Source organism: Micromonospora sp. B006, assembly GCF_003408515.1.
GTDB classification, from domain to species: Bacteria; Actinomycetota; Actinomycetes; order Mycobacteriales; family Micromonosporaceae; genus Micromonospora; species Micromonospora echinospora_A.
On sequence record NZ_CP030865.1, the window covers coordinates 501,523 to 724,388 of the forward strand.

Sequence of the window (222,866 nt, forward strand, 5' to 3'; positions counted from 1 at the left end):
GCACCGAGCTGACCGGGCCGCAACTGGGCGAGTGGACGGCCCGCAGCGCCGGGCTGCTCCGCGACGGCTGCGGGCTGCGCCCCGGTGACCGGGTGGCGGTGCTGCTGCCGCCGCACTGGCGTACCGCGGCAGTGCTGCTCGGCGCCTGGTCGGTCGGGCTGACGGTGTCGTTCCGTCCCCGCGCGCTGGCCGGTCTGCCGGTGCTGGAACCCGGAGCGGACCGGCCGTACGACGCGGTGTTCGTGACCCCGGAACGCCTCGACGACTGGCTGGAGGACGTACCCGAGGGGACACACCGCTACCTGGTGGGCACCGGGCCGGGCCCGCTGGCCGAGGTGCCGCCGGGCTGGCTGGACTGGTCGGCCGAGGTGCTGCGGCACCCCACCGACCCGCCGGACTACACGGCCGTCGACCCGTCCGGCCCGGCCACGGCGGACGGCACCAGCTTCGGCGCGTGGCGGCGCCTGGCCGCCGAGATCGCCACCCAGCTCGATCTGCACCCCGGCGACCGCCTGGTGATCGACCCGACCGAGGACGAGCAGCCCCTGAAGTGGCTGCTGGCCCCCCTGTCCGCCCGAGCCACGGTCCTGATCCACGCCACCCTCGCCCCCCAGCCTCGCTGATCTTGCAGTTTGCGGCCCCTCTAGTGCCGGATTTGTGGCCTTTGCCGGGGCAGCAACGGCAAGATCAACGGCGTGGCGTGGGCGTTTCCCGTCGATCTGCAAGAGATCTTGGAGCCAAATGGCCCTCATGGCGGCACTTTCCTTCCAAGATCTCCGTGAGTCCCGCTCGGTGGAACGCCCGTCTCATGTTGCGGGCAACGCTCAAGGCGGCAGGGGCAGGGGGCCGGGCTCTCGTCCGCGTTACCCGCGCACTCGCGTCGATCTTGGAGTTGTGGCACCTCGCGTAAGCCGCGAAGCGGACATCTGAGGCGCCACAACTCCAAGACGCTTCTATGTGTGTGGTGATCGGTTCGGCTGGTTGCCGTTAGGGTTCGGCATCGATGATCACTTGGGTGACTCTTCGTCGATCCGGCCGCTCGGGTTGCGGGTGTGTCTTGTCCAAGACCTGTCCCCAGGTGGTCGTCGGCGCCGGCCCGGCCCACCCTGCTGGCCTGATCAGAAGCCTGCCCGTGCGAGCACACGTGGCCCATCACAGATCTGCCGTCGTGGTGACTGCTTCCCGAGCCGACGCCGACTGTCCCGGTCGTCGCTGGCTAAGGAGCAACAATCCGAGATGGCAAGGATCGTAGAGCGGGTCGCGGATCGCTACGACGTGGTGGTGGGGGTAGACACCCACACCGACACGCACACCGCCGCCGTGGTCGACCGCCTCGGCGCCGTGTTGGCGCAGGTCACCGTGTCCACCGACCCGGACGGGTTGGCGCGGCTGCTGGACTTCGCCGTCGCGCACACCCCACCGCGGGGGCGCCGGTTGTGGGCGGTGGAAGGCACCCGGGCACACGGTCAAGGGCTGTGCCGGGTGCTGGACGCTGCTGGTGAAGATGTCAGCGAGGCACCCAAACCCGCCGCCGCGTCGCGCCGACGAGGCGGCAAGTCCGACCAGCTCGACGCGGTCGCCGCCGCCCACGCCGTGCTCGCCCTTCCCCTGCAGCGTGTCGCCGCACCCCGCAGCGACGGGCCACGCGAAGCGCTGCGCCTGCTGCTGGTCTGCCGCCGACACCACAGCGACGCCCGCACCGCCACGATCAACCTGGTCAAAGCGCTGATCCTGACCGCCGACGACACCCTGCGCCACACACTGCGCGGACTGTCCACCACCACCCAGATCGCCCGCCTGGCCGCCCTCGACCTACCCGAGACCACCGACCTGCCCTGCGAAGAACACACCCGCCGCCGCGAACTGACCACCCTCGCCCGGCAAATCCAGACCCTCGACGCCGCCCTCGCCGACAACCACCGACGCCTACGAGCCCTCGTCACCCACCTGTGCCCACCCCTGCTCGACCAACCCGGCATCGGACCCGTCACCGCCGCGATCGCCCTCACCGCCTGGTCCCACCCCGGCCGCGTCCGCTCAGAAGCCGCCTACGCCACCCTCGCCGGCACCGCCCCCATCCCCGTGGCCAGCGGCCGCACCAACCGACACCGCCTCAACCGCGGCGGCGACAGAACCCTCAACAGCGCCCTACACACCATCGCCCTCACCCGCCGCCGCATCCACCCCGAAACCCGCGACTACATCACCCGACGCCGCACCGAAGGCCGCACCACCAAAGAAATCACCCGCTGCCTCAAGCGCTACATCGCCCGACAGATCTACCGCACCATCACCAACCACCACCGCACCACTTGACAACCCCACTCACAGATCGACGCGGTTGGGCGGGCAGCGGGGCGGGGCAGCGGGGCGGGGCAGCGGGGTGGGTGGGGAATCCGGTTGACCGTGGGGGACGGGGTGGGGCCTACTGCGTCGGTGAGCCGGACCGTGCGGGTCGGGCGGGTGGTGGGAGTGGGCGTGGGCGGGACGGGTGCGCTTGTGTGGCGGGAGTTCGGCGAGGACGACCTGGCCGCGTTGACCGGCTTGGCGCAGGCGTGTCTCGCTACTGAGGGCGGGTTGCCTTTGTTCGGGCGTACCTCGTTGGTGCGGGCACGGCTGCTGCAGGCGCGTACCCACGGCGCGTGGTCCGGCGGCGACCTGGTCGCGGCCGTCGGGGTCGGCGCCGGGCGGACGCCGGCCACCGCCACCGGCCTGGTGCACCCGGCGTGGCGGGGACGCGGGCTCGGCGGCGCGCTGCTCGACTGGGCCGAGAAGCACGCCGGCGACGAGGGCCTGCTGGTCACCACGGAGACGTGGAACGTCGGCGCGGAGGAGTTGTTCGCCCAGCGCGGCTACACGCGGACGTTCCTGGAGTGGGTGCTGCGGCACGACCTCGACGCGCTACCCGAGGTGGCCGCGCCGGACGGCGTGACCGTGGAGCCAGCCGCGCTGGGGCCGGAGCTGTTCGCCACCTACCGCGCGTCGTTCGCCGACCGGCCCGGATTCGTGGAGCCGGAGGCCGACGAGTGGCTGGGCGACCTGCGCGACGACGAGGACTTCCGTCCGGAGTTGACGCTGCTCGCGCGCGGTCCGGACGGTGAGGCGGCCGGCTTCGTCACCGTGCTCGACAACTGGATCGACCAGGTCGGCGTCGTGCCGGGCTGGCGCGGGCGGCGGGTCGGCGCGTACCTGGTGGCGCGCGTGCTGCGCGGCCTCGCCGACGCGGGCACGGACGGCGCGTGGCTCTGCGTCAACGACGACAACCCGGCGGCCGGGCTGTACCGGCGGATTGGCTTCCGCGACTTCGGCCGCCGCGCCCGCTACCTGCGTGGCTGACCCGACGCGGGAGGCGGTCCTGCGAGGACTCGACGCGCTGCGGGCGGAGGGCTGCCCGATCGCCGCCGACCCGCAGTGCCATGAACGCCTCGCCGACGTCGGCCTGCGCCGCTGGCGCAGCGTCGCCCGCCGGCACCGGGGGCGGCGCCTCAGCCCGGACGACCGGTTCAGAGATCTGGTACGCGGACTGGTCGCCGCGTTCGAGCCGGACCGTGCGTTGGTCGGGCCGCTGGTGCGCGACTACGAGTGCGTGGCGCGGGTGATCCTCGACGCCGTGACGTCGACGGACCAGTAATGGTACTACTCGCGGTACCATGAACAGGTGCCGTCCATAGCCAGGCTCGGCGAAGCGATGCGCAAGAGCCAGCAGAACGTCGCGTACAACGATCTCTATCGGGTGTGCGAACACTACTTCGGGAAGCCGCGGCAGGTGCTCAAGGCGATCGACAAGAAGGAGGCCATGTGATGTCCGAGTCCCGTCCCGAGATCTCGCACTACACGTACCGCGTCACCTGGTCCCTCGAAGACCAGGAGTTCGTCGCCACCTGCGCCGAGTTCCCGTCTCTATCGTGGCTCGCCACCACCCAGATCGAGGCGCTCCAGGGGCTTCAGGAGATGCTGCGTGAGGTGATCGCCGACATGGCCGAACAGGGCGAGCAGATCCCGGAGCCGCTGTCCGAGCGCAGGTACTCGGGCAAGTTCAACCTGCGGGTCGGCGAGAGCCTGCACCGAGAGTTGGCCATCCACGCCGCCGAGGAAGGCATGAGCCTGAACCAGTACTTGCTAAGGAAGCTGAGCGCCGCCTGAACCGTCCCGGAGCGGTCCCTGCCCGGGGACTGTTGCCGATGCCCATTGACGTGGTCTTATGTCGGGACGACGACGTCATCGATCCGCAGCTTTGACAACCCCGCGTCGGTACTCCTTTCATGCCTTCCGAAAGGTGCAACGATGCACAGGAAACCGACGATCCATCTGGCAGTGCTCGTCGCTGCCGCCGCCACCTTCCTGACCGCCGGAGGAGCCTCCGCCACGCCCGCACCCGTGGCCGCCTCCCCGATGGTCGCCGAGTGCGAGCCGGGCGCGGACAGCAACAGCGCCGCCCGGGTACGCGAGGGCGCCACCGCCAAGGAGCCCGAGCTCTACTCGTCGAACGAGGCCAAGGCGTACGGCGTCATCAAGGACTCGCCGCGCCTCGCCAACGGCAGCGTCACAGTGCCGACGGTCTTCCACATGATCTCCGACCACGAGTTGAGCGCGGCCGAGAGGGCCCGCTGGAACACGCTCATCTCGGCGCAGATGACGGTGCTCAACGACTCGTTCGCGGGTCGTACCGCGGCCGACGCCTCGGACACGCCGTTCCGCTTCTCGCTGGTCGACACCACGTGGACCGTCAACAGCACCTGGTACACGGTGGTGCCGGGCAAGAACGAGCGGGACATGAAGAAGGCGCTCTACACCGGCGACTCCCGCACCCTGAACGTCTACGCGGCGAACATCGGTGGCGGGCTGCTCGGCTGGGCGTACTTCCCGAAGGGCTACAACAACGGCCGCGACTACATCGACGGCGTGGTGATGCTGGACGAGTCGATGCCGGGCGGCACCGCCGGCAAGTACGCGCTCGGCGACACGCTGACGCACGAGGTCGGGCACTGGCTGATGCTGGAGCACACGTTCGCGCACGGCTGCTCCGCGTCCGGCGACTTCGTGGCGGACACGCCGCGTGAGGCGGCGCCGCAGTTCAACTGCCCGATCGGGGCGGACACCTGCACCGCGCCGGGGCTCGACCCGATCCACAACTTCATGGACTACACGCAGGACTCCTGCATGAACATGTTCACCCCGGGCCAGGCCGACCGGATGAGCGACGCCTGGGTGGCGTTCCGCGCCAGCGGCAAGGGCTGACCGCGAGGCCGGGCGGACCGCACCACGGCGGCCCGCCCGGCCGCGCACGCCGGTCAGTCGACTGTCGGCAGCTTCGGCCCGAGCACGTCGTCGGCGTCCACGATGGTGTACGCGTACCCCTGCTCGGCGAGGAACCGCTGCCGGTGCGCGGCGTACTCGGTGTCGATGGTGTCCCGGGAGACCACCGTGTAGAAGTGGGCCTGCCGGCCGTCGGCCTTCGGGCGCAGCACCCGGCCGAGCCGCTGCGCCTCCTCCTGCCGGGAGCCGAACGTGCCGGACACCTGGATCGCGACAGCCGCCTCGGGCAGGTCGATGGAGAAGTTGCCGACCTTCGAGAGCACCAGCGTCCGCAACGAGCCGGAGCGGAACGCGTCGAACAGCCGCTCGCGTTCCTTGTTCGTGGTGGAACCCTGCACGATCGGCGCGTCGAGGTATTCGCCCAACTGGTGCAGCTGGTCGAGGAACCCACCGATGACGAGGACCTGCTCGGACGGGTGCCGGTCCACCAGCGCACGGACCACCGGCAGCTTCGTGCGGGCGGTGGCCGCCATCCGGTAGCGCTCCTCGGCTTCCGCAGTCGCGTACGCGAGTCGTTCGGCGTCGGTGAGCGTCACCCGTACCTCGGTGCACTCCGCCGGGGCGATCCAGCCCTGCTGCTCGATGTCCTTCCACGGCGCGTCGTACCGCTTCGGGCCGATCAGGCTGAACACGTCGCCCTCCCGGCCGTCCTCGCGTACCAGAGTCGCGGTGAGGCCGAGCCGGCGGCGGGCCTGGAGGTCCGCCGTGAAGCGGAAGATCGGCGCGGGCAGCAGGTGCACCTCGTCGTAGACGACCAGGCCCCAGTCGCGGGCGCCGAACAGGTCCAGGTGGGTGAACGCGCCGCCGCGCCGCGAGGTGAGCACCTGGTACGTGGCGATGGTGACCGGGCGGATCTCCTTGCGCTCGCCCGAGTACTCGCCGATCTCCTCCTCGGTCAGCGACGTGCGGGCGATCAGCTCCCGCTTCCACTGGCGGCCCGCCACCGTGTTGGTGACCAGGATGAGCGTGGTCGCCTTCGCCTCGGCCATGGCCGCCGCACCGACGAGCGTCTTGCCGGCGCCGCAGGGCAGCACCACCACGCCGGAGCCGCCGGCCCAGAACGCCTCGACGGCCTCCCGCTGGTACGACCGCAGCGTCCACGGCTTGCCGCCGTCCTTGCCGGACTCGGCCAGCTCGATCTGGTGCGCCTCGCCGTCCACGTACCCGGCCAGGTCCTCCGCCGGCCAGCCCAGCTTGAGCAGCGCCTGCTTGAGCCGCCCCCGCTCGGACGGGTGCACCGCGATGGTGTCGTCGTCCAGCTTCGCGCCGAGCATGCCGGCGAGCTTCTTGCTCTTGGCGACCTCGATCAGCACCACCCGGTCCAGCGCGCGCAGCACCAGGCCGTGCACCGGGTCGTTGGCGAGCTGGAGCCGGCCGTACCGGTCCATCGTCTCGGCCACGTCGACGAGCAGCCCGTGCGGCACCGGGTAGCGGGAGTACTTGATCAGCGAGTCGACCACGCCCTCGGCGTCGTGGCCGGCGGCCCGCGCGTTCCACAGGCCCAGCGGCGTGAGCCGGTACGTGTGCACGTGCTCGGGGGAGCGTTCCAGCTCGGCGAAGGGCGCGATGGCCATCCGGCACGCCTGCGCGTCCGGGTGATCGATCTCCAGCAGCAGCGTCTTGTCCGACTGCACGATCAGTGGTCCACCGCTCACGCCAGCGTCCTCTCGCATCGCCCGGAACCCCGCTGTCCGGAACTCCGCCGCACCCCGCCGCACCCCGGCTGACCTGCCGGAGGCCGACCAACCAGTGTTGCACGCCGGAGGGCTCCGCAAAAAAATCCGGCTGGACAGGCAACGTCATACTCGTCCCACACGTCTAGCAAGCGGGACGACTGTCCAGGGAGGGCCCATGCAGCGTGTCCGGTTTCTCGCCCGGGTCTCCGCCCTGGCGGTGGTCGTGCTGGTCGGTGTCGGCGCCTGCGCGCTCGATCCGCAGGCGGACGGCGCCGGGGGGAGCACCCCCGGCCCGGTCGGGCTGACGGAGGGAGCATCGGGGGCGAGCGCGTCGCCCACGCCGGAGCAGCCGGTCACGTCCCCGTCGGCGCAGCCGAGCCGGACGGCCTCGCCGAAACCCTCCCGATCGCCGGAGGCGACGAAGACGACGAAGCCCAAGCCGAAGCCGAGCGCGTCGGCCGGGTGCCCGCAGGGGGAGCACCAGCGGGCCGTGGAGACGTACCTGACGCGGCTGGGCGGCTTCGGGACGCTGACCGTGGACGGCGAGCAGTCCGCCGCCGACTGCGCGGCGATCAAGAAGTTCCAGATCCGGTACGGCATCAGCCCGTCCTCGGGTCGCGCCGGCCCCACCACGTACGACGTGGCGAAGCGGCTGGCCGCCACTGACACCGCGCGGTGCAAGGCCGGTTCCCGGCTCACGTTCTGCGTCGACCTGACCCGGCAGACGGTCTGGGCGATGCGCGGCGGCACTGTGGTGATGGGCCCGACAGTCACCCGCACCGGCATGTCCGGCTACGCCACCCCGGCCGGCACGTACTCGGTGGGCCGGAAGAACCCGCGCGAGTGGTCCAACCCGTACGAGGTTTGGCTGCCGTACTGGCAGCAGTTCAACGGCGGGATCGGCTTCCACGAGACCACGACGTACCTGCACAACGGCGCGATCGGCTCGCACGGCTGCGTGAACCTGCTGCACCGCGACGCGGTACGCCTCTGGGAGCTGGGTTCGGTCGGCACCCGCGTGGTGGTGATCGGCCGCCGTCCCGGCACCTGAACCGGCCCGGAACCCGCCCTCACCCGTGACCGGACGGCCCGGATCAGGGTTTTAACCCCTGTCCGCTCGGTCCGGCAGGTGCCACTCTGGAAGCCGGGTCCATGCCGGGGCGGGGAGGGACTGCCATGACCGTTGACCAGGACGTGCTTCCCGACGAGGAGCGGACGCAGCAGCAGGAGGTGCCCACCGCGGTCCTGTTCGGCTACGCGGCCGCCGCCGTCGGGGTGTTCGGCTGGTTCCTGTTCGGGCTGCTGGTGCAGCAGCAGGGCTTCGTCGACTCGGTCGGCGAGTCGGCCGGGGCGGCGTTCGCGTTGCTGCTGGCCGTGTCGGTAGTGGGCACGCTGCGCCGCAACGGGGAGTGACGCCTCACTCCTCCAGCACCGCCGCGGTGATCCGGTGCAGCGCGAACGTGTGCAGCATCTCCGTCCGGTCGTCCTCGGCGCGCAGGTAGCCGGCGCCGATCGACACCGGCCGGACCAGCCGGGACGCTGTTGCCCCGTGCGCGTCGACGTAGCCGACCCAGACCAGCGCCTTGTCCCGTACCGCCTGCTGGAGCACCGCCAGCGCGTCGCCGTGCCCGGGCACCGGCGCGGGACCGCCCGTGCCCGCGCCGCCCCGGACCACCGCCGGGGCCCGCCGCGCCGCCCGGGCCGCCGCGTCGCCCCGGCGGATCTGCTCCACCACGCCGAGCAGGCGGGGCATCGGCAGCTTGGGCGTGGCGAGCGGGTCCACAGTGCGGCCTATCCCGGTACGGGCGGGCGCCCGCCGGGTCTTCGGCCGGGCCAGCACAGTCGCTCCGCTGGCGTCCTCGGGCACCGGGGCGTAGCCGGCGTCGCGCAACGCGGTGAGCATCCGGTTGACCTGGTACGGCGTCACCAGCACGGTGGGTGCGAGCCGGCGGAACGCCAGCGGCTCCAGCCGCCGGTCGGCCTGCACCTCGCTGAGCAGCGCCTCGTCGTCGCTGCGCACGTACCCGCCGGCCGAGCCGACGCGCAGCCCGCCGTGCTTGCGGGCCACATCGTCGACCAGGTAGGTCAGGCCCTGCGGCACCGGGGTACGCGACCGGCGGCGGAACAACGCGTGCAGGTCCTCGGCGGTGTAGCCGGCGTCCAGCGCCCGCCGGATGCTCCCCGTGGTGACCCGGTGCACGCTCGCCCCGCCCGCCGACTCGTGCTCGGCCACCACCTCCAGCTCGGCGGCGAGCGCCGGGTCGGGCGGGCCGGGCACCACCACTGTCAGGTCGGCCTGCACCAGCACGTGGTCGACCGGGGCGGGCAGCAGCCCGTCCAGCGCGCGGACGGTGGTCGACGGGTCGCCCGACTCGGCGTCGGAGCGCAGCCCGAGCGGGTCGTCACCGCGTTCGTCGGCGTCGGTCAGCTCGGCGAGCAGCAGCCGCCCGTACGTGGTGAGCGCGCCGAGCCCGGTCACGCCCAGCGCGGCCGCCTCGGCCAGCACCTCCCGGTGCGCCGCCTCCCGCCCACGGGCCCGCCGGGGCGCGCGCCAGTCCAGCAGTTCCAGCACCTCGTCTGGGGTGGGCGCGGTGCCGGCCGGCAGGTCGGCGAGCACGGCGAGCACCGCGCGCCGGGCGGCCGGCGCGCCGGCTCGTTCCGCCTCGGCGGAGAGCACCGAGATGGGCCGGTCCCGGTCGTCGCGCTGCCCGATCAGGCCGGCCTGGCGGGGCATCGACATCCAGGCGCGGGCGAGCTGCTCCCAGCGCTGGGCCAGCGACGCCGCGCGCCACACCTCGTACCCGCCGGTGGGCAGGATCTGCTGGTCGCCGCCGTAGCGGGTGGTGGCCGCGCCGGAAAGCTCCAGCTCACCGGTCAGCCCGGCCGCGTACGCCACCTCGAACAGCAGCGCGGTGGTCGTCTCGTCCAGCCCGAGGCCACGGGCGAGCCGGCGCAGGTCGCGTACGCCGACGCCGCCGGAGCGCAGCACCGGGGCCGGCTCCACGATCAGCGCCTCCAGCAGCGCCTCGGTGTGCCGGACCACCTCCATCGTCTGCCCGGCCCCGGCCGAGTCGGCGGACTTGACCTCGCGGGGCGGGCCGGAGACCACCGGCGGGCTGGTGCGCAGCGGGCCGAGCGGACCGGCGTCGCGGCGCAGCACCAGCCCCACCTCGCGGGGCAGCTCGACGGTGCCGTTGCGGCCGCCGGACATCCGCACCAGCAGCCGGTGCTCGACCAGCCAGCGGATCGGGGAGCCGGTCGGCGCGCCGCCGTTGACCAGGTCCGGCGGGAGCACGTCCTCGGCGCCGGTGGCGGGCGCCTCCAGCGCGCCCGGTGCGACAGTGCCGACCGGCGGCCCGGCGGCGAGCCGGTCCAGGACCGCGCGGGCCGAGGGCGGCGCGGACAGCAGCGTCCGCCGCAGCTTCGCCGGGTCCGCGCAGAGGGCCGCCACGCGCGGGTCCAGCTCCGCCGCCGGCCGGCCCAGCCCTGCCGGGTACGGGGACACCTCGTCGATGCCGCCGGCCACGCACAGGTCGTGCTCGGGGCCGTACAGCAGGAACCGGGCCCGGAGCCGGTCGACGGCGGCGCGGACCGCGGTGGGTGCGGGGGGCTGCGGCCCGGCGGTGGCCATGGCGAGGATCTGGTCGGTGGAGGTGGCGCCCTCGGGGCCGCGGGTGAGGCGGGCGGCGTCGAGGATCTGGAGGGTGAACTGGTCCAGCCCGTCGAGCGCCCGGGCCACGGAGACCCGGGACTGGGCGCGCAGGGCGAGGGCGGACACGTCGGCCGGCACCGGCACGACGAGGTCCGGCCGCAGCTGGAGCAGCGCGGCGAGGGACTCGTCGGGGAGGGCCCGCAGGTGGTCGGCGAGTGAGGTGGTCATCGTCGTACCACGCTAGCCCGCTGGGTAGGTTCTCGGCATGCCTCCGCTGATGGTCGGCTTCGACCTCGACATGACACTGGTCGACTCCCGCCCCGGGATCGCCGCCGCGTTCCGGGCGCTCACCGCGCGGACCGGCGTGCACGTGGACGGGGATCTGGCGGTCTCGCGGCTGGGCCCGCCGCTGCGCACCGAGCTGGCGCACTGGTTCCCGCCGGAGCGCGTGGAGGAGGCGGTGACTGTCTACCGGGAGCTGTATCCGGCGTACGCGATCACTCCGACGGTGCCGATGCCGGGTGCGGAGGCCGCGCTGCGCGCGGTCCAGGCGCGCGGCGGCCGGACGATGGTGGTGACCGCGAAGATCGGCCGGTTGGCGAAGCTGCACCTGGACCACCTCGGGCTACCGGTGGACGAGTTGGCCGGGGACGTGTTCGCCGAGCAGAAGGCGGTCGCGTTGCGCGAGCACGGCGCGACGCTCTACGTGGGTGATCACGTGGCCGACATGGCCGCCGCGCGAGCTGCGGGAATCCCAGGCGTGGCAGTGGCGACCGGTCCCTGCTCGGCCGCCGAACTGACCGAGGCCGGGGCGTACCTGGTGCTTGATGATCTCGTCGAATTCCCGAGGGCGCTGGACCGGATCATCGGGCTAGCCTTGGAGGGGTAGACGGTTCGAGTGGAGCGGGGTTCAACAGGTGCCGACGGGTCGAGTGAAGTGGTACGACGCCGCCAAGGGGTACGGGTTCGTCACCAGTGACGAGGGTGGCGACGTGTTCCTGCCGAAGGGCGCGCTACCGGCGGGTGTCGCCGACCTGAAGGGTGGCCAGCGGGTCGATTTCAGCGTGGTGGACAGCCGGCGGGGCGCCCAGGCCATGGGAGTCAAGCTGCTGGAGGCGCCGCCGTCCGTGGCGGAGCTGCGCCGCCGGCCGGCCGAGGAGCTGCACGGCCTGGTGGAAGACATGATCAAGGTGCTGGAGGCGAAGGTCCAGCCGGACCTGCGCCGGGGTCGCTTCCCGGACCGCAAGGCCGCCCAGAAGATCGCTCAGCTGGTCCACGCGGTGGCGCGCGAGCTGGAGGTCTGAGGCACGAGCCCGGCGTCGGCGGCCCGGCCCAGCAGCGCCTCCACGGCGGCGAAGCCGGCCTCACCCAGGTCGGCGGTGAACTCGTTGACGTAGAGGCCGATGTGCCGGTCCACCACGTCGGGCTCCATCTCCTGCGCGTGCGTGAGGACGTACTCGCGGCTGGCCTCCGGGTCGGCCCACGCCTGGCGTACCGACTCGCGGATCCAGGCGGCGGCCTCGACCGGGTCGACGGCGCCCCGGCGGGCCAGGATCGCGCCCAGCGGGATCGGCAGGCCGGTGTCGCCCTCCCACCACTCGCCGAGGTCGACCAGCGCGGTCAGCCCGTGCCGCGGGTAGGTGAAGCGCGCCTCGTGGATGACCAGGCCCGCGTCGTACCGGCCGGCGGCCACGCCCGGCATGATCTCGTGGAACGGCACCACCTCGATGCGCGCCGGGGCCTGGCCGGCCGCCCAGAGGCGGAACAGCAGGTACGCGGTGGTCCGCTCGCCGGGCACCGCCACCGTCGCGCCGGACAGGTCGGTCCGGTCGCCGCGGGTCAGCACCAGCGGGCCGCAGCCCCGGCCGAGCGCGCCGCCGCAGGGCAGCAGGTGGTAGTCGTCGAGCAGCCAGGGCAGCGCCGCGTAGCTGACCTTCACCAGGTCGAACGCCCCCCGCTCGGCGGCCGTGTTCGTGACGTCCACGTCCGCGTAGGTCACCTCGACCGGCGGCGCGCCGGGCACCCGGCCGTGCACCAGGGCGTCGAAGACGAACGTGTCGTTGGGGCAGGGGGAGATCGCCAGGGAGAGCGCCACGTCCCCACCGTAACCCCGGTGGCCGGGCGGCCCGTCACAGCGTCCGGTGTGACGTCCAGCCGTCCCGGTGCAGCCGTTCGACGCCGTCGAGCAGCAGGTCCAGCGCGAACTCGAACTCGAACTGGTCGTCGCAGCCCGGCCCGACGACCGAGTCGCCGTCGTGCGACGCCGCGGTGGCGATCGCCGCGAGGTTGGGGAACCGGGCGGCCACCTCCGGCGGCAGGTCGGCGGGCGGCTCGGGCACTGTCGCGCCGGACCGGCCGGCCTGCCGGGTGGTGTCGAACAGTTCCTGGCTGAAGCCCAGGACGCGGCTGCCCATGGCGTGCATCACGTGGTGGGCGAGGTCGGTGGAGAACCCGCCGGCCCGCAGCGTCCCGACCGTCGAGTCCAGGTACGCGAGCACGGCCGGCGTCGCAGTGCTGCGGGACTCGATCGCCAGCGCCGCCCAGGGGTGGCGCAGCAGCACCCGGCGCGCGGAGAGGATGCGCCGCCGGATCGCGTGCTTCCAGTCGCCGGCCTCGGGCGGGTCGATCTCCGCGACGACGACGTCGATCATGCCGTCGACCAGTTCGTCCTTGTTGGCCACGTGCTTGTAGAGCGCCATCGGCACGACGCCCAGGTCCTGCGCGAGGTTGCGCATGCTGAGCGACTCGATGCCGGTCTCGTCGGCGAGCGCGACGGCGGCACGCAGGATCCGGTCCCTGCTCAGCGGCGCCCGGCGCACCTTCTCCGCCTGCTTCGGCATGTGTTCCTCGCCTTCCCGGGGGCGGTTGTCACAGTATCCGCCTTGACTGGTGTACGGCGTACACCTAGCCTGGCCCCATCGCGGTGTACGCCGTACACCAGGAGGGAGTGGGACCATGAGAGCGATCGTCCAGGACCGGTACGGCCCGCCCGAGACACTCACGCTCGCCGACGTCGACACGCCCGTGCCCGCCGCCGACGAGGTGCTGGTCCGGGTCGAGGCGGCAGCGCTCAACGCGTACGACTGGCACGTCATGCGCGGCGACCCCCGGCTGTCGCGGCTGGCGCTCGGCCTCGGGCGGCCCCGGGCGCGCATCCGTGGCCGCGACGTCGCCGGCCGGGTCGAGGCCGTCGGCGCCCAGGTGCGGCAGGTACACCCCGGGGACGCCGTCTTCGCCGACCTCGGCGAGGCCGACGGCGCGTTCGCCGAGTACGTGTGCGTACCCGAACGCCTGGTCGCGACGCGGCCGGCGAACCTGACGCCGGAGCAGGCCGCCGCGCTGCCGCTGGCCGGCGTCACCGCGCTCCAGGGGCTGCGCGACGCCGGGCAGGTCCGGCCCGGCCACCGAGTCCTGATCAACGGGGCGTCCGGCGGCGTCGGCACGCTCGCCGTCCAGCTGGCCAAGGCGCTCGGCGCGACGGTGACCGGCGTGTGCAGCACCCGCAACGCCGACCTGGTCCGCTCGCTCGGCGCCGACCACGTCGTCGACTACACCCGGGCGGACTTCACCCGCGCCGGGGAGCGACACGACGTGGTGTTCGACCTGGTCGGGAACCGTTCGCTGCGCGCGCTGCGGCGCGCGCTGACGCCGGACGGGACGCTCGTGCTCTCCGGCGGCGGCGTCTACCGCGGTGGCAGCCTCATCGGACCGGTCGGGCTGCTCGCCCGCGGACGGCTGACGGCGCCCTTCGTCCGGCAGCGCATCGTCGCGCTCGCCACCTCACCCGGCCGGCCGCACCTGGACGTGCTCCGCGAGCACGCCGAGGCCGGCCGTCTCGCGGCGGTCATCGACCGCACCTATCCGCTGCACGAGGTGCCCGACGCCATCCGCTACCTCGAAGCGGAGCACGCGCGGGCGAAGGTCGTCATCACGATCTGAGGCCGTCCGTCCCCAGCCCGGCGAGTTGTCCACAGGGTTGTCCACAGGTGGACAAGATCAGTGGAGAACGGCAGCGGCGGTGGTGAGCGCGGCGAACGCCTCGCGCATACGCCACGCTCCCCGGTCGCGCGGGCCGATCGGGTTGGAGACCGTACGCAGCTCGGCGAAGGGCACGCCGGCCTGGGCGGCGGCGACCGCCACGCCGTACCCCTCCATGGCCTCGGCCACCGCGTCCGGGTGCCGTTCGGCGAGCGCCGCGGTGCTCGCGGCGGTGCCGGTCACCGTGCTCACCGTCAGCACCGTGCCGACCGTCGCCCCCGGCAGCGCGGCCCGCAGCCCGGCCAGCAGGCCCGGGTCGGCGGGCACGGTCCGGCCGCCGCCCAGCAGCTCGGGGGGCATGCCCAGGTCCTCGACCGGGATGAACCCGCCGGGCGACTCGGCGCCCAGGTCGGCGGCGACACTGCGGTCAGCCAGCACCGTGCCGCCGACGGCGACCCGGCCGGCGAAGCCTCCGGCGATGCCCGCGCTGACCACCGCCCGGTACGGCCGCCCGGCGGCCTCGGCCAGCGCCAGCAGCCGTGCCGTGGCAGCAGCGGCGACAGCCGGGCCGACGCCGACCGGCACCACAGTCACCGTCTCGTCCGGTGCGGTGAGGCCGGCACGGATCGCCTCGGCCTCGGCGGGTACCGCCGTGACCACGAGCAGCCCGCTCACGCCACCGGCCCTCGGGGATCGCGCCGCTCGGTGTCCTCGACGCCGCCGGGACCGCCCACCGACGAGGAGGGCCGGTAGATGTGGAAGCCGGGCGGCGCGAGCCCGTCGTCGTCCGGCGGGCCGGGCCGCTGGGGCGCCGGTGACGTCGGGGCCGGGTCGTCGAACGAGTTGGTGGCCGGTTCCTCGGCCCGGGTGGCCTGCTCCGCCGCCAGTTCCTCGTCGCCGAGCGGCCGGCCGACCAGGTGCTCTCCCCGCAGCTTGCCGGCGATCAGCACCCCGCGTACGGCCACCAACGCGGCCACCGCGGCGGCGACGGTCACGCCGATCAGCCCGGTGAACGGCACCAGCCCGAGCCCGCCCCCGGCCACGAACGCGAGCATCAGCGCGGTCTCCGAGTGCGCGAACGAGCTGGCCCGCAGCCGCTCCGGGATGCGTTCCTGGATCGAGGCGTCCACTGTCAGCTTGGCGATCCCGCTCATCATCGCCGCCACCAGGCAGAGCAGCGCCACCATGGGCAGGGAGAACTTCAGCGCGGCGAGCACCGCCACGCCGGCCACCACTGTCGTGCCGCTGGACTGGAGCGCTGTCGGCCGGTGGATGCGCAGCCGGGTGCCGATCGCGGTGGCCAGGAACGTGCCGACGGCCAGCGCGCCGCCGACCAGGCCCAGCGCGCCCTGGGCGCCGAGGTCACGGCCGAAGAAGTCGGTGGTCAGGTCACCGGCCTTGATGGCGAACGCCAGGAAGAGCAGCAGGAAGCCGTAGAGCCCGCGCAGCGCCGCCGCGCCGATCAGCGTGGCGATCACCAGGCGGCCGGCCGGGCGGCCCCGGCCCAGCGGGCGCTCGCCGTCGCGGCGGCGCATCGCGCGCAGCGGGTGCGGCATCCGCTCCGGCGGCTCGGAGTCGGCCTTCGGCGGCAGCCGGAGTGAGATCACCATGCCGATCAGGAAGATCACCGAGGCGACCCGCAGCGGCCACTGCGGCCCGAACCAGAACGCGGCCAGCCCGATCGGCGCGACGAGCGCGCCCGCCACCGTGCCGTAGACGCTCGCCCGCGCCCCGACCTGGGACAGTCCCAGGCCCTCGGGCAGCAGCCGGGGGACCGCCGCCGAGCGGGCCACGCCGTACGCCCGGGAGAGCGCGAGCACGCCGAACGCCGCCGGGTAGAGCCCGAAGCCGCCGATGTAGTCGGAGATCAGCCAGGCCAGGAACGCGCGGCCGAGCATGGTGGTGGCCAGCGCGTACCGCCGGCCGTGGCGGAAGTGGTCGAGCAGCGGGCCGACCACCGGGGCGAGCATGGCGAACGGGACCATGGTCACCAGCAGGTAGAGGGCGACCTTGTTGCGCGCCTCGCCCAGCGGCACGTCGAAGAAGATCGTCCCGGCCAGGCCGATGGCGATGAGCGTGTCACCGGCGCAGGAGAGGGCGTGCAGGTCGAACAGCCGGACCATGCCCACCTCGTTGCCGGCGCTGCGGGCCCGGGCGGTGCCGGCGCGACGGGTCATCCAGCGCCCGCCGTGCAGAGACCCGCGCAGGAGCAGCCGGGTGGCGCGGATGCCGGTGCCGACGGTCCGCCCCAGGAAGGAGCGGCCGGAGCGGGAGGACAGCGCCATGCGTCCCATCCTCGCCCATTCGATCCAGGCGCGCCGCATCACCCGTGGAGAACGACTCCGGGGAGTGCCTGTCACCCGTGGACGGGCATGGGGAACAATGGTCCGGTGACCAGGCCCGCCTCCGCCCGCGCTCCCCGGCTCGACCAGGTCTGCGCCGCCGCCGTCGAGGTGGCCCGCGACGCCATCACCGAGGTGGAGCCGACAGACATCGGCGACCATCTCCAGGCCGTCGCCGAGGGCGACCGGGTCGTCACCCACTACTTCGAATGCCGGATGGCCGGTTACCGCGGCTGGCGCTGGGCCGTCACGGTGACCCGGGTGCCGCGCAGCCGGCACGTCACCATCTGCGAGACGGTGCTGCTGCCCGGCCCGGACGCGCTGCTCGCCCCGGGCTGGCTGCCCTGGCAGGAGCGGCTCAAGCCGGGCGACCTGGGCCCAGGCGACCTGCTGCCCACCCCCGCCGACGACGAGCGGCTCGCCCCCGGCTACCTGCTCTCCGACGACCCGGCGGTCGAGGAGACCGCGTGGGAGCTGGGGCTGGGCCGGGCCCGGGTGCTGTCCCGGGAAGGGCGTGCCGAGACCGCCCAGCGCTGGTACGACGGTGACCACGGCCCGGACGCCGCGATCTCGACGGCCGCGCCGGCCGCCGCCCGCTGCGGCACCTGCGGCTTCTACCTGCCGCTGGCCGGCGCGCTGCGCCTGGCCTTCGGCGCGTGCGGCAACTTCTACGCGCCCGACGACGGCCGGGTGGTCAGCGCCGACCACGGGTGTGGCGCGCACTCGGAGACGCTCGTGGAGACGCCCGAGACGCCCGTCGAGGAGCTGCCCACCGTCTACGACGACAGCGCGGTCGAGGCCATGACGGTCAGCCGGGCCCCGGGGTCAGTCGAGGCGGCCGAGCCGGCGGAGCCGTACGGCCACCCCTGACGGGTCAGCGCGAGCGCTGGGCGGCGGCCGCGCGCCGGCGCCGCCGGTTGGCGTCGTGGCGCATCATCACCGCGAGGCCGGGAAAGCCCCACAGAAACCCGGCCAGGCAGGTCCAGAGCCAGTTCTGACGCCCGGACTCGGTGAGCCAGTCCCGGAAGAAGATCAGTAGCACCAGGCCGGCCACCGCCCAGGCGATCAGCCCGGCGACGGCGAACGGCACCATCGGCGGGTCGAGCGGCTCCGGCCGCGGCTGCTGCTCCTGTGACACCGGCCCAGCCTACGTGATCGTTCTTCCCTGCCTGCCAGGTGATCTGGGACGATGCGCGCGACAAAACCCGGCCGATGACCAGATGAGGAACCATGTCCATTGCCCCGCCGCCGGATCACGGCACTCCGCCCGATCCCGCGCATCCACGAAACGCCTTCGACCGCTTCTTCCTGATCTCGGCGCGCGGGTCGACGCTGAGCCGGGAGCTTCGGGGCGGTTTCGCCACGTTCTTCACGATGGCGTACATCGTGGTGTTGAACCCGCTGATCCTCGGCAGCGGGAAGGACGGCGACGGCCGTTCGCTGGCCATTCCGGCGCTCGCCGCGGCGACCGCGCTGGTCGCCGGTCTGATGACCATCCTGATGGGTGTGGTGGCCCGGTTCCCGATCGCGCTCGCGGCCGGCCTGGGCGTGAACGCGCTGGTGGCCTACGAGATCGCGCCGCAGATGACCTGGGCGGACGCGATGGGCCTGGTGGTCATCGAGGGTGTGCTGATCGGCATCCTGGTGCTCACCGGACTGCGTACCGCGGTGTTCCGGTCGGTGCCGACGCAGCTCAAGACCGCGATCGGCGTCGGTATCGGCCTGTTCCTGACCATCATCGGCCTGGTCGACGCCGGGTTCGTCCGGCGCGTGCCGGACGCGGCGAACTCCACAGTGCCGGTCGGGCTGGGCATCAACGGCAAGATCGTCAGCTGGCCGATGCTGGTCTTCGTGGTCGGCCTGCTGATCACCCTGGTCCTGGTGGTACGCCGGGTCCGGGGCGCGATCCTGATCGGCATCCTCGCCTCCACCGTGCTGGCCATCGTGGTCGAGGCGATCGCCAACGTCGGCCCGTCCTTCGTCGACGGCAAGCCGAACCCGAAGGGCTGGGCGCTGAACGTGCCCGAACTGCCCAAGCAGATCGTGGACCTGCCCGACCTGTCGTTGCTGGGCCAGTTCAACGTGCTCAACTCGTGGAGCCGGGTCGGCTGGCTGGTGCCGCTGATGTTCATCTTCACGCTGCTGATCACGGACTTCTTCGACACCATGGGCACGATGGTCGCGATCGGCCAGGAAGGGGACATGCTCGACGAGACGGGCACCCCGCCGAAGGCCAAGGAGATCCTGCTCGTCGACTCGATCGCCGCCGCCGCTGGTGGCGCCGCCTCGGTGTCCAGCAACACGTCGTACATCGAGAGCGCCGCAGGTGTCGCGGAGGGTGCCCGGACCGGCGTGGCCAACCTGGTCACCGGCGCCCTGTTCCTGCTGGCCATGTTCCTCGCGCCGCTGTCGTTGATCGTGCCGTTCGAGGCCGCGTCGACGGCCCTGGTGGTGGTCGGCTTCCTGATGATGACGGCGGTCCGCACGATCGACTGGACCGACTACGAGATCGCCATCCCGGCGTTCCTCACCATCGCGCTGATGCCGTTCACCTATTCGATTTCCAACGGCATCGGGGCCGGCGTGATCAGCTTCGTGCTGCTGAAGGTGGCGAAGGGTAAGGCCCGGGAGGTCCACCCGCTCCTGTACGGGGTCGCCGTGCTGTTCATCGTGTACTTCCTGCGCGGGCCGGTCGAGTCCGTGTTGCTCTGACGCTGGTGAGCCTGGTCATAACGCATGTCGTTAGCCAGGCTCATTAGTTAAGCTAACGAGTGTGACGGAGCGGACGGTGACGGCGAAACGCGTGCCACCGGCGCAGCTGGCCCCTCAGCTGCGAGATGCGATCACCCGACTCAACCGGCGGGTCCGACACGCCCGGCCGGTCGGCGACCTCACGGTCACCCAGCTGTCGGCGCTCACCAGCCTCAAACTGGCAGGCGCCCTCACGCCACGGGAACTTGCCGATGTCGAACGGGTGCAGCCGCCCACGATGACGAAGATCGTCGCGAAGCTGGAGGAGCGGGGCCTCGTGCAACGCACCCCCCACCCGACCGACGGACGGCAGGTCATCCTGGCGGCTACCGAAGGGGGACGGGCCGTGCTCGACCAGTTCGAGCGGGCCCGCAACGAGTGGCTGGCCACCCGGCTGGCCGATCTCACCGAGGACGAACGCGAAACGCTACGGCGCGCCGCGGACATCCTCCAAGGCATCGCTCGCGCCTGACACCGCCGCCCGCGGTTCGCTTCGTCAGCTGTGGATGAAGCGTACCGACGCAAGGAGGCGCACCTAGAGTGCAGGCCAAATTGAGCACGATGTTCCAGTCCCTAGGGGTCCGTAACTACCGACTCTTCGCCACCGGACAGCTGATCAAACTGATCGGCGTCTGGATGATGTTCATCGCCCAGGACTGGCTCGTGCTCGAGCTCAGCGACAACTCGGCGACCGCGCTCGGCGTGGTCACCGCGTTGCAGTTCACGCCCGTACTCCTGCTCACGCTGCTGTCCGGACGGCTCGCCGACCGCTACGACAAGCGGATGCTGCTCTTCGTCGCCAACGCGTTCTGGACCGTGCTCGCGCTGGCCATGAGCGTCCTGGTCCTCACCGGCCTGGTGCAGCTCTGGCACGTCTTCACGTTCGCCGCCCTGCTCGGCGTCTCCAACGCGATCGAGACGCCGGTCCGCCAGGCGTTCGTCTCCGAGCTGGTCGGCATGCCGCTGCTGCCGAACGCGCTCTCGCTCAACGCGGCCGTGTTCAACTCCGCCCGGATCGTCGGCCCCGCCGTCGCCGGCCTGGCCATCGCCGCCGTCGACGTCGGCCCGGTCTTCCTGGTCACCGCGCTCAGCTCGATCGCCCCGCTGGTCAACGTGGTCCGGATGCGTACCGACGAGCTGCACCGCAAGGAGCTGCCGCCGGTCGGCGAGCGGGACCAGGCCCGGGTGGTCGACGGCCTCCGGTACGTGGCACGCCGCCCCGACATCCTGCTGCCGATGGTCCTCATGTCGGTGATCGGGATGAGCCTGTTCAACTTCCAGCTCACCCTCGCCGCGCTCGCGAAGACCGTGTTCAACACCGGTGCCGCCTCGTTCGGCCTGTTCAGCACCGCCCTCGCGGCCGGCGCGCTGGTCGGGGCGCTGGCCGGCACCGGACGGCGCAGCCGGCCCTCGGTCTGGCTCGTGCTCGGCGCCGCGATCGGCTGTGCGGTCTTCGGCACGCTCGTCGGGCTCGCCCCGGCGTACTGGCTGGTCGTGACGCTGCTGCTGCCCGCCGGGTTCTTCATGATCTACTTCGCCCAGGCTGCCAACCAGCGCGTACAGCTCGGTGTCGACGCCTCCTTCCGGGGACGGGTGATGGCGCTGTGGGTGCTGGTGTTCCTGGGCACCAACCCGGTCGGCGCGCCGCTGATCGGCTGGGTCGCCGAGAAGTACGGCGCGGGCGCGAGCATCTGGGCCGGCGGTCTGATCTCGCTCACCGCCGCGCTGCTGGCGCTCACCTGGCAGCTGCGCCGCTCCGGCGCCCGGCTGCGCATGCGGGTGCTGCCCATGCCCCGCTTCTACGTGGTGTCACCTGGAGCCAAGTAGCCCCGTCCTGGCCGACCGTGCCGGTCCGATTACCCAAACGGGTGGCGGGCCGGTGCGGCAGGGCTTAGCGTCGATGTGTGGACGTGGGGCAAGGGCTGCTGCTGGCGCTGGCGATCCTTGCCGTCTGCTGCCTGCCCGCCCTGTTCGCGCTGCTGTTCTGCGCCGACGAGATCATCGACCGGGTCGCCTGCGGGTGGGCCGAGTGGCGCGAGCAACGCCGGGAACGCCGCACCATCGCCCGGCTCGACCGGGCCATCGAGGCCGAGGCGCTGACCCGCGACATCGACCTCACCGAGTTCGACAGGGACGGCCGACGGCCGCTGGACCAGCTCGCCACCGACCTGCGCCGCCTCGGCGGCCACCGGCTCGCCGCCGCCGACCGCAGCGTGGTCTGGCACGGCGCGGTCATCGAGGCGTACGACGAACGGCTGCGCGCCGCCTGCCGGGCGCTCGGCATCGTCGAGCACCTGGCCGAGCTGGACGGCGTCGACCGGGAGATCGAACGGGTACGCGTCGAAGGGCTGCTGCACGCCTCCGGGCTGACGTTGCCGGCCGCCCGCGCCGCGCACCACCAGCGGCACCGCTGACCTGGTGCGTCTCTTCGCGGCGATCTACCCACCTGCCGTGGCGGTCGCCGACCTGACCGCCCGGGTCAAGGGCCTGCGGGTCGCGTCCGCCCGCCACGCCCGGCTCGCCGATCCGGCGAACCTGCACCTCACGCTGGCCTTCCTCGGCGAGGTGCCGGACGTCCGGCTCCCCGACGTGAAGTCGGCGCTCGCCTCGGCCGTCCGGTCGGCTCGTTCCCCGCGGTTGTGCCTGGCCGGGGGCGGCAGCTTCGGTCAGGGCCGGTCCACAGTGCTCTGGGTCGACGTACGCGGCGACGTCGAGGCGCTCGACGCGCTCGCCCGGTCGATCCGCGGCGGGCTGCCCGAGGCCGGGCTGCCCTGCGACGACAAGCCGTTCCGGGCGCACCTCACCATCGCCCGGCCGGGCGACCGGGTGCCCGAGGCCGACCTCCGCGCCGACCGGGACACCCTGAACGGGTACGCCGGCCCACAGTGGTCGGCCGGTGAGGTGGTGCTGGTCCGCAGCCACCCGGGCTGTACGCCCCGCTACAAGCGCATCGCCGCGTGGGCGCTGGCGGCTGCGCGTTGACGGGGGGCGGCGTTGATTCGGGCGGCGCGTTGATTCGGGCGGCGCGTTAAGAAGGGGCCCCTCCTCTACCTGAGGCGTTAAGAAGGGGCCCTTCCTTTCGCCTACCAGGCCCAGGCCTCCGGGCCTGGGCCGCCATTGCCGACCGGCGGGAACAGCTCGTCGAGGCGGGTCAGCGTGGGCTCGTCCAGGTGGACGTCGAGCGCGCCCAGGTTGCGGTCGAGCTGGTCCATGGTGCGCGGGCCGACGATCGGGGCGGTCACGCCCGGACGGGACAGCAGCCAGGCCAGCGCCACGTCAGCCGGGTCGTGGCCGAGGTCGGCGCAGAGCTTCTCGTACGCCTCGATGGTGCCGCGGTGCTCGGCCAGCGCGTCGGCCGAGCGGCCGGTGGTGCCGCGCGCCGCGCTGCCGTCGGCCATCTTGCGGATGATGCCGGAGAGCAGCCCGCCGTGCAGCGGCGACCAGGGGATGATGCCCAGCCCGTAGTGCTGCGCGGCCGGGACGACCTCCAGCTCGACGTACCGGGTCAGCAGGTTGTAGATGCACTGCTCGGAGACGAGGCCGAGGAAGTTGCGCTTGCCCGCCGCGGCCTGCGCCTGGGCGATGTGCCAGCCGGCGAAGTTGGACGAGCCGACGTAGATCACCTTGCCCTGGGCGACGAGCGTCTCCATCGCCTGCCAGATCTCCTCCCACGGCGTGGTCCGCGAGATGTGGTGCATCTGGTAGAGGTCGATGGTGTCGGTCTGGAGGCGGCGCAGCGAGTCCTCGCAGGCCCGGATGATGTGCCGGGCGCTCAGGCCCTGCTCGTTGGGCCACTCGCCCATCTTGCCGTACACCTTGGTGGCGAGGACGACCTTGTCGCGGCGCCCGCCGCCCTGCGCGAACCAGCGGCCGACGATCTGCTCGGTGACGCCCTCACCGAGCTTCCAGCCGTAGACGTTCGCGGTGTCGAAGAAGTTGATCCCGTGTTCGAGCGCCCGGTCCATGATGGCGAAGCTGTCCGGCTCGTCGGTCTGCGGACCGAAGTTCATCGTGCCGAGGCAGAGGCGGCTCACGGACAGACCGGTGCGTCCCAGGTTCGTGTACTCCATGGCTCCACCCTGGCACGCCGGCACTTCGAGTGCCCTCTCAACGAGCCAGGGTGGAGCTGTGGATCAGGAGGATTCGCGCGCTGCCGGGCCGGTGCCGAAGAGCACGTCGTCCCAGCTCGGCAGCCGCTTGCGCGGCTTGCCACCGGCCTCGGTGGACTCGGCGCCCGCGCCGCCGGTCGCCGCCGCGGCGCCGGTGCGCCGGGGCCGCAGCACAGCGAGCGAGGGTACGGCCGGGACCTCCTTCGGCGCGTCCGAGTCGTCGTCGAAGGCCGAGCCCTGCCCGCCTCCGAGCAGAGCGGCTGCGCCACCGGCGACAGCTCGCTGGCGGGGCGCGTCCTGCCCGGCCAGGGCGGCCGGGGACCGGGTGTCGAGGCCGCGCCCGGACGTGCCGCCGAGCGGCCGGTCCAGCGAGGCGAGCAGCGCGTCCCGGCCGGCGCGGATCGGGTCGCGCCCCGGACGGGCGTGGTCGGCCCCGGAGGGCAGGCCGTGCCCGCCCCGGCTCGGCTCGCCACGCGACGGGCCGGGCAGCGCGTGGCCGCCCCGCTCCGGCGCCGGCTCCTGGCCGAGGATCGGCGTGGGCCGCTCGGCGCAGAGGTACTGCGCCATGTCGTCGTGCGGGGCGACGTTCTGGCGGGTCTTGTCCAGATCCCACACCGCCTGCGCGGTGGCCTTGCCGGACGGCCAGGTCGCGATGATCCGCCAGGTGCCGTCGTCGCGGCGGTAGGCGTCCCACGAGATCTTCTCGGTGTCGATCCCGTGCTGGGCCAGCCGGCCGTTGACGACCTCCGCCAGCGGGGTCGGCTTCTCCGCGCCCTTCAGCCGGGTGCGCCGGGCGTGCTGGGCGAGCATGGCCCGCTCCTGGAGCACCGGGCCGGCGTAGCGCAGCACCCGGTCGACAGGCACGCCGGCGATGCGGGCGACGTCCTCGGCGGACTCACCGGAGCGGATCCGGGCCTGGATGTCCCGTGGGGACAGTGACGGTGTCAGGTCGGTGGCGCTCGGCACCACCACGAGCGGCGGGGCGCCCGGCTCGGCGTGCAGCGCCGACGCGATCCGCTCGTCGATGGGCAGGGCGAGCAGGCGCCCCACCTCGTCGGCGAGCACCAGGGCCTGGCCGTCCTCGGAGAGGGCGACGAAGCGTACTGGGCGCATGGGCTTGCCTCCGTCCCGCTTCGCTGGCCGTCACGCCACGGGAGCCGGCCACCCGGGCGTCTCGCACCACCGTACGCTCATCTACCCGGCGATGGGGACTGCGACACCCCGGCATGTCGTGACTGAGCTGCGGTAATGATCACGGTGGGTGGCCGCCGGAGCCCTGACGGCCACGCACCGTGACCAAGTGATCAGAGTCGCTCGACCACGTAGTCGATCGACGCGGTGAGCGCCTCGACGTCGGCCGGCTCGACGGCCGGGAAGAGCGCCACCCGCAGCTGGTTGCGGCCCAGCTTGCGGTACGGCTCGGTGTCGACGATGCCGTTCGCGCGCAGCACCTTGGCGATCGCCGTGGCGTCCACCCCGTCGGCGAAGTCGACAGTGGCGACCACGTTGGACCGCAGCGCCGGGTCCGACACGAACGGCGTGGCGAACGACGAGCGCTCGGCCCAGCCGTACACGATGCCGGCGCTCTCGGCGGTGCGCTTGGCCGCCCAGGCCAGCCCGCCCTGCGAGTTCATCCAGTCGGTCTGCTCGGCGGCCAGGAAGATGGTCGCCAGCGCCGGGGTGTTGTACGTCTGCTCCAGCCGCGAGTTGTCGATCGCGGTGACCAGGTCGAGGAAGGCCGGGATGTAGCGGCCGGACTCCTGGATCTCGGTGGCCCGGGCCAGCGCGGCCGGCGACATCAGGGCCAGCCAGAGGCCGCCGTCGGAGCCGAAGCACTTCTGCGGCGCGAAGTAGTAGACGTCGGTCTGCGCGACGTCCACGTCCAGCCCGCCCGCGCCGGAGGTGGCGTCGACGAGCAGCAGCGAGCCCTCGTCGGCGCCCGCGACCCGGCTGATCGGCACCGCGACACCGGTCGAGGTCTCGTTGTGCGGGGTGGCGTAGACGTCCACGCCGGCCTCGGCCACCAGCGTCGGGGCGCTGCCCGCGTCGGACTTGCGCACCGTCGGCTCGCCCAGGAACGGCGCGTCCTTCACCGACTTGGCGAACTTGGCGCCGAACTCGCCGAAGCTGGCGAACTGGGCCCGGTCGCGGATCAGGCCGAACGTGGCGACCTCCCAGAACGCGGTGGTGCCGCCGTTGCCGAGCACCACCTCGTACCCCTCGGGCAGGGAGTAGAACTCGGCCAGGCCGCGGCGCAGCCGGGCGACCTGGTCGCGGACCGTCTTCTGCCGGTGCGACGTGCCCAGGTAGCTGGTGGCGACGTCGGCCAGGGCGGAGACCGCGGCCGGACGGACCTTGGACGGCCCGCAGCCGAATCGTCCGTCGGCGGGCCTGATCTCGTCGGGAATCCGGATGGTCGGTGCGTCAGCCACGGTCTTCAAGATCCTTCCGCATGGGCGAGAGCCCGGTGAGCTGGCAGGGCGCGGACGATGTCCTGCCGCCGTACGGCGGGCGGCGTCCGAGCCTTGTTCCGGCGACACTGCCACGGCCATCCTCGCACCTGCTCGGGGCCGTCCGGCGGTCAGTCCCACGCCGGTCGGTGAGGCGTCCGCCACACGCGCGGCGACGGCGGGTTGCCCGCGTCCGCGATCATGAGTTTCGGAGGTGACGGATGAGTCGAAGCCGCCGCCGCCCGTTCGGGGAGTGGCTGGCGCTGGCGTTCGGCGCCGTGGCGGCGACGGTCTTCCTGACGCTCGCCGTCCAGAAGGCGGATCAGGACGCGCGCCTGCTCCACGCGGAGCACACCGCCACCGGCATCGTGCTGGGATTTGAGGGCGACCCGGCGCGGGTGGCCTTCGTCACCGCCGAGGGCCGGCGGGTGGTCGCCGAGATCGATGTCTACTCCGGCACCCGGGTCGGCGACGAGGTGCCGGTGCTCTACCACCCGGACGATCCGACCTGGTACGCCATGGACACCCGGACCCACCACCTGCCGTTCCTCCTGCCGGCCATGGCGCTGACCGGCGCGGCGGTCATGGGCGGGATCACCTGGCACCTGTGGCGGCGTTGACCGGGGCGCCCCGGACGTGCCGGGGCCCCGCTCCACCGGCGGGTGGAAGCGGGGCCCGGGCGAGGCGTCAGACGCCGTGCGGGATCGCGTCCCAGCCCTCGACCTCCTGCGGCTTGCGCGAGCCGGGGCCGACGTACGTCGCCGACGGGCGCACCAGCCGCTGGAGCTTCTTCTGCTCCAGGATGTGCGCGGACCAGCCGCCCATCCGTGCGCAGGTGAACATCGAGGTGAACATGTGCGCCGGCACCTCGGCGAAGTCCAGCACCACTGCCGACCAGAACTCGACGTTCGTGGCGAGGACGCGGTCCGGGCGGCGGGCCTGCAGCTCGGCCAGCGCGGCCTTCTCCAGCGCCTCGGCGACCTCGAAGCGCGGTGCGCCCAGGTCCTTGGCGGTACGCCGCAGCACGCGGGCGCGGGGGTCCTCGGCCCGGTAGACCCGGTGGCCGAAGCCCATCAGCCGCTCGCCCCGGTCGAGCACGCCCTTGACGTACCCGTCGGCGTCGCCGCTGCGCTCGACCGCCTCCAGCATGCTGAGCACCCGGGACGGTGCGCCGCCGTGCAGCGGGCCGGAGAGCGCGCCGATGCCGGAGGAGATGCAGGCCGCGGCGTCCGCGCCGGTGGAGGCGACGATCCGGGCGGTGAAGGTGGAGGCGTTCAGGCCGTGCTCGGCGGCCGAGATGAAGTACGCGTCGACGGCCTTGACGTGCCGCGGGTCGGGCTCACCCCGCCACCGCTTCATGAACCGCTCGACGATGGTCTCCGCCTTGTCGATCTCCTTCTGCGGCACGGCCGGCAGGCCCAGGCCGCGCGCCGACTGGGCGACGAAGGAGAGCGCGGTCACCGACACCCGGGCCAGGTCCTCGCGGGCCTGCTCGTCGGAGATGTCGAGGAGCTGGTTGAGCCCCCAGTACGGCGCCAGCATGGCGACCGCGGACTGCACGTCGACGCGGATGTCACCGGAGTGCACCGGCACCGGGAACGGCTCGGCCGGCGGCAGGCCCGGGCCGAACCGGCCGTCCACCAGCAGTGCCCAGACGTTGCCGAACGAGACCTGGCCGATCAGGTCCTCGATGTCCACGCCCCGGTAGCGCAGTGATCCCCCCGCGCGGTCGGGTTCGGCGATCTCGGTCTCGAAGGCTACGACGCCCTCCAGGCCCGGTTTGAAATCGGACATGTCGTCTCCTGGCTTCGGCTCGGCGCGCCCGGGCGGGCTGATCGAGCCCCGCAGCTCAGGCGACCCTTCAGGGATGTGGTTCGGAACATCTTGCCCGGTGGGTAACAAGCTGCGCGACCCACAGCCACTGTGCGCCACGCGACATCCCCGCCGCTGGCCGTCGGTGAGAGTAGGAGAAGACTGGGTACCGGGGCCTGGCCAGCGTCGGGGGACGCCGGCACGCCCGGGAGAGGGACGACCACAGTGACAGGCGACACACCCGCACCGGCCGGAATGCGTAACGAGTACGCCGCCGACCTGGGCCTGACCGAGACGGACCTGGCGACGGACTGGCACACCCAGTTCGCCAGCTGGTTCGCCGACGCGGTGGCACATCCGCTGCCCGAGCCGAACGCGATGGTGCTCGGCACCGCCGACGCCCGGGGCCGGCCCAGCGGGCGCACCGTGCTGCTGAAGGGGTACGACCCGGAGGGCTTCGTCTTCTACACCAACCACGGTTCGCGCAAGGGCGCCGAGGTGACCGCGAACCCGTGGGCCAGCCTGGTGTTCCCCTGGTTCCCGATGCAGCGGCAGGTGACGGTGACCGGCCGGGTCGAGCAGGTGGACCGGGCCGAGACCGAGGCGTACTTCGCCAGCCGGCCGCGCGGCTCGCAGCTCGGGGCGTGGGCCAGCGCCCAGTCGTCGGTGGTGCCGGAGCGGGCCGCGCTGGACGAGGCGTACCGGGCGGCGGCGGAGCGGTTCGCCGACGTGGACCCGATTCCCGCGCCGCCGCACTGGGGCGGGTTCCGGGTCCGGCCGGAGACCGTCGAGTTCTGGCAGGGCCGGGCCAGCCGGCTGCACGACCGGCTGCGCTTCCGGCGTACCGGGGACGGGGTCTTCGTCGTCGAGCGGCTCGCGCCGTGACCGACATCACTACGCCCCGGCGGCGGGAAGCGCGCCGCTGGGCGATCGACCTGCGTCCGCTGCGCGTGCCCGCGTACCGGCGGGTGTGGACCGGCAACGCGATCGCCATGTTCGGCTTCCAGTTCACCGCCGTGGCGGTGCCGGTGGAGATGTTCGACCTGACCGGCGGCTCGCTCTGGGTCGGCCTGCTGGGCATCGCCGGGTTCGTGCCGCTGCTGCTGTTCGCGTTGTGGGGCGGGGCGATCGCCGACGCCCGGGATCGCCGCCGGGTGCTGCTCGTCGGCGGTTGCGTGCTCTGGGCCTCGACGCTGGGGCTGCTGGTGCAGTCGCTGGCCGGCGCGCGCAGCCCGCTGCTGCTCCTGCTGCTCGTCGGCCTCCAGTCGACTGCTTTCGCGATCACCTCGCCGGCCCGCAGCGCGATCCTGCCCCGGCTGGTGCCGGCCGAGCTGGTTCCGGCCGCCACCACGCTGAACTTCACCACGTTCACCGCCGCCGCCGTCTTCGGCCCGCTCGCCGCCGGCCTGATCTTCGCCGGGTGGCAGGTCGAGACGGCGTTGCCCATCGCGTACGCGGTGGACGCGCTGCTGTACACCGCGGCGCTCTGGGCCACGCTGCGGCTGCCCGCGATGCCGCCCACGCCGGACCCGGACGGCGGCGTCCGCAAGGCCGGGCTGGCCAGCATCGTCGACGGCTTCCGCTACCTGGCCTCCACGCGGGTGCTGCTGCTCTCCTTCGCCATCGACCTGATCGCGATGATCCTGGCCATGCCGCGCGCGCTGTTCCCGGAACTGGCGCAGGAACGCTTCGGCGGCGCCTCGGCGGTGGGCTGGCTCTACAGCTCCATCGCCATCGGCGCGATGCTGGGCGGCCTGACCTCCGGGTGGATCGGCCGGGTACGCCGGCAGGGCGTCGCGCTCACCGTGGCGGTGGTGGGCTGGGGCGTGGCGATCGCGCTCGCCGGGCTGGCCGGCCAGTTGTGGCTGGCGGTGCTGCTGCTCGGCGTCGCCGGGGCGGCGGACCTGGTCAGCGCCACGCTGCGCCAGTCGATGCTGCTGGTCTACGCGCCGGACCGGATGCGGGGCCGCCTCCAGGGCGTCAACACCGTCGTGGTGGCCGGTGGCCCGCGCCTGGGCGACCTGCGCGCCGGTGCGATGGCCGCCGGATTCGGCACCGGTTTCGCCATGGTCGGTGGTGGCCTGGCCGCCGCCGTGCTGGCGGTGCTGCTGGTGGCGGCGTTCCCGGCGTTGCTGCGCTATCGCTCCACCACCCCAGCCGAGGAGCGGCGCTGACGGTAGGGTCGCCGACATGGGGATCGACGTGCAGCCACCGTCCGGTACACAGTGGACCATCGCCGCCGACGGCCACGAGGCCGTCGTGGTCGAGGTGGGCGGCGGGCTGCGGGCATACCGGCACGACGGCCTGGACTACCTCGACGGGTACGCCGAGGACGAGGTCTGCCCCGGCTCGGCCGGCCAGGTGCTCGCGCCCTGGCCGAACCGGATCCGGGACGGCGTCTACTCGTTCGGGGAGAAGTCGTTCCAGCTCGACCTGACCGAGCCGGAGCGGCACAACGCCCTGCACGGCCTGGTGAACTGGGCGCGATGGCAGCTGATCGAGCAGTCTGCGGACAGCGTCACGATCGGCTACGACCTGCCGCCCAGCCCCGGCTACCCGTGGGCGCTGCGGGTGCGGGCCCGGTGGAGCGTCGGCCCGGACGGGCTGCGGGCCGAGCACGAGGCGACGAACCTGTCCGGCGAGCCCGCGCCGTTCGGCTTCTCCGTGCACCCCTACCTGCAACTGCCGAAGGTCGGCGTGGACGGGCTGCGGCTGCACCTGCCGGCCCGGCGGCGGGTGCTGGTGGACGGCCGGCTGCTGCCCGTCGGGGCGACCGAGGTGACCGGCTCCGAGTTCGACTTCACCAGCCCACGCCCGATCGGCGACCTGGTCCTCGACACCGCCTTCGGTGACGTCGAGCGGGACGCCGACGGCGGTTCGGCGGTGACGCTCAGCGCGCCGGACGGCTCGTCCGGGCTGCGGATCTGGGCGGACCGCGAGTTCGGCTGGTGGCAGGTGTTCACCGGCGACACGCTCGGCGGGGAACGGCACCGCCGGTCGGTGGCGGTGGAGCCGATGACCTGCCCGCCGGATGCGTTCCGCTCCGGCCGGGACGTCATCACGCTGGAGCCGGGGCAGACCTGGCGGGGCGCCTGGGGCGTCCGGCCCGAGGTCTGAGCGTGGAGTTCGCCGAGGTCGTCCGCCGCCGCCGGATGGTGCGCAACTACGACCCCGACCGGCCGGTGCCGCCGGAGGTGGTGGACCGGCTGCTGGACCACGCCGTCCGGGCGCCGTCGGCCGGGTTCGCCCAGGGCTGGGGTTTCCTGGTGCTGGAGGAACCCGAGGACCGCGAACGGTTCTGGGCGGCGACCACGCCTGGTGGCGGCGGCCGGGAACGCTGGCTGGCCGGGATGCGCCGGGCGCCGCTGATCGTGGTGCCGCACGCCAACCGCGACGCCTACCTGGACCGCTACGCCGAGCCGGACAAGGGCTGGGCGGACCGCGCCGAGGACCGCTGGCCGGTGCCCTACTGGTACGTGGACACCGGCTTCGCGGCGCTGCTGATGCTGCTCACCGCCGTGGACGAAGGGCTGGGCGCCTGCTTCTTCGGCATTGCGCCGCAGCGGATCGAGGCGTACCGGGAGGCGTTCGGGGTACCGCCGGAACTCAGCCCCGTCGGTGCCATCACTGTGGGTTATCGAGTCGCCGACCATCGGTCACCGTCGCTGCGCAGAGGGCGGCGTCCGGTGCAGGATGTGGTGCGGCGGGGACGGTGGACCTGAGCGGTTAGGCTGACATCCACATCGTCAGCCGGGCCTGGGGGAGGAGAGCACGCCGTGATCTTCAGGGCGGTCCGGGACGGGCGTCCCTACCCGGAGCACAACCTCACGCTGAAGCAGTGGGCCGAGATCCCGCCGCGCCCGCTGCGGCTGGACCAGCTCATCACCACCAAGCGCGAACTGGCGCTGGACAAGCTGCTCGCGGAGGACTCCACCTTCTACGGCGACCTCTTCCCGCACGTGGTCCAGTGGAACGGCGGCCTCTACCTGGAGGACGGCCTGCACCGGGCGCTGCGCGCGGCGCTGCAGCAGCGCAACCAGATCCACGCGCGCGTGCTGGTCCTCGGCGACCAGGGCGAGTGACGCCCGGCTGAGCCTTGGTTAAGGTGACGCCATGACTCCTCTTGACCTGCTCGACATCGATGCGTCGCTCAGCGAGGAGGAGCGGCAGATCCGCGCCGTCGTGCGCCAGCTCGTGGCCGACCGGGTACGCCCCCACGTCGCCGGCTGGTACGAGGACGGCCAGGTGCCGGCGCGCGAGCTGGCCCGCGAGTTCGGCAAGCTCGGCCTGCTCGGCATGCACCTGACCGGGTACGGCTGCGCCGGCGCGTCCGCCGTCGCGTACGGGCTGGCCTGCCTGGAACTGGAGGCCGGCGACTCGGGCGTCCGCTCGCTCGTGTCGGTGCAGGGATCGCTGGCCATGTACGCCATCTGGCGCTACGGCAGCGAGGAGCAGAAGCAGCGCTGGCTGCCCGCCATGGCGGCCGGCGAGGCGATCGGCTGCTTCGGGCTGACCGAACCCGACCACGGCTCCGATCCAGGGTCGATGGCCACCCGGGCCCGCCGCGACGGCGACGACTGGATCCTCAACGGCAGCAAACTGTGGATCACCAACGCGCCGATCGCCGACGTGGGCGTGATCTGGGCGCGCACCGACGAGGGTGTGCGCGGCTTCGCCGTACCGATGGACACGCCGGGGGTGACGGCGCGCGAGATCCGGCACAAGATGTCGCTGCGCGCGTCCCTGACCGGCGAGATCGCGCTCGACGACGTCCGGCTGCCGGCGGACGCGCGACTGCCCGAGGCGATCGGGCTGAAGGCGCCGCTGGGGTGCCTGACCGAGGCCCGGCACGGCATCGTCTGGGGCGCGCTCGGCGCGGCCCGCGACTGCCTGGAGACCGCCCTGGAGTACGCGACCACGCGCACCCAGTTCGGCCGCCCGCTCGCCGGCTTCCAGCTCACCCAGGCCAAGCTCGCCGACATGGCGGTGGAGTGGAACAAGGGGATGCTGCTCGCGCTGCACCTGGGCCGCCTCGCCGACGCCGGCACGCTGCGGCCCGATCAGGTGAGCGTGGGCAAGCTGAACAACGTGCGCGAGGCGCTCGCCATCGCCCGGCAGTGCCGCACGATCCTCGGCGCGAACGGCGTCTCCGGCGAGTACCCGGTGATGCGGCACGCCAACAACCTGGAGAGCGTGCTCACCTACGAGGGCACCTCCGAGATCCACCAGCTCGTCATCGGCCAGCGGCTCACGGGCGTGTCCGCATTCGCCTGACCTGCGGTTTCACCCGATCGGGGCGCTCGACGAGCGACTGTCGCACGGTGGCCGTACCGTCATTGTCAGTCGATGTGTCGGACGAGGACGGTGAGGGCGATGGCCCGCGACGGTGACATCAACGAGCCCACCCGGGAGTTCCCGGACTACCCCACCAGCGAGTCCCTTCGCGACCGGGCGGAGGGCTCGCCCGATCACGACCGCGACCCCGATCGCGAGCCCGGTCCGCGTGCACCGGCGCCGGTCGGCGGCGGCGCGGCGCGTGGCCTGCTCTGGGTGCTCGGCGCGGCGGCGCTGGCGGTGGTGGTGCTGCTCGGCGTGCAGGCCACCGGTCTGCTGCCCGACTTCCGCAACCCGTTCGCCAAGGAGCAGACCGACCGCAGCCAGCCGCCGTTGCTCAAGTCGATCCGTGACCTGAGCCGCTACGTCGCCGCCGAGGGCAACTTCCAGGTCGTGGTCGACGTGCAGAACGACAGGCGCAACGTGCCCGACTTCCTGCTCAACGAGCGCACGCTGTTCGTCGGGGCGGGCCGCGTCGAGGCGTACGTCGACTTCGCGAAGATCGCCGACGGCGCCGTGGTGGTCTCCGAGGACGGCAAGACCGCCGAGATCAAGCTGCCCGCGCCGCAGCTTGGCGAGACCGACCTGGACATGGACAAGAGCTACGTGTTCGCCCAGCAGCGCGGCCTGATCAACCGGCTCAACGACCTGGTGGCCGGCGACCCCAACCGGCAGCAGCAGATCTACAAGCTCGCCGAGGACCGGATCACCGCGGCGGCCCGGGACAGCGGGCTCGCCGCCCGCGCCGAGGAGAACACCCGCAAGATGCTGGAAGGGCTGCTGCGGTCCCTCGGCTACGAGAAGGTGACAGTCACCTACACGGCTCCCTGATCTTCGTGCGTTGACGCCGCGCGCCCGCCCCGATCGTCCGGGGCGGGCGCGTCGCGTGTGTGCCGGTGTCCCGGCTCGTGTCGCGTCAGCGGGTGGCGAGGTAGCGGTCCTCGTTCGGCATCAGGACCCACAGGATCAGGTAGATGATCACCTGCGTGCCGGGCAGCAGCAGCGACAGCAGGAACAGCAGCCGGACCATGCCGGCCGACATGCCGAACCGCTGTCCCAGGCCGGCGCAGACACCGGCGATCATGCGCCCCTGGCGGGGCCGGACCAGTTTGCGACTCATCGTCGTCTCCCACTTCTGCGGCGATCCGCCGCGCTGATTCCACGGTAGAAAGGGGTGCGCGCCGCGCCCTCGGCCCCGAGGATGATCGGCGACCCGGGCACCCGTAGGTGCATACCCCGGACCATCCCCATCGACTCGCCCGCGAAGATCCCCCGCCCGCCGCAGCCCGGCGTCCACGGTCACGCCGCTCCTTCGGCGGGGCCGCCCCGCTCCCCGCCCCGCTCCCCGCCCCGCTTTCCGCCACGTTGGGACGGGTCGGAAACGCCGGTGCCCGCTCAGCAGGGCCACGCCGCCGAGCCGCGCCCGTCCTCCCCGCTCCTGCTCCTGCTTCCGCTTCCGCTTCCGCTTCCGCTTCCGCTTCCGCTTCCGCTTCCGCTTCCGCTTCCGCTTCCGCTTCCGCTTCCGCTTCCGCTTCCGCTTCCGCGATCTTGCACTTGAGGCCCCGGTCGCGCCCCATTTGCGGTGGATTGACGGGGCCGGAAGTGCAAGATCGCGCGAGGGTGGGGGTGGTGTGCGGGCGGGGGCGTCGTTCGGGTGGGTGTTGCGTCGAGTGCTTTCCGTGTGGCGAGACGGGTGTTTCGGTGGGTGGGATTGGTGGAGATCTTGGTAGGAAATGGCCCCTATGAGGGCCGTTTCCTACCAAGATCTCTCGGGGTGGTTGCGGGGTGCGGCGATCTTGGAGTTGTGGCAGGTTGCGAAAGCCGTAAAACCGTCCATCCTGGGTGCCACAACTCCAAGATCGACGGGGGAGCGGGGCGGGTGGTCGCTGCGGCGGGCGTGCGGCGGAGTGGGGGCGGGTATTCACGAGGACGGGGTAGGCTCGCCGGTCGGGCGCCCCCACCCCGGGCGCCGGCCGTCCACCTGCCTGGCGGGTACGGCAACCCACGCACCGGCTCGGATCCGCACAACGGGGACGACGGCGAGGAAAGCAGCACATGATCAGTGTTTTCGATCTTTTCAGCGTCGGTATCGGGCCGTCCAGCTCGCACACCGTCGGGCCGATGCGGGCCGCCCGTACGTTCGTGGCGGGCCTGAAGGCCGACGGGCAGCTCGCCGACGTGGCGCGCGTACGGGCGGAGCTGTTCGGCTCGCTCGGCGCGACCGGGCACGGGCACGGCAGCGGCCAGGCGGTGCTGCTGGGGCTGGAGGGCGAGGTCCCGGAGACCGTCGACACCGACTCGGTGGGGCCGCGTGTGGAGCGGATCCGCACTCAGCGGCGGCTCGACCTGTTCGGCAGCCAGGGGATCGACTTCGACCCGGACGCCGACCTGGTGCTGCACCGCCGGCGCTCGTTGCCGTACCACCCGAACGGGATGACGTTCGCGGCGTACGACGCGGCCGGGAACGAGGTGCGGACGCGCACGTACTACTCGGTGGGTGGCGGCTTCGTGGTGGACGAGGAGGCGGCCGGGGCGGACCGGATCAAGGCGGACGCCACCCGGGTACGGCATCCGTTCCTCACCGGCGCGGAGCTGCTCAAGGTCACCACCGAGACCGGGCTGTCGATCAGCGAGGTGATGCTCGCCAACGAGCTGTCCTGGCGCAGCGAGGCGGATGTCCGCGCGGGACTGCTGGAGATCTGGCGCGTGATGCGCGAGTGCGTGGAGAACGGCTGCACGCGTGACGGCGTACTCCCGGGTGGGTTGAAGGTCCGGCGGCGCGCGGCCGAGATGCGGCGCAGCCTGGAGGCGGAGACCGGCAGCCAGGACCCGCTGCGCGCGATGGACTGGGTGACGTTGTTCGCGCTGGCGGTCAACGAGGAGAACGCGGCCGGCGGGCGGGTGGTCACCGCGCCGACGAACGGCGCCGCCGGGATCATTCCGGCCGTGCTGCACTACTACACCCGGTTCGTGCCGGGCGCCTCCGAGGAGGGCGTGGTCCGGTTCCTGCTGGCCGCCGGTGCGATCGGCGTGCTGTTCAAGGAGAACGCGTCGATCTCCGGCGCCGAGGTGGGCTGCCAGGGCGAGGTGGGTTCGGCGTGTTCGATGGCGGCGGCCGGGCTGGCCGAGGCGCTCGGCGGTACGCCGGAGCAGGTGGAGAACGCCGCCGAGATCGGCATGGAGCACAACCTGGGGCTGACCTGCGACCCGGTGGGTGGTCTGGTGCAGATCCCGTGCATCGAGCGCAACGCGGTGGCCAGCATCAAGGCGATCACGGCGGCCCGGCTGGCGTTGCGTGGCGACGGGGTGCACCACGTGTCGCTGGACAAGGTCATCAAGACCATGCGGGAGACCGGCGCGGACATGAAGGTCAAGTACAAGGAGACCGCGCGGGGCGGGCTCGCCGTCAACGTGATCGAGTGCTGACTCCGTTGGGGTGATCCGGCGCGGACAGCCGTCGCGCGGGTACGGGAAGGCGCGACCATGGTGCGGTGACGTCAGGCGTCGCGGCGCTCTGGTCCGCCCGCACCTCGCTGCGCATCCTGGTCCGGCGGGATCTCGCGGTGAAGTACCAGCAGTCGGTGCTGGGCTACTTCTGGTCGTTGATCGAGCCGCTCGGCATGGGCCTGATCTACTGGTTCGTCTTCGGCGTGCTCTACTCCGGCGCTACCCGGCGGCACCTGGGCGAGGCGGCCGGGTCGTACCCGCTGTTCCTGATCACCGGGATCTTCGCCTGGATGTGGGCGAGTTCGGCGCTGACCGAGGCCGCGAACGCGCTCACCGGGCAGTCCCGGCTGATCACCACGATGAACCTGCCCCGGCCGATCTTCCCGATCGGGCGGGTCACCGGTCGCTTCGCCGAGTATCTGGCCGGGCTGCCGATCCTGGTCGCCGTCGCGGCGATCTACGCGAGCCAGGGGAAGATCCGCCCCGGGTGGAGCCTGCTGGCCCTGCCGCTCGCGGTGGCGGTGCAGTTCGTGCTGCTGGTGGGCCTGGCGCTGCTGCTGTCGGCGGGCAACGTGCTGATGCGCGACATCGAGCGCACCATGCGGCTGATCATCCGGCTGTTGTTCTACGCGACGCCGATCATCTATCCGCTCGACCTGGTCCGGGAGTCGGGCATGCCGGGCTGGCTCAAGATCGGGTACGAGCTGAACCCGCTGGTCGGGATCTTCCAACTGCACCACGCGGTCTGGTACCCGGACGAGTTCCCGGACGCCCGGCTGCTCATCATCACGGTGTCCGGCAGCGTGGCGGTGCTGGCGCTGGGCTGGTGGGCGTTCCACCGCCTCGAGCCGGCAGTGCTGAAGGAACTCTGATGGCTCCGATCATCGAGGCGGACGGGCTCGGCATCCGGTTCGTCCGCAACCGGCGCCGTCAGCTGCGGCTGCGGGAGCTGATCGTGCACCGGGGGGCCCGCGATCCGGACGCCGGCCGGTTCTGGCCGTTGCGCGACCTGTCGTTCCGGGTCGAGCCGGGCGAGACGGTGGGCGTGGTGGGGCGCAACGGCACCGGCAAGAGCACGCTGCTGCGGCTGATCGCCGGCGTGCTCATCCCGGACGAGGGCTCGATCCGGGTGCACGGCCGGGTGGCGCCGCTGCTCGAACTGTCCGCCGGGTTCTCCGGTGACCTGACCGGCCGGGAGAACCTGTACCTGGTGGGCGGGCTGCACGGACTGTCGTCGGCGTACCTGCGGGAGCACTTCGACGAGATCGTCTCGTTCGCCGGTGAGCAGGTGGAACGCGCCATCGACACGTCCGTGCGGCACTACTCGTCGGGGATGAAGGTGCGGCTGGGCTTCGCGGTGATCGCGCATCTGCCGCACCCGGTGCTGCTTGTGGACGAGGTGACAGCGGTCGGGGACGCGGAGTTCCGCGCGAAGTGCTATGCGACCATCGAGCGACTTCTCGCGGAAGGGCGCACGCTGGTGCTGGTGTCACACAACGACAAGGACCTCACCCGGTTCTGCAGTCGAGGGCTCTACCTCGACGCCGGACGGCTGATCGTCGACGGGACGATCGACGAGGCGCTGGCGGCCTACGCCGACGCGGCGAAGCGGTGACGCTCGCGATCGTGCTCGCCGCCGACCCGGCGGCGGGCCACCTCAACGAGCCGTCGAGCCGGCCGACCGACCCGGGCCGCCCGAGCGAGCCGGCGGGCCGACTCGAAGGGGAATCGCTCGCCGAACGCCTGGCGGCGCAGTGGCGCCGGGCCGGGGCGGACGACGTGCGTATCGCCGCCGACCTGGCCGAACTGGCCGACCTGGTGGCCGCCGCGACCGGCCCGGTGCTGGTGAGCGGCGCGGACCTGGTGGCGCACACGGCCGTACTCAGGCACCTCGCGACCAGCCCGGTCGGGCCGACGGTGGCGCTGGTGCTCACCGATCCGCCCGCTCCCGGGCAGGCCACCGTGCGCGAGGAACGCGGCCAGGTGGTCGAGGTCGACGCCGCCGACGCGAGCGGCGTGTTCGGCGGTGCACTGCGGGTGGGCGCGGCCGACCTGCCGGCGCTCGCCGACGCCGCCCGCCGCGCCGCAGGCATCGCGCCGGATCCGGCCTCCGCGCCGGACGCGCGACTCAACGACCCGGCGTCCGTGCCCAGCGCGCGACTGACTGATGCGGCTTCCGCACCGGACACGCGCCCGACCGACGCGGCGTCCGCGGCGGGCGTCGGCGCCGCCGGGGGCGGGCCGCTGGGCGCGGTGGACCGGCTCGTGGCCGACCTCGCCGCGCGGGGCACACTGATCTTCGCCCAGCGGGTACGTCTGCTCGTGGCGCACCGGGTCGGCGACGAGGCGCAGCGGGCAGCGGCCGAGGCGGCGGTGGCCGCTGTCGACGAGGACCGGGCCGAGTTGAAGCTGTCGGTGAAGGAGCGGGACGACTTCTTCACCACGTTCTTCGTCAGCACCTGGTCCCCGTACGTCACGAAGGCGGCGGCGCGCATCGGGATCGGGCCGACCGGGGTCACCATGATCTCGGTGGCGTTCGCGGTGGCCGCGGCGGTGCTGTTCGGCGCCGGTGGACGGCCCGCGCTGGTGGCCGGGGCGGTCCTGCTCTACCTGGGTTTCGTGCTGGACTGCGTGGACGGGCAGCTCGCCCGCTACACCCGGCACTTCAGCGCCTGGGGCGGCTGGCTGGACACGATGGCCGACCGGTTCAAGGAGTACGTGGTCTACGCCGGTCTCGGTTTCGGGGCCACGCACGCCGGGTTCCGGTACGGCTGGGCGCTGGCGCTCGCAGCGATGACGTTGCAGACCGTGCGGCACATGACAGACACCTGGTACGGGGCGCTGCACGACGAGGCGGCCCGGCGGCCGAAGGTGGTGACCGCTGACGCGGGCGGCATCGGCGGGAAGCTGAACGCCGCGTCGACGCGGGTGCAGGCGGACACCGGGTCGGTGTCGTACTGGCTGAAGCGCACTGTGGTGTTCCCGATCGGGGAGCGGTGGGCGCTGATCGCGATCGCCGCCGCGCTGTTCGGGCCGCTGGTGGCGCTGGTCGCGGTGCTGGTCTGGGGTGCGCTGGCGTTCGCGTACACCGGGGGGTTGCGGACCTTGCGGGCACGCTGGATGCGGGTGCCGGTGATGGCCACTGTGGACGCGGCTCTGCACCGTGACGACGGCGTGCTGGCGCGGACGCTGCCGACCACGCGGCGGCCACTGCTGCTGGCGGTGCTCGGCGCGCTCGGCTCGGCGGGGACGCTGGTGTGGGCGCTGCTCGCGGTGCACGGCGGCGGCGACCTGCCGGTCTTCGTGCCGGTGCTCGCGCTGGTGCTGCTGCTGGGCGCCGCGCAGGCTTCGCGGGCGCCGCACGACGGGTCGCTGGACTGGCTGGTGCCGGCCGCGTTGCGGGCCGCCGAGTACCTGTTCGCCATCGCCATGGGGGTGGCGGGCCGGGCGCCCGCGTGGCTGATCTTCGGGTACGTGCTGGTGCTGACGCTGCACCACTACGACCTGACCGCCCGGCTGGAGAAGCGGCAGTCGGCGCCGCCGCTGCACGCCGCCACGCTGGGCTGGCCGGGGCGTTCCCTGCTGCTGGCAATCGGGCTGATCGCCGGATATGCGAGTATCGCTCTGGCTACACTCGGTGCGTACCTTCTCGTGGTTTTTGTCGCGAGCGTGGTCCTCGCCTGGGTGGTCCTGCCGGCCCGCGCCCGTGGGGGTGTGCGCTCGCCGGGCTGACGGAGGGCGGGCCGGGGTGACCTTGATCAGCTTCGTCGTACCGGCCTTCAAGGTGCAGGGCTACCTGCGGGAGTGTCTCGACTCGATCCTCGACCAGCCGTTCGGGGACATCGAGGTGATCGGTGTCGACGACGCCTCCCCGGACGACAGCGGCGAGATCCTGGCCGAGTACGCGCTGCGCGACCCCCGCGTGCGCCCGGTGCGCCTCGCCGAGAACGTCGGGCTCGGTCCGGCCCGCAACATCGGGCTGGACCGGGCCGTCGGCGAGTACGTGTGGTTCGTCGACGGAGACGACTGGCTGGTGCCCGGCTGCCTGCCGCACGTCGCCGACCGGCTCCGCGACACCGCGCCGGACGTGCTGATCGTGGACCACGTCCGGGCGCACTGGAACAACATCGGCACCCGCAGCGCGATGCGCGACGTGTTCCCGGTGCCGCCGGGCGCGACGACGTTCGCGCTGCGGGACCGGCCGGAGACGCTGAAGCTGCTGCACACCGCGTGGAACCGGTTGGTGCGGCGGGAGTTCCTGATCGAGCGCGGCCTGCGCTTCGAGCCGGGCTGGTACGAGGACGTCTCGTTCAGCTATCCGGCGCTGATGGCCGCCGGGCGGATCGGCGTACTCGACCGGATCTGCCTGAACTACCGGCAGCGCCGCACCGGCGCGATCACGAAGACCCGCGGGGACCGGCACTTCGAGGTCTTCGCGCAGTGGCACCGGGTGTTCGGGCTGATGGACCGCTGGAGGGTGACCGGGCTGCGGCCGGCGGTCTTCGAGCGGATGATCTGGCACTACCTCACGGTGCTCGGCAACGGCGACCGGATCGCGCCCGAGCTGCGGGCGCCGTTCTTCGCCCAGATGCACGCCGACTACGTGCGGTTCCTGCCGCCCGAGGGCTATCCGGTCCCGCCCGGCCCGGAAGGGCTCAAGCACCGGCTGGTGGCGGCCGGCCGATGGCGGACGTTCAGCGCGTTGCGCGAGGCGCACCAGGCGACGGAGACGACCCGGCGGACCGCGCGGCGGGCCCGGCGACGGATCACGCCGGTGGTGCGGCGTACCGCCCGGCGGGCCCGTGACCTGGCGCTGGGCGAGTACTACCGGGCCGAGCTGCACCGGCCGATCGACCCGACGCTCGCCGTGTACGCGGCCTACTGGTACCGGGGTTACGCGTGCAACCCGGCGGCGATCTACGAGGCGGCCCGCCGGCTCGCGCCGCAGGTGCGTGGCGTGTGGATCGTCCGCCGCGACCGGGTGGCCACGTTGCCGCCCGGCGTCGAGTACGTGGTGGCCGGCACCCGCGAGTACCACCGCGTCCTGGCCCGGGCCCGCTGGCTCGTCAACAACGTGAACTTCCCGGACTTCGTCCGCAAGCGGCCCGGTTCGGTGCACGTGCAGACCCACCACGGCACGCCGGTCAAGGTGATGGGCCTGGATCAGCAGCGCTACCCGGTGGGCGCGGTGGGGATGAACTTCGCCGGCCTGCTGCGCCGGGTGGACCGCTGGGACTACAGCATCACGTCGAACAGCTTCTCGACGCAGATGTGGGAGCGGGCGTACCCGGCGGACTACACCACGCTGGAGGTCGGCTACCCGCGCAACGACCGGCTGGCGCTGGCCACCGCCGAGGACCGCGGCCAGGTCCGCGCCGCGCTGGGCATCGCACCCGACGAGTACGTGGTGCTGTACGCGCCGACGCACCGGGAGCACCTGCCCGGGTGGCGGCCGCCGTTCGACCCGGACCGGATGCTCGACGTCCTCGGGCCCCGGGGCCGGCTGCTGATGCGCAGCCACTACTTCCACGACCGGGAGCGGCACCCCGGGGGACCGGCGGCGGACGGCGTGCTGGACGTGAGCGCGTACGACCGGGTGGAGGACCTCTACCTGGCGGCGGACGTGCTGATCACCGACTATTCCTCGGCGATGTTCGACTACGCGGTGCTGGACCGGCCGACAGTGGTCTACGCGCCGGACTGGGACGCCTACCGGGTGGCCCGTGGTGTCTACTTCGACCTGCTGGCCGAGCCGCCGGGCGCTGTCGCGCTGGACTTCCCCGGGCTGCTCGACGTGTTCCGTTCCGGCGCTGTCGACGACGAGGCGGCCGAGCGGGCCCGGACGGCGTTCCGGGCGCGGTTCTGCGCCCTGGACGACGGGCACGCCGCCGAGCGCGTGGTGCGTCGCGTGTTCCTCGGCGAAACGCCGTAAAAGCGGCTACTCGCCGGTCACTTAACCGTCGAGCCCGGCGAACACCGCTTAATAGGACTGTCACGAGCCGAACATGGCACGTTTACCCGATGTGCGGATCAGATGATCCTGGTCACAGTCATTCCCGGGTTTGGGGAGAGAAAACTGGGGAGGTGGCGGTGGCTACCGTCGCGCTCAAGGATGTCACCAAGGTGTTCCCGGACGGAACGGTCGCGGTCGACACCATCAATCTGGACGTCAACGACGGCGAGTTCATGGTGCTGCTCGGCCCGTCGGGCTGCGGGAAATCGACAGTACTGCGCATGGTCGCCGGGCTGGAGGACCCGTCCTCCGGCGCGATCATGCTGGGTGGTGAGCTGGCGAACGACCTGCCGCCACGCGACCGGAAGATCGCCATGGTCTTCCAGGACTTCGCGCTCTATCCGCACATGACAGTCGGCGACAACATCGGCTTCCCGCTGCGGCTCTCCGGGGTCGAACCGGCGCCACGCGGCGAGCGGATCCAGGACGTGGCGAGCGCGCTCGGCATCGGCGACGTCCTCGCGCGCAAGCCCAGCCAGCTCTCCGGCGGCCAGCGGCAGCGGGTCGCCATGGGGCGGGCGATAGTGCGCCGGCCCGGCCTGTTCCTGATGGACGAGCCGCTGTCGAACCTGGACAGCGGACTGCGCGCCGAACTGCGCGCCGAGATCTCCGGCCTCACCCGCGAACTCGGCGTCACCACCATCTACGTCACCCACGACCAGGCCGAGGCGCTGACCATGGCCGACCGCGTGGCGATCATGCGCAAGGGCGTGCTCCAGGACGTGGGCACCCCCACCCAGGTGTACGGCCGTCCGGCCACGCTCTACGTCGCCGCGTTCCTCGGCAGCCCCCGGATGAACCTGCTGGAGGCGTCGGTCTACGTCCACCTCGACCGGTACGTCGCGCTGAACCTCGGTGAGCAGTCGCTTTATCTGCCCTGGGACGACATCCGCAGCCGGGCGGTGGCGCACTACCACGGTGAGCGGATCGTGGTCGGCATGCGGGCCGAGGCGCTCACCCCGGTCGCCCCGGACACCGCCGGTGACGTGCTGCACGGGCGCATCCGCTACCTGGAGCACCACGGGCACGAGTCGCTCGCGTTCCTCGACATCGGCGCCACCGCGATCGTCGTGGACGAGATGGGCACCGCTGTCGAGCAGGCCGCACCGGGCCAGCGCGGCCTGCGCCGGTTCAACCAGGTGATGCAGCGGCTCACCGGGCGCGCCACGGAGTCTTCCGCGCCCGCCCCGGAACCGGGCGGCGGCGGCAACCGGACGAGCGTGCTGCCCGACCCGGGCCGCCACCACCGTCGTCCGGCGGAACTGGCGGTGCGGCTGGCGCCGTACCCGCAGGTGTCGCCCGGGCACCCGCTCGCGGTGCAGGTGCGGATGGACGCGCTGCACTTCTTCGACGAGCGAGGCGACCGTATCGACGTCGGCTGGCGGTGAAAGGAGGGGCACCCTGTTAACGCCTCCGGTAGAGGAAGGGCCCCTTATTAACAACCGCCGCCCGGAGGGACGGGCCGGTGACGGCGGTACGGGCCCCAGCCGACGAAGCGGGCGAACATGTCGGCCGGGGCAGGCGCGTCGTTCGGGTTGAGCCGGTAGAGGTCGCGCGTCGCCTCGTACAGCAGCCCGCACAGGTAGATGGACAGCCCGATCCGGTTGTCCTCGTACTCGCTGCGCAGCAGCAGGCGGGCCGTCGGGCACGGCCACGGCTGCCCGCACGCCCGGCAGCACCACATCGGACGCAACGGCGTGTGCGGGGTGGCGTGCAACGGGTACGGCCGGGGGCGATCCGGCGTCGGCCCGTCCGGCGGCTGCCCGAGCTGGTGGCTGATCATCGAGGCTCCTCGTGGTGGCCGCCATGCCGGCGCCGCTCCGGGTGAGCGCCGTCGCCGGGCCGCTTTCCGGCGTCGCCTCCCCGCTGCTCCGGGACTGACCAGCGGCCGCCGTTCGCCCGCCACTGCTGGGCGGGGGTGAGGTTGCCGACCCGGCCGGGACCCATCGTCGGGAGTGGACGTGTGGGTTGCCGCATCCACTCCGGCAGGTTGTCGCCCCGTACCCGCTGGGGCAGTGTCGGTGCCGACGCACCCCGGCAGCGGAACCAGCGCAGTCGCACGGCGCAACTCCTCTCGGTAGCGGGAATCGGACGAATTCGATTCCACTGCGTGACAGTCTCGTCACCGCGCCGCTAGGGTCGGAAGGCGTTCCACCCCCACCTTCCTGGCCGTCCTACCGGCCGTCTTTCCGTGTGCAGCCGTGTGCAGAGGTGTGCAGATGATCCGTGTGCCGTTGTGGGAACTGTTCGCCGGTGAGCTGCGCCGGTTACGTACCGATGCGGGGTTGACCCAGGAGGCGCTCGGCGAGCGGGTGAGCTATTCGGCGTCGCTGGTGGCGGCCGTCGAGCAGTGCCGCCGCGCGCCGCGCGCCGAGTTCACCGAGCGCTGCGACGAGGTGCTGAACGGCGGTGGCCTGCTGGTGCGGATCCGGGACGCGCTGATGCAGGAGGCGCTGATGCCGTGGTTCCGCGAGTGGGTGAGCATCGAGCAGGAAGCGACGGCGTTACGCAGTTACGAGCCACTGGTGGTGCCCGGATTGCTCCAGACCGAGGGGTACGCCCGCGCGCTCTACGAGGGAGCCGCGCAGTTCGTCGGCGAGGCTGTCGAACAGCAGGTGGCCGCCCGGCTGGCCCGGCAGGCGGTGCTGGACGGCCCGACCCCGCCGCAATTCGTGGTGGTGCTCGACCACTCGGTGCTGGCTCGCCCGGTCGGCGGACCGAAGGTGATGCGGGAGCAGTTGGAGCACCTGATCGAGATGGCACGGCGGCCCCGGGTGCACCTGCACCTGGTGCCGGAGACGGTCGGGGCCTATCCAGGGCTCAACGGCGCTTTCGTGCTCGCCACCCCGGCCGACGGTGACGACCTGGGCTACCTCGATAACCCGTTGCACGGCACAATCGTGGAGCGCACGGTGGACGTGAACTCACTGCGGCAGACGTGGGAGTCCATACGCGCGGAGGCGATGCCGCACGGGGCGACCCTGGCGGCGATCTCGGAGGCGGCGAAGCGATGGAGTTGACCGGCGCGATCTGGCGCAAGAGCACCCGCAGCAGCGGTAACGGCGGCAACTGCGTCGAGGTGGCGGACAATCTGCCCGGCGTGGTGGGGGTGCGGGACAGCAAGGACCGGCAGGGGCCGGCCCTGACGTTCACGCCGTCGAGCTGGGCGGCGTTCGTCGCGTACGCCAAGCGGGGTTAGGCAGCGACCGTCGGCGGCGGTCCGCCGTCACGGCGCGAACGGCCACTCCTCGAACGACAGGCACCGGCCGTCCTCGGCGAACCGCATGATCCAGAGGTCGCGCCACTCCTGGTGGACGGGGTCGCCGTACCGGACATGCACCCGTGCCACAGCGGTGTCGCCGTCGACCGCGACGACCTCCGAGGTCATCTGGAAGACCTCGTCGGGTCCGTCGCGCTCGCTGTCCCACATGCGGACGATGGCGGGCAGGCCGACCACCGGATCCCGGTACGGCCCCTGCTGGTAGCTCGCGTCGGGCGTGAACATCGTGCCGAGCGTCGCAGTGCCCGGTGTGCGCCACGCCTGTTCGTAAGCCGCGATCCAGGCGGCCACCCGATTCCTGTCCATGGCTGCCAGCCTGCCATCCCCGCCCGCCCGGGTCTCCCACATCGGCCGCCCCGGGTCGTCGTTGTGCACGACGACGTCGGCGTGCTCGGCCGGGCGGGCAGTGGCGAAGTAGAGCCGCTGGGCGGGAAGGTAACGCTCCCGCCAGCGCCGTTCGACGTCGGCTCTCGTTGCCACGCGGCTCTCGCGGATCACGGCACGGTCCACCGTCTTGTCGAGCGCGGTGGACACGAAGACGCGCAGCTCCCACCGGTCGACCAGTTCCGGGCGGAGGAGGAAGACACCGTCGAACACCAGCACGGCGTCCGCCGGGGCGGTCGTGGGCGGCAGGGACAGCACCGTATCCGTGGTGTGGTCGTAGACCGCGTGCCGGAAGCGCCGGTCGCCGCCCGGGCCGAGCGGATCGAGCAGCACCCGGTTCAGCGACCGGTGATCGTGGGTGTCGACGTAGCAGCCCTCGGCCGAGAACTCGCCGCGCCGGTAGCGCTGGGCCCGGGGGAAGAGGAAATCGTCGACCGTCGCACGGATGACGTACCGGCCCCTGGCGCGCAGGACGGCGGCCAGCTCGTCGGCGAGCGTCGTCTTGCCGGCGGCGGGCGGCCCGTCCACCGCGACCCGGGTCGGGTGCGACACGTTGACGGACCCGACCGCGTCGGCCAGGAGGCCGATCAGCTGATCGCGGCGAGGATAAATGGATTGCCCCTGCGCCGGGCCGGGAGTTTCACTGCCGTCCATGCCGTCCCCCTCACCGGTCTTCGTCGCGGGCACAGGCCGTTCCGGCACCTCGCGGATCGCCGACGTCATCGGCCAGCACCCGCTGATCCACCGGATCCCGATGGAGACCAAGTTCATCGTGGAACCGGGTGGCCTGCGGGATCTGGCCGACGCGCTCACCGAACGGTACGACCCCATCGTCGGCGAGGACGCCCTGCACCGGCTGAGCGACTTCCTCACCGTACGGGTGCCCGGACGGCGTGACGACCGTGGCAAGACCGTGCCCGAACTGGTCGGCGAACGGCGCTACCGGGACGCCGTACACCAGCTCTGGCCGCAGGTGATCGCGCACGCCTTCGAGGAGCCCGCGCCCGCGGAGGGCTTCGGCGACGGCGACCGGCCCGCCGGACCGTTCGGGCCGGCCAGCCGCCGACGGGTCGTCCCGAGGTACTTCCGCGACCGGGCCGAGCTGATCGCCGTCCTGCGCGGCCTGGTCGACACGCTGTTCGGCGGGGCGGCGGCCGACGCGGGCAAGCCGACCTGGTGCGAGAAGACGCCGTTCAACCTCTTCGCCATGGACTTCCTCTGGGAGTTGTTTCCCGAGGCGACGATCGTGCACATCAAGCGGCACCCGGTCTCGGTGCTCGCCTCCCACCTGGCCCAACCGTGGGCGCCGTCCACGGTCGACGGTGCGCTGGCCTACCTCGTGCCGATCTACCAGCGGTGGCTGACCTGGAAGAACTCCGCCGACCTGACGAGCCGGCGGTACGTCGAGGTGAGGGCGGAAGACCTCGCTGCCGACTGGCCCGGGCAGCGGCGGGCCCTGTTCGAACGGCTCGGCGTCGAGGACGCCGTCACCGCGTCGACGTTCCAGGCGGACAAGCTGGCGCACCGCGACGACCAGTTCGACGCCGTCACCCGCGCGTTCGTCGAGCGGGAACTGGGCGACATCGTCCCCGCGATGGGATACGAGTGACGGCCGCGACGTCGAGGGCTGGCTCTGGCGTCCGGAGCTGACCGGCCCGATCAGGTGATGCGGCTCCGGATCACGCCTTGCGGCGCAGTTCGCGGAGCACGCCGTGCCGGCGGAGCGCCCACGCCAGGCGCCGCGCGCTCGGGTGCCGGACGAACAGCACCGCCGCCCGGCGGACCAGCCCGAACCGGTTGTCGCTCACCTGGTCGTCGACCGCCCGCCAGATCAGCCCCCGTACGTCGGCGCTGTCCAGCATCGCCCGCACCTCGTGGCGTACCCGGGGGTCCTCGGCCGCAGTCGTGACGGCGGTGACCAGGCCGGGCCGGTAGGCGAGCGGTTCCACCGCCGCGGCGACGAGCGGCCGGCGTACGGTGTCCCGCTCCAGCAGCAGCAACACCGCCTCCCGGACCTCGGTGCTGTCGAGCCCGGATCGCAGCAGGCCCAACGCGCTCCGCTCGACCTCGCGGTCGCGGTCCGGAAGGGACAGCGCGGCCAGCAGCACTGTCACCTCGTCGAGGTCGACGAGGTGACGCAGGCCGTCGCGGAACTCCGGCAGCGCCCACGCCACCGTCAGCCCGCGCGCGAGATCGCGGTTCATGGGCCACTCGCTACCCGGAGTCGGCAGCCGCCGAAACGCCGCTGGACTGATCCACCGGGCCGGACAGCGCCGTGAAATGGACCGTGGTTACAACCGTTCACCTGGCCTGGTCGTCGTAGCAGCCTCGGTCGCGAGAATGATAGGCATGGACGGATAAGGATCCCTGATCGGTTTGCGCTCCGCGCGTGCTCGTTCCCGCACCACGGCCAGCGTGGGGCCGGCCACGTAATGCCTGCCCCGCCGCTCACCTCGTGCTTCCAGAAGGCCCTGCTCGACAAGGCTGGCCAGATCCCGAGATGCGGTCCTGTCCTCGACATCGGCAAGTTTGACGTACCCGGAGCGACGGATGCGGTAGCCCAGGACTGCCTCGTAGAGCAGATCGGTCACCCGCTCAGGGAGCCTGTTCTCAGCAACGATCGCGTCCAACTCCGACCAGATGCCGGATGCCTCCTCGAAGCGGCGAGCGACGGTCTGCGCCTGCATGTGATGGGCGCGCAGGTTGAACGACACCCAGAGATACGCCGATCCTTCGGGGTTCCAGCGGCCACGTCCGGTAATCGCCAACACCCGGTAGTAGTCCTCGGTGTTGCTGCCCAGCCATTCCTCGATGCTGGAGAAGGCCGGCTCAACGATCGCACGGCGGGAGAGCACCAGCGTCTGAAGGGCGCGTGCCATCCGCCCGTTGCCGTCACGGAACGGATGGATCATCACCAGGTTCAGATGCGCCATGGCTGCTTTGACGAGCGGGGAGGCGGTGACATCCGACCGTAGATCTTCGGTTAGCTCCTCCATGAGGTGAGGCACGTGGTCGGCGTCCGCGCCCTCGTACACCCGCTCATCGGTTCGCTCATCGTGGACGTAGATCGGGCCCTTGCGATATTGCCCCGGGCTCTTGCCCAGATCGTGCGAGAGCATCATGTAGTGCATGCTGCGGATCACCGACGTGTCGAACCGGAAGTGCGGATCCCCGGCGGTTTGCAGCACGTATCCCAGAGCCTGCCGATAGCCCCGGATCTCGGCGAAGGTCCGGTCGTCGGCGCTCAGCGGCTCCTCGCCGTCTAGCGCGGCGGCGGCGTCGTCCTCGGCGACCACGTAGCCCTCGATGCTGTTGGAGCCGATAATCGCGCGGGCCAACATCGTGCGCCGGAGGCCACCGGTCCACCGGCGAGGAGTGCGCAGGACATCGGCGAGCATGCGGCGCATGTCATGCACCTCGGCCAGGACGGTCTCGTCGCGATCGTTGAGTTCTGGGGTGGCGTAGATCATCTCATGTCCCAATGTCTCTTAATAAGAGACAAGGCTAGCGTCAGGCGATGTGGATGTCACTTATTTAGTGACATTCGGCCAACGTGTTCCGGTGTCTTGCCGGGGAAGTTACTGGCGAGTAGCGTTCGGGCATGAGCATCGACTCTCGCCAGGTCGCGGCCGGTATCCTCGACGCCGTGCCGTTCGCCCGCACGCTCGGGATCGAGTTCGTCGAGGTGGCGCCCGAGGCCGAGGGCGGAGTCCGCGTCGTCGCCCGGCTCCCCGACATCGCGGAGCACCACAACCACCTCGGCGGCCCGCACGCCGGGGCCATGTTCACGCTGGGGGAGAGCGCCTCGGGCGCGGTCGTCCTGGCCGCCTTCGGGCACCTCCTCGACCGGGCCGTACCCCTCCCGGTGACCGCCTCCGTCCACTTCCGCAAGATCGCGATGGGGCCGGTGCTGGCGACCGCGCGGCTCGGTGGCGTACCCGCCGAAGTGCTGGCCGAGCTGGACGCCGGGCGGCGGCCCGAGTTCCCGGTCGAGGTCGAGGTGCGCACCGAGGACGGCACGCTCACCTCCTCGCTCACCGTGATCTGGACGCTGCGCCCGAACCGCTGACCCGCGAAGTGTGGTTGCCCGGTGCGGGGCCTGGATAGATTCAAACGATGCTGGGCCTCCCCGCGCACGTGAGCGCGTGTCTCTTCGATCTGGACGGTGTGCTGACGCAGACCGCCAAGGTGCACAACGCCGCCTGGGCGGAGACGTTCGACGCGTACCTGCGGCGACGGTCCGTCGAAACCGGCGAGCCGTTCCAACCGTTCGACCCCGGACCGGACTACAACCGTTACGTGGACGGCAGACCGCGCGCCGACGGGGTGCGCACATTCCTGACCTCGCGCGGCATCACCCTGCCCGAGGGCTCGCCCGACGACCCGCCCGAGGCGGACACCGTCAACGGCCTCGGCAACCGCAAGAACGTCGTCCTGCTCCAGCAGATCGAGCAGCACGGCGTCGAGGCGTACGAAGGTTCGGTGCGCTACCTGGAGGCAGCCACCGCGGCCGGGCTGCGGCGCGCGGTCGTCTCGGCCAGCGCCAACTGCGCCGCCGTGGTGCACGCCGCCGGGCTGGACCACTGGCTGGAGGCGCGGGTGGACGGCGTGATCGCCCGCGCGAACGGGCTGCGCGGCAAACCGGCCCCGGACACCTTCCTGGAAGGCGCGCGGCTGCTCGGCGTCGAACCGTCGCAGGCCGCCGTCTTCGAGGACGCCCTCGCCGGCGTGGCCGCCGGACGCGCAGGCGGATTCGGGTACGTGATCGGCGTCGACCGCGTCGGCCAGGCCGACGAACTGCTCGCGCGCGGCGCCGACGTGGTGGTCACCGACCTCGCCGACCTGCTCGCAGCGGAGCCGGCCGCGTGATCCGGGAACGGGCATACCCGGTCGAGCCCTGGCACGTCCGGGAGGTACGGCTCGACATGGACGTGCTGGCCCAGTCCGAGTCGGTGTTCGCGCTCTCCAACGGGCACATCGGGCTGCGCGGCAACCTCGACGAGGGCGAGCCGCACGGCCTGCCCGGCACCTACCTGAACTCCTTCTACGAGCTGCGCCCGCTGCCGTACGCGGAAGCCGGCTTCGGCTTCCCCGAGTCCGGGCAGACCATCGTCAACGTCACGAACGGCAAACTGATCCGGCTGCTCGTGGACGACGAACCCCTCGACGTCCGCTACGGCGAGGTGCTCGCCCACGAGCGGGTCCTCGACATGCGCACCGGGACGCTTCAACGCGACCTGCACTGGCGCTCCCCGGCCGGGCGCGAGGTCAAGGTCCGCACCACCCGGCTGGTGTCGTTCACCCAGCGCTCGGTCGCCGCCATCCACTACGAGGTGGAGCCGGTCGACGGGCCGCTGCGGCTGATCCTCCAGTCCGAGCTGGTCGCCAACGAGACACTGCCGCCGCAGAGCCGCGACCCCCGGGTCGCAGCCGTGCTGGAGTCACCGTTGCAGGCCGAGGAGGAGCTGACCACCGACGACGGCGGCCTGCTCATCCACCGGACCAAGGTCAGCGGCCTGCGGGTCGCCGCCGCCATGGGCCACGACGTGCACGGCCCCGAACGCACCACGATCGAGAGCGAGGGGTACGAGGACTGGGTCCGCACCACCATCGGCTGCGTGCTCAAGCCCGGCGAGAAGCTGCACGTGATCAAGTACCTCACGTACGGCTGGTCCAGCCGCCGGTCGCTGCCGGCCCTGCGCGACCAGGTCGGCGCGGCGCTCGCCGCGGCCCGGCTCGACGGCTGGGACGGGCTGCGCCGGGCCCAGCGGGAGTACCTCGACGCGTTCTGGGACGCCGCTGACGTGCGGGTCGAAGGCGACCCGGAGGTCCAGCAGGCCGTCCGGTTCGGCCTCTTCCACGTGCTCCAGGCCGGCGCCCGGGCGGAACGGCGGCCGATCTCCGCCAAGGGCCTCACCGGCCCCGGGTACGACGGCCACGCGTTCTGGGACACCGAGATGTTCGTGCTGCCGGTGCTCACGTACACCCAGCCCGGCGCGGTCCGCGACGCGTTGCAGTGGCGGTACGACACGCTGGCCCAGGCCCAGGAACGGGCCCGCACGCTGAACCTCGAAGGCGCCGCCTTCCCCTGGCGCACCATCGAAGGGCCGGAGTCGTCGGCGTACTGGCCGGCCGGAACCGCCGCGTTCCACATCGCCGCCGACGTCGCCGACGCGCTGCGCCGCTACGTGCTGGTGACCGGCGACGAGGCACTGGAACGCGAGATCGGGCTGGAACTGCTTGTCGAGACCGCCCGGCTCTGGCGCTCGCTCGGCCATCACGACCGGGCCGGGCGGTTCCACATCGACGGCGTGACCGGCCCCGACGAGTACACGGCGGTGAAGAACGACAACGTCTACACCAACCTGATGGCGCAGCGGAACCTGCTCACCGCCGCCGACTGCGCGATGCGCTACCGGGACCAGGCCCTCGACCTCGGCGTCACCGAGGAGGAGGCCGCCGCGTGGCGGGACGCCGCGAACGACATGCACGTCCCGTACGACGTCGAGACCGAGGTGCACGAGCAGGTCGAAGGGTTCACCCGGTTCCAGGAGTGGGACTTCGCGCACACGCCGCCGGAGAAGTACCCGCTGCTGCTGCACTACCCGTACTTCGACCTCTACCGCAAGCAGGTCGTCAAACAGGCCGACCTGGTGCTGGCCATGCACTGGCGGGGCGACGCGTTCAGCGCCGCCGAGAAGCTGCGCAACTTCGTCTACTACGAGCGGCGCACCGTACGCGACTCGTCGCTGAGCGCCTGCACCCAGGCGGTGCTCGCGGCCGAGGTCGGCCAGCTCGAACTGGCCCACCGCTACCTGCGCGAGGCCGCGCTGATGGACCTGCACGACCTCAACGAGAACACCCGCGACGGCGTGCACATGGCGTCCCTGGCCGGCGCCTGGATCGCGCTCGTCGCCGGATTCGGCGGACTGCGGGACCACGACGGGACGCTCTCCTTCGCGCCCCGGCTCTCCAGCCGCCTCAGCCGACTGGAGTTCTCACTCCAGTGGCGCGGGATGCGACTGCGTGTCGACGTGCGGCCGCACCAGACGACGTACTCGCTGCGCAACGGCGGCCCGGACACGGTGGTGGAGCTGCGACACCACGGCGAGCCGCTGCGGGTCACCTCGGCGCAGCCGGTCACCGTGCCGATCCCGCCCGAGCACCCGAGCGAGCCGCAGCCGGAGCAGCCGCAGGGCCGCGCGCCGCTCATGCACCTGCCGGAACGCATGTAGCGGTCCCGCCACGACGGGCGGGACCGCTACGTACGCGTACCTCAGAACTGGCGGCCGTTCGACGGACGCCCGCCGGCGTCGCGCGGCGCCGTGGCCCGCGGGTCGTCGGCGGTACGCGCCGTCGCGGCGCGGTCGGCCCACTCCGGCGAGCCCTCAAGCTCCTGCTTGCGGCGCTCCTGGTCGGTGAGTTCCTGTTCCCGGGACCTGTCCTGTTTCGCCATGACGATCCTCGCGATCCGTCGGGGTCCGTGGTCACCCCGCGCGTTCCCGCCCGGCGGCGGATCAACCGTCCAGGTGGCGGGCGAAGCTGCGCCGCAGGTGGTCCTTGGGGCGGGAGCCGACGATCGAACCGATCACCTCGCCGTCCCGGAACACCAGCATCGTCGGGGCGGACATGATCCGGTGGGCGCGGGCGGTCGCCGGGTTCTCGTCGGTGTTGAGGGTGACGAAGCGCAGCGCGTCGCCGAACTCCTCGGCCAGCTCGGCCAGGTGCCTCGACACCACCCGGCACGGCGGGCACCACTCGGCCCAGAAGTCGACCACCACCGGCCGGTCGGCGGCCAGCACGGTGGCCGCGAAAGTGTCGTCGGTGACCGGAGTCAGCCGGCCGGTCCCCGTGTCCTGAGGCATGTTTCCTCCCGTTGGGCGATCGCGTGGGCGAGCTGGTCGTGCAGGCGGCGGCGGACGTCGCCGAGCCGGTCGAGGTAGTCGTCCACCTCGGCGAGCTTGCGCCGCAGCACCGCCACCGAATCGGGGCAGACGTCACCGGAGTCGTTACCGGCACGCAGGCAGGCGACGAACGGACGGATGTCGTCCAAGCCGAAACCGATCGCCAGCAGGGACCGGATCTCGCGGACGACGCGCAGTTCCGCCTCGTCGTAGACCCGGTACCCGTTGGCGGACCGGCCCGGCCGGACCAGGCCGTGGGTCTCGTAGTAGCGCAGGGTGCGGGTGCTCGTACCGGCCCGCCGCGCCAGCTCCCCGATCCGCATCCGCCGCCCCCCGTCCCTGCCTGTGGGTCGACGCTAAACCTTGCCGCCGACGTCAACGCAACCCCGCACCCGTCGGCGTCCCCGCAGGCTGTCCCCGTCGATCATGAAGTTGACGGCGTTGTGGATCTCCAAATCTGCCGCCAACTTCATGATCGACCCTGTAGCGGCGGGGTTGGGGTGGCGTCCCCCGTGGTTCTTCCCGGATGGCGTGATCATGAAGTTGGCGGGGTGGGGAAGCGCTTTCTGGGCCGTCAACTTCATGATCGTGCGGCTGGGGGGTATCGGGTGGGCGGGGGTGGAGGGATATGCGTGAGGTTTCGGTGCCTGTGGTGGACGCAGGGCTCGTCGGGGATGTCAGCGTGCCCGGCAACGCCGGTGGGGTGGTGCTGTTCGCGCACGGGAGCGGCAGCTCGCGGCACAGCCCGCGCAACATGGCCGTCGGGCGCGCGCTCAACGACCGTGGGCTGGCCACCGTGCTGGTCGACCTGCTGACCCCCGACGAGGAGGCGCGGGACGAGGTCACCGCCGAGCTGCGCTTCGACATCGGGATGCTGGCCGAGCGCCTGGCCGGGATCGTCGACTGGATGGGCGCCGACCCGGAGCTGGGGCAGCTCCCGGTCGGGCTTTTCGGGGCCAGCACCGGCGCCGCTGCCGCCCTGGTCGCCGCGGCGGCCCGGCCGGACCGGGTGGGCGCGGTGGTCTCCCGGGGCGGCCGGCCCGACCTGGCCGGCAGCTCACTGACCGGGGTACGCGCACCGACGCTGCTGCTCGTCGGCGGCCTGGACGAGCAGGTGATCGTGCTCAACGAGCAGGCCCAGGACGCGCTCGGCGAGGTGGCGGAGCTGCGGATCGTGCCCGGCGCCACGCACCTGTTCGAGGAGCCCGGCGCGCTGGAGCAGGTGGCCGAACAGGCCGGCACCTGGTTCACCACCCACCTGCGCCAGCCGCACCCCGCCTGAGCGCTGTGCCGCCCGCACGACCGGCGGCCGGCCGACCCTCGTCCAGCGGCTTCGACGGCCCGGCTCAGCTCGCGGCCTCGACGGCGCGGCTGTCATGCTGCGGCTTTCGACGGCCCGGCTGTCAGCCTGCGGCTTCGACGGTGCGGCCGGGTCCGGCAGCCGGGCCGGGACCGATTGCGCGCCTCGCCGCGGCGGCGCGGTGTCGCTGCACGGTGTCCAGAACCCGCCAGAGCACCGCCGCGATCGGCACCGACACGAACGCGCCGGCCACCCCGGCGACCAGCGTGCCGGCGGTGACCACCACCAGGATGACGGCCGGGTGCAGCTGCACCTGCCGCCGCATCACCAGTGGTTCCAGCAGGTTGCCCTCGATCTGCTGGACGGCGATCACGGCGGCGAGCGTGAGCAGGGCGGTGGTGGGGCCGTTCGCGGCCAGCGCGACGAGCACCGCCACCGCGCCGGCCACCGTGGCGCCGATGATCGGCACGAAGCCGCCGAGGAACGTGATCAGGGCGAGCGGCAGGGCCAGCGGGACACGCAACACGATCAGCGCCAGCCCGATGCCGATGGCGTCGATCGCCGCGATGATCATCGTGCCCCGGCTGTACGCGCCGAGCGTGCGCCAGCCGGCGCGGCCCGCCTCGGCGGTCAGCTCCCGGCGCGGGCCGGTCAGCCGGCGCAACACCCAGTGCCACATCGAGCGGCCGTCCTTGAGCAGGAAGAACAGCAGCACCAGCGCGAGCAGGGTCGCGCCGGCCACCTCGGCGACCTTGCGCGCACCGGCCACCGGGTCGGGAGCGCCGCTGCTCAGGCCCTGCCGGATCTGCTCCACCAGCCGGTCGAGCTGCTGGTCGGTGACCGGCAGGCTGGAGGTGACGAAGTCCCGGGTGCGTTGCAGACCCTCGTCGAGCTGCTGGCTCAGCTCGCTGAACTGGCTCGCGGTGAGATTCCAGACCAGGACACCGGCGCCGCCCAGGATGCCGAGCAACAGCAGGATGCTGAGCAGCGCGGCGAGCCCGGCCGGCACCCGCAGCCGGCGCAGGCGTACCAGCACCGGGTCGAGCAGCGCGGCGAGGAACAGCGTGCCGGCCAGCGCGACCGCCAGCGGCGCGAGCAGCACCGCGATCTGCCCGAGCAGCCACAGCCCGGCGGTCACCACCAGGAGGCAGGCGCTCCAGGTGACAGCGGTCCGCACCGGCCAGGGCAGTCCCGCCCAGGTCTGCCGCGGGCCGGTCGTCGGTGCCGGCCGCGTCGGCTCGGATCCATCAGCGTCCACGTCGCCTCCTCGATCGTGGCCGTTGGTACCCGACGGACGTCGATCCGACACCAGGGCGGTAATGGCCCACCCGGTGTTTGTGCCCCCAGCCCCAGGGAAGGCTTCCAACGTATCGAAGGGAGATCCGACATGAGTGACTTCATGGACAAGGCGAAGGACTTCGCCGACAAGCATGACAAGCAGGTCGACCAGGGCATCGAGAAGGCTGGCGACGCGGCCGACAAGCGCACCGGCGGCAAGTACGACAACCAGATCGACAAGGGCGTCGACGCGGCGCAGCAGCGGACCGGCGAGGGTGACACCGGGCGCTGACCCCGTACACCCGCTCCGGCGCCGGACACGACGGCGGCCACGCCCCCTCGGGAGCGTGGCCGCCGTGGCGTCGGGGTCAGGAGCTGTAGCCGCGTCCGGCGATCCAGTTGGCCAGCTCGGTCACGTCCATCCAGTACGTCGGCGTGTCCGGCCGGGCCGGGTCGGCGATGAGGACGGTGTCGACGTCGCCCTCGTACCGCACCACGGTCAGGTAGTGGCCGGGGTAGCTGTGCTCCACGCCGTCGATGTCCCGGGCGCCGCCCAGGATGTTCGCCACCACCGGCCGGTCGTCGTCCACTGCGGCCCGGATGTCCGCGCGTAGGCGTGCGACCTGCTCCGGCGTGGCCACGTCGTCGCGGATCTCGGTGGTCCGGTACTTGCCTCCGGTGTACTCGTTGAGCACCCGGGTGATGTCGATGGCGGAGTCGGTGCCGTTCTGGGTGGTGCCCAGCTTCACGGCCAGCTCGTCCTGGCTCACGTCCCTGCCCTCGGCCGAGAGCGCGATGCGGGCCGAGGCGGGGCCACAGTAGAAGAAGTTCGGCTGGGCCTGGTACTCGTAATCGGCGGTGCGGTCACCCTTGCCCTTGACCGGGGCCGCGTGGGCGGCGGCCGGGCCGGCCACAGCCCCGCCGGCAGCGGCGAGGCCGGCGACGGAGAGCACGCACTTGCGGATGATCGGGTTCATGTCGAGGCTCCATTCGGGGGTCGGCGCTCCGTGCGGAGACGCGGCACCAGGAGTGGCGCTCGGCGTACGGAGAGTTCAACCGCCCTGCTTCCGGGCCTCATTTCCGGGCGTGACCGGAGCCACCGCGAAACCGGACAGACCGGCTCAGTCGGGCAGGCTGCCCAGGAGCCGGGTGACCGCGATCTCGATGACCACCCGTTCCGGATTCGGACGCGGCGTGCGATAGCGCCCGGCGTACCACCGCTCGGCCTCGGCCACCGAATCCGGGTCCCGGCGCAGCACGGCCCGGCCCTCCACGGTCAGCCACCAGCGGCCGTCGACCTGGCACACGGCCACCGGAGTGCCGTCCGGCCCGGCCGCGACGTGCCGGGCCTTGGCGGACCCCGCGGAGGTGATCACCCGGGCCACTCCGGCCTCCGGGTCGAAGGTCACCCCCACCGGTACGACGTGCGGGGTGCCGTCGGCGCGCAGCGTGGTCAGCGTGGCGAGATGCCGGTCCGCGAAGAAACGGGCCACCCGCCCGTCGTGCGGGTCCAACCGGTGCCGTCCCGCCATGCCGTCTCCTCGCTCGCGTGCCTCATCGACGGGGTGCCGCGCCGGGCGGCAACGCCGGGGCCGGGGACTCCCCGGTGGCCCGCTGCGCGGCGCGGTGCTTGACTGCCAGCCGGCCCAGGTAGAACAGCGCCCCGGCCAGCACGCCCATGTCGTCCAGGTAGATCGGGTCGGGCAGCAGGTCCACCGGCATGATCGTGTAGATCAGCGCGCCGTAGAACGCGACCTTGCCACCGGCGCCGAGCGCGCCGAGCATGCGGCGGGTGCGGACCAGCCGGACGGCGAGCACGACCGCCCCGGCCAGCATGGCCGCCGCGACGACGGCGGCGAGTACGACGAGCACCCAGGATTCGCGGGACACGCCACCACGCTAGCCGAGCCCGGTCGATGCCGCCCGCGGGCGCGGCCGTGGCGCCCTGGGTCGTGGCCGTGACGCCCTGGGTCGTGGCCCGGGGCACCGGACCGCCACTTCGCCGAACTGGCGGCAACGAAGTGGTGCCGACCCAGCCACTTCGCCGAACTGGCGAACCGGGCCGCCATTACCCCGAAGTGGCGGCATTGGAGTGCCCCGGACCTAGCCAGCTCGCCGGGCTGGTGAGCCGGGCGCCACTTCGCCGAAGTGGTGGCAACGACGTGGCGCTGATCCAGCCACCATCCCGATCTGGCGAACCGGGCCGCCACTACGCCGAAGTGGCGGCATTGGAGTGCCCGGAATGCAGCCACTTCGCCGAACTGGCGAACCGGGCCGCCATTACCCCGAAGTGGCGGCAACAGGGTGCCCGGACCTAGCCAGCTCCCCGGGCTGGTGAGCCGGGCGCCACTTCGCCGAAGTGGTGGCAACGACGTGGCGCTGATCCAGCCACCACCCCGAACTGGCGAACCGGGCCGCCATTACCCCGAAGTGGCGGCATCGGAGTGCCCGGAATACAGCCACTTCGCCGAACTGGCGAACCGGGCCACCACTACCCCGAAGTGGCGGCAACGGCTCGGGACGGCGGGGCGCTCAGGCCGCGACGGCCGCCCGTCCCCGGGCCACCGGGCTCAGCTCGCGGGTGATGTCGGCGCCGGCCGTCCCGGTCGGCAGCTCCCGGGTGGTGTCCGGCCCGGCGAACCCGACGATGGACAGCTCCGCCTGCGGCTCGACGACCGGGTGCAGTGCCGCGAACACCTCGTCACGCAGGCTCTGCGCCGCCGCCGCGGCCAGCTCGGCGGCCTGCCAGGCGGCCTGCTCCCGCTGCGTGGCGGCCCGGTGCCGCGCGGCGAGGTTGTCCCGGACCAGCCGGCGCAGCAGCAGCTCCTGCTCCACCGGATGCCGGCTCGGGTCCCAGCCGTTCCCGCCGAGGATGTCGCTGAGCTGCCGCACCGTGATCTCGTTGCGCCACTGGGCGTCCATCGCCGCCCGGTGCAGCCAGCGCTCCCGGTCCGCGTACTCGGCCGGGGTCCGGGCGGTCCGGGGCAGCGGCAGCGCCGCGGCGGCGGCCAGGCGCCGCACGTCGTCCTCCGCCGTCTGGTACGCCTGCCAGGCGGCCTCGGCCTCCTCCTGGGCGGTCAGCCACTCCGCCCGGCTCCGCTCGGCGGTCGCCGCCGCGCGGGCGGCGGCCACCGCCACCTCGTCGGCGTACCGGTCCCGCTCCCGATCCTGTACGCGGGCCCGCTCGGCCTGTTCGATGCTGCTCGGCCGGGCGGCGTCACTGATCCGGTCGACAAGCTCCGAGCGGAACCGGGACGGGCGGACGATCAGGGCGGCGACCACTGTCGCGGCCACGGCGAGCAGAGCCAGCCAGATCACGGCGGCCGCGGGAATGTCGGGCAGGACGGTGGAGAAGACGGTCTGCATTACCAGCACCTCAAGGTGGAACGACTGACGAACAAACGGTTGTGGCCCGGTCGTCCGGGCGGGTGCGCCTCGTGCGGAGGCGCGACTCGACGCGCGGCAGGGCGCGCGGGGTGCGGCTCATCGGGCCGCGTCGGGGCGTACCGGAAAGTGGTCCGGTCAGGCGCGCGGCGGACCGCGGCGGGCGATGGCCGCCCGAGCCGGGTCGGCGACGGCCACGGCCTCGACGCCGGGCACGCGCCCGGCGGAGGCGGAATCGGTGACGGCGGCCGCGTCGGCGACGGGACCGGTGGCGGACCGGGGCGCGCCGTCGGCCCTCGTGGTGCCTGCCGCGACCGGAGAAGCGATCGCGGTCGCCGCGAATCCGGCGGCGGATGTCGCCCGGGCGTCGGTCGCCCCGAACCCGGCGGTACGAACCGTCGTGACGGACTGCCCGGTCACAGCGGCGTGGGCGGGTGCGGCGGCGACGCCCTGGAGGCCGGCGATCAGCACCAGGCTTGCCACGGCCGTGCGGGCGATCCGGCGCAGCGTCGCCGTCCAGGTGGACGGGGTGAACGCTACGGGCAGCACCGTTTCAACCTATCGGCCGGCGAACGATTTCGCAGCTCAAAGATCTTGCCGGTTACGTGAGCCGTCCCACGGGTCGCAGTGGACGGACCGATTCGTCAGGGCGGGCGAGCGGACTCCACCGGACGCGAAACGGCGCGGAGCCCGCCGGGGCGCCGCGCCGTTTCGTGGATGTCGCTGTCAGTTGCCGCCGAGCACCGGCGGCGGGGCACCGTCGCCGTCGCCCCAGACCATCTCGTCCTCGGTGAGCCAGGTCAGTCGGCCGTCGGACTCGTCGTCGCCGTGGCTGCCGCGACCACCGAGCACGCCGCCACGGCCGGCCATCGCGGGCCGCCCGGTGCCGCCGGCGCGCTCGCCGCCCTTGCCTCCGGCCTCGACCACCAGGCCGCGACCGGAGGTGAGCCGGCCGGTGCCGGCCGCCGCGCGGTTCTCCGCGCCGGGCACTCCGCCGAACCGGGCCGAGGACGCCGAGTTGGGACCGGTGCCCGCGAGCGCCCCGGTGCTGAGCACGCCGGGGGCGCCGTAGAGCCCGCCGCCGCCCCCGCCGGCCGTCATCGTCGCCGGGCCGCCGCCGGAGCCGAGGCCCGGGCCGCCGCCGATCGTCGGGCCGCCGGTGGTGTTGGTCAGCGGGCCGGCGCCGGCCAGCGAGGTGCCGGTCGGGTCGACAGTGCCGCCGGTGGTGACCGAACCCGGGGCGCCCGCGCCGGGGTTGCCGCCCGGGGCGCCGGCGCCCGGGGTGCCCTCACCCGGCGAGCCGCTGGTGGGCGCCGTGTGGTGCACGCCCGAGGTGGTGGCGGTGGCGCTCGCCCCCGGGCCGAAACTGCCCAGGCCCGGGCCGGACGACGGCGTCTTGACCGACGGGCCGTTCTGCAGGTTCGGGTCACCGTTGCTGGTGTTGCCGGGCAGCTCGACCTCGGGCGGGTCCGGCACGACGATCCGGCCGTACGCCGAGAAGTCGTAGCCCTCGGCGAGCTTCGCCACGACCTGCACCATCCGCTGGTGCGCCTTCTCCTGCTCGGCCTTGTCCTGCTGGTGGCCGACGATCCCGCCGATCACCGCGCCGGGGGCGCCGCCGAGCAGGAAGCCCTTGCCGGCGCCGGAGAGCAGCTTGTCGTTGTCGTCGGTCTTCTCCGGGCTCTCCGCCTTGGTCTGCGCGGCCCGCAGCTCGCTGGACATCATGTCGAGGCCCTGCCGGATGCCGGTCATGCCCTCGGCGAGGTTGCCGGAATAGCGCACGACCATGTCGAGCCGCCTGGTGAACTCGCGCGCGGCGTCGCCCGTCCAGCTCTTGGACAGCGCCTCCAGGTCGGCGGTGAGGTCGCGGCCGAGGTCGTCGAGCGTGCCCTTGAGGGAGGTCCACTGGGCGCTGAGCGCCTCGATCTGCCTCGGGTCGCCGGCGTTGACGCCCTGGTAGAGCTCCTCGTGGCTGACGTGCTCGTAGCGCCGGGTGTACTCAGACACGCGGGTCCTCCTTCGGCTGCTTCATCGCCTCGTTCAGCCCCGAGAGGGCGGCGGCGATGTCGGCCGCGGCGGCGGCGTTGCGGGCCTCGGCGGTCTTGTAGTTCGTCATGATCTTGTGGGTCGCCTCGCGGGCGGCCAGGATCGCCCGGCGCAGCCGGTCGACGTGGTTGACGTAGCTCTGGTGCGTCTCGGAGTAGCGACGTGCGTTGTCGGTCGCGTCGGTGAACGTGCCGAGCGCCGGCGGGCGGCACTGCATCTGGGTGTTGAGCTTGCGCAACACCGACTCCGCATCGTGCAGGCGCCGCTCAAGTCGCTGGTGGAAGTCCTCCAGGGACAGTACGTCTACTGTCGTGCGACCCGTCATGGCTGTATCCCCGTAGTCATCGTCGATAACCTTCGCCGCACTCAGGTTAGTCGAAACGCGCCAACCCGGGCGACCCGTGACAGCTTCCATCCACATCGGATCCCGGAAGGGCCGGTCAACCGCCCTGGACCTGCGCCGCCGCGCCGCCGGCGGAGGGGCTCGCGGTGGGCGCCGGCGGGGACGAGGCATCGAAGTACGCCATCGCGTCCGCCCGGGACAGCGTCGGGCCGGTCGGCACCAGCGCCAGCAGCGAGGCGGGTACGGCCAGCGGCGTCACGTCGCCGTACCCGAGAGCGCTCTTCGCGTCGCCCCCGTCGGTGCCGAGCGGATAGCGGATGCCCTGGGCGGTGATCAGGTAGACCGTCGACCCGGCCGCGGGCTTGCCGCTCTCCCCGGCGGTGGCCTGTGCCAGCACGCCCTTGCCGCCGGGCAGCAGCACGTTCTCGGCGGTGCGTACCGCGTCCCGGCCGCCCTGCCGCGACGGCATCGCGGCCGTCGCCTCGGTCAGCTCGGCCGGTGGGGAGTCGAAGACCTCCAGCGTGGTGGTCGGCGGCTGGCCGGCCGGGCCGGGCCGGTAGGTGGCGCAGAGCGCCGTGCGCCCCGGGCGGACCTCGTGCGGCGTCGGCAGCCGGGCGGGCAGGCCGTCCGGCTCCAGCCGCTGGTCGGTGAGGAGTCGACCTGCCTCGTCCGGAGTGATCTGCGTCACCTCGCCACCTCGGCCGAGCAGCAGCAACGCGGTGACCTCCCGGACCGTTGCCAGGCCCTGCCGGGTGAGCACGTAGTACTGGCCGGCCGCCTGGTAGACCTGGCCGATCCGGGCCGGCCGGCCGGCGACGGCGAGCCCGCTCGGGCCGCCGTCCCCGTCGATGGTGGGCTTGCGCAGCACCGGGCCCACCGGCACCGCGTTCAGCAGTTGCTGCCCGACGGTGAGGTTCGTGACGCCGGCCATCTTCAACGCCACCAGCGCCTGGTCGTCGCCGGCGACGCGCAGCCGCGAGCCGCCGGTGAGCAGGTAGCGGGCCTCGCCGGTGCGCACCACGACGGCCCGGTCGGTGAGCGCGGTGCCACCGGGCAGCGTCCGGTCGATCACCAGGTGCGTGGTGGAGCGCTGCGTGTCGTTCGGGTCGGGCACGTCGCACACCGACCAGGGGAGCCCGACCAGGGACTTGCGGTCCGGCAGGTCGTCCGGGGCGCCCACGATGCCGACCAGCCGGCCGCGCGGCCGGTCCTTGATGGACGCCTGGGACATGGTGCGCGGCGTCGCCGCCGCGTCGTTGACGATCAGGCGGGCCGAGGCGTAGTTGAGCGTCGGGCGCAGCACCCGGTCCTCGCCGAAGTAGTACGTCGCGCCGGTCTCCCGCTCGATCACCAGCGTGTTCGGCTCCAGCGGTGCCGAGTTGCTGGTGAGCTGCCCGTACGCGCCCACCCCGCCGAGCACCACGGCGGCCGCGATCACGCTGCCGAACACCGCCATGCCGAGGCGGCGCATCGGCAGGTCGTTGGTCTCCGGATCACCCGACAGCAACGCCGAGACGATGCGGCGGGTGACGAAGCGGTACGCCTGCACCTGATCGCGGCGGGTCCGCATGACTAACCTCCGGCGGGGGTGGGTCCACGACGACAGGGCCGAGCGGCGCCGCGGGCTTCCCTACGATAAGGGGCCGCCGGGGGTGCGCCGGACCCCGTCCGCCGCCCGAACGCCGCACCCCGCCGGCGGACGCCCAGGATGTCCAGAAGGGACGCTCACCGATGACGCAGCTGCAGGCGCCACCCGGTCGTACGGCCACCGCCCCCGCCGTACCGGCGGACCGGCCGGTCACCCCGGCCGACAAGCGCCGCCGGGGCCGGCTCGGCCCGGTCGTGGTCGGCCAGCTCGTCGTGGTGGAGTGCGCAGCGCTCGCTGTCTGGTTCGCCACCGCCGGCCCGGCCTGGCTGCTCGGGGTGGTGGGCGTGCTGGCGCTGCTCGCCGTGACCGCCGCGTTCGCCCGCCGGGGCGGTCGCTGGTGGTACGAGGACCTGATGCTCCGCCGCCGGCTGCGCCGCCGCCGCGACCGGGCCCGGGGCGCGGCGCCGGGCGGCGACCCCCGGCTGGCCGCGCTCGCCCCGGAACTGACAGTGGTGGAGCTGACCGGGCGCGGCACCCGCCTCGGCATCGGGCAGGACGACCGGGGCTGGTTCGCCGCGCTGGCGCTCACCGGCCGGCCCGGCGCGCCCGCCGGCTCGATCGAGGCCGCCGTGGTGGACCGCGCGCTCGCCGTGCTCGCCGACTTCTCCGGCCCGGTCACCCAGACCCAGGTCGTCTCGCACACCCTGGTCTGGTACCCGGCCCCCGGCGCGCCGCCGTCGGCACACCGGACCGTGTGGGTGGCGCTGCGCCTGTCGGTGGCCGACGCGCGGGCCGAGACGGTGAGCCGGGGCGGCGGCCTGCGCGGCGTGCACCGGACGGTGGCGGCCGGGGTGGGCCGGCTCGGCAAGGCGCTCAACGCCGCCGGTCTCAGCCACCGCGTGCTCGGCCGCGACGAGCTGCACGCGGCGGTGGTGTCCGGGGCCGGGCTCGACCTGGCGCCGGAGGCCCCGGCGGAGACGTGGACCAGCGTGCGCGGGGGCGGCTGGACGCAGCGCTGCCTGGCCCTGCGGGTACGCCCCAACGGCTCGCTCGGCGCGCTCGTGGACGCGGTCACCGCCACCTCCGCGCCCTCGCACACGGTCGCCGCGGTGGTGCTCCCGGGCGGCCGGCGGGTGCCGCCGCTGCTGCGGGTGGCGGCCATGGACGGGCACGCCGAGGCGCTGGTGAAGGCGGTCCGGGACATGGCCGGGCGCGTCGGTGTGCCGGCCCGCCCGCTGGACGGCCAGCACGGTCCCGGCGTCTACGCGCCCGCGCCGGTCGGCACCGCGATGGGGACCGTCACGGTCGAAGGTTGACGATCCAGCCGTACATGCCGCACACCCAGACGGCGAGCGGCACCAACGCGATGATCAGCAGGATCTCGACGATGTCCAGGATCCGGCCCCAGACCGGCGAGATCCGCTTGCCGGCCACGGTCAGGCCGTAGACCAGGCTGATCACGGCCAGCACGGCCAGGCCGCCGAGGATCAGACCGAGCCGTACCGCCAGCGAGCCGGCGGCGAACAGGGCGGCGGCGACCAGCCCCAGGCCGACGGTGCCGGACAGCAGCACCGGCGTGCGCTGCCCGCGGCTGAGGAACGGGCGCGCCCGCAGCAGCGACAGCAGCGCCAGCACCAGGCAGAGCAGGACCGCCGGCAGGCGGCCGTCCTCGGCCAGCACCACCTCGCCGCCGAGCACCAGCAGCGAGACGGTCCAGAGCAGGCCGGTGAGGAACCCGTCGGCGCGCTCGCTGTTGCGCAGCACCGACGGCCCGTCCACCGACTCGGTGTCCGTCTTCAGGTCGTCCGGTCCGGTGGGAATGGACGGCACCGGCAGCCGGGCGAGGCGGTAGGCGAGCATCGGCAGCGCCGGCAGCGCGCCGAAGGCGACGGTCGCCACCACGGCCGCCGAGGCCGCCGCGTCGATGTCGAAGGCCAGGCTGAGCACCGCGCCGAGGCCGACCGCCGCCCCCACGCCGACCGCGCCGAGGAACAGCGGCAGGCGGTCGCCGACGGCGAGCGCGGCGATCGCGCCGAACACCACCACGGAGGTGCCGGCGAGCAGGACGTGCGGGCTGGCCAGCTCGCCGAGCGTGCGGTCCCCGGCGAGCACGAGCAGGCCGCCGACGCCCGCGTAGCCGACCCCGACCAGGGCCAGCACCGCGCCGGTGCGGCTGTCGCCGGCCGCCCGGGACAGCACCGCGGCGCCGACCAGCAGCGCCACCGCGACCACGAACGCGGCGGCCGCGCCGGGTAGCTGTGGCGGACCGGTGAGCAGAGCCGCCACCGCTCCGGCGGCCAGCGCGGAGGCGGCCAGGAGGACCGCGAACGTCCGGGTGGTGCCCACCTGCCAGGCGCCCGCCCGCTGGGTGGTGGAGGTGGCGACCGCGTCCACCACGTCGTCGAAGACGATCTCCGGAGCGGTGGCCGCCCGGGGGTTGAAGTAGAGCACCTCGCCGTCGCGGACCCCGAGCTGCGCGGCGGTACGGCCACCGTCGAGCGGCTGGCCGCCGAGCCGGGACAGGCTCCAGCCGCCGTGGCGCACGCCCTCGTCGGCCAGGTCCTCGCCCGCGTAGCGCAGCAGCGTGGGCAGCAGGTCGGCGAGCGGCACGTCGGACGGCAGCGCCAGGTCCATCCTGGTACGCGGCGCCACGATGGTGATCCGGCTCAGCCCGCCGGTCGCCGTCTTCGTCGCCACAGTGGCCTCCTCGTTGCTCGCAAACGATCCGCTCGGCCGTCGGCGTCGCCCCACGGGTCCACGACGCCTCCGGGAGATTACCTACGATGGCGGTCGCACAGGTTGCCCACCCGACGCTCACCGGCGGTGGCAGACCACGATCAGGGCCGCTTCTGAGAGGGGAGAGCCGTGAGTACGGTGGTGTTCCGCCGACTTCCGCGTCAACAGGGGCCCGCGCTGCCGCGCGGCGAGGTGCTGCTGGAGTCCCCGCCCGAGCTGCCGGAGCCGAAGGCCAAGGGCATGGGGCAGGTGCTGATGATTCTGCCGATGCTCTGCGGCGTCGGCGCGATGGCGTTCCTCTACGCCGGCCGCGGCGGCGGCATGATGACGTACGTCGCGGGTGGTCTGTTCGGTGTGTCCATGTTGGGCATGGCGATCGGCACGCTCGGCAACGGCGGCAACGACAAGGCCGAGCTGAACGCGCAGCGCCGCGACTACATGCGTTACCTCGCGCAGATGCGCAAGCGCACCCGCCGGGCCGCCGAGCAGCAGCGCGCCGCGATGACCTGGCGGCACCCGGAGCCGGACGCGCTCTGGTCGATCGCCGCCTCCCGCCGGCTGTGGGAGCGGCGGATCACCGAGGACGACTTCGGTGAGGTGCGGATCGCGCTCGGCCCGCAGCGGCTGGCGGTGGAGATCGTGCCGCCGGAGACGAAGCCGGTGGAGGACCTGGAGCCGATGAGCGCGATCGCGCTGCGCCGGTTCGTCCGGGCCCACTCCAGCGTGCCGGACCTGCCCACCGCGCTGTCGCTGCGCGCGTTCAGCCGGATCGCGTTGCGCGGCGACCGGGAGCCGGTGCTCGACCTGGCGCGGGCCGCGCTGGGCCAGCTCGTCACGTTCCACGCCCCGGAGGACCTGCTGGTGGTCGTGGTGGCCGCGCCGGACCGGCAGCCGGTCTGGGACTGGGTGAAGTGGCTGCCGCACGCCCAGCACCCGGGGCGTACCGACGCGGCGGGCGCGCGCCGGATGGTGTTCGCCGCGCTCGACGAGGCGGAGACCGCGCTCGCCCAGGACCTGGGCGGCCGGCCCCGGTTCGCGCCGGAGGCGAAGCCGTTGACCACCGCGCCGCACGTGGTGGTCGTGCTGGACGGCGGCGAGGTCTCGGCGACCTGCGCGCTGACCGGCGCGGGCCTGCTCGGCACCACAGTGGTCGACCTGTCCGGCACGGTGCCGCGCGACGCCGGGCGCTGGCTGCTCTGCCTGGACGCCGGCGACGGCACCGGGCTCGACCTGGTCCGCGGCACCGCCACGTCCCGGCTCGGCAGCCCGGACCGGCTGTCCCTGTCCGCCGCGGAGGGGCTGGCCCGGCAGATCGCCCCGTTCCGGCTCTCCCAGCAGCAGGGCGCCAGCACGGAGGAGCCGCTGGCCCGCAGCATGGAGCTGCCCGACCTGCTCGGCGTCGGCGACGCGGCCACGGTGGACGTCCGGCAGACCTGGCGACCGCGCAGCCACCGCGACCGGCTGCGCATCCCGCTCGGCCTGGGCCCGGACGGCAACGTGGTCGAGCTGGACTTCAAGGAGTCCGCGCACGAGGGCATGGGCCCGCACGGCCTGGTGATCGGCGCGACCGGCTCGGGCAAGAGCGAACTGCTGCGTACGGTGGTCGCCGCGCTGGCCGTGACGCACTCGTCGGAGGAGCTGAACTTCGTCCTGGTCGACTTCAAGGGCGGCGCCACGTTCGCCTCGCTGGACGCGCTGCCGCACACCAGCGCGGTGATCACCAACCTCTCGGACGAGCTGCCGCTGGTGGACCGTATGCGGGACGCGCTCGCCGGTGAGATGAACCGCCGGCAGGAGGTGCTGCGGGCGGCCGGCAACTACGTCTCCCGCTACGACTACGAGAAGGCGCGGGCGGCCGGTGAGCCGCTGGAGCCGATGCCGAGCCTGCTGATCATCTGTGACGAGTTCTCCGAGCTGCTGGCCGCCAAGCCGGACTTCATCGACCTGTTCGTGATGATCGGCCGCCTCGGCCGGTCGCTCGGCGTGCACCTGCTGCTCGCCTCGCAGCGGCTGGAGGAGGGCAAGCTGCGTGGCCTGGACACGCACCTGTCGTACCGGATCGGCCTGCGCACCTTCTCGGCTGTGGAGAGCCGGATCGTGCTCGGCGTGCCGGACGCGTACGAGCTGCCCAGCGCGCCGGGCCACGGCTACCTGAAGACCGACACCGCCACCATGCTGCGGTTCCGTGCCGCCTACGTGTCCGGCCCGTACCAGGCGCCGGGGCAGGTGCAGCGCTCCACCCGGGCGCAGGTGCAGCGGCGGATCGTCCCGTACGGCATCGACTACGTACCGGCGCCGGCGCTGCCGAGCCCGGCGGAGGCCACGCCGGAGCCGGAGCAGTCGGGCGACGGCAAGGCGGTGGCCATGCTGGACGTGCTGATCGACCAGCTCAAGGGCCGCGGCAAGCCGGCGCACCAGGTCTGGCTGCCGCCGCTGGCCGAGCCGTCCGGGCTGGCCGAGATGCTGCCGAAGCTGAGCGTGCACCCGACGTACGGCCTGACCACCGCCGACTGGCCGGGCCGCGGCCGGCTCGCCGTGCCGGTCGGCATCGTGGACCGCCCGTACGAGCAGCGCCGCGACCCGATGATGGTCGACCTGGCCGGGGCCGGCGGCAACGTGGTGATCGTCGGCGCGTCACTGAGCGGCAAGAGCACCATGCTGCGCTCGATGCTGGCCTCGCTGGCGCTCACCCACACGCCGCGCGAGGTGCAGTTCTTCTGCCTCGACTTCGGTGGTGGCGCGCTGCGCAGCCTGGACGGGCTGCCGCACACCTCGGGCGTGGCGGGGCGGCGGGACACCGAGGCGGTCCGGCGGACGGTGGCCGAGGTGGTCGCCGTCATCGACGAGCGGGAGAACCGGTTCACCCAGCACGGCATCGACTCGGTGGCCAGTTACCGGCGCCGCCGTGCTGCAGGTGAGTTCGCCGACGACCCGTTCGGTGACGTCTTCCTCGTGGTGGACGGCTGGAACACGCTGCGCCAGGAGTACGAGGAGCTGGAGCAGACCATCACCAACCTGGCGAACCGGGGCCTCGGCTTCGGTGTCCACGTGGTGATCACGGCGGTGCGCTGGGCGGAGATCCGGATCAACATGCGGGACCTGCTCGGCACCAAGCTGGAGCTGCGGCTCGGTGACCCGTCCGAGTCGGAGATCGACCGGCGGGCCGCGCAGAACGTGCCGGTCGGCGCGCCGGGTCGCGGCCTGACCCGCGACAAGCTGCACTTCCTGACCGCGATCTCGCGGATCGACGGCAAGCGTGACATCGAGGACCTGACCGAGGCGTCCGTGGCGCTGGCCGGTCACGTCGCGGCGAACTGGCCGGGCCGCCCGGCGCCGAAGGTCCGGCTGCTGCCGCGCAGGCTGGCGGTCACCGAGCTGGCCAAGGTCGTCGACCGCTCGGCGCCGGGCATCCCGATCGGCGTCAACGAGTCGGCGCTCGCCCCGGTCTACCTGGACCTGGCGAGCGAGCCGCACCTGACCGTGTTCGGCGACGCCGAGTGCGGCAAGACCAACCTGCTGCGGCTGATCGCCCGGGGCATCGCCGAGCGGTACACCCCGGCCCAGGCGCGGCTGGTCATCGCCGACTACCGGCGCGGCCTGCTCGGCGCGGTCGAGGGTGACCACCTGCTCGACTACGCGCCGTCGAACCAGGTGTTCAGCCAGGGCCTCGGCTCGATCCGCAGCGCGTTGCAGAACCGGCTGCCCGGCCCGGACGTGACCACCGCGCAGCTGCGCGACCGCAGCTGGTGGAAGGGGCCGGACCTCTACATCCTGGTGGACGACTACGACCTGGTCGCCTCCGGCGGGAACAACCCGCTCAGCGCGCTGCACGAGCTGCTGCCGCAGGCACGGGACATCGGCCTGCACCTGATCGTCACGCGGCGCGTGGGTGGTGTGGCCCGGGCGCTGTACGAGCCGGTGCTGCAGCGTCTGCGTGAGCTGGACTCGCCGGGCCTGCTCATGTCCGGCAGCCGGGAGGAGGGCGCCGTGTTCGGCAACCTGCGGCCGACTCCGCAGCCGCCGGGCCGGGGCACGCTGGTGCGTCGCCGCGACGGCCAGCAGCTGATCCAGACCGCGTGGACGGAACCGGCCTGACGGGACGGACGACCGGCGCGGGTTTCCGGTAGCGTCGGCCCGATCGATCGTCGCGATTACGGGGAGGGCCCGGAGTTGAGCAGCCCGTCGGGTATCGGTGGAGCCCTGGAAGGCCTGCTGCGGCAGGCACAGGAGCAGCAGCGGCGGCTGGCCGAGCTCCAGCGGCAGCGGGCGGAGCTGCGGGTCACCGGGGAGAGCCCGGACGGGCTGGTGCGGGTGACGGTCGACGGTGACATGAAGGTCGGCGACGTCGAGCTGAACGCGCGGGCCATGCGGCTGGACAGCTTCTCGCTGGCCCAGTCGATCCAGGCCGCTGTCGGCGCCGCGTACGTGGCGTTCGAGGAACGGCAGCGGGAGATGCTGGGCGAGATGCTCGGCGACTCCGAGATGGTCCGCCGGGCACAGGACGGCACGCTGACCCCGGAGGACTGGTTCCGCCAGTTCGGGGTGGATCTGTCCGACCCGACCCGCAATCTGCGGCGCTGAGCGAGAGGGGACGACGATGCCGAACACCGTCGACGTCGACGCGATCCGGAAGGCGAGCCGGATGCTCGACGCCCCGGACGGCCCGATCCAGTACCTGCGCAACGTCGAGGCGCTGCTGGCCGAGGTGAAGCTGCCCGGCAGCGCGCTGAGCTGGTTCGGCACCGGCGCGGTGGAGCGGCACAACGCGGCGGTGGACGGGCACCTCGACAACGTCCGGACCGGCGTGGAGCATCTGCGCAAGGCCGCCGCGCAGCTCGAACAGAGCGCGAAGAACTGGGAGAAGTCGGATCAGCCCTGGGTGGTCAAGTGACCGGCCGGGCGCGCCAGGGGAAGGACGCCTGATGCCACCGGAGATCCTCATCGCCAACGCCTCGGGGACGGTGACCGGCTCGGTGTCGGTCGCCCAGACCACGGCGCCGGTACGGTCGGCCGCGGCCATCGCCAGGGGAAACCTGGTCTGGATCGCCGCCTCGGCGGCGCTGATCGGCACCATCCTCTACCTGGAGTCGTTCGACAACCAGCAGGTGAACGAGTCCATCAAGAAGTGGGACGAGGCGGCCCGGCTGCTCGGGGCGGACCAGTTCGGCGCGGCGATGGCGGCGGTCCCGCCGGAGGCGTCGGAGTGGGACTTCGACGACCGGGACGCGTTCGACCAGTTCATGCGCAAGCTCGGCGCGGAGATCAACTCGCTGGCCGAGGCGTTCAACGCCAACCGCGACACGCTCACCGCGGCCCGGGACGCGTACAACGACGCGGTCTCCGGCCTGGCTCAGGCGCTCATGCCGATCCTGGTCGCGGTGATCGCCTCGATCGCGCTCCAGTTCTTTCCCGCGACCACCGCTCTGGCCCAGGCCATCGGCATCGCCGGCCTGGCCGCCACCGCCGCGATCCTGGTCCTGGTCTTCGGGGAGATCAGCGCGTTGCTGCACGCGCTGCTCTCCGCGTTCCACACCGACAGCCGGTTCACGTTCACCGCGGACTCCCGGCCCGGCTGGGCGCCCGCCGGCTCCGACCCGGACATCAAGGACATCAAAATCGACTGGGTTCAGGACTCCGCGTTCTACAGGTGACGGGAGCGGGCCATGGACACTCTGATCTTCTCGCTGTTTCTGTACGTCCTGCTGACCATCCCGGTCTTCGTGGTCCTGATGCTGTTCGCCGCGCTGACCCGCTCGGCGCGGCTGCGGCGGGCCGCCGAGGTGGTCTCGCTGAGCACCTGCGCGGCGTTGCTGGTGCTGACGTTCCAGCGCGCGTTCGAGAAGCCGCTGCTGTGGGTCGTGGTGGTGTTGCTGGTCGCGGTGCTGGCCTTCGGCGTGTCGACGATCGTCAGACGTGCCGATGACCGCCAGAGCGGCACCTGAGCGGTCCTGACCTCGGGATGGACCGTCCAACTCGTACGGAGAGCGCCGGATCGCCTTGTCGGTCCTGGGCTGTCGGAATACATCGATGGGACAGCAGGGCTGCGCGGGTTGGACATCGTCCGCTACGGTTCGGATGAAGTGTCCGTCGGTGGGGTGTGTTCGCCTTGCCGCGGGGGAGGGCGCGGCGGAACCGCCGCCACAAGATGACGGAAGGGTGTGAAGCATGGCGTTCGAGGTCAGTGCAGCGACTCTGCACACCGCCGCGAGTGACGTGCGGTCCACGCGCAGCGAGGTTGACGGCGAGCTGAAGAAGCTGTGGAACGTGGTCGACGACCTCGCGATGGCCTGGAAGGGCCAGGCGTCCACGGGCTTCCAGGGCCTGATGAACCGCTGGACCGAGGACACGACCAAGCTGCTGACCGCGATGGACAACATCGCGGACCTGCTCGACAAGTCGGGCACCACGCACCAGGTCAACGACGAAGAGCAGCAGCAGATGCTGGACAAGTTCCACGCTGCTCTCAACCCGTGATCCGCGAAGACAGGCAGAGGAGGAACTGATGAGCATCAAGGTTGACTACGCTGTTCTCGAGAGCAGCAACCAGCAGATGCAGGCCATCTCGCGGATCATCGACGAGAAGCTGGACACGCTGCGGGCGATGCTGACCAAGCTCGAGTGGGAGGGCCAGGACCGGGCCGCCTACCAGCAGCACCAGGCCCAGTGGGACGCCGCCGTGCGGGACATCAACAAGGTCCTGAACGAGATCGGCGGCGCGGTGGGCATCGCGCGCGAGAACTACATGACCACGGAGATGAGCAACTCCAAGGTCTGGGGCAGCTGACCCCGGACCGGTCCACAACGGCTCCGCTCCGGCTCGTGCCGGGCGGAGCCGTCGTGTATTCCGGCCTCGTCGTGTATTGCGGCACCGTCGTGTGTTGCGGCACCGTCGTGTGTTGCGGCACCGTCGTCGCGCCTCGCGTCGACGGCGCGGCCGCCGGTCAGGCGTCCTGCGGGACGTCCCGTCGGCCGGGGCGCCAGCCGCGTCGCCGGCCGCGTACCAGGATCGGCCGCAGCGTCAGCAGGACGCCGGCGAGCAGCCCGCCGACGACGGCGACCCAGATCGCGACGGTGCGCTGCCACGCCAGCGGGTCGGTGGGCGGCGCCGGCGGCGGCATGGCGCCCAGCGGCGGGTCCGCACGGGTGCCGAGCAGGCTGGTCACCGCCCGGTAGGGGTTGACCATGCCGTAGCCGACGTCGGCGTTGTGCCCGTCGGGCGGGTTGTCGGCGGTGCGGGTCAGCCGGTGGGCGATCTCGGCGGTGCTGATGTCGGGGTGCGCGGCCCGTACCAGCGCGGCGACCCCGGAGACGTACGCGGTGGCGAAGCTCGTCCCGCCCTGCGGCTCGGCCCGGTAGCCGGACCCCTGCGGCGCGGGCCCGACGATGTTCAGCCCGGGGCCGGCGATGTCCACATAGTCCCCGCTGACCGAGCTGCCCACGTGCCGGCCCTGCTCGTCGAGGCCGGCGACGGCGATGACCCCGGGGTACGCCGCCGGATAGGCCGGCCGGTCCTCCCGGTTCTCCTGCCGGTTGCCGGCGGAGGCGACGACCACCACGTCCTTGTCGAGCGCGTACTGCACCGCCGACTTCAGCGCCGGGTCGTCGAGCGTGACCAGGGACAGGTTGATCACGTCGGCGTCGTTGTCGACCGCCCAGCGGATCGCCTTGCCGATCTCGCCCGGCACGTCCGGGTCGAAGTTCTCCTTGTTCTCGGCCAGCACGCGCAGCGGCAGGATGCGGGCCTCCGGCGCGATGCCGGTGTACGGCGAGCCGGTGCCCTCCCGCCCCGCGATGATGCCGGCGACCATGGTGCCGTGACCGACCAGGTCACACTGGCCCTGGAGCCGGACGAGCTGGTTGAAGTCCTCACCGGGCAGCACCCGCCCGCGCAGCAGGGGATGGGACGGCGAGACCCCGGAGTCGATCACGGCGACGGTGATCCCCGCGCCCTTGCCGACCCGCCACGCGGCGGCCGGGTCGAGGCGGCTCAGCGCCCACGGTGTCTCGGTGGGCGCGGGACCACCGGTGGGCCCGCACTTCGGGGCGGCCACCGCGGGCGAGGGCACCGTCAGCGCGCCGCCGAGCAGGGCGGCCGCCGCCGCTCCGGAGAGGACGGACCTGATCCGGTGTCCGGCCCGGACGCGTCGCTCTGTCGCGCCCGGCCGCAAGCTGTCGCGCACGCGGTGAGATTACCGTCGCGCGCGCCCGCGCGGGCGCACGCGGTCGCGGGAGCCGGTCACCGGTCGGCGGTGACGTCGCCGGCCGGCTCGGCGGCGAAGAGGGCCAGCAGGGCGCCGACCTGCTGGTCGGCCTCCGCCGGGTGCCGGAAGCGCCCCGTCGGGTTGATCGTGTACTCGTTGCGCCGCCCCACCCGGGTGCGCTGCAGGTACCCCCCGGCCTCCAGGTCGGCGACGATGGCCTGGGCCGCCCGTTCGGTCACGCCCACCTCGTCGGCCACGTCCCGCAGCCGCGCGGTGGGGTTGCGCGCGATCGCCAGCAGCACATGCCCGTGATTGGTGAGGAAGGTCCAGTTACGGCGGCTCCCGTCCTCACCTGGTGTCGTCGCCATGGTGGTCATGCTATGGCCACCGACGCGGTGGACCCGAATCGGACGCGGCCCGGCACGGGAAAGTATGAAATGCGTATCACGAATCTTGACGTGCCCCAGACGTCGTGTGACCGTGAAGTCGTGAGGCCGTACGGCCTGGTCGTTCCCCAGGTAGACGAGGTGAGGCAGATGACGCCGAGAAGCCCGGAGCAGGCGCTCGCGGAACTGCGCACCGGTAACCACCGGTTCGTCACCGGTGTGCCGCAGCATCCGAATCAGGACGCCGGGCACCGGGCGGCAGTGGCCGACGGCCAGCACCCCTTCGCGGTGATCGTCGGCTGCTCCGACTCGCGGCTCGCGGCGGAGATCATCTTCGACCGTGGTCTCGGCGACCTCTTCGTGGTGCGTACCGCCGGGCACACCGCCGGGCCCGAGGTGCTCGGCAGCGTCGAGTACGCGGTCACCGTGCTTGGTACGCCGCTCGTGGTGGTGCTCGGGCACGACTCCTGCGGCGCGGTCCAGGCCGCCCGGGAGGGGGTCCGCACCGGCGCCGCGCCGGCCGGGCACCTGGGCGCGGTGGTGGACGCGGTCTCGCCCAGCCTGCTGCGGGCCGCCCGGCAGGGGATCGACGACCTCGACGGCATCGTCGACGTCCACATCGCGCAGACCGTGGAGACGCTGCTGGCCCGGTCCGCCGTGCTGGCCGAGCGGGTCGCGGCGGGCCGGTGCACGGTGGTGGGAATGTCGTACCGGCTCTCCGGCGGCGAGGTGCGGACAGTGGCGCAGGTCCCGGCGCCACTGCCCGCTCCCTCGGCGCCGGCGGACGCGGACGCGGCGCTGGCCGGCTGACCGCGGCGCCGGACGACAGAAGGGGCCGCCCACGGGCGGCCCCTTCTGTCTGCGTCCAGGTCAGAGCATCGACATGTGGACGTGGTCGGTGTGGTTCGACGGTCCGCTGTACGAACTCCAGCCGGTGGCCGGGAACCAGATCTGCCGGTTCCAGATGACGTAGTAGATGCCCAGCCGGTCGGCGTTGCGGATGAGGAAGGCGGCCACGTCGTTGCCGTACTTGCGGGTGTCGTTGTTGTGCCAGGGCGCGAAGCCGCTGTTCTGCAGCGACCAGTCGCACGCCTTGCCCTTGGGGTGCTCCCACGGCCCGCCCGGCCGGTAACAGCCCACGAAGCGCGTATAGCCGGCGCGCCGGACCTCCTTGTAGGCGTGCAGCGTCCGCGGCGTGACGCAGCCCGAGGTGGTCGGGTCGTTCTCGCTGCACGACTCGGCCTTCCAGCCGCCGTCGGCGGTGCGGCCGGGGCCGATCTTGGCGACCGGTGAGGTGGCGTCGACCAGGCCGCCGGTGAAGCCGAGGCCGCCGACGAGCTTGAGGGCGCGCTCGGCCTGCACCTTCTCGCGCTCCATCGCGTTCTTCTGCTTCTCCTGCTCGCGCACCTCGGCGTCGAGCGCGATCTTGGCCTGCTCGGCGCGGGTCTTGACCGCGTTGATGGCGGCCAGGCGCTGCGCGTTGAGGAGGTTCAGCTCGTCCAGGGCGTTGACGCGGCGGACGAACGAGTCGGGCGAGTTGCTCTCCAGCAGCATCGCCATCGCGCCCATCCGGCCGGTCCGGTAGGACTGGGCGGCGAGCTGGTTGACCTGCGGGCTGAGCGCCTCGAGTTCGGCCTGTGCCGTCTGCACCTCGGCGGCCAGCCGCCGCTGGCGGTCCTGCGACTTGGCCAGCTTCGCCTTCGCCTGGAGGAAGTTCCGGTTGGCGCTGTCGATGGCCTCGGTGATGAGCGGTGGTTCGCCGTCCTCCTCGTGCCCGGACGGCTTCGGGGCCGCGGCGGCGGGGGCCGCCGTCGCCGCGTTCGGCCCGGCCAGCACTGCCAGCGAGGCCAGCACGGCCACCAGGGGTGTCAGCCAGCGGCGCAGGGGTGGCGTCACAGTGTTCCCTTCCGTCGGCCGCCGACCGGGTTAGCTGACGGGTTCGGGACGGAAGTGGCCCCTACCGCTCGCGCGGATTCACCCCATGTACCTGGTTCCCCGGCTCGCCCGTAGGCGATTGGGCGGCGGCACCGCTGGCGCCGGTGCGCGCCTTCGGCGGTGACCGGCAGCGAGGTTACCCGACAGCACTCCTGCGGATCTACGTCCGGAAGCCGACCAATAGCGAGATTTCGCCGTGGCCCGCCGTGACCAGCGTCGCGTTTGAAATCGATGGTCACCGTGCGGAGTCTCACCATGTCGCCTCCGTACTCCTTCCGCCGCCGAGCGCCTCCAGCGCGTCGTCGCGTCCGGCCGGCGGACGGGGCGCGGGGGCCGCCGGCTCCGCGGGCTCCGCGCCGGGCGCGCGCCGTCCGGCGGTGGTCACGACCGCGGCCAGTGCGGTCGTCAGCGGTACGGCCGCGATCAGGCCGAGCGTGGCCACCGCGCTGCGAACGATCTCCTGGGCGAGGAACTCGCTCGTGAGGATCTGGCTCACCGGGCGGGAGTCGGCGACCAGCAGGAGCAGGAGCGGCAGCGAGGCGCCCGCGTACGCCAGCACGATGGTGTTGACGGTGGACGCGATGTGGGCCCGGCCGACGCGGGTCGCCGCCCGGTAGAGCTGCCGCCGGGACAGTCCCGGGTTGGCGTGCGCGAGTTCGGTGACGGTGGCCGCCTGGGTGACTGTCACGTCGTCCAGCACGCCCAGCGAGCCGATGATGATGCCCGCCAGCAGCAGCCCGTGCAGGTCCACGTCGGCCCGGAACATGGACAGGGTGGTGGCGTCCTCGCTGCCGAAGCCGGTCAGGTGGGTGGCGGACGTGGCGAGCAGGCCGAGCACGCCGGTGATCACCAGGCTGCCCAGCGTGCCGAGCACCGCCACCGACGTCTGCGCGGTGACCCCGTGCGTCAGGTAGAGCACCACGAACATGATCAACGCGGCGCCCACGATCGCCACCAGCAGCGGCGGCTGGCCGCCGCCGATGCCGGGCAGCACGAAGCCGAGCAGGATCGCGAAGCTGGCCACCAGGCCGCCGAGCGCGGCGAGCCCGCGCCAGCGCCCGAACGCCACGATCGCGGCGGCGAAGAGCACCAGCAGCCAGATCAGCGGGGTGCCGCGCTGGTGCTCGGCGATGTTGTAGGACTTCACCGACGGGTCGGCCGGGTCGATCAGCTCGACCAGGACGATCTTGTCGCCGACCTCGACCCGTGGCGCCCCCGGCCCGGCCGGCAGCGGCGTCTCGACCTGCCGGCCCGCGTCCGGGCCCTGCTCGGCGGTGACGGTCGCGGTGCCGCAGGGGCCGCCCGCGCCCTCCGGGGCCTCCGGGGTCGGCGGGCAGGGCTCGGTGACCACCCGGGTCACGGTGCCGTGGTAGCGGGGGACGTCCGCGCCGCCGACCGGCTCCCGGTCCTGCCGGGGCCAGAGCACCAGCGCCGCGATCACGGTGAGCGCGAACAGCGTCACCACGACGGCGACGAGCAGCCGCCGTACGCCCGGTGGCGTGGGCGGTGCAGGGCGGGTGTGGTCGGCACCCAAGGCGTCTCTCCCAACGGTCGCGGCGACGCCTGGTCCGCCGGACCGGTCTGGTCACCGGGCCGGCGCGGACGTGTCGACCACGTCCGGGTCGTCGCCCCGACATGGTAGGCAGCCCGGCTGAGTGCTCCCGGGCACCGTGGCCGGGGACGCGCGGCCCGCGCGGTCAGGCCAGGCCGGCCCGGCGTCGCCGGTACTCGTCCTCGTCGATCTCGCCGCGGGCGTACCGCTCGTCGAGGATGCGCCGGGCCGTCGTCGGGCCCAGGTACTGCGGGCCGGTCCACCGCACGGCCGCCCAGACGAGCCCCGCCAGCACCGCGAGGACCAGCAGTGACCAGATCCACATCCAGCCCATCATCGGGCTCTGCCACATCATCGGGCCGCCCTCCGTCCGTCGCCGCGGGTCCGCCGGGCCGGCCTGCCCGCCACTTCGACGGTACGTCCGCGCGGGCGCGTCGGCGCGGGTCGATGTGCCCTGCCCCGAGGGCCGGAGGTCCCCCTCAGCCGCGCTTCATCAGGCGGCCGACGGCGGCCATCATCTCGGTCGCCATCTCGTCGGCCCGGCCCTCGGCGGCGCCCTCGTGCATGCAGTGCCGCGCGTGCCCGTCGAGCAGGCCGAGGCCGACCTTGTCCAGCGCCGCCTGGATGGCCGAGATCTGGGTCAGCACGTCGATGCAGTAACGGTCGTCCTCGACCATCTTCTCGATGCCCCGGACCTGACCCTCGATGCGGCGGAGCCGGGCGAGGAGTTGGTCCTTGCTGGCGGTGTAGCCCCGGCTCGGGCTGGACGGCGCGGTCATGAAAACGAGGATAGCGTACCCCTCGGGGGTATGCTAACGTCTCGACCGTACCCCCAGGGGGTATAAGATCGGAGGGCGAGATGGAGAGCACCTACCAGGTGAGCGGCATGACCTGCGGCCACTGCGTCAAGTCGGTGAGCACCGAGCTGAGCGCGCTTGCGGGCGTCACCGACGTCCAGGTCGACCTGGCCACCGGCCGGGTCACCGTCACCAGTCAGAACCCGCTGGACGCGGACGCCGTCCGGGCGGCGGTCGACGAGGCCGGCTACGACCTCGTCGGTGCGTGACGGGTCCACGGACCCGCGGGAACGAGGAGAAACCATGAACACGGCGACGAAGCTCGGCGGCTTCGCGCTCGGCCTCGTGGCGGTCTTCGGCGCGGCGTACGGGATCGGCAACCTGGCCGACCCCGTCGCCCCGGCCGCCGAGACCCGCCACGACGACAGCGACAGCGACCACGGGGCCGGCGACACCGGTCACGGTGACGAGAGCCAGGCGGGCGGCGCCGCCGCGCACCTGCCCGGCGGGCTGCTCGTCTCCGAACGCGGCTACACGCTCCAGCCCGCCACCGCGGCGGCCGGGCAGTTCGCCTTCCGGATCACCGGCCCGGACGGCGCGCCGGTCACCCGCTTCGAGGTGGCGCACGACAAGCGCATGCACCTGATCGTCGCCCGCCGGGACCTCTCCGGGTTCCGGCACGTCCACCCGGAGATGGCCGGCGACGGCACCTGGCGGGTCGCCTCCCCGCTCGACGGCCCCGGGGTCTGGCGGGCGTTCGCCGACTTCACGCCCGAAGGCGGCGAGCCGCTGACGCTCGGCCTGGACGTCACGGTCCCCGGTGAACTGGCCGCCCGGCCGCTGCCGGAGCCGGCCACCAGCACGACAGTCGACGGCTACACGGTCACCCTGACCGGCACGCCGGAGCCGGGCCGGACCAGCCGGCTCACGCTCTCCGTCAGCCGCGACGGGCGGCCGGTCACCGACCTGCAGCCCTACCTCGGCGCGTACGGGCACCTGGTGGCGCTGCGGCAGGGCGACCTTGCCTACCTGCACGTGCACCCGGAGGGCACGCCCGGCGACGGGCGTACCCCGGCCGGTCCGGCGATCACGTTCGCCGCGGAGGTGCCCTCGGCCGGGGCGTACCGTCTCTACCTGGACTTCCGGCACGGCGGCGCGGTGCACACGGCCGAGTTCACAGTCCTGGCCGGCGACCGGACCGCGCCCGCGCCCAGCGCGCCGGCATCCACCACCGCACCGACCCCGGACGCCGGACACGGCACGCCGGGGCACGGGCACAGTTGAGCGCCGGAGGTGCCGCGATGACTGCCACGGGAAAGGCGCTGCCCACCGCGCCGAACCTGATCGAGCTGGCGATCGGCGGGATGACCTGCGCGTCCTGTGCCGCCCGGATCGAGAAGAAGCTCAACCGGATGGACGGCGTCGAGGCGACTGTGAACTACGCCACCGAGAAGGCCACCGTCCGGTACGCCGACGACATCGCGCCGGCCGACCTGATCGCCACAGTCGAGAAGACCGGCTACACCGCCGTGGTGCCGCCCCCGCCCGAGCAGGCGGCCGCGGCGGCCGGGGAGCCGGTGGACGAGCTGCGCGCCGCGCGTACGCGGCTCTGGGTCTCCGCCGTGCTCACCGTGCCGGTGATCGTGCTCGCCATGGTTCCGGCCTGGCAGTTCGACTACTGGCAGTGGGCCTCGCTCACGCTGGCCGCGCCGGTAGTGGTCTGGGGCGGGCTGCCGTTCCACCGCGCCGCCCTGGTCAACCTGCGGCACGGCGCGGCGACCATGGACACGCTCGTCTCGCTCGGCACGCTCGCCGCGTTCGGCTGGTCGCTCTGGGCGCTGTTCCTCGGTGACGCCGGCATGCCCGGGATGAAGCACCCGTTCAGCCTCGACATCACCCGTGGCGACGGCGCCGGCAACATCTACCTGGAGGCCGCCGCCGGGGTGACCGTGTTCATCCTGGCCGGGCGGTACTTCGAGGCCCGTTCCAAGCGCACCGCCGGGTCGGCGCTGCGCGCCCTGCTCGAACTCGGGGCCAAGGACGTCGCGGTGCTGCGCGGCGGCCAGGAGGTCCGGGTTCCGGTCGACCGGCTCGCGGTCGGCGACCGGTTCGTGGTCCGGCCCGGCGAGAAGGTCGCCACCGACGGCGTGGTCGAGGAGGGCACCTCGGCCGTCGACGCCAGCATGCTCACCGGCGAGTCGGTGCCGGTCGAGGTGGGGCCGGGCGACACGGTGGTCGGCGCGACTGTGAACGCCGGCGGCCGGCTGGTCGTGCGGGCCACCCGGGTCGGCGGCGACACCCAGCTCGCGCAGATGGCGCGGCTGGTGGAGCAGGCGCAGACCGGCAAGGCGGCCGTGCAGCGGCTCGCCGACCGGATCTCCGGCGTCTTCGTGCCGATCGTGATCGCGCTGGCCGCCGGCACGCTCGGCTGGTGGCTCGGCACCGGCTCGGGTACGACCGCCGCGTTCACCGCCGCGGTGGCCGTGCTGATCATCGCCTGCCCGTGCGCGCTCGGCCTGGCCACGCCGACCGCGCTGCTCGTCGGCACCGGACGCGGCGCGCAGCTCGGTGTGCTGATCAAGGGGCCGGAGATGCTGGAGTCCACCCGCCGGGTCGACACCGTGGTGCTGGACAAGACCGGCACCGTCACCACCGGCCGGATGGCGCTGGCCGAGGTGCTGCCCGCCGACGGCGAGGACGCCGCCGAGCTGCTCCGGGTGGCCGGGGCGCTGGAGGCCGCGTCCGAGCACCCGATCGCCCGGGCCGTCGCCGAGGGCGCGGCCGAGGCCGGGCCGCTGCCGCCGGTCGGCGAGTTCGCCAACGCCGAAGGGCTCGGCGTGACCGGCACGGTCGAGGGCCGGACCGTGGTGGTCGGCCGGGCGCGGCTGCTGCGCGAGCGGGGTCTCGACGTACCCGAGGAGGTCGCGCGGGCCGCGACCGGCGCGGAGGCGGCGGGCCGGACGGCGATCCTGGCCGGCTGGGACGGGCGGGCCCGGGGCGTGCTCGCGGTGGCCGACGCGGTGAAGCCGACCAGCCGGACGGCCGTCGCCCGGCTGCGCGAGCTGGGGCTCACACCGGTGCTGCTCACCGGCGACAACGCCACTGTGGCGAGGGCGGTCGCTGAGGAGGTCGGCATCGACGAGGTGATCGCGGAGGTGCTGCCCGCCGAGAAGGTCGCGGTGATCGAGCGGCTGCAGGGCGAGGGCCGGGTGGTCGCGATGGTCGGCGACGGGGTCAACGACGCCGCCGCGCTGGCCCGGGCCGACCTCGGGCTGGCCATGGGCACCGGCACCGACGCGGCCATCGAGGCCGCCGACCTGACGCTGGTCCGGGGTGACCTGACCGCGGCTGCGGACGCGATCCGGCTCTCCCGGCGCACGCTGGCGATCATCAAGGGAAACCTGTTCTGGGCGTTCGCCTACAACGTCGCGGCGTTGCCGCTCGCGGCCGCCGGGCTGCTCAACCCGATGCTCGCCGGGGCGGCGATGGCCTTCTCGTCGGTCTTCGTGGTGGGCAACAGTCTGCGGCTGCGGCGTTTCCGCCCGATCGGGTGAGGGGATTGGGCGGGCGGCCGACGGGGTAACCAGTTGTCGTCAGGCAATCGCATCAGTGGAGGTCATCATGGGTCTCGACGACAAGATCGACAACACTTCCCAGGACGCCGCGGGCAAGGTCAAGGAGGGCGTCGGCCGGGCCACGGACAACGAGCGCCTGGAGGCCGAGGGCCGCAACGACCAGGCCGGCGCCAAGCTCAAGCAGGCCGGCGAGAAGATCAAGGACGCCTTCAAGAGCTGACGTACGCGACGCACACCCACCGGGTCGGCCCTCGGGCCGGCCCGGCGTGCTGTCCAGGCCCGGGTCAGCGCGGCCGGTCACCGGTCAGGCGCGCGGCGCGGGCCTGGAGGTAACGGCGCTCCGGCAGGCTGGTGGTGGCCCGCGCGGCGGCCAGGTACGCGGCCCGCGCGTCCGCCCGGTCCCCGGCCAGGTCGAGCAGATGCGCGCGGACGGCGGCGAGACGGTGGTGGCCGGCGGTCCGGCCGTCTGCGTCGAGCGGTTCCAACAGCGCGAGCCCGGCGCGCGGGCCGTCCACCATGGCCACCGCGACCGCCTGGTTGAGCGTGACCATCGGATTCGGCGCGATGTGGGCCAGCACCCGGTAGAGCGCGACGATCTGCGGCCAGTCAGTGGTCTCCGCGGAGGGGGCCTCCGCGTGCACCGCCGCGATGGCCGCCTGCACCTGGTACGGCCCCGGCGACGACCAGGTCAGCGCCTCGGTCACCAGCGCCACCCCCTGCGCGACGGCGTCCCGGTCCCACCGGCCTCGGTCCTGCTCGGCCAGCGGCACCAGCTCGCCGTCCGGCCCGGTACGCGCCGCCCGGTGCGCGTCGGTGAGCAGCATCAGCGCCAGCAACCCGGCCACCTCGCCGTCGTCCGGGAGCAGCCGGCGCAGCTCCCGGGCCAGCCGGATCGCCTCGGCGGTCAGCTCCGCCCGGTGCAGCGCCTCGCCGCTCGACGCCGCGTACCCCTCGTTGAAGACCAGGTAGAGCACGCGCAGCACAGCGCCCAGCCGCTCGTCGCGGTCGGCCGGCGAGGGAAGCGTGAAACGTGCGCCGGCTGCCTCGATCCGCTGCTTCGCGCGGCGGATCCGCTGGCTCATGGTCGCCTCCGGCACCAGGTACGCGCGGGCGATCTCGGCAGTGCTCAACCCGCCCACCGCACGCAGCGTGAGCGCCACCTGCGCGCTGACCGGCAGCGCCGGATGGCAGCAGAGGAACAGCAGCTTCAGCGTGTCGTCCCCGCTCGGCGGCTCCTCGTCGGCGGGCGGCGCGACAGTCGCGTACGCCGGCTGCCGGACCGCCACCGCGACCTCGCGTGCCCGGCGGGCGTGCTCACGGCGCCACTCGTCGGTGAGCCGGCGGGTGGCGACGGTGACCAGCCATGAGCGGGGGTGGTCCGGCAGGCCCTGCTCCGGCCACTGGACGGCGGCGGCCAGCAGCGCCTCCTGGACCGCGTCCTCGCAGGCGTAGAACTGGCCGTGCCGGCGCACGAGCACGCCGAGGACCTGCGGCGCGAGCACACGCAGCAGGTCCTCGACCGCCCGGGAGGTCACATCTCCGTCCCGGCCTGCTCCATCACCGCGCGCACCTCCAGCACGCCGAAACCGTGCCGCACGTCCGGCCAGCGCGCGGCGATCTCGGCGGCCCGCTCCGGGGTCTCGCAGTCGACAGTCAGGTAGCCGGCGAACTGCTCCTTGCTCTCCACGAACGGCCCGTCGGTGATCTCGGTGCCGCCGGAGGCCGCCGGTCGTACGGTCCGGGCCTGCGACGGGTGCGCCAGCGCCTCTCCGCCGACCAGCTCACCGGACTCGGTCAGCTCCTTCATGATCTCGTCGACCTCGCCGAAGATCGCGTTGCGTTCCGCCTCGGACAGCTCCTCCACGAAGCCGGGCCGGTTCCAGATCAGCAGCATGTACTTCACTGTGCACTCCTCAGGTCCGGGGCCACCGTCGGTGGCGCCTCGCAGACGGGTCGGAGCCGGTCCGCCCGAACCGACATCATCGGCCAGGAAGTCAGCGGACCCCGCGCACCGGGCGGCGCGCCGGGCGTCCCGGATCGAGTGAGGCGCGGTCGGCCGCGCTGGTGCCGGAGACCCAGCCCTGTTCGTCGCGCACCTGGAGCCGGTGCCGCGTGGTGCCGGGAAAGAGCTGTTCGGCGCGTTCCCGGACGGCGTCCGAGCGGGCCGCGAGCACCGGCAGCAGCCGATCGTCGTCGCTCTCCTCGGCCGCGACCGCGCTGGCCTCGCGCAGCCGGTCGCCGATCCGCAGCGCGAACGCGTTGAGGAACGACTCGTCGTAGCCCTTGGTACGCCGCCCGCCGGCCTTGCCGCGCTCACCCCGGCCGCGCAGCATCGCGGCGGTGGCCTGCACCAGCAGCGAGGTGTGCAGCAGCTCCACCGCGGCCAGGTCGGCCGGGAAGCCGAGCACCGTGGCGAAACCCAGGTCGTCGGACCAGACCGACTCGCACCGGTTCGCCGCCGCCACCTCCTGGACCAGCAGCGCCTTCGCCGCCGCGTACGGGGCGTCGACGCCGATCCGGACCCCGCCCGGAGCACCGGACCGCTCGGCGGCGGCGTCGAGCAGCGCCGCGTCGATGCTGTGCCGGGCCATCAGCTCCTGCGCCTTCGCGGTGAACGCCTCCGCCTCGGCCGGATAGGCGGTCGACTCGGCCTTGGCGAGCAGCGCGCGTACCCGGTCGAGCATCCGGGAACCGCTCGGCGTCGCGGCGGCGCGTGGGACGGCGGCCGAGCCCGGCGGGGGCCGCAGCACCGCGATCGGCGGCAGCCCCGCCACCAGGACGAGCGCGTCGACGGCGTCCCGCAGCGCGGTGATCCGGTCGCCGTCGGCGCGCCGGTCCAGCCAGCCCGCGTCGTCGTCCCAGCGGGCGCCGGCCTCGGTGAGCTGCGCGTCGAACCAGTCCGGGACGGGCGCCGGCAGGGTGCGCCGCTGCGCGGCCATGGCGTCGCGCAGCAGGCGGGCCCCGCGCGGGGTCAGCCGCCGGGTGGCGAGCCGGTCCAGGTCGGCGGGCTGCCAGCCGCGTGGCCAGAGCCGGCCCACGTCCCGGGTCAGCCGGGCCAGCAGCGCCGCGTCCACCGCGGCGCCGTCGGCCACCACCAGCCCGTCGAGGGCCCGTTCGGCGGCGCGTACGTCGGTGCCGCGCGCCGTCGCCACGGCGTCGTCGAGCAGTCGGTCGGCTGGTGACACGGGTGGCTCTCCCTGAACTCCGGCAGGCGGCCTCTCGCTCACCCCGACACCCGACGGTACCCGGCCCGCCCGTTCAACCGTCCGGGCCTGCCGTCCGTACTCCTGCCCGAGCGGGTGGGGGCGACGGACGGAGACCGACGTGGGCGGGCGTGACCGAGGGCTGCACCGGCGACGGCGGAGGCCGCGATCCGGGCGGATCCTGGCGGTGGTCCTGGTCGGGGCCGTGCTCGCCGCCGGCGGGTACGCGGCCCGGCACCCGGACCTGCTGGACCGCGTCGACGTGCGGCGGACCGTGCAGGCGGCGGCGCCGAGCGCGCCCGGGCCGGACGCGCGTCCCTCGCCGACGGCGGTGCCGACGCCGGTCCCGGCGGCCGGACGGGTGGCCCCCGGCATCGGCTACCCGCCCCGGGGCAGCGGCGCGTTCCGCACCGCCGACACCGTCGGCGCGGTGGCCGGGCGCTCCGGCGAACTGCTGCGCTACCGGGTCGCCGTCGAGGACGGCATCCGCAACGTGGACGTGGAACGCTTTGCCCGCGATGTCGCGGCGACGCTCGCCGACCGGCGGGGCTGGACCGGCGACGGCCGGTGGCGGCTGCAACGGGTGGGCCGCGACGACAGGGCGGACTTCACCGTGCTGCTCACCACGCCGGTGACGCGGGGGCGGCTCTGCGGCGACCCGAGCGACAGATACACGTCCTGCCGCAACGGCGACCAGGTGGTGATCAACGTGGCCCGCTGGGTGTACGGGGTGCCGCACGTCACCGACCTCGACCGCTACCGGCAGTACCTGCTCAACCACGAGGTCGGCCACCGGCTGGGCCGGGGACACGAGCGCTGCCCCCGGGCCGGCGGCCCGGCGCCGGTGATGGTGCAGCAGACGCTCGGGCTGCACGGGTGCACGCCGAACCCGTGGCCGATCGTGGACGGCGAACCGCTCGCCGGGCCGTCCGGCCAGTACGACGACCCGATCCCGGCCGGGGACCGCTGAGCCCTCGCCCGGCGACCGCCCGGCCGTCAGCGGGAGAACGCGGCCCAGATGTTCTTGGTGGACCCGGTGGCGTACCAGCCGACGTCGAGCGAGACCGACTGGGCCAGGAACAGTCCGCGCCCGCCCGAGTCCGTCGGGCTGATGTCGGTCAGCTCCGGCACCGAGCTGACGTCGTGGTCGGCCACGTCGAGCAGGAACCGGTCGTCGGTGGCGAGCAGCGTGATGATGGTGGGCGGGCGGCCGTGCCGCAGCGCGTTGCTGGCCAGTTCGGTGGCGACCAGCACGACCAGGTGCGGCACCTCGTCCAGGTCCTCACCCTGCACCAGGCCGTGCCGGTTCAGCGCGTCGCGCAGCGAGGCGCGCAGGACGCGCAGATCCTCCGGGGAGTCGAGCACCCACCGCTCCAGCTCCGAGGCCTGTGGCGGCGGCGGCGAGGTGCGCAACTGTCCCATGATCTGGCTTTACCCTGCGTAGCCGTTCGTTAAGCAGTCACCGTCGCAACAGCGCGAACACTCCCCACCCCATGTACTCGCGCTGGAAGCGGACGTACCGCAGCGGGTCCTCGGTCAGCTCCCGCCGCAGCTCCGGGGCCAGTTCGTCGTCCGGATTGGCGTCGAGCCAGCGGCGCAGGTTCAGCCAGTGCGCGGCCGCGTACCGGTCCCAGCTGTCCTGGTCGGCGAGGACCATCTCGACCAGGTCCCAGCCGCACTCGCCGAAGAGCCGCACCAGGCCGGGCAGGTCGTGGAACTCGTCCCGGGACCGGGCGTGCGAGCCGGTGACCGCCTCCTCGTCCGGCGGGTCCCGCCGCCAGTAGGGCTCGCCGACCAGCGCCATGCCGCCCGGCCGCAGCGTCCGGTCGAGCAGTTCCAGCGTCCCGGGCACCCCGTCGCCGATCCAGGTCGCGCCGACACAGGCCGCCACGTCGACCGGCCGCTCCGGTGAGTACGCCGCCGCGTCACCGTGCACGAACCGTACGTGTTCGGCCACACCCAGTTCCGTGGCGCGTTCCCGGGCGGCGGCGGTGAAGGCGCTGCTGATGTCGACGCCGGTGCCGGTGACCCCGTGGTCGCGGGCCCAGGTGCAGAGCAGCTCGCCCTTGCCGCTGCACAGGTCCAGCAGCTCGTCGCCCGGTCGCAGCCGGATCGCGCGGCCCAGCGTGGCCAGCTTGACGTCGTCGAACGGGTTGAGGATCCGCAGGTCGCCCTCGCGGATGGTGAAGCTGCGCGGCAGGTCCGGTGCTGTCATCCGGGGAGCGTGCCGCCGCCCGGCCGACGGCGGCAACCGATTTGCGTCTGTGCTGCTCCGGGTCTCCTGCGGTACGGTCACGACATGGTGGTCGAGGAACACTGGTGGAACGGCGTCAACAACCCTCGCGGACGGCGTGACGTCTACATCTGCACCGACGGAAGCCAGTGGCAGGTCCAGGCACAGATCGGCGGGGCGTCCGGCCGGTCCAAGATCCAGCAGTGCCCGAGCCGTGGCTCGGCGAGCATCCTGGCGGGGGCGTGGCGCGCGAGTGGCTCCGGCTGGCGGGCGATGCCCCGCTGAGCGGGCGGTCAGTCGCGAGGGCCGTGCACCGCGCGGTGCACAAGTGACTCGGCGACCTCACGCAGCTTGCGGTTGGAGTCCTGCGACACCCGGGCCAGGATGGCGAACGCCTCGTCGGCCGAGCAGCGCCGCTGACCCATGATGATGCCCTTGGCCTGTTCGATCACGGCCCGGCTCTGCATGGCCTCCTGCATCTGCTGAGCCAGCGTCGCGGTGCTCTCGTAGAGGTGGACGTTCGCCAGCGCGATGGCGGCGTATCCGGCCAGCGTCTGCGCCAGTTCGACCTGCTCGTCCAGGACGCCGGGCGCCGCGCCGTAGATGTTCAGCGCGCCGACCATCGCCTCCTGGATGGGCAGGCCGACCGACAGCGAGCTGGCCGCACCCGCCCCGTGCGCCCGGGCCGCCCACTCCGGCCAGCGGCTCTCCGCCGACATGTCGGGCACCAGCATCGCCGTGCCGGTGGTGGCGGCGTCCAGGCACGGACCGCGGCCGTGCGCGTACTGCCACTCGTCGAGGGTCAGCGCCAGCTCGCCGGTGTACGCGGCGGTGTGCGCCCGGGTGCCCTGGACCAGGGTCACCGACACCTCGGCGGTGCCGGGGAGGGTGTCCTTCGCGACCTGCGCGATGGTCGACAGCACCACGTCCAGGTCGACCTCGTCGTACTTGATCCGAGCGAGCCTGATCAAGGCGGCGGCGAGGTCGGGGTGGGCGTGCGGCATGAGCTGTGACGTCCTCGTGGAAGCGGCGCCGTCGACCCCGAGGGGACGGACGGCTGGTGGCGGGGTGGGCCCGTGGTGACGGACCAGCGTTCCGATCCGGACGGATCGGGACCGGCGCGCCGCTTCTTGACGCTCATCGGTGACGCCCCGGCCGGGACGTCACCTACCGGCACAACTCTACGACCCGGCGCCGGTGGGGGCGACGGGACGTGCCGACCGGCAGTGGGCGGCGGGCAGCGCGGGCCGATCGACGACCTCGAACGCGCCAAGCGTGCCGGTGACGTCGAGGACGCGTCGGACCACAGGCGAGAGCCGGCGCAGGACCAGCCGGCGACCGTGCTCGGCCAGCAGCCGCCGGGCGGCGACGAGCGCGTTGGTGCCGTGCGCGCCGAAGAAGCTGACCGCCGACAGGTCCACCACCACCAGCGGGGCGCGTGCCGCGACCGCGGTCTCCACCAGTTCGCTCAGCAGGTGCGCGTTGCTGAGGTCCACCTCGCCGGCCACCGAGATCCGGGTCACATCCGCCAGGACCTCACAGCTCAGCCACATGATCGGCTCGTCCGGCCGGAGCGACCCGGACGCCATCGGAACATGGTGACAGCCGAAAACCGGCACATCGGTCGACACGACACCTCCCACCGCGCGGTATGCGGACGCTCCGGCGGGTACGCCGGAGCAGGAGGGCACATGTCTTGACCCGGCACCAAAGATACGCCGATGGGGTGAAGATCGCAGAGCGGACCGCTTTCGGAACCGTCCGCGCTGGGTACGTTGATCGGAGCGACACGTGCCGATGACCTCGACCGGACAGGACGCGCGCATGGAAGCCCCGCGGATGGACGCCGGCGAAGCGCTCGCCGAGCTGAGCCGGATCCGGCTGGACGAGGTCGCGCTCGACGACGTCCTGGCGCGCGTCGCCGGGCTGGCGAACCGGGCCGTTCCGGGCAGCGCGCACGTGTCCGTCTCCCTGACGCAGGCCGGCGCGAACCGGGCCATCGCCCACACCAGCGACCTGGCCCGCAGGCTGGACGAGTGGCAGTACGAGCACGACGACGGCCCCTGCCTCGACGCCTCGGTCAGCGCGACGAGCGTGTCGCTGCCCGACCTGTCCGACGAGCCGCGCTGGCCGGACTGGGCGGCGCAGGCCCGGACGGCGGGCGTGGCCAGTTCGTTGTCGATCGCGTTGCCGATCCAGGAGGCGGTGACCGGGGCGCTGAACCTGTACGGCAGCTCGGCCCACGCCTTCGACCAGTCGTCGATCGACCTGGCGGAGGAGTTCGCCGCGTACGCGGCCGTCGCGCTCGCCAACGCGCACCTCTACGAGAGCACCTCGACGCTGGCCCAGCAGATGCGCGAGGCGATGCGCAGCCGGGCCGTGATCGAACAGGCCAAGGGCATCATCATGGGCCAGCGGCGCTGCTCGGCCGACGAGGCGTTCACGCTGCTCGCCAAGCTCTCCCAGGACACCAACCGCAAACTGCGCGACGTCGCCGAGGCACTTGTCGCCCGCGCCGTCGAGCACTGAGGGCCGCGCCCCTGTCCGGTGGGCGTGAAACCGCCGTGAAACCGCGCTGATCCCCGCCGCCGTCACGGTTACCGCATGACGACGACAACCTCACCGATGGTCGAGGCGACCGGGCTGCGCAAGGCGTACCGGAAGCAGGTGGTGCTCGACGGCATCGACCTGCGCGTACCCAGGGCCACGGTCTTCGCCCTGCTCGGCCCGAACGGGGCCGGCAAGACCACCACAGTGCAGATCCTCTCCACGCTGATCCGACCGGACGGCGGAACCGTGCGCGTCGCCGGCCACGACCTGGCCGCCGAGCCGGACCGGGTACGCGCCGTGATCGGCGTGACCGGCCAGTTCTCCGCCGTCGACGCGTTGCTCACCGGCGCGGAGAACCTGCGGCTGATGACCGACCTGCGGCATCTGGGCCGGATCGAGGGACGGCGGGTGGTGGACGACCTGCTGGCCCGCTTCGACCTGGCCGACGCGGCGGACAAGCCGGTCGCGGCGTACTCGGGCGGGATGAAACGGCGGCTGGACCTGGCGATGACCCTCGTCGGCCGCCCCCGGCTGATCTTCCTGGACGAGCCGACGGCCGGCCTGGACCCGCGCAGCCGACGGGCGATGTGGCAGGTCGTGCGGGAGCTGGTGGCCGAGGGCACCACCGTCTTCCTGACCACGCAGTACCTGGAGGAGGCCGACCACCTGGCCGACCAGGTCGCGTTGCTCGACGGCGGTCGCCTCGTCGCCGAGGGCAGCCCGGCCGAGCTGAAGCGGCTGGTGCCCGGCGGTCACGTACGCCTGCACTTCACCGACCCGGCGCAACTGGCCGCGGCGGCCGGACTGTTCCCGGCGGCCACCCGGCACGACGACGACTTCACGCTGCGGGTGCCCGGCGACGGCGGCGTCAGCGGGGTGAAGGCTCTGCTCGATCGGCTCGACGCGGCTGGCGTCGCCGTCGAGTCGATGAGCCTGCACACCCCCGACCTGGACGACGTCTTCCTGGCCCTCACCGGCCACCGCACCGAGGAGAAGGTGACCGCATGAGCACGCTCGCCCACACCGTCGGCGACTCGGCGACGATGCTGCGCCGCAACCTGAAGCACGCGGTGCGCTATCCGTCCCTGACGGCAGTGGTGATCGCCCTGCCGGTGGTCTTCCTGCTGCTGTTCGTCTACGTCTTCGGCGGCACGCTCGGCAACGGGCTCGGCGGCGTGGCCGGGGGCCGGTCCGCGTACGTCGACTACGTGACCCCCGGCATCCTGCTGCTCGCCCTGGCCGGCGCGGCGCAGGGCACCGCGATCTCGGTGGCCATGGACATGACCGAGGGCATCGTGGCCCGGTTCCGCACCATGTCCATCGCCCGCGCGGCGGTGCTCACCGGCCACGTCGTGGGCGCGGTTACGCAGACGCTGATCGGGCTGGCGGTGGTGGTCGCCGTAGCGCTGCTCGTCGGCTTCCGGCCGGATGCCGGCCCGGTGCAGTGGCTCGCCGCGACCGGGCTGCTCACCCTCACCGCGTTCGCCATCACCTGGCTGTCGGTCGCGCTGGGCATGGTGCCCAAGAGCGTGGAGAGCGCCAGCAATCTGCCGATGCCGCTGATGCTGCTGCCGTTCCTGGGCAGCGGTTTCGTGCCGACCGACTCGATGCCCGGGTGGCTCGCCTGGTTCGCCGAGCACCAGCCGTTCACCCCGATCATGGAAACGCTGCGCGGGCTGCTCCTGGCCGGTCCGGTCGACGGCGGCGACGCGCTCGCGGCGGTGGCCTGGTGTGCCGGGATCAGCCTGGTGGGCTACCTGTGGGCGCGCCGGCTGTACGACCGGGACCCGTCCCGCTGAGTTCCGCCACGGCGACGAGCCGCAGCTCGTCGTGGTCGAGGGCGGCGTACGACGCGCGGGCCGCGTCGTACGCCGCCGGGTCGGCGTCCCGCGCCGCCTGCCGGGCCGCCGCCGAGGACATGGTGGGCTGGAAGTTGCGCTGGTAGCCGAAGCGTTCGGCGAGCGCGACGAGCCGGGCGCCGGCAGCCCTGTCGCCGGCAGCCTTGTCACCGGCACCGCCCGACCGGTCCAGCTTGACCAGTGCGACGGCGAGCAGCAGAGACCCGTGGATCGGCAGTTGCACGAGAAAGCCCGGCGCGTCGGCGATCGGGTCGGCCAGCAGAGCCGCGCTCCTGCGGCGCAGCGCGTCGGCGAGCCCTGGCACCAGGTCCAGCCGGCCGTGCCGGGCGTGTGCCGCCAGGGCGGCCGCCCGGATCTCCAGGTGCCACGGTGCGTCGCCGGGCGGGCCGGACCAGATGAGCGGGTCGGCCGGCTGCCGCAACCCGTCCAGCGCCTCCCGCCAGCCGGCCAGTCCGGCGTCGACGTCGCCCCGGGCCAGCGCGAATTCGGCCCGGATGCCGCGCTCGTACGCCCGCATGCCGTACTGGTCGTCCTGCGCCGGCGCGGCGTCGTACCGGCCGTCGCAGGCGTCGGCGGTGGCCAGCCGCAACCAGCGTTCCGCCTCGTCGACCTCACCGAGCCCGAGGTTCACCAGGACCAGGCTCCACCGGATCTGGAGCCGGTCCCACCACGGGCCGGAGTCGGCGAGCAGGTCCAGCGCGGCGGTCAGGTGATCCCGGGCCTCCGTCGAGCGTTCGGTCTGCATGCACAACTCGCCGATCCGCGAGTGGACGAGCACCCGCAGCCACGGGATCGGCCGGTGGGCCAGCGCGTCCAGCATCCGCCGCGCCGCGTCCAGCGCGTCGTCCGGCCGCCCGGCCTGCTCCAGCAGGTAGCTGGCCAGGCCGTTCGCCATCGCGGCGACCAGCGGCTGCGGATGCGCGCGCAGCGCGGCGAGCGCGGCCGGGTCGGCCACGATCTCGGGGATCGCGCCCAGGACCGTCGCCATCGCGCCGACCAGGTCGCCCGTCGGGGGCGGCGGCAGCCTCCGCAGCACCACGAGCGAGCGGGTCGCCCGCCGCCCGGCGATCATCAGGCTGTGCGCCACGCCGAGCACGGCTACGGTACGGGCCGGCGCCACGAACTCCGGCGCGGGCCGGTAGTGGGACAGCAGGAAGTCGGTGTCGGCCACCAGCGCGAGCATCCGGGTGTAGCTGGTGTCGAGCGTCCACAACGCGGCGAGCGCGGCGGCGACGCCGACCACTGTGGGCGCGTCGGACCGGGCCGAGGCCAGGCGCAGCGCGGCGACGAGGTTGTCCTGTTCGGACCGGACCGCCGCCAGGGCGGTGAACGGCTCGGGGCCGAGCAGCGTCTCGTGCTGCCCGAGACCGAACTCGCGGGCCCAGGCAAGGAACGTCGCCACGACAGGGTCCGTCTCGCCGGCCTCGGACCGGCGGGCCGCGCCGAACTCCCGCACCGTCTCCAGCATCCGGAACCGGATCGCCTCCGGCGTCTCCTCCACGCGCAGCAGCGACTGGTCGACCAGATGCTCCAGCACCGGCAGCGCGTCGTCGCCCAGCAACCGGTCGGCTGCCGCCGTGGTGAAGCCGTCGGGGAACACCGACAGCGCCCGCAGCGCCGCCCGCCCCTCCGGCCGCAGCAGGTTCCAGCTCCAGTCGACCACCGCGTGCAGCGTGTGGTGGCGCGGCGGCGCGTCCCGTGCGCCGCCGCGCAGCAGCCCGAACCGGTCGTCCAGCCGGCGGGCCAGCTCCGGCACGCTCATCGCCCGCACCCGGGCCGCAGCCAGCTCGATCGCCAGCGGCATCCCGTCCAGGTGCCGGCACACCTCGGCCACCTGCTCGGCCGGCAGCACCACGCCCGGCCGGGCGGCCCGGGCCCGCTGCGTGAACAACTCCACGGCCGTGTCCAGCGGCAGTTCGGGCAGCGCGTGCACCGCCTCCGAGGTCAACCCGAGCGGGGTGCGGCTGGTGGTCAGGACCCGCAGCTCCCGGGTCGCCGCCAGCAGCGCCGCCACCAGTTCGGCGACGCCCCGGACCACCTGCTCGCAGTTGTCCAGCACCAGCAGCACCGGCCCGGCGCCGAGCGCCGCCACTATCGCGGCGACCGGGTCGGCGGGCACCGGCAGCGCGCCGACCGGGCCGGCCACCGGCTCGCCGACCCCCAGCGCCGCCGCGACCGCGTCCGGCACGTCGCCGTCGGCGGTGACCGCGCCGAGCGCCACCAGACGTACGGCGCGTTGCGGCGCGCGCCGGGCCACCGCGTACGCGAGCCGGGTCTTGCCCAGCCCGCCCGGACCGACGACGGAGACCACCCGGGCGTGGGTCAGCAGGGACTCCACGGCGGTCAGGTCGTCGTCGCGGCCGAGCAGCGGGTTCGGCTCGTACGGGATGCCGGGCCGGGCCACCCGGCTCTCCCCGTCGAGCAGCTCCCGGTGCAGCTCGCGCAGCGCCGGCCCGGGGTCGGCGCCCAGCTCGTCGCGGAGCGAGCGGCGGTAGTCGTCGTACCGGGTCAGCGCCGCCGACCGGCTGGTCACTGCCGCCTCGCAGCGGAGCAGCTCGGCCAGCAGCTCCTCTTCGTGGCGGGTTCCGGCGGCCAGCGCGGCGAGCCCGGGCAGCGCCTCCGCAGGCCGGCCGAGCCGGGACAACGCGATCGCCCGGGCCCGGGACAGCGCGCGGTACGTGGCCGCCCGGTCCGCGCGCAACGCGGTGAGCGGATCGCCCTCGCCCGGCTCGTCGCCCGGCGGGCCGGCCCAGTACGCCAGCCCCGCCTCCGCCTCGGCCAGCGCGTCCGCGTGCTCACCGGCTCGGGCCCGCCGCGCCGCCGCCTCCGCGTGCCGCAGCACCGCCACCGCGTCCACCTGCGCGTCGGTGAGCGCCAGCCGGTAGCCGGTGGCGGTCCGCACGATCAGGTCGGCGCCCAGCTCGGCGCGGGCCCGGGACACCAGGATCTGCAACGCCTTCACCGGGTGCCGGGGCGGTTCGTCCGGCCAGAGCGCCTCGACCAGCGCGCCGGTGCCGCAGCCCGCCCCGAGCCGCCCGGCCAGCAGCGCCAGCAGCCCGCGCAGCCGGGCCCCACCGACCGGCACACCCCGGCAGACCGCGTCCGACAGCAGGGTCAGTTCGGTGGCCACCGGGCCAGCGTAAGCGGCGGACCAGCCCGTCACGGCCCCCGCGCCGGGGCGGTTCGTGCAGGCGGCGTGAAAAGCGCGTCAAGAAACCGCGGCCGCGCGTCATGGTCGCGTTATAGCCCCTGTCCGTACCCCCGGACCTGGCGTTTTGATTGCCCGGCGCGACCGGGAGGCGGTCGCGAGGACATCTTCCGCTAGGAGAGATCAGCCGTGTCTGACGTGCTGTTCGTGTTGCTGACGGTGGGGCTGTTCGCGGCGCTCGCCCTCGTGGTGAGGGGTGTGGAGAAGCTGTGAGCGCCGTCAACGCCGTCGGCCTGGTGCTGGCGATCGGGCTGGGCGTGTTCCTGGTCGTCGCCCTGCTGTTCCCGGAGCGTTTCTGATGAGCATGACGACAGCCGGCGTGCTCTTCGTCCTGTCGCTGGTGGCGGCGCTCGCCGCCGTGCACCGGCCGTTCGGCGACCACATGTACCGGGTGGTTGCCGGCACCCGGTCGTCCCGGGTCGAGCGGGGCATCTACCGCCTGGTCGGGGTCAACCCGGCCGCCGAGCAGACCTGGGGCGTGTACGCCCGCTCGGTGCTGGCCTTCTCGGCGGTCTCCCTGCTGTTCCTGTACGCGTTCCAGCGCCTGCAGAACCACCTGTGGCTCTCGCTGGGCTTAGACCCGGTGGTGCCGCACGGCGCCTGGAACACCGCTGTGTCGTTCGTGACCAACACGAACTGGCAGTGGTACTCGGGTGAGTCGACGATGGGCCACCTGGTGCAGATGGCCGGCCTGGCGGTGCAGAACTTCGTCTCGGCCGCGGTGGGCATCGCCGTCGCGGTGGCGCTGGTCCGGGGCTTTGCCCGCAGCCGCACCGGCGAGCTGGGCAACTTCTGGGTCGACCTGACCCGGGTCACGCTGCGGATCCTGCTGCCGATCGCGGTGCTCGGCGCTCTCGCGCTGATGCTCGGCGGGGTGGTGCAGAACCTGTCCGGCGGCACCGACGTGACCACGCTGACCGGCGGGGCCCAGACGATCACCGGCGGGCCGGTGGCCGGCCAGGAGGTCATCAAGGAGCTGGGCACCAACGGCGGCGGCTTCTACAACGCCAACAGCGCCCACCCGTTCGAGAACCCGACCGCGTGGACGAACTGGCTGGAGATCTTCCTGATCCTGGTGATCCCGTTCAGCCTGCCCCGGGTCTTCGGCCGGATGGTCGGGCAGAAGCGGCAGGGCTACGCGATCGCCGCCGTGATGGCGATCCTCGCGCTCGCCAGCATCACCCTCACCAACGTGTTCGAGCTGGCCGGCCACGGCACGGTGCCGCAGGCGGTCGGCGCGGCGCTGGAGGGCAAGGAGGTGCGTTTCGACGTGTCCAACTCGGCCACGTTCGCGGCGGCCACCACGCTCACCTCGACCGGCGCGGTCAACTCGTTCCACGACTCGTACACCGCTCTGGGCGGCATGATGACGCTGGGCAACATGATGCTCGGCGAGGTCGCGCCCGGCGGCGTCGGCGCCGGCCTGTACGGGCTGCTGATCCTCGCCGTGATCACGGTGTTCGTGGCCGGCCTGATGGTCGGCCGCACCCCCGAGTACCTGGGCAAGAAGATCGGGTCGCGCGAGATCAAGTTCGCCTCGATGTACTTCCTGATCACCCCGGCGCTGGTGCTCGCCGGCACCGCCGCCGCGTTCGCCACCGGCAACGACTCGACAACGCTCAACGTCGGGCCGCACGGATTGTCCGAAGTGCTCTACGCGTTCACCTCGGCCAGCAACAACAACGGCTCCGCGTTCGCCGGCATCACAGTGAACACGCAGTGGTGGAACATCGCGCTCGGGCTCTGCATGCTGCTCGGCCGGTTCCTGCCGATCATCTTCGTGCTCGCGCTGGCCGGCTCGCTCGCCCGCCAGCAACCCACACCCGCCTCCGAGGGCACCCTGCCGACCCACCGGCCGCTGTTCGTCGGCATGGTCGTCGGCGTCACCGTGGTCCTCGTCGCGCTCACCTTCCTTCCCGCACTCGCGCTCGGCCCGCTGGCCGAAGGGCTGTGACCACCATGAGAGACACGGACATGACAGCGCCTGTTCAGACCGCCGACGCGCCGGCCCTCGGCACGCCGGGCCGCCGCGACGACCGGGTCGGCGGCGGGCTGCTCGACCCCGCGCAGTTGCTCCGGTCGCTGCCGGACGCGCTGCGCAAGCTCGACCCGCGCACGCTGTGGCGCAACCCGGTGATGCTGATCGTGGAGATCGGCGCGTTGTTCACCACTGTGCTCGCGGTGACCGACCCGTCGGTGTTCGCCGTGGCGATCACCGTCTGGCTCTGGCTCACCGTGATCTTCGCGAACCTGGCCGAGGCGGTCGCCGAGGGGCGCGGCAAGGCACAGGCCGACACGCTGCGCCGGGCCAAGCAGGACACCATCGCCACCCGCCTGGTCGGTTGGACGCCCGGCGCCGCCGCGAACGCGTACCGGGACGAGGCGGTACCCGCGCCGCAACTGCGGCAGGGCGACATCGTCCTGGTCGAGGCCGGGCAGGTGATCCCCGGTGACGGCGACGTGGTGGAGGGCATCGCCAGCGTCGACGAGTCGGCGATCACCGGCGAGTCCGCGCCGGTGATCCGGGAGTCCGGCGGCGACCGCAGCGCTGTCACCGGCGGCACCCGGGTGCTCTCCGACCGGATCGTCGTGCGGATCACCCAGAAGCCGGGCGAGAGCTTCATCGACCGCATGATCGCGCTGGTCGAGGGCGCCAACCGGCAGAAGACGCCGAACGAGATCGCGCTCAACATCCTGCTGGCCGCGCTGACGATCGTTTTCCTGCTCGCCGTCGTCACGCTCCAGCCCATGGCGATCTTCGCCAAGGGGTACCAGGCCGCCGCGCCGGACAGCGCCGCGATCACCGACTCCGGCGTCACCGGCGTCGTCCTGGTGTCGCTGCTGGTCTGCCTCATCCCGACCACCATCGGCGCGCTGCTGTCCGCGATCGGCATCGCCGGCATGGACCGGCTCGTGCAGCGCAACGTGCTGGCGATGAGCGGCCGGGCGGTCGAGGCGGCCGGTGACGTCAACACGCTGCTGCTGGACAAGACCGGCACGATCACGCTGGGCAACCGGCAGGCCGCCGAGTTCCTGCCGGTGACCGGCGTGGACGCCGCCGCGCTCGCCGACGCGGCGCAACTGTCCAGCCTGGCCGACGAGACCCCGGAGGGCCGCTCGGTGGTGGTGCTCGCCAAGAACAAGTACGGGCTGCGCGAGCGCGAGCCCGGCCTGATCCCGCACGCCACGTTCGTGCCGTTCACCGCGCAGACCCGGATGAGCGGCGTCGACCTGGACGCCGACGGCGACGTCCGGCAGATCCGCAAGGGCGCCGCCGCCGCGGTGATGAAATGGGTACGCGACAACGGCGGCCACCCGACCGAGCAGGTCGGTGAGCTGGTCGACGCGATCAGTGGCACCGGCGGTACGCCGCTGGTGGTGGCCGAGCACGTGGCCGGCGAGCCGGCCCGGGCGCTCGGCGTCATCCACCTCAAGGACGTGGTGAAGGTCGGGATGCGGGAGCGCTTCGACGAGATGCGCCGGATGGGCATCCGGACCGTGATGATCACCGGTGACAACCCGCGTACCGCGAAGGCCATCGCCGACGAGGCTGGCGTGGACGACTTCCTCGCCGAGGCCACGCCGGAGGACAAGCTCGCCCTGATCCGAAAGGAACAGGAGGGCGGCCGGCTGGTCGCGATGACCGGCGACGGCACCAACGACGCGCCCGCGCTGGCCCAGGCGGACGTCGGCGTGGCCATGAACACCGGCACGTCGGCCGCGAAGGAGGCCGGCAACATGGTCGACCTCGACTCCGATCCGACCAAGCTGATCGAGATCGTGGAGATCGGCAAGCAGTTGCTGATCACCCGGGGCGCGTTGACGACGTTCAGCATCGCCAACGACATCGCGAAGTACTTCGCGATCATCCCGGCCATGTTCGCCGGCATCTACCCGTCGCTGGACCAGCTCAACGTCATGCGCCTGGCCAGCCCCGAGTCGGCGATCCTCTCCGCCGTCGTCTTCAACGCGATCGTCATCGTGGCGTTGATCCCGCTGGCCCTGCGCGGCGTGCGTTACCGCCCGGCCAGCGCGTCCGCGCTGCTGCGCCGCAACCTGTGGCTCTACGGCCTCGGCGGCATCGTGGTGCCGTTCGTCGGCATCAAGCTCATCGACCTGCTCGTCCAGTTCGTCCCGGGGATCTCGTGATGCGCCTTCCCAGTTGGCTCTCCCAGCACCTGGCCGCCCTGCGCGCGGTGCTTGTGTTCACCGTGCTGCTCGGCCTCCTCTATCCGCTCGCCCTGGTCGCCGTCGGCCGGCTCCCCGGCCTCGACGGCAGGGCCGACGGCTCACTGCTCACCGTCGACGGCCGTACCGTCGGCAGCTCGTTGATCGGCCAGTCGTTCACCGACGCGGACGGCAACCCGGTCCCGCGCTACTTCCAGTCCCGCCCGTCGGCCGCCGGGGACGGCTACGACCCGACCGCCACCGCGGCCGGCAACCTCGGCCCGGAGAGCGTGGTCGACACGCTCACCGGCGACGAGGAGACCTCCGCGCAGAGCCTGCTCACCCAGGTCTGCGCCCGCAGCAAGGCGGTCGGCGAACTGGACGGCGTGGACGGGCGGCGCCCGTACTGCACGCCGGACGGCGTGGGCGCGGTGCTCGCCGTGTTCCGCGCCGACGGGCTCACCGGCCGGATCACCCGCGTGGTGAGCGTCAACCAGGCCGCGCCCGCGACGCCGTTCGTCACCACCTGGCAGGGCGTACCGGTGGAGGCGGCGCGGCCCGGCCACGACTACGTGGCCGAGGGCGGCATCGTCACCCCGGTCCGCGGGGACGCCCCGGCCCGGCCCGCCGTGCCGGCCGACGCGGTCACCGCCGGTGGCAGCGGCCTCGACCCGCACATCTCCCCGGCGTACGCGCGGATCCAGGTGGCCCGGGTGGCGCGCGAGCGCGGCGCGGACCCGGCGGCGGTACGGCGGCTGGTCGCCGAGCACACCACCGGCCGGGCGCTGGGCTTCATGGGCGAGCCCGCTGTGAACGTGCTGGAACTCAACCTCGCGCTCGACGAGGCGTTCCCGGCGCGCTGACGGAAGTGTTAAGAAGGGCCCCCTTCACCTCGCGAGGCGTTAACAGGGGGCCCTTCCTTGCACTCAGGGAGGATGGGGTCGTGGGCAGGGGTGAACTGCGGATCTATCTCGGGGCCGCCCCGGGCGTCGGCAAGACGTACGCGATGCTCGAAGAGGCCCGGCGGCGGGCCGAACGCGGCACCGACGTGGTGATCGGCCTGGTCGAGACGCACGGCCGCCGGCACACCGCCGAGATGATCGGTGACCTGGAGGTGGTGCCGCGCCGGTCGATGACCTACCGGGGCGTCGAGTTCACCGAGATGGACCTGGACGCGGTGCTGGCCCGGCGGCCCGAGGTCGTCGTGGTGGACGAGCTGGCCCACACGAACGTGCCCGGCTCCCGGCACGACAAGCGCTGGCAGGACGTGCAGCAGCTGCTCGACGCCGGCATCAGCGTGCTCTCCACCGTCAACGTGCAGCACCTGGAGTCGCTCAACGACGTGGTCGCGCAGATCACCGGCACCACCCAGCGGGAGACCGTGCCGGACCAGGTGGTCCGCGCCGCCGAGCAGCTCGAGCTGGTGGACATGACGCCGGAGGCGCTGCGCCGCCGGATGGCGCACGGCAACATCTACCGGCCCGACAAGATCGACGCCGCCCTCGGCAACTACTTCCGGGTCGGCAACCTCACCGCGCTGCGCGAGCTGGCGCTGCTCTGGCTGGCCGACAAGGTCGACGAGCAGCTCGACGCGTACCGCGCCCAGCAGGGCATCTCCGCCACCTGGGAGGCGCGGGAACGGGTGGTCGTCGCGCTGACCGGGGGCCCGGAGGGCGAGACGCTGATCCGCCGGGCCGCCCGGATCGCCGCCCGCAGCAAGGGCGCCGACCTGCTCGCCGTGCACGTCGCGCGCAGCGACGGGCTGGCCGGCGCCGACCCGGCCCAGCTGGCCCGGCAGCGGGTCCTGGTGGAGAGCCTCGGCGGCACGTACCACCAGGTGCTCGGCGCCGACATCCCGGCGGCGCTGCTCGACTTCGCCCGGGGCGTCAACGCCACCCAGCTCGTGCTCGGCGCGAGCCGCCGGGGCCGGTTCGCGCAGGTGTTCGCCAGGGGCGTCGGGGTGACCACCACCGCACTGTCCGGCCCGATCGACGTGCACCTGGTCACCCACCCCGAGGCGGGGCGCGGGCGCCGGGCCGGGGCGGTGCCCGCCGCGCTGTCCCGGAGGCGCCGGCTGGTCGGGTACGCGCTCGCGGCGCTCGGCATGCCGCTGCTCACGCTGCTGCTGCGGACGCTGCCCGACCTCACGCTGACGAACGACATCCTGCTGTTCCTCGCCGGAGTGGTCGGCGTGGCGCTGGTCGGCGGGCTGTGGCCCGCGCTGGTCGCCGCGCTCGGCGGCTCGCTGCTGCTCAACTGGTTCTTCACCCCGCCGTACCGGACGCTGACCATCGCCGAGGCGGACAACCTGCTCGCCCTGGGCGTGTTCGTCGGCGTCGCCATCGCGGTGAGCTGGGTGGTCGACGTCGCGGCCCGGCGTACCCGGGAGGCGGCGCGGGCCTCCGCCGACGCGCAGACGCTGGCCACCGTCGCGGGCAGCGTGCTGCGCGGCGAGCGGCCGTTGCCCGCGCTGCTGGACCGGCTGCGGGAGACGTTCGGGCTGCGCGCGGTGAGCGTGCTCGAACTGACCGCCGAGGCCGAGGGGCGGCCGGCGCGTTCCCGGGAGGAAGGGGCCTGGCGGGTGGTGGCCGAGGTCGGGGAACGGCCGCCGGGCAGCCCGAGCGGGGGCGAGACGGTGGTGCCGGTGGACGACCGGCTCAGCGTGGTGCTCGCCGGCCGGCGGCTGGAGGCGGCCGACCGCCGGGTGGTCGAGGCGTTCGCCGCGCAGGCCGCCGTCGCGCTGCGCCAGGAGCGGCTGGCGCAGGAGGCCGCCACCGCCCGCCCCCTCGCCGCCGCCGACCGGATGCGTACCGCGCTGCTCGCGGCGGTCAGCCACGACCTGCGTACGCCGCTGGCGTCGGCCAAGGCCGCGGTGAGCAGCCTGCGCAGCCACGACGTCGAGTTCGACCCGGACGACCGGGAGGAGCTGCTTGCGACCGCGGACGAGTCGCTGGACCGGCTGGGCCGGCTGGTGGCGAACCTGCTCGACATGAGCCGCCTGCAAGCCGGCGCGCTGGGCGTCACCACCACCGCGATCGGGCTGGAGGACGCCGTACCCCGGGCCCTTGACGAACTCGGCGCGGCGGCGGCCGAGGTCGCCACGGACATCCCGGCCGACCTGCCGGCGGCGCTGGCCGACCCGGGCCTGCTGGAACGCGTGCTGGTCAACGTGGTGTCGAACGCGCTGCGGCACAGCCCGCCCGGCCGCCCGCCGACGATCACCGGCAGCGCGCACGCCGGGCAGGTCGAGCTGCGGGTGATCGACACCGGGCCGGGCATCCCGGAGAACCAGTGGGAGCACGTCTTCCTGCCGTTCCAGCGCCTCGGCGACCGGGACAACCAGACCGGCGTGGGCCTCGGGCTGGCGCTGTCCCGGGGTCTCGCCGAGGCGATGGGTGGCAGCATCACCCCGGAGACCACACCCGGCGGCGGGCTCACCATGGTGTTGCGGCTGCCGGCCGCCCCGCACGCGGAAGGGCCGCAGGAATGACCCGCATCCTGGTCGTCGACGACGAGCCGCAGATCCTGCGCGCCCTGCGGATCAACCTGCGCGCCCGGGGCTACGACGTCGAGGTGGCCGACAGCGGCGCCGCCGCGCTCAAGGCCGCCGCCGGGCACCCGCCGGACCTGGTGGTGCTCGACCTCGGCCTGCCCGACCTGGACGGCACCGAGGTGATCAGGGGCCTGCGCGGCTGGACCGGCGTGCCGATCATCGTGCTCTCCGGCCGGGCCGGCAGCGAGGACAAGGTGGCCGCGCTCGACGCGGGCGCCGACGACTACGTCACCAAGCCGTTCGGGGTCGACGAGCTGCTCGCCCGCATCCGCGCGGTGACCCGGCGGCTCGCCCCCGCCACGCCCGCCGTGCCCGCGCTGCGGATCGGCCGCAACACAGTCGACCTGGCCGACCGGACCGTCACCCGGGACGACGGCGTCGAGGTCAAGCTCACCCCCACCCAGTGGGCCATGCTGGAGAAGCTGCTGCGCAACCCGGGCAAGCTGGTCAGCCAGCGCCAGCTCCTGCACGACGTGTGGGGGCCGGAGTACCACCAGGAGACGAACTACCTGCGGCAGTACATGGCCCAGTTGCGGCGCAAGCTGGAGGACGACCCGGCCCGGCCCCGGCACCTGATCACCGAGCCCGGGATGGGCTACCGCTACCGCCCCTGACGTTTGCGACCGCCTCGGCGGGGGACTCGGCGAGCCGGTCGGGCGGCGGGGGAGGGGCATGGCGGGAAACCGGTCCTCGGAGGGGTTCGGCCGGCGGCTGGACGAGCACGCCATCGACGCCGGCGCGGCGGAGCCGGAGCGCCCCGACGGGCTGGTCGACAGCGGCGTCTACGTCGACGGGGTACGCCGGGCGTCGCCGGTGAGCCTCGCCGACACGTACCGCTGCCTGCAGCAGCTCGACGACGCGATGGCCTGGATCGGGCTGCTCCGGCCGGGCCGCGAGCAGATCGGCTCGCTCGCCGCCGAGTTCCCGCTCCCCGACCTGGCCGTCGAGGACGCCATCAACGCCCACCAGCGTCCGAAGCTGGAACGGTACGGCGACACCCTGTTCGTGGTGCTGCGCGCCGCCCGCTACCTGGACGAGCGGGACGCTGTCGAGTTCGCCGAACTGCACCTGTTCCTCGGGCCGGGATTCGTGATCACCGTGCGGCACGGCGGCACGCCCGACCTGGCCGAGGTACGACGGCGGCTGGAGGCCGAGCCGAACGTGCTCGCGTTCGGCCCGGAAGCAGTGCTCTACGCCGTGCTCGACCGGGTCGTGGACGGCTACGCGCCGGTGGTGGCCGGGCTGGAGAACGACATCGACGAGATCGAGACCGAGGTGTTCGGCGGCGACCCGAACGCCAGCCGCCGCATCTACGAGCTGAGCCGCGAGGTGATCCAGTTCCAGCGGGCCGCCCGCCCGCTGCTGAAGGTGGTGGACGAGCTGACACACGGCTTCGACAGGTACGGCACGGACGAGGAGCTGCGCCGCCGGATGCGTGACGTGGCCGACCACCTGACCCAGGTGGTGGAGCGGGTGGACGGGTTCCGGCACCTGCTCCAGAACATCCTCACCGTCAACGCCACACTGGTCTCGCAGGCGCAGAACGAGGAGATGCGCAGCCTGACCGCCGCGAGCTTCGAGCAGAACGAGGAGATCAAGCGGGTCTCCGCGTGGGCGGCCATCCTGTTCGCGCCGACCCTGATCGGCACCGTCTACGGGATGAATTTCGGCCACATGCCGGAGCTGGGCTGGCGGTACGGCTACCTGTTCGCGCTCGCCCTGATGCTCGCCGTCTGCGGCGCGCTCTATCTGCTGTTCAAGCGCCGCGGCTGGCTGTGAGCCGGGCCGGCCGCGCCTCGGCAGTGACCGCAGGCCAGTGGTGATCCACTAAAGTGTCCGGGTGGCTACCCCCTGTCGTCCGCGCCTTGCCCGGACCGCATGTCGTGGAGGAAGGCGCTGATCGGGGACACGGTGCCGACCCCGCGCGGCGGTCGCCGGACGAGCACGGGGAAGCGAGGGCTGGCGGGCCACTGTGCCCGGCTCGTCGCGTCCCGGCCGTTCGAAGTGGCCATCGTGGTGCTCATCATGGCCAACGGTGTGGTGCTGGGCATCGAGACGTACCCGAACCTGGGTGCCGCCGGGCCGGTGCTGCGGTGGACGGAGCTGATGTTCCGGGCGGCCTTCGTCGTGGAGATCACCATCCGGATCCTCGCCTACGGCCGCCGCCCGCAGGACTTCTTCCGGCACGGCTGGAACGTCTTCGACCTGCTGGTGACCGTTGCCATCTTCATCCCCGGGCTGCACGGCGACTCGGGGGTGCTGCGGTTCATCCGGGTCGCCCGGGTGCTGCGGCTGGTCCGCTTCTCGCCCGGCCTGCGGACCATCGTCACGGCGCTGTGGCGCAGCCTGCCCGGCGTCGCCGGGTTCCTCGCGCTCGCCGCCGTGACGCTCTACGTGTACGGCATGGCCGGCTGGCTGATCTTCGGCGACCGCTATCCCGAGCAGTACGGCGACATCGGCCGTTCCCTCGTCACGCTGTTCGTGCTGCTGTCCCTGGAGACGCTGCCGGACCTGCTGGAACAGGGCCTGGAGGTGTCACCGTGGACGCTGCTCTACTACGTCAGTTTCGTGATGATCGCCGTCAACCTGCTGCTGAACATCCTCATCGCGGTCATCGTCAACTCGATGGAGGAGGCGCGCCGGCTGGAGATGACCGAAGGGCTGGCACCGGACTACGACTCCGACGGCGACGGGATACCGGACGAGGTGGACCGGATCGCGATCAGTCAGCGCCTGGACGACCTGCGCATGGTCGTCGCCGAGCTGGAGCGGGAACTACGCATCGACCGGGAGGAGCCGCCCGGCGCGCCGCGCCGCCGCCAGCACTCGGACCACTGACCGGCAGGTCATGACAGTTCTGTGACGAAAACGGCCCGCACGTTTGGCCGGGCTGTTGATCGGGGCAACCACCGAGGCGCCAACACATCTGAGGGAAGGGACGCCTCTCGTGGAGATCACGGGCTTCTTCACCGCGCTCATCATCGGCCTCGTCATCGGCGCGCTCGGGCGCCTGGTGGTGCCGGGCAAGCAGAACATCCCGATCTGGCTGACCCTGCTCATCGGTGTGGTCGCCGCGTTCGTGGGCACCCTGGTCGCCGGCGCGTTCGGCGTCGACGACACCCCCGGCATCGACTGGATCGAGCTGGCGCTCCAGGTCGGCTTCGCGGCCATCGGTGTCGCCGTCTTCGCCGGTCTGTACGGTCGTCGCCGCGTCTGACCGGACCGAAGGAAGGGCCCCTTCTTAACGCATTCTGCATAAGAAGGGGCCCTTCTTAACGCGCGCGTGCGGCTACTCCCGCCAGCCGGTCAGCTCGACGCCCTTGGCCAGCTCCACCCGGAAGCCCAGCGCGATCTCCCCGCTCTCGCCCGGCGCGAGCGACAGCCGCCAGGTCAGCTCGCCCAGCTCCGTACGCTCGGCGGGCGGCGGCGTCAGCGCCGTCTCCCGTACCGCCACCGCCTCGTCCCGGGACACCGGCAACTGGTCGCGCACCTCCACAGTGGCCGACCGGGGGGTGTGGTTCGCCACCGTGATCCGGTACTCCACCTCCCGACGCCGCGTCGACCCGAGCGTCGCCTTGCTCTCGGTGCGCCGGTGCAGCTTCCGCTCCACCCGTACCCGGTCGTCCACACCGAGGGCCAGCTCGGTCTCCTCGCCCGGCGCCCACGTCGGCAGCCGAGTCGCCGCCACGAAGTCCGCGCCGTGGAACACCGACGCCGGGCCGGGCAGCAGCGTGTGGTCCGACGTGTTGCGGACCGTGGCCCGCAGGTGCGCCTCGGCGGCGCGTACCGGCACGCTCACGTGGTCCAGCCGGGCCGGCAGCTCCAGCGCCGCGACTGTCACCCGGTGCGCGCTGCCGTCGGCCGGCACCGCCACCGGCCGGGCGGGCCGGTAGGTCGCCGCCGTGACGCCCTGTTCGACCTCGGCGACGCTCTCCCGCACCGCCGGCCGGGGCGCCGCGGACCGCGCCGCGCCGGCCCGGCCCGCCGGTGCCGCGCCGGGCGCCGGGGGCGGCACCATGCCGTCGAACGACGCGGCCGACACAGCCATCGGCGGCTGCGGGCGGAGCCGGTCGAGATACCAGGGCGACAGTTCGGGTACGCCGCTGGCCGCCGCCGGGCGGGCGGTGGAGAGCAGAAGCTCGCACTCCGGCCAGTCCTCCCCGGTGCCCTGGCTGACCAGCCCGAACCAGGTGACAGTCATGGTGTCCTCGACCAGCCGCAGGTCGTAGGAGGGCGTCCAGCGGGCGCCGTCGACCAGGTAGCTCAGCTCCAGCTCCACCTCGGTGTCGTCGGCGTCGACGGAGACGGACACCTCGGCGGCCAGCCGGTCCGGCGCCCGCTTGCCGCGCGCCGCCTCCAGATCGCGGTCGACAGCGGCCAGCTCCTCCGCCAGCTCGGTGCGCCGCCGGGCCAGCCCGCGCCGCCGGGCCCGGGACTCGGCGAGCTGCCCGGACACCGAGTCGGTGAAGGCCGCCACGTCGGCCGGGGCCGCGTCGCCCGCGGCCAGCGCCCGGGCGTACGTGCCACCGGCCCGCTCGGCCAGCCGGGTGAGGAACTCGCCGCGCTGTTCCTCGATCGCGTCGGTGTCCCCGACCTCGGTCAGCTCGTCGGCGAGTTCGCGACGCCGCCGTTCCAGCTCGACGACCTGGGCGTCGGTGCTGCGGGCCTGCCGCCACGCGACCACGTCCACCCCGAGCACCGTCACCGCGCCCCGGCCACCCACCCGGATCGAGTCCCGGCGCAGGCCCAGCGGGAGCGGAGCGACGCGTACCCGATGGTCGCCGGCGGCCAGCCGGAGACGGCCGCGGCGGGTGACCCGGGCGCGGTCCGGGTAGACGGTCACGCCGACGACCGGCGCATCGATCTCCAGAGTGTCCACGGCGGCGAGGGTAGTTGAGCCGCGCCCACGACGGGGCTGCCGAAGGCGCATCCGCTGGTCGACTGCGAGCGTCGCCGGCTCGCGATCGGTGAACGGCAGCGGGGACGCGGATCGTGATCCGGCTCGATCGGCACCGAGGTGTCCTCCACCACTTCGCGGGGAGCCGCTGAGCCGACGTGAGCCCACGGGAGGCGATCAGGGCCGAATTCTGGCACGGTGTCGGGTAGCGACGGGCGCGGTTGAGGGGGAGTGGTGGAGTTCTCGGTGACGACCAGGCAGGGGCGTGTCGGCCCGGTGATCGAGGTCGTCGGTGACCTGGACATGGCCAGCTCGCCGCAGTTGCGTGACCGGCTGCTCGAGGTGGTGGAGACGGGCGCGCGGACGGTGGTCGTCGACCTGACCCGGGTCGGGTTCGTGGACTCCAGCGGCCTGGGCGCGCTCGTGCTCGTCTACAAGAGCCTGCAGGAGCGCGGCGGCTGGCTCGGTCTGGCGGTCGTCCGCCAGTCGATCCGCAACGTCTTCTCGATCACCTCGGTGGACCGCGTCATCCCGCTCTTCGACACGGTGCGGGACGCCGAGGACGGATCAGCGGCGGCGGTGCGCTGAGGGCTCCTCGTCCGGGCTGACGCGGGCGCTGTCGGCGCCGGCGGTGCTGTGCCGTGGGCCGTGACCGCCGTACCAGTCGACGACGAGCAGCGTGGCGTCGTCGCTCAGAGCCGGGCCGGCGATCTCCAGCACCGCGTCGGACAGCGCCCGGACCGCCTCGCGGGGATGCAGGTGGGCGAGGCGGAGCAGCGCCCCGGGCAGGTCCAGGTCGGCAGCGTTGCGTTCGTGCATGCCGTCGGTGACCACCACCAGCCGGTCGCCGGGCAGCAGGGCCAGCTCTCCGCTGCGGTAGCTCTCGCCGAGGAACATCCCGAACGGAAAGTTGCCCGGCAGCTCCACGGGGACGACCCGGCCGTCCCGGACCAGCATCGGCGGGACGTGGCCGGCGTTCAGCAGTTCGCAGCGCCCCGTGGCCAGGTCGATGCGGCCCAGCACGGCGGTGACGTACGCGCCGCGTACGTTCGCGTGCTCCGCGACGGCCCGGTTGGCCTCCTCGGCCTGGGTGACGAGGTCGGCGCCGCGGCGGCGGGTGTTGCGCAGGCTGCCCACGCCGAGGGTGGCGGTGAGCGCGCTCGCCACGCCGTGGCCCATCGCGTCGGTGACGCTGAGGTGCAGCAGATCCCGGGCGAGGCTGTAGTCGAAGGTGTCGCCGCCGACGCTCGCGGCGGGTTCCAGCCAGCCGGAGAGCGCGAAGGCGCCGGCCTCGCAGGTGAACGAGGCGGGCAGCAGGCGGCGCTGGATCTCGGCGGAGAGGCTGAACGGGGTGGTGCGCTGTCCCCACTCGAACAGGTCGGTGTGCCTGCGGTTGGCGATGACCACGAACGCCAGCGCGTGCGCGGTACGGGCGACCGAGTTCACCGCGTCGCTGTCCGGCTCCTCGGGCAGGCCGACCTCCAGCAGGCCGATCGCCTCACCGCGGTCGGTGACCGGCGCCAGCACGGTCCACGTGCCGTCGCCGGCGACGACCTCGGGGGCCTGCTGACGCAGGGCGCGCTCGTAGGGCCCGCCGTCGAACGGGAGGACCTCGGCGTCCTCCTCGCCGTGGCGCCGGCCGTTACCGCCGCCGTTCGGCTGGTGGGTCAGCCGGACCAGCGCACGGCCGCTGAGGTCGGCGATCAGCAGCGAGACGCCGAGCGCGTTCAGCGCCGTGGCGATGACGCCGGTGACGGCCTCGACCGCCTGCACCGGGGCGGCGTTCTCAGCCGACTGCAACATCCCGGCAAGCACCGCCTGCTCGCTGTCCTCCACCCCCTGAGCATATTCAGCGCGCCGCACCGCCGCCTCACGAGCGGACGCCCGGGCCCGGAGGGTCTCCGCCGTCGACGGTTCCCTATTGCATATGATTGGCAACTACCGAATAGTGGCAGAAGTGGGCGGGTGCTCGGGCACGCGATGATCTGATCTTCGCCGGAGCGCCCGCCCGGCCGCTACCGAGGACGAGTTCGAGGGGTTGCCGGTGGCGATCAAGCCCAAGCCCGTACGCGTGGCCGCGATGCTCGCCGCCGCCCTGCTCGCCGGCGCGGGCTGCTCGTCGCCAACGGCCTCGCCCGGCGGCACGGGCAACGCCGGCACGCTCGTGGTCGCCACCGCGGGCGAGCCGGACACGCTCAACCCGGTGCTCAACTACGGCGTCGACGGCGCTTCACTGATCTTCGACGGGTTGGTCGCCCGGGACGCCCGCAACGAACTGGTGCCCGCCCTGGCCCGCGAGCTGCCCACCGTCTCCGCGGACGGGAGGACGGTCACCGCGAAGCTGCGCGAGGAAGTGCTGTTCCACGACGGCAGCCCGCTGACCGCCCAGGACGTGGCGTTCACCTACCAGGCGGTGCTCGACCCGAGAGTCGACTCGACGCTGCGCTCCGATCTGGACATGCTCGCCTCCGTCACTGCGCCGGACCCGGCGACAGTCGTGTTCACGCTGAAGTACGCGTACGCGCCGTTCCTGCAACGGCTGGCGCTGGGCATCGTTCCGGCGAAGGCGTTCGCCGGGCAGGACGTCAACAAGGCCGGCTTCAACCGCAAGCCGGTCGGCACCGGCCCGTACCGGTTCACGTCCTGGACCCCGGGCGACCGGCTCGTGCTCGCGGCCAACGAGACGTACTGGGGCGGCAAGCCGGCGAACTCGGGCGTGGTGGTGGCGTTCGTCGCCGACGACAACGTGCGGGCCCAGCGGATGCGGGCCGGCGAGTTCGACGCGGCGGAGCTGGCGCCGAAGCTCGCGTCCGGGTTCGAGGGCCGCAACGGCTACCTGGTGCACAAGGTGCCGACCGCCGACTACCGCGGCGTCATGCTGCCGATGGGCAACCCGGTCACCGGCGACCTCGCGATCCGGCGGGCGCTGAACGTCGCTGTGGACCGGCAGGCCATGGTGACCGGTGTCCTCGGCGGGGCCGGCGAGCCCGCGTTCGGGCCGGTGCCGCCCACCTCGGAATACGCCGAGCCGTCGATCACGGGCAAGCCGGCCGCCGACATCGCCGGAGCGACGGCGGCGCTGGACGCCGCCGGGTGGAAGCCCGGCCCGGACGGCATCCGGGTCAAGGACGGGCGTACGGCCGCGTTCACGATCATGTACCCGGCCACCGACAGCCTCCGCAAGGAACTGGCCCTGGCCGTCACCGCCGACGCGAAGAAGGTCGGCATCAAGGTCACGCCGGAGGGCCTGACCTGGGACGCGATCACCCCGCGGATGGGGAACGACGCGCTGATCATGGGCTACGGCACGCCGTACGACCCGGACTTCGTCTCCTACAAGCTGTTCAGCTCGGCCTTCGCCGGGCAGGGCTTCTTCAACCCCGGCTCGTACCGCTCGGCGGTCACCGACGCCGCGTTGCGGGACGGCCGGGACAACGCCGACCCGGCGGCCCGCAAGGCCGCGTACGCCACGTTCCAGAAGCAGCTCGCCACCGACGTGCCGTGGGTGTTCCTCACCTACCTCCAGCACACCTACGTGCTGAAGGACGCGGTGACCGGGGTGGCGCCGCGGGTCGAGCCGCACGAGCACGACGTCGCCAACAGCATCTGGTGGAACGTGCACACCTGGACGAAAGAATCGTGACCGGACGGCGGCGGCTGGCCGGGGCCGGCACCGTGGTCCGGCGGCGGCTGCTGGTCGCCGTACCGGTGCTGGCCGCGACCAGCATGGGCATGTTCGCCCTCGGCGCCGCCTCCCCGATCGACCCGGCGCAGCAGTACGCGGGCGCGGCGGCGTTCACCACCAGCGAGGAGAACCTGGCGCAGATCCGCGCCAACTGGGGCGTCGACGACCCGCTGCCGGTGCAGTACGCCCGCTGGGTCGGCAACCTGCTGCGCGGCGACCTGGGCTGGTCCACGAGCCGGCACGAGCCGGTCACCTCGGTGCTCGCGTCCCGGGCCGGGTGGACGCTGCTGCTCGTCGGCACCGCGCTGGCCCTGGTGCTGGTGGCGAGCGTGCTGCTGGGCACGCTGGCCGCGTACCGCCGTGGCGGCTGGTTCGACAGGGCGCTGCGCGCCGTCGCGTACGCCGTGCAGTCGATGCCGGTGTTCTGGATCGGCCTCGCGGCGATCGCGGTGTTCGCCCTCAGCCTCGGCTGGCTGCCCGCCGGCGGGCTCACCGACATCACCGCCACGAGCACCGACCCGGCCGACGTGGCCCGGCACCTGGTGCTCCCGGTGACAGTGCTGGCGATCTCCCAGGCGCCGTGGTTCGTCCTGTTCGTCCGCGACGCGGTCGCCGAGAGCCTGCGCGACGACCACGTCCTGGCCGCGCGCGCCCGGGGGCTGCCCGGCCGGGTCGTCCTGTTCGGACACGCGCTGCGTACCGCGCTGCTGCCGTTCCTCACCCTGGTCGGCACGCACCTGCCCGAACTCGTCGGCGGCGCGGTCCTGGTGGAGACCGTGTTCTCGCTGCCCGGGCTCGGTGCGGTCACCGTCGAGGCGGCGCTGGGCGCCGACTTTCCGCTGCTCGCGGCCACGACCCTGGCCACCGCCGTCGTGGTGCTGACCGCGAATCTGCTCACCGACCTCGCCTACGCCGCCGCCGACCCCCGGGTACGCCTCGATGACTGACCTCGCCCTCCCCGCGCGCGTACGGCGCCTGCGTCCCGTCCGCGCCGGCACGACAGTCGCCGTCGTCGTGCTCGCCGGTGTCGTCGCAGCCGCGCTGCTCGCCCCGGTCCTGTGGCCGCTGGACCAGAGCGCCGTCGACCTCTCCCGTACCCGGCTCGCGCCCTCGCCGGAGAACCTGGCCGGCACCGACGACCTCGGCCGCGACGTCGCGGTGCGCAGCCTCTACGGCCTGCGCGTCTCGCTGCTCGTCGGCGCGGTCGCCGCGCTCGTCGCGGCCGTCATCGGCGGCCTGGTCGGCGCGCTCGCCGGCAGCGTCGGCGGCTGGGTCGACCGGGCGCTCATGCGCGTCGTGGACACCGTCGCCGCGCTGCCGCACCTGCTGCTGGGCATCTTCGTGGTGGCGATGCTGCGCCCCAGCCTGGGCGCGGTGATCGCGTCCATCGCGTTGACGCACTGGCTGTCCACCGCCCGGATCGTCCGCTCCGAGCTGCTCAGCCTGCGCAACCGGCCGTTCGTGGACGCCGCGATCTCCGGCGGCGCGAGCCGGGCCCGGGTGCTCACCCGGCACCTGCTGCCGCACGTGCTGCCGCGCCTGGCACTGGCGACCACGCTCATGGTGCCGCACGCCGTCTGGCACGAGACCGCGCTGTCGTTCCTCGGCCTCGGCCTGCCGCCGCACCTGGCCTCGATCGGCAACATGATCAACGACGGGCAGCGGTCGCTGCTCACCGGCGCCTGGTGGGCCAGCATCGTCCCCGGCCTCCTGCTCGTGGCGGCCACGCTGGCGCTCGCCGTGCTCACCGGACGGTGGCGCGACCGCCTCGACCCGCGCGTACGGGCGGAGCTGCACCTGTGACCGCCCCGGCGCTGCTGACAGTCGACGGGCTGACCGTCCGCTTCCGGCTGCGCGACGCGCTCGTGCACGCCGTCAGCGACCTGAGCCTCACGCTGCGGCCCGGCGAGCTGCTGGCGGTGGTCGGCGAGTCCGGGTGCGGCAAGTCCGTCCTCGCGCACGCCCTGCTCGGCCTGCTGCCGCGCAACGCCACAGTCACCGGGCAGGCCCGCCTGCACGCGCCGGGGCGCGACAAGGTCGACCTGATCGGCGCGGGGGAGCGGCACCTCGCCCGGCACGTACGCGGCCGGGGCGTCGGCCTCGTCCCGCAGAGCCCCGCCACCGCGCTCACCCCCGTGCGTACCGGGCGGAAGCTGCTGGAGGAGACGCTGCGCGCCCACGGACACACCCGCCGCGACGCGCCGGCCGCCGCCGACCGGATCGCCGCCGACGTCGGCCTCGACCCGGCCGACCTCGACCGGTACCCGCACGAGCTGTCCGGCGGCATGGCCCAGCGGCTCGCCACCGCGCTCGCCCTCGCGCCCGACCCGCCGGTGCTGCTCGCCGACGAACCCACCACCGGCCTCGACCGGCCGCTCGTCGACCACACGCTCGACCTGCTGCGCCGCCGCTGCGACACCGGCGCGGCGGTCCTGCTCATCACGCACGACCTGTCCGCCGCGCGCCGCGTCGCGGACACCGTGGCCGTCATGTACGCCAGCCGCATCGTCGAACACCGCCCGGCCGAGGCGCTGTTCGACGACCCGGCCCACCCGTACACCGCCGGGCTGCTCGACGCGCTGCCCGACCGCGCGTTCGTTCCGGTGCCGGGCCACCCGCCGGCGCTCACCGACCTGCCCGGAGGGTGCGCCTTCGCCCCCCGCTGCGTCCGCGCCACCGACATCTGCGCGACAGTGCCCCGCCTCGGCACCGACGGCGCGGGCCGGGTCGCCTGTCACCACCCGCTGCGCGAGGGAGTACCGGCATGACGCTCACCGCTCCCGGCGCGACCGACGCCGCCGCCCCGGGCGCCGCGCCGGCCGCCGGGCTCGCCGCGTGCCAGGTCTCCGTCGCGTACGGCGGGCAGCGGGTCCTCGACCGGGTCGACCTGCACATCGCTCCCGGTGAGACGGTCGGGCTGCGCGGACCGTCGGGCAGCGGCAAGTCCACGCTCGCCCGTGTCCTCGCCCTGCTGCACGCCCCGGACAGCGGGCACGTCACGATCGACGGGCACCCGCTCGGCGGCGTCCGCCACCGCCTGCCTGCGGAACTGCGCACCCGCGTGGCGATCCTGTTCCAGAGCCCGCGCGCCGCCACCGACCCGCGGCTCAGCCTCGCCGACATCGTCGCCGAGCCGCTACGTGCCACCGGCACACCGCGCCAGCAGGCCGCCGCCCGCGCGGCGGAGCTGGCCGACCTGGTCGGACTGACTCCCGACCTGCTGACCCGCCGTCCGCACGCGGTCAGCGACGGGCAACTGCAACGCGCCTGCCTGGCCCGCGCCCTGGTCCACCGGCCGGACTACCTGCTCTGCGACGAGGCGACAGCGATGCTCGACGCCTCCACGCAGGCGCACGTCGCCGCCGTCATCGGCGACTACCAGCGCCGGCAGGGCGCCGGGGTCCTGGTCATCACCCACGACCCGGCGCTGATGGCCCGCTGGGCCACCCGGGTGGTGGACCTGCCGGCGGCGTGACGTCGCCTCACTCCTGCACCGGGCGGCGCACGGTGCCCAGCGCCCCGGCGACGACGGTCCCGAATCCGACCGCCATGAGCGGCATCCCCATCTCGAAGGGCAGCTCACCGACCCAGTTGATGCTGTCGCGCTCCGGCAGCGCGCCCAGGCTCACCGCGACCACCGCACTGGCGAGGAACATCCCGGCCACCGCCGCGCCGATCGCGAGCTTGGCACACGCCACGCTCCGCCCGGCCCAGAGGCCGGCCAGGACGGCGATCACCAGGGACACCACGACCAGCCAGGTCCAGCCGCCCTCGGTCTCCAGGTAGGCCCAGCCCGAGTACGACCACTGGTGCCGGCGGCTGGCGCGGAACCACGGGATCAGGTAGCCGAGCAGCGCGGTGGCGCCGCCGACCGTGAGCAGCAGGTCAGGGGCCGGGCGGTACCAGCGAGGGGAGTCGTCCATGCGTCCGGAAGGTAGCAGTAATCGTGATCCAGGCACGCGGTGGCGGCGTCACGGACCGGCCGTACGGACGTGGCGGTGGCCCGGCCGCTGTGCCGTGACCGGGCCACCAGGCGCGTTGCGCTGTCAGCCGCCCAGACTCGCGGCGGCGGACTGGATCGCCGAGGCGAACGTGCTGACCTGGGTGTAGACGCCGGGGTAGTTGGGGCGGGCGCAGCCGTTGCCCCAGCTCACGATGCCCACCTGGATCCAGGCGCCGGCGGCGTCCGGGCGGAACATCGGGCCACCGGAGTCACCCTGGCAGGTGTCGACGCCGCCGCTGGCGTACCCGGCGCAGATCTCCTCGCTGGGGATGACGTCGCCGCCGTAGTAACGGTTGCAGGTGGTGTCGTCGACGAACGGCACGCTGGCCTTGAGCAGGTAGCGCTGCTGCGCGCCGCCCTCCCGCGCGGCGCCCCAGCCGGCCACCGTGAACGTGCCGCTGTCGTACGCCGTGGTGGTGGCGATCTTCAGCGTGGCGAGCGAGGTGACCGGGCTGGCGAGCCGGATCAGCGCCCAGTCGTCGCCGTTGCCGTTGTAACCGGGAGCCCGGTAGACGTAGTTGGAGCGGACCTGGATCCGGCTGGAGGACTGGAGGTCCACCACGCCCAGCGTGGCGGTGATGCTGGTGTTGGACCCGGTGCGGCCGACGCAGTGCGCGGCGGTGAGGACCAGTCGCGGGCTGTAGAGCGCGCCTCCGCAGCCCATCGAGAGCCGGACCATGAACGGGAATTCGCCCTGCGCGGCCCGGGTGCCGCCGACGACGTACGGCGTCATGTCCCCGGCCGGCGCCGCCGTGGCCGGCGCGGTCACGGTGACCGCTCCCGCGGTGACGACTGCCAACACGGCCGCCAACCGGCCGACAAATCTGCGCCAACGGACCATGGTCCCCTCCAGACATCGACTGTGTGCCGCCCGCCGGGGCCGCACGCGGTGGCAGGAGCCTATTGGCATATATCGATGCTCGGCAATGGATCTGTGCATCCCGTCTGCGTCATACGCCGCGCGTGCCGGTGCCGTTTCCGGGCACCGGCACGCGCGGGCCGTACGGTCAGCACCAACCGTTTATCGGCCCGTTGACGCCGGTGGAGAGGTAGGCGTCGGACACCCAGCTGCCGTCGCTGAGCCGGTCCCACAGCGCGGTGGTGCCGTAGCGGCCGGTGTGCGAGGTGCCGTTGGCGGAGCAGGAGACGGTGACGGTGGCGCCGTCGGCCACCGACCCGAGGGCGCCGTAGCCGGTGCCGGGGCCGGAGCGCCGGGTCAGCGAGCCGCCGCCGTTGGCGTCGACGACTCCCTGGTTGAAGCCGAGCGCGCCGTAGTTGTAGACGCCGCCACCCCCGCCGACGTAGGCGGACCCGTGCCGGGCGCCGCCCTGGTACGCCGCAGCGCCGCTGACGAAGTCCCACTTGCCGATGCCGTGCCCGGCGATCGGCACGTACGCCGAGTTCTGCCGCAGCCCGAAGTGCACGTGCCGGCCGGTGGCCGAGCCGCCGCAGGTGACGTCGGTGCCGGTGTTGCCCAGGACCGTGCCCTGGGCGACGCCCGCGCCGTTGACGGAGATGCTGTTCCACAGGTGGTAGTAGTCGGTCGAGTAGCCCCGGTCGTGGATGACCCGGATCCATCCGGTGCACATCGTGTACGCGGTGCCGGCCCGGGCGGCGCGGACGACCTGGTCGCCACCGGCGAGGTCGACCGAACTCCACGGCGCGGCGGCGCCGCCCCAGCCGTGCGGCCCGGAGGTGAGCGTCCACGTCTGCCCGACCGCGAACGGCAGCGCCATGCCGGTGCGGAAGTCTCCGCCCGCGAGCAGCGGTGTGACGGGCGTGGTGAAGACGGCCTTCTCGGTCTCGCTCACCAGCGGCGACGCGGCGGCCAGGTCACCGAACGCGGCCTCCCCGTCGAACGCGACGGTCCAGCCCTTGGCGTCGGCCCGGGCGAGGAAGACCGAACCGGTGGGGTGCGCGTCCGCGGACCGGTCCGCCAGCAGCACCGCGGTGCCGAAGGCCCACCGTCCGTTCGCGCGGGTGACGCTGATCCGGGTCCGCTCCGCGCCCGCCGCGCGGGCGGTGGCCGCGTCCGCCGAGCCGAGGAGCTTCGCGGTCACGGCGTCGGCGACGGGTTCCGGTGTCGTGCGAGGAGCGGCAGTGGCGGGTGCCGGGGCCACCGCCCAGGCGGCGATCGCCGCCAGGGCGCAGGAGAGCATGAGCCGTCGCATGGAGCCTCCCTATCGACATGTGTCACTGGATTGAGAGGCTATCGACACCGATGAAAGTTGTCTACAACTCTCCGCGCGATGGTGAAGGATCTGTGCATCGGGGCGTACCCGGAAGTGGATCTTCCGGCGGCGGCGGGGTTGATCCGCCGCTGGCCGGGTAGCTGAGCGGCATGCGAGTACCGACCCTGGTCAAGACCGCGGCAGCAGTCACCGCGACCGCCGCCGCGGGCGCCGCCGCCACCTCCACCGGCACGTCGACGCGCTGGTACCGCCACCTGCGCAAGCCCGCCTGGCAGCCGCCGTCGGCCGCGTTCCCCCTGGTCTGGACCCCGCTGTACGGGCTGATCGCGCTGGCGGGCGCCCGGGCGCTGGACCGTTCCGAGGGGCCCGAACGCGCTGCCTTCGCCCGCGGCTACGCGCTCAACCTGGCGCTCAACGCCGGCTGGAGCGCCCTGTTCTTCGGCGCCCGCAAGCCCGGCGCCGCGCTGGCCGAGATCGCCGCGCTGAACGTGTCCAACCTGGTGCTGCTGCGCCGCGCGGCGCGCGCCGACCGTTCCGCCGGGGCGGCGCTCGCCCCGTACGTCGCGTGGACCCTCTTCGCCACCGCCCTCAACGGCACGATCGTCGGCCTCAACCGAGGGCGGTGACCGCCGCTCGCCTCATCGGGCCGGGTCCCCGTCGGCGGACGCCGGACGGGTCGCGCGCCACGACGCCAGGAGCCGCAGCCGGTCCGCGTCCGGGCTGCCCGGCTCGGCGGTGAAGACGAGCACGAACGGGCCGGGACTGCCCGGCAGCGGATAGGTGTCCCAGTCCAGGACGATGTCGCCCAGTCCGGGCACCCGGAACGTCTTGGTGCCGCTGACCGACGCGCGGACGTCGTGCCGTGCCCACAGCCGCCGGAACTCCGCGCTGCGGATGCTCAACTCGCCGACGACCGCGGTGGCGCGGGGATGTGTGGGGTCGTCGGCGACGGCGGCGCGCAGCATGCCGATGTACTCCAGCGCCTGCCGTTCCCAGTCCGGGCAGCTGCGTCCCCCGGTCAGCGCGTCGTCGAAGAGCAGCAGGAGCATGTTGAGCCGGCCGGGCGGGTGGTCGGCCGGGTCACCGAGCAGCGCCTGCGCCATCGGGTTCCAGTCGAGCAGGTCCAGGTGCCGGCCGAGGACGACAGCCGGGGTGTCCATCACCCGCAGCAGCCGCCGGGTGCTGTCCGGCACCCGCTCCGGCCCGTGGTCGACGCGGGTCGGCATCGGCCGCCGGGCGGCCCAGGCCAGCGTGAACAGGTGCCGGCGTTCGGTGTCGTCGAGAGCGAGGGCACCGGCGATCGCGTCCAGCACGTCGTCGGAGGGGCGTACCTCCCGGCCCTGCTCCATCCGCTGGTAGTAGTCGGTGCTCAGCCCGGCCAGCAGGGCCAGTTCCTCACGCCGCAGGCCGGTCACCTTGCGCCGGCCGCCCGGCTCCAGGCCGACATCGCGCGGGCGCAGCCGGCCACGCCGGGCGCGCAGGAACGCGCCCAGCTCGCGTGCGTACGGATGCGGGCTGCTCATGCCGCCAGTGTGCCGTGACGCCGCCCGCCCAGGGTAGGTCCCGCGGACCTGGGCAACAGTGAACGACCGAGACCGGCCGGACCGCTCCTAGCGTCATCGCTCGACGCGAACCCGCACCCGAGGAGCAGCAGATGACCGGATGGACCACCGACCGCATCCCCGACCAGCGCGGTCGGGTCGCCGTCGTGACCGGCGCGAACTCGGGCCTCGGCCTGGTCACCGCCACCGAACTGGCCCGCCACGGCGCCCACGTCGTGCTGGCCGTGCGGAACACCGCCGCCGGCCGGGAGGCCGCCCGCCGCATGGGCGGCGACACCGAGGTACGCGAGCTGGACCTGGCCCGCCTCGATTCGGTACGCGCGTTCGCCGCGAAGCTGACCGCCGACCACCCGACGATCGACCTGCTGGTCAACAACGCCGGCGTGGTGCTGCTCGGCCCGCGCCGTACCTCCGCCGACGGCTTCGAGCTGCAGTTCGCCACCAACACGCTGGGCCCCTACGCGTTGACCGGCCTGCTGCTGGACGCGCTCGCCGGGGCGCGGGCGGCGCGGGTGGTGAGCCTCAGTTCCCTCACCCACCGCAACGCGCGGCTCGACTTCGGCGACCTGATATCCGAGCGCGACTACCGGGCCTCTGCCGTGTACGGCCGGTCGAAGCTCGCCACCACCGTCTTCGGCGTCGAGCTGGACCGCCGCCTGCGCGCGGCCGGGTCGCCGATCGTCAGCGCGCTGGCGCATCCCGGTCTCACCCGCAGCAACCTCACGCCGCGTGCCTGGGAACACCGGGGCCGGCTCGGACGGCTGATCGGGCGGCTCGGTCTGCTCGCCACCCAGCCGGTCGAGCGGGGCGTGTTGCCGCAGTTGCGGGCCGCGACCGACCCGGACGTGCGTGGCGGCCAGTTCTTCGGCCCCTCCCGGCTCTTCGAGACCTGGGGCCCGGTGACCGAGGCGCGGCTCAGCCGGCAGGCCGCCGACCCGGCCGTCGGCAGGCGTCTTTGGCAGGCGGCGGCGGAGCTGACCGGTGTCAGTTACCTCTGAACCCGCGGCGCGAGTGGGATTTTGCACTCCCAGTGCACTTGTCTCCGGTTTCGCCGCTGCCTAGCGTCAGGCCATGGCTGACTCGTGGACGTTCGCTGTGGCCCGTGCCGACCTCGCCCGCACCACGCTCGCCGACGGCGCGGTGCCCGCCCTCGCCGACGGGGAGGCTCTGCTGCGCGTGGACCGGGTCGGCCTGACCGCAAACAACGTGACGTACGCGGTGCTCGGCGAGGCGATGCGCTACTGGGAGTTCTTCCCGCCCGAGCCGCGCGGGCTCGACCGGCAGTGGGGGCTGCCGCCGCTGTGGGGCTTCGCCGAGGTCACCGCGTCCACAGTGGCCGGCGTCGAGCCCGGCCTGCGGGTCTACGGCTACCTGCCGCCCGCCGGCCACCTGGTGGTACGCCCGGAGCGGGTGGACGGGTCCGGCTTCCGGGACGCCAGCCCACACCGGGCCGCTCTGCCCTCGCCGTACAACTCCTACCGGTCGACCACCGGCGACCCCGCGTACCGGGCGGAGCAGGAGGACCTGCTGATCCTGTTCCGGCCGCTGTTCTTCACCTCGTTCATGCTCGCCGACCAGGTCGTCGACAACGACTGGTACGGCGCGGAATCGCTGGTGCTGTCGTCGGCGTCGAGCAAGACGGCGTACGCCGCCGCGTTCGAGCTGCACGGCCGCGGCCCCCGCCTGATCGGCCTCACCTCGCCCGGCAATCTCGCCTTCACCCGGTCGCTCGGCTGCTACGACGAGGTCCTCGCGTACGACGACATCGCGGCGCTCGACGCCGTACCGACCGTCTACCTCGACCTGTCCGGCGCGCCCGCGCACCGGGCCGCCCTGCGAGCCCACCTCGGCGACCGGCTCGTCCGGGACATCGCCGTCGGCCTGACCCAGCAGACGCCGAACGCCGAAGCCGCCGAGGAGGTCTTCTTCGCGCCGGTCCAGATGCGCAAGCGCAGCCAGGACTGGGGCCGGGACGGCCTCGACAACCGGTTCGCCGACGCCTGGCAACGGTTCTCGCAGGTGGTGAGCGGATGGCTCGACGTGCGGGTCGGCGCCGGTCCGGAGGCGCTGCGCGACGCCTGGCTCGACGTCCTCGCCGGTCGTACGCCGCCCCGGGTGGGCCACGTCGTGCAGCTCTGAGGGCGTCAGCGGTTGAGGTAGGCGGCCAGGCCGCCGAGCTCCTCGTTGGCGATGAAGACCGAGCGGACGTTGATGATGGCTTCCTCGACGTGCACCGGGCAGCCCCACGCCGAGTCACCCCACGAGTCGGCCACCTTGATCTCGGCGGGTGCGGCGCAGCCGTCGCTGCCGCCGAGCTGACACTGCCCGGGGCGGGGACTGGCGGCCTGCGCCGCGGCGGCGGCGCGCAGCCGGGCGGTGAGTTTCGCTGCCGCGGCGGCACGTTGCTCCGCCTCGGCCCGTAGCTCCCGCTCCGCCCGCACCACCCGGGCCAGCTCGTCGTGGGCGGCTCGCGCGCGAGCGTCCGCTTCGGACTTCGCCTGTTCGATGTGGTGACGTTCGATGGCCAGGGCGGCGGTGCCGGTGAAGACCCGGGCGAGGGCCAGGTCGGTGTCCCGCGGGACGCGCGGGGTGCGGTGGTACATGGCGAACGTGCCGAGCAGGCTGCCGTCGCGGGCCAGGATCGGCGTGGACCAGCAGGCGGCGAGCCCGGCCCGCTCGGCCAGATCGCGGAAGTCGGCCCAGAACGGGTCGGTGGCGATGTCGGTGACGACTACCGGTTCCCGCCGGTGCGCGGCGGTGCCGCACGAGCCGACGCCCTCACCGGTGGCGATCCCGTCGATGGCCTCGTTGTAGAAGTCGGGCAGGCTGGGCGCGGCGCCGTGGCGCAGGTGCCGGCCGTCGGCGTCGGCGAGCAGGACGGAGACGAGGACCTCCTGCGGCGCGAGGTTCTCGATGCAGCGGGCCATCCCGTCGAGCACCTCGGCCAGGGGCGCCTGCCGGGCGATCTGCTCCAGCATGGCGCGGTGTTCGGCCATCAGCCGTTGCGCGTGCTTGACCTGCGTGGTCTCCACCCCGATCACGCGGATCCCGGTCACCGTGCCGGCGGCGTCGCGGCGCGGCTCGTAGGTGAAGTCGAAGAACGCCTCCCGCGCGTGCGACCCGGTGCCCAGCATGATCCGGGCGTCGTGACCGGTGTAGGACTCGCCCGTCCGGTAGACCTCGTCCAGCAGGGCGATGAAGCCCTGGCCGTCCAGTTCCGGCATCAACTCGGCGAGGGCGACTCCCGTACGTGCGCGTTCCTCACCGATGGCGGTGAAGAACGCCGGGTTCGCCGCCTCCACCACGTGGGTCGGCCCGACAAGCGCCGCGAAGACGGCGATGGACTGCCCGAACAGCGTCCGCAGATCCTCGTCCGCGGGCGTTGGCGTGGGCAGATGCTGGCCCGGTTGCGCCGTCATGCCTGGTCTTCCTCCCACGCCGCTTCGTCGATCGTTGTCAGATTACGGGGCAGTGGCCGACGTTCACATCTTGGCATCGACGCCCGCCTCCGTTACCGTCCATGGGAACGCTCCCATGAACTTAGATACTTCGATGTGATCAGGAGGAAACACGTCGTGGCTATCCTCTCCGCCCGCCGCAGGTCAGCGGCCATCAGCGTGGCGGCCGTCGCGGGCCTCGCCGCCGCCGGCGTCGGTTTCGCCGTCGGCGGCGCGTCCGCCGGCACCGTGTCCGGATCGCTCTACCGCGACCCGAGTTCGGCAGTCGTCCGCTGGGTCGCCGCCAACCCCGGCGACTCCCGCGCCGCCGTCATCCGGGACAAGATCGCCAGCCAGCCGCAGGCGCGCTGGTACGCCAACTTCAACCCGTCGACCATCCAGTCCGAGGTTTCCAGCTTCATCGGCGCCGCCAACGCGGCGCAGCAGATCCCGGTGCTGTCGGTGTACGAGATCACCAACCGGGACTGCGGCGGAGCCAGCGCCGGTGGCGCGCCGGACCTCAACCAGTACCAGACCTGGGTGTCCAACTTCGCCCGCGGGCTCGGCAACCAGACGGTCCTGATCATCCTGGAGACCGACTCGCTCGCCCTGCAGACCTGCCTGAGCACCAGCGAGCTGAACGCCCGCAACCAGGCGCTCACCACGGCGACCCAGACCATCAAGTCGGGCAACCCCAACGCCAAGGTGTACCTCGACGGCGGCCACTCCACCTGGAACAGCGCGAACGACACGGCCAACCGGCTCCGGGCGGCCGGGGTGCAGTACGCCGACGGGTTCTTCACCAACGTGTCGAACTTCAACCCCACGTCCAGTGAGGCGAACTTCGGCCGGGCCGTCATCTCCGCCCTCAACGGCATGGGCATCTCCGGCAAGCGGCAGGTCATCGACACCAGCCGCAACGGCGGAGCGGCCGGGGACTGGTGCGCCGACGACAACACCGACCGGCGCATCGGGCAGTACCCCACGACGAACACCGGCGACGCCAACATCGACGCGTACCTCTGGGTGAAGCCGCCGGGTGAGGCGGACGGCTGCCGCTACACGGCCGGTTCGTTCCAGCCGGACCTGGCCTTCAGCCTGGCCAACGGCGCGCCCAACCCGCCGCCCACCACCGCGCCGCCGACGACCAACCCGCCGACGACCGCTCCGCCCACCACCGCGCCGCCCACCACCGCCGCGCCGACCACGGCGCCCCCGACCACGCCGCCGCCGGCCGGTAACGGCTGCTCTGCGTCGGTCGCGATCAACCAGTGGAACGGCGGCTTCACCGCGAGCGTGAACGTCACCGCCGGCTCGGCGAGCATCAACGGCTGGACCGTGACCATCGCGCTGCCCAGCGGCGCCGCGATCACCGGCACCTGGAACGCCCAGGCCAGCGGCACCAGCGGCACCGTCCGGTTCACGAACGTGGGCTACAACGGACAGGTCGGCGCCGGGCAGACGACCAACTTCGGCTTCCAGGGCACCGGAACCGGCCAGGGCGCGACGGCCACCTGCGCCGCCTGACCCCGCACGACGCCCGCGGGCCCGGCACGGAGGAACGCTCCTCCGCGCCGGGCCCGTCCGCGTGCTCCTGGTCGGCGCGGCTCGCTCAGGCGGCCGGCGGGGGTTACGCTGTTGATGCGGGGTACCGACGGCTGATCGCCGACCCCCTGCCCTTCCCACGGTTTCTCAGCCGCGACGACTGAGTCGAGTGCTGCCGTGCAGATTCCCTTGGAGCACGACGTGCCCGACAAGACATTCGCCCTGAATCCCTTCGGTGTCGAGGGGGTCAAGGCCACCGACGAGGAGCGCAGTCCGGCCGCGGACATCAGCGCCGCCTCCATGACCCGCCTGCGCAGCCCGTTCACCGCGGAAGGGCCCGCCCGCGAGAGCGCCGTCGAGTCCACCCGGCGCTGACGCCGAGAATCACGCCCGCGCGGGTCGCCGCGCTCTCCTCAGGTTGAGGGCCAGCTCCTCGCGGTTCTGGTGCGCGTGCCGGATCCACGCGGGCTGGCCGGGGCCGGTGCGCCAGGATTCGCTCAGCGGGCTGTTGTCCACGGTGTCGAAGCCGAACTGGTCGTACAGCCGCGTCACCAGAGCAACCGCCTCGGGGAAGTTGCTGGAGACGGAGAGCGCCAGCCGGTCAGGGGCGCCGGCAGGCCGGGCGGAGGTGAGAAGGCGGGGCGCCTGGATGTGGGTGAACGCCTTGGCGACCTTCGACATGGGGAGCTGTTCCTGACGTAGTTCGTGGACCGTCTTCTCACCCGAGTCGACGACCGGGATGTGCCCGTCGCGCCAGGCCATGTAGTTGTTCGTGTCCAGGACGACTTTGCCCGCGAGTTCCTCGGCCGGCATGTCGTTGACGACCTTCAGGGGTACGGCGACGACGGCGAAGTCGCCCGCCGCCGCGGCCTCCCTGGCGTACACCGCCCGCGCCGACGGACCCAGCTCGGCGACGAGGCCGGCCAACGTTTCGGGCCCTCGCGAGTTGGCGATGACGACCGCGTATCCGGCCGCGATCGCCGCTCGTGCGATCTGGCTGCCGACCTCGCCCGCGCCGATGATGCCGATGGTTGTCATGGTCTCCACCTCGAAGCTGTCGGTTGTGTGGCTACCAGTTCAGGTGCCCGGACTCGTCCTGGAGCGTCCCGGTCGGGCCGTCCGGGGGGAGCGTCGCCAGGCGTACGACGTTCCGGGCGCTCTCGGCCGGTGACCTGCCGCCGCCGAGCGCGGCGGTCATGTCGGTGGCGGTGAAGCCCGGCTCGACCGCGTTGAACCTGATGCCCGGCTGAGACTTGGCGTACTTGAGGGTGATCATGGTGGCGGCCGCCTTGGACGCCGAGTAGAGCGGGAACGGCAGATCGAACTCCGGCCGGTCGGGATTGTTCGTCGCCCAGAAGGAGCCCGCGCTGCTCGACACCGTGACCACCACGGGGTTGGCGGATCTGCGCAGCAGGGGCAGTGCCGCCTCGGTGACCCGGATGATCCCGACCACGTTGGTGTCGAACACCCGCAGGGCGGTGGGCCCGTCGACGGGGCCGCTCTCGGCGATGCCCGCGTTGTTGACCAGGACGTCGAGCCGGCCCTCGGCCGCGTCGATCGTTGCCAGGGCCTCGGTCACCGAGGCGTCGTCGGTCACGTCGAGGTGCAGGAACCGCGCGCCGAGCGTTGCCGCCGCCTCCTCGCCCTTGCGCTTGTCGCGCGCCCCGACGTAGACGATGTGCCCCAGGTCCAGGAGCTGCCTGGCGGTCGCGAAACCGATGCCCTTGTTCGCGCCGGTGATCAACGTGACGGTCATGCGTCTCCCTCGGTCTTTTGTACTGATCGGTTATGACGTCACCGTAGCAAGGTTCTGTACCGATCGGTTGGTGCGCTGCGTCACTTCTGTACCGAGCGGTAGAGTGGTCGTATGGGCACTCCGACACCGGGACGACCGCGGGCCTTCGACGAGCAGACGGTCCTCGACCGGGCCGCTGAGGTCTTCTGGCGACACGGTTACGAAGGCGCGTCGCTCAGCTCCCTCACCAGCGCGATGGGCATCAACCGGCCGAGCCTCTATGCCACCTTCGGTAGCAAGGAGGAGCTGTTCCGGCGCGCCTTCGCCCGCTACCACGAGACCAACCTGGCCAACGCCCGCGCCGCACTCGAACAACCCACCGCGTACGCAGCCGTGGAGAGCTTCCTGCGCGCCAGCGCCGACGGCCTGACCGCCGACGACCACCCCGCCGGCTGCCTCTCCATCCAGGGAGGGCTCTCCTGCTCCCCGGAGAACACCCGCATCTCCGAGATGCTGGCCGCCGGCCGGGCCGCCACCGAGACCGCTCTCGAAGAACGGCTGTCCCGCGCGGCGAAGGAAGGAGACCTCCCGGAAGGCGTCGACAGCCGGGCACTCGCCCGGTTCGTGATGGCGCTCAGCGAGGGCCACGCCGTGCACGCAGCAGCCGGCGCGAGCCGCGAGGATCTCCAGGCCTCGGTCGACGTCGCGATGCGAGTGCTCAACCTCGCGCCCGGCCCGGCGACCTCCGCCTGATCTCAGGAGAACCGATGCGGGAGGACGAACTGCGGGACCTGGTCCGGCGTAGCCCCTGGCTGATCCGGGCGCTGAGTGTCGTTCGGGACTGCGGCCTGCCGGACGCCTGGATCGGCGCGGGCGTCATCCGCGACCTCGTCTGGGGCGAACGGTGCGGCCACGGGTTCGACCCCTCGTCGGTGCGCGACGTCGACGTGGTCTTCCTCGACCCGGCGGACCTGAGCCGCGACAACGACGACCGGGCCACCCGGCGACTGGTGGCGAGCTGGTCGGATCCGCCGTGGGAGGCGAAGAACCAGGCCGCCGTGCACACCTGGTATCCCGCCAAGTTCGGCGGTGGCCCGGTGAACCCGCTGCGCACCATCGCCGACGCGGTCGCCACCTGGCCCGAGTACGCCACCGCCGTGGCCGTACGCCTCGACACGTACGACCAGATCGCGGTGTGTGCGCCGCACGGCCTCGACGACCTGCTCGACGGCGTGTGGCGACGCAACCCGACACGGGTCGACCCGGAGGTCTCCCGGCAACGACTGGCCCGTCACCGCCCGGCCGAACGCTGGCCCGGCGTCCGCGTCGTGACCTGAGTCGTCGCTCGTTGCTCAGCGCGGGCCCAGCCCGGTCCGCCCGTCGACGAGTTCGCGCACGACATCCAGGTGTCCGGCATGCCGGGCGGTCTCCTCGATGACGTGCAGAACGATCCGCCGCAGGTCCGTCGTCTGCGACGCCAACGGCTCCTCCGGGTGCCGGCCGACAGGTTCCGCCGTCAACGGCGCCGCGGCGATGATCGCGTCGGAGACCTGGCACTGGTCGCGGTAGAAGTCGAAGACCTGGGACGGCGATCGAGACGTGCGCAGTGGTGTGTTCTCGTCCGGCCAGGGCAGCGGCTCCACCGAACCGCGAAAGACCTCCTGGAACCAGTGGCGCTCCGCATGACCGAGGTGCTCCACCAGGCCGAGCGGCGACCACCCGGAGGGCAGGACCGACGTTCGCAGCGTGGTCGGGTCCAGATCAGCCAGGATGGCTCGGACGCTGGCTCGCTGGTATTCGAGGAACTCGCACAGCGTGGCCTTTTCTGCATCGATCTTCGTCACGCCGGCAGGCTAGCGGCCGACGCCGACACTTTCGGGATCGTTGTGATCTTCGATGAGGTGCTCGGTGGGCTCAGCTGTCGGCGCGGCCCTCACGTGCATGCCGGGGCACGCCGCTGACCCTGACGGCGGTCGACCAGAAAATCTAGGTCGAAACGACTAGACATCCTCGGCGACGTGGAATACTCTTCTTCGAGTCGAGAGAGAAGATCCGTCAAGACGCAGACGGGGCCGCCCGGCCGTGAGGTCACGACGGACGGTGAGAAGCGGAATTCGTTCCGCCTGGAACGGCAGTAGAAGCACGTCAGCCTCAACGTGTGATGCGCGATGGGGCATGCAGGTGGGGCCGAGGCTTGTTCAGGGCTCCAGCTGATGTTCGCCGCACGTGTCGGGGCCATGAAGTCGCGTGGGCTCCGGCGCCGACGGACCGTACGACGTACGACCGCAAGGGTAAGAAGTAAGCAGAGGAAAGGGAGGGCCGTACACCGTTGGATCGCCCGCCAGCAGCCCGTCATTCCAGGCTCGGCGGACACCGCAGTTTCCATCGAACGAGAGGTGGTCTCCGGTCACGCATATGCGATCCTCGCACCCGAAGCCTTCGATGGCTGGTGCGGATACGACAAGCCGACTTTCCCGTCGGTAGATGGTGTTCTGACCCGTTAGCCCTGGGCCCCGGCGCTTATGCGCCGGGGCCCTCGACATGGAGGTGGCATGGGGCGAGACCCCGATGACATGTTCGGCGACGAGAACACTCCGGCCTACACCATCGGTCAGGCCGCAGAGATGCTCGGCACCACGCAGGACTTCCTGCGCCGCCTGGACGAGGCGAAACTGATCAACCCGCACCGCTCTGCCGGCGGGCACCGCCGCTACTCCCGCTACCAGTTGCGTCTGGCCGCCCGGGCCCGCGAGATGGTGGATCAGGGCACCGCCCTGGAATCCGCCTGCCGGATCATCATCCTGGAGGACCAGCTCGAGGAAGCCCTGCGGCAGAACGAGAAGCAGTAGCGTGGGCCACGGCGGCAGACTGGCCGGCCCGCTCCCGGCTCGGTCCTGGTAGCCCGTACTCCTGCTTGTCGCGCCTCTTCGCATCCCGGCGATCGGCCGGGATGTTGCTGTTCGTGACCGGCGGCCCGAGGTGGGCTGTAGGCCGCCGGTGCCCGCGCGTGGCGGACCGGCGTTGAGCGCGTCGAGGACGACCGCCATCGGCTCCACGACGGATTATGTGCTACGGTAGCCAGGTTGCAGTTTTGATTTCCGTAGACGTTTTCCGGCGCCTGATGGGGCATCTGAAACCCATCCAGGCGCTTTTCGTTTTTCGTGTCGTTTCGACGCGGGTGATCAACGCGGCGGCGTAAGGGTCCGCACCGTGCGGTCTCTAACAGCCTGCGAAGGAGCAGACATGGCTACAGGCACCGTGAAGTGGTTCAACGCCGACAAGGGCTTCGGCTTCATCAGCCCGGACGACGGCGGCGCCGACGTCTTCGCCCACTTCTCCGCGATCTCGGCGAGTGGCTTCCGCAGCCTCGACGAGAACCAGAAGGTGGAGTTCGACATCACCCAGGGCCAGAAGGGCCCGCAGGCGGAGAACATCCGCCCGCTCTGATCCACACTCTCTGGACGGCGGCCCGACTGATTCAGCGGGCCGCCGTTCGGCGTCTCATGCGCTCACCACATTCCGACCGCGGGCACCAGTCTGCCAAGCAGCGACCCTTATCCCTCACGAGCCGAATACCGCACCGCCGCCGCCCTGACGGTCGAGGCACGTACGGTCGCGGTCCGGTTGGAGCACACCATGGCCGGACTCGACGCCTGCCCTCCTGATGACTGTGAGACAGCCAGGGCCCTCGGGGTGCACGGCGCCAAATTCTGAAGGGTTGATGACTATGACGACGACCTACTCCGGTCCTGCGAGGCTGATCCTGGTCGACGGCACCAGCATCTCCGGCATGGCTTCCCTCAGCACCAACCAGCGCGGAGGACTCAACGGCTGGGGCGGCACGTTCCGTCCAGACGAGATCACGACAGACCTTCGCAACGCAGACCAGGGGCTGCAACTGGAGCTGCCCTACGATCGGGTAGGGACAGTCGCCGTCACCCGCATACGCAAGCTACTCGCCACGCAGGTATTGATGTCGCTGGCAGGCCACGGACCCGCACCATTCTGACCGTACGCCGCACGGCCGCTGCTACATCGCAGCTCGACGCGGTCGATCTGCTCCGACGCAGCGACGAGGGCAGGACCGTGTTGATCGGCAGCTCTGCCTGGAACCGTCAACTCTCCAGCCACTGACGGAGCGTCCCGGGTGCGTTACGCGGGTGCGTGCAGCGAACAGTCGTTCCTTCCCAGGAGAGTGTGCGCACCTGACTCTGTCGGCTCTGCCGGAAAATGACCCCGCGGTTCCGGCTGCCCCGACCGTCGCCAGCCCTGCGTGGTGTCACTCGCGGGTCAGGCCCGGTGGCAGTGCGTCTTCGTCGGGTTGAACCCGCGTTTCAGAAGCCGAGCCATCCTTCCGAGCTGGGACCGGGCCGCGGTGACCGCAAGCGCCGCTGGCTGCCGCGCCCGGCCCGCCGGTCTCCCGGCCGCATGCCCGGTACCACTACCTGCTCGACCGCGACGATGCTCTCTTCAGGGCGCATCGGCGCGACCGTAGAACCCGCTCGATCGTCCTGTCGATCCGCCCACTTCTTCGAGCGGTGCAACTTTCCGGGTGGGCGGTTCCGTTCTACCTCCGTCACGAGGAGGCAGTGGACTTGATAGCCGAAGACGAGCAAGCATTCCGCGAGTTCGTGACGTCAGAAATGGCGTCACTGCGCAAGCTGGCGTACGTGACCTGCGGCGACTGGCACGCGGCGGAGGACGCCGTGGCCAACGCTCTGGTCAGGCTCTACCCCCGCTGGCGGAAGCTGGACCGGCCCGATCTCTACGTCAAGACCATGGTCTACCGGGCCGCGGTCGACGAGACCCGTCGGCCGTGGCGACGCGAGCGGTCGGCCGGTGACGCCATGCCGGACATCGCGCTGCGCGACCCCGCCGGTGCGACCGACGAGCGGATGCGCCTGCGGGCGGCGCTCGACGCTGTGCCACCCCGGCAGCGAGCCGCAGTCGTGCTCCGGCACTACCTGGATCTGAGCCTGGAGGACACCGCCAGTGTCCTGAACTGCACGGTGGGCACGGCCAAGAGTCAGGTCTCCCGTGGCCTGGCGAAGCTGCGCGAGTCGCTCGGCGGCGACCGTACCGATCTCATCGAACCATCGATAAAGGAGTGGACCCATGCGGTTGCGTGATCTCGTTGACGCGGTAACGGGCGATGAGCCGCCGATGTCCCGCACCATCGACGACATCATCACGGCAGGTCGGCGGGCTGAGCGCCGCCGCCGGGCCGGATTCGCGTCAGCCGGCGCGGCGGGCCTCGTCGTGGCCGTGGTCGCCGGCGCGTTCGTGGTACCGACCCTGGGTGCCGAGCAGAGCTCCCCGGCCGCGCCGGTCGTGGCCGGCGCGGCGGCGTCCAAGCCGGCCGGGGCCGAGTGGCCCGACGCCGCGCCGTTCACCTTCACCTTCACCGGGTACGACGCCGGCACGCTGCATGTGCAGGACCCGATCGTCGCGTCCACCGCGTACCAGATCGCCTCCGTCTACTCCGACGGCCACACCTCGAACGACAAGCCCATGACCCGCAAGGAGGTGGAGGAGCAGGGCGCCGCGTTCTTGCGGAACAAGGAAAACGGGAAGCCGGCCCTCTGGGCATACCTGACCGTCTACCGGCCCGGTGCCTTTGACCCCGCCAGGATCAAGGACGGCACGAACGTCACCGTGGCCGGGCGCAGGGCCGTGCAGGCGACGCTGCCGGTCGGCCTTGCCCCGCAGCGCCCGGTGGATGGCGGCAACAAACTCTTCGCCTGGGAGTACGCCGAGAACGCCTGGGCGGCTGTCACGTCGTACTCCGGCGACAAGGCCACGCCGAGCTTCGAGGAGCTGGCCGGCCTGGTCGAAGGCCTGAAGCCCAGCAGGCCGACGCCGGCCCTGGTGCCCTTCACGGTGGGCTACCTGCCGGACGGTTACGTGCCGTTGCAGATCGGCACCCACGCCACGGCGGGCCTCGGCGGCATCGCCGCGGCCCGCGGCGGCGACTACGGCGGCGCGACGTACACCAGGTCCGCCGTGCCCACCACTGGACTGACCGCACCGTACGACGCGACCGAGGGCGGCATCAAAGACGGGTTCCACATCTCCGTCATCCCGAGTAGCAGCGCGGACCAGACGCCGAAGCCCGGTGTGACGAAGTGCTACGACGTACCCGGCCGGCCCGGGTGGGACGGCCCGCTGCCCAACAGCTGGTGCCAGTCCTGGAGCGCCGACGGCACAGTCGTCCTCGAGGTCAGCCCCGCTGGGCACGGTAACCAGCTGCCGCGGGCCGAGCTGGAGAAGATCGCCAAGGCGATCACGGTCGCCGACGTCGAGGACGAGTCGACCTGGACTCCGGCCGCGACCGCCCTGCGGCCATGACGGTCAGCACCGGCACCACGACGGTGCTGTTCCGCAGGACCGTTTCAGCGACTCCTGCCGCAAAGAATGAAGGTCGGGGATGAAACGGAGAGCCAAGGCCGGTCTGATTGCCACGGCAACAGCGGCTCTGTGCGTGGCGGTGGTGCCTCTCGCCGAGGCGAACACCACGCCCCAGTCCGACGCGGTGCCGGTCGGACTGGGGGAGTTCTACGCGCAGCGTCCTGCGTGGGGACCCTGCCCCCGCCCGCCGGTGCCCCCGAGGCGGTCACCGGTTGCTTCGGCGTCCGCGCTTCCCCGTGTCGAGAGCGCGTCCCCGGTGGTGGAATGCACGACTGTGCGGGTGCCGTTGGACTACCGGCGGCCGGGCGGTCCCCGGGAGACCGTCGAGCTCTCCCGGCGCCTGGCGAGCGATCAGCCGAACCGGCTCGGCGTACTGGTCGAGGTCCCCGGCGGGCCGGGCGGGCAGGGAATCTACGCGTCGGAGGATCCGGCGTACGACGCGCTGTCGGCGCGATACGACATCATCGGTTACAACCCGCGCGGCGTCGGGCAGTCACAGCCTCTGCTGTGCGAGGGCACGAACGTGCAGTTGTCCGGCAGGACTCGCTTCACCGACGCGCAGATGCGGGCGTACACCGAGGAGTTCCGCAGGCGTGATCAGCAATGCGAACGCGCGGACGGTGCCCGGCGTCCCTACTTCACCACCGCCAACAACGCCAGAGATCTCGACATCGTCCGCGCGGTCCTGGGTGAGCGTCAGCTGAACCTGATGGGGAAGTCCTACGGCACGTACGTGACGGCCGTCTACGGCACGCTTTTTCCGAAGCGACTGAACCGCAACGTCCTGGACTCCGCGATCCACCCGCAATGGATATGGCGGGAGGCGTGGAAGCAACAGGCAATCGCCCAACGCAGGACCGCCGACGCCTGGATGACGTGGGTGGCTGAGCGCAACGAAACCTACGGGCTGGGCACCACCCGGTCGCAGGTGCACGCCACGATCGAGCGGACCCGGGCGAAGCTGGAGGAACACCCGATCGAACTGGGTTATTCGGTGTACGACGGCACCGCGTTCGACGGCCTCATCGGGGCCACCAACGAGGTGGCGTACTGGGACTTCTTCGCAGAGACGGCGAGCCGGCTGCGTCAGCAGGTCGAGACGCCCTCGGACGTGCCGGGTGACCTGCACCGGGCGTTGGCTCTTCAGCAAGAGATCCAGGCCGACCCGCCACCGACCAGCAATGGCGTCTGGGAGGCAGTCAACTGTGAGGCCGAATGGCCCGCCGACCTCAAGGTGTACTACGCGGACATGCGCTACTTCTCCGAGCACTTTCCCTACGGCTGGGGTGCTTCGGCGGTTTCTCCACGTGAGTGCACCTTCGGCTCGGTGGAGCGTGTCGAGCCGCTGGTGAAGCTGCGCCGCAGCGGCTACCCGACAGGGCTGGTCGTGCATGAGGAGTTCGACCCGCAAACGCCGTACGAGGGCGGTCGGGCGATGGCGGACCTGCTCGGGCACCGGCTCCTCAGCGTCCCCCGCGATGGCTACCACGTCGTCCACGGCACCAACGCCTGCGTCGACGCCGCCATCGACGACTACCTGCTGAACGGAAGGCTGCCGAAACGGGGAGCGGAGTGCGAGGGAACGCCGATCCCCGAGGTTCCGACGGATGGTTCGGCGCGGGCGGGCGAGGACGACCGCCCGTCCCTCGACGAGCAGACGAATCTCTTGTCCGGCCGGATCTCTCGTCCGCTTCAGGCTGGTGGTCGTCAGCCCTCCTGATCTCGACGCATGAGGGCTTGACATCCGCGCCGTGCTGGCCGAACGCCTCCGCAGCCTGCAGATTCCTTGGTACGTCGCGGCTGGCTAGGCGGTGGATCTGTTCCACGGCGCGCAGACCCGCGGGCACGGCGACCTGGAGGTTGCCGTGCCCGCAGCGCACTTTGCGCCCGCGCCACAGTAGATGTAGCCGGAGTGCCTGTGCTGGTTGATCACCTTGAGGTGGGCGTGGACCCGCTGTTCCCGCTGACCTGGTAACAGCTCGAGCAGCGGAACCTGCCGACGCGGGTCACCGCGGCCGACCGCCGGTCGCAAACCGAGGTCCGTGTGCTCCGGGCGTGCTCCTGGGCTGGTAAAACGGGGTGCGGAGAAGGCGGGCGAACGCGGGCCACTCCCTGCCACCCCAGGTGAACCCCCAGGTCGCGAGACTAGGCGCTCGCGCCCCCGTAGCTCAGGGGATAGAGCATCGGTTTCCTAAGACGACGCTCTATCTGTATACAGAGGCCAACTACCTGCGGGTTCCTATTCTGTTTTTAGGTTAGTAGGTCGCACGTGCGCGTTGCTGTGCTCGCTTGCCGAAGATCAGCCGAACGAGCGTAAGTCCTGCTCAAGCTATCCTTCGGCCGCTTCGGCGCGTCCTCACCGAGATCCGGTGAAGGTGCCGTGCCGCGTCAGTTTACGGTGCCGCGAGAGCGTGGGCCAGCAGCGTGGCGAGTTTGGCTGCGCGTGCCGGGTGGTGATGGCCGACCCAGAGAACTCGTCCGATGAGGCATTGAGCGAAGTCGGGGTGGCCGGTCCGGTTCTGCGCGGCGAGGCCGGTGCGGGCGGCGTTGTGGAGGATGGCGCGAAGCTGGTCGTACTCGTCGCGTGGTGTGGCGGGGCGATGGTTGACGACGAGTCCGGCGAGGAGTTGCCGGTCGGCTCGGCTACGGACACGTGTCTTGGCTTCGTGGACTCGGAAGCCCTCGTCGCGGGCGATGTCGGTGACGGCGGCGATCAGGTCGTCGATGCGCCGGGTGTTGAGGTCGCCGGAGAAGGCGAGGTCGTCGGCGTACCGGCTGTAGGTGATGTCGAACGCGTGGGCGAGGCCGGTGAGGCGTCGGTCGAGTCGGTAGGCGCACAGGTTGGCCAGTGCCGGGGAGGTGGGCGCGCCCTGGGGCAGGTGGCCCGTTCGCAGCGCTGCCAGCCGGGTGGCCCGGTGCGCCAGGTCGGCGGGCGCTCGGCGAAGGACGGCGGGCGGGGTGCGGGTGGTGCAGAGGCCGGTGAGGGTGTGGGCGACGGGTTCGGGGTAGCCGGCGGTGCGGAACAGGCCGTGGACGCGGGTGGCGGGGATGTGGGTGAAGAAGGCGAGCAGGTCGATGCGGGCGACGACCGGCTGTGCGGTGTGGGTGGCGACGAAGGTGTGTGCGGAGCGGCCGGGTACGAAGCCGTGGGCGGCGGGGTGGACCGGGATGGGGCCGAGGACCTCGGTGAGGAGTCGGCGTTGCAGAGCGCGGAGCCGGGCTTTGGGTGCCTCGATCAGCCGGGCTCGGTCGGTCCATCGGTAGTGGTAGTGGTGTAGCCGGTGGGCGGTGGCGCGTCGGTTCATGGCGCGTCGGTCGGCGTACCAGTCGAGGTGCTCGATGCTCAGGTCGAGCATCGCGGCCAGGTCGCCGACGGTGTCGATGACCGGGGTGCGCCAGGGCTGGCGGACGGTGCGGGTCGGCGTGACGGGCCGCGTGTGGATGACGATGGGTCGTTGGTGCTGGCGGGCGGTGGCGACTGCCGCGCGCAGCGGTTCGAGGGTGCTCAGGAACGTAGCGAGCTCGCGTGGCCGGTCGGTGGGTGGGCGCGGGTAGGCGACCAGCACCGCGTCGGCGACCGGCCACAGCCAGCGCCGCCGGACCCCGAGGACGAGCCCACCTTGGTGGACGAGGTCGGCGCGGCGCCAGCCGTCGCCGGCGAGGAACGCGTCGGCGAGCGCGGTGGCCAGGGCGTGGATCGTGGTCACGACTGGGCCGGTGGTGGCAGCGTGTCCCGACGATGCCCGGTCGTGCGGGTGCACAGGCTCGCGGAGCGTGCCGACGCACCTGTGGTGTGGTGCCGAGGTGAGTGGTTCGTCCCCGGGGTTGCCCCGGAGAGACCGTGACCGGACCCCACGTGGGGGGCCGGCCTGGTCAGCTCGGGACACGCTGCCATGGGAGCAGCGTAGAGAACGGAGACCGTCGTCGGTGTCCGCGATGCGTGTGGCGCGGCGGAGGTGACTGTTTCGCCGAGCACCAACGGAGCACCGTCGCGGCCGGTGATCGGCGGCGGCTTCCTACTGGGATTCCTCCTTACCGGGCGCTGCGGGATCAGCTGGCGGAGCCGTCGGGTCGCGGGGGTTCCTCCTCGTTGAGTAGTTCGCGGCGCCATTCGGCGAATCGGCTTCGGAGATTGTCCAGCGCTGGACCGGCGATACCGTACTGGCGAAGTCGTCAGGATCGAGCAGGGTGGCTTGCCCTAGCGCGTCGGCGAAGACGCGCGGGTCGAAACCGCGGTCGGCGCGCTGCACGAGGGTGAGGAGGGCTTGGCGGGTGTAGCGGCCGGATCGGAGCGTGGCGTCGATGTCGATGAAGTCACGGGCGAACGCTCGACCGTAGAGTGCGCTCATCTTGTTCGCGACCGCGTCGTCGGGGTGCAGTACCGGTCCGATCGCCATGAGGATCGGTTCGTTGGCGCGCCAGTCCACAGCCGAGTTCGACCCTGGAGACCCGGACGCCGTCGGTGACGGCCAGCCGGGCGAATGTGTCGTACTGGCGCTCGGTCTCGACGGTGAGGCCGTCGTCTCGGTAGGCGTGCACGACGGCGGTGACCGCAGCGGTGAACTCCTGCCGGCGGTCCCAGGCGGTGAACAGGTCGACGTCCTCGCTGGGCCGCTCCAGCAACCCGGCGGCCTGGACCGCGTAACCGCCGGCCAGCGCGAAGCCGTATCGATCGGCTGCCGCGAGTCCGGTACGGGCGAGGCGTTCGTGGAAGGGGTCCACCGCTACGCCGCATCGCTGCGGGTGGCGGCGAGTTCGGGGAAGGCGTCCTCCCAGCGCTGGCGGAGCTGGGGTGGCAGCCACAGGGTGGGCCAGAGCCGTCGGAGGAGGTCAGCGTCGAGCCAGGCATTGAGGTCCTCGACGGTGCTGGCTTCGGTGAGCACCACCTTGTACATGCTGGCCAGGCGTGCGGGCCGGTCAAGGTCGTACTCGGCGTGCCCGGATCAGTCGAGATGACGCGGAAGCGTCACCGTGCCTTCGGTCGGGCCACGCAGCGCGGTAAGGGTTTCGGCCACCACGTAGGGCCTCCGGTCACCGTAGGGCCGGTAGTCCGCCGGCGGCTGGGGCGATGTCCTGCGCCGGCTGATGTTGGTCGCCCGCCGGACTTCCGGTCGTAGCGCCTGACGGATCGTCTCCCGGCTGTACCCGGTGACCCGCTGCAGATCCACCGGCCGCCACCCGGCCGCGTGGAACGCCCGTAGCTGTTCGTCCCGCTCGGTCAATGCCTGCGTCCGCGTCGCCTCGTACCGGGAGACAACCGCGTGCAGCTCATCCTCGGAGAACCGTCCCATGCCCGTCAGCCTACTACGCTAGGCCCAGCACGCTTGGCCTCTCCTCCCATGGAGGGGCGATGCGCTCAGCGTGGGCTGCCCGGTCCGACCAGGCCCGTCCGTAGGCGACGACGACCAGTTGCGCCCGATCACGTACCGCCAGCTTGCTCAACAGCCGCCCGACGTGCGTCTTCACGGTGCCAGGCTGAGGCCGAGGTGCTCGGCCAGCTCCGTGTTGGACAGGCCGCGCCCGATCAGCGGCGGCGAGGCCGCCGTACGTGCGGCGGCCATCAACAGCGCGTCGGTGGCGTCCGTCCGCTGGCCGGCGAAGGCGGCGGCCCCCTCGTCCCAGTGACACCCGAACCGCGTCATAGATCCCGAGCAAGCTTGGTGAGTATGCCGCGGACGACCGGTTCGGCCCGCCGTACGCAGTCGCAGGTGTCGCCGTGCGCGTCGCGGTGCCAGGCGATGAGGTATTGCAGGGCGAGCTGGTTGACCTGGTAGTCGTGTTCGGCCTTCACCCGGTCGGTGTCGGCCTAGCGGTTCTGGCTCAGCAGGATCAGTGGGGCGGCGTAGGCGGCCTGGGTGGAGAAGAGCAGGTTGAGCAGGATGAACGGGTAGGGGTCCCAGCGGTGCAGCACGGCGACGACATTGGCGGCTATCCAGGCGACCACGATGCCGGTCTGGATGATGATGAATCGCCAGGAGCCGAAGATCGAGGTGACCGAGTCGGCCAGCCGTTGTCCGGAGGTGCGGTGGTCGAGCCGGTACTGGTTAGCGGGGTGTCAGTGGTGACGTGGGTTCATGCCGACCGTCGCCCTTCCGGTTGATTGGTCTTCCGACCGGAGCCGTGCCGGAGCGGAAGTCCGCCGGCGGAGGTGGGTCGATGGTCTGGTCGGCCGGCAGTCGCGGTGCGTGCGCCGGTCCCGGGTCGTCGGTGTCGAGCATGCCGAAGCGCAGCACCAGGTACGGGTGTCCGAGGTTGGCTACCAGCCGCCGGATGGTCTGCCGGCTGTCGGCTACCTCGACGGGGGCGCTGATCGGGAGTACGGACACGCCGAGTTCGGTCGCGGTGAGCCAGGCCGTCGACAGGGCCTCGCCCGCTCGTAGCCAGTCCATCGGCTGGTCGGCGCGGCCGTAGAGCACCGCGTAGGTGGCGTTGTGGTCGTGTCTGGTGCTGATGGGCAGGTCGCCGTGGTGGCCGAAGTCGCGCCCGGGCACGGTCGTCTGCGGCGCATGGAGCGGAATCGCGGTGTCGGGAATGCCGGTGCCCGCCGGCCGGGAGCCGCCGGTCCAGTACGCCAGCTCCGCCTGCCACGCCGGCTCGGCGGTCTCTGTCTCCTGGGCATGGCTCGTCGCGGCGGCGAGATCCACCACCTGATCGGGTCGCAGGACGTGCAGCAACGTCGCTTCAGCCCGTGCCGCCGCGCTGATCGCCCCGAGATCGTCGGACCCGACCGGAAGGCCGGTGACGGGACGGCGGTCGGTGCGCCGGAGCCGGATGGTGTGCGTACGGCGGACGGCCTGGAGCTCGACGGGTGCCCGCCCGTCGACGCGCAGTCGCGCCAGATGGCCGGGGTCGGCCGGGTCGGGCATCCGGGTGACGGTGACGTGCCAGCCCTGCGCGGCCAGGCCGATCCGGGCGTGGTGCAGCGCGGCTCCGCAGCTCAGCGTGGCGAGCAGGGCGTCGGGGTCGCTGATGTCGAGGACCCGGTCGTGGTCGATGAAGAGGTCCAGCCGGTTCCGGGCGATCCGCCACCGCCATGGCTGGGTGTTGAGGATCGACGGCGCGTGGCCCGCGACGGTGGCCGCGTCGACCAGCGCCTGGGTCATGGATCCACTGCCGGTGGGGTGAGTCTGCGTGGGCACGACGAGGTCCCTTCTCGGGCCTTCTCGCGCGGTCACCGGTACCGGCTGGTCGCAAGGGGCCCGCGTGGGCGAGGAGAGGGGAGGGGTGGCACCGCGTCCGCTGAGGGTTGTCTTCCGGCCGGGGAGTGGCCCGTCATCGGACCGGTAACCGTCAGGAAGGGCCGGCCTTGCGGTGGGTGGGACAGCCACCGGGGGCCCGGGCGACACGTTGAGCCTACGCCCCCGTGGGACCGGTGACGAAGACCAGCGGACCGGTACCGGTGATGCCTGGTGCCGCCGATTCTCCCGCCGCCCTTTCGCACGGCAGCGCGTATGGTGAGGATGTCGCTCGGGTCCCCGGTGGCTGACCCCCCGCCGCCGCCTCCGGTCCGCTCGATGTCGAGACCGACGTCCAGCGGCTTTCCCGCCAGGTGCCGAGGCCACGTCGTCCGTCGCATCGGATGTTGTGCCGGCACCGACCCACCCGTGTCCAGCAGGCCGCGGCACCGCGTGACGAGCAGAACAAGGAATGTGAGTGCGATGGCCTACATCGCCAGGAACCACAATGCAGCATTACGGAACGCCGTGCCGGCCGCCGGGTTGGCGCTGCTGGTACCGGACGCCTCCGCACACCGGCCCGGCGCCGAGTCGGTGGGTGTCGGGCCGGACCGAGCCGGTGGAGCCGTGGCGAGGGCAGCGACCAGGGGCGACCCGCGGGTCAACGCCACGGTGCGGTACCTGCTCGCGGGCATCCGCCTCGCGCTGGGGTGGATATTCCTGTGGGCGTTCCTGGACAAGGCGTTCGGCCTGGGGCATGACACGACCGCCGCCAAGTCCTGGGTCAACGGAGGAAGCCCGACGAAGGGATTCCTGGGATCCGCGACGACGGGCCCGTTCGCCGGTTTCTACCACTCGATCGCCGGCGTCGCCCTGACCGATGTCCTGTTCATGGGCGCCCTGCTCGCCATCGGCGTCGCGTTGCTCCTGGGCGTCGCGATGCGGCTGGCGGCCGGCGCCGGCGCACTCCTGACCCTGATGATGTGGACCGTCGTCCTCCCCCCGGCGAACAATCCGTTCATGGACGACCACCTCGTCTACGCCGCCGTGCTGGTCGTCCTGGCCCTGTCGGGTGCCGGCAACACCCTCGGTCTGGGCACCTTCTGGGCCCGGATCCCGCTGGTGCGACGCACCGGTTGGCTGAAGTAGACGACGTCAGGTGACAGCCTTCCGAGAGGAGCTCGACATGACGGACCAGGCCGAGGAGCACGACCGGCGCATCGTGGTCGGAGTCGACGGATCACCGGGCTCACGGATCGCCCTGCGATGGGCGGCGACCCAGGCGGAGCTGAGCAACGCACGGGTCGACGTGGTGGGCGCGTGGCACGACCCGGCGGAGTACGCATTCGCGTACGGGTGGTCGCCCGCGGTGTTCGAGGATGTGAGCATCGCGGCGATCACCGAGAAGATGCTGGTGGAGGCGGTCACGGACGTGGCCAGCGGCGGTGCTCCAGTCCGGTTCACCACCCACGTGGTACGCGGGCATCCGGCTCAGGTGCTGCTGGACGCCGCGGACGGGGCGCAGTTGCTGGTGGTGGGCAGCCGGGGACACGGAGCCTTCGCCGGGATGCTGCTCGGCTCGGTCAGCCAGCACTGCGTACAGCACGCGTCGTGCCCGGTGGTGATCGTTCCGTCGACGGACCGGACGGTCGACGAGGTCGGGAGCGACTGAGGGACGCTCTGATCCCGCCTCCAGGAGCCATCGTGCCCAGCCGCTTCGAGGTTCTCGTCGCAGCCGGGCACGGTGACCGGGCACGCGCCGTGCGCTCAGTGCGCGGCGCGGCAACCCGGCACCGGCGCCGCCCGCGACGACCCGAGAGGGATGTCGCGGGCGGTGCCGGTGCACCGCCTCCACGGCGGTCGGTCAACTGTGGCTGAGGACCACCTTCGATGGCCGGCGCGATGGCGTAGGGTGGGGCGGAACGGCCGCCCTGGTCCCTGGTGGTGCCTCAGCCGCAGGCACACCACCAGGAGCATCGGATGCCTGTTTCCCCTGTCTACGTCGTCCCCGGTCCAGAATCGGTGAACGACCTCGTCAAGCGGGTCGCCGACCGTGACCGGGCCGCCTTCGGTCGCCTCTACCGCCGTCTCGTCCGCGTTGTCTTCATCCAGGTGTGTGAGGTGGTGCGCCGCCCGTCGGTCGCCGTCGCGGTGACCCGGGCGGTGTTCGTCGAGGTGTGGCAGCTTGCGCCGAGGTGCGCCGCCGGTCAGGTCGATGGTCTCGCGTGGGTGACGGCCATCGCCGATCGCCGGGCCGCGGAACGACTTCGCGAGATCGATGGCCGCACCTCGCCCCTCGACGCCGGATACGACGAACTCGTCGGTCGCGAACTGATCGCCGCGCTGGACGGCGAGGCGCCGGCACTGCTGGACACGTCTGTTCCACCCACCACCGGATGACCGGCTGCCGACGGGCCTCGGCCCGGTGACACACGCGGTCACCGGGCCGAGCAGCCGTTCCTGTCGGTCAGCCCACCGGCACCGCGGCCGTCGTGGGCTCGGATTCGGGAAGGATCCGCCGGACATCCGGCATCGTCGCTGTCTCCGCTGCCCGGGGACGGGTCGCGACGACCGGCGCCGGCGGGGGCGTCGCGTGGTCGAGGAACCGCAGCAGTTCGACGGGGAACGGCATGACGAGGGTGCTGTTCTTCTCCGCGGCGACCTCCACCACCGTCTGCAACAGTCGCAGTTGCAGGGCGGCGGGATCGGCGGCCATGGTGGCGGCTGCCAGGGCGAGCTTCTCGGCGGCCTGGTACTCACCGTCGGCGGCGATGACCCGGGCGCGGCGTTCACGCTCGGCCTCGGCCTGACGTGACATGGAGCGTTTCATCGATTCCGGCAGCGCGACGTCCTTGACCTCGACGCGCTCGACCTTGACACCCCACGGACCCTCGGTGGGTGTGTCGATGATGCCGGTGAGTTCGGCATTGAGCTTGTCCCGGTCGGAGAGCAGCTCGTCGAGGTCGGCGCGGCCGATCACCGCGCGCAGCGAGGTCTGCGCGACCTGGGAGACGGCGTACAGGTAGTTCTGCACGTTCACCAGCGCCTTGACCGGGTCCACGACGCGGAAGTACACGACCGCGTCGACGCGTACGGAGACGTTGTCGCGCGTGATGCCGTCCTGAGCGGGCACGCTCATGGTGGTGATCTGGAGATTGACCTTCACCAGCCGGTCGACCCCGGGGACGATCAGGGTGAGGCCCGGGCCACGGCTACCGTCGCGCACCCGACCGAAGCGGAACACCACCCCGCGCTCGTACTGCTGGACGACCCGCACCGCTCGGGCGGCGGTGCCGAGACCGATGACGCCGACCGCCACGAGCGCGACCGCGATGGCTGGCTGCAGAACGTTCATGCGGGCACTCCGGTCCGGGGAGGGGTGGTGGAGAAGTCATTGGCGGGGCGGCGGCCGATCGAAGCGGTGCTGCCCCCTTCGTTGTCCCACACCGCGTCCTCGGCGGAGCCGGTCGCCGCCGCGGCTCGGGGCCCCACCGGTGCGCCGGCCAGGATGTCGGGCGCGCGCCTGAGGTTGGTCGGGTCGGCGGCGGTCGCCATCGCCCACTCGGCTGTCGCGCGTGGCGTGGCGGGCGGCACCACCAGCAGGTCGACCTGGATGTCGCGGCCGGTGGTGGCGACCAGCAGGGCGGGGTCGAGGGTGTCGAACCAGCCGATCCGGACCACGTCCGGTCCGACGGTCAACCGGCGGAATCTACTGTCCCAGGTGCGGAGGTTGAGCATGAGATGCCGGATCCGGCCATGGCGTTCGGACAGGGCGAGGACGAGACCGGGGAGTTCGGCGCCCGGGTCCCAGGACCGCGGCCACCATCCGCCGTCCAGGACCGCCCGAGCCCGGACCGGGGCGAGGACCAGCCGAGGCGAGGACACCGCCGACCCGGGGGTCGTGGCGAATCGTCGCGTGGTGACGGACATGGCTCATCCGTCCTCCCGGGTCGGGCGGGGCGGCAGCGGGACGCGAGCGATGCCGGTCGTCGACGGAGGAGTCGGACCGGACCCGGCCGGGCCGCCGGGCCGCGTGCCGGGACGGCCGAGCATCCTCAACTGCACGATCCGGGCGGTGCCGGGCAGGGCGACGAGCAGGACCCCGAAGACCGCGGCCAGCAGCAGCGCCACCCCCATCGGCAGGGTGCCGTGAGCGCCGAGGAACGACACCTCGGCACGTTGCCCGTTCTGCAGCACGAAGATCAGGAGCAGCAGGAGCACGAAGGCGAACACCACGGCAGCGACCCACACCCCGCCGATTCGTGAGCGCTTCACCGGCCGCCGCGGGGGCACTGCGCGAGAAGCATCGGTGCCGCCACGGGCGCCTTGCGAGAAGGATCGAACATGGCTGTTCCGGGGTGCGGTCATCACGAACCGCCGCCTTCCGACGAGCATGTCGCGCGCCCGGACGTCGTGGTCCGTAGGCGCGCCTGGATGATGGTGGGCCTGCGACGGGCCGTCGCGGTCCGACGTGCCGCTGCGGGGGAGGTGCCGGGCCGGGAGTTCGACGGAGATTTGGCGGCCTGACGGGTGCATGCGGTGCGGTTAATGGCCGGCACGGTGACCTCGATCGGTGGGGTGCGTCCGCCAGCGGCGGACTGTCAGCCACCGGGGTCCCGAGCGACACCGCAAGCGTACGCCTCCGCGACCGGCTCGTCAGCCGCCGGAGCCGTCCGCGGGTCCGGTGGGTCGCCGGTCGCGCCGTGGCGTCACGCGGGAGTACGGTGTGATCGTCGCCCGGGACCTCGGCGCGGTATGACAGCGCGTCCGTTCGACTGATCCGGGTCGGAGTCGGCAGTGGGCAAGGACAACCCGGGGCGCGGCGATCCGGTGAACGTCGATCGACGGCTGCGGCTGTGGGCTGTTCTCGTCGATGCCGCCCGGGGCGGAACCGTCGCGGTCGATCATGTCTGCGCGGTCGCGGTCTCGGTCGCGGGCGTGGACTCCGCCGCCGTCGCGGTGGTCCTCGACGCCACGCCGCGCGAAGTGGTGTACGCCACGGACCAGACCGCGTCGGAACTGGAAGACCTGACCCTCACCCTCGGTGAGGGGCCGTGCGTGGACGCGACCACCGGTGGACCTGTCCTGGTCGCCGATCTGACCGTGCCGGAGTGCCGGAACCGCTGGCCGGTGTTCGCGCCGGCGGCGGTGCTCGCCGGGGCCGGTGCGGTATTCGCGTTGCCACTACGGGTGGGCGGGATCCGCCTCGGTGTCCTGGACCTCTACCGGGTCGGTGCCGGTGACCTCGGGGCGGAGCAACTGGCCGACGCACTGGTCCTGGCGGACACGGCATGCGCGGTGCTGCTGGACGACGCGACGCGCCACGGGGTGGACCAGGACGATCAGTGGCCCGAGGGGACCGGCCTGCACCACCCCGAGGTGCACCAGGCGACCGGCATGACCACGGTCCAGTTGGGAGTGACGGCGGCGGTGGCGCTCGTCCGGTTGCGCGCCTACGCGTACTCCCGGGACCGGCGCCTCCGGGACGTGGCAGCCGACGTCGTCGCCCGCCGCCTGCGTCTCGGCCCGACCGGGACACCTGGTGGCCGAAATGGGTGAACAGGGGATCGGTGCCAGGACGGCGCGTTACGGACCATCCCGTCGGGCGACCGGCGGAGACACAGATAGACGAGGTGACTGACATGGCCGAGACCTCGCTGGCCGACGTTTTCGTGGAGATGGCCGACACTCTCGTCGACGACTTCGACGTGATCGAGTTCCTGCACGTGCTGACCGAGAGGTGTGTCGAGCTGCTGGGTGTGTCGGCGGCCGGGCTGCTCCTGACCGACCAGCGGGACACGCTGCAGGTGGTCGCCGCCTCCTCCGAACGCACCCGACTGCTGGAGCTGTTCCAGCTCCAGACCGACCAGGGGCCCTGCCTCGACTGCTTCCGTACCGGGCAGCCGGTGTCGGTCGCCGACCTGACCCTGACCACGGCCCGATGGCCGAGGTTCACCGCCGCCGCGGCCGAGGTCGGCTTCGCCGCGGTGCACGCCCTGCCCATGCGCCTGCGCTCCGAGGTGATCGGCGCGCTGAACCTCTTCGACGTCCGGCCGGGGGCCCTCGACGAGGACAAGCTCCGCATCGGTCAGGCGCTCGCCGATGTGGCCACCATCGGACTGTTGCAACACCGCGCCATCCACCGGCGTGACATCCTCACCGAGCAGCTGCAGACCGCCCTGAACAGCCGAGTCCTGATCGAGCAGGCCAAGGGCGTTCTCGCCGAACGCCTGCAGGTGGACGTGGGCCAAGCCTTCGCGTTACTGCGCGACGGCGCCCGCAGCCGCAACCGGCGACTGTCCGAGCTGTCCCAGGCGATCGTCGACGGCTCCGAGCAGCTCGCCACGGGGCCGGTCACCCACCGGTCCGGCTGACGACCGGGTTCGACACCCGAGTGCGCTTCCCAGAGCCCGTCCGGGTGTCGGTCGGGGGGATGAAGGCGTACGGTAGCGGTGTCGCCCGGGTCCCCGGTGGCCGCCAGTCTCGCCGCCACCAGCCCGTTAGGGGCGTTGGAACCCATGGTCACCTCCGCCGTGACACCCACAGCCGTTTCCTCCCCTCCGACGCTGAGCCCGGCTATCGGGGACAGCGAACAACTGTTGCGTCGACGCGCAGCCCTGAACGCCGACGATCCCGACCGGGCGCTGCTGCGGACCAGGATCATCGAGGCGAACCTGCCGATGGCGGGTCGACTCGCCCGCCGCTACACCGGCCGCGGGGAGTCCTACGAGGACCTGGCTCAGGTCGGCGCGGTCGGCCTGATCAGAGCCGTTGACGGGTACGACACCAACCAGGGCGTGCCGTTCGCCAGCTACGCCATCCCGACCATCCTCGGCGACATCCGGCGGCACTTCCGCGACACGGCCTGGGCGATCCGGGTGCCGCGCGCAGCGCAGGAACTGAGCGCCCGGGTGCCCGAAGCCCGGGGCGAGCTCGGGCAGCAACGCGGTCGTCAACCGACTGACGGAGAGCTCGCCGACCACCTGGAGGTGACCGTGGCCCAACTCGGGGCCGCCGTCGCCGCCTCCGAGGTCTATCGCCTGCCGTCGCTGAACGAGCTACGGCCCGGGACCGACGGCATCGAGCATCTCGCGCTCATCGGCGCCGCCGACCCGGCATACGCAGCCGTGGACGACCACCTCACCCTCGGACTGCTCCTCGCGGCGCTTCCCGCACGTGAACGTCGGATCCTGACCATGCGGTTCTACGGCGACCTGACCCAGGCGCAGATCGCCACCCGGGTCGGGCTGTCCCAGATGCACGTCTCCCGGCTGCTGAAGCGTTCGCTGGCCCAACTGAGAGCCGGGATGCTCCGCTGACCGTTCGCCGGCCGGACCGCTCAAGCAGTCAGGCCGAATCGTCGAGAGCACCAGGAGACGATGACGTGGTCGTTCGTCCGATCGCCGCTGCCGGGTCGTCGCCGCCGGTCAGCGGGACATCCACCCCCTCGACGTTCGGAGGGCGGGTCAGGCGGGCCCTCGACGTCCGCGCACTTCGCCTGCGGGTGTTCCTCCTGGTGGCCGTCCTGCTTCTGCCGCTGGTGCTCGTCACGACGTTCGCTGACCGCTGACCATGACCGTCCCGAACGACTGATCGAGGGGATAGACGATGAGGATCGCCAGACACCGGATCGTTGCCGCGCTGCGCGAGCGCGGACAGCAGACCAGAGCCGAGTGGGTCGAGCGGGAGCTGCCGGAGCGGATGGACCCTGCCAAACACGTGGGGCTGCTCGCCACCCTGCGTCTGGATCCGGCCGACCTCGCCGACGCGCCGTCCCCGTGAGGGTTGCCCTGCTCGGTCCGGTCGCCTGGCGCACACCCCCGCACCACTACGGCCCCTGGGAGCAGGTGACCGGTCTGCTCGCCGAAGGGCTGGTCACCCGTGGCGTGGACGTGACCCTCTTCGCGACGCTCGACTCCGTCACCTCCGCCGACCTCGACGGCGTGTGCCCCCGGGGGTACGCCGACGATCCGGACCTGGACGGTCGGGTGTGGGAGGCGATGCACGTCTCCCACACGATGGCCCGCTCCGGAGAGTTCGACCTGGTCCACAGCCACCTCGACTGGCTGCCGCTGGCCTTCGCCGAGCACTGCCGCGCTCCGCTGCTCACCACCGTGCACGGCTTCTCCGGCGCGGGGATCCTCCCCGCGTACGCCCGGGCCCGCTCGTCGTACGTGTCGATCTCCGACGCCGACCGCAGCGCCGAGCTCGACTACGTCGCCACGGTGCACCACGGCGTCGACCTCACCGGGCTGCCGTTCACCCGCGACGCCGGCCCCGGGCTGGCCGCCTTCGGCCGCATTCATCCCGACAAGGGCACCCACACGGCCATCGAGATCGCCCGCCGCGCCGGCCGGCCGCTGACCATCTGCGGCATCGTGCAGGACGAGCGGTACTTCGCCGAACAGGTGGCCCCGCACATCGACGGCGACCAGGTCGTCTTCCTCGGCTCGGTCGGCCCGCACCGCCGTGCCGAGGTGCTGGGCGCGAGCACCGCGCTGCTGCACCCGATTGCCTTCGACGAGCCGTTCGGGCTGTCGGTGGTGGAGTCGATGGTCTGCGGCACGCCGGTCGTCGCGTACGCGCGGGGGTCCATGCCGGAGGTCGTCGACGAAGGGGTGACGGGGTTCCTCGCGCGGACCGTCGAGCAGGCCGTCGACGCCGTCGCCCGGGCTGCCGGGCTGGACCGGGCCGCCTGTCGGACCCGGGCCGGGCAGTGCTTCGGGGCGGACCGGATGGTCACCGACTACCTGGCGGTCTACGACCACCTCATCCGCCGATCGCACCGCTGAACCCGATCACCGCACACGAACCCGTTCCGCCGGTCACACACGCTGGCCGGCGTGCGCCGACACCGCGTGAGGCCGTCCCCGCCCTTCGAGGCGGCCGACAACCGGAAGGCCCGACACCCATGCTCAGCTACGGATTCCTCAGCACCCACCCACCGACCCGGTGCGGACTGGCCACCTTTAACTCCGCCCTCGCCGCCCAGCTGACCGCCGACGGTACGCGCGGCGGCATCGTCCGGGTCACCGACCGCGGCGACGACCTGCGGGCCGGACCCGGCGTCGTGCACACCTGGTCGAGCCGTACCCAGGCCGGCTGGCGGGACGCCGCGACGGCCCTGAACGCCTTCGACGTGGCCGTCGTCCAACACGAGTACGGGATCTACCCCGGCGCCGACGGCGAGGACGTCCTGCCGCTGCTGCGCCGGCTCACCGTACCGAGCATCGTGGTCCTGCACACCGTGCTCCGCCGTCCCACCGCCCGGCAGAAGTCCCTGCTGGAGCAGATCGTCACCGCCGCCGCAGCGGTCGTCACGATGACCGACACGGCGCGCGACCGGCTGCTCGTCGGCTACACCGTACGTCCGGACAAGGTGACGGTCATCCCGCACGGCGCCGCTGAGCAGGTCGGCCTTCCCGCGGACCGCCGCGCCCGACCCCACCTGCTGACCTGGGGACTGCTCGGCCCCGGCAAGGGCGTCGAGTGGTCGCTGCGGGCCCTCGCCCGGTTGCAGGACCTCGAACCGACCCCCACCTACACGGTCGCCGGCCGGACGCACCCGAAGGTGATCGAGCACCAGGGGGAGGCGTACCGGGCGGGACTGCACCGGCTCGGCGCGCAGCTGGGCGTCGCGCACGCCGTGGACTACCAGAACGTCTACCACGATCAGGCCAACCTCGGCCGGCTGATCCGCTCCGCCGACGTGGTCGTGCTGCCCTACGACTCCCGCGAACAGGTCACCTCGGGGGTGCTCATCGAGGCGGTGGCCGCTGGGGTGCCCGTCGTGGCCACGGCCTTCCCGCACGCCGTCGAGCTGCTCACCGGCGGCCCGGGTCTGGTCGTACCCCATCAGGACCCGGCGGCGCTGGCCGACGCGATCCGGCGGATCCTGACCGAACCGGGCCTGGGCGCGCGGCTGGCCGGCCGAGTCCGGCCGCTGGCCGCGGACCTGCGCTGGCCCGCGGTGGCGGCCCGCTACGCCGCGCTCGCCGAGCGGCTCGTCGCCGCCCGCCGTCCCGCGGTCAGCGCGGCGTCGGCGTGACCGCGACCACCGGGCTGTCCAGCCTGCCGGGCAGCGGCCGCCGACATCCGACGCCCCGGCCGAGCTTCGCGCACCTGAGCCGGTTGAGTGACGACACCGGCCTGTTCGAGCACTCCCGGCACGCCATCGTCCGCCGCGAGCACGGCTACTGCACCGACGACGTCGCCCGCGGCCTGGTCGTCATCAGCCGCGAGCCGGAGCCCGCGGAGGAGGTGCTCCGGCTGGCCGAGCGCTACCTCGCGTTCCTCACCCACGCGCAGGACACCCGGGGCGCCTTCCGCAACCGGCTCGGCCACGACCGACGCTGGGCCGACGAGCCCGGGCTCGGCGACTGGTGGGGTCGCGCGCTGTGGGGACTCGGCACCGCCGCCGCCCGCAGCCCCGCGCCCTGGATCCGCGAGGAGGCGCTCGTCGCCTTCAGCCGGGGTGCCACCCGACGCGCCCCGACCCCGCACGCGATGGCCTTCGCCGGACTCGGCGCGGTCGAGGTGCTGCGCCGCCACCCGGCCCACGCCGCTGCGGCCGCACTGCTGGCGGACGCGGCCACCACCATCGGCACCCCCGGATCCGACCCGCGCTGGCCCTGGCCACAGCCACGGCTGACCTATGCCAACGCGGCCCTCGCGGAGGTCGTCATCGCCGCCAGCCAACTGCGCCACGACGGCCCACCCCTCGACGACGGCCTGCGGATGCTCACCTGGCTGCGCGACCTCCAACTCCGCGACGGGCACCTGTCGGTCGTACCCGCCGGCGGTTGGGAAGGCGGTGCACTGCGGCGCCGCCACGACCAGCAGCCGATCGAGGCCGCCGCGTTCGCCGACGCCTGCGCCACCGCCGCCGACGTCACCGGCGACCCCGGCTGGGAAGCCGGGGTGCGGCAGGCGGTGGGGTGGTTCCTCGGCGACAACGACGTCGGCACGCGGATGTGGGATCCGGCGACCGGCGGCGGCTACGACGGGCTGACCGCGCACGGACCCAACCTCAACCAGGGCGCCGAATCCACCCTCGCACTGATCTCCACCCTCCAGCACGCCCGGCGGTGGTCGTGACCGGGACCCTGGCCGTCCGGCACGGCGTGACCCTCGCCCCGGATCCACGCCGGGTCGTCGTCAAGCTCTTCGTCCCGGGTGAGGACGCCGCCCTGGTACGCAGCCGCGCGGCGGCGCTCATCGCCCGCGTCGCGCACCTCGACGACGAGGAGACCGGCCGGCTGCTGCGGGACACCTTCGACCGCTTCGGCAGCCGGCACCGCGACCTGGACGGTACGTTCCACCACCACTACGACCTCGTTCGGCACCGCATCGCCCGGGCCCGCGACCTACCCCCCACCACCCGACTCCTGATCGGCGCCTACTTCAGCCACGAGTACGCGGTCGAGGCCGCCGCGCTGTGCAACCCGTCGATGATGGCCCACCCGGACCAGGCCGGTCTGGACGCCGGGCAGCTGCGGGCCGCGATCAGCCTGCGCCAGATCGGCGAGGGACACCTGTCGTCCATCGGATTCGCCACCGCGGTCCTCGGACCCGGGCGCCGGCTCACCGTCGCCGACCGGTCCGGCCCGCCGGTGCTCGGGCGGCGGATTGCCGTACGCCACCGCCGGGACCTCCTCGCCGCCGGCCTGACCGAGGTGGACTGCGACAACGAGATCACCGCCACCGTGCTGGACGCCCTACCCGAGCGGTACGACGAAGCCACCTTCGCGCGGGTGCTCGGCGAGCTGCCACCGGACCTGCTCTCCCGCAGCACCGGACCGGACACCCTCGAACACATACGCCGCACCAACGCCGCCAGTTACGCCACGACCTTCCCCACCGACACCGCCCTGCACCAACGGGTACTCTGGCCGGCCGTTCCGGCGGAGAGCAACGGCATGGAGGACGCCCGGGTCGTCAGGTTCACCGACGAATCCGGACCCGTCTACCGGGCCACCTACACCGCCTACGACGGACGGCACATCGCCACCCGCGCGCTGGCCAGCACCGACCTGCGCCGATTCGAGAGCACCCCGATGCGCGGGCCGGGCGTCCGCAACAAGGGCGTCGCGCTGTTCCCCCGTACCGTCGGCGGCCGGCACCTCCCCCTGTGCCGCGCCGACGGCGAGACCATCGGCCTGACCCGCCTGGACGGCGAGAACCGGTGGCAGGAACCGATGCCGCTGCACGCCCCGCAGGACAGTTGGGAACTGATCCAGGTCGGCAACTGCGGATCCCCCATCGAAACCGACGCCGGCTGGCTCGTGCTCACCCACGGCGTCGGACCGATGCGCCGCTACGCCATCGGCGCGCTCCTGCTCGACCTGCACCGACCGGAACGGGTCCTCGCGCGGCTCCCCGGCGCGCTCCTGTCACCCGACGCGGCCGACCGGGACGGATACGTACCCAACGTCGTCTACTCCTGCGGCGGGCTCGTCCACGCCGGCGAACTGTGGTTTCCGTACGGGGCCAGCGACGCCCGGGTCGGTTTCGCCACCGTGTCGGTGGCCGCGCTCCTCGATGCGATGGCACGATCGCCGTACCGCCCTGCCGCGCAGGCGGCGGAGTAGGCTGGGGGCGTTCGCCCCGGACCCCGGCGACGCGCTGAGCGTCCATGCCGGGAGGATCCATGAGCACCATCGACCAGACCATCTCAGCGGCGCCGCCGGGGTCGCAGCGCCGTCGCGGCAGCGACTACGCCGAACTGTTGAGCCGGGTGCGCCGGGCGGGTCTGCTGGAGCGGCGCCCGACCTACTACCTGGTCATGATCGCCGTCAACGCCGCGCTGGTCACCGCGGGCTGGACGATCTTCGTCCTGGTGGGGGACTCGTGGTGGCAACTGGTCACCGCCGCGTACCTCGCCGTGGTCTTCACCCAGAGCGGTTTCCTCGGCCACGACGCCGGCCACCGGCAGATCTTCCGGTCCCGACGCGCCAACCACCTGGTCGGGCTGGTGTACGGCAACCTGGCCATCGGGCTCGCTTTCGGCTGGTGGGTCGACAAGCACCACCGCCATCACGCCCACCCCAACACCGAGGGCCGCGACCCCGACATCGCGGGCGAAGCTCTCGCGTTCACCAGGGCGCAGGCCGACCGGCGGCGCGGCGCGGGACGGCTGCTCGCCCGCCACCAGCGGCTCCTGTTCTTCCCGATGCTGCTGCTCGAAGGCGTGGCCCTGCACGTGGCCAGCGTCCGTGCGTTGTCCCGGTCCACCTACCGGGGGCGTGGCCGGGAGGCGCTGCTGCTCGGGCTGCACGCCGCCGCATACCTCACCGCGGTCTTCGTGGTGCTGTCCCCGCTGCGCGCGTTGGCCTTCGTCGTCGTGCAGCAGGGCCTCTTCGGGCTGTACCTGGGATGTGCCTTCGCCCCCAACCACAAGGGCATGCCGATCCTCGGCGCGGACGAGGAGGTGGACTTCCTCCGCCGCCAGGTCCTCACCTCCCGCAACGTCCGCGGCAACCGGCTGACCGACTTCCTGCTCGGCGGCCTGAACCACCAGATCGAACACCACCTGTTCCCCAGCATGCCCCGCGCCGCACTGCGCCACGCCCGGCCGATCGTCCGCGCCTTCTGCCGCGAGCACGACCTGCCCTACGTCGAAACCGGCCTGCTCGACTCGTATCGCCAGGCGCTGCGCCACCTGCACCGCGTGGGGCGCAACGCCCGGCCGGCCGGAGAATCCGCGTCACCCGTCGAGCCGACCGGACCGACGGGACCGGCGGCGCGGCTGCGCGAGGTGCAGAACGTCGATCTTCGATGACGTGCGCGTCATCGGCCCGGGGGGTCGAGTAGGACGACAGCGCCGGGTGCCCTTACGCCCAGCCATGCCGACGTTCTTCCGCGAACGGGCTGAGGGGTGTCACCCAGCTTCCCACTCAGGGTCACCTCGCCCCCGGGCCGGACCGGCTACCGCAGAGCACGGACTCGCTGCTGGGCCCGGCCGCGATCGCCAAAGGGCGGGTGAGGTCCTCAGGCCGCCGCGGCGTACCGGCGTGACGCCCCGACAGCCGACGCCGACGGCAGCAGACCCCAGAAGTCCGTCCGGACCCGCAACCAGACATCGAATTGTGTCGTTTGCTGATGTGGGCCCGGAGGGTCGGGTGACTGTCTGGGTGTGTGCTGCCGATGTCATGGCCAGCTTGGAGTAGGACGCCCCGGCCCTCGCTGACGACCGCTGTATCAGCACTGGATGGAGACTTGCGACCGATCGCCCTTTCCGAAGTTGTGGCTACTGAACCGCGGCGGGTCCACGCCCCTTGATCAGACAACCGAAGAGGGTGATGCCCGGTGGGCAGCCTGTGGGCCGGCGTCGACGTCGGCAAGACCCACCACCACGTGTGCGTCATCGACGACGACGGCACCGTGGTGATGTCCGAGAAGATCCCCAACGACCAACAATCCATCTCCGACATCGCCGGACGGCTCGGCAAACGCCGCAAGCCGCTCCGCTGGGCCGTCGACCTACGAGGCGGACCCGCGTCGCTGCTGCTGGCGGTCCTGTTCGAGCGCGGGGCGGACGTGCGCTACGTCAGCGGCACGGTCACCTCCCGGATGGCGGAGGCGTTCCACGGCGAACGCAAGACCGACGCCCACGACGCCTACGTCATCGCCCAGACCCTGCGCATGCGCGGCGATCTTCCGACCCTCACCCTGGCGGACGGGGTGCAGCAGCAGCTGAAGTTGCTCGTCTCCCGCCGCCTCGACCTGGTCGCCGACCGGGTCCGCATCACCGCCCGCATCCAGGACCTCCTGACGATGATCAGCCCCGCATTGGAGAAGGCGCTGCACCTGCGCAGCAGGGGCGCGCTCCGGCTCCTCGTCCAGTGGCAGACCCCCGCCGGACTACGGCGCGCCGGCGAAGCCCGCATCCTGGCCTACCTACGCCAGCACGGCGTCTGGGCCGCCAAGGCGCTCACCGCCAAGGTTCTCACCGCCGCGCGGACACAGACCGTCGCCGTCGCGGGAGAGGCCACCGCGGCCGGGATCGTGGGCCAGATGGCTATTGATCTGGAGGCGGTCAACGACCGCATCACCGCCATCGAGGAAACCATCGCCGCAGTGGTCGCCGAGCACGCAGGGCTCGCGCCGATCTCCCGAGACTCCGGCCGCCGCCAAGGCCACCAGGTTCGACCCCACCGCTACCACCGCGGCCTGCGCCGGGTGTTCAGCATGTCCAGCTTCACCGCCCTGACCCACTGCCCACGATCACGCGCCTACTACGACAAGAAGAGAGCCGAAGGGAAAACACACCGCCAGGCCACCGCAGCCCTGTCCAGACAACGCCTCAACGTCCTCTGGGCCTGCATCCGCGACAAGACCCCCTACCAGCCCAAACAACCAAGATCAGGAGAACTGGCGCCATGCGAACTCGCGTAGAGACTCCAGCTCCACTTTCCCATCGACCGCCGTATCGGTTTCCTGCGACGTGCTGCGCCCCACCCTGGGCATGCTTATTGCCAAAGCTTGGCAACTACGCAATGCTGGCAGCAGTGGGCGGGTGCTCCGGCAACGCGATGATCTGAACCACCGCCGGGGTTCCCGCCCAGCTCACGTTGCCGACGATGGTGTGAGGAGCTTGCTGGTGGCCGTCTACTCTCTGCCCGACATGCCGTACGACTACGGTGCGCTGGAGCCGGCGATGTCCGGCGAGATCCTCGAGCTGCACCACAGCAAGCACCATGCCGCGTACGTCAAGGGCAGCAACGACGCCTTGGAGCAGCTGGCCGAGGCTCGCGACAAGGGTGACTTCGCCGCGCTGGTCGGGTTGGAGAAGACGTTCGCGTTCAACCTCTCCGGCCATGTGCTGCACTCGATCTTCTGGAACAACCTGTCCCCGGACGGCGGTGACCGTCCCGACGGCGAGCTGGCGGCGGCGATCGAGGAGCACTTCGGCTCGTTCGACAGCTTCGTCGGTCAGTTGTCCGCGGCGACGAAGAGCGTGCAGGGCTCGGGCTGGGGCGTCCTCGCGTGGGAGCCGCTCGGGCAGCGGCTCATCGTGGAGCAGGTCTACGACCACCACGGCAACGTCGGGCAGGGCTCCACCCCGCTGCTGGTCTTCGACGCCTGGGAGCACGCCTACTACCTGCAGTACCGCAACGTGCGTCCGGACTACGTCGACCGGCTGTGGAACCTGGTCAACTGGTCGGACGTGATCACCCGCTTCGACGCCGCCCGCGCCGCCGCCCCGAAGCTCTGACCGGCGTGACCGGCCCGCATCCGGTCGCCGCCGACCTCGTGCAACGCGCCGCCGGGGTCATCGCCGCCCGCCACCGCGGTGACCTCGCCGGCGCCGAGGCGCTGCTCGCCTCGTTCGACACCGACCAGGCCCGCACCCTCGGCTTCTACCTGCTCGCCGACCTCACCCTCGGGCTGGTCCGCGCCCAGACCGGGCAGTCCCTGGACGACCTGGTCCGGGACCTCACCCTGCTCGTGGCCGCCACACCACCGCCCCCGCCCGGCTGAGGCATGCCCACTCCCATGACGGCTGAGGAGCGGCCTGCGAGCGAGGTCAGTCTGCTGTCGAGGCGGAAACCTGCCATAGGGCGCTGACCGGCATGGCGCGGAGTCTTTCGCCGAACGGCAGCGTGGACGATCCGGTATAGAGGACGATGCCGGCGAGGAAGTCGTCGCCGAGGCGGTCGGCGAGTCGGCGTAGTCCGCGGAAGTCGTCGGGTCCGACGGTGGTGGCTGCTTTGACTTCGATCCCGACCACTTGACCAGCTCGGTTCTCGAGCACCGCGTCGACTTCGTACCTGCTCTGGTCGCGGTAGTGGGACAGGTCGACGGGCTGCTCGGACCAGGTGAGCTGGCGGGAGAGTTCGGACAGGACGAATGATTCGAGCAGCGGGCCGAACGGTGCTCCCGGCCGGAGCAGTGCCCGGGCGTCGGTCGCGGTCTCGTTGGCGGCGATGCCCGAGTCGACGAAGATCAGCTTTGGCGCGGCGGTGGCGCGGGTGCCGATGTTGCGGGACCAGCCGGGAATCCGTTTGACCAGGAAGATCTCTTCCAGCGCCTGGAGGTAGCGGGCGATCGTCGGCCGGCTCAGTCCGAGGGCGGATTCGAGGGAGTTGGCGGCGATGACGGTCGCGGACCTGGCCGCGAGGAGGCGTACCAGTTTGCGTAGCTCGCCCTTGTGCTGGATGTCGGACAGCTGCCGGACGTCGCGGTCGATGAGCGCCTGGACGTAGGCGTCGAGGAATCGTTGGCGGCGGCGTGGGTCGGTGCGGGTGGTGGCCTCGGGTAGGCCGCCGCGCACGATCCTGGCCGCGTAGTCGGCGCGGGTCACGTCCGACTCGTGTCGCAGGTCCGGGCCGAGCGTGAAGACGGCGTCGATGAATCCGTCCAGTGCTCCGTCGAGTTCGCCTTGGGAGAATGGCCAGAGCTCGACCGTTTCCATCCGGCCGGGCAGCGCGTCCGGCGCAGCCACCATTCCGAACAGCCGAGACGATCCGGTGAGCAGGTACCGACCGGGACGGGGATCCTCGTCGACGGCGGCCTTGATGGCCAACAGGAGCTCCGGAGCGCGCTGGATCTCGTCGATGACCAAGAGCTCGGAGGAGTCCACGAACCCGACTGGATCGGCGATCGCCGCCGCCCGGTCCTGAGCCCGATCAAGATCGCGGCGCTCGGCGAGACGATCGCCGGCGACGATGCGGACCAGCGTGCTCTTGCCTGTCTGGCGTGCTCCGCTGATCAGGACGACGCGGGTGTCGGTCAGCGCGGCGTCGACCTGCGCGGCGGCCCGACGTGGAATCAGGTGCGGTGTCGGCACGACATCATGATAGCCAGTAAGGTTTCGATCTGCGAGGGCCTTCGCATTCGATTTGCGGTAAAGATGCGTTCGAAATGCGGCGGCTCGGTGTTCGATTTGCGCGGCCTCTGGGGCGTTCTTGCAAGGGTCTACCGCTATGTCACGTTGTTGCGGGTGATGGCGAGTTCGGGGAAGGTGTCCTCCCAGCGCCGGCGGAGCTGGGATGGCAGCCAGAGGGTGGGCCAGAGCCGCCGGAGGAGGTCGGCGTCGAGCCAGGTGTTCAGGTCCTCGACGATGCTGGCTTCGGTGAGTACCACCTTGTACATGCTGGTCAGCCGTGCGGGCCGGGCAAGGTCGTACTCGGCGTGCCCGGACCAGTCGAGATGACGCGGAAGCATCACCGTGCCTCCGGTCGGGCCGTGCAGTTCGGCAAGGGTTTCGGCCACTACGTAGGGCCGCCGGTCGCCGTAGGGTCGGTAGTCCGCCGGCGGCTGGGGTGACGTCCTGCGCCGGCTGAGGTTGGTCGTTGGTCTGGTCACACCCCATAGCCGGCGGGACCAGCCATGGGGATCGCGATCGGATGCACTCATGTGCGCGTGAAGCCGAGTGCCCGGTATCCGGGCATGCGGCGTGGGAGTGAGGAGGCGAGGATGGGTGAGGTTGGGTCGTGGTAGTCGTGGACCTCGGCGAGGTCCTTGCCGGGTGCGGCGCGGATGACGCGGCCGGCGCATTGGACGAGTAGGCCGTCGTAGGAGATCGGGCCGGCGAGGAAGAGGGTGTCGAGGGCGGGGGCGTCGAAGCCTTCACCGATGAACGGTGTGGTGCCGATGACGAGCAGGCCGTCGCCGGCCTTGGCGCCGTCGAGCCGGTCAACGACGGTCCGCCGTTCGCGGGTGCTCATCGCGCCCCGGAGCACGAGCGCCTGGTGTCCGCGTGCGGCGAGCAGGGCGGTGAGGGTCTCGACCTGGGCGACCCGTCGGGTCAGGACGAGACAGTTGCGGCCGCGGGTCAGAGCCGCGACGACGTCATCGGCGATCCGAGCGTTGCGTGACTCGTCGACGGCGAGTCTTCGATGGACCTCGGCGAGCGCGCCGGGCGCGTCAAGGTCGATGTCGCCGGGCTGGAATGTGGTCTCGTGGATGAACAGCGCTCGACGGGGTCCGGCGTCGGTGTGCATCGCTGCGGCGAGGGTGCCTTGTTCCTCGTCGGTCAGGGTGTGGCGGACGGGGCCGAGCTGCCAGGTGACGAGTTGGCCGAGGCCGTCGCGTCGGGTGGGGGTGGCGGTGAGGCCGAGCCAGAACTGCGCGGCGATCCGTTTGACCGAGTGCTCGTAGGCTGCGGCGCCGAGGTGGTGGCATTCGTCGACGATGACGTGCCCGTACCCCTGGGTCAGGTTGGCGACGTCGTCGCGCCGGGCGAGGGAGGGCAGCAGCGCGATGTCCACGGTGCCGGTGAGCTTGCGTCGGCCGCCGCCAAGTTGACCGGGCTTGATGCTGAGGAACTGCTCGACGCGGGTGCGCCACTGGTCGGCTAGGGCTTTGCGGTCGACGAGAACCAGGGTGGAGGTGCTGCGTTCGGCGATCACGGCGCAGGCCATGACGGTCTTGCCGGAGCCGGGTGGAGCGACCAGGATTCCGTCGTCGTGGGCGAGCAGAGCGCCGACCGCGTTGGCTTGCCTGCTGGTGAGTTCGGCGGTGAACGAGGCGGCGATCTCGGTCCCGGAGTTTCGTGCGTCCGTGACGGCCAGCCGCGACCCGGCGCGCTCGACGATCGTGGCGATGGTGTGCCGCAGTCCCCGCGGGAGCACCAGGCGATCATCGAGGGTGAGGTCGTAGCCCTGGATGAAGCGTGGGGTGTCCCAGGTGGACTTACGTAGCCGCTGCAGCTCGTAGAATTTCGGGTTGGCCATGGCGGCGGCATGTTTGAACGTCGCCAGCGCGGCAGGGGTGAGCTGGCCGGCGTCGAGGCTCAGCCTGGCACCGGCTTCCGCGTGGACCACCAGAGGCAGCGGTGGATGGACCTGGGTCGCGGCGGACCGGCCCATCGTGGCGACATCGGCGCCGGTGAGGGCGTGTTTGGCCTGCCGGGCGACGTGTTCGGCTTCGCCGGGGCTGAGCCGATCCAGCGTCGACAGGAACGCCCACTGGTCGGCGTACGGCTCAAGGGTGCCGAGGTCGAGGAAGGTGGTCAGTCCGTCCTTGCGGCGGCGACCCTGAAGCGGCGCGGCGATGAGGTTGCCGAAGCCACCCTCGGGCAGCACGTCCTGGTTGGGGAACAGCCGGTCGTACGAGCGGAGGTCCATCGACCCGCGCAGCACCATCGCCTCACGGAGAAGGACGGTGCCGAGGGACCGCGCGATGGCCGCGGGAACAGCGCCGGTGAAGAAAACCCACACGTGGGCTCCGCGGCCCGACTGGGAGATCTCCAACGCGGCGGGCACCGCGCTGGCCCGTGCCGCCTTCACGTACGCGAGGGCGTCGAGCATCGCCGTCGGCCCGTCGAAGTCGGCCACGACGAAGTGGCAGGTGTTGCCGGGCATCAGCGGATACAGGCCCATGAACACGTCGCCGACCAGATGCGCCGCGACGACCTCCGTCGTGCGGGGCAGGTAGGTGGCACCCCGCCGGTCCATACCCTTACGCCAACCGCCCGCGACCGCGGGCATCCACCCGGCAGCGCCGGTACGGGCGTTGTCCCACCGCACGGCGTACACGTCGGCCCGGGCCCGGAACCGGTCAGCGAACAACGCCAGCTTGTCCCGAGTCGGCGAAGCCATGGTGACCAGCCCTGGCGGCTCCACCGGCGTGGACAACTGCTCCGGCGCCGCAGACGTGTCCTGACCGCGCAACTCCAGCAGACGCGCCAGCCGGGCGTTTTCCGCCCGTAACCGCTCCACCTCCCGCCGAAGATCGACGAACTCGGCCACCGAACCCATGCCGACCATCCTCGCGCATCAGGCTCCGAACACCCCAACACCGGTCCGCTATCCTCCGCCGATGGCATCGAAGGGGACCGCCGCGTTGGAGGCGATGATCGAGGAAGCCACCGTCGACACGGACGGTCACGAGGACCAGCGTGCCGGCCTGATCGCCATGATCGAGGAGCATCTGGCGGTGCCGTTCACCACCACCCTCCTCGGCGTCGAGGTCACCATAGGCAAGATCGAGCTGGCCGCGGACAGCATCGCCGCGGTCTGCGCCCGAGGCCGCCACCGGCAACGTGTCGGCCTTCTCGACCTGCCGCTACCCACCCCGGCGCCGGACGGTGCCGCGTGGATCGACGCCTACCGGCACTGGACCGGAAGGTAGGCCACGATGAGCGAGTACCAGTACTACGAATTCACCGCCGTCGACCGTCCCCTCACCGGCCGGGAGCGGGCCGAGCTGCGGTCGCTGTCCACCCGGGCCGACATCACCGCCACCAGCTTCGTCAACACCTACGAGTGGGGCAACTTCAAGGGCAACCCGCGCACGCTGATGGAACGGTACTTCGACGCGCACCTCTACCTAGCGAACTGGGGCACCCGCCAGCTCATGCTGCGGCTACCGAAACACGTACTCGACCCCGCCACAGCAGCCCAGTACTGCCAGGGTGACAGCGCATCCGCATGGACCGCCGGCACGCACGTCATCATCGACCTCCACGACGAGGACGAGGACGGCACCGACGAGTGGGACCTCGACGGCCACGGTCTACTCACCTCGATCATCCCGGTCCGGGCCCGCCTCGCCGCCGGCGATCTGCGCCTGCTCTACCTGGCCTGGCTGCGCTGTTTACAGTCCGAGGACATCGCCGACGACGAGCTCGAACCGCCCGTCCCCGCCGGAATGGGCGCCCTCGACGCGCCCCTCACCGCCGTCGCCGAGTTCCTGCGCATCGACCCTGACCTGATTGCGGCTGCGGCGGCTGGGTCGTCGCCGGCCGCCTCCGGCGAACCGACCGCCGCGCAACTACGCACCTGGGTCGTCGGGCTGCCCGCCCGGGACAAGGACGCCATCCTGACCGACCTGATCACCAGCGGCGAAAGCCACCTGCGCCGCCAATTGCTACGCCGCTACCGGGACGCGCACCGCACCGATGCCCCCGCCCCGGCAGCCGCCCGCACCGCCGGGCAACTGCTCGCCGCCGCCGCGGAGTTGCGCGCCGAACGGGAACGACGGGACGCCGAGCAACGCGAACGCGACCGGATTTCCCGCGAACGGTCCGCCGCGGCAGCCCGGCAACGACACCTCGACACCCTCGCAGTCGACCAACCCGCCGCCTGGCAACGGGTCGATGAACTCATCGCCACGAAGAAACCGCGCGAGTACGACACCGCCGTGCAACTCCTCGTCGACCTGCACGACCTCAGCGAACGCGACGGGGACAGTTCGTGGTTCCGGCACCGGCTGGCCGAGCTGCGGGCGGCGCACGCCCGCAAGCCCAGCCTGCTCGAACGCCTCAACCTCGCAGGCCTCGACACCTGACGCTTGGTTCACCGTCCGGTGACCATCGCCGAGGCGCGCAAGATCGTGGACTGCCCCGGCGTCCTCGGCGCGACGCCCCGAACGTCGGCCGTGGTGGCTCCGGGTGTCCCGTCGGGACCCGCAACCGGACATCGAGCTGTGTCGTTTGCCGTGTGGACCCGGAGGGTCGGGTGACTGTCTGGGTGTGTGCTGCCGATGTCATGGCCAGCTTGGAGTAGGACGCCCCGGCCCTCGCTGACGACCGCTGTATCAGCACTGGATGGAGACTTGCGACCGATCGCCCTTTCCGAAGTTGTGGCTACTGAACCGCGGCGGGTCCACGCCCCTTGATCAGACAACCGAAGAGGGTGATGCCCGGTGGGCAGCCTGTGGGCCGGCGTCGACGTCGGCAAGACCCACCACCACGTGTGCGTCATCGACGACGACGGCACCGTGGTGATGTCCGAGAAGATCCCCAACGACCAACAATCCATCTCCGACATCGCCGGACGGCTCGGCAAACGCCGCAAGCCGCTCCGCTGGGCCGTCGACCTACGAGGCGGACCCGCGTCGCTGCTGCTGGCGGTCCTGTTCGAGCGCGGGGCGGACGTGCGCTACGTCAGCGGCACGGTCACCTCCCGGATGGCGGAGGCGTTCCACGGCGAACGCAAGACCGACGCCCACGACGCCTACGTCATCGCCCAGACCCTGCGCATGCGCGGCGATCTTCCGACCCTCACCCTGGCGGACGGGGTGCAGCAGCAGCTGAAGTTGCTCGTCTCCCGCCGCCTCGACCTGGTCGCCGACCGGGTCCGCATCACCGCCCGCATCCAGGACCTGCTGGCCATGATCAGCCCCGCGCTCGAGAAGGCGCTGAACCTGCGCAGCAAGGGCGCGCTGCGGCTCCTCGCCCAGTGGCAGACCCCCGCCGGGCTGCGCCGCGCCGGCGAAGCCCGCATCCTGGCCTACCTACGCCAGCACGGCGTCCGGGCCGCCAGGACACTGGCCGCCAAAGTTGTCACCGCCGCGCGGACGCAGACCGTCGCCGTCGCCGGAGAGGCCACCGCAGCTGGGATCGTGGCGCAGATGGCCACCGACCTGGAAGCGGTCAACGACCGGATCACCGCCATCGAGGAAACCATCGCCGGCATCGTCGCCGAGCACGAGCTGGGAGAGATCGTCACCAGCCTGCCCGGCATCGGCACCACCCTCGCCGCCGAGTTCCTCGCCCACGCCGGCACCCTCACCACCTACCCCAGCGCCGCGGCGCTCGCCGCCCACGCCGGGCTCGCGCCGATCTCCCGCGACTCCGGACGCAGGCAGGGGCACCAGGTCCGGCCGCACCGCTACCACCGGGGTCTGCGTCGGGTGTTCAGCATGTCCAGCTTCACCGCCCTGACCCACTGCCCAAGATCCCGCGCCTACTACGACAAGAAGAGAGCCGAAGGTAAAACCCACCGCCAAGCCACCGCCGCCCTGTCCAGACAACGCCTCAACGTCCTCTGGGCCTGCATCCGCGACAAGACCCCCTACCAGCCCAAACAGCCAAGATCAGCAGAGGTGGCGCTGTGCGAACTCGCGTAGAGACTCCCTGGGCTGCGAGAACGGCGGTCCGGGGAACGCGGGTGAACGCGGGCCACTCCCTGCCACCCCAGGTGAACCCCCAGGTCGCTAGACTAGGCCCTCGCGCCCTCGTAGCTCAGGGGATAGAGCATCGGTTTCCTAAACCGTGTGTCGCAGGTTCGAATCCTGCCGGGGGCACCAGGTCAGGTGCTTGATCAACGATCACTGTGCCGCCTTCCGGAGCTTGCGTGCCCGATCGCGTCGCCGAGATCTGCTGCAGCAGCGCGCTTGTGCGAGCGGGACTGACAGCAGCGGCCACCCGCGCTCGTCGCTGACCCGTTCGAAGAACTGCAACAGGTCGTCCTTGCTGACCCCGAATCCCGCACAGACGCCAACGGCCGCCACTAGATGAACCTGGCCTTGAGCTGGCCGGAGGCGAGGCAGGCGCCGGATGCGGGGCGCTCCTACGACCGACTGACATGGTCTGCGGTCGACCGTAGGTGAGACGGCGAGCCATGCCAGAGCCTGCCACCCGTCATGGACAAAGCCGCAACAGGCACCCGCATGCCCTTCTCACATCACCTGATCGACACCGTAGACGGCCTGTGCGTGCGTGTACCCCTCGAATTCCAACTGCTTGATCAGGCCCGAACGGGAGAACGGCTGGGTGTCGAGGTAGTCCTTCGCCATCTTGGCAGCCTGTTTTTTGTAGTCAACCTTCAGAGAATCCACGGCCTGGGTTGCGATCTTCCTCGGGTAGCCCTCGAACTCCAACTGCTTGATCAGGCCGGAGCGGGAGAACGCTTGATATCGCAGGTAATCGGAGGCGGCCCTGATGGCGTTCTCCTGCTCTACGGACACCTTCGGCTCGGTCGGCGCCTTGGTGGTGGCCTTCGGCTTCGGCTTCGGTGTTGCCGTCGTAGGAGCTGCGGTGGTGGGTGTTGGGGTAGTGGGTGCTGCGGTGGTGATCTCCACCGACGGTGCTGCTGTAGGGCTTTCTGCCGGGACGGACGCGGCAGCGGTCGCCTCCGCGGCGGCGCTCCTTGCGGGAGGTGAGTCGCCACCGCCGACTGCCGCAGCGATGGTCACTCCGCCGCAGCAGAGCACCAAGACACCGCCGACGGCCGCTGCGATGATGAGCCGCACGGGGCGCTTCTTCGGAGGCTGCTGCAAATGCGTAGCTGGATAACCGGGGGGCGGCGGAGCGCTGTAGCTCACTGATGGGACCCTTCGGGAGACTGTGCGTAACCGCGTACACGGCGAGTCTGCTCAGCCGGGCCATCTATAACCATCCCCGCTTCAGCCGATGATCTCCTCAGCCGTTGCTGGTGGAATGTCGTCCGACCGCTGACGCGTTCTGCTGCATGAGTTGGCCGGCGCGGGACGTGCGGTTGCGATTGCCGTACCTCACTTCGTTCCCGACGGGACGGCAGCGTCCACCCGTGTGGAGGACGCGCGAAGGGGCTCCGTCTCGGAATCGTTGCCGGTCAGTGCGGAAGCGGGTGAAAACCCTGCCGGAGGTGCCTGCATTCACTCATTTCCCGACCGTTCGTCGCGGTTCTGATCATGGCCGGGGCAGCGGGGCACGCTCTGTTCTGCCGTCCCGGCTCATGTGCTCACCCGAAATTCAACCGGCGAGTAGGCGGCCCCTCCCCGGCCACGAACGAGCAAGGCGACAATGCCCGTCGCGAGGGGCCAGGTGAGGTGGGCGGCCAGTTAGCCGATGCGCACATGGTCAAGTCCGAGCCCGGCGACAAGAGTTGCGCATGCTGACCATCCGGCGAGGTGATCGGGGCCGGTACGACGACGCCTGGAGCGGTAGGTTGCACGTCGATGTTTCTCGTCTTCCTCGCACTTGTGCTGCTCGCTCTGGCCTGGCCGGTGTTCGCGGCCGCTGCCCTCGTGTTCGTGGTGGTCGCACTGTTGGCGCTCCGTCGCGACCCGCACCTCCGGGGCAGGGCATGGGCGCTGAGGCGGGCGGGATGGTTCCTGGCCGCCGGTGCGGCGTTCACCGGGGCCGCCGCTTACGGTCGCGGGTTGGCGGCGACCACCTTCGGGATCCTGGATCCCGATGACGCTTGCATGCTGCGGCGGCCGGAAGGCTACAGCCACCGCATCGGCGCGTCGGCTGACGGGTCGTCGAGCATGTGGCCGCTGCGCGACACCACGTGCGGCCCCGACCTGGTGCCCGGTTACGTCAATCCCCTGGTGGCCGGGTCGGCGGTGCTGTTCGTGGTGCTCCTGGCGGTCCTGATCCTGGCGGAGGTCAGGTCCCGGCGGCTGCCGGCCGGCGACGCAGCCCGCCGGTGACAGTGGCCGCGACGTGGCGCGCCGGCGACATTGGACGACGAACCGGCGACGGGGCGGTGACGGGGACGGCCCCGCGTCCGGCCGGAGTCGGAGCGCGGGGCCGGCGGGTCAGCGGACCAGCGCTGCCACCAGCGTCCCGATGCAGGCGACGACGGCGGCGATGATCGGACTGAGCGTCTTGATGTACGCCAGGATGAGCCGGTGCCGGTCGGTCGGCTCGGCAACGGTTTCGTCCTCGTCCTCTGGTGTCTCGAAGTCTGACCCGTGAGGGATTACAGTCAACGTGACTCCTTCCGTTGCAGCGGTGGAGTCGAATGCGGCGTCCGGTGGCAGCCGGGCGCCGCCCTCTGTGTGAGGCGGCGCAGTACCGTTCGACGGTTCGAGCATCCTCCCGGCGGACAGCTAGCACAAGAGTGGGCATTTCACTGTCGGGTACCTGACAAGCAGATGCATCGCATCGAGAAAATTTCGGTGCCACCTCTTGCCAAATGCAATTTTCCGTGAACGAGTTCTACCGAACGTGACCACCCCGAAGCTTACGGTGAGCAGTCGTGTCGGCAAGCGCGCCGACTACGAGACGAGGAAACCGGTGGAGGGGCGGGTCAGGACGCCGGTCATCGGGAAGCGGGTGGAGCCGTTCCACCAGTGCCACACCACGCGCTCGGTGCCGTCGGCGGCGTCGAAGACGTCCAAACCGCCGGGGCCCTGGTGGTTGCCGGGCAGGTCGCGGACCGGGTTGAGCCCGGCGCTGCCGGTGTAGCCGAAGAAGGGCCGGGACACGCCTTCGCGGATGGGGGTGCAGCGGGAGCCGGGCAGGGGGCTGGCGCCGCAGCGGGCGATGCCGGTGGAGTAGCGCGCGCTGTCCCAGTTGTTGCCCGAGTACATCAGGTACCAGTCGCCGTCGGCGGCCTTCCACATCGCCGGGTTCTCGACCACGTGCGTACCGCCGCTGATCTTGGCGGTGTCCCAGGTGATGTCGGTGCTCTTGAGCATGTCCCGGCGGGTGTCCCAGATCGCGCGGCCCTCGCTGTCGGTGCGGACTGTGGAGATGCCGGTCTCGGCGCCGCTGGCGATGGCGTCGTCCCGGTAGGTCACGTACAGGTTCCCGCCGGCCACGAAGGGGTTCGCGTCGAGTGCCCACCGGCCGGCGTCCGGGCAGGCCCACTCGCCCTGGTTCTGGAAGGGGCCGCGGGCGCTGTCGGAGATGGCCCGTCCGATGCACTTCTGGCCGGAGCCCTTGCGGGAGGCGGTGTAGAACATGAAGAACCGGTTGCCGAAGCGGGCGACGCCAGGGGCCCAGACCGCGCCGCCGGGCTCGGCCCAGCCGCCCGGACCGGACGGCAGCGCGTCGTGCGAGGCGCAGTCGGCCATGCCGACGCTGCTGCCGGAGCCGTGGACGAGGACGGGTACGTACAGCCTGCCGGTCGCGCCGCAGCGCGCGCCGGTCCCGGCGCCGACTGTGGTGCCGTAGGTGACGTAGGAGCCGTCCTTCGCCAGCAGCGTGTCCGGATCGGCCAGCGGGAAGGTGGACGAGCTCGCCAGGGTGGACAGGTCGCTGCCGGGCGCGGCCGCGGCGGGCGTTGCCGCCGTGGCGGTCACCAGGGCGGTCGCCACGAGGGCGACGAGCGCCTCGCGCAGTCGTAGGAATCTCACCGCTCAGCCTCCATCGATGAAGATAATTGTCGACGCGAGGCTATCGATGGTGAGCGATCGAAGTCAATGAATCAGGGCGGCGTGAGGTGCATCGGTCAGGCCGGGAGCCGGTAGACCGACACGTGGGAGCGGGAGTCGGCGGTGAAATCCGCGCCGGACCAGTCCGCGTACCGGTGCTCCAGCGTGAAGCCGGCCAGCTCGCCCATCAGGTCCAGCTCGGACGGCCAGACGTAGCGGTGCGGGCTGCGGAAGACACGCGCCTCGCGACCGTCGCCGAACTCGAAGTGGTGCGAGACGAGGTGTTGCCGCAGCACGTCGTAGGTGTCCACGCCGACGTATCCGGGCTCGCTCGCGAAGACCGCCGCCCGCTGCCCGGGCGGCAGTACGCGCAGTTGCGGCACCTCCAGCTCGATCACGAACCGGCCGCCGGGCTTGAGGTGGCGTGCGGCGTTGCGGAAGCACGCCACCTGTTCGGCCTGTGCGAGCAGGTTGGAGATGGTGTTGTAGACGAGGTAGACCAGGCTGTACTCCCCGGGCGAGGTGGCGGTGGCCATGTCGCCGATCACCACCGGAATCGTCGCCGCGTCGGCCTTCGTCCGCAGTCGCTCCACCATCGGTACGGAGAGTTCGATGCCGCTGACCCGCACGCCGCGTTCGGCCAGGGGGACTGCTACCCGGCCGGTGCCGATGGCGAACTCCAGCGCCGGCCCGTCCCCGGCGAGCGTGGCGAGCCGGTCCACGGCGGGGTCGAGCACCTCCGGCGCGAACATCCCCGTGCCCGGTGTGTCGTACCGCTCGGCGGTCTCGGCGTTCCAGATCTCGTCCTGGCGCATCCGCTCACCATGGCTGTCGCCGCCGGACGCTGCCGACCGCGTTCGCCGTCGAGCCCGGTTCCGGAAGGCCCGAACCCGCTTCGGAGCCGCTGTTACGCTCCGTCATGAGGGCCGTGTGGTCTGGTGAGCCCTCCGGTCCGGGCCCTCCAGGTCGGCGCCAGGGTGCGTCGGTACCCTGCTAGTTCTGGCCTGTCCGCGACGACATGAGGTATTCGTGAACGATCTTCGAGTGGTGGCGTTCGACCTGGACGACACCCTGGCGATTTCCAAGTCCCAGATCGATCGTCGGATGGCGGAGCTGCTCGGCCACCTGCTCACCGAGGTGGACGTACTCATCATCTCCGGTGGTCGGTTCGAGCAGTTCCAGTCGCAGGTGCTGGCCCACCTCGACCTCACCGAGGAGCAGCGCGAGCGGCTGCACCTGATGCCCACCTGCGGCACCCGGTACTACCGCTGGTCCGACGGGGACTGGCGGCAGGTCTACGCCGAGGACCTGAGCGAGGCCGACAAGGCGCGCGTCGTCACCGCGCTCACCGAGTCGGCGCAGGCGCTGGGCCTGTGGGAGGCGAAGACCTGGGGCGACATCATCGAGGACCGGGGCAGCCAGATCACGTTCTCCGCGCTGGGCCAGTCCGCCCCGCCGGCGGAGAAGTACGGCTGGGACCCGGACGGCGACAAGAAGCGGCGGCTGCGGGACACGGTCGCGGCGAAGCTGCCCGATCTGGAGGTCCGCGGCGGCGGCTCGACCTCGATCGACGTCACCCGCAAGGGCGTGGACAAGGCGTACGGCATGCGGAAGCTGCTGGAACACCTGGACCTGACCATCGACAACGTGCTCTTCGTGGGGGACCGGCTGGACGTGGGCGGCAACGACTACCCGGTCAAGGCCATGGACATCCGCTGCCACGCGGTCACCCGGTGGGAGGACACCGCCGACTACGTGGAGCGGCTCGTCGACGACCTGGTGAAGCAGCGCGCCGGGCGCGCCTGACCGTAGCGCGACACAGAGCCCGCCGGTTCCGGAACCGGCGGGCTCTGGCGGTATCGACGGTGATGAGGTAGGAACAGCCGAGAGAGCGCTCTCCCGTCCCATCACCGAACAGGCAGGCAGATGCGATCACCCGACCCCTCCCGCCGCCGTTTCCTCACGCTCACCGCCTCCGCGGCGTCGCTCACCGCCCTCGGCCTCCCGGCCGGCGCCGCCGCCGCGTCCCCGGCCGCGCGCCCGGCACGCGAGCCCGACTTCGGCCCGAACGTCTTCGTGTACGACCCCAGCACGCCGGTCGAGGAGATCCAGTCCACCCTGGACCGCCTCTTCACCGCGCAGGAACGCAACGAGATGGGCTTCGACAGGTACGCCGTGCTGTTCAAGCCCGGCCGCTACGAGGTGGACGCCCGGCTCGGCTACTACACGACTGTCGCCGGCCTCGGCGCCCACCCGGACGACGTGGAGATCCACGGCGCGGTCCGGGTGGTCGGGCAGCCGGACCCGAACTCGCCCGCCGGCATCTCCGCGCTCACCAACTTCTGGCGCTCGGCGGAGAACCTCGCGGTCACCCCCACCGACTGGTCGAACCAATGGGCCGTCTCGCAGGCGTCGCCGATGCGGAGGGTGCACGTCAAGGGCATCCTGTGGCTGGAACCCGGCAACGGCGGCTACTCCAGCGGCGGATACATCGCCGACTCCAAGGTGGACGGCATCACCATCAACGGCTCCCAGCAGCAGTGGCTCACCCGGGACAGCGAACTCGGCGGCGAGTGGACCAACGGCGTGTGGAACCAGGTGTTCTCCGGCGTGGTCGGCGCGCCCGCGCAGGGCTTCCCCGACCCGCCGTACACCACGCTGCCGACCAGCCCGGTCACCCGGGAGAAGCCGTACCTGTTCGTCGACGCCCGCGGCGCCTGGCGGGTCGCCGTACCGCGCCTGCGCCGCGACACCGCCGGCACCACCTGGGCCACCGGCGGCGCGCCGGTGCCGTCGCTGCCGCTGTCCGCGTTCTTCCTGGCCCGCCCCACCGACTCGGCGAAGCGGATCAACGCCGAACTGGCCCGGGGCCGGCACCTGCTGCTCACGCCCGGCGTCTACCACCTGGACCGGGCCCTGCGGGTACGCCGCCCGGACACCGTCGTGCTCGGCCTCGGCATGCCGAGCCTGGTGCCCGACCGTGGGGACGCGGCGCTGCGGATCGAGGACGTGGACGGGGTCCGTATCGCCGGGGTGCTGGTGGACGCCGGTCCGGTCGAGTCGCCGGTGCTGGCCGAGGTCGGTACGCGGCACTGCCACCGGTCGCACGCCACGAACCCGATCTCGCTCCAGGACGTCTTCTTCCGCATCGGCGGCCCGTACGCCGGGCGGGCGGTGACCAGCCTCGTGGTGCACAGCCGGCACACGCTGATCGACAACATCTGGGCCTGGCGCGGCGACCACGGCCGGGCCGGCACGATCGGCTGGACCGTTAACACCGCTGCCACCGGCGTGATCGTCAACGGCGACGACGTCACCGCGTACGGGCTCTTCGTCGAGCACTACCAGCGCTGGCAGACGATCTGGAACGGCGAGCGCGGCCGTACCGTCTTCTACCAGAGCGAGCTGCCCTACGACCCGCCGAGCCAGGCGGCCTGGCGCAGCCCGACCGGCAACGGCTGGGCCTCGTACAAGGTGGCCGACCACGTCCGCACGCACGAGGCGTGGGGACTGGGCGTCTACTCGTACTTCAACCAGGGCGTGGACATCCGCTGTGACCGGGGGATCGAGGCGCCGCGCCGGGCCGGGGTGCGGTTCCACGACGCGATCACGGTGTTCCTCGACGGCAGCGGCGGGATCGAGCGCACGATCAACGACGTCGGTACCCGGGTCGTCGGCTCGTACGGCACCAGCACCGTGGTCAGCTACCCCTGACGCCAGCGGTGGCCCGGCCGGTGATCCGGCCGGGCCATCCGGCTCACCCGGCGAGCTGGTCGACGCGGGAGAGCACCTGGTCGATCAGGCCGTACTCGCGGGCCTCCTCGGCGGTGAACCAGCGGTCCCGGTCCCAGTCGCGCTGGATCTCATCCAGCGTGCGCCCGCTGTGCCGGGCGATGAGTTCCTGCATGGTCCGCTTCACGTGCAGCATGTTCTCGGCCTGGATGGTGATGTCGGAGGCCGTGCCGCCCATCCCGCCGGAGGGCTGGTGCATCAGGATCCGGGTGTGCGGCAGCGCGAACCGCTTGCCGACCGCCCCGGCGCAGAGCAGGAACTGCCCCATCGAGCCGGCGATCCCGAGCGCCAGCGTCGCCACGTCGTTCTTGACGTACCGCATGGTGTCGTAGACGGCCATGCCGGCGCTCACCGAGCCGCCGGGCGAGTTGATGTAGAGGAAGATGTCCCGCTCCGGGTCCTCGGCCGCGAGGAGCAGGATCTGCGCGCAGATCTGATTCGCCGACGCCTCGGTGACCTCGGTGCCGAGGAAGATGATCCGTTCGGCCAGCAGCCGTTCGAAGACCCGGTCGTCGAACGCCGGCTGCCGATCGTCGAGCATCCAGATGCCACCCATCGCCGCGCACCTCCGTACCGCCGGTGGGCGGGGGACCGCCCGGGAACCCGGCGGTCTCCAGCGTCCGCCGGGCGCACGGCCGCGGCCCAGGCTTTCTGCCCGGGGCAGATCCGCCCTCGGCAGAAGCTACGCGGCGACCGGCCGCCGCCGGCCGGCGCGGGCCCGCCGCCGGGCCACCGCCGATGAGATACGCGGGCGGGGGCGGACGGCCGGGGCGGAGGGGGTCAGCCAGATCCGGATGCCGCCGCCGAACCCGGTGGGCGTGGCGGCGTCGAGGGCCGGACCGAGCGGCGCGGGCCCGAGGCCGACGGGCCGCAGTGCCCCGCCGAGCAGCGGTGTGGCGGTGACCGGCCGACGGGCGGCTGGCGGACGGAGCGAGACGGTGGGACGGCAGGTCACCGACGGCCGGGGCGAAACGGTCGGCCGGCGGGTGACGGACAGCCGCGGCGGGCCGACCCGCGCCTGCGGCCCGGTGCGGGCGACCGGCACCCGGTCGAACCGGGCCGCCGAGATCCCGGGGCCGACCGGCGTCGGCCGCTCGCGGCGCAGCTCGTCGCGGGCCTCTTCGAGCAGGTCGGCGAGGTGGATGCCGAGCGCGCGGCAGATCGCGGCGAGCACCTCGGAGGAGGCCTCCTTGCGTCCGCGCTCGACCTCGGAGAGATAGGGCAGGGAGACGCCGGCGGCCTGGGCCACCTCGCGCAGCGTGCGGCCCTGGCGCAGGCGGATGCGCCGGAGCACCCCGCCGATCACCCGTCGCAGCAACGACATGCCGGCCTCCTCGCGGTCGGGCGTCCCGGACGTTCCCATCATGCCCCGTCCACGCCCCCGGCACCTGCCCGGTCGGCCCCCGTGGTGCCGACCGGGCAGGTGTGGATCAACGCCAGAGGGTCGCCCTGGAGTGCCAGCTCGGCGAGGTGAAGTGCGTTTGACCGGCGATCAGACCGGCGTCGTTGACATTGATCGCGACGCTTCCCACCGCCCCGTCCGGCAGAGGCAGCAGCTGGGATTCCGCGCTGGGCGAGGGCCAGATCATCGCGCGACCGCCGGTGCCGTCGGTGCCGATCACCAGACCCGAGTCGTTCACGGCCTGCGCCGTCGGGGAGGGCGAAGAGGTGGCCAGCCGGCGCATCGTCGTACCGTCCCAGAAGAAGGCGGCGAACTGGCCGTCCGCGGTCCAGCTGGTGCCGACCACCTGACCGAGGTCGTTGATGCCGTTCGCGTCGCTCGTGGGCCCGCCCAGGGTGCCCAGCGACCGCAGGACGCCGTCGCGCCAGACGAATGCCTGGTTGACGAAGGGCGGATCGGTCCAGTCCTTGTAGCCGTAGGTGCCCGCGACGGTGCCGGCCTCGTTCACCGCGAGCGCGCTCGCACCAGGCGGCGCGTCGATGGTGATCTCGGTGTTCCCGGTCCGGACGAACGGCCGCCGCCCGGAGAAGCTGTCGGTGACGTGATAGACGCCGACCACCCGGTCGCCCGCCGTGTCGTACGCGATGGAGAAGATGCCCCCGGTCAGGCCGAGATCCTGGATCTGCCCGTCCACCCAGGCCACGGCATGGCTGCTGCCGTCCGCCGCCTGGGCGGTGCCGACGATGCGCCCCCGCTCGTCGATCGCCTGGGCCTGGCTGTTCGGGCCGCCGAGCGTCCCGAGGTCCTCGATCCGCCCGTCCACCCAGCGCACCGCGTGCCAGTAGCCGCCGGCCACCTCCGCCGACCCGACCACCACGCCGGCGCTGTTGACGTCCGCCGCCGAGCTGCTCCCGCCGAGTGCCGGCAGCAGCACGGCGGTCCGCTTCGCCGTCGGCATCGGGGCCGGGGTGGTGGCGGTCGGCGAGGCGGTCGCGGGTGGCGCCCCGGAGACGACCATCCCGAGCACCACTGCCAGCGCTGTCACTGCCGTGCCTGTACGCATCCGACGCCCCCTCGTCACGATCGGTGAGTCATCAGTCTCACCCGCAGGCGCGTCGATGAATGTGACGAGATCCTTACCGTTGGCGGCGCGGGGCGGGCCTGCGGCCCAGCCAGCCGGCTCGGGGCGTACCCGCTATCTTGAGGGCGTGCAGGCGACGGTGGCGGAGCGGGACCGACGGTGATCCATTTTCCCGCGCAGCGGCGGGGGCCACTGAGCGCGCTGAGTCTGCGCCTGCTCGCTGCCCTCGGCCTGGTCTTCGCCACGGTGTTCGTGGTGTGGCTCGACCGCGACGGCTACCGCGACGTCGACGAGAGCGGCCTGACCCTGCTCGACTGCTTCTACTACGTGGTGGTCTCGCTCTCCACCACCGGGTACGGCGACATCACGCCGGTCAGCTCGTCCGCGCGCCTGGCCAACGTCCTGTTCGTCACCCCCGCCCGGGTGCTCTTCCTGATCATCCTGGTCGGCACCACCCTGGAAGTCCTGACCGAGCAGTACCGCACCGGGCGCCGCCTGTCGCGGTGGAGGAGAACCGTGAAGGACCACGTCATCATCTGCGGCTACGGCACCAAGGGCCGCAGCGCGGTCTCCGCCCTGCTGGAGAACGGTACGGACAAGTCCAAGATCGTGGTGGTCGAGCGTAGTGGCCCGGCGCTGCGGCAGGCCACCTCGAACGGCCTGGTGACGATCGAGGGTTCCGCCACCCGCTCGTCGGTGCTGGAGCAGGCGCATGTGCGTACCGCCAAGTCGGTCATCATCGCGACCGACAGCGACGACGCCTCGGTGCTGGTGGCGCTCACCGTCCGGCAGCTCACCGCCGGCCAGGTGCGGATCATCGCGGCGGTACGCGAGGCGGAGAACGCGCCGCTGCTCAAGCAGAGCGGCGCGCACCACGTGATCGTCTCGTCGGCCACGGCCGGGCGGCTGCTCGGCCTCTCCACCTCGGCCCCGCCCCTGATCGACGTGGTGGAGGACCTGCTCACCCCGGGTCAGGGCATGGCGCTGGCGATGCGGTCGGCCGAGCGCGACGAGGTGGGCCGTTCTCCGCGTGAGCTGGAGTCGCTGGTCATCGCGCTGGTCCGCCGGGGCAAGGTGGTCACGCTCAACGACCGTGCCGGCGCGGTGATCGAGACCGGCGACATGCTGGTCCACGTCCGCGACGACCGGCCGCAGGCCACCACCGCGCTCTGACCCGGCCCCGCTGAGCGCGGGCGGTCAGCAGGCGCCCGGGCCGCCCTCCGCCATCACTTCGCCGCAGGTCGACGACCGGCCCTGGGTGGCCCGTCGCCGCAGGTCGTAGAGCAGGTCCCGTTCGCCGGGAGCCAGCGCGCCGAGGACCTCCTCCTCGGCTCCGGCGAGCGCGCACTCGGCCTCGCGCAGGCGCTTCGTGCCCGCGTCGGTGAGGCGTACCTCGTGCCGGCGGCGGTCCTCCGGGGAACGGCGGCGCTCGGCCAGGCCGTCCGCCTCCAGGTCGTTGAGCAGCCCGACCACATTCGTGCTGTCGAGCTGGAGCGTGCCGGCGAGCGCCTGCTGGCTGACGCCGCCGGAGTCGCGCAGCACGGTGAGCGCCACCAGGTGGCGGGGGCGCAGGCCCAGCGGGGCCAGCACCGACTCCGAGCGCAGCCGCATCCGCCGGGCCAGGTGGTCGAGCAGGGGCCCGGAGCGGCGCTCGGACTCCTCGACCGGTGCGGCGGACATGTGACCCAGTTTACGCGCTATGAGGAACATCGACCTGCTATAAATAGTTGGTTCTACACGAACGATCGTCGGAGGAGGAATCACCAATGGCACACCTACTGCACATCGACTCCAGCATCACCGGGGAGCGGTCGATCAGCCGGCGGCTCAGCGCCCGCGCCGCCGCCGCCTGGCGCGCCGCCCACCCGGACGGCACCGTCACCTACCGTGACCTGGGCCAGAACCCGCTGCCGCACCTGAACACCGCGAGCGGCCTCGCGCGCATGGTGCCGCCGGATCAGCACACCTCCGAGCAGCAGGCTTCCTGGCAGCTGACCGAGGAGGTGGTGGCCGAGGTGAAGCAGGCCGACACGGTCCTGCTCGGGCTCCCGCTCTACAACTACGGCGCGCCCAGCAGCGTGAAGTCCTGGGTCGACCACCTGATCGCCCCCGGCATCGCGTACGACCCGGTGACGAACGCCGGGCTGCTCGGCGACCGCCAGTTCGTCGTCCTGGTCAGCCGCGGCGGCGGGTACGGCCCGGGCACCCCGCGGGAGGGCTGGGACCACGCCGAGCCGTGGCTGCCGCACGGCCTGTCGCTGACCGGCCTGGAGCCGCGGTTCATCTGCGCCGAGCTGACCCTGGCCCCGGTCAACCCGGCGATGGCCGAGCTGATCCCGCTGTTCGAGCAGAGCCTCGCCGCGGCCGAGCGGGCCGTCGACGAGCTGTGGGTACCCGCCCCGGCGGCCGCCTGACCGGGCTGCGTCACAGGCGAAGGGCGGGCCGCTCCACGGGGGAACGGCCCGCCCTTTCGCGTGACGGGTCAGCGGCGGATCAGAGGATCGTCCAGGTGTCGCCGCTGCCGAGCAGCGCGGCGAGCTGCTGCTCCGGGGTCTTGTCCACGCTGGCCTTGGCGGCCGCGACCTGCTCCTGCACCACGCTGTCGTAGGAGGGGCGGCCCACCGACCGGAACACCCCGATCGGGGTGTTGCTCAGGTCCAGGCCGGGCAGCCGGGACAGCGCGAACGCGTACGCCGGGTCGGCCACGCCCGCGTCGTGCACCACGATCTCCTCGGCCGGCGTGTTCGCGGTCTCCCGGACCTCCAGGCCGAAGCCGCCCGGCGGGTGGACGACGCAGAACTGCCCGTCCTTGCCGAACGTGATCGGCTGCCCGTGCTCCAGCCGGATCAGGAAGTCGTCCCGGGTGGCCGGCTCCTTCAGCGTGTCGAACGCGCCGTCGTTGAAGATGTTGCAGTTCTGGTAGATCTCCACGAACGCCGAGCCCTCGTGCTGGGCGGCGGCCCGCAGCACCGACTGGAGGTGCTTGCGGTCCGAGTCGATCGTCCGGGCCACGAACGTGGCCTCGGCGCCGAGCGCCAGCGACAGCGGGTTGAACGGCGCGTCCGCCGAACCGACCGGCGTCGACTTGGTGATCTTGCCGACCTCGGAGGTCGGCGAGTACTGGCCCTTGGTCAACCCGTAGATCCGGTTGTTGAACAGCAGGATCTTCAGGTTCACGTTGCGGCGCAGCGCGTGGATCAGGTGGTTGCCGCCGATGGAGAGCGCGTCGCCGTCACCGGTGACCACCCAGACCGACAGGTCCGGCCGGGACACCGACAGGCCGGTGGCGATCGCCGGGGCGCGACCGTGGATCGAGTGCATCCCGTACGTGTTCATGTAGTACGGGAAGCGCGACGAGCAGCCGATGCCCGAGACGAAGACGATGTTCTCCCGGGGGATGTTCAGCTCCGGCATGAAGCCCTGCACGGCCGCCAGGATGGCGTAGTCGCCGCAGCCGGGGCACCAGCGCACCTCCTGGTCGGACTTGAAGTCCTTGGCGGTGAGCTTGAGGGCGACGGGCTCAGACATTCTTCAGGACCTCTTCCAGCATCGTCTCCAGCTCGGCGGCGGTGAACGGCAGGCCGCGGACCTGGTTGTAGCCGATCGCGTCGACCAGGTACTTCGCCCGGATCACGTGGGCGAGCTGGCCGAGGTTCATCTCCGGGACGACCACCTTGTCGTACCGCGCCAGCACCTCGCCGAGGTTGGCCGGCATCGGGGCCAGGTGCCGCAGGTGCGCCTGGGCCACCGAGTGCCCGCGCTGGCGCAGGCCACGGCAGGCCGCGCCGATCGGGCCGTACGTCGAGCCCCAGCCCAGCACCAGCACCCGGGCGTCGCCGTCCGGGTCCTCCACCTCGACGGCCGGCACCGGGATGGTCTCGATCCGGGCCGCGCGGGTGCGCACCATGAAGTCGTGGTTGGCCGGGTCGTACGAGATGTCGCCGGTCTTGTCGGCCTTCTCCAGACCGCCGATCCGGTGCTCCAGACCGGCCGTGCCAGGCACCGCCCACGGGCGGGCCAGCGTCTGCGGGTCCCGCAGGTAGGGCAGGAAGGTGGTGCCGTCCTCGCCGTTGGGCTTCGTGGCGAACTCGACCCGCAGGTCGGGCAGCGACTCCACGTCCGGCAGCAGCCACGGCTCGGAGCCGTTGGCGACGTAGTTGTCCGACAGCAGGATCACCGGCGTGCGGTAGGTGAGCGCGATCCGGGCCGCCTCCAGCGCCGCGTGGAAGCAGTCCGACGGCGACTTCGGCGCGATCACCGCGACCGGCGCCTCGCCGTGCCGGCCGTACAGGGCCATGTTCAGGTCGGCCTGCTCGGTCTTGGTGGGCATGCCGGTGGACGGCCCGGCCCGCTGCACGTCGACGATGACCAGGGGCAGCTCCAGCGCCACCGCGAGGGAGATCGTCTCGCTCTTGAGCGCCACGCCCGGGCCGCTGGTGGTCGTGATGCCGAGCGCGCCGCCGTACGAGGCGCCCAGCGCCGCGCCGACCGCGGCGATCTCGTCCTCGGCCTGCATGGTGACGACGCCGAACTTCTTGTGCTTGCTCAGCTCGTGCAGGATGTCCGAGGCCGGCGTGATCGGGTACGCGCCGAGGAAGACCGGCAGCCCGGAGCGCACCCCGGCGGCCACCAGGCCCAGCGACAGCGCCGCGTTGCCGGTGATGTTGCGGTAGGTGCCGGGCAGCATCTTGGCCGGCTTGACCTCGTACCGGACGGAGAAGTCCTCGGTGGTCTCGCCGAAGTTCCAGCCGGCCCGGAACGCGGCCACGTTCGCCGCCACCAGCTCGGGACGGGCCGCGAACTTGCGCTCCAGGAAGCGCAGCGTCGACTCGTACGGGCGGGAGTACATCCAGCTCAGCAGCCCGAGTGCGAACATGTTCTTGGCCCGCTCGGCGTCCTTCTTGGAGACGGCGTGCTCGGCCAGCGCGCCGATCGTCATCGAGGTGAGCGCCACCGGGTGCACCGCGTACCCGGCGAGCGAGTCGTCGTCCAGCGGGCTGGTCGCGTAGCCGACCTTGGCCAGGTTGCGCCGGGTGAACTCGTCGGTGTTGACGATGATGTCCGCCCCGCGCGGCAGGTCGGCCAGGTTGGCCTTGAGCGCGGCCGGGTTCATCGCCACCAGCACGTTCGGCGCGTCACCCGGGGTCAGGATGTCGTAGTCGGCGAAGTGCACCTGGAAGCTGGACACGCCGGGGAGGGTGCCGGCGGGGGCGCGGATCTCGGCCGGGAAGTTGGGCAACGTGGAGATGTCGTTGCCCAGCTGCGCCGTCTCCGACGTGAACCGGTCGCCGGTGAGCTGCATGCCGTCGCCGGAGTCACCGGCGAACCGGATGACCACCCGGTCCAGTTGACGGATCTGCTTGGTCACACCCGCACCTCGCTTCGCTGAGCGCCGTCGCCCCTGCCGGCCCGGCCCGCTCCGATTCTCACGTCAGAGCCTACGTCGCCACGTTAGGGCCACCTTGGTCGAGGTCCGACGTATGGGACTGGTTCGGGCCGCTGTATGCCCCGCTTTGCAGGGTTTAGTACCTGGGTCCGTAACCCAGATCACCACCCATTCATGATCACCTGTCGGTGACCGGCGGCTCCGGCATGGTGATGTCGCTGCGGCGGCGCAGTGAACGGGTCGCCAGCGTCAACGCGAGCACGACCAGGAGGCCGGACACGGCGATCAGCGCGATCGCGGTCCGCCGGGTCGAGGCGTCGTCGTCGGCCGGCCCGCCGCCGGCGGCGAGTACGCCCTGCGAGGCGGTCGGACCCGGCGCGTCCACCGGCGGGGTGGCGTCCGCCGCGGCGGCGCTGATCCGGAAGCTCATCTGCACCTGCCGGTCCCGCCCGCTGCGCGGATCCAGCCGGCCGATCACCGCACCGGCCAGCGGGGCCCGGCGCTGCGCCTCGGCCGAGGCGGCGAGCGTCAACCGCAGGGTCGCGGTCCGGCCGGCCGGCAGGACGCCCAGCTCGCACCGGGTCCGGTCGGCGGTCACCGCGGCGCAGCCGTTGCCGGTGTCGCCGACAGTCACGCCGGCCGGCAGGAGCACCTCGATGCGGCCCACGGCGTCGACAGCGCCGGTGTTGCCGAGCCGGACGGTGAGCGTGCTGGGCGCGCCGCTGATGTCGAACAGCACCTCGTCGGCGCGCAGCGAGATCCCGGGCACCGGCGGCCCGGGCGGGAAGAGCACCGGGAAGCCCTCGTCGTCGTACGCCGCTCCGCTGACCCCGGGCGCGACGGCGGTGACCTGCACGGAACCGGTCAGCGGCATGGTGCGCCAGGCGTCGCCGTCGACCCGTACCCGGATGGTGGCGCTGAACCGGGCGCCCGGCTCGGCGTCCCACCCGACGCAGCGGTGGTTGCCGCCGCCGGTCGACTGGCAGCCCGGCGTGCCCGCGTCGGTCAGCCCGGGCGGCAGCGTGTAGCCGAGCGTGATCCGCTCCGCCCGGCCGCCGGTGTTCGTCACCGTCACCCGCAGCGTGGTCACTGTGCTGTCGGCGTTCCAGTAGTCGGCCGTGAGCACCACGTCCTCGGTGTTCACCCGCACCCCGAGCGGCCCGCCGGGCGGCTGGGCCGAAGGCGGCGGCGGAGGCTGGACGGGCGGCACGACCGGCGGCGGGGCGCTGGTGGGGCCGGGGGCCGCGGTGGTCGGCGCCGGCTCGGCGGGCGCGCTGCTGACCGGCGGGGCCGGCGCTGTGGTGACCGGTGGCGGAGGCGTGCTCGGGGGCGGCGGCGCCTCGGTGGGCGGCGGCGCCGGCGAGCTGGTCCCCGGATCCTCGGTGGGGACCGGCTCGGTCGGCTCCGCGGCCGGCTCGGCGGGTTCGACCACCCGGGCCACGCCCGCCGGACCTGCGACGGTGGCCGTCGCACCGGCCGGCGCCACCGCCACCACCGCCGCGACCAACGCGGGCGCCAGCAGCGCGAGGGTACGGCGGAGCGCGGCCCGCCGAACGGGTCGAACGCGCAGGCGGGGCATCTGTCCTCCGGGACGGGTCAAGGGAGTCTCATTATTCGGTGATGCTTGCCATCAGGCACTAGTCCTGCCAGGAAACGAATTCGTAACGTGTCCGGGACATCTGGACGGGACCGGTACGCTCCGGTCGTGACCGGATATCTCGGCTCGTACGCCACGCTCGGTCTGCTGCTGCTCGCCGCCGTGCTCTTCTTCGTGACGGCGTTCTCCGCGAACCGGGTGTTACGTCCGAGCCGTCCGGCCGAGCCGTGGGGTAAACGGGCCACGTACGAGTGCGGCATCGACCCGGTCGGCGGCGACTGGGCCCAGATGCAGATCCGCTACTACGTCTACGCCTACCTGTACGTGCTCTTCGCGGTCGAGGCCGTCTTCCTGTTCCCGTGGGCGCTGGTGTTCGACCGGCCCGGTTTCGGGGCCACCACAGTCGTCGAGATGGGCGTCTTCGTGTCGATCGTCGCGCTCGGCATCCTCTACGCCTGGCGGCGCGGCGTCCTGCGCTGGACCTGACCGGTCAGGCCAGCCCGCGCCGGGTCACCGCCGGCGGCCGGTCGCCCCGGATCGAGGCCACCATGTCCAGCACCCGGCGGGTCTGGCGTACCTGGTGGGCGCGGAACACCCGGGCGCCGAGCCAGGCCGAGACCGCTGTGGCGGCGAGCGTGCCCTCCAGCCGCTCGGGCACCGGCAGGTCGAGCGTCTCGCCGATGAAGTCCTTGTTCGACAGCGCCACCAGCAGCGGCCAGCCGGTGGTGGTCAGTTCCGCCAGCCGCCGGGTGATCTCCAGCGAGTGCCGGGTGTTCTTGCCGAAGTCGTGCGCCGGGTCGATCAGGATGCCGTCGCGGCGCACGCCCAGCCCGGCCGCGCGTTCGGCCAGCCCGGTCACCGTGGCGAGCACGTCGGCCACCACGTCGTCGAAGGCGGCCCGGTGCGGCCGGGTACGCGGAGCGAGCCCGCCGGCGTGCGAGCAGACCAGCCCGGCGCCGGTCGCCGCGGCCACCCGGGCCAGCGCCGGATCCGCCCCCGACCAGGTGTCGTTGAGCAGGTCCGCGCCGGCCGCCACCGCCTCCACCGCCACCTCGGCCCGCCAGGTGTCGATGGAGATGACCACCTCGGGGAAGGCGGACCGGACCGCGGCGATGGTGTCCACCGTCCGCCGGATCTCCTCGGCCACGTCCACCTCGTCGCCCGGGCCGGCCTTCACCCCGCCGATGTCGATGATCTCGGCGCCCTCGTCCACAGCGCGCTCCACCGCGCGCAGCGCGCTGTCCTGCGCGAACGTGGCACCCCGGTCGAAGAACGAGTCCGGCGTGCGGTTGACGATCGCCATCACCACCAGCTCGCCGGGGCCGAACGTCCGTCCGCCCAGCCGCAACGCCCCGGTCATGCCCGCCTCCTCGTCGCCCGCGCTCGCCGGCCGGTCCGACGCTATCCGGTCCCGTCCGCGCCACCGGTTCCGGTCCCGTGCGCCGGACGCATTTACCGACCGGACGCCCCGGAGGGCTCGCCCGATCCGGGCCCGCATGCCACGATCTGTGCATGGGTGAGGTACTGCTCCTCTTGGTCGTCGCGTTGACAGTCGCGGCTGTGGTGTTCGGCGTGACGGTGCTGGTCTCCGGCAAGGATCCGGGCCTGACACCGGCCGAGCCGGACGGGCGGGCCGTGCCCCTGCCGGGCAGCCGTCCGCTCGACGAGTCGGACGTGACAGGCGTCCGCTTCGACACGGCGCTGCGCGGCTACCGGATGGCCCAGGTCGACTCCGCGCTGCGCCGGGCGGCGTACGACATCGGCTACAAGTCCGAGCTGATCAGCGTGCTGGAGGCGGAGAACGCGGCCCTGCGCGACGGGCGCACCGAGGACGCCGACGCGCTGCGCCGGGCGCGCGAGGAGGCCGCCGCGACCCGGCCCGAGACGGAACCGGCCGTCGACCCGTCCGACCCGGAGCCGGTGGTGATCGACCTGTCCGCGCCGGAGCGCCCGGCTCACACCGACGCCGACGGGCAGCCGGGACGCGCCCCGGCCGAGCCGGGCGTGGCGGAGGCGCCCGCTGCCGCGGCGACCGAGGACACCGTCTCCCCGGCGAACGGGATCGGGGCCGGGTCGGCCGACGACGACCGGGAGCGCGGGCCGGTGGTCCGGTCGGAGTCGGCGTGACCGGCGCCGGCCGGCCGGCGGACGACTTCACCGAGGCGTCCCGGCGCGGTGCCGGCGAGGTCACCGCCACGGTGATCGTCGACGCGCCGGCCGACCGGGTCTTCGCCGCGCTGACCGACTGGGAGCGCCAGTCGGACTGGATCCCGCTGACCCGGGTCCGGGTGGTCGAGGGCGACGGCGGTGAGGGCAGCCTGGTCGAGGCGGTCACCGCGCTCGGCCCGGCCGTGCTCCGCGACGAGATGCGTGTGGTCCGGGTCGACGCCCCGTACGAGGTCGGGGTGGTGCACTGCGGCAAGCTGCTGCGCGGCCCCGGCGTGCTGCGCTGCACCCCGATGGACCGCGACCGCACCCAGGTGGTCTGGCACGAGTGGTTCCACCTGCCGGGCGGCCCGGCGGGGCGGGTGGCCTGGCCGGTGCTCTGGCCCGGCTCGAAGTTCAGCCTGACGCAGGCGTTGAAGAAGTTCGCCCGGCTGGTCGAGCAGGGCCGCCTGCCCTGACCCAGGGTTGTCGGTGGGCTGACCTACCGTGGACGCCGTGACTGACCTGGTGACCGGCCCAGACGGGCTGCCGCGCTGCGCGTGGGGAGCGAGCACCCCCGACTACGCCGTCTACCACGACGAGGAGTGGGGCCGGCCGCTGCGCGGCGACGACGCGCTCTACGAGCGGCTGACGCTGGAGGCGTTCCAGTCCGGCCTGTCCTGGCTGACCATCCTGCGCAAGCGGCAGGCGTTCCGGCTCGCGTTCGCCGGGTTCCGGATCGAGCGGGTGGCCCGCTACGGCGAGGCCGACGTGGCCCGGCTGATGGCCGACGCCGGGATCGTCCGCAACCGGGCCAAGATCGAGGCGGCGGTCGCCAACGCCCGGGCGGCGTCGGAGCTGCCCGAGGGTCTTTCCGCGCTGCTCTGGTCCTTCGCGCCCCCGCCCCGGGCGGCGCGCCCCCGGTCCTTCGCCGAGGTGCCGGCCACCAGCCCGGAGTCCGTCGCGATGGCCAAGGCGCTCAAGAAGCGGGGCTTCCGGTTCGTCGGCCCCACCACCGCCTACGCGCTGATGCAGGCCACCGGCATGGTCGACGACCACCTGGCCGACTGCCACGTGAGCGGTGACCGGGCCGGGGTGTGACGGAGTCCGCGACCTCCGGCGTGATGGGATTGGGACATGACCGACACCGAGCCGCGTACGAGCGGGACGACCGACGGTGAGACCACTACCGGCGCCTGGGCGGTGCTGCTGCCGGCCGAGCGCTTCGAGGCCGAGCGGCTGGTGCACCACGACGTGCTGGAGCTGACCGGGCCGGCCGGGGCGGCCCGCCCGCGGCCGGGCGACCGGGTCGCGGTGCTCGTCGGCGAGCCGCTGCGGCTGGTGGCGCTCGGCCGGGTCGCGCTCGCGACGTCCGAGACCCGGGAGGACCCGGACGACCCGCAGTCCGACCCGGCGGCCGGGTCGCTCGTGATCACGTACACCCGGCGGGCGCTGGACGAGCCGGTTCCGGTCGACGGCCCGGCGCCGGACGGGCCGGTGGTCGCGCTCGACCCGGCCCGCTGGCGCGCGCTGGCCGACCGGATCGGCCCGCCGCCCGCCCGCAGCACCTGGCTGGTCAGCCTGGACCTGCCGATCGAGGCGGCGTCGCGGGCCGAGGCGGTCCGGATCTTCTGGTCCTACGTGCAGGAGCTGGGTCCGCGTGAGCTGCCGGCGTTCGTCTCGCCCTACGGCGACGAGCTGGCCATGCAGGCGTTCGTGCTCGGGGTCGAGGCCAACCAGGATCCGGAAGAGGACGACTGACCCGGGCCACGATCCCCGTCGACGGCGGCTACGTGGCCCGCTGAGCGGGCGCGCGGGGCATTCCCGGCGCCCGGCCCGGCGCGGGTTCAGCGGCCCTCGAAGACCGGCTTCTGCTTGTTGACGAACGCCTTGGTGGCGGCGTGGTGGTCGGCGGTGGCGCCGCAGATCGCCTGCGCCTGCGCCTCGGCGGCCAGCGCGTCGGCGAGCGTGCCGGCGTCGGCGATGGAGAGCTGGCGCTTGATCGCCCCGTACGCGACGGTCGGGCCGGCGGCGAGCCGCGCCGCCAGCTCCTGCGCGGCCGGGAGCACCTGCTCGTCGTCGTCCACCAGCTTGGTGAGCAGGCCCAGCCGGCAGGACTCCTCGGCGCCCACCGGCTCGGCGAGCATCAGCAGCTCGACGGCCTTGGCGTGGCCGACCAGCCGGGGCAGCGTCCAGGACGCGCCGGTGTCGGCGGCCAGCCCCACCCCGGCGAAGGCCATCAGGAAGCGGGTCTTCGGGCCGCCGATGCGGAAGTCGGCGAGCAGGGCCAGTGAGGCGCCCGCCCCGGCGGCCATGCCGCGCACCGCGGCGACCACCGGCTTGGGCAGGTTGGCCAGCCGGGCGGCGATCGGGTTGTAGTGCGCCCGGACCGTGCCCAGCGGGTCGGTGTCGGCCGAGTCCAGCGTCCGCACGTGCTCGCGCAGGTCCTGTCCGGCGCTGAACGAGCCACCCGCGCCGGTCAGCACCACGGCCCGGCAGGAGCGGTCGGTCTCCAGCTCGGCCAGGGTGTCCCGGAGCGCCTCCTTGAGCGCCACGTCGAGCGAGTTCATCGCCGTCGGGCGGTTCAGCGTCAGGGTGACGACGGCGTCGGTGCGGTCGACGAGGAGCGGCTCGGTCACGTTTCTAACGACCCTTCTGTCTGGCGAGGCGGTTGCTCGCGTCGAGGCACTGCTCGACGTACCGGTCCGCGGCCGGCCGGAGCCGGGCGGCGTGCCGGTCGAAGAAGCTGGCCGCGCTGGTGCCCGGCCACCGCTCGGGCAGCAGCGCCGGTGGCAGCTGCGGGTCCCGGAACAGGAACGTACGCCACGCGTGCACGAGCCGGAACCGGGCCGCGTACGCGTCCTCGTCGCTGCTGCGCACCGTGACGCCGGACAGGAGCGGCTTCTGCTCGGCGACGAAGCGCTCGTACGCCCGGCCGATCTCGGCCAGGTCCCAGGCGCGGCGGACCACTCCCATCGCGCCGGGCGTGCCGGCGGTGTGGGCGGCGGTGAACCGCTCGTAGCGCACGCCCGCCTCGTCGAGCAGCAGGTCGACGTCCTCGCCGGCGCGGGTGGCGACCCATGTGCAGTCGTCGAGCGTGCCGTAGCCGAGGAAGGTGAGGTTGGCGGCGAGCCGCTGCCGGTCGCGGCGGGACGTGGGTGGGGTGAGCACCAGGAGGTCGAACCGTCCGTCCCAGCTGTGCCGTCCGGTCCGGTAGATCCGCGATGCCGCCTCGTCGAGTCGACGGGCCGCCTTCGGGGTGATCGAATACCCGGGTCCGGAGGCGAGCCGGAGCGGGTCCAGCCAGCCCTGACGGACCATCCGGCTGACCGCGGTGCGCACCGCCGGTGGGGCGATCCCGAGCGGGGCGAGCAGCTTGACCAGGGCGGCGACGGGTGCGCGGCCACCCCGGGCCCGGAGGTGGTCGCCGTACAGGTCGAAGAGTGCCGACCGTGCCTGCATGACCGCACATTGTGACAGGCCTATCCAAGATAAGCTAGATGCTGTTACATCAATGCTGCTTCGGTTTGGGTCCGGCGGTGTTCATCAGGGAAAATCGTTGGTCGAGCCTTCCGCGAGGGTTGCGGATGGCGATGGCGAAGTGGCTGTGGGGCAACTCACCGACCCTGGTGTAGGTCTGAGGGGAGACAACATGGCGGCGATGAAGCCGCGGACGGGCGACGGTCCGCTGGAAGTCACCAAGGAGGGCCGGGGCATCGTCATGCGTGTCCCGCTGGAGGGTGGTGGCCGGCTCGTCGTCGAGATGACTCCCGACGAGGCCACCGCGCTTGGTGACGCGCTGAAGGCGGCAGCGGGCTGATTCGAGGAGTGTCCGCGTGGCGTCCGCCGCGCGGGCGGTTCGTCATACCCTGAGCCACCGGCGTCGCCGGTGGCTCAGGGCCTTCCTCGGTGGGCGAGCGATGAAACGTCCCCGTTGAAACCGTTTCGGAGGTACGGTCCAGCGTGCTGGTCATTCGTCTGGTGAGCGGACCCGCGGGGTCCGACGCTCTCGCCCTGCCCGTCCGTCCCGGGAAGCCGGACTCTCCGGCCGAGCTGGTCCCGACCGCGGTGTCGCCCGGCGAGGACGTCCGGGCCGAGGCCGCCGCCGTGCTGCCCGCCACCCGGCTCACCGGCGCCGTCGGTGAGGTGCGCGAGCACCTGCGTCCCGGTGGCGCTCCGGGACGGCTGTGGCTGCTCGGCGTCGGGAACGGCGAGGAGCGCGACTGGCGTGCCGCGGGGGCCGCGCTGGCCCGCGCGGCGAAGGATGAGACGCAGATCACTATCGCGCTTCCCGTCGAGGCGACGGCGGCGCTGCGCGGCCTGGCCGAGGGCCTGCTGCTCGGCTCGTACCGCTTCCGGCTCACCGAGGCCGGCGGACGTCCCGCCCTGGCCGAGGCGCTGGTGCTCGTCGACGACCCGGAGACCCTCGCCGGCACGCTCGACGCCGCCCGGACCACCGCCGAGATGACCCGCCTGGCCCGGGACCTGACGAACACGCCCTCGTCCACCAAGAACCCCGAGTGGTTCGCCGCGCAGGTGGCCGGCGCCGCGTCCGGGCGTACCGGCCTGCACCTGCGGGTACGCGGCCCGCAGGAGCTGGCGGCCGAGGGCTTCGGCGGCATCCTGGCCGTCGGCGGCGGCTCCGCCAGCGGCCCGCGGCTGGTCGAGCTGGACTGGCGGCCGGAGGGCGCGCGCACCCACGTGGTGCTCGTCGGCAAGGGCATCACGTTCGACACCGGCGGCATCTCGATCAAGCCGGTGCCCGCCATGAAGCTCATGCGCAAGGACATGGCCGGGGCCGCCGCCGTGATCGCCGCGACGCTCGGCGCCGCCGAGCTGGGGCTGCCGGTACGCGTCACCGCGCTGGCCCCGCTCGCCGAGAACATGGTCAGCGGGTCGGCGTTCCGCCCCGGCGACGTGATCCGGCACTACGGCGGGCTGACCAGCGAGAGCACCAACTCCGACGCGGAGGGCCGGCTGGTGCTCGCCGACGCGATGGCGTACGCGGTCCGCGAGCTGAAGCCCGACCTGCTGATCGACCTGGCCACGCTGACCGGCGCGAACGCGGTGGCCCTCGGCAAGCGGCACGCGGCGCTCTACAGCGAGAACGACGCCCTGGCCGGCGACCTGCTCGACGCGATCACCTCGGCCGGTGAGCGGGCCTGGCGGATGCCGCTCGCCGACGACTACGTCGAACACCTGGCCAGCGACGTCGCCGACCTGCACAGCTCCCCGGCGCAGGGGGCCGGCTCGGTGGTGGCCGCGCTGTACCTGCGGGAGTTCACCGGCGACCTGCGGGACCGGTGGGCGCACCTGGACATGTCCGCGCCGTCGTGGTCCGACGACACGCACGGCGAGCTGGTCAAGGGCGCCACCGGCTGGGGCGTACGCGGGTTGCTGCGCTGGCTGGCGACGCTGGGTTGATCTAGCTCTTCACAGCGGCGAGCAGGCCGTGGCCGACCGGCAGCAGCGCGGGCACCCAGTTCTCCGACTCGCGGATCGTCTTGATGGTCTCCCGCACGGTGACCGTCTCGACGTCCCGCGCGGCCGGATCGCCGATCCGGCCCGCCGCGAGCGCGCCGTTGAGCGCGAGCACCCCGCCGGGGCGGAGCAGCCGCAGCGCCGCGTCCACGTACGCGGCGAAGCCGGTGGCCGCCGCGTCCACGAAGAGCAGGTCGTAGGCGCCGTCCGCGAGCCGGGGCAGCACGTCGAGGGCCCGGCCGGTGATGATCCGGGTACGTCCCGACGGGAAACCCGCCTCCTGGAACAGCCGACGGGCGATGCGCTGGTACTCCACCTCGACGTCGATCGTGGTCAGCACCCCGTCGGGGCGCATGCCGCGCAGCAGCCAGACGCCGCTCACCCCGGTGCCGGTGCCGATCTCCACCACCGCCCGGGCGCTGCCGGCGGCGGCGAGCAGCCGCAGGGCGGCGCCCGACCCGGGCGTGACCGCTTCCACCCCCACCTCGTGGGCGAGGGCACGGGCCGTGCGCAGCACGAGGTCCTCGGTGACGTACGACTCGGCGAAGTGAAGCGCCTGGGCCGTCGAACTGCCGTGACCGGCGACCGTGGCGATGGGACACCTCCGGGGGCGGACTGGTGCGAGGGGCGGTATGCACTGTGAGCGTAGAGGCGGGCCGGTACCCGCGCAGCCGCGAGTCCGCTGTGAAGCGGTCACGGAGGGCAACCCCTGACTCCATTCGCGTCATCCGTGTAATCCTGGATGCGTCCCGCGCGTCACGGTCGTCCGGCTCCGCCGGTCTCCGGCACGGGGCAAGGGGGACGGAGTGGGAGGCACCGACGTGACCGACGGCTGGGACTGGCGCCGGCCCGGCGGATCACCGGCACCGGGTGGACCGGCGCCGGGACGACCCGCGCAGGACACCCCGGGTCAGGCGACGTCGCCGTGGTGGTCGGACGCGCTCGCCGACCCGTGGCGGGACCCGTACGCGCCGGCCGCAGTGGTGGTTCCGGCCGCGCCGGCGCCCGGGGCGGGTGAGCCGGAGCCGGTCACCGATCCGGACCTGCCGACCCGGCCAGGGCTGCGCCAGGTGGTGCTGATTTCGCTGGTCACGGCGTTGCTGGCCGGTTCCCTGGGCAGCGCCCTGACGTACGCCCTCCTGCGCGGCGGGGACGTGCCGACGCTCGGCGCGCAGTCCGGGCAGGCCCCGGCGCTGGCCCAGCGCAAGCCGGAGTCGCTCGCGGGCGTCGCCGAGCGGGTCCTGCCCAGCGTGGTCACCATCCGGGTGGTCAGTCTCGGCGGCACCAGCGAGGGTTCCGGCTTCGTGGTCAGCGCCGAGGGGCACATCGTCACCAACGATCACGTGGTCGCCGACGGCCCCGGCAAGGCGACGGTCGTGTTCAACGACGGCAGCACCGCCGCCGGCACCGTGGTCGGGCAGGACCCGGAGTCGGACATCGCAGTGATCAAAGTCTCCCGCACCGGGCTGACCCCGGTGCAGTTCGGCGACTCCGACGCCCTGGCCGTCGGTGACCCGGTGCTCGCGATCGGCTCGCCGCTGTCGCTGGCAAACACCGTCACCGCCGGCATCGTGAGCGCGCTGGACCGGACGATGCAGGCCGGCGAGCCGGGCGGGCCGACCCGCTACTACGCCGCGATCCAGACCGACGCCGCCGTCAACCACGGCAACTCCGGCGGCCCGCTCGTCGACGGGGCCGGCCGGGTGGTCGGCGTGAACTCGACGATCAAGTCACTGGTGGCGGACGGGCAGGAGGCCGGCAACATCGGCCTTGCCTTCGCCATCCCGATCAACCAGGCGAAGCGGATCACCGAGGACATCATCGGCACCGGCAAGGCCCGGCGTACGGTGATCGGCGCCCAGGTCGGCGGCACCGGCGCCACCGGCGGCGGGGTACGCCTCAACGCGGTCGAGCCGGCCGGCCCGGCGGCGGCCGCCGGGCTGCGTACCGGGGACGTGGTGCTGCGGCTGGACGGCCATCCGATGACCGACCCGACCGATCTGGTGGCGCTGGTGCGCAAGTACGCGCCCGGGTCGGTGGTGACAGTCGAGTACCGGCGTGGGTCGTCGCGGCAGAACGCGTCGGTGACGCTCGCCGCTGACGCGAAGTGAGCACCGGTCACCCCCTCCCGGACGGTCACCTGACGTGCGTAGTCTTGCCCTGACACGGACGAGGAGGCCGCGGTGTTCGAGAACCTGAACTGGTGGGAGATCGGCGTCCTGCTGCTCCTGGCGCTGTTGATCTTCGGGGATCGGCTGCCCAACGTCATCAACGACGGTCTCCGGATGGTCCGCAACCTGCGCAACATGGCGCGCAACGCCACCGGCGACCTGAGCCGCGAGCTGGGCACGGACATCCAGCTGGAGGATCTGCACCCCAAGGCGTTCATCCGCAAGCACCTGCTCAGCGAGGACGACGAGCAGGCGATCCGCAAGCCGCTGCAGAGCATGTACGACAACCTGCGCTCGGACGTCACCGGCGTGCACGACGAGCTGAAGGACGTCGCGAAGGCCGCCGACCTGCGTACCCCCAGCGTGGCCACCGGCACGCCCACGCCGACGCCGCCGGCCCCCCGCCCGTCCTACGACGACGCCACCTGACGGCCCTCTTGTCGCGCTGATCATGAAGTTGACGGCGCGACACGCCGCTCCGGCGACCGCCAACCTCATGATCGACCCCGGAAAAGGGGACGCCCCCTCCCGCGTACGCGGGAAGGGGCGGTGGGGAGCGGTGGGAGCTAGCGGCCTGCCGGCTTGAGGCCCAGGGGCTTGCCGAGCAGCGACTCGCGGCGCACCGCGAGGCGGTCGGCGACCTGGAACATGGCCTTCGCGGCCGGCGCGTCCGGCTGCGCCAGCACGATCGGCTGACCGGCGTCGCCGCCCTCGCGTACCCGGGTGTCCAGCGGGATCTGCCCCAGCACCGGCACCTGCGCGCCGATGGTCCGGGTCAGCGACTCGGCCACCGCCGCGCCGCCACCGGCTCCGAAGACCTCCATCCGGGAGCCGTCCGGCATCTCCAGCCAGGACATGTTCTCGATGACGCCGACCACCCGCTGGTGGGTCTGCAGCGCGATCGCGCCGGCCCGCTCGGCCACCTCGGCGGCGGCGCCCTGCGGAGTGGTGACCACCAGGATCTCCGCGTTCGGCAGCAGTTGGGCCACCGAGATCGCGATGTCGCCGGTGCCCGGCGGCAGGTCGAGCAGGAGGACGTCCAGGTCACCCCAGTAGACGTCGGCGAGGAACTGCTGGAGTGCCCGGTGCAGCATCGGCCCGCGCCAGACCACAGCGGCGTTGCCGGGGGTGAACATGCCGATCGAGATGACCTTCACGCCGTGCGACTGCGGCGGCATGATCATGTCTTCGACGCGGGTCGGCGCGCCGTCGGCGCCGAGCATCCGGGGCACCGAGTGGCCGTAGATGTCCGCGTCCACCACACCCACCGACAGGCCCCGGGACGCGAGCGCGGCGGCCAGGTTGACGGTGACGCTCGACTTGCCGACGCCGCCCTTGCCGCTGGCGACCGCGTAGACGCGGGTCCGCGAGCCGGGCTGGGCGAACGGGATCACCGGCTCGGCCGTGGCACCACCGCCACGCAGCTTCGACTGCAGCTCCTGGCGCTGCTCCGGGCTCATCACCCCGAAGACGATCTCCACGCCGCTGACGCCGGGCACCGCGCCGACCGCGGCGGTGATGTCGCTGCGCAGCTTGTCCTTCAGCGGGCAGCCGGCCACGGTGAGCAGCAGCTCCACCCGGACCACGCCGTCGTCGTCCCGCTCGGCGGACTGGACCATGCCGAGTTCGGTGATCGGCCGGCGGATCTCCGGGTCGTTGACGGTGGCCAGGGCGGCCTGGATCGCGTCGGAGACGGTGCTGACGGGTGCTGACATGCCCGCAATGCTACGTCGCGGGTCATCTGCCACCGCCGCTGGCGGGGGCGGTGTGAGCGATTCGATGGCCGGTCAGCCGTCGTAGCGACCGTCCCGCGCGAAGTCGCCGTCCAGCTCGTCCCGGGGCTCGTCCAGGCGCTCGACGCCGGCCGCCCGGCGGGTCCCGCGCTCCTGCTGCCGCCGCTCCAGCTTGCGCCGCCGCTCGGCGGCCTCGTCCAGCTCCTCACCCAGCCGGGTCAGCTCGGAGCGGAGGAAGTCCCGGGTCGCCACGTCACCCATCGCGATCCGCAACGCGGCGATCTCCCGCGCCAGGTACTCCGTGTCGGCCTTCTGCAGCGTGGCCCGTCGCCGGTCCTCGTCCAGCGCGATCCGGTCCCGGTCCGCCTGCCGGTTCTGCGCGAGCAGGATCAGCGGCGCCGCGTACGACGCCTGCAGGGACAGGATCAAGGTCAGGAACGTGAAGGTGTACGGGTCGAAGCGCAGATTCGCCGGGGCCAGCGTGTTCCACAGGAACCAGGCGACCAGGATCAGCGTCATGTAGACGAGGAAGTTCGCCGTACCCATGCCCCGGGCGATGCCCTCGGCCCAGCGACCGAACGTCTCCGCGTCGACCCGGCGCAGGCGCAGGTTCCGCGGGGCGCGCGGCTGGTCCAGCCGGTCGCCCCGTCGCTGATCACTCATCGTCGCCGTCCAGGGTGCCGTCGTGGGTGGCGGACGAGGGGGATGCCGCGTCCCGGTCCCGCCAGTCCCGCGGCAGGGAGTGGTCGAGCACGTCGTCCACTGTCACCGCGCCGACCAGGCGGTTGTTCCGGTCCACCACCGGCATGCTCACCATGTCGTACGTCGCCATCCGGCGGGTGATCTCGGGCAGCGGCGTCGACGTCCGCAGCGGGTCGATGTCGTTCACCACGATGCCGCCGAGCAGATCGGCCGGAGGTTCCCGGAGCAACCGCTGGAAGTGCACCATACCCAGGTAGCGGCCGGTGGGCGTGGTCAGTGGGGCGCGGGTCACGAAGACCTGGGCGGCCACCGTGGGCGAGAGCTGCGGCTCCCGGATCCGGGCCAGCGCCTCGGCCACCGTGGCGTCCGGCGGCAGGATCACCGGCTCCGAGGTCATCACGCTGCCGGCGGTGCCGGAGGCGTAGCGCAACAACTGGCGTACCGGGTCGGCCTCGTCCGGCTCCATCAGGTCGAGCAGCACGTCCTGCTCCGGCGGGGGCAGCTCGTTGAGCAGGTCGGCGGCGTCGTCCGGTTCCATCTCCTCCAGCACGTCGGCGGCGCGCTGGCGGTCCAGCGCGGCAAGGATCTCCACCTGGTCGTGCTCGGGCAGCTCGCCGAGCACGTCGGCCAGGCGCTCGTCGTCGAGCGCGGCGGCCACCTCGTTGCGCCGGGCGTCGGGCAGGTCCTGGAGGGCGTTGGCGAGGTCGGCCGGGCGCAGGTCCTCCAGGATGGCGAGCAGGTTCGCCGTACCCCGGTTGTCGCCCACCGCGCCCAGGCCGTGCACCCGGTCCCAGTCGACCTGGTGGAGGTGGCCGCGCCGGGTGAGCCGGCCCGTGTGCTCGCGGACGGCGACCCGGCTCAGCGTCCACTCGCCGCCGCGGCTGCACTCCATGGCCACGTCCACCACGGACCCGGCCCGCCCGCCTTCGACCTGGACCCGGCGGTCGAGCAGTTCCTGGAGCACCAGCAGCTCGTTCGGGCGCTTCTCGAAGCGGCGCAGGTTGAGCGTGCCGCTGCCGAGCACCACGCCGTCCGGATCGATGGAGGTGATCCGGTTGATGGAGAGGAAGATGCGCCGCCGCATCGGCATCTCGGCGACCAGGCCGACCACCTCCGGCGGTCGCTGGGTCGCGCGCATCCGCGCCACCGCGTCCCGGACGCGGCCGACCTGATCGCCGTTCGGGTCGAAAACGGCGACTCCGGCGAGTCGAGCGAGGTAGACCCGGTTCGGCGTGCTCACGGGCACCAGCCTAAGGGCCTACTCTCTAACAGCATGTCGACCTTGGGCTACGAGATCGTGGACGTCTTCACCGACCGCCCCTTCGCCGGCAACCCGCTGGCCGTGGTGTTCGGCGCGGAAGGGCTGGCCACCGAGCAGATGCAGGCGCTCGCGCTGGAGTTCAACCTGTCCGAGACGGTCTTCGTGCTCCCGCCCACACAGGTGGGCGCCACCTACCGGGCGCGGATCTTCACCCCGGCCGACGAACTGCCCTTCGCCGGGCACCCGAGCGTCGGCGCCGCGGTGACGGCGAGCCGGCGCGGCGTCTTCGAGGCGGGCCGGGTCACCCAGGAGTGCGGCGCCGGCGTCCTGCCGATCGAGGTGACAGCCACCGGCGCGACGCTCACCGGCGGCACGCCCACGCTCGGCCCGGAACTCGACCCGGAACCGCTGCTGGAGATGGTCGGCCTCACCGGCCCCGACCACGTCGGCCCGCCACCGCGCGTCGCCGGTTGCGGTCTGGAGTTCCCCTACCTTCCGGTACGCCCGGACGCGGTGGCCCGGGCACGGTTGAACACGGCGGCGGCGGAGCGGTACGGCGTGGAGCACGTCAGCCTTTTCTCCTGGGACGCCGATTCGCAAACCGCGCACGCCCGGGTCTTCGTGCCGGGGCTCGGCGTGCCCGAGGATCCGGCGACCGGCTCGGCCGCTCTCGGGCTGGGCGTGTGGCTGGTCGCCAGCGGGCTGCTGCCCGGCGAGGGGCGCGCGGAGTACACGGTCCGGCAGGGCATCGAGATCCACCGCCCCTCCACGCTGACCTGCACGGTGACCGCCTCCGGCGGGCTGGCGCTGGGCGCGACCGTCTCCGGCCATGTGATGCCGGTGGCCCGAGGCGAGATCACCGTCCCCCCTTTCATCGGCTGACCCCACCCTGCCCACGCCTCTCCCTCCGCCTCTCCCTCCGCCCGGAGGGCTCACCCGGTGATCAAGGAGTTTGTGTCGGCGAACGGGCCTCTGGAGGACACAAACTCCTTGGTCAACCGGCCGGAGGCGCGGGCGGGTGGGCGGGCGGGTGGGCGGGTGAGGGTGAGGGCGGGAGGGATGGGCCGGGATGGGGGAGGATGGCGGGGTGAGTGACGAGGTGGACGAGCGGGTGACTCCTCCGCTGGTGGACGAGGCGGTGAAGAAGGCCGCTGTCTGCTGGGTGAGCAGTGGCGGCGGCCCGGCGTACGCGCTGTGGTGCCTCCCGCTGGACGGCACGCTGCTGGTGGTCACCGGCCCCGGTGAGCAGGCCGCCGCCGGGCTGGCCGACAGCGAGACGGCCGAGGTCACACTGCGCGGCGACCACGGCGGACGGATCGTCACCTGGCCGGCCCGGGTGACCCGGCTGCGGCCCGGCACCGAGGAGTGGGACACCGCCGCGCCGCTGGTCGCGGCGAAGCGGCTCAACGCCTCAGGGGCCGCCGCCGACCTGGTGGAGCGGTGGGCGGCGCAGGGGTGCGCGCTCAACCGGCTCACACCCGCCGGCACCGCAGTGACCGGCGCCGACCTGCCGGACGACTCGCTGAGTGAGCAGCCCCGGCCCGCCCCCGTGGTGCGGGCCGCCCGCAAGCCGTTCCGCCTGCACCGCGTCCGCCGCCGCTGACCGCGAACCGGCCGGGGCGTCAGGCGGCAGATGCCCGATGCGACCCGGCCACCTCCGGCCGAGCCGGACCGCGTCCGACAGGCCGCGTCCGACAGGCCGGGCCGCGTCCGACGAGCCAGGTCAGGCGACGGGGACCGGGTCGAGCAGGTCGAGCACGTCTGTCAGCGAGGTCAGCGACGGCCCGTCGAAGCCGTGGTCGGCGTTGAGGACCACGTGGCCGGCCAGGTCCGGCGCGGCCAGCCGGACCGCGCTCAGCCCGGCCCGTTCCGCGCCGGTCAGTTCCTGGCTGTCGCCGTCGCCGACGTAGAGGCAGTCGGCCGGGGCTTGGCCGAGCCGGTAGCAGGCGGCGAGGTACAGCTCCGGGTCCGGTTTGCAGCGTCCGAGGCGTACCGAGAAGATCTGGGCATCGAGCAGCGGCGCGACCGCGAGCTGTGGCAGGAACGCCGGCAGTTCGTGCGTGCAGTCGCTGACCAGCCCGGTGCCGACGCCCCGGTGGCGCAGCGCGGCCAGCACCGAAACCGCCTCCGCGCGTAGCCGGGTGTCGGCCCGTACGGCCCGGTGGCGGGTGGCGACGGCGGCGCGCACCGCCGCGTCGGACGGGTGGACGCCGAGCCGGGCGCACACCCAGCGCATGGTGGACTCGGCGTTCCCGAAGGAACCGCTGGCCCGTTCGTAGAAGCTGCCGTCCAGCACCTCCACCAGCGCCTCGGTGGAGCAGCCGAGCAGTTCGGCGGTGGCGCGGTGGGCGGCGCCGCGCCGGACGCCGTGGGTCAGGGTGCCGAAGAAGTCGAACAGCACGGCCTGGAATCTGGGCATGAGGGAACGCCTCCGGACGTCGAGGGGAGATCGCCGGGACGCATGATCGTAACGGAGTGCTGACTTTCCGTGTCTGTCGGGTGTCCGTGTGAGGATTACCGTTCGTGCCGACCGTTCCGCACCGCCCGCCGCTCGACGTGTTGACGGTGGGCGCGCTCGCCCTAGCCGTCGCCTCGGTGTCGTCCTCGGCGCCGCTCGTGGCGTTCGCCGCCGCCTCGGCGCTCGCTGTGGCGTTCTGGCGTACCGCGTTGTCGGCGGTGGTCCTGGGGCCGGTGGCGCTGACCCGTCGACGGGCCGAACTGCGCGCCCTGACGGTCGGGCCGGGCCGGCGTGAGGGCCTCTACTGCGTACTCGCCGGGGTGGCGCTGGCCGCACACTTCGCCACCTGGATGCCGAGCGCGCAGCTCACCTCGGTCGCGGCCGCGACCGCGCTCGGCGCGACGCAGCCGGTGTGGCAGGGCCTGATCGCCCGCTGGCAGGGCCGGCGGCTGCCGTCGGCGGTGTGGGCCGGCATCGCGGTGGCCGTGCTCGGCGCGGCGCTCGCCACCGGCGCGGACTTCGGCGTCTCCGGCCGCGCGTTCGCCGGTGACCTGCTAGCAGTGGTCGGCGGCCTGTTCGCGGCCGTCTACACCGCCTTCGGCGAGCGGGCCCGGGCCAGCATCAGCACCACCACCTACACCACCGTCTGCTACGGCGTGTGCGCGTTAGTTCTGCTGGTGGTGTGTCTGCTCGGCGGGGTACGCCTGCACGGCTTCGACGGCCCGACCTGGCTGGCGATCCTCGGCCTGGTGGCCGGCGCCCAACTGCTCGGCCACTCGATGTTCAACTACGCCCTGCACCGGGTCTCCGCGACCACCGTGAGCGTGCTGATCCTGCTGGAGGCGCCCGGCGCGGCACTGATCGGCTGGGTGTGGCTGGATCAGCTGCCCCGGCCGCTGGCCCTGCCGGGCCTGGCGTTGCTGCTGGCCGGCGTGGCGGTGGTGGTGCTCGGCGGGGCGCGGGCCGGTCGCCGCGTCACGCCGGTCGCCGCGCCCGCCGACCCGACCCCGCTCGGCGACGCGACGCAGGCGCGGCGACCCGGCGACGCTCCCGCGCCCGACTGAGCCGGTCGGGGCGAAGTCGCGCCGTTCCGGCCACCGGGCGGTCCGGTTTGCACGAAAGTGCTCAGGGTGAGGGCGGAGCGGGACGACGCGGCGCAGGCGGGCACCGTCGTCACGCCCTCGGCCGAGTTCCCGCCGCTCGGCGACGAGGAACGGGCGGCGCTCGGCCGGATCGGCGAGCGGTGGCGCCGCCCGCGCCGCGCTGACGACCTGCCGGTCGACCCGACGCTCGGGCGGCACGACCACCAGCCGGCGCCGACCCGGTTCGGCCGGCTGGCGCCGATCGACATGTTCACCGTGGCGCAGCCGGGCGAACTGGTCGCCACCGGCGCGGCGGACCTGCCCGGCAACCGGGCCGGCCGGTCGGTCGCCCGGGTCCGCCGGACCCTGTTCGGTCCGCCGTTGTCCAGCGCGTCGGTGTTGTACGAGCGGATGCGCAAGCTGGTCGCGCTGCCGGTGCTCTCCTCCGACCTGCTCAGCTCCGTGGCGTACGGGCCGGAGGCGATGCTCGCGGTGCTGGTGCTGGCCGGGAGCGCCGCGCTCGGGCTGGCCCTGCCGCTCGCCGCCGTGCTGGTGGTGCTGATGGTCGCGGTCGGCCTGTCGTACCGGCAGACCATCCCGGCCTACCCGCACGGCGCCGGCTCGTACATCGTCGCGGGGGACAACCTCGGGCGTACGCCGGGACTAGCCGCCGCGGCCGGGCTGATGCTCGACTACGTGCTGACCGTGTCGGTGTCGGTCGCGGCCGGGGTGCACGCGGTCACCTCGGCGCTGCCCGGGCTCGACCGGTGGGCGGTGCCGATCGGCGTGCTGGTGATCGCCGTGCTGCTGGCCGGGAACCTGCGCGGCGTACGCACCGCCGGGAACATCTTCGTGCTGCCCACGTACGCGTTCGTGGTGGTGCTGGTCGCGGTGCTGGCGGTCGGGTACGCGAAGGCCGCCTCGCGGGGTTTCGCGCCGCTGCCGCCGCCCTCGGTGCCGGCCGCCGAGGGCCTGGGCCTGCTGCTGGTCCTGCGGGCGTTCTCCTCCGGCGCGGTGTCGATGACCGGCATCGAGGCGGTCTCCAACGCGGTGCCCGCGTTCCGCCCGACCGAGTGGCGCAACGCCCGCACCACGCTCGGCTGGATGGTGGCCATGCTGGTCACGCTCTTCGCTGGCCTGGTCGGGCTGATCCACCTCGACGGCCTGGCGCCCCGGGCGGACGAGACGCTGCTGTCCCAGCTCGGCCGGGTGACGTTCCCCAGCGGACCCGGGTACGCGATCCTCCAGGCCACCACCGCGCTGATCCTGCTGCTCGCGGCGAACACGGCGTTCAACGACTTTCCCCGGCTGCTGTTCTTCATGGCCCGGGACGGGCACGCGCCGCGCCGGTTCCTGCACATGGGCGACCGGCTGGCGTTCAGCAACGGGCTGGTGGCGCTGGCGCTGACGGCCGTGCTGGTGTTCGTCGCGTTCGGCGGGCACACCGAGCGGCTGATCCCGCTCTACGCGGTGGGCGTCTTCCTCGCCTTCACGCTGTCCCAGACCGGGATGGTGGTGCACTGGCGACGCCGCCGGGGACCGGGCTGGCGCCGCCGGCTCGCGCTGAACGCGGTCGGCGCGACGCTGTCCGGTCTGGTGCTGCTGACCGCAGCGGTCGCCAAGTTCGCCGAGGGCGCCTGGGTGGTGGTGCTCGCGGTGCCGCTGCTGGTGCTGCTGTTCCGCCGGATCCGCAGGCACTACGACCGGCTGCACGGCGCGCTGGCGCTGCACTCGCCGCCGCCCGCGCCGCCCGCCGAGTGCGACGAACTGCCCCAGCAGGTACGCCACCTGGTGGTGGTGCCGGTGGCCCGGCTGAACCGGGCGTCGCTGCGCGCGCTGGCGTACGCGACGTCACTCGGGCGGCCGACGCTCGCCGTGCACATCGCTCCGGCGCAGGACGAGGCGGACCGGTTCCGGGACCAGTGGCGGACCTGGGGCGACCACCTGCGGCTGGAGACGATCGTGTCGCCGTACCGGTCGGTGATTGGGCCGCTCGCGCACTACCTGGAGGCGCTGCACACCGCGAGCCCGGATCTGACGCTCACCGTGATCGTGCCGGAGGTGGTGCTGCGCCGGCGGCGGTACCGGCTGCTGCACAGCCGCGCCGAGCAGCGGCTGCGGACCGCCCTGCGGGCGCTGCCCGGCGTGGTGGTCACGAGCGTCCCGGTGCACGTGACGTGACCTCAGACGTCGCGTACCTCCAGCACCCGGGTGGCGGGTGCGGCGTCGCCCAGTTCGGCGCGCAGCGCGACGCGGTCCGGGTCGACCAGGAACGCGTCCAGCCCGGCGCGGGCCGCGAACCGGATCACATGCACCTCGGTCTCCCCGTCGCCGGTGCGCAGCCGCCGTTCCAACTCGCCGCCGTGCCGGCCGAGCAGCGCCAGCACCGCGTCCTCGTACCGCCGGCCGGCGTCCGCGTCGGCGCTCAGGTCGACCAGCGCGACCAGCAGGACCTCGTTCCCCGTCGTCATGGCGTCGAGTGTCCCAGGACCGGCGGTCGCGGTGGCCCTCAGACGTCGATGCCGACCGCCTTCGCGCTGGCCGTCCAGAGCCGGGCGGCGAGCGCCGGGTCGGCGGCCTTGGGCCGGGGCCGGTGCGGCTTACGGTCGGCGTAGTAGCCGCCGTTCGTCAGCCGGGACGGGTCCTGGCAGGCGAGCCAGACCAGCGTCTCCGCGCCCTTCTCCGGGCTGCGGAACGGCAGCAGCCGCATGCCGAGCGCCACGATCCGGCTCTCGTTGCCGAAGCGGGTACGCACCACGCCGGGGTGGAACACGTGCGCCGGCACCTCCGGCCAGCGCCGGGCCGCCTCGGCGGTGAACAGGATGTTCGCCTGCTTGCTGGTGCCGTACGCGCGGAACGGCCGGTACGAGCGCAGCGCGGAATTCAGGTCGTCCGGGTCGAGCACACCGCTGCGGTGCGCGTCCGAGCCGGTGACCACCATCCGCCTGATCCGGTCGCGCAGCAGGTTGCTGAGCAGGAACGGGGCGAGGTGGTTGGCCTGCATGCTCAGCTCGAACCCGTCGACCGTGGCGATCGGTTCCAGCACGATCGCGCCCGCGTTGTTGGCGAGCACGTCGATCCGGTCGTACCGCTCGCGCAGCCGTTCGGCGAGCCCGCGTACGTCGTCGAGCACCGCGAAGTCGGCGCGGAACAGCTCCGGCTGCTCGCCGCAGCACTCGCGGACGCGCTCGCCCGCGGCGCGCAGCCGGGCCGGGTCGCGGCCGACGAGCACCACCTGGTCGCCGCGGCGCGCCAGCTCCTCGGCGGCGGCCAGGCCGATGCCGGAGCTTGCCCCGGTCAGCACCACGATCCGACGCTCAGTGAGATCTTCCACAGGTCCATTCACCCCGGTCACGGCACGAGGTTACCGTGGCGTCACCACGCCCTTTGGGATCGTTAAGTTCTCGAAATCCACCGCTGCGTCGGCGCCTGCGCCGGACGCTGGAAGGAGCGCATCCATGACCGCTGTCGGTCGCCCCCGCCGATCCTGCCTGGCGGTACCCGGCTCCAGCGTCAAAATGCTCGGCAAGGCCCAGGGTCTCCCGGCCGACCAGGTCTTCCTGGACCTGGAGGACGCGGTCGCGCCGCTGGCCAAGCCGGACGCGCGCAAGAACATCGTGGCCGCGCTGAACGAGGGCGACTGGACCGGCAAGACCCGCGTGGTCCGGGTGAACGACCTGACCACGCCGTGGACCTACCGGGACGTCATCGAGGTGGTCGAGGGCGCCGGGGCGAACCTGGACTGCATCATGCTGCCGAAGGTGCAGAACGCCGAGCAGGTGCACTGGCTGGACCTGCTGCTCACCCAGATCGAGAAGACGCTCGGCCTGGAGGTGGGCCGGATCGGCATCGAGGCGCAGATCGAGAACGCGGCCGGGCTGGTGAACGTGGACGCCATCGCCGGCGCCTCGCCCCGGGTCGAGACGATCATCTTCGGCCCGGCCGACTTCATGGCCTCGATCAACATGAAGTCGCTGGTGGTCGGCGCGCTGATCCCGGACTACCCGGGCGACCCCTACCACTACATCCTGATGCGCATCCTGATGGCCGCCCGGATGCACGACAAGCAGGCCATCGACGGCCCGTTCCTGCAGATCCGCGACGTGGACGCGTTCCGCGAGGTGGCGAAGCGCTCGGCGGCGCTGGGCTTCGACGGCAAGTGGGTGCTGCACCCCGGCCAGATCGACGCGGCGAACGAGGTCTACTCGCCGGCGCAGGCCGACTACGACCACGCCGAGCTGATCCTCGACGCCTACGACTACTACACCTCGGAGGCGGGCGGGAAGCTCGGCGCGGTGATGCTCGGCGACGAGATGATCGACGAGGCGTCCCGCAAGATGGCGCTCGTGATCGCCGCCAAGGGCCGCGCCGCCGGCATGTCCCGTACGTCCTCGTTCACGCCGCCCGCGTCCTGACCGCACGCCGGGCCGCCCCCTCGCCGGGGGCGGCCCGGTGGCGTCAGTAGCTGCTGCTGGTGCTGGACGCGCCGATCGCGATCACGATCATCACGATGTAGAAGATGATGACGGCGACCAGCAGAGCGGTCAGGATCCAGCCCACGATGATGGCCGCCTTGGCCATGCCCTCGCCCTGCTCACCGGTCTCCCGGATCTGCTTGCTGGCGACGTGGCCCATGATCGCGCCGATCGGCGCGGTGATGCACGAGGCGAAGCCGACGAGCGACAGGACCAGCGCCACGATGGCCATCGTGTTGGTGCGGGCCGGCGGCATCGCGTAGCCGGGATAGGCCCCCGGCGGCGGGTAGGCGCCCGGGGGCGGGTAGCCGGGCATCGCGGCGGCATACGGGTCGCCGCCGGGCGGGGCGTAGGGGGACTTCGCGCCCGCGTACGGGTCGGCGACCGGCGCGTAGGGATCGGCGACCGGCGCGTACGGGTCGGCCGGGCCGGGCTGATTCGGGATCCCGGGCATTATCGGGTCGGCCGGCGGCGCCGAGTGCGGCCCGGCCGCCGAGGGGTCCTGCCAACCACCGGGCGGTGGGGGATAGCTCATCTGATCATCTCCAGGTACGTGGTCGGCTCAGGGTAGCCACCGGCGCGCGACACGGAGCACCCTCTTTCCGGGCGCGCGTTGCCCGGCGGGTCGGTACCGGGCAGGATCCTCGGCATGGCACTTGACGCGCGTGGGGGTCGGTCGCGACGGGACATGAGCCGGCCGGGGTCGGTGCGGCGCCCGCGCGGCGGCGAGCCGGTCGGCGCCGCCGACTCCGAACGGCCGGTGCCGCTGCCGGAACCGGCCACCATGCGGCTGGACGGCCGCGTCGCGCTCGTCACCGGCGCGGGCAGCCCTGACGGCATCGGGTACGCGACCGCGCGCCGGCTGTCCGACCTGGGCGCCCGGGTCGCGATCGTCTCCACCACCCGGCGCATCCACGACCGCGCAGGCGAGCTGGGCGTCACCGGCTTCGTCGCCGACCTCACCGACGAGTCGGAGGTGGGCGCGCTCGCCGATGAGGTGGCCGAGCAGCTCGGCGACGTCGAGGTGCTGGTGAACAACGCGGGCCTGGCCAGCCGGGCCAGCCCGGAGGTGCTGCGCCCGGTCGCCCAGCTGACGTACGACGAGTGGCGCGGCGAGATCGACCGCAACCTGACCACGGCGTTCCTGTGCAGCCGGGCGTTCATCGGCGGCATGGCCGAGCGGGGCTGGGGGCGGATCGTCAATCTGGCCGCCACCGCCGGGCCGGTGAACGCGCTGCCCACCGAGGCCGGTTACGCGGCGGCCAAGGCCGGTGTGGTCGGGCTGACGCGGGCGCTGGCGATGGAGATGATCGCCGACGGGGTGACTGTGAACGCGGTGGCGCCGGGCATCATCCACACCGCGGCGTCCACGATGGCCGAGATCAAGCAGGGGCTGGGCACGCCGGTCGGGCGTCCCGGCACGCCGGACGAGGTGGCCGCCGCGATCGCGTTCCTCTGCTCGCCCGCCGCCTCGTACATCACCGGGCAGATGCTCGTGGTCGACGGTGGCAACAGCGTCCGGGAGGCGCAGTTCCGCTGAGCGTCAGTAGGTGCCGTTGTCGGAGTTGGCCCAGATCGCCAGCCCGATCCAGCCGCAGCAGGCCACCAGGCCGACAGCGGTGAAGATGTAGCTGAGGATCAGCCCCCAGGTGGCGAGCTGGTCGCCGTCCTCGCCGGTCTGCCGGATCTGCCGCTTCGCCAGGTGGCCGCAGACGATGCCGGCGGGCGCGAAGACGAACGCGAAGACCAGCGACAGGATCGCGAGCACGTTCGTGCCGCCGGGGCGCGGCCCCTGCCCGGGCGGGCCGTACTGGCCGTAGGGCGGCTGCGGGGCGTACGGGGGCTGCTGGCCCCACTGCGGGTGCTGCTGACCGTACTGCGGCTGCCCGTACGGCTGGCCGTGCGGCGGCGGCTCGTACGGTGAGGGTGGCTGCTCGTCGGTCACGCGCGCCCCTTTTCCCCAGGTGAACGGGCCCTCTCTCTTGCGGACGCTACCCGCAGCGGTGAACCTTTTCACAGCGGTTGTAGGGACTGGTCACCTTGGCTGTGCCGGTCCCGGGGCCGATACTGACCGAGCGTTCAGTTACCCCTGAGTAATGCGCCGACGACCCCGGAGGCTGAGATGGCCCGACTCGCCCAGACGCCCGGACTGACCGACGTGCAGCGGTCGATCCTGGAAACTGTCCGGGAGTTCGCCGACAAAGAGATCATCCCGCACGCGCAGCGGCTGGAGCACGCCGACGAGTACCCGAGCGACATCCTCGACGGCATGCGCGAGATGGGGCTGTTCGGCCTCACCATCGACGAGGAGTACGGCGGGCTGGGCGAGTCCCTGCTGACGTACGCGCTCGTGGTCGAGGAGCTGTCCCGGGGCTGGATGTCGATCTCCGGCATCGTCAACACGCACTTCATCGTGGCGTACCTGATCTCGCAGCACGGCTCGGCGGACCAGAAGGCCCGGCTGCTGCCCCGGATGGCCACCGGCGAGGTGCGCGGCGCGTTCTCGATGTCGGAGCCCGAGTGCGGCTCGGACGTCTCGGCGATCAAGTCGAAGGCCGTCCGCGACGGCGACAACTACGTCCTCAACGGCCAGAAGATGTGGCTGACCAACGGCGCTTACTCGTCGGTGGTGGCCACCCTGGTCAAGACCGACACCGGGGCCGACTCGGTCTACGGCAACATGAGCACCTTCCTGCTGGAGAAGGAGCCCGGCTTCGGCGAGACCGCCCCCGGCCTCACCATCCCCGGCAAGATCGACAAGATGGGCTACAAGGGCGTCGAAACCACCGAGATGGTGCTCGACGGCGTCACGGTGCCCGCCTCCGCCGTGCTCGGCGGCGAGGAGAAGGTCGGCCGCGGCTTCTACCAGATGATGGACGGCATCGAGGTCGGCCGGGTCAACGTCGCGGCCCGCGCCTGCGGCATCTCGATCCGGGCGTTCGAGCTGGCGGTCGCGTACGCCCAGCAGCGCCACACCTTCGGCCAGCCGCTCGCCAAGCACCAGGCCGTCGCGTTCAAGCTCGCCGAGATGGGTACGAAGATCGAGGCCGCGCACGCGCTCATGGTCAACGCCGCCCGGCTCAAGGACGCCGGCCAGCGCAACGACGTCGAGGCCGGTATGGCGAAGCTGCTGGCCTCGGAGTACTGCGCCGAGGTGGTCCAGGAGGCGTTCCGGATCCACGGCGGCTACGGCTACTCCAAGGAGTACGAGATCGAGCGCCTGATGCGCGAGGCGCCGTTCCTGCTGATCGGCGAGGGCACCTCGGAGATCCAGAAGACCATCATCTCGCGCGGCCTGCTCAAGCAGTACAAGCAGTAGGCCGGGACGGTCAGGCGCGCCGGGTCAGTCCGGCGGCGGCCCGCTCGACGATCAGGCACCTGTCCTCGACGTAGTCGAGGCCCGCCTCCTCGGCGATCCGGCGCGCCTCGTCCGAGAAGATCCCGAGCTGCAACCACACCGCCGGGGCGCCGATCGCCACCGCCTGCCGCACCACGTCCACCGCGTCCCGTGCCGGGCGGAACACGTCGACCAGGTCGACCGGGTGCGGGATGTCGGCCAGCGTCGGGTACGCCTTCTCGCCGAACAGCTCGTCCACTGTCGGGTTGACCGGGATGATCCGCCAGCCGTGCCGCTGCATCTCCAGCGGTACGCGGTGCGCGGCCTTGCCCGGATCGCGGGAGGCACCCACGACGGCGATCACGGCGGAGTCGGCGAGGACCTGCTGAGCGGAGCGCATCGGCCGACTCTAGCGCCGCCGCTCAGCCCTCGCCGGCCAGCGCGCGAACCAGCCGGGCGTACTCCGCCCGGGTGCCGATCTCGGCGCGGTGTTCGGAATGGGTCAGGTAGTGCCGGATCGCGCCGGCGACCAGCGCGGGAGCGACGTCCACCTCGCGGACCGCCATGGTCGTGCCGTCCCGGCCCACGCCGCGACCGGCGCGGATCAGATCCGGTCGGGCGACCGGCAGTGAGATCGTCCGGTTGCCCGGCCGCCAGCCGACCTGCCCTTGCGGGTCGAGGGCGGCCCAGGGGACGAACCACCGCCGTTCATGGCGGCCATGGGTGATCCCCTCCGGGGTCAGCTCGACCACCGGCACGCGGAACCAGCCGAGGGCGGTGAAGACGATCGCAAACGGGAGGAAGAACGCGGCGAGTCCCCAGTCCCAGCTGCCCTCCACCGCCCCGTCCCCGCTGACGATCGCGCGGTACAGCACGAAGCCCGTCAGGACCGTCAGGAAGCCGACCGTCGCCCGTGGCGGGGCGAAGAACGCCCGCTCGTGCTCGTCCATCCGCAGGTGGGCCCTGCTGGGCCGGCGGCGGAGTTCCCGCACGGCCGCCACCAGGAGGACGGCGAGCGGCACCAGGCTGACCAGCACCAGGGGCCCACCGGCCTCCTCCGCGCGCATGTCGACCACGGCGGCCAACCACCCGACGACGACCGCGACAGCCACCCCGATTCGCTGTCGGCGCAGCGCCGCGCCGAGGGTCTCCCGCATGGCGGGCACGTTAGTCGATACGCGTTACAGGAGCGAAAGTTGCTCGCTCGTCGGCGGGGCCGGGGAAGGGGCCGGCCGACGATTGTCCCCCGCCTCGCCCCGGTGCAGCCCGTGGCGGCGGGCGGCCATCCGCACCCGCGCGGTGACCTCCCGCTGGTAGGCCTGCGGCGTGTACGCCCCGGCCTGGTAGAGCTTCCGGTAGCGGGGCACCAACTGCGGGAACTCGCGGGCCAGCCAGCGGGCGTACCACTCCCGGGCGCCGGGACGCAGGTGCAACGGCAGCGCGGTGACGCTGACCGCGCCGGAGGCGGTGATGGCGGCGACGGTGGCGTCGATCGACTCGTCGTCGTCACTCAAGCCGGGCAGGATCGGCGCCATGAGCACCCCCACCTCGAACCCGGCGTCGGTGAGCTGACGGACCGCGTCGAGGCGGCGGCGCGGACTCGGCGTGCCCGGCTCGGCCGCCCGCCAGAGCGCCTCGTCCACGAATCCCACCGAGTACGACACCCCGACCCGGGTCACCTCGGCCGCCTGGCGCAGCAGCGGCAGGTCACGCAGCAGCAGGGTGCCCTTGGTCAGGATGGAGAACGGGTTCGCGAAGTCGCGCAGCGCCTCGATGATCGGCGGCATCAGGCGGTAGCGGCCCTCGGCCCGCTGGTAACAGTCCACGTTGGTGCCCATGGCGACGTGCGCGCCGCGCCAGCGCGGGGCGGCCAGCTCGCGGCGTACCAGCTCGCCGGCGTTGACCTTGACGATCACCTTGCGGTCGAAGTCGGCGCCCGCGTCCAGGTCGAGGTAGGTGTGCGTGTTGCGGGCGAAGCAGTTGTGGCTGACCACGCCGTTGGCGATGAAGTCGCCGGTGCCGGTGGTGATGTCCCACAGCGGAAGCTCCAGGCCGAGATCCTCGACGGCTGTCACCTGGAGGTGCGCCGCGCACTTGAGCGCCATGCCCTCGATCGAGCGCCGGGCGGTGACGGCCGGATCGGTGAGGTGGAAGAAGCGCAGCCGCTCGGGCAGCCCGCCGGTCAGCCGGAGCTGACGTGCCGCGCCCGGCACGCCCGGCACGTCGAGCGCCCACCGGAAGCCGGAACGCTCCAGCGCGCCGGACGTGCGGGCCTGGCTCGCGTCGTCCGCGACGCTGATCCGGAACACGCCCCGGTGGCAGGTGCCGGCGGCGTCGAACATGCCGGCCAGGTAGCCCAGCGACCAGTCGTCGGTCGTCTCGTCCGGCGGGCGCAGCAGGCCGGTGACGACCCCGGCCGGGCCGGACGTGCGTACCACTGTGGTCGTCGGCCGGCGGCCGACCCGGGTGACTGTGGCCCGCTCGACGGTGACCCCCGCGTCGGCCAGATAGCGTTCGGCCCGCTCCAGCGCCTCCGCCTCGGCGGTGGCCAGCCGGAACCGGGCGCTCGCGCCGGCCTGGTCGTCGCGGATCAGGGCGTGCAGGTAACCCCGGCGGTAGTCGGCCGAGCGCTTCGGCGCCGCCGCGAACCGGCCGGTGCCCAGCAGGCGGTTGCGGGTGGTCAGGTGGGGGCGGCGTCCGCCGCCCCGCATGCTCCCGGTGACGTGCTTCCAGCCGCGTTCGGTCAGGAACCGGTGGTCGCCGCTGGCGACGAGCGTGGTGCCGTCGGCCAGGGTGACCCGGTAGGCGCGCTTCACAGTGGACCACTTGTCGAGCACCGTGGTGACGACGTAGTGGCGGTAGGCGCCGCGCCGCCGGGTGCCGTAGATGCGGTCGCCGGGCTCCAGCTCACTGATCGCCTTGGTGCGCCCGTCGGCCATCAGGATGGGCGTGTCCCCGCCCAGGCAGTAGACGCAGGCGTGCGAGCAGCCCCGGTAGGGGTTGATCGTCCATTCGAACGGCACACGCGACTGACCGGGCACCCGGTTGATGATCGACTTGGCGCGGACCTCGTAGAAGGTCATGCCGGCGAAGCCCGGGGTGTCGAAGGTGCGGGCGATGGCGCCGGGCAGCGCCAGCGGCAGGGGTGGAGCCGCCGGCGCCGCCCGATCGGGAGTCCCCTCGTCCGGGGGAGCGGAGAGGTTGTCCCAGCGCATGGATCTCATTCGAACATGTGTACGAACAAAGCGCAAGTGACGCTGCGGACACCGCGCGCCGCCGCGTCCGGGGGCGGTGCAGGATGGAGAGCATGGAGACGTCGACCTTCGTCTACGACGGCGACTGCGCCTTCTGCACCCGGTGCGCGCAGTTCATCGAGCGTCGAATCCCGACCGGTGCCCGGGTGGTGCCGTGGCAGTTCGCCGACCTGGCGGCGCTGGGCCTGACGGAGGCCGAGTGCGAGGAGGCGGTCCAGTGGGTGGGCGCCGACGGCTCCCGCGCCGCCGGGCCGGACGCCATCGCCCGGCTGCTCGGCGACAGCGGGCCGCTCTGGCGGTTCGCCGGGGCCGGGCTGCGCCTCTCCCCGGTACGCGCGGCGGCCTGGCCCGCGTACCGCTGGGTGGCCCGCAACCGGCACCGGCTGCCGGGTGGCACGGCCGCGTGCGCGCTGCCGCAGGAGGCCCGGGAACGGCTGTACGGCCCGACCGGCCGCCCCGGCCCGAACGCCTGACCGGCCCGGAGGGCGGCGGTCAGGCGCCGGCCGTCGGGGACGGGTCGGGGGCCGCCGCGGCGGAGACCGGCGCCGCCGCGGGGGACGCCGGTACGGGGGACGTCGGCGCGGCGGGCGGCGGACGGCCGAGCAGGCGCCGGACGAACACCACCGGGCGGACCTTCTCCAGCGCCAGGAAGCTGGTCATCGCCACCAGGTGCGGCGCGAACGAGATGGTGATCGTCGCGACGGTCACCAGGTGGAACGAGTAGAAGAAGCCGACGGTCGTCGTCCGCCACCGTGACGGCAGCACGAACACCACCGGGCTGAGCAGCTCGAACGCCAGGATGCCGAACTGCGCCACGATCAGCAGGTGCGGCACCTGCGCGATCAGGTCGGCGAAATCGGTGCCGCGCCGGATGATCGCGCGGGCCAGCACCGAACCGTTCGCCCAGTCGAACCCGCCGAAGCGGAACTTGGCCCAGGCGGCGAGGAAGTACGTGCAGATGACCGAGATCTGGGTGACCCGCAGCGCCCAGCCGCCCGCCTCGGTGCGGGTCGGGTCGCCGTGCCGGGCGCGGCCGGCGGTGGGCAGCACGGCAAGCGCCACGAGGAACGCGAACCGGTCGTGGTCGACCTTGCCGTAGCTCATCGCCACGATCATCCACTCGAAGTACAGCGCGAAGACCGTCCAGCCGAGCAGCCGGTGCGCCCGGCCGGTGGCGGCGAGCAGCGCGGTGACCAGCAGGGCCCAGAACACCACGCCGACCAGGGCGGGGGTGGGTGTGGGCAGCGGGAGCAGCCGGCCGACGAGCAGCGGCTGGTAGAGGTCGCCGGGCACGTCCACCCGGGTGCGTACCCAGGGGGTGAAGACCACCAGGTCGGCGGCGACGAAGAGATAGACAAGGGTGCGGAACGCCGCGATCCGGCCGCGTGGGACCGCCTCGGTCAGCCAGGCGGTCATCCGCCGGTCTCCCAGCGGACGGCGGTCTCGTCGGTCCATTTGCCGGTCGGGCGGCCGCCCTGGATGTCGAACCAGCGGACCACGATGCGCACCTCCACCAGTTCCGGCGCGCCGGGGTGGCGTTCGGTGTACGCGTCGACGACGGTGCGCAGCAGGCTCGGGTCGGCGGCGTACCGGTCCTGCTGGCCCTCGATCTCGGCGCGGCGGATGCCGGTGGCGTCCTGGCCGAGCGGGACCACCGCTCCGGTGCGGTCCACGCCCTCGACCCGGGTGTCCGGGGCGGGCGCGTTCGGCGGGTCGGAGGTGGAGTACATCCGGAACGGCCCGAACGGGAAGTCGTCGTCGGTGCCGCGCACGGTGCCCAGGAGCAGCAGCGCCAGGCCGAGCAGGGTGGCGCCCACTCGGACCGCGCGCCCGCGGGCGGTCAAGGTCTCCATCGCGTGGTGACGATACGGGAGTGAAGCGGCCGAAAGTGTCCCTCAGTCGGCCATTCCTCACTGTCCGTCCCGCTGGTGCGGCGGGCGCGAAAACGCCGCCGGTCGGGCCCGGGGGGACCGGCCGGCGGCGTGGGAAACGTCAGTGGTTGTGCTCGGCCAGCTTCTTGCGGACGTCGTCCATGTCCAGCGCCTGGACCTGCTCGATCAGGTTCTCCAGCGCCGACTCCGGCAGCGCGCCCGGCTGGGCGAACACGATCACGCCGTCGCGGATCGCCATGATCGTCGGGATGGAGCTGATGTTGAACTTCGCCGCCAGCTCCTGCTGCGCCTCGGTGTCGACCTTGCCGAAGGCGATGTCCGGGTGCTTCTCCGAGGACCGCTCGTAGACCGGGGCGAAGCGCTTGCACGGGCCGCACCAGTCCGCCCAGAAGTCGAGCAGGACGATCCCGTCGCGCCCGGTCACCTCGTCAAAGTTGGCCGTGGTCAGCTCAACCGTTGCCATTGCTCTCTCCGATCACCGCGGATTGTCGTACGTCCGGTGGAACCAGGGTCAGTCCGTCCGAATTCCCGGGACCGTGGGGACGAAACGCTCAGCGCCCGGACGGTGACCCTGGGCACATCGAACTCTATCTGTGCCCTCCGCTCGTGCGGAACGCAAATGCATGCCGCATTTGCGTGACGGGACGTGATGGGAGCGTTTCCAAGGAGATCACGCTCAGTTCTGGCTACGAATCAGTAACTTCGGCTCTGACGAGCATCGATCCTGCCTGGGGAGATCGCTTACCGACAGGGTGTCGGTGACTTTGAGTAGTGTTACGAAAAGATAAATGTGACCTCCGTCTCTGTTGGTGCGGAGCGCCGTACGGCAGAATTCTTCGCATCAGAGCGTGGGCGGCGGGTGCCGGGGAGGGCCCCGCCGCTCATTGCGTCCGGACCCGGTCGCGCCGGTGTGACATTTCCGCCGCGCGAACGCCCCGCACCTCGCCTTAACAAGCGATAAGGCATGCTGTGCCGAACTCCATCGCCGCCTGTCGAAGGGGACAAGGATGCAGTTCGGCCGCTACTACGAGGAGTTCGAGGTCGGCGCGGTCTACCGGCACTGGCCGGGCAAGACGGTCACCGAGTACGACGACCACCTCTTCTGCCTGCTCACCATGAACCACCACCCGCTGCACATGGACGCGCACTACGCCGAGTCCGCCTCGCAGTTCAAGCGCAACGTGGTGGTCGGCAACTACATCTACTCGCTGCTGCTGGGCATGTCCGTGCCGGACGTCAGCGGCAAGGCAATCGCCAACCTGGAGATCGAGTCGCTGCGGCACGTCGCGCCGACGTTCCACGGCGACACCATCTACGGCGAGACGACGGTGCTGGACAAGCGGGAGTCGGCCTCCAAGCCCGACCGGGGCGTGGTCGCGGTCGAGACCCGCGGCTACAACCAGGACGGCACGCTGGTCTGCGTGTTCCGCCGCAAGGTCATGGTCCCGAAGAAGGAGTACGCGGCCGCCGCCGTCCCGGACGGCGTCGACCCGGAGCGGCCCAGCTTCCCCGAGCCGCGCTGACCCGCGTCCGTCCGGCTCACCGGGCCTCGTTCTCCGTTCGGCGGGGACGGGGCCCGGACCTCGTCCGGAGGCATATGCTCGGGCTGGAGGTGCCCATGAGCCACTCCGCAGCCGGAGAGCCGCCTTCCGCCGGTCGCCGCGCCGCCCCGCTCACCACCGCCGCCTACTCCGCGGCGGAGTGGGACCTGCTGACCGACCTGCCCGGCCGCGTCCTCGTCGCCGCCGCCTCACCCGGGCCCGGGCGTCCGCCCCGGGGCGTCACCGCCGGCCTCGCCGGGCTGGACGCGGTGGCCGCCGGCCGGGCCTTCGACAGCGATCTCGTCCGCGCCGTGGTGGCCGCCATCTACGCCCGCCACGACGGCGCCACCGAGCGGGACGAGCGCCTGACCGACCTGGTCGACCTGCTGGCCGCCGCCCGGGCCGCGGTACGGGTGCTGCGCCGCCGGGCCGACCCGGCCGACTCGGCGGCGTACCGGCAGTGGGTGGAGTCGGTGGCCGCCCGCGTGTGCCGCGCCGGGCAGACCACTCCGAGCCCCGCCGACCGGCGCTTCCTCGACCGTCTGGGCGGCGCGCTCGACCTGCGCTGACGCGCGGCGCCGCCGGGCCGTACCCTCGGCAACCGTGACCGACGACCAGCTCGACGTGGGAGTGGGGCCCTGGCCCGGTGACCCGCCGGACGACCCGCGCTACGACCCGGAGCTGCTCGTCGCCGGTGACCGGCGCAACGTGGTGGACCGGTACCGCTACTGGCGGCGCGAGGCGGTCGTGGCCGATCTGGACCGCCGCCGCCACGACTTCCACGTGGCGATCGAGAACTGGCAGCACGACTTCAACATCGGCACCGTGGTCCGCAACGCCAACGCCTTCCTCGCCGCCGAGGTGCACATCGTCGGGCGGCGGCGGTGGAACCGCCGGGGCGCCATGGTGACCGACCGCTACCAGCACGTCCGGCACCACCCGACGATCGAGGAGTTCGTCGCCTGGGCGCGGCACGAGAGCCTGCCGGTGGTCGGGATCGACAACCTGCCCGGGTCGCGGCCGATGGAGACCGCGGTGCTGCCGCGCCGCTGCGTGCTCCTCTTCGGCCAGGAGGGGCCCGGCCTGTCCCCGGTGGCCCGGTCGGCCTGCGACGCGCTCTTCTCGATCGCCCAGTACGGCTCGACCCGGTCCATCAACGCGGGCGTGGCCAGCGGCATCGCCATGCACGCCTGGATCCGGTCGTACGCCGGGCCGCCGCCGGACTGACGCCGCGGTTCCACCACCGGACGGAAATCCCACGCCGGTCGGCCCGGCCCGCTTGACGCCTCGCCGCGCGAGGGCGACGGTGAGTGTGTGACTGTCGCGGTGAGTTGTCCGAGATGCGCCGGGCCGGTGCGCGAGCCGGACCTGATGCACTCCGAGCACCGGTGCCTGCGCTGCGGCCCGGTCGCGCCGCTGCACGTGCCCGAGCGCATCAACGACGAGATCATGGCCAGCGTGGTGGAGCGGATGGCCGCCGACCCCGACCCGACCGGCCGGCTCCGGATGCCGCTGTGGTGTCCGTGGCCGCTCCCACCGGGTTGGACGCTCACCGGTGTGGCGTGGGCGGGCGACGAGCGCGCGGGAGTCCGGGCCACCCTGGTCGCCTGCGCCGGACCGGCCCCGCTGGACGGTGGACCGGCTGACCTGATCTTCGTCGCCGAGGAACCCGGCGTCGGTCTCGGTTCCCGCTTCGCGGGACTGCCCGGCCCCGATCCCGGTCCGCAGGTGGAGGAGGCGCTGACCGATCCCGGCCCTGGTCATCCCGAGCGGCTGCCGCACGCGAAGATCCGGGTGGGCGGCCATCCGACTCCACTGTGGCTCGTACGCTCCGAAACGGATCGAAGCGCGTACGCCGGCGAGGCTCGGGGAATGTGGCTCCATGCGATAGCCTGGCCGGCGAGTGCGGGTCACCTCCTCGCGGAAGAAGTCGTGTTGCACGACCTCGCCGAGTGGACACCGCCCGAACTCGTGTACGGCGCACCGTCTCCGTACCTGCACGGGCGGGCCTGACCGGGCCCGCGCGGGCGAGTCGGAGAGCGGACGCAGATATTCACGGTAAGACACCATGCTGATACTCTGGGTGCCGCTGCGGTAAACGGACCCGGCGCCGCGCGAGAGGATGGCCCGCTATGGTCAAGAAGGTCCTCACCTGGGCCGGCATCGCATTCTTGATCTTCTTCGTTGCGTACCGGCCAAACTCCGCCGCCGACGTCTTCAAGTCTCTCGGTGGCGGCATCATGGACATCGCGCAGGGCTTCGGCGACTTCTTCACCAACCTCGTCGCCTAGCCGCCCATGGGAAGCCCCTCCGGTCCACCCTTCGACCCGGACGACCCCGACCGGGCACGCCGGGAGCGCGACACCGAGCCGATCCCGCGGATCGACCCGGACGATCCTCCCAGCGCGTACGGCCCCGGCCCCTACGGGGACCCGGACGACGCCGGCTACGGCGGCACCTACGCCGGCGAGGGGCGTTCGAGCCGCGCCTGGGCGCGTGACCCGGAGGGCTTCCCGGAGCAGCCCATCTCCGAGGAGGAGTTGGCCGGGCTGCGGGCCGACGCCACCGGCATGGCCCCACGCCGGGTGCTGCCGCTGGAGGACGAGCCCAGCTCGCTGGTCGCGCGCTACCTCTTCCCGACCGAGCGCTACCGGGGCGAGTGGAAGCGGCACTGGATCCACCTGACCACCCCGATCATCGTCGGCGTGGCGGCCACGTTCGTGCTCGGCTACCTCTCCGGCTTCCTCGCCGGGCGGAACGTCGGCGCGCTGACCACCGTCGCCGTGCTGCTCTGGTTCGGCGTGATGGGCTGGGTCGCCTGGCGGGTCGCCGACTGGTGGTACGACCGGTTCATCCTCACCAACAAACGGGTGATGGTGGTCGCCGGGATCATCACCCGCCAGGTCGCGATGATGCCGCTCACCCGGGTCACCGACATGAAGTACGAGCAGAGCCCGACCGGCCGCGCGCTCAACTACGGCACCTTCGTGCTGGAGTCCGCCGGCCAGGAACAGGCGCTCCGGGTGATCAAGAACCTGCCCAACCCGAACGAGCTCTACCTGCGTGTGGTCGAGGAGATGTACGAGCCGCAGGCGGTCGAGGCGCGGCTGGGCAAGGAGGCCGACGAGGCGAAGGCCGACGACGGAGCCTGAAAGTTTTCGTCCGAACATCGGATGAACTGCACACCTTCCGCCATCGACCTGACCGGCCGGGCCGTGGCATCCTGCCAGGCAGGACGGGGGGAGACGAGCGTGGTGAGCAGGGATCCGCTGGAGGAGGAGTTCCGCGAATTCGTCGCGGCCCGGTCCGGCGCGCTGCTGCGCACCGCCTACCTGCTCGCCGGTGACTGGGCCACCGCCGAGGACCTGCTCCAGACCGCGCTGACCAAGACCTACCTCGCCTGGAAGCGGCTCGGCGGGATCGACGCCATCGAGCCGTACGCCCGCCGGGTCCTGGTCAACACGTCCACGAGCTGGTGGCGTCGCCGCTGGCACGGCGAGCGCCCCACCGAGGTGCTGCCGGAGCACGCCGGCGTCGACGAGATCGAGCAGCAACTCGACCGGGACGCGCTCTGGCGGCACCTGCAGGCGCTGCCCGCCCGGCAGCGGGCCGTGCTGGTGCTGCGCTTCTACGAGGACATGTCCGAGGCGCAGACCGCCGCGCTGCTGGAGATCTCCCCGGGCACTGTGAAGAGCCAGACCTCGCGGGCGCTCAACACGCTGCGCCGCCGCCTCGGCTCCGAGGCGGCCCTGAGCCTGCCCGGGCCCGCGTCGCCGCCGCCCGCTCCGGCCGGCCGGTCCGTGCCGCCCGCGCGCGGCGACGGACAGTCCGTGCCCCGTACCCCGGCGCGACGGCCCGCAACCCGGGTGCCGCGACCGGTCCCACCACCGGCGGCCCCGGTCCGCCCCGCCGTTCCGATCGCGGCGGAGAGCCGATGACCGGCATCCGGCGCAACGGTGACAACCGGACGGGTGGCCCGGAGCGTCCATTGGCCGTGAGCGACGACGAGCTGGAACGCGCGCTGCGGGAGACGCTGACCCGCCGCGTCGCCACGTCCCGGCCGCTGCCCGTCGACCCGGCCGGAGCGGTCCTGCGCCGGGCACGGCGCACGGGCCGGCGGCGTACGCTCACCGGCCTGGCCCTGGCGGGGGTCGCCACCGTGTTCGTCACCACCGGCGTCGCCCACTTCAGCGCCGCGGGCGGCGACGGCGGCACCCCCACCGTCGTGCTCGGCGACCCGCCCGGGTTCTCCCCGTCCCCGCTGGCCTCGGGGCCCTCGATCACCCGCTTCGGGCCGGTCCGCGCCGAACTCGACCTGCTCGTCGGCGACCGGCTGGACACCAGCGGCGGCGAACGGCGGCAGCTGACCGGGGTCAGCGGCGTCGAACGGGCGCAGCGCGTCCACGACCGGGAAGGCTGGCTGATGACCTCGGCGGCCACCGCCGCCGGTCGTACCCTCTGGTGGGTCCCGGCCAACGGCACCGCGCCGCAGGTCATGCTCGCCGCCGCGGACGCGGTCGCGGTCGCCCCGGACGGACGGCAGGTCGCCTGGCGGGACGGCCCCGAGGTGATCGCCGCCGGGTTGGTCGCCGGGCAGCTCATCGCACCGGTCCGGACGCCCGCGCCCGACGGCGCCGTGCCGGTCGGGTTCGCCGGTGACGCCGTGCTGATCCAGCAGCCAGGCGAGGGCGGGGTGAGCGTCTGGGAACGCGCGCTCGGCGGGCAACCGGCGCTCGCGAACCCGGACGTACGCGCCGTCTACGGCACCCGGCCCGACGGCCGCCTGGTCGGCCTGGTCACCGCCGACCGGCCCGGGCAGCACTGCCTGGCCCTGCTCGACCCGGCCCGCGACCTCGCGCCGGTGCGTACCGGCTGCGGCGTGAAGCTGGCCGCCGACGGACTCGGCGGAGTCTCCGCCGACGGCCGGTGGCTGCTCGCAAACGGCAACGCCCGCTCCGCGCTGCTGGTCGACCTGGCCGACCCGGGCGCCTCCCCGGCCGCCCACCCGGCCGGCCCGGTGCTGGCCGGCGACGTGGCCTGGACCCACGCGGGCGTGGCGCTGCACGTGGACGCGACCGGCGGGCTGGTCCGGGTCAAGCCGGAGCGGGTGCTGGCCGGGGACCGGCCCACGGCGTCGCCTGTCGAAGGGCTGGCGCCGGGGGACCGGCCGGTGGTGGTGGCCGACGTCCCCGCCCCGCCGGACGGCGCGTAGCGTCGGGCGGGTGAGCGTTCCGGCCCGCATCGACCTGCACACCCACTCCACCGCCAGCGACGGCACGCTCGATCCGGCCGAACTGGTCCGGGCCGCCGCCGACGCCGGGCTCGACGTGGTGGCGCTCACCGACCACGACACCACCGCCGGCTGGGCGCCCGCCGTCGCCGCCCTGCCGCCGGGCCTCACCCTGATCCGCGGCGCGGAGATTTCCTGCCGCTGGTTCGGCGTCGAGCCGGCCATCCCGCTGCACCTGCTCGCGTACCTCTTCGACCCGGACGAGCCGGAACTGGCCGCGGAGCTGGCCCGGGTCCGGCGCGCCCGCGAGGTACGCGGCGAGCGCATCGTGCGGCTGCTCCAGGCCGACGGCATCCAGGTGAGCTGGACGGAGATCCTGGCCGGCGCGGACGGCGGCACGGTGGGCCGCCCGCACATCGCGCAGGCGCTGATCCGGGCCGGTCTGGTCGCCACCACGAGCGAGGCGTTCGGGCCGGACTGGCTCGGCGAGCGGTACCGGCTGCCCAAGGACGACATCGAGGTGTTCCGCGCGGTGGCGCTGGTGCGGGCGGCCGGCGGCGTGCCCGTCTTCGCCCACCCGAAGGCCAGCCGACGCGGCCGGATCGTGCCGGACGAGCTGATCGCGGAACTGGCGGCGGCCGGCCTGGCCGGCCTGGAGGCCGACCACGAGGACCACGACGCGGCCGAGCGGGAGCACGTCCGCCGGCTCGCTGCCGAGCTGGGGCTGCTGGTGACCGGCTCGTCCGACTTCCACGGCACGCACAAGACCGTCCGGCTCGGCGCGCACACCACCGGACCCGAGGCGTACGAGCGGATCGTCGCGCTGGCCCGCGGGGTGACCCCTGTCGCTTCGAGCTGAAGCGTTCGGGCGGCACGGCTACCGTGTCCGCGTGGATCTCAAGCTCTTCGGCGAGGTCTTCGTGACCCTGCTGGTGATCGTCGACCCGCCCGGAATGATGCCCATCTTCCTCGCGCTCACCGGGCCGCTGACGGCGCGCGACCGGAACCGGGCCGCCTGGCAGGCCGTGGCGCTGGCGCTCGGGGTCATCGTGATCTTCGCGGTGGCGGGGCAGACGATCCTGGCGTACCTGCACGTCGATTTGCCCGCGCTCCAGGCCGCCGGCGGTCTGCTGCTGATCCTTGTCGCGCTGGAACTACTGACCGGCAAGTCGGACGACCCGAGCCAGCAGGTCACCTCCAACATCGCGCTGGTGCCGCTCGGCACCCCGCTGCTGGCCGGGCCGGGCGCCATCGTGGCCACCATGCTCTTCGTCCAGCAGGCCGGCGGTGGGGTCGACTACCTGGCCATCGGGCTCGCCATCGTCGCGGTGATGGTCACCGTCTGGGTGGTGCTGCGCTTCTCCGGCGGGATCGTCAAGGTGCTGCGCCCCGGCGGCATCGAGGTGCTGACCCGCATCGCCGGCCTGCTGCTCGCCGCCATCGCCGTGCAGCTCATCGCCGACGCGATCGCCGCGTTCGTGACGCAGTACCTCAACAACGCCTGAGCGGGTCGTCCGGTGTCGTACCCGGATGGCAGGATTCTCCGGGTGCGACGACAGTCAGCGGCCAGCGGCTCCCGGGCCCCCCGACCCCGTGCCGAGCAACCCGAGCAGCTCGGCTTCGAGGGCATGCCGGAACGCCTGTTCGTCTGTACCCCCAGCAAACTCGGCACGTACGCCGACTGCCCCCGCCGCTACCGCTACGCCTACGTGGACCGGCCCGCGCCGCCCAAGGGCCCGCCGTGGGCGCACAACTCGCTCGGCGCCAGCGTCCACACCGCGTTGAAGAACTGGTACGCGCTGGCCCCCGACCGGCGCCGCCCCGAGGTGCTCGGCACGCTGCTCAAGGGCACCTGGGTCCGTGAGGGCTACCGCGACGACGAGCAGGAACGCGACGCGTTCCGGCGGGCGCTGACCTGGCTGGAGAGCTACGTGGCGGGCCTCGACCCGGCCGACGAGCCGATCGGCGTGGAACGGGTCGTCGCGGTGAAGACAGCCGTGCTCGCGTTCAACGGCCGTACCGACCGGATCGACTCGCGCCCCGGCCCGGACGGGCGGCCCGAGCTGGTCATCGTCGACTACAAGACCGGCCGCACCGGCCTCGACACCGACGACGCGCGCGGCTCGCAGGCGCTCGCGCTCTACGCGTACGCGGCCGAGCGGGTGTTCCGCAAGCCGTGCCGCCGGGTCGAGCTGCACCACCTGCCCACCGGCACCGTCGCCGCGCACGAGCACACGCCGGAGTCCCTGCACCGGCAGCTCACCCGCGCCGAGGACACCGCCCGCGACATCATGGCCGCCGAACGCGCGGTCGCCGACGGCGGCGACCCGGACGCGGCGTTCCCCACCGAGCCGGGGCCCCGGTGTGGCTGGTGCGACTACCGGCGTACCTGCCCGACCGGCGCGCAGACCCCCGGCAAGGAGCCCTGGTCGGCGGTCGAGCGGTTCGCCGACCCGGACTGAACGCGGGTCGCCGTCAGGCCGCGGCCAGGCGGGCGGCGCGTTCCTTGGCCGCCTGCTGCAACGGGCCCTCCCGGTACCGCCGGGGCACAGCGGCCAGCGCCAGCCGCAGCGCCCGCGCGCTCAGGTCCGCCGACAGCGCGGTGGTCGGCAGGCCCAGCCCGCCGTAGAGCCGCAACGCCCAGGGCGGCAGCATCCCCAGCGCGGTGGCGGCGATCCCCAGGTACGCCCAGCGCGGCGGCCCCAGGTTCAGGCCGACCCGCGCCGGCAGGTTGAGCTTCCACGGGATCGGCGGCGCGGTCAGGAACAGCGCGGTCTCGGCCGCCTCCCGGGTCATCCGCAACTGCGGGCGTACGTCCCGGTAGTAGTCCGCCACCTCCGCGGCGGTGCCCGGTACGTCGCCCGGGTCCAGCCCCACCAGGGCCGCCGACCGGCGCTGCTCGGTGTAGTAGCCGTCCACCTCGTCGTCGGTGAGCGCCAGACCGGCCCGCCGGGCGGTGCTCACGAACGACTCGACCTCGGTGACGTGCACCCAGCGCAGCAGCTCCGGCTCGTCGACGCGGAACTCCTCGCCGGTGAACGGGTCGGTGGCGCGCATCCGGGCGTGCCGCGCACGGACCCGTCGCCCGGCCGCCTCCGCCTCGGCCGTGGTGCCGTAGATCGTCGTCCCCACGTAGTTCGCCGTGCGGACCAGCCGGCCCCAGGCGTCCGAGCGGTAGTTGCTGTTCTGCGCGACGCCCGCCATCGCGCGCGGATGCAGCGCCTGGAGATAGAGCGAGCGCAGGCCGGCCACGATCAGGATCGGCTCCTCGTGCACCTTCCACGTGACCGAGCCCGGACCGAACAGGCCGAGGTCGTCAGTGTCCACCGATCAAGAGTGCCACGCCGGGCGCGGCGCTTCGGTCAGTCGTCGGCGGAGCGGCGCGACTGGCAGGCCGGGCAGAGACCCCAGAAGGTCACCTCGGCCTCGTCCAGCTCGAAGCCGTGCGCCACGTTGGGGTCGAGGCAGGGCGCGCTGCCGACCGCGCAGTCCACGTCGGCGATCTCGCCGCAGCCCCGGCACACCACGTGGTGGTGGTTGTCGCCGACCCGGGCCTCGTACCGCGCGGGGCTGCCGGCCGGCTCGATCCGGCGGGACAGCCCGGCCCGCGACAGCGCGCCGAGCACGTCGTAGACGGCCTGGGTGGAAACGGAGTCGATCCGCTGGCGGACCCGGCGGGTGATCTCGTCGACCTCCAGGTGACCACCGGCGGAGAGCACGTCCAGCACGGCGAGACGCGGCCGCGTGACCCGCAGGCCCCTCGACCGGAGCAGTTCCTCACCCGTGGACATGAATCCATGACAGCACGCAGGTGACAGGCCGACAAGCGAGCGTCCCCGCGGGTGTCCCGGGCCACAGGTGAACCGCCAGGGCCGCGCCTGCGTGTGTCGTAGGTACACAGCCTCGCGACGTACGCTGAGCGCGCCTTACCACCCACTCGCCGGAGGTGTCGGTGTTCAGGGAATTCAACGGTCTACCGCTCCACGTGCTCGTCATCCACGCGGTGGTGGTGCTCGTGCCGCTGCTGGCGCTGTTCGCCATCGCGTACGGGGTGCTGCCCCGCTGGCGGCACCGGCTGGACTGGGCGGTCGCCGCGCTCGCCGTGA

At 72.5% G+C, this 222,866-nt stretch carries 234 protein-coding genes, 1 tRNA gene, 4 pseudogenes and 1 riboswitch (2 of these 240 only partly in view); of the genes and pseudogenes, 141 read left to right on the forward strand and 98 right to left on the reverse strand.

Features of this window, described 5'->3' with window-relative positions; all coding sequences use genetic code 11:
* The 7 genes from MicB006_RS02480 to MicB006_RS02505 form a co-directional block, all read left to right on the forward strand.
* On the forward strand, positions 1-623 hold the 3' portion of the coding sequence (locus tag MicB006_RS02480) for a TIGR03089 family protein (RefSeq protein WP_116503564.1). It extends 76 nt beyond the left edge of the window; only the last 623 of its 699 coding nucleotides appear in the window; the start codon falls outside the window, past its left edge; its stop codon occupies positions 621-623.
* A 613-nt stretch (positions 624-1,236) separates the two neighbouring features.
* Positions 1,237-2,316, forward strand: coding sequence for an IS110 family transposase (locus MicB006_RS02485; RefSeq protein WP_116503088.1), 1,080 nt, complete (start codon positions 1,237-1,239; stop codon positions 2,314-2,316).
* A 120-nt stretch (positions 2,317-2,436) separates the two neighbouring features.
* Complete coding sequence (locus MicB006_RS02490; RefSeq protein WP_225980617.1) at positions 2,437-3,336, forward strand: GNAT family N-acetyltransferase; 900 nt, start codon at positions 2,437-2,439, stop codon at positions 3,334-3,336.
* Positions 3,329-3,631 (forward strand): hypothetical protein, encoded by a 303-nt coding sequence (locus MicB006_RS02495; RefSeq protein WP_116503566.1) that lies wholly within the window; start codon positions 3,329-3,331, stop codon positions 3,629-3,631. The genes MicB006_RS02490 and MicB006_RS02495 overlap by 8 nt, the downstream gene beginning before the upstream one ends.
* Before the next feature lie 27 nt (positions 3,632-3,658).
* A complete protein-coding gene (locus MicB006_RS31765) occupies positions 3,659-3,802 on the forward strand; it encodes a hypothetical protein (RefSeq protein ID WP_161565904.1) in 144 nt (47 codons plus the stop codon).
* Positions 3,802-4,143: a type II toxin-antitoxin system HicB family antitoxin gene (locus MicB006_RS02500; RefSeq protein ID WP_073827047.1), complete on the forward strand. Its 342-nt coding sequence runs from the start codon at positions 3,802-3,804 to the stop codon at positions 4,141-4,143. Before MicB006_RS31765 ends, MicB006_RS02500 begins: the two co-directional genes overlap by 1 nt.
* A 141-nt stretch (positions 4,144-4,284) precedes the next feature.
* Positions 4,285-5,238, forward strand: coding sequence for a zinc metalloprotease (locus tag MicB006_RS02505; RefSeq protein WP_116503568.1), 954 nt, complete (start codon positions 4,285-4,287; stop codon positions 5,236-5,238).
* A 53-nt stretch (positions 5,239-5,291) separates the two neighbouring features.
* On the opposite strand, the gene MicB006_RS02510 is transcribed toward MicB006_RS02505, so the two are convergent.
* Positions 5,292-6,971 carry a DNA repair helicase XPB gene (locus tag MicB006_RS02510; RefSeq protein WP_073826085.1) on the reverse strand — a complete coding sequence of 560 codons (1,680 nt, stop codon included), beginning with the start codon at positions 6,969-6,971 and terminating at the stop codon, positions 5,292-5,294.
* 196 nt (positions 6,972-7,167) lie between these two features.
* Between MicB006_RS02510 and MicB006_RS02515 the strand changes: the two genes are divergently transcribed.
* Together MicB006_RS02515 and MicB006_RS02520 are read left to right on the forward strand one after the other, a co-directional pair.
* Positions 7,168-8,043 carry a L,D-transpeptidase family protein gene (locus MicB006_RS02515; RefSeq protein ID WP_116503569.1) on the forward strand — a complete coding sequence of 292 codons (876 nt, stop codon included), beginning with the start codon at positions 7,168-7,170 and terminating at the stop codon, positions 8,041-8,043.
* Positions 8,044-8,168: 125 nt separating this feature from the next.
* Positions 8,169-8,405: a hypothetical protein gene (locus tag MicB006_RS02520; protein WP_030503577.1), complete on the forward strand. Its 237-nt coding sequence runs from the start codon at positions 8,169-8,171 to the stop codon at positions 8,403-8,405.
* A 4-nt stretch (positions 8,406-8,409) separates the two neighbouring features.
* Here the strand turns inward: MicB006_RS02520 and MicB006_RS02525 are convergent, their stop codons facing one another.
* Positions 8,410-10,872 carry a helicase-associated domain-containing protein gene (locus MicB006_RS02525; protein WP_116503571.1) on the reverse strand — a complete coding sequence of 821 codons (2,463 nt, stop codon included), beginning with the start codon at positions 10,870-10,872 and terminating at the stop codon, positions 8,410-8,412.
* Positions 10,873-10,909: 37 nt separating this feature from the next.
* On the opposite strand from MicB006_RS02525, the gene MicB006_RS02530 reads away from it, so the two are divergent.
* On the forward strand, positions 10,910-11,533 hold the full coding sequence (locus tag MicB006_RS02530; RefSeq protein ID WP_116503573.1) for an HAD family hydrolase: 624 nt from the start codon (positions 10,910-10,912) through the stop codon (positions 11,531-11,533).
* Positions 11,534-11,561: 28 nt separating this feature from the next.
* Positions 11,562-11,948: a cold-shock protein gene (locus tag MicB006_RS02535; protein WP_073826071.1), complete on the forward strand. Its 387-nt coding sequence runs from the start codon at positions 11,562-11,564 to the stop codon at positions 11,946-11,948.
* Here the strand turns inward: MicB006_RS02535 and MicB006_RS02540 are convergent.
* Together MicB006_RS02540 and MicB006_RS02545 are read right to left on the reverse strand one after the other, a co-directional pair.
* Positions 11,909-12,739 (reverse strand): 1,4-dihydroxy-6-naphthoate synthase, encoded by an 831-nt coding sequence (locus MicB006_RS02540; RefSeq protein ID WP_116503575.1) that lies wholly within the window; start codon positions 12,737-12,739, stop codon positions 11,909-11,911. The genes MicB006_RS02535 and MicB006_RS02540 overlap by 40 nt on opposite strands.
* 34 nt (positions 12,740-12,773) lie before the next feature.
* A complete protein-coding gene (locus MicB006_RS02545; protein ID WP_116503577.1) occupies positions 12,774-13,484 on the reverse strand; it encodes a TetR/AcrR family transcriptional regulator in 711 nt (236 codons plus the stop codon).
* 115 nt (positions 13,485-13,599) lie between these two features.
* On the opposite strand from MicB006_RS02545, the gene MicB006_RS02550 reads away from it, so the two are divergent.
* A complete protein-coding gene (locus tag MicB006_RS02550) occupies positions 13,600-14,583 on the forward strand; it encodes an NAD(P)-dependent alcohol dehydrogenase (RefSeq protein WP_116503578.1) in 984 nt (327 codons plus the stop codon).
* Positions 14,584-14,640: 57 nt separating this feature from the next.
* Here MicB006_RS02550 and MicB006_RS02555 read toward each other — a convergent pair whose 3' ends face one another.
* Together MicB006_RS02555 and MicB006_RS02560 are read right to left on the reverse strand one after the other, a co-directional pair.
* Positions 14,641-15,297: a futalosine hydrolase gene (locus tag MicB006_RS02555; protein WP_116503580.1), complete on the reverse strand. Its 657-nt coding sequence runs from the start codon at positions 15,295-15,297 to the stop codon at positions 14,641-14,643.
* Entirely contained in the window at positions 15,294-16,907 is a 1,614-nt protein-coding gene (locus tag MicB006_RS02560; protein WP_116503582.1) for an MFS transporter, read from the reverse strand. The genes MicB006_RS02555 and MicB006_RS02560 overlap by 4 nt, the downstream gene beginning before the upstream one ends.
* Before the next feature lie 87 nt (positions 16,908-16,994).
* Between MicB006_RS02560 and MicB006_RS02565 the strand changes: the two genes are divergently transcribed.
* On the forward strand, positions 16,995-17,834 hold the full coding sequence (locus MicB006_RS02565; RefSeq protein WP_030503568.1) for a DUF3027 domain-containing protein: 840 nt from the start codon (positions 16,995-16,997) through the stop codon (positions 17,832-17,834).
* 4 nt (positions 17,835-17,838) lie between these two features.
* On the opposite strand, the gene MicB006_RS02570 is transcribed toward MicB006_RS02565, so the two are convergent.
* Positions 17,839-18,102, reverse strand: a complete 264-nt coding sequence (locus tag MicB006_RS02570) for a DUF2530 domain-containing protein (protein WP_116503583.1) — start codon at positions 18,100-18,102, stop codon at positions 17,839-17,841.
* A 92-nt stretch (positions 18,103-18,194) separates the two neighbouring features.
* Here MicB006_RS02570 and MicB006_RS02575 point away from each other — a divergent pair, with 92 nt between their 5' ends.
* The 5 genes from MicB006_RS02575 to thpR all read left to right on the forward strand — a co-directional run bounded on the left by MicB006_RS02575 (position 18,195) and on the right by thpR (position 22,697).
* Complete coding sequence (locus tag MicB006_RS02575; protein WP_013283713.1) at positions 18,195-19,676, forward strand: NCS2 family permease; 1,482 nt, start codon at positions 18,195-18,197, stop codon at positions 19,674-19,676.
* A gap of 61 nt (positions 19,677-19,737) precedes the next feature.
* On the forward strand, positions 19,738-20,187 hold the full coding sequence (locus tag MicB006_RS02580) for a MarR family winged helix-turn-helix transcriptional regulator (protein ID WP_192900177.1): 450 nt from the start codon (positions 19,738-19,740) through the stop codon (positions 20,185-20,187).
* Positions 20,188-20,255: 68 nt separating this feature from the next.
* On the forward strand, positions 20,256-21,542 hold the full coding sequence (locus MicB006_RS02585) for an MFS transporter (RefSeq protein WP_116503585.1): 1,287 nt from the start codon (positions 20,256-20,258) through the stop codon (positions 21,540-21,542).
* A gap of 77 nt (positions 21,543-21,619) precedes the next feature.
* Positions 21,620-22,129: a hypothetical protein gene (locus MicB006_RS02590; protein WP_116503587.1), complete on the forward strand. Its 510-nt coding sequence runs from the start codon at positions 21,620-21,622 to the stop codon at positions 22,127-22,129.
* A gap of 4 nt (positions 22,130-22,133) precedes the next feature.
* On the forward strand, positions 22,134-22,697 hold the full coding sequence (gene thpR, locus MicB006_RS02595; RefSeq protein ID WP_116503589.1) for an RNA 2',3'-cyclic phosphodiesterase: 564 nt from the start codon (positions 22,134-22,136) through the stop codon (positions 22,695-22,697).
* Positions 22,698-22,798: 101 nt separating this feature from the next.
* Here thpR and MicB006_RS02600 read toward each other — a convergent pair whose 3' ends face one another.
* The 3 genes from MicB006_RS02600 to serC all read right to left on the reverse strand — a co-directional run bounded on the left by MicB006_RS02600 (position 22,799) and on the right by serC (position 26,256).
* Positions 22,799-23,785, reverse strand: coding sequence for an aldo/keto reductase (locus MicB006_RS02600; protein WP_116503591.1), 987 nt, complete (start codon positions 23,783-23,785; stop codon positions 22,799-22,801).
* A gap of 63 nt (positions 23,786-23,848) precedes the next feature.
* On the reverse strand, positions 23,849-24,937 hold the full coding sequence (gene sepH / locus MicB006_RS02605) for a septation protein SepH (protein WP_116503593.1): 1,089 nt from the start codon (positions 24,935-24,937) through the stop codon (positions 23,849-23,851).
* A gap of 191 nt (positions 24,938-25,128) precedes the next feature.
* The gene (serC, locus tag MicB006_RS02610; RefSeq protein WP_116503595.1) at positions 25,129-26,256 is read right to left on the reverse strand and encodes a phosphoserine transaminase; all 1,128 of its coding nucleotides are present in this window, start codon (positions 26,254-26,256) and stop codon (positions 25,129-25,131) included.
* Positions 26,257-26,495: 239 nt separating this feature from the next.
* Between serC and MicB006_RS02615 the strand changes: the two genes are divergently transcribed.
* Positions 26,496-26,894 (forward strand): DUF3592 domain-containing protein, encoded by a 399-nt coding sequence (locus tag MicB006_RS02615; protein WP_116503597.1) that lies wholly within the window; start codon positions 26,496-26,498, stop codon positions 26,892-26,894.
* A gap of 67 nt (positions 26,895-26,961) precedes the next feature.
* Here the strand turns inward: MicB006_RS02615 and MicB006_RS02620 are convergent, their stop codons facing one another.
* A complete protein-coding gene (locus MicB006_RS02620; protein WP_073826022.1) occupies positions 26,962-28,068 on the reverse strand; it encodes a citrate synthase 2 in 1,107 nt (368 codons plus the stop codon).
* Between the two features lie 273 nt (positions 28,069-28,341).
* Here MicB006_RS02620 and pdxH point away from each other — a divergent pair, with 273 nt between their 5' ends.
* The 7 genes from pdxH (at position 28,342) to MicB006_RS02655 (ending at position 34,251) form a co-directional block, all read left to right on the forward strand.
* Positions 28,342-28,971, forward strand: coding sequence for a pyridoxamine 5'-phosphate oxidase (gene pdxH / locus MicB006_RS02625; protein ID WP_192900255.1), 630 nt, complete (start codon positions 28,342-28,344; stop codon positions 28,969-28,971).
* Positions 28,968-30,260 carry an MFS transporter gene (locus tag MicB006_RS02630; protein WP_116503601.1) on the forward strand — a complete coding sequence of 431 codons (1,293 nt, stop codon included), beginning with the start codon at positions 28,968-28,970 and terminating at the stop codon, positions 30,258-30,260. The genes pdxH and MicB006_RS02630 overlap by 4 nt, the downstream gene beginning before the upstream one ends.
* A 16-nt stretch (positions 30,261-30,276) precedes the next feature.
* A complete protein-coding gene (locus tag MicB006_RS02635) occupies positions 30,277-31,203 on the forward strand; it encodes an aldose 1-epimerase family protein (protein WP_116503603.1) in 927 nt (308 codons plus the stop codon).
* 2 nt (positions 31,204-31,205) lie between these two features.
* Positions 31,206-31,808 carry a nitroreductase family protein gene (locus MicB006_RS02640; RefSeq protein WP_073826007.1) on the forward strand — a complete coding sequence of 201 codons (603 nt, stop codon included), beginning with the start codon at positions 31,206-31,208 and terminating at the stop codon, positions 31,806-31,808.
* Between the two features lie 54 nt (positions 31,809-31,862).
* The gene (locus MicB006_RS02645; RefSeq protein ID WP_013283726.1) at positions 31,863-32,168 is read left to right on the forward strand and encodes a type II toxin-antitoxin system VapB family antitoxin; all 306 of its coding nucleotides are present in this window, start codon (positions 31,863-31,865) and stop codon (positions 32,166-32,168) included.
* A gap of 31 nt (positions 32,169-32,199) precedes the next feature.
* Positions 32,200-33,360 carry an acyl-CoA dehydrogenase family protein gene (locus MicB006_RS02650; RefSeq protein ID WP_116503605.1) on the forward strand — a complete coding sequence of 387 codons (1,161 nt, stop codon included), beginning with the start codon at positions 32,200-32,202 and terminating at the stop codon, positions 33,358-33,360.
* 99 nt (positions 33,361-33,459) lie between these two features.
* Positions 33,460-34,251, forward strand: coding sequence for a DUF4230 domain-containing protein (locus tag MicB006_RS02655; protein ID WP_116503607.1), 792 nt, complete (start codon positions 33,460-33,462; stop codon positions 34,249-34,251).
* Positions 34,252-34,336: 85 nt separating this feature from the next.
* Here MicB006_RS02655 and MicB006_RS02660 read toward each other — a convergent pair whose 3' ends face one another.
* Positions 34,337-34,540 (reverse strand): PspC domain-containing protein, encoded by a 204-nt coding sequence (locus tag MicB006_RS02660; RefSeq protein ID WP_030503550.1) that lies wholly within the window; start codon positions 34,538-34,540, stop codon positions 34,337-34,339.
* A 935-nt stretch (positions 34,541-35,475) separates the two neighbouring features.
* On the opposite strand from MicB006_RS02660, the gene MicB006_RS02665 reads away from it, so the two are divergent.
* The 6 genes from MicB006_RS02665 (at position 35,476) to MicB006_RS02690 (ending at position 44,268) form a co-directional block, all read left to right on the forward strand.
* Positions 35,476-36,846: an L-serine ammonia-lyase gene (locus MicB006_RS02665; RefSeq protein ID WP_116503608.1), complete on the forward strand. Its 1,371-nt coding sequence runs from the start codon at positions 35,476-35,478 to the stop codon at positions 36,844-36,846.
* A gap of 65 nt (positions 36,847-36,911) precedes the next feature.
* Entirely contained in the window at positions 36,912-37,739 is an 828-nt protein-coding gene (locus MicB006_RS02670) for an ABC transporter permease (protein ID WP_030503548.1), read from the forward strand.
* A complete protein-coding gene (locus MicB006_RS02675; protein ID WP_192900256.1) occupies positions 37,736-38,482 on the forward strand; it encodes an ABC transporter ATP-binding protein in 747 nt (248 codons plus the stop codon). Before MicB006_RS02670 ends, MicB006_RS02675 begins: the two co-directional genes overlap by 4 nt.
* Before the next feature lie 128 nt (positions 38,483-38,610).
* Complete coding sequence (locus MicB006_RS02680; RefSeq protein WP_116511113.1) at positions 38,611-40,599, forward strand: DUF5941 domain-containing protein; 1,989 nt, start codon at positions 38,611-38,613, stop codon at positions 40,597-40,599.
* Between the two features lie 16 nt (positions 40,600-40,615).
* Positions 40,616-42,799 carry a bifunctional glycosyltransferase family 2 protein/CDP-glycerol:glycerophosphate glycerophosphotransferase gene (locus tag MicB006_RS02685; RefSeq protein WP_116503610.1) on the forward strand — a complete coding sequence of 728 codons (2,184 nt, stop codon included), beginning with the start codon at positions 40,616-40,618 and terminating at the stop codon, positions 42,797-42,799.
* Positions 42,800-42,957: 158 nt separating this feature from the next.
* Complete coding sequence (locus MicB006_RS02690) at positions 42,958-44,268, forward strand: ABC transporter ATP-binding protein (protein ID WP_116511115.1); 1,311 nt, start codon at positions 42,958-42,960, stop codon at positions 44,266-44,268.
* A gap of 47 nt (positions 44,269-44,315) precedes the next feature.
* On the opposite strand, the gene MicB006_RS02695 is transcribed toward MicB006_RS02690, so the two are convergent.
* A complete protein-coding gene (locus MicB006_RS02695; protein WP_073825983.1) occupies positions 44,316-44,663 on the reverse strand; it encodes a hypothetical protein in 348 nt (115 codons plus the stop codon).
* Between the two features lie 436 nt (positions 44,664-45,099).
* Between MicB006_RS02695 and MicB006_RS02705 the strand changes: the two genes are divergently transcribed.
* Both MicB006_RS02705 and MicB006_RS02710 read left to right on the forward strand, forming a co-directional pair.
* Positions 45,100-45,900, forward strand: coding sequence for a helix-turn-helix transcriptional regulator (locus MicB006_RS02705; protein WP_116503612.1), 801 nt, complete (start codon positions 45,100-45,102; stop codon positions 45,898-45,900).
* Positions 45,891-46,079, forward strand: coding sequence for a DUF397 domain-containing protein (locus MicB006_RS02710; protein ID WP_116503613.1), 189 nt, complete (start codon positions 45,891-45,893; stop codon positions 46,077-46,079). The genes MicB006_RS02705 and MicB006_RS02710 overlap by 10 nt, the downstream gene beginning before the upstream one ends.
* A 27-nt stretch (positions 46,080-46,106) precedes the next feature.
* Here the strand turns inward: MicB006_RS02710 and MicB006_RS32175 are convergent, their stop codons facing one another.
* Positions 46,107-46,508: a nuclear transport factor 2 family protein gene (locus MicB006_RS32175; RefSeq protein WP_370013461.1), complete on the reverse strand. Its 402-nt coding sequence runs from the start codon at positions 46,506-46,508 to the stop codon at positions 46,107-46,109.
* Positions 46,491-47,198 (reverse strand): annotated as a pseudogene (locus MicB006_RS32180) (AAA family ATPase); the annotation flags it as partial. The gene MicB006_RS32175 and the pseudogene MicB006_RS32180, both read right to left, overlap by 18 nt.
* Here MicB006_RS32180 and MicB006_RS02720 point away from each other — a divergent pair.
* Positions 47,197-48,153 carry a sulfotransferase gene (locus MicB006_RS02720; RefSeq protein ID WP_116503614.1) on the forward strand — a complete coding sequence of 319 codons (957 nt, stop codon included), beginning with the start codon at positions 47,197-47,199 and terminating at the stop codon, positions 48,151-48,153. The pseudogene MicB006_RS32180 and the gene MicB006_RS02720 sit on opposite strands and share 2 nt — an antisense overlap.
* Before the next feature lie 70 nt (positions 48,154-48,223).
* Here the strand turns inward: MicB006_RS02720 and MicB006_RS02725 are convergent, their stop codons facing one another.
* Positions 48,224-48,748 (reverse strand): hypothetical protein, encoded by a 525-nt coding sequence (locus MicB006_RS02725; protein WP_116503615.1) that lies wholly within the window; start codon positions 48,746-48,748, stop codon positions 48,224-48,226.
* 87 nt (positions 48,749-48,835) lie between these two features.
* Positions 48,836-50,014, reverse strand: a complete 1,179-nt coding sequence (locus tag MicB006_RS02730) for a Fic family protein (RefSeq protein ID WP_192900178.1) — start codon at positions 50,012-50,014, stop codon at positions 48,836-48,838.
* 131 nt (positions 50,015-50,145) lie between these two features.
* Here MicB006_RS02730 and MicB006_RS02735 point away from each other — a divergent pair, with 131 nt between their 5' ends.
* Genes MicB006_RS02735 through MicB006_RS02745 form a run of 3 tightly spaced genes read left to right on the forward strand, consistent with a single transcriptional unit; the run spans position 50,146 to position 53,779 of the window.
* A complete protein-coding gene (locus MicB006_RS02735; RefSeq protein WP_116503617.1) occupies positions 50,146-50,613 on the forward strand; it encodes a DUF4442 domain-containing protein in 468 nt (155 codons plus the stop codon).
* 47 nt (positions 50,614-50,660) lie between these two features.
* Positions 50,661-51,413, forward strand: coding sequence for an HAD family phosphatase (locus tag MicB006_RS02740; protein ID WP_116503618.1), 753 nt, complete (start codon positions 50,661-50,663; stop codon positions 51,411-51,413).
* Positions 51,410-53,779, forward strand: a complete 2,370-nt coding sequence (locus MicB006_RS02745; protein WP_116503620.1) for a glycoside hydrolase family 65 protein — start codon at positions 51,410-51,412, stop codon at positions 53,777-53,779. Before MicB006_RS02740 ends, MicB006_RS02745 begins: the two co-directional genes overlap by 4 nt.
* A gap of 41 nt (positions 53,780-53,820) precedes the next feature.
* On the opposite strand, the gene MicB006_RS02750 is transcribed toward MicB006_RS02745, so the two are convergent.
* The 3 genes from MicB006_RS02750 to MicB006_RS02760 form a co-directional block, all read right to left on the reverse strand.
* Positions 53,821-54,000 carry a hypothetical protein gene (locus tag MicB006_RS02750; protein ID WP_116503622.1) on the reverse strand — a complete coding sequence of 60 codons (180 nt, stop codon included), beginning with the start codon at positions 53,998-54,000 and terminating at the stop codon, positions 53,821-53,823.
* Positions 54,001-54,061: 61 nt separating this feature from the next.
* Positions 54,062-54,409, reverse strand: coding sequence for a thioredoxin (gene trxA, locus MicB006_RS02755; RefSeq protein ID WP_116503624.1), 348 nt, complete (start codon positions 54,407-54,409; stop codon positions 54,062-54,064).
* Entirely contained in the window at positions 54,379-54,771 is a 393-nt protein-coding gene (locus MicB006_RS02760; RefSeq protein ID WP_030503529.1) for a MerR family transcriptional regulator, read from the reverse strand. The genes trxA (MicB006_RS02755) and MicB006_RS02760 overlap by 31 nt, the downstream gene beginning before the upstream one ends.
* 103 nt (positions 54,772-54,874) lie before the next feature.
* Here MicB006_RS02760 and MicB006_RS31775 point away from each other — a divergent pair, with 103 nt between their 5' ends.
* Together MicB006_RS31775 and MicB006_RS02765 are read left to right on the forward strand one after the other, a co-directional pair.
* Complete coding sequence (locus tag MicB006_RS31775; RefSeq protein ID WP_161565906.1) at positions 54,875-55,084, forward strand: hypothetical protein; 210 nt, start codon at positions 54,875-54,877, stop codon at positions 55,082-55,084.
* Positions 55,077-55,730 carry a dienelactone hydrolase family protein gene (locus MicB006_RS02765; RefSeq protein WP_116503625.1) on the forward strand — a complete coding sequence of 218 codons (654 nt, stop codon included), beginning with the start codon at positions 55,077-55,079 and terminating at the stop codon, positions 55,728-55,730. The genes MicB006_RS31775 and MicB006_RS02765 overlap by 8 nt, the downstream gene beginning before the upstream one ends.
* Positions 55,731-55,851: 121 nt before the next feature.
* Here MicB006_RS02765 and MicB006_RS02770 read toward each other — a convergent pair whose 3' ends face one another.
* Complete coding sequence (locus tag MicB006_RS02770) at positions 55,852-57,006, reverse strand: AI-2E family transporter (RefSeq protein ID WP_116503627.1); 1,155 nt, start codon at positions 57,004-57,006, stop codon at positions 55,852-55,854.
* Between the two features lie 129 nt (positions 57,007-57,135).
* On the opposite strand from MicB006_RS02770, the gene MicB006_RS02775 reads away from it, so the two are divergent.
* Positions 57,136-57,318, forward strand: a complete 183-nt coding sequence (locus MicB006_RS02775; protein ID WP_073825939.1) for an antitoxin — start codon at positions 57,136-57,138, stop codon at positions 57,316-57,318.
* A gap of 76 nt (positions 57,319-57,394) precedes the next feature.
* Here the strand turns inward: MicB006_RS02775 and MicB006_RS02780 are convergent, their stop codons facing one another.
* The 8 genes from MicB006_RS02780 to eccB form a co-directional block, all read right to left on the reverse strand.
* Positions 57,395-58,003 (reverse strand): C39 family peptidase, encoded by a 609-nt coding sequence (locus MicB006_RS02780; protein WP_116503629.1) that lies wholly within the window; start codon positions 58,001-58,003, stop codon positions 57,395-57,397.
* A gap of 144 nt (positions 58,004-58,147) precedes the next feature.
* A complete protein-coding gene (locus MicB006_RS02785; RefSeq protein WP_116503631.1) occupies positions 58,148-58,558 on the reverse strand; it encodes a pyridoxamine 5'-phosphate oxidase family protein in 411 nt (136 codons plus the stop codon).
* Positions 58,559-58,580: 22 nt separating this feature from the next.
* Positions 58,581-58,916 (reverse strand): DUF1232 domain-containing protein, encoded by a 336-nt coding sequence (locus tag MicB006_RS02790; RefSeq protein WP_073825929.1) that lies wholly within the window; start codon positions 58,914-58,916, stop codon positions 58,581-58,583.
* A 642-nt stretch (positions 58,917-59,558) separates the two neighbouring features.
* Positions 59,559-60,392, reverse strand: coding sequence for a hypothetical protein (locus MicB006_RS02795; protein WP_116503633.1), 834 nt, complete (start codon positions 60,390-60,392; stop codon positions 59,559-59,561).
* A gap of 156 nt (positions 60,393-60,548) precedes the next feature.
* Complete coding sequence (locus MicB006_RS02800) at positions 60,549-60,959, reverse strand: hypothetical protein (protein ID WP_116503635.1); 411 nt, start codon at positions 60,957-60,959, stop codon at positions 60,549-60,551.
* 177 nt (positions 60,960-61,136) lie between these two features.
* A complete protein-coding gene (locus MicB006_RS02805) occupies positions 61,137-62,417 on the reverse strand; it encodes a WXG100 family type VII secretion target (RefSeq protein WP_116503637.1) in 1,281 nt (426 codons plus the stop codon).
* The gene (locus MicB006_RS02810) at positions 62,410-62,781 is read right to left on the reverse strand and encodes a hypothetical protein (RefSeq protein ID WP_116503638.1); all 372 of its coding nucleotides are present in this window, start codon (positions 62,779-62,781) and stop codon (positions 62,410-62,412) included. The genes MicB006_RS02805 and MicB006_RS02810 overlap by 8 nt, the downstream gene beginning before the upstream one ends.
* A 115-nt stretch (positions 62,782-62,896) precedes the next feature.
* The gene (eccB, locus tag MicB006_RS02815) at positions 62,897-64,369 is read right to left on the reverse strand and encodes a type VII secretion protein EccB (protein WP_116503640.1); all 1,473 of its coding nucleotides are present in this window, start codon (positions 64,367-64,369) and stop codon (positions 62,897-62,899) included.
* 161 nt (positions 64,370-64,530) lie between these two features.
* On the opposite strand from eccB, the gene MicB006_RS02820 reads away from it, so the two are divergent.
* The gene (locus MicB006_RS02820; protein ID WP_116503642.1) at positions 64,531-65,703 is read left to right on the forward strand and encodes a type VII secretion protein EccE; all 1,173 of its coding nucleotides are present in this window, start codon (positions 64,531-64,533) and stop codon (positions 65,701-65,703) included.
* On the opposite strand, the gene eccD is transcribed toward MicB006_RS02820, so the two are convergent.
* Entirely contained in the window at positions 65,687-67,084 is a 1,398-nt protein-coding gene (gene eccD, locus MicB006_RS02825; RefSeq protein WP_116503644.1) for a type VII secretion integral membrane protein EccD, read from the reverse strand. The genes MicB006_RS02820 and eccD overlap by 17 nt on opposite strands.
* 168 nt (positions 67,085-67,252) lie before the next feature.
* Between eccD and eccCa the strand changes: the two genes are divergently transcribed.
* The 7 genes from eccCa to MicB006_RS02860 all read left to right on the forward strand — a co-directional run bounded on the left by eccCa (position 67,253) and on the right by MicB006_RS02860 (position 73,907).
* Positions 67,253-71,218, forward strand: a complete 3,966-nt coding sequence (gene eccCa, locus MicB006_RS02830) for a type VII secretion protein EccCa (RefSeq protein ID WP_116503646.1) — start codon at positions 67,253-67,255, stop codon at positions 71,216-71,218.
* A gap of 75 nt (positions 71,219-71,293) precedes the next feature.
* On the forward strand, positions 71,294-71,704 hold the full coding sequence (locus MicB006_RS02835; protein ID WP_116503648.1) for a YbaB/EbfC family nucleoid-associated protein: 411 nt from the start codon (positions 71,294-71,296) through the stop codon (positions 71,702-71,704).
* A gap of 16 nt (positions 71,705-71,720) precedes the next feature.
* Positions 71,721-72,014: a hypothetical protein gene (locus tag MicB006_RS02840; protein WP_073825893.1), complete on the forward strand. Its 294-nt coding sequence runs from the start codon at positions 71,721-71,723 to the stop codon at positions 72,012-72,014.
* 31 nt (positions 72,015-72,045) lie between these two features.
* Positions 72,046-72,774, forward strand: a complete 729-nt coding sequence (locus tag MicB006_RS02845; RefSeq protein WP_073825889.1) for a hypothetical protein — start codon at positions 72,046-72,048, stop codon at positions 72,772-72,774.
* Between the two features lie 12 nt (positions 72,775-72,786).
* Positions 72,787-73,065 carry a hypothetical protein gene (locus tag MicB006_RS02850; protein WP_116503650.1) on the forward strand — a complete coding sequence of 93 codons (279 nt, stop codon included), beginning with the start codon at positions 72,787-72,789 and terminating at the stop codon, positions 73,063-73,065.
* Positions 73,066-73,288: 223 nt separating this feature from the next.
* Positions 73,289-73,597 carry a WXG100 family type VII secretion target gene (locus MicB006_RS02855; RefSeq protein WP_073825883.1) on the forward strand — a complete coding sequence of 103 codons (309 nt, stop codon included), beginning with the start codon at positions 73,289-73,291 and terminating at the stop codon, positions 73,595-73,597.
* Between the two features lie 28 nt (positions 73,598-73,625).
* Complete coding sequence (locus tag MicB006_RS02860) at positions 73,626-73,907, forward strand: WXG100 family type VII secretion target (protein ID WP_043327076.1); 282 nt, start codon at positions 73,626-73,628, stop codon at positions 73,905-73,907.
* A gap of 157 nt (positions 73,908-74,064) precedes the next feature.
* Here MicB006_RS02860 and mycP read toward each other — a convergent pair whose 3' ends face one another.
* On the reverse strand, positions 74,065-75,303 hold the full coding sequence (gene mycP / locus MicB006_RS02865) for a type VII secretion-associated serine protease mycosin (RefSeq protein WP_225980618.1): 1,239 nt from the start codon (positions 75,301-75,303) through the stop codon (positions 74,065-74,067).
* A 56-nt stretch (positions 75,304-75,359) separates the two neighbouring features.
* Positions 75,360-75,701, reverse strand: coding sequence for a helix-turn-helix domain-containing protein (locus MicB006_RS02870; RefSeq protein WP_116503652.1), 342 nt, complete (start codon positions 75,699-75,701; stop codon positions 75,360-75,362).
* 159 nt (positions 75,702-75,860) lie between these two features.
* Between MicB006_RS02870 and MicB006_RS02875 the strand changes: the two genes are divergently transcribed.
* Positions 75,861-76,520: a carbonic anhydrase gene (locus MicB006_RS02875; RefSeq protein WP_073825876.1), complete on the forward strand. Its 660-nt coding sequence runs from the start codon at positions 75,861-75,863 to the stop codon at positions 76,518-76,520.
* 60 nt (positions 76,521-76,580) lie between these two features.
* Here the strand turns inward: MicB006_RS02875 and MicB006_RS02880 are convergent, their stop codons facing one another.
* The 4 genes from MicB006_RS02880 to MicB006_RS02895 all read right to left on the reverse strand — a co-directional run bounded on the left by MicB006_RS02880 (position 76,581) and on the right by MicB006_RS02895 (position 79,976).
* Positions 76,581-77,606, reverse strand: coding sequence for a hypothetical protein (locus tag MicB006_RS02880; protein ID WP_116503654.1), 1,026 nt, complete (start codon positions 77,604-77,606; stop codon positions 76,581-76,583).
* Between the two features lie 3 nt (positions 77,607-77,609).
* Positions 77,610-77,741, reverse strand: a riboswitch (cyclic di-AMP (ydaO/yuaA leader).
* Between the two features lie 154 nt (positions 77,742-77,895).
* On the reverse strand, positions 77,896-79,179 hold the full coding sequence (locus MicB006_RS02885) for a YibE/F family protein (RefSeq protein WP_116503656.1): 1,284 nt from the start codon (positions 79,177-79,179) through the stop codon (positions 77,896-77,898).
* 163 nt (positions 79,180-79,342) lie between these two features.
* Positions 79,343-79,552 (reverse strand): SHOCT domain-containing protein, encoded by a 210-nt coding sequence (locus MicB006_RS02890; protein WP_030503502.1) that lies wholly within the window; start codon positions 79,550-79,552, stop codon positions 79,343-79,345.
* Positions 79,553-79,676: 124 nt separating this feature from the next.
* Positions 79,677-79,976, reverse strand: coding sequence for a metal-sensitive transcriptional regulator (locus tag MicB006_RS02895; RefSeq protein WP_116503658.1), 300 nt, complete (start codon positions 79,974-79,976; stop codon positions 79,677-79,679).
* An 80-nt stretch (positions 79,977-80,056) separates the two neighbouring features.
* On the opposite strand from MicB006_RS02895, the gene MicB006_RS02900 reads away from it, so the two are divergent.
* The 4 genes from MicB006_RS02900 to MicB006_RS02915 all read left to right on the forward strand — a co-directional run bounded on the left by MicB006_RS02900 (position 80,057) and on the right by MicB006_RS02915 (position 83,789).
* Entirely contained in the window at positions 80,057-80,263 is a 207-nt protein-coding gene (locus tag MicB006_RS02900) for a heavy-metal-associated domain-containing protein (protein ID WP_116503660.1), read from the forward strand.
* Positions 80,264-80,297: 34 nt separating this feature from the next.
* Positions 80,298-81,278: a hypothetical protein gene (locus MicB006_RS02905; protein ID WP_116503662.1), complete on the forward strand. Its 981-nt coding sequence runs from the start codon at positions 80,298-80,300 to the stop codon at positions 81,276-81,278.
* Between the two features lie 17 nt (positions 81,279-81,295).
* Entirely contained in the window at positions 81,296-83,548 is a 2,253-nt protein-coding gene (locus MicB006_RS02910; protein WP_116503664.1) for a cation-translocating P-type ATPase, read from the forward strand.
* Between the two features lie 67 nt (positions 83,549-83,615).
* Complete coding sequence (locus tag MicB006_RS02915; RefSeq protein ID WP_116511121.1) at positions 83,616-83,789, forward strand: CsbD family protein; 174 nt, start codon at positions 83,616-83,618, stop codon at positions 83,787-83,789.
* A gap of 64 nt (positions 83,790-83,853) precedes the next feature.
* Here the strand turns inward: MicB006_RS02915 and MicB006_RS02920 are convergent, their stop codons facing one another.
* The 3 genes from MicB006_RS02920 to MicB006_RS02930 form a co-directional block, all read right to left on the reverse strand.
* Positions 83,854-85,104 (reverse strand): RNA polymerase sigma factor, encoded by a 1,251-nt coding sequence (locus MicB006_RS02920; RefSeq protein ID WP_116503666.1) that lies wholly within the window; start codon positions 85,102-85,104, stop codon positions 83,854-83,856.
* Positions 85,101-85,463, reverse strand: coding sequence for a YciI family protein (locus MicB006_RS02925; protein ID WP_221453590.1), 363 nt, complete (start codon positions 85,461-85,463; stop codon positions 85,101-85,103). Before MicB006_RS02925 ends, MicB006_RS02920 begins: the two co-directional genes overlap by 4 nt.
* A gap of 100 nt (positions 85,464-85,563) precedes the next feature.
* Positions 85,564-86,754, reverse strand: coding sequence for a DUF2786 domain-containing protein (locus tag MicB006_RS02930; protein ID WP_116503668.1), 1,191 nt, complete (start codon positions 86,752-86,754; stop codon positions 85,564-85,566).
* Positions 86,755-86,893: 139 nt separating this feature from the next.
* Between MicB006_RS02930 and MicB006_RS02935 the strand changes: the two genes are divergently transcribed.
* On the forward strand, positions 86,894-87,742 hold the full coding sequence (locus MicB006_RS02935; protein WP_225980619.1) for a DUF3152 domain-containing protein: 849 nt from the start codon (positions 86,894-86,896) through the stop codon (positions 87,740-87,742).
* Positions 87,743-87,768: 26 nt separating this feature from the next.
* Here the strand turns inward: MicB006_RS02935 and MicB006_RS02940 are convergent, their stop codons facing one another.
* Together MicB006_RS02940 and MicB006_RS02945 are read right to left on the reverse strand one after the other, a co-directional pair.
* Positions 87,769-88,194, reverse strand: coding sequence for an ATP-binding protein (locus MicB006_RS02940; RefSeq protein ID WP_073825846.1), 426 nt, complete (start codon positions 88,192-88,194; stop codon positions 87,769-87,771).
* Positions 88,195-88,231: 37 nt separating this feature from the next.
* A complete protein-coding gene (locus MicB006_RS02945) occupies positions 88,232-88,987 on the reverse strand; it encodes a cyclopropane-fatty-acyl-phospholipid synthase family protein (protein WP_116503670.1) in 756 nt (251 codons plus the stop codon).
* 84 nt (positions 88,988-89,071) lie between these two features.
* On the opposite strand from MicB006_RS02945, the gene MicB006_RS02950 reads away from it, so the two are divergent.
* Positions 89,072-89,290: a hypothetical protein gene (locus MicB006_RS02950; protein ID WP_073825840.1), complete on the forward strand. Its 219-nt coding sequence runs from the start codon at positions 89,072-89,074 to the stop codon at positions 89,288-89,290.
* An 8-nt stretch (positions 89,291-89,298) separates the two neighbouring features.
* Here MicB006_RS02950 and MicB006_RS02955 read toward each other — a convergent pair whose 3' ends face one another.
* The gene (locus MicB006_RS02955) at positions 89,299-90,009 is read right to left on the reverse strand and encodes a GAF and ANTAR domain-containing protein (RefSeq protein ID WP_116503672.1); all 711 of its coding nucleotides are present in this window, start codon (positions 90,007-90,009) and stop codon (positions 89,299-89,301) included.
* 177 nt (positions 90,010-90,186) lie between these two features.
* The gene (locus MicB006_RS02960; protein WP_225980620.1) at positions 90,187-90,594 is read right to left on the reverse strand and encodes an STAS domain-containing protein; all 408 of its coding nucleotides are present in this window, start codon (positions 90,592-90,594) and stop codon (positions 90,187-90,189) included.
* A gap of 235 nt (positions 90,595-90,829) precedes the next feature.
* Between MicB006_RS02960 and MicB006_RS02965 the strand changes: the two genes are divergently transcribed.
* From MicB006_RS02965 to MicB006_RS02975, 3 genes are all read left to right on the forward strand, one after another.
* Positions 90,830-91,534: a GAF and ANTAR domain-containing protein gene (locus MicB006_RS02965; RefSeq protein WP_116503675.1), complete on the forward strand. Its 705-nt coding sequence runs from the start codon at positions 90,830-90,832 to the stop codon at positions 91,532-91,534.
* A gap of 75 nt (positions 91,535-91,609) precedes the next feature.
* Positions 91,610-92,563: an ATP-binding cassette domain-containing protein gene (locus MicB006_RS02970; RefSeq protein WP_116503677.1), complete on the forward strand. Its 954-nt coding sequence runs from the start codon at positions 91,610-91,612 to the stop codon at positions 92,561-92,563.
* Positions 92,560-93,354: an ABC transporter permease gene (locus MicB006_RS02975; protein WP_116503679.1), complete on the forward strand. Its 795-nt coding sequence runs from the start codon at positions 92,560-92,562 to the stop codon at positions 93,352-93,354. The genes MicB006_RS02970 and MicB006_RS02975 overlap by 4 nt, the downstream gene beginning before the upstream one ends.
* Here the strand turns inward: MicB006_RS02975 and MicB006_RS02980 are convergent.
* Positions 93,296-96,544 (reverse strand): BTAD domain-containing putative transcriptional regulator, encoded by a 3,249-nt coding sequence (locus MicB006_RS02980; protein WP_116511123.1) that lies wholly within the window; start codon positions 96,542-96,544, stop codon positions 93,296-93,298. The genes MicB006_RS02975 and MicB006_RS02980 overlap by 59 nt on opposite strands.
* A 287-nt stretch (positions 96,545-96,831) precedes the next feature.
* On the opposite strand from MicB006_RS02980, the gene kdpF reads away from it, so the two are divergent.
* The 9 genes from kdpF to MicB006_RS03025 all read left to right on the forward strand — a co-directional run bounded on the left by kdpF (position 96,832) and on the right by MicB006_RS03025 (position 107,559).
* Positions 96,832-96,921 carry a K(+)-transporting ATPase subunit F gene (gene kdpF / locus MicB006_RS02985; protein WP_036343797.1) on the forward strand — a complete coding sequence of 30 codons (90 nt, stop codon included), beginning with the start codon at positions 96,832-96,834 and terminating at the stop codon, positions 96,919-96,921.
* Positions 96,921-98,576 carry a potassium-transporting ATPase subunit KdpA gene (kdpA, locus tag MicB006_RS02990; RefSeq protein ID WP_116503681.1) on the forward strand — a complete coding sequence of 552 codons (1,656 nt, stop codon included), beginning with the start codon at positions 96,921-96,923 and terminating at the stop codon, positions 98,574-98,576. The genes kdpF and kdpA overlap by 1 nt, the downstream gene beginning before the upstream one ends.
* 20 nt (positions 98,577-98,596) lie before the next feature.
* Complete coding sequence (gene kdpB, locus MicB006_RS02995; RefSeq protein WP_116503683.1) at positions 98,597-100,771, forward strand: potassium-transporting ATPase subunit KdpB; 2,175 nt, start codon at positions 98,597-98,599, stop codon at positions 100,769-100,771.
* The gene (locus tag MicB006_RS03000; protein WP_116503684.1) at positions 100,771-101,652 is read left to right on the forward strand and encodes a potassium-transporting ATPase subunit C; all 882 of its coding nucleotides are present in this window, start codon (positions 100,771-100,773) and stop codon (positions 101,650-101,652) included. The genes kdpB and MicB006_RS03000 overlap by 1 nt, the downstream gene beginning before the upstream one ends.
* An 80-nt stretch (positions 101,653-101,732) precedes the next feature.
* Positions 101,733-104,279 carry a DUF4118 domain-containing protein gene (locus MicB006_RS03005; protein WP_116503686.1) on the forward strand — a complete coding sequence of 849 codons (2,547 nt, stop codon included), beginning with the start codon at positions 101,733-101,735 and terminating at the stop codon, positions 104,277-104,279.
* Positions 104,276-104,956: a response regulator gene (locus MicB006_RS03010; RefSeq protein ID WP_030503484.1), complete on the forward strand. Its 681-nt coding sequence runs from the start codon at positions 104,276-104,278 to the stop codon at positions 104,954-104,956. Before MicB006_RS03005 ends, MicB006_RS03010 begins: the two co-directional genes overlap by 4 nt.
* A 58-nt stretch (positions 104,957-105,014) precedes the next feature.
* Positions 105,015-106,121: a magnesium and cobalt transport protein CorA gene (locus tag MicB006_RS03015; RefSeq protein WP_116503687.1), complete on the forward strand. Its 1,107-nt coding sequence runs from the start codon at positions 105,015-105,017 to the stop codon at positions 106,119-106,121.
* 99 nt (positions 106,122-106,220) lie between these two features.
* On the forward strand, positions 106,221-107,180 hold the full coding sequence (locus tag MicB006_RS03020; protein WP_116503688.1) for an ion transporter: 960 nt from the start codon (positions 106,221-106,223) through the stop codon (positions 107,178-107,180).
* A gap of 109 nt (positions 107,181-107,289) precedes the next feature.
* Positions 107,290-107,559: a GlsB/YeaQ/YmgE family stress response membrane protein gene (locus tag MicB006_RS03025; RefSeq protein WP_073825816.1), complete on the forward strand. Its 270-nt coding sequence runs from the start codon at positions 107,290-107,292 to the stop codon at positions 107,557-107,559.
* Between the two features lie 72 nt (positions 107,560-107,631).
* Here the strand turns inward: MicB006_RS03025 and MicB006_RS03030 are convergent, their stop codons facing one another.
* Positions 107,632-109,221, reverse strand: a complete 1,590-nt coding sequence (locus MicB006_RS03030) for a DUF4139 domain-containing protein (RefSeq protein WP_116503690.1) — start codon at positions 109,219-109,221, stop codon at positions 107,632-107,634.
* A 264-nt stretch (positions 109,222-109,485) separates the two neighbouring features.
* Here MicB006_RS03030 and MicB006_RS03035 point away from each other — a divergent pair, with 264 nt between their 5' ends.
* The gene (locus MicB006_RS03035) at positions 109,486-109,827 is read left to right on the forward strand and encodes an STAS domain-containing protein (RefSeq protein WP_225980621.1); all 342 of its coding nucleotides are present in this window, start codon (positions 109,486-109,488) and stop codon (positions 109,825-109,827) included.
* Here MicB006_RS03035 and MicB006_RS03040 read toward each other — a convergent pair.
* Positions 109,807-111,075, reverse strand: coding sequence for a PP2C family protein-serine/threonine phosphatase (locus MicB006_RS03040; RefSeq protein WP_116503693.1), 1,269 nt, complete (start codon positions 111,073-111,075; stop codon positions 109,807-109,809). The two genes, MicB006_RS03035 and MicB006_RS03040, sit on opposite strands and share 21 nt — an antisense overlap.
* Before the next feature lie 208 nt (positions 111,076-111,283).
* Between MicB006_RS03040 and MicB006_RS03045 the strand changes: the two genes are divergently transcribed.
* Genes MicB006_RS03045 through MicB006_RS03065 form a run of 5 tightly spaced genes read left to right on the forward strand, consistent with a single transcriptional unit; the run spans position 111,284 to position 116,399 of the window.
* On the forward strand, positions 111,284-112,882 hold the full coding sequence (locus tag MicB006_RS03045; protein ID WP_116503694.1) for an ABC transporter substrate-binding protein: 1,599 nt from the start codon (positions 111,284-111,286) through the stop codon (positions 112,880-112,882).
* Positions 112,879-113,871, forward strand: a complete 993-nt coding sequence (locus MicB006_RS03050) for an ABC transporter permease (protein WP_043327026.1) — start codon at positions 112,879-112,881, stop codon at positions 113,869-113,871. The genes MicB006_RS03045 and MicB006_RS03050 overlap by 4 nt, the downstream gene beginning before the upstream one ends.
* The gene (locus tag MicB006_RS03055; RefSeq protein WP_116503696.1) at positions 113,864-114,727 is read left to right on the forward strand and encodes an ABC transporter permease; all 864 of its coding nucleotides are present in this window, start codon (positions 113,864-113,866) and stop codon (positions 114,725-114,727) included. Before MicB006_RS03050 ends, MicB006_RS03055 begins: the two co-directional genes overlap by 8 nt.
* Entirely contained in the window at positions 114,724-115,692 is a 969-nt protein-coding gene (locus MicB006_RS03060) for an ABC transporter ATP-binding protein (protein ID WP_116503698.1), read from the forward strand. The genes MicB006_RS03055 and MicB006_RS03060 overlap by 4 nt, the downstream gene beginning before the upstream one ends.
* Complete coding sequence (locus tag MicB006_RS03065) at positions 115,689-116,399, forward strand: ABC transporter ATP-binding protein (protein WP_116503699.1); 711 nt, start codon at positions 115,689-115,691, stop codon at positions 116,397-116,399. The genes MicB006_RS03060 and MicB006_RS03065 overlap by 4 nt, the downstream gene beginning before the upstream one ends.
* Positions 116,400-116,406: 7 nt before the next feature.
* Here the strand turns inward: MicB006_RS03065 and MicB006_RS03070 are convergent, their stop codons facing one another.
* From MicB006_RS03070 to MicB006_RS32655, 3 genes are all read right to left on the reverse strand, one after another.
* Positions 116,407-116,847: a hypothetical protein gene (locus MicB006_RS03070; protein ID WP_116503701.1), complete on the reverse strand. Its 441-nt coding sequence runs from the start codon at positions 116,845-116,847 to the stop codon at positions 116,407-116,409.
* Between the two features lie 123 nt (positions 116,848-116,970).
* Complete coding sequence (locus MicB006_RS03075; protein WP_116503702.1) at positions 116,971-117,768, reverse strand: serine protease; 798 nt, start codon at positions 117,766-117,768, stop codon at positions 116,971-116,973.
* Positions 117,769-117,934: 166 nt separating this feature from the next.
* Positions 117,935-119,098 carry a peptidoglycan DD-metalloendopeptidase family protein gene (locus MicB006_RS32655; RefSeq protein WP_116503704.1) on the reverse strand — a complete coding sequence of 388 codons (1,164 nt, stop codon included), beginning with the start codon at positions 119,096-119,098 and terminating at the stop codon, positions 117,935-117,937.
* 170 nt (positions 119,099-119,268) lie between these two features.
* Between MicB006_RS32655 and MicB006_RS03085 the strand changes: the two genes are divergently transcribed.
* Positions 119,269-119,745: a TspO/MBR family protein gene (locus MicB006_RS03085; RefSeq protein ID WP_116503705.1), complete on the forward strand. Its 477-nt coding sequence runs from the start codon at positions 119,269-119,271 to the stop codon at positions 119,743-119,745.
* Positions 119,746-119,757: 12 nt separating this feature from the next.
* Here the strand turns inward: MicB006_RS03085 and MicB006_RS03090 are convergent, their stop codons facing one another.
* Positions 119,758-120,642, reverse strand: coding sequence for a helix-turn-helix transcriptional regulator (locus MicB006_RS03090; protein WP_116503706.1), 885 nt, complete (start codon positions 120,640-120,642; stop codon positions 119,758-119,760).
* Positions 120,643-120,773: 131 nt separating this feature from the next.
* On the opposite strand from MicB006_RS03090, the gene MicB006_RS03095 reads away from it, so the two are divergent.
* Complete coding sequence (locus MicB006_RS03095; protein WP_116503708.1) at positions 120,774-121,679, forward strand: oxidoreductase; 906 nt, start codon at positions 120,774-120,776, stop codon at positions 121,677-121,679.
* A gap of 73 nt (positions 121,680-121,752) precedes the next feature.
* Positions 121,753-122,820: a DUF2855 family protein gene (locus MicB006_RS03100; RefSeq protein ID WP_116503710.1), complete on the forward strand. Its 1,068-nt coding sequence runs from the start codon at positions 121,753-121,755 to the stop codon at positions 122,818-122,820.
* Between the two features lie 5 nt (positions 122,821-122,825).
* Here the strand turns inward: MicB006_RS03100 and MicB006_RS03105 are convergent, their stop codons facing one another.
* Positions 122,826-124,100 (reverse strand): GAF domain-containing protein, encoded by a 1,275-nt coding sequence (locus MicB006_RS03105; protein ID WP_116503712.1) that lies wholly within the window; start codon positions 124,098-124,100, stop codon positions 122,826-122,828.
* Between the two features lie 156 nt (positions 124,101-124,256).
* On the opposite strand from MicB006_RS03105, the gene MicB006_RS03110 reads away from it, so the two are divergent.
* A complete protein-coding gene (locus MicB006_RS03110) occupies positions 124,257-125,645 on the forward strand; it encodes a glycoside hydrolase family 6 protein (protein ID WP_116503714.1) in 1,389 nt (462 codons plus the stop codon).
* Between the two features lie 195 nt (positions 125,646-125,840).
* Positions 125,841-126,038, forward strand: a complete 198-nt coding sequence (locus tag MicB006_RS03115; RefSeq protein WP_073825745.1) for a hypothetical protein — start codon at positions 125,841-125,843, stop codon at positions 126,036-126,038.
* 9 nt (positions 126,039-126,047) lie between these two features.
* Here MicB006_RS03115 and MicB006_RS03120 read toward each other — a convergent pair whose 3' ends face one another.
* Positions 126,048-126,701 carry an NADPH-dependent F420 reductase gene (locus MicB006_RS03120; RefSeq protein WP_116503715.1) on the reverse strand — a complete coding sequence of 218 codons (654 nt, stop codon included), beginning with the start codon at positions 126,699-126,701 and terminating at the stop codon, positions 126,048-126,050.
* A gap of 31 nt (positions 126,702-126,732) precedes the next feature.
* On the reverse strand, positions 126,733-127,419 hold the full coding sequence (locus tag MicB006_RS03125) for an SDR family NAD(P)-dependent oxidoreductase (protein ID WP_116503717.1): 687 nt from the start codon (positions 127,417-127,419) through the stop codon (positions 126,733-126,735).
* Between the two features lie 111 nt (positions 127,420-127,530).
* Between MicB006_RS03125 and MicB006_RS03130 the strand changes: the two genes are divergently transcribed.
* Both MicB006_RS03130 and MicB006_RS03135 read left to right on the forward strand, forming a co-directional pair.
* Positions 127,531-128,151, forward strand: a complete 621-nt coding sequence (locus tag MicB006_RS03130) for a TetR/AcrR family transcriptional regulator (RefSeq protein WP_073825737.1) — start codon at positions 127,531-127,533, stop codon at positions 128,149-128,151.
* Between the two features lie 14 nt (positions 128,152-128,165).
* Positions 128,166-128,735 carry a nucleotidyltransferase family protein gene (locus tag MicB006_RS03135; RefSeq protein ID WP_116503719.1) on the forward strand — a complete coding sequence of 190 codons (570 nt, stop codon included), beginning with the start codon at positions 128,166-128,168 and terminating at the stop codon, positions 128,733-128,735.
* Positions 128,736-128,750: 15 nt separating this feature from the next.
* Here MicB006_RS03135 and MicB006_RS03140 read toward each other — a convergent pair whose 3' ends face one another.
* Positions 128,751-129,242 (reverse strand): DinB family protein, encoded by a 492-nt coding sequence (locus MicB006_RS03140; protein ID WP_225980623.1) that lies wholly within the window; start codon positions 129,240-129,242, stop codon positions 128,751-128,753.
* Positions 129,243-129,950: 708 nt separating this feature from the next.
* Here MicB006_RS03140 and MicB006_RS03145 point away from each other — a divergent pair.
* From MicB006_RS03145 to MicB006_RS03170, 6 genes are all read left to right on the forward strand, one after another.
* Positions 129,951-130,247, forward strand: a complete 297-nt coding sequence (locus tag MicB006_RS03145; protein ID WP_073825730.1) for a helix-turn-helix domain-containing protein — start codon at positions 129,951-129,953, stop codon at positions 130,245-130,247.
* Between the two features lie 394 nt (positions 130,248-130,641).
* Complete coding sequence (locus MicB006_RS03150; protein ID WP_116503721.1) at positions 130,642-130,845, forward strand: cold-shock protein; 204 nt, start codon at positions 130,642-130,644, stop codon at positions 130,843-130,845.
* 280 nt (positions 130,846-131,125) lie between these two features.
* Entirely contained in the window at positions 131,126-131,407 is a 282-nt protein-coding gene (locus tag MicB006_RS03155) for a hypothetical protein (protein WP_073825727.1), read from the forward strand.
* Between the two features lie 580 nt (positions 131,408-131,987).
* A complete protein-coding gene (locus MicB006_RS03160; protein ID WP_370013411.1) occupies positions 131,988-132,527 on the forward strand; it encodes a SigE family RNA polymerase sigma factor in 540 nt (179 codons plus the stop codon).
* A 34-nt stretch (positions 132,528-132,561) separates the two neighbouring features.
* A complete protein-coding gene (locus MicB006_RS03165; protein WP_192900179.1) occupies positions 132,562-133,746 on the forward strand; it encodes a hypothetical protein in 1,185 nt (394 codons plus the stop codon).
* A gap of 340 nt (positions 133,747-134,086) precedes the next feature.
* Positions 134,087-135,526 carry an alpha/beta hydrolase gene (locus tag MicB006_RS03170; RefSeq protein WP_161565907.1) on the forward strand — a complete coding sequence of 480 codons (1,440 nt, stop codon included), beginning with the start codon at positions 134,087-134,089 and terminating at the stop codon, positions 135,524-135,526.
* 673 nt (positions 135,527-136,199) lie between these two features.
* Here MicB006_RS03170 and MicB006_RS03175 read toward each other — a convergent pair.
* The 7 genes and pseudogenes from MicB006_RS03175 to MicB006_RS03200 form a co-directional block, all read right to left on the reverse strand.
* Entirely contained in the window at positions 136,200-137,513 is a 1,314-nt protein-coding gene (locus MicB006_RS03175; RefSeq protein ID WP_036311204.1) for a reverse transcriptase family protein, read from the reverse strand.
* A gap of 343 nt (positions 137,514-137,856) precedes the next feature.
* A pseudogene (locus MicB006_RS32700) lies at positions 137,857-138,528 on the reverse strand (nucleotidyl transferase AbiEii/AbiGii toxin family protein).
* A gap of 2 nt (positions 138,529-138,530) precedes the next feature.
* Positions 138,531-139,097, reverse strand: a pseudogene (locus tag MicB006_RS32705) (hypothetical protein).
* A 171-nt stretch (positions 139,098-139,268) separates the two neighbouring features.
* The gene (locus MicB006_RS32710) at positions 139,269-139,448 is read right to left on the reverse strand and encodes a hypothetical protein (protein ID WP_030275235.1); all 180 of its coding nucleotides are present in this window, start codon (positions 139,446-139,448) and stop codon (positions 139,269-139,271) included.
* Positions 139,445-139,597: a hypothetical protein gene (locus MicB006_RS31785; RefSeq protein ID WP_157551556.1), complete on the reverse strand. Its 153-nt coding sequence runs from the start codon at positions 139,595-139,597 to the stop codon at positions 139,445-139,447. Before MicB006_RS31785 ends, MicB006_RS32710 begins: the two co-directional genes overlap by 4 nt.
* Positions 139,598-139,612: 15 nt before the next feature.
* A complete protein-coding gene (locus tag MicB006_RS03195) occupies positions 139,613-139,813 on the reverse strand; it encodes a DUF1003 domain-containing protein (RefSeq protein ID WP_084588876.1) in 201 nt (66 codons plus the stop codon).
* Positions 139,814-139,850: 37 nt separating this feature from the next.
* Positions 139,851-140,945, reverse strand: a complete 1,095-nt coding sequence (locus MicB006_RS03200; RefSeq protein ID WP_225980628.1) for a nitroreductase — start codon at positions 140,943-140,945, stop codon at positions 139,851-139,853.
* A gap of 519 nt (positions 140,946-141,464) precedes the next feature.
* Between MicB006_RS03200 and MicB006_RS03205 the strand changes: the two genes are divergently transcribed.
* The 3 genes from MicB006_RS03205 to MicB006_RS03215 all read left to right on the forward strand — a co-directional run bounded on the left by MicB006_RS03205 (position 141,465) and on the right by MicB006_RS03215 (position 143,381).
* Entirely contained in the window at positions 141,465-142,130 is a 666-nt protein-coding gene (locus tag MicB006_RS03205; protein ID WP_116503727.1) for a hypothetical protein, read from the forward strand.
* A gap of 37 nt (positions 142,131-142,167) precedes the next feature.
* The gene (locus MicB006_RS03210) at positions 142,168-142,653 is read left to right on the forward strand and encodes a universal stress protein (RefSeq protein ID WP_116503729.1); all 486 of its coding nucleotides are present in this window, start codon (positions 142,168-142,170) and stop codon (positions 142,651-142,653) included.
* Between the two features lie 308 nt (positions 142,654-142,961).
* Complete coding sequence (locus MicB006_RS03215) at positions 142,962-143,381, forward strand: hypothetical protein (RefSeq protein WP_152037813.1); 420 nt, start codon at positions 142,962-142,964, stop codon at positions 143,379-143,381.
* A 67-nt stretch (positions 143,382-143,448) separates the two neighbouring features.
* Here MicB006_RS03215 and MicB006_RS03220 read toward each other — a convergent pair whose 3' ends face one another.
* From MicB006_RS03220 to MicB006_RS03230, 3 genes are read right to left on the reverse strand one after another with little or no spacing between them, the layout of a single operon-like run.
* A complete protein-coding gene (locus tag MicB006_RS03220; RefSeq protein WP_084588877.1) occupies positions 143,449-144,336 on the reverse strand; it encodes an SPFH domain-containing protein in 888 nt (295 codons plus the stop codon).
* The gene (locus tag MicB006_RS03225) at positions 144,333-144,911 is read right to left on the reverse strand and encodes a DUF5994 family protein (protein WP_052166240.1); all 579 of its coding nucleotides are present in this window, start codon (positions 144,909-144,911) and stop codon (positions 144,333-144,335) included. The genes MicB006_RS03220 and MicB006_RS03225 overlap by 4 nt, the downstream gene beginning before the upstream one ends.
* A gap of 3 nt (positions 144,912-144,914) precedes the next feature.
* Positions 144,915-145,256: a lipopolysaccharide assembly LapA domain-containing protein gene (locus tag MicB006_RS03230; RefSeq protein WP_084588878.1), complete on the reverse strand. Its 342-nt coding sequence runs from the start codon at positions 145,254-145,256 to the stop codon at positions 144,915-144,917.
* Positions 145,257-145,778: 522 nt separating this feature from the next.
* Here MicB006_RS03230 and MicB006_RS03235 point away from each other — a divergent pair.
* The 13 genes from MicB006_RS03235 to MicB006_RS03290 all read left to right on the forward strand — a co-directional run bounded on the left by MicB006_RS03235 (position 145,779) and on the right by MicB006_RS03290 (position 157,463).
* A complete protein-coding gene (locus MicB006_RS03235) occupies positions 145,779-146,540 on the forward strand; it encodes a GAF and ANTAR domain-containing protein (RefSeq protein ID WP_225980629.1) in 762 nt (253 codons plus the stop codon).
* Positions 146,541-146,623: 83 nt separating this feature from the next.
* Entirely contained in the window at positions 146,624-147,355 is a 732-nt protein-coding gene (locus MicB006_RS03240) for a GAF and ANTAR domain-containing protein (protein WP_030275255.1), read from the forward strand.
* A 96-nt stretch (positions 147,356-147,451) separates the two neighbouring features.
* Positions 147,452-148,300, forward strand: coding sequence for a SigB/SigF/SigG family RNA polymerase sigma factor (locus MicB006_RS03245; protein ID WP_152037814.1), 849 nt, complete (start codon positions 147,452-147,454; stop codon positions 148,298-148,300).
* A gap of 65 nt (positions 148,301-148,365) precedes the next feature.
* Positions 148,366-148,551, forward strand: coding sequence for a hypothetical protein (locus MicB006_RS03250; RefSeq protein WP_030275259.1), 186 nt, complete (start codon positions 148,366-148,368; stop codon positions 148,549-148,551).
* A gap of 38 nt (positions 148,552-148,589) precedes the next feature.
* Entirely contained in the window at positions 148,590-148,763 is a 174-nt protein-coding gene (locus tag MicB006_RS31940) for a hypothetical protein (protein ID WP_192900180.1), read from the forward strand.
* Positions 148,760-149,773, forward strand: a complete 1,014-nt coding sequence (locus MicB006_RS03255; protein WP_030275261.1) for a glycosyltransferase family 4 protein — start codon at positions 148,760-148,762, stop codon at positions 149,771-149,773. The genes MicB006_RS31940 and MicB006_RS03255 overlap by 4 nt, the downstream gene beginning before the upstream one ends.
* A gap of 119 nt (positions 149,774-149,892) precedes the next feature.
* Positions 149,893-151,029, forward strand: a complete 1,137-nt coding sequence (locus tag MicB006_RS03260) for a glycosyltransferase (RefSeq protein WP_030275263.1) — start codon at positions 149,893-149,895, stop codon at positions 151,027-151,029.
* Positions 151,026-152,078, forward strand: a complete 1,053-nt coding sequence (locus MicB006_RS03265; protein ID WP_084588880.1) for a glycosyltransferase — start codon at positions 151,026-151,028, stop codon at positions 152,076-152,078. Before MicB006_RS03260 ends, MicB006_RS03265 begins: the two co-directional genes overlap by 4 nt.
* Complete coding sequence (locus MicB006_RS03270; protein ID WP_116511132.1) at positions 152,075-153,571, forward strand: glycoside hydrolase family 130 protein; 1,497 nt, start codon at positions 152,075-152,077, stop codon at positions 153,569-153,571. Before MicB006_RS03265 ends, MicB006_RS03270 begins: the two co-directional genes overlap by 4 nt.
* A gap of 68 nt (positions 153,572-153,639) precedes the next feature.
* The gene (locus MicB006_RS03275) at positions 153,640-154,761 is read left to right on the forward strand and encodes a fatty acid desaturase (protein WP_370013462.1); all 1,122 of its coding nucleotides are present in this window, start codon (positions 153,640-153,642) and stop codon (positions 154,759-154,761) included.
* A gap of 527 nt (positions 154,762-155,288) precedes the next feature.
* A complete protein-coding gene (locus tag MicB006_RS03280) occupies positions 155,289-156,377 on the forward strand; it encodes a transposase (protein WP_116503735.1) in 1,089 nt (362 codons plus the stop codon).
* Between the two features lie 205 nt (positions 156,378-156,582).
* Positions 156,583-157,197, forward strand: a complete 615-nt coding sequence (locus MicB006_RS03285; RefSeq protein ID WP_030275273.1) for a superoxide dismutase — start codon at positions 156,583-156,585, stop codon at positions 157,195-157,197.
* Between the two features lie 5 nt (positions 157,198-157,202).
* Positions 157,203-157,463 carry a hypothetical protein gene (locus tag MicB006_RS03290; RefSeq protein ID WP_030275275.1) on the forward strand — a complete coding sequence of 87 codons (261 nt, stop codon included), beginning with the start codon at positions 157,203-157,205 and terminating at the stop codon, positions 157,461-157,463.
* Between the two features lie 46 nt (positions 157,464-157,509).
* Here MicB006_RS03290 and MicB006_RS03295 read toward each other — a convergent pair whose 3' ends face one another.
* From MicB006_RS03295 to MicB006_RS03305, 3 genes and pseudogenes are all read right to left on the reverse strand, one after another.
* The gene (locus tag MicB006_RS03295) at positions 157,510-158,772 is read right to left on the reverse strand and encodes an ATP-binding protein (RefSeq protein ID WP_030275277.1); all 1,263 of its coding nucleotides are present in this window, start codon (positions 158,770-158,772) and stop codon (positions 157,510-157,512) included.
* 134 nt (positions 158,773-158,906) lie between these two features.
* Positions 158,907-159,284, reverse strand: a pseudogene (locus MicB006_RS32715) (hypothetical protein); the annotation flags it as partial.
* A 53-nt stretch (positions 159,285-159,337) separates the two neighbouring features.
* Positions 159,338-161,686 (reverse strand): DEAD/DEAH box helicase, encoded by a 2,349-nt coding sequence (locus tag MicB006_RS03305; protein ID WP_116503737.1) that lies wholly within the window; start codon positions 161,684-161,686, stop codon positions 159,338-159,340.
* 61 nt (positions 161,687-161,747) lie between these two features.
* On the opposite strand from MicB006_RS03305, the gene MicB006_RS03310 reads away from it, so the two are divergent.
* The 4 genes from MicB006_RS03310 (at position 161,748) to MicB006_RS03325 (ending at position 164,960) form a co-directional block, all read left to right on the forward strand.
* Positions 161,748-162,059 carry a hypothetical protein gene (locus tag MicB006_RS03310; protein ID WP_030275282.1) on the forward strand — a complete coding sequence of 104 codons (312 nt, stop codon included), beginning with the start codon at positions 161,748-161,750 and terminating at the stop codon, positions 162,057-162,059.
* Positions 162,060-162,065: 6 nt separating this feature from the next.
* Complete coding sequence (locus MicB006_RS03315; protein WP_116503739.1) at positions 162,066-163,217, forward strand: hypothetical protein; 1,152 nt, start codon at positions 162,066-162,068, stop codon at positions 163,215-163,217.
* Between the two features lie 357 nt (positions 163,218-163,574).
* Complete coding sequence (locus tag MicB006_RS03320; protein ID WP_116503741.1) at positions 163,575-164,780, forward strand: IS110 family transposase; 1,206 nt, start codon at positions 163,575-163,577, stop codon at positions 164,778-164,780.
* 104 nt (positions 164,781-164,884) lie between these two features.
* Positions 164,885-164,960: transfer RNA gene (locus MicB006_RS03325), tRNA-Arg, on the forward strand.
* Between the two features lie 372 nt (positions 164,961-165,332).
* Here the strand turns inward: MicB006_RS03325 and MicB006_RS31945 are convergent.
* Entirely contained in the window at positions 165,333-165,905 is a 573-nt protein-coding gene (locus tag MicB006_RS31945; protein WP_225980630.1) for an Ltp family lipoprotein, read from the reverse strand.
* A gap of 639 nt (positions 165,906-166,544) precedes the next feature.
* Here MicB006_RS31945 and MicB006_RS03335 point away from each other — a divergent pair.
* Positions 166,545-167,069, forward strand: coding sequence for a hypothetical protein (locus tag MicB006_RS03335; RefSeq protein ID WP_152037815.1), 525 nt, complete (start codon positions 166,545-166,547; stop codon positions 167,067-167,069).
* 108 nt (positions 167,070-167,177) lie between these two features.
* Here MicB006_RS03335 and MicB006_RS31950 read toward each other — a convergent pair whose 3' ends face one another.
* The 3 genes from MicB006_RS31950 to MicB006_RS03345 form a co-directional block, all read right to left on the reverse strand.
* Positions 167,178-167,351, reverse strand: coding sequence for a hypothetical protein (locus MicB006_RS31950; protein ID WP_013283846.1), 174 nt, complete (start codon positions 167,349-167,351; stop codon positions 167,178-167,180).
* 288 nt (positions 167,352-167,639) lie between these two features.
* The gene (locus MicB006_RS03340; protein ID WP_116503745.1) at positions 167,640-168,722 is read right to left on the reverse strand and encodes a family 43 glycosylhydrolase; all 1,083 of its coding nucleotides are present in this window, start codon (positions 168,720-168,722) and stop codon (positions 167,640-167,642) included.
* A gap of 95 nt (positions 168,723-168,817) precedes the next feature.
* Positions 168,818-169,555 carry a class I SAM-dependent methyltransferase gene (locus tag MicB006_RS03345; protein WP_116503747.1) on the reverse strand — a complete coding sequence of 246 codons (738 nt, stop codon included), beginning with the start codon at positions 169,553-169,555 and terminating at the stop codon, positions 168,818-168,820.
* A gap of 214 nt (positions 169,556-169,769) precedes the next feature.
* Between MicB006_RS03345 and MicB006_RS03350 the strand changes: the two genes are divergently transcribed.
* Positions 169,770-170,546 (forward strand): HAD-IIB family hydrolase, encoded by a 777-nt coding sequence (locus MicB006_RS03350; RefSeq protein ID WP_116503748.1) that lies wholly within the window; start codon positions 169,770-169,772, stop codon positions 170,544-170,546.
* A gap of 120 nt (positions 170,547-170,666) precedes the next feature.
* Positions 170,667-172,454: an adenylyl cyclase gene (locus MicB006_RS03355; protein ID WP_116503750.1), complete on the forward strand. Its 1,788-nt coding sequence runs from the start codon at positions 170,667-170,669 to the stop codon at positions 172,452-172,454.
* A gap of 43 nt (positions 172,455-172,497) precedes the next feature.
* On the opposite strand, the gene MicB006_RS03360 is transcribed toward MicB006_RS03355, so the two are convergent.
* From MicB006_RS03360 to MicB006_RS03370, 3 genes are all read right to left on the reverse strand, one after another.
* Positions 172,498-173,088, reverse strand: a complete 591-nt coding sequence (locus tag MicB006_RS03360; RefSeq protein ID WP_116503751.1) for a ClpP family protease — start codon at positions 173,086-173,088, stop codon at positions 172,498-172,500.
* A 126-nt stretch (positions 173,089-173,214) separates the two neighbouring features.
* On the reverse strand, positions 173,215-173,856 hold the full coding sequence (locus MicB006_RS03365; protein ID WP_116511136.1) for a helix-turn-helix domain-containing protein: 642 nt from the start codon (positions 173,854-173,856) through the stop codon (positions 173,215-173,217).
* Positions 173,857-173,962: 106 nt separating this feature from the next.
* Positions 173,963-174,997, reverse strand: coding sequence for a hypothetical protein (locus tag MicB006_RS03370; RefSeq protein ID WP_116503753.1), 1,035 nt, complete (start codon positions 174,995-174,997; stop codon positions 173,963-173,965).
* 177 nt (positions 174,998-175,174) lie between these two features.
* Here MicB006_RS03370 and MicB006_RS03375 point away from each other — a divergent pair, with 177 nt between their 5' ends.
* Positions 175,175-176,188, forward strand: coding sequence for a TrkA family potassium uptake protein (locus tag MicB006_RS03375; RefSeq protein ID WP_116503755.1), 1,014 nt, complete (start codon positions 175,175-175,177; stop codon positions 176,186-176,188).
* A gap of 24 nt (positions 176,189-176,212) precedes the next feature.
* Here MicB006_RS03375 and MicB006_RS03380 read toward each other — a convergent pair whose 3' ends face one another.
* Complete coding sequence (locus MicB006_RS03380; protein ID WP_192900182.1) at positions 176,213-176,695, reverse strand: MarR family winged helix-turn-helix transcriptional regulator; 483 nt, start codon at positions 176,693-176,695, stop codon at positions 176,213-176,215.
* Positions 176,696-176,781: 86 nt separating this feature from the next.
* Here MicB006_RS03380 and MicB006_RS03385 point away from each other — a divergent pair, with 86 nt between their 5' ends.
* Positions 176,782-177,429, forward strand: coding sequence for an FMN-dependent NADH-azoreductase (locus MicB006_RS03385; protein ID WP_116503758.1), 648 nt, complete (start codon positions 176,782-176,784; stop codon positions 177,427-177,429).
* Between the two features lie 79 nt (positions 177,430-177,508).
* Here the strand turns inward: MicB006_RS03385 and MicB006_RS03390 are convergent, their stop codons facing one another.
* The 3 genes from MicB006_RS03390 to MicB006_RS03400 all read right to left on the reverse strand — a co-directional run bounded on the left by MicB006_RS03390 (position 177,509) and on the right by MicB006_RS03400 (position 181,980).
* Positions 177,509-178,543: a 2-oxoacid:ferredoxin oxidoreductase subunit beta gene (locus MicB006_RS03390; RefSeq protein WP_043326944.1), complete on the reverse strand. Its 1,035-nt coding sequence runs from the start codon at positions 178,541-178,543 to the stop codon at positions 177,509-177,511.
* Positions 178,536-180,383, reverse strand: coding sequence for a 2-oxoacid:acceptor oxidoreductase subunit alpha (locus MicB006_RS03395; RefSeq protein ID WP_116503760.1), 1,848 nt, complete (start codon positions 180,381-180,383; stop codon positions 178,536-178,538). The genes MicB006_RS03390 and MicB006_RS03395 overlap by 8 nt, the downstream gene beginning before the upstream one ends.
* Positions 180,384-180,579: 196 nt before the next feature.
* Positions 180,580-181,980, reverse strand: coding sequence for a hypothetical protein (locus tag MicB006_RS03400; RefSeq protein WP_116503762.1), 1,401 nt, complete (start codon positions 181,978-181,980; stop codon positions 180,580-180,582).
* Positions 181,981-182,106: 126 nt separating this feature from the next.
* On the opposite strand from MicB006_RS03400, the gene MicB006_RS03405 reads away from it, so the two are divergent.
* Positions 182,107-182,484 (forward strand): NADH-quinone oxidoreductase subunit A, encoded by a 378-nt coding sequence (locus MicB006_RS03405; RefSeq protein WP_073825659.1) that lies wholly within the window; start codon positions 182,107-182,109, stop codon positions 182,482-182,484.
* A gap of 4 nt (positions 182,485-182,488) precedes the next feature.
* Here the strand turns inward: MicB006_RS03405 and folP are convergent, their stop codons facing one another.
* Complete coding sequence (gene folP / locus MicB006_RS03410) at positions 182,489-183,358, reverse strand: dihydropteroate synthase (RefSeq protein ID WP_116503764.1); 870 nt, start codon at positions 183,356-183,358, stop codon at positions 182,489-182,491.
* Positions 183,359-183,510: 152 nt separating this feature from the next.
* Between folP and MicB006_RS03415 the strand changes: the two genes are divergently transcribed.
* The 4 genes from MicB006_RS03415 to MicB006_RS03430 are packed head-to-tail and all read left to right on the forward strand — an operon-like array spanning position 183,511 to position 185,904.
* Complete coding sequence (locus tag MicB006_RS03415) at positions 183,511-184,125, forward strand: DivIVA domain-containing protein (RefSeq protein WP_116503766.1); 615 nt, start codon at positions 183,511-183,513, stop codon at positions 184,123-184,125.
* Positions 184,122-184,622 carry an SRPBCC family protein gene (locus MicB006_RS03420; RefSeq protein ID WP_073825651.1) on the forward strand — a complete coding sequence of 167 codons (501 nt, stop codon included), beginning with the start codon at positions 184,122-184,124 and terminating at the stop codon, positions 184,620-184,622. Before MicB006_RS03415 ends, MicB006_RS03420 begins: the two co-directional genes overlap by 4 nt.
* Before the next feature lie 37 nt (positions 184,623-184,659).
* Entirely contained in the window at positions 184,660-185,244 is a 585-nt protein-coding gene (locus tag MicB006_RS03425; protein ID WP_073827031.1) for a DNA-3-methyladenine glycosylase I, read from the forward strand.
* 36 nt (positions 185,245-185,280) lie between these two features.
* A complete protein-coding gene (locus MicB006_RS03430; RefSeq protein WP_116503768.1) occupies positions 185,281-185,904 on the forward strand; it encodes a hypothetical protein in 624 nt (207 codons plus the stop codon).
* A gap of 86 nt (positions 185,905-185,990) precedes the next feature.
* Here the strand turns inward: MicB006_RS03430 and MicB006_RS03435 are convergent, their stop codons facing one another.
* Both MicB006_RS03435 and MicB006_RS03440 read right to left on the reverse strand, forming a co-directional pair.
* Positions 185,991-186,782: an enoyl-CoA hydratase-related protein gene (locus MicB006_RS03435; protein WP_116503769.1), complete on the reverse strand. Its 792-nt coding sequence runs from the start codon at positions 186,780-186,782 to the stop codon at positions 185,991-185,993.
* Positions 186,783-186,786: 4 nt separating this feature from the next.
* Positions 186,787-187,605 (reverse strand): PaaX family transcriptional regulator C-terminal domain-containing protein, encoded by an 819-nt coding sequence (locus MicB006_RS03440; protein ID WP_073825640.1) that lies wholly within the window; start codon positions 187,603-187,605, stop codon positions 186,787-186,789.
* A gap of 190 nt (positions 187,606-187,795) precedes the next feature.
* On the opposite strand from MicB006_RS03440, the gene MicB006_RS03445 reads away from it, so the two are divergent.
* Together MicB006_RS03445 and MicB006_RS03450 are read left to right on the forward strand one after the other, a co-directional pair.
* Complete coding sequence (locus tag MicB006_RS03445) at positions 187,796-187,963, forward strand: DUF3117 domain-containing protein (RefSeq protein WP_013283866.1); 168 nt, start codon at positions 187,796-187,798, stop codon at positions 187,961-187,963.
* A gap of 143 nt (positions 187,964-188,106) precedes the next feature.
* The gene (locus MicB006_RS03450; protein ID WP_116503771.1) at positions 188,107-189,567 is read left to right on the forward strand and encodes a M17 family metallopeptidase; all 1,461 of its coding nucleotides are present in this window, start codon (positions 188,107-188,109) and stop codon (positions 189,565-189,567) included.
* Between the two features lies 1 nt (position 189,568).
* On the opposite strand, the gene MicB006_RS03455 is transcribed toward MicB006_RS03450, so the two are convergent.
* Positions 189,569-190,219, reverse strand: coding sequence for an O-methyltransferase (locus tag MicB006_RS03455; protein WP_255419527.1), 651 nt, complete (start codon positions 190,217-190,219; stop codon positions 189,569-189,571).
* A gap of 211 nt (positions 190,220-190,430) precedes the next feature.
* Between MicB006_RS03455 and MicB006_RS03460 the strand changes: the two genes are divergently transcribed.
* A complete protein-coding gene (locus MicB006_RS03460; protein ID WP_192900183.1) occupies positions 190,431-191,735 on the forward strand; it encodes a S1C family serine protease in 1,305 nt (434 codons plus the stop codon).
* Between the two features lie 72 nt (positions 191,736-191,807).
* On the forward strand, positions 191,808-192,224 hold the full coding sequence (locus tag MicB006_RS03465; protein ID WP_073825630.1) for a preprotein translocase subunit TatB: 417 nt from the start codon (positions 191,808-191,810) through the stop codon (positions 192,222-192,224).
* 137 nt (positions 192,225-192,361) lie between these two features.
* Here MicB006_RS03465 and MicB006_RS03470 read toward each other — a convergent pair whose 3' ends face one another.
* The 3 genes from MicB006_RS03470 to MicB006_RS03480 all read right to left on the reverse strand — a co-directional run bounded on the left by MicB006_RS03470 (position 192,362) and on the right by MicB006_RS03480 (position 195,470).
* Positions 192,362-193,510 carry an Mrp/NBP35 family ATP-binding protein gene (locus tag MicB006_RS03470; RefSeq protein WP_116503773.1) on the reverse strand — a complete coding sequence of 383 codons (1,149 nt, stop codon included), beginning with the start codon at positions 193,508-193,510 and terminating at the stop codon, positions 192,362-192,364.
* Between the two features lie 72 nt (positions 193,511-193,582).
* Positions 193,583-194,191 carry a DUF1003 domain-containing protein gene (locus tag MicB006_RS03475; RefSeq protein WP_116503775.1) on the reverse strand — a complete coding sequence of 203 codons (609 nt, stop codon included), beginning with the start codon at positions 194,189-194,191 and terminating at the stop codon, positions 193,583-193,585.
* Entirely contained in the window at positions 194,184-195,470 is a 1,287-nt protein-coding gene (locus MicB006_RS03480) for a magnesium transporter MgtE N-terminal domain-containing protein (protein WP_116511138.1), read from the reverse strand. Before MicB006_RS03480 ends, MicB006_RS03475 begins: the two co-directional genes overlap by 8 nt.
* Positions 195,471-195,503: 33 nt before the next feature.
* On the opposite strand from MicB006_RS03480, the gene MicB006_RS03485 reads away from it, so the two are divergent.
* The gene (locus MicB006_RS03485; RefSeq protein WP_073825620.1) at positions 195,504-196,373 is read left to right on the forward strand and encodes a PhzF family phenazine biosynthesis protein; all 870 of its coding nucleotides are present in this window, start codon (positions 195,504-195,506) and stop codon (positions 196,371-196,373) included.
* Positions 196,374-196,560: 187 nt separating this feature from the next.
* Entirely contained in the window at positions 196,561-197,094 is a 534-nt protein-coding gene (locus MicB006_RS03490) for a hypothetical protein (RefSeq protein ID WP_192900184.1), read from the forward strand.
* 120 nt (positions 197,095-197,214) lie between these two features.
* On the opposite strand, the gene MicB006_RS03495 is transcribed toward MicB006_RS03490, so the two are convergent.
* A complete protein-coding gene (locus tag MicB006_RS03495; RefSeq protein WP_073825614.1) occupies positions 197,215-197,910 on the reverse strand; it encodes an HAD family hydrolase in 696 nt (231 codons plus the stop codon).
* Between the two features lie 104 nt (positions 197,911-198,014).
* On the opposite strand from MicB006_RS03495, the gene MicB006_RS03500 reads away from it, so the two are divergent.
* The gene (locus MicB006_RS03500; RefSeq protein WP_116503779.1) at positions 198,015-199,013 is read left to right on the forward strand and encodes a DMT family transporter; all 999 of its coding nucleotides are present in this window, start codon (positions 198,015-198,017) and stop codon (positions 199,011-199,013) included.
* 66 nt (positions 199,014-199,079) lie between these two features.
* Positions 199,080-201,212 carry an APC family permease gene (locus MicB006_RS03505; protein WP_225980631.1) on the forward strand — a complete coding sequence of 711 codons (2,133 nt, stop codon included), beginning with the start codon at positions 199,080-199,082 and terminating at the stop codon, positions 201,210-201,212.
* A 2-nt stretch (positions 201,213-201,214) separates the two neighbouring features.
* Here the strand turns inward: MicB006_RS03505 and MicB006_RS03510 are convergent, their stop codons facing one another.
* The gene (locus tag MicB006_RS03510; RefSeq protein ID WP_116503783.1) at positions 201,215-201,502 is read right to left on the reverse strand and encodes a hypothetical protein; all 288 of its coding nucleotides are present in this window, start codon (positions 201,500-201,502) and stop codon (positions 201,215-201,217) included.
* Positions 201,503-201,540: 38 nt separating this feature from the next.
* Positions 201,541-202,365 (reverse strand): SDR family NAD(P)-dependent oxidoreductase, encoded by an 825-nt coding sequence (locus MicB006_RS03515; RefSeq protein ID WP_192900185.1) that lies wholly within the window; start codon positions 202,363-202,365, stop codon positions 201,541-201,543.
* 124 nt (positions 202,366-202,489) lie between these two features.
* On the opposite strand from MicB006_RS03515, the gene MicB006_RS03520 reads away from it, so the two are divergent.
* Positions 202,490-203,446, forward strand: coding sequence for a CoA ester lyase (locus MicB006_RS03520; RefSeq protein WP_116503786.1), 957 nt, complete (start codon positions 202,490-202,492; stop codon positions 203,444-203,446).
* A 43-nt stretch (positions 203,447-203,489) separates the two neighbouring features.
* Here the strand turns inward: MicB006_RS03520 and MicB006_RS03525 are convergent, their stop codons facing one another.
* Positions 203,490-204,041: a DUF4190 domain-containing protein gene (locus MicB006_RS03525; RefSeq protein WP_116503788.1), complete on the reverse strand. Its 552-nt coding sequence runs from the start codon at positions 204,039-204,041 to the stop codon at positions 203,490-203,492.
* 114 nt (positions 204,042-204,155) lie between these two features.
* Here MicB006_RS03525 and MicB006_RS03530 point away from each other — a divergent pair, with 114 nt between their 5' ends.
* Entirely contained in the window at positions 204,156-205,046 is an 891-nt protein-coding gene (locus MicB006_RS03530; protein WP_116503790.1) for an SDR family NAD(P)-dependent oxidoreductase, read from the forward strand.
* A 3-nt stretch (positions 205,047-205,049) separates the two neighbouring features.
* On the opposite strand, the gene MicB006_RS03535 is transcribed toward MicB006_RS03530, so the two are convergent.
* Positions 205,050-205,451: a DUF4190 domain-containing protein gene (locus tag MicB006_RS03535; RefSeq protein WP_073825583.1), complete on the reverse strand. Its 402-nt coding sequence runs from the start codon at positions 205,449-205,451 to the stop codon at positions 205,050-205,052.
* Between the two features lie 177 nt (positions 205,452-205,628).
* On the opposite strand from MicB006_RS03535, the gene MicB006_RS03540 reads away from it, so the two are divergent.
* Positions 205,629-206,825, forward strand: coding sequence for an acyl-CoA dehydrogenase family protein (locus MicB006_RS03540; protein WP_073825580.1), 1,197 nt, complete (start codon positions 205,629-205,631; stop codon positions 206,823-206,825).
* A 10-nt stretch (positions 206,826-206,835) separates the two neighbouring features.
* Here the strand turns inward: MicB006_RS03540 and MicB006_RS03545 are convergent, their stop codons facing one another.
* From MicB006_RS03545 to MicB006_RS03555, 3 genes are read right to left on the reverse strand one after another with little or no spacing between them, the layout of a single operon-like run.
* Positions 206,836-207,243, reverse strand: coding sequence for a CoA-binding protein (locus tag MicB006_RS03545; protein WP_116503791.1), 408 nt, complete (start codon positions 207,241-207,243; stop codon positions 206,836-206,838).
* 22 nt (positions 207,244-207,265) lie between these two features.
* Positions 207,266-208,000 carry a hypothetical protein gene (locus MicB006_RS03550; RefSeq protein WP_116503793.1) on the reverse strand — a complete coding sequence of 245 codons (735 nt, stop codon included), beginning with the start codon at positions 207,998-208,000 and terminating at the stop codon, positions 207,266-207,268.
* 24 nt (positions 208,001-208,024) lie between these two features.
* The gene (locus tag MicB006_RS03555) at positions 208,025-210,067 is read right to left on the reverse strand and encodes an intein-containing Rv2578c family radical SAM protein (protein WP_370013412.1); all 2,043 of its coding nucleotides are present in this window, start codon (positions 210,065-210,067) and stop codon (positions 208,025-208,027) included.
* Positions 210,068-210,150: 83 nt separating this feature from the next.
* On the opposite strand from MicB006_RS03555, the gene MicB006_RS03560 reads away from it, so the two are divergent.
* Positions 210,151-210,570: a thiol-disulfide oxidoreductase DCC family protein gene (locus MicB006_RS03560; RefSeq protein ID WP_116503797.1), complete on the forward strand. Its 420-nt coding sequence runs from the start codon at positions 210,151-210,153 to the stop codon at positions 210,568-210,570.
* Positions 210,571-210,589: 19 nt separating this feature from the next.
* On the opposite strand, the gene MicB006_RS03565 is transcribed toward MicB006_RS03560, so the two are convergent.
* The 3 genes from MicB006_RS03565 to trxA (MicB006_RS03575) all read right to left on the reverse strand — a co-directional run bounded on the left by MicB006_RS03565 (position 210,590) and on the right by trxA (MicB006_RS03575) (position 212,452).
* Positions 210,590-211,513 (reverse strand): HTTM domain-containing protein, encoded by a 924-nt coding sequence (locus tag MicB006_RS03565; RefSeq protein WP_116503799.1) that lies wholly within the window; start codon positions 211,511-211,513, stop codon positions 210,590-210,592.
* On the reverse strand, positions 211,510-211,950 hold the full coding sequence (locus tag MicB006_RS03570) for a hypothetical protein (RefSeq protein WP_116503801.1): 441 nt from the start codon (positions 211,948-211,950) through the stop codon (positions 211,510-211,512). The genes MicB006_RS03565 and MicB006_RS03570 overlap by 4 nt, the downstream gene beginning before the upstream one ends.
* Before the next feature lie 139 nt (positions 211,951-212,089).
* Positions 212,090-212,452: a thioredoxin gene (gene trxA, locus MicB006_RS03575; RefSeq protein ID WP_013283893.1), complete on the reverse strand. Its 363-nt coding sequence runs from the start codon at positions 212,450-212,452 to the stop codon at positions 212,090-212,092.
* Between the two features lie 526 nt (positions 212,453-212,978).
* On the opposite strand from trxA (MicB006_RS03575), the gene MicB006_RS03580 reads away from it, so the two are divergent.
* From MicB006_RS03580 to MicB006_RS03625, 11 genes are all read left to right on the forward strand, one after another.
* Positions 212,979-213,512: a MaoC family dehydratase gene (locus MicB006_RS03580; RefSeq protein ID WP_338013367.1), complete on the forward strand. Its 534-nt coding sequence runs from the start codon at positions 212,979-212,981 to the stop codon at positions 213,510-213,512.
* Positions 213,513-213,607: 95 nt separating this feature from the next.
* Complete coding sequence (locus tag MicB006_RS03585) at positions 213,608-214,099, forward strand: hypothetical protein (RefSeq protein ID WP_116511140.1); 492 nt, start codon at positions 213,608-213,610, stop codon at positions 214,097-214,099.
* Positions 214,100-214,133: 34 nt separating this feature from the next.
* Positions 214,134-214,757, forward strand: a complete 624-nt coding sequence (locus tag MicB006_RS03590) for an RNA methyltransferase (RefSeq protein ID WP_073825560.1) — start codon at positions 214,134-214,136, stop codon at positions 214,755-214,757.
* 99 nt (positions 214,758-214,856) lie between these two features.
* Complete coding sequence (locus MicB006_RS03595; RefSeq protein ID WP_370013463.1) at positions 214,857-215,543, forward strand: DUF6758 family protein; 687 nt, start codon at positions 214,857-214,859, stop codon at positions 215,541-215,543.
* 119 nt (positions 215,544-215,662) lie between these two features.
* A complete protein-coding gene (locus MicB006_RS31955) occupies positions 215,663-215,821 on the forward strand; it encodes a hypothetical protein (RefSeq protein WP_013283898.1) in 159 nt (52 codons plus the stop codon).
* Between the two features lie 6 nt (positions 215,822-215,827).
* Positions 215,828-216,682 carry a PH domain-containing protein gene (locus MicB006_RS03600; protein WP_073825558.1) on the forward strand — a complete coding sequence of 285 codons (855 nt, stop codon included), beginning with the start codon at positions 215,828-215,830 and terminating at the stop codon, positions 216,680-216,682.
* A 99-nt stretch (positions 216,683-216,781) separates the two neighbouring features.
* Positions 216,782-217,468 carry a SigE family RNA polymerase sigma factor gene (locus tag MicB006_RS03605; RefSeq protein WP_073825556.1) on the forward strand — a complete coding sequence of 229 codons (687 nt, stop codon included), beginning with the start codon at positions 216,782-216,784 and terminating at the stop codon, positions 217,466-217,468.
* Positions 217,465-218,742: a hypothetical protein gene (locus MicB006_RS03610; RefSeq protein WP_116503803.1), complete on the forward strand. Its 1,278-nt coding sequence runs from the start codon at positions 217,465-217,467 to the stop codon at positions 218,740-218,742. The genes MicB006_RS03605 and MicB006_RS03610 overlap by 4 nt, the downstream gene beginning before the upstream one ends.
* 10 nt (positions 218,743-218,752) lie before the next feature.
* Positions 218,753-219,619 (forward strand): PHP domain-containing protein, encoded by an 867-nt coding sequence (locus MicB006_RS03615; RefSeq protein WP_116503805.1) that lies wholly within the window; start codon positions 218,753-218,755, stop codon positions 219,617-219,619.
* Positions 219,620-219,650: 31 nt separating this feature from the next.
* On the forward strand, positions 219,651-220,265 hold the full coding sequence (locus MicB006_RS03620; protein ID WP_064447588.1) for a MarC family protein: 615 nt from the start codon (positions 219,651-219,653) through the stop codon (positions 220,263-220,265).
* Between the two features lie 123 nt (positions 220,266-220,388).
* Positions 220,389-221,222, forward strand: coding sequence for a PD-(D/E)XK nuclease family protein (locus tag MicB006_RS03625; RefSeq protein WP_225980783.1), 834 nt, complete (start codon positions 220,389-220,391; stop codon positions 221,220-221,222).
* A 13-nt stretch (positions 221,223-221,235) separates the two neighbouring features.
* Here the strand turns inward: MicB006_RS03625 and MicB006_RS03630 are convergent, their stop codons facing one another.
* Entirely contained in the window at positions 221,236-222,087 is an 852-nt protein-coding gene (locus MicB006_RS03630) for an oxygenase MpaB family protein (protein WP_073825541.1), read from the reverse strand.
* A gap of 35 nt (positions 222,088-222,122) precedes the next feature.
* Positions 222,123-222,551: a Fur family transcriptional regulator gene (locus MicB006_RS03635; RefSeq protein WP_030501115.1), complete on the reverse strand. Its 429-nt coding sequence runs from the start codon at positions 222,549-222,551 to the stop codon at positions 222,123-222,125.
* Between the two features lie 161 nt (positions 222,552-222,712).
* Here MicB006_RS03635 and MicB006_RS03640 point away from each other — a divergent pair, with 161 nt between their 5' ends.
* Positions 222,713-222,866, forward strand: the beginning of a protein-coding gene (locus MicB006_RS03640) for a DUF2231 domain-containing protein (protein ID WP_073827026.1). Its footprint extends 329 nt past the window's final position; 154 of the gene's 483 nt are visible here — the first part of the coding sequence; it begins with the start codon at positions 222,713-222,715; its stop codon lies beyond the right edge, outside the window.

Coding starts and splice junctions, on each gene's coding strand:
- MicB006_RS03585 (WP_116511140.1), top strand. CDS start 213,608: ATGAGCCACTCCGCAGCCGGAGAGCCGCCTTCCGCCGGTCGCCGCGCC.
- MicB006_RS02820 (WP_116503642.1), top strand. CDS start 64,531: ATGACGCAGCTGCAGGCGCCACCCGGTCGTACGGCCACCGCCCCCGCC.
- MicB006_RS02890 (WP_030503502.1), bottom strand. CDS start 79,552: ATGATGTGGCAGAGCCCGATGATGGGCTGGATGTGGATCTGGTCACTG.
- MicB006_RS03015 (WP_116503687.1), top strand. CDS start 105,015: ATGGCGGGAAACCGGTCCTCGGAGGGGTTCGGCCGGCGGCTGGACGAG.
- MicB006_RS02730 (WP_192900178.1), bottom strand. CDS start 50,014: ATGATCTACGCCACCCCAGAACTCAACGATCGCGACGAGACCGTCCTG.
- MicB006_RS03510 (WP_116503783.1), bottom strand. CDS start 201,502: ATGACGACGGGGAACGAGGTCCTGCTGGTCGCGCTGGTCGACCTGAGC.
- MicB006_RS03635 (WP_030501115.1), bottom strand. CDS start 222,551: ATGTCCACGGGTGAGGAACTGCTCCGGTCGAGGGGCCTGCGGGTCACG.
- MicB006_RS03390 (WP_043326944.1), bottom strand. CDS start 178,543: ATGTCTGAGCCCGTCGCCCTCAAGCTCACCGCCAAGGACTTCAAGTCC.
- MicB006_RS02845 (WP_073825889.1), top strand. CDS start 72,046: ATGCCACCGGAGATCCTCATCGCCAACGCCTCGGGGACGGTGACCGGC.
- MicB006_RS03380 (WP_192900182.1), bottom strand. CDS start 176,695: ATGTCCGCCGCACCGGTCGAGGAGTCCGAGCGCCGCTCCGGGCCCCTG.
- MicB006_RS03625 (WP_225980783.1), top strand. CDS start 220,389: ATGCCGGAACGCCTGTTCGTCTGTACCCCCAGCAAACTCGGCACGTAC.
- MicB006_RS03310 (WP_030275282.1), top strand. CDS start 161,748: ATGGCATCGAAGGGGACCGCCGCGTTGGAGGCGATGATCGAGGAAGCC.
- MicB006_RS02810 (WP_116503638.1), bottom strand. CDS start 62,781: ATGACGGGTCGCACGACAGTAGACGTACTGTCCCTGGAGGACTTCCAC.
- MicB006_RS03370 (WP_116503753.1), bottom strand. CDS start 174,997: ATGCGTACAGGCACGGCAGTGACAGCGCTGGCAGTGGTGCTCGGGATG.
- MicB006_RS03065 (WP_116503699.1), top strand. CDS start 115,689: ATGACGCTCACCGCTCCCGGCGCGACCGACGCCGCCGCCCCGGGCGCC.
- MicB006_RS03135 (WP_116503719.1), top strand. CDS start 128,166: ATGCGGGAGGACGAACTGCGGGACCTGGTCCGGCGTAGCCCCTGGCTG.
- kdpA (WP_116503681.1), top strand. CDS start 96,921: ATGAGCATGACGACAGCCGGCGTGCTCTTCGTCCTGTCGCTGGTGGCG.
- MicB006_RS32175 (WP_370013461.1), bottom strand. CDS start 46,508: ATGTGGGAGACCCGGGCGGGCGGGGATGGCAGGCTGGCAGCCATGGAC.
- MicB006_RS02795 (WP_116503633.1), bottom strand. CDS start 60,392: ATGCAGACCGTCTTCTCCACCGTCCTGCCCGACATTCCCGCGGCCGCC.
- MicB006_RS03095 (WP_116503708.1), top strand. CDS start 120,774: ATGACCGGATGGACCACCGACCGCATCCCCGACCAGCGCGGTCGGGTC.
- MicB006_RS03345 (WP_116503747.1), bottom strand. CDS start 169,555: ATGCGCCAGGACGAGATCTGGAACGCCGAGACCGCCGAGCGGTACGAC.
- MicB006_RS03070 (WP_116503701.1), bottom strand. CDS start 116,847: ATGGACGACTCCCCTCGCTGGTACCGCCCGGCCCCTGACCTGCTGCTC.
- MicB006_RS02945 (WP_116503670.1), bottom strand. CDS start 88,987: ATGACAGCACCGGACCTGCCGCGCAGCTTCACCATCCGCGAGGGCGAC.
- MicB006_RS03550 (WP_116503793.1), bottom strand. CDS start 208,000: ATGCGGGAGACCCTCGGCGCGGCGCTGCGCCGACAGCGAATCGGGGTG.
- MicB006_RS03105 (WP_116503712.1), bottom strand. CDS start 124,100: ATGACGGCGCAACCGGGCCAGCATCTGCCCACGCCAACGCCCGCGGAC.
- MicB006_RS02910 (WP_116503664.1), top strand. CDS start 81,296: ATGACTGCCACGGGAAAGGCGCTGCCCACCGCGCCGAACCTGATCGAG.
- MicB006_RS02940 (WP_073825846.1), bottom strand. CDS start 88,194: ATGGGACAGTTGCGCACCTCGCCGCCGCCGCCACAGGCCTCGGAGCTG.
- sepH (WP_116503593.1), bottom strand. CDS start 24,937: ATGCGCCCAGTACGCTTCGTCGCCCTCTCCGAGGACGGCCAGGCCCTG.
- MicB006_RS03545 (WP_116503791.1), bottom strand. CDS start 207,243: ATGCGCTCCGCTCAGCAGGTCCTCGCCGACTCCGCCGTGATCGCCGTC.
- MicB006_RS03020 (WP_116503688.1), top strand. CDS start 106,221: ATGTCGTGGAGGAAGGCGCTGATCGGGGACACGGTGCCGACCCCGCGC.
- MicB006_RS02905 (WP_116503662.1), top strand. CDS start 80,298: ATGAACACGGCGACGAAGCTCGGCGGCTTCGCGCTCGGCCTCGTGGCG.
- MicB006_RS03440 (WP_073825640.1), bottom strand. CDS start 187,605: ATGCAGGCACGGTCGGCACTCTTCGACCTGTACGGCGACCACCTCCGG.
- MicB006_RS03125 (WP_116503717.1), bottom strand. CDS start 127,419: ATGACCGTCACGTTGATCACCGGCGCGAACAAGGGCATCGGTTTCGCG.
- MicB006_RS02850 (WP_116503650.1), top strand. CDS start 72,787: ATGGACACTCTGATCTTCTCGCTGTTTCTGTACGTCCTGCTGACCATC.
- MicB006_RS03090 (WP_116503706.1), bottom strand. CDS start 120,642: ATGAGCAGCCCGCATCCGTACGCACGCGAGCTGGGCGCGTTCCTGCGC.
- MicB006_RS03210 (WP_116503729.1), top strand. CDS start 142,168: ATGACGGACCAGGCCGAGGAGCACGACCGGCGCATCGTGGTCGGAGTC.
- MicB006_RS02785 (WP_116503631.1), bottom strand. CDS start 58,558: ATGGCGGGACGGCACCGGTTGGACCCGCACGACGGGCGGGTGGCCCGT.
- MicB006_RS03260 (WP_030275263.1), top strand. CDS start 149,893: ATGCTCAGCTACGGATTCCTCAGCACCCACCCACCGACCCGGTGCGGA.
- MicB006_RS02665 (WP_116503608.1), top strand. CDS start 35,476: ATGATCAGTGTTTTCGATCTTTTCAGCGTCGGTATCGGGCCGTCCAGC.
- MicB006_RS02620 (WP_073826022.1), bottom strand. CDS start 28,068: ATGTCCGATTTCAAACCGGGCCTGGAGGGCGTCGTAGCCTTCGAGACC.
- MicB006_RS03365 (WP_116511136.1), bottom strand. CDS start 173,856: ATGTCGTTGCTGCGACGGGTGATCGGCGGGGTGCTCCGGCGCATCCGC.
- MicB006_RS02970 (WP_116503677.1), top strand. CDS start 91,610: ATGACGACGACAACCTCACCGATGGTCGAGGCGACCGGGCTGCGCAAG.
- MicB006_RS02855 (WP_073825883.1), top strand. CDS start 73,289: ATGGCGTTCGAGGTCAGTGCAGCGACTCTGCACACCGCCGCGAGTGAC.
- MicB006_RS03205 (WP_116503727.1), top strand. CDS start 141,465: ATGGCCTACATCGCCAGGAACCACAATGCAGCATTACGGAACGCCGTG.
- MicB006_RS02655 (WP_116503607.1), top strand. CDS start 33,460: ATGGCCCGCGACGGTGACATCAACGAGCCCACCCGGGAGTTCCCGGAC.
- MicB006_RS02975 (WP_116503679.1), top strand. CDS start 92,560: ATGAGCACGCTCGCCCACACCGTCGGCGACTCGGCGACGATGCTGCGC.
- MicB006_RS02525 (WP_116503571.1), bottom strand. CDS start 10,872: ATGACCACCTCACTCGCCGACCACCTGCGGGCCCTCCCCGACGAGTCC.
- MicB006_RS02500 (WP_073827047.1), top strand. CDS start 3,802: ATGTCCGAGTCCCGTCCCGAGATCTCGCACTACACGTACCGCGTCACC.
- MicB006_RS02875 (WP_073825876.1), top strand. CDS start 75,861: ATGACGCCGAGAAGCCCGGAGCAGGCGCTCGCGGAACTGCGCACCGGT.
- MicB006_RS02545 (WP_116503577.1), bottom strand. CDS start 13,484: ATGCCGAAGCAGGCGGAGAAGGTGCGCCGGGCGCCGCTGAGCAGGGAC.
- MicB006_RS03145 (WP_073825730.1), top strand. CDS start 129,951: ATGGGGCGAGACCCCGATGACATGTTCGGCGACGAGAACACTCCGGCC.
- MicB006_RS03165 (WP_192900179.1), top strand. CDS start 132,562: ATGTCCCGCACCATCGACGACATCATCACGGCAGGTCGGCGGGCTGAG.
- folP (WP_116503764.1), bottom strand. CDS start 183,358: ATGACCGGGGCGTTGCGGCTGGGCGGACGGACGTTCGGCCCCGGCGAG.
- MicB006_RS03560 (WP_116503797.1), top strand. CDS start 210,151: ATGGAGACGTCGACCTTCGTCTACGACGGCGACTGCGCCTTCTGCACC.
- MicB006_RS02735 (WP_116503617.1), top strand. CDS start 50,146: ATGAGCATCGACTCTCGCCAGGTCGCGGCCGGTATCCTCGACGCCGTG.
- MicB006_RS32710 (WP_030275235.1), bottom strand. CDS start 139,448: ATGACGCGGTTCGGGTGTCACTGGGACGAGGGGGCCGCCGCCTTCGCC.
- MicB006_RS02965 (WP_116503675.1), top strand. CDS start 90,830: ATGGAAGCCCCGCGGATGGACGCCGGCGAAGCGCTCGCCGAGCTGAGC.
- MicB006_RS03385 (WP_116503758.1), top strand. CDS start 176,782: ATGGCACACCTACTGCACATCGACTCCAGCATCACCGGGGAGCGGTCG.
- MicB006_RS02720 (WP_116503614.1), top strand. CDS start 47,197: ATGCCGTCCCCCTCACCGGTCTTCGTCGCGGGCACAGGCCGTTCCGGC.
- MicB006_RS03360 (WP_116503751.1), bottom strand. CDS start 173,088: ATGGGTGGCATCTGGATGCTCGACGATCGGCAGCCGGCGTTCGACGAC.
- MicB006_RS03495 (WP_073825614.1), bottom strand. CDS start 197,910: ATGCCCAGATTCCAGGCCGTGCTGTTCGACTTCTTCGGCACCCTGACC.
- MicB006_RS03000 (WP_116503684.1), top strand. CDS start 100,771: ATGCGCCTTCCCAGTTGGCTCTCCCAGCACCTGGCCGCCCTGCGCGCG.
- eccB (WP_116503640.1), bottom strand. CDS start 64,369: ATGCGGACCCGCCGCGATCAGGTGCAGGCGTACCGCTTCGTCACCCGC.
- MicB006_RS03315 (WP_116503739.1), top strand. CDS start 162,066: ATGAGCGAGTACCAGTACTACGAATTCACCGCCGTCGACCGTCCCCTC.
- MicB006_RS03485 (WP_073825620.1), top strand. CDS start 195,504: ATGTCGACCTTGGGCTACGAGATCGTGGACGTCTTCACCGACCGCCCC.
- MicB006_RS03470 (WP_116503773.1), bottom strand. CDS start 193,510: ATGTCAGCACCCGTCAGCACCGTCTCCGACGCGATCCAGGCCGCCCTG.
- MicB006_RS02900 (WP_116503660.1), top strand. CDS start 80,057: ATGGAGAGCACCTACCAGGTGAGCGGCATGACCTGCGGCCACTGCGTC.
- MicB006_RS02615 (WP_116503597.1), top strand. CDS start 26,496: ATGAGTCGAAGCCGCCGCCGCCCGTTCGGGGAGTGGCTGGCGCTGGCG.
- MicB006_RS02840 (WP_073825893.1), top strand. CDS start 71,721: ATGCCGAACACCGTCGACGTCGACGCGATCCGGAAGGCGAGCCGGATG.
- MicB006_RS03085 (WP_116503705.1), top strand. CDS start 119,269: ATGCGAGTACCGACCCTGGTCAAGACCGCGGCAGCAGTCACCGCGACC.
- MicB006_RS02550 (WP_116503578.1), top strand. CDS start 13,600: ATGAGAGCGATCGTCCAGGACCGGTACGGCCCGCCCGAGACACTCACG.
- MicB006_RS31940 (WP_192900180.1), top strand. CDS start 148,590: ATGAGGATCGCCAGACACCGGATCGTTGCCGCGCTGCGCGAGCGCGGA.
- MicB006_RS02505 (WP_116503568.1), top strand. CDS start 4,285: ATGCACAGGAAACCGACGATCCATCTGGCAGTGCTCGTCGCTGCCGCC.
- MicB006_RS03490 (WP_192900184.1), top strand. CDS start 196,561: ATGGGGGAGGATGGCGGGGTGAGTGACGAGGTGGACGAGCGGGTGACT.
- MicB006_RS03565 (WP_116503799.1), bottom strand. CDS start 211,513: ATGACCGCCTGGCTGACCGAGGCGGTCCCACGCGGCCGGATCGCGGCG.
- MicB006_RS02740 (WP_116503618.1), top strand. CDS start 50,661: ATGCTGGGCCTCCCCGCGCACGTGAGCGCGTGTCTCTTCGATCTGGAC.
- MicB006_RS03610 (WP_116503803.1), top strand. CDS start 217,465: ATGACCGGCATCCGGCGCAACGGTGACAACCGGACGGGTGGCCCGGAG.
- MicB006_RS03555 (WP_370013412.1), bottom strand. CDS start 210,067: ATGAGATCCATGCGCTGGGACAACCTCTCCGCTCCCCCGGACGAGGGG.
- MicB006_RS02520 (WP_030503577.1), top strand. CDS start 8,169: ATGACCGTTGACCAGGACGTGCTTCCCGACGAGGAGCGGACGCAGCAG.
- MicB006_RS02565 (WP_030503568.1), top strand. CDS start 16,995: ATGGGGAACAATGGTCCGGTGACCAGGCCCGCCTCCGCCCGCGCTCCC.
- MicB006_RS02895 (WP_116503658.1), bottom strand. CDS start 79,976: ATGACCGCGCCGTCCAGCCCGAGCCGGGGCTACACCGCCAGCAAGGAC.
- MicB006_RS02950 (WP_073825840.1), top strand. CDS start 89,072: ATGGTGGTCGAGGAACACTGGTGGAACGGCGTCAACAACCCTCGCGGA.
- MicB006_RS03520 (WP_116503786.1), top strand. CDS start 202,490: ATGACCGCTGTCGGTCGCCCCCGCCGATCCTGCCTGGCGGTACCCGGC.
- MicB006_RS02870 (WP_116503652.1), bottom strand. CDS start 75,701: ATGACCACCATGGCGACGACACCAGGTGAGGACGGGAGCCGCCGTAAC.
- trxA (WP_116503624.1), bottom strand. CDS start 54,409: ATGCCTCAGGACACGGGGACCGGCCGGCTGACTCCGGTCACCGACGAC.
- MicB006_RS03075 (WP_116503702.1), bottom strand. CDS start 117,768: ATGGTCCGTTGGCGCAGATTTGTCGGCCGGTTGGCGGCCGTGTTGGCA.
- MicB006_RS02650 (WP_116503605.1), top strand. CDS start 32,200: ATGACTCCTCTTGACCTGCTCGACATCGATGCGTCGCTCAGCGAGGAG.
- MicB006_RS03530 (WP_116503790.1), top strand. CDS start 204,156: ATGGCACTTGACGCGCGTGGGGGTCGGTCGCGACGGGACATGAGCCGG.
- MicB006_RS02750 (WP_116503622.1), bottom strand. CDS start 54,000: ATGGCGAAACAGGACAGGTCCCGGGAACAGGAACTCACCGACCAGGAG.
- MicB006_RS02560 (WP_116503582.1), bottom strand. CDS start 16,907: ATGGCGCTGTCCTCCCGCTCCGGCCGCTCCTTCCTGGGGCGGACCGTC.
- MicB006_RS02780 (WP_116503629.1), bottom strand. CDS start 58,003: ATGAACCCGATCATCCGCAAGTGCGTGCTCTCCGTCGCCGGCCTCGCC.
- MicB006_RS02925 (WP_221453590.1), bottom strand. CDS start 85,463: ATGCTGCTGATCTGGAACCGGCCCGGCTTCGTGGAGGAGCTGTCCGAG.
- MicB006_RS02955 (WP_116503672.1), bottom strand. CDS start 90,009: ATGCCGCACGCCCACCCCGACCTCGCCGCCGCCTTGATCAGGCTCGCT.
- MicB006_RS03430 (WP_116503768.1), top strand. CDS start 185,281: ATGACCGACACCGAGCCGCGTACGAGCGGGACGACCGACGGTGAGACC.
- trxA (WP_013283893.1), bottom strand. CDS start 212,452: ATGGCAACGGTTGAGCTGACCACGGCCAACTTTGACGAGGTGACCGGG.
- MicB006_RS03600 (WP_073825558.1), top strand. CDS start 215,828: ATGGGAAGCCCCTCCGGTCCACCCTTCGACCCGGACGACCCCGACCGG.
- MicB006_RS03155 (WP_073825727.1), top strand. CDS start 131,126: ATGACGACGACCTACTCCGGTCCTGCGAGGCTGATCCTGGTCGACGGC.
- MicB006_RS03240 (WP_030275255.1), top strand. CDS start 146,624: ATGGCCGAGACCTCGCTGGCCGACGTTTTCGTGGAGATGGCCGACACT.
- MicB006_RS02635 (WP_116503603.1), top strand. CDS start 30,277: ATGGGGATCGACGTGCAGCCACCGTCCGGTACACAGTGGACCATCGCC.
- MicB006_RS02725 (WP_116503615.1), bottom strand. CDS start 48,748: ATGAACCGCGATCTCGCGCGCGGGCTGACGGTGGCGTGGGCGCTGCCG.
- MicB006_RS02760 (WP_030503529.1), bottom strand. CDS start 54,771: ATGCGGATCGGGGAGCTGGCGCGGCGGGCCGGTACGAGCACCCGCACC.
- MicB006_RS02530 (WP_116503573.1), top strand. CDS start 10,910: ATGCCTCCGCTGATGGTCGGCTTCGACCTCGACATGACACTGGTCGAC.
- MicB006_RS02600 (WP_116503591.1), bottom strand. CDS start 23,785: ATGGAGTACACGAACCTGGGACGCACCGGTCTGTCCGTGAGCCGCCTC.
- MicB006_RS03225 (WP_052166240.1), bottom strand. CDS start 144,911: ATGTCCGTCACCACGCGACGATTCGCCACGACCCCCGGGTCGGCGGTG.
- MicB006_RS02695 (WP_073825983.1), bottom strand. CDS start 44,663: ATGATCAGCCACCAGCTCGGGCAGCCGCCGGACGGGCCGACGCCGGAT.
- MicB006_RS02485 (WP_116503088.1), top strand. CDS start 1,237: ATGGCAAGGATCGTAGAGCGGGTCGCGGATCGCTACGACGTGGTGGTG.
- MicB006_RS02575 (WP_013283713.1), top strand. CDS start 18,195: ATGTCCATTGCCCCGCCGCCGGATCACGGCACTCCGCCCGATCCCGCG.
- MicB006_RS32655 (WP_116503704.1), bottom strand. CDS start 119,098: ATGCGACGGCTCATGCTCTCCTGCGCCCTGGCGGCGATCGCCGCCTGG.
- MicB006_RS03305 (WP_116503737.1), bottom strand. CDS start 161,686: ATGGGTTCGGTGGCCGAGTTCGTCGATCTTCGGCGGGAGGTGGAGCGG.
- MicB006_RS03540 (WP_073825580.1), top strand. CDS start 205,629: ATGGCCCGACTCGCCCAGACGCCCGGACTGACCGACGTGCAGCGGTCG.
- MicB006_RS03055 (WP_116503696.1), top strand. CDS start 113,864: ATGACTGACCTCGCCCTCCCCGCGCGCGTACGGCGCCTGCGTCCCGTC.
- MicB006_RS02775 (WP_073825939.1), top strand. CDS start 57,136: ATGAGTGACTTCATGGACAAGGCGAAGGACTTCGCCGACAAGCATGAC.
- MicB006_RS02915 (WP_116511121.1), top strand. CDS start 83,616: ATGGGTCTCGACGACAAGATCGACAACACTTCCCAGGACGCCGCGGGC.
- MicB006_RS02710 (WP_116503613.1), top strand. CDS start 45,891: ATGGAGTTGACCGGCGCGATCTGGCGCAAGAGCACCCGCAGCAGCGGT.
- MicB006_RS03475 (WP_116503775.1), bottom strand. CDS start 194,191: ATGAGTGATCAGCGACGGGGCGACCGGCTGGACCAGCCGCGCGCCCCG.
- MicB006_RS02860 (WP_043327076.1), top strand. CDS start 73,626: ATGAGCATCAAGGTTGACTACGCTGTTCTCGAGAGCAGCAACCAGCAG.
- MicB006_RS02960 (WP_225980620.1), bottom strand. CDS start 90,594: ATGGCGTCCGGGTCGCTCCGGCCGGACGAGCCGATCATGTGGCTGAGC.
- kdpB (WP_116503683.1), top strand. CDS start 98,597: ATGACAGCGCCTGTTCAGACCGCCGACGCGCCGGCCCTCGGCACGCCG.
- MicB006_RS02765 (WP_116503625.1), top strand. CDS start 55,077: ATGCGTGAGGTTTCGGTGCCTGTGGTGGACGCAGGGCTCGTCGGGGAT.
- MicB006_RS03400 (WP_116503762.1), bottom strand. CDS start 181,980: ATGCCCCGCCTGCGCGTTCGACCCGTTCGGCGGGCCGCGCTCCGCCGT.
- MicB006_RS31955 (WP_013283898.1), top strand. CDS start 215,663: ATGGTCAAGAAGGTCCTCACCTGGGCCGGCATCGCATTCTTGATCTTC.
- MicB006_RS03570 (WP_116503801.1), bottom strand. CDS start 211,950: ATGGAGACCTTGACCGCCCGCGGGCGCGCGGTCCGAGTGGGCGCCACC.
- MicB006_RS03415 (WP_116503766.1), top strand. CDS start 183,511: ATGGGTGAGGTACTGCTCCTCTTGGTCGTCGCGTTGACAGTCGCGGCT.
- MicB006_RS03010 (WP_030503484.1), top strand. CDS start 104,276: ATGACCCGCATCCTGGTCGTCGACGACGAGCCGCAGATCCTGCGCGCC.
- MicB006_RS02705 (WP_116503612.1), top strand. CDS start 45,100: ATGATCCGTGTGCCGTTGTGGGAACTGTTCGCCGGTGAGCTGCGCCGG.
- MicB006_RS03130 (WP_073825737.1), top strand. CDS start 127,531: ATGGGCACTCCGACACCGGGACGACCGCGGGCCTTCGACGAGCAGACG.
- MicB006_RS03215 (WP_152037813.1), top strand. CDS start 142,962: ATGCCTGTTTCCCCTGTCTACGTCGTCCCCGGTCCAGAATCGGTGAAC.
- MicB006_RS02660 (WP_030503550.1), bottom strand. CDS start 34,540: ATGAGTCGCAAACTGGTCCGGCCCCGCCAGGGGCGCATGATCGCCGGT.
- MicB006_RS03445 (WP_013283866.1), top strand. CDS start 187,796: ATGGCGGCGATGAAGCCGCGGACGGGCGACGGTCCGCTGGAAGTCACC.
- MicB006_RS02515 (WP_116503569.1), top strand. CDS start 7,168: ATGCAGCGTGTCCGGTTTCTCGCCCGGGTCTCCGCCCTGGCGGTGGTC.
- pdxH (WP_192900255.1), top strand. CDS start 28,342: ATGCGTAACGAGTACGCCGCCGACCTGGGCCTGACCGAGACGGACCTG.
- MicB006_RS03120 (WP_116503715.1), bottom strand. CDS start 126,701: ATGACAACCATCGGCATCATCGGCGCGGGCGAGGTCGGCAGCCAGATC.
- MicB006_RS03355 (WP_116503750.1), top strand. CDS start 170,667: ATGCGATCACCCGACCCCTCCCGCCGCCGTTTCCTCACGCTCACCGCC.
- MicB006_RS03100 (WP_116503710.1), top strand. CDS start 121,753: ATGGCTGACTCGTGGACGTTCGCTGTGGCCCGTGCCGACCTCGCCCGC.
- MicB006_RS03220 (WP_084588877.1), bottom strand. CDS start 144,336: ATGAACGTTCTGCAGCCAGCCATCGCGGTCGCGCTCGTGGCGGTCGGC.
- MicB006_RS03150 (WP_116503721.1), top strand. CDS start 130,642: ATGGCTACAGGCACCGTGAAGTGGTTCAACGCCGACAAGGGCTTCGGC.
- MicB006_RS03525 (WP_116503788.1), bottom strand. CDS start 204,041: ATGAGCTATCCCCCACCGCCCGGTGGTTGGCAGGACCCCTCGGCGGCC.
- MicB006_RS31775 (WP_161565906.1), top strand. CDS start 54,875: ATGAAGTTGACGGCGTTGTGGATCTCCAAATCTGCCGCCAACTTCATG.